Origin of the sequence: Hamadaea sp. NPDC050747, assembly GCF_040654195.1 — a bacterium.
Taxonomy (GTDB): Bacteria; Actinomycetota; Actinomycetes; order Mycobacteriales; family Micromonosporaceae; genus Hamadaea.
Genome location: NZ_JBFAHM010000001.1, coordinates 521,064 through 687,697 on the forward strand (window position 1 = coordinate 521,064; position 166,634 = coordinate 687,697).

General features: G+C 69.7%; 179 protein-coding genes, 2 tRNA genes and 4 pseudogenes (1 of these 185 only partly in view). 144 read left to right on the forward strand and 41 right to left on the reverse strand.

The window, feature by feature from the left end; genetic code table 11:
* On the forward strand, nt 1–1,154 hold the 3' portion of the coding sequence (gene nuoN / locus AB0H43_RS02470) for an NADH-quinone oxidoreductase subunit NuoN (RefSeq protein WP_359995195.1). 391 nt of this gene lie to the left of the window's left edge; only the last 1,154 of its 1,545 coding nucleotides appear in the window; its start codon lies off the left edge, out of view; its stop codon occupies nt 1,152–1,154.
* Between the two features lie 160 nt (nt 1,155–1,314).
* Entirely contained in the window at nt 1,315–2,274 is a 960-nt protein-coding gene (locus AB0H43_RS02475) for a polyprenyl synthetase family protein (RefSeq protein WP_359995771.1), read from the forward strand.
* Between the two features lie 7 nt (nt 2,275–2,281).
* Here AB0H43_RS02475 and AB0H43_RS02480 read toward each other — a convergent pair whose 3' ends face one another.
* The 5 genes from AB0H43_RS02480 to eccE all read right to left on the reverse strand — a co-directional run bounded on the left by AB0H43_RS02480 (nt 2,282) and on the right by eccE (nt 8,562).
* The gene (locus AB0H43_RS02480) at nt 2,282–3,085 is read right to left on the reverse strand and encodes a helix-turn-helix domain-containing protein (protein WP_359995198.1); all 804 of its coding nucleotides are present in this window, start codon (nt 3,083–3,085) and stop codon (nt 2,282–2,284) included.
* Nucleotides 3,086–3,214: 129 nt separating this feature from the next.
* Nucleotides 3,215–5,308 (reverse strand): PhoX family phosphatase, encoded by a 2,094-nt coding sequence (locus tag AB0H43_RS02485; protein ID WP_359995201.1) that lies wholly within the window; start codon nt 5,306–5,308, stop codon nt 3,215–3,217.
* A complete protein-coding gene (gene rarD, locus AB0H43_RS02490) occupies nt 5,280–6,239 on the reverse strand; it encodes an EamA family transporter RarD (RefSeq protein ID WP_359995204.1) in 960 nt (319 codons plus the stop codon). The genes AB0H43_RS02485 and rarD overlap by 29 nt, the downstream gene beginning before the upstream one ends.
* 86 nt (nt 6,240–6,325) lie before the next feature.
* A complete protein-coding gene (locus tag AB0H43_RS02495) occupies nt 6,326–6,700 on the reverse strand; it encodes a phage holin family protein (protein WP_359995207.1) in 375 nt (124 codons plus the stop codon).
* Nucleotides 6,701–6,759: 59 nt separating this feature from the next.
* The gene (gene eccE / locus AB0H43_RS02500) at nt 6,760–8,562 is read right to left on the reverse strand and encodes a type VII secretion protein EccE (protein ID WP_359995210.1); all 1,803 of its coding nucleotides are present in this window, start codon (nt 8,560–8,562) and stop codon (nt 6,760–6,762) included.
* A 193-nt stretch (nt 8,563–8,755) separates the two neighbouring features.
* Here eccE and eccB point away from each other — a divergent pair, with 193 nt between their 5' ends.
* From eccB to AB0H43_RS02515, 3 genes are all read left to right on the forward strand, one after another.
* Nucleotides 8,756–10,162, forward strand: coding sequence for a type VII secretion protein EccB (gene eccB, locus AB0H43_RS02505; RefSeq protein ID WP_359995213.1), 1,407 nt, complete (start codon nt 8,756–8,758; stop codon nt 10,160–10,162).
* 143 nt (nt 10,163–10,305) lie between these two features.
* Nucleotides 10,306–10,626 carry a WXG100 family type VII secretion target gene (locus AB0H43_RS02510; RefSeq protein ID WP_359995216.1) on the forward strand — a complete coding sequence of 107 codons (321 nt, stop codon included), beginning with the start codon at nt 10,306–10,308 and terminating at the stop codon, nt 10,624–10,626.
* Nucleotides 10,627–10,643: 17 nt separating this feature from the next.
* A complete protein-coding gene (locus tag AB0H43_RS02515) occupies nt 10,644–10,940 on the forward strand; it encodes a WXG100 family type VII secretion target (protein ID WP_359995218.1) in 297 nt (98 codons plus the stop codon).
* Nucleotides 10,941–11,270: 330 nt separating this feature from the next.
* On the opposite strand, the gene mycP is transcribed toward AB0H43_RS02515, so the two are convergent.
* The gene (mycP, locus tag AB0H43_RS02520) at nt 11,271–12,482 is read right to left on the reverse strand and encodes a type VII secretion-associated serine protease mycosin (protein WP_359995221.1); all 1,212 of its coding nucleotides are present in this window, start codon (nt 12,480–12,482) and stop codon (nt 11,271–11,273) included.
* 179 nt (nt 12,483–12,661) lie between these two features.
* Here mycP and AB0H43_RS02525 point away from each other — a divergent pair, with 179 nt between their 5' ends.
* Together AB0H43_RS02525 and AB0H43_RS02530 are read left to right on the forward strand one after the other, a co-directional pair.
* Entirely contained in the window at nt 12,662–14,515 is a 1,854-nt protein-coding gene (locus tag AB0H43_RS02525; RefSeq protein ID WP_359995223.1) for an SseB family protein, read from the forward strand.
* Entirely contained in the window at nt 14,512–14,880 is a 369-nt protein-coding gene (locus AB0H43_RS02530; RefSeq protein WP_359995226.1) for a hypothetical protein, read from the forward strand. Before AB0H43_RS02525 ends, AB0H43_RS02530 begins: the two co-directional genes overlap by 4 nt.
* On the opposite strand, the gene AB0H43_RS02535 is transcribed toward AB0H43_RS02530, so the two are convergent.
* Both AB0H43_RS02535 and nhaA read right to left on the reverse strand, forming a co-directional pair.
* Nucleotides 14,877–15,809 carry an alpha/beta hydrolase gene (locus AB0H43_RS02535; RefSeq protein WP_359995229.1) on the reverse strand — a complete coding sequence of 311 codons (933 nt, stop codon included), beginning with the start codon at nt 15,807–15,809 and terminating at the stop codon, nt 14,877–14,879. The genes AB0H43_RS02530 and AB0H43_RS02535 overlap by 4 nt on opposite strands.
* Nucleotides 15,810–15,819: 10 nt before the next feature.
* Nucleotides 15,820–17,040, reverse strand: coding sequence for a Na+/H+ antiporter NhaA (gene nhaA / locus AB0H43_RS02540; protein WP_359995232.1), 1,221 nt, complete (start codon nt 17,038–17,040; stop codon nt 15,820–15,822).
* A 126-nt stretch (nt 17,041–17,166) separates the two neighbouring features.
* Between nhaA and AB0H43_RS02545 the strand changes: the two genes are divergently transcribed.
* Nucleotides 17,167–18,294: a C45 family peptidase gene (locus AB0H43_RS02545; RefSeq protein ID WP_359995235.1), complete on the forward strand. Its 1,128-nt coding sequence runs from the start codon at nt 17,167–17,169 to the stop codon at nt 18,292–18,294.
* Between the two features lie 63 nt (nt 18,295–18,357).
* On the opposite strand, the gene AB0H43_RS02550 is transcribed toward AB0H43_RS02545, so the two are convergent.
* Both AB0H43_RS02550 and acs read right to left on the reverse strand, forming a co-directional pair.
* Nucleotides 18,358–21,153 (reverse strand): M6 family metalloprotease domain-containing protein, encoded by a 2,796-nt coding sequence (locus AB0H43_RS02550; RefSeq protein WP_359995237.1) that lies wholly within the window; start codon nt 21,151–21,153, stop codon nt 18,358–18,360.
* A gap of 237 nt (nt 21,154–21,390) precedes the next feature.
* Nucleotides 21,391–23,340 (reverse strand): acetate--CoA ligase, encoded by a 1,950-nt coding sequence (gene acs, locus AB0H43_RS02555; protein ID WP_359995240.1) that lies wholly within the window; start codon nt 23,338–23,340, stop codon nt 21,391–21,393.
* A 160-nt stretch (nt 23,341–23,500) separates the two neighbouring features.
* Between acs and AB0H43_RS02560 the strand changes: the two genes are divergently transcribed.
* Nucleotides 23,501–24,241, forward strand: coding sequence for an oxidoreductase (locus AB0H43_RS02560; RefSeq protein ID WP_359995243.1), 741 nt, complete (start codon nt 23,501–23,503; stop codon nt 24,239–24,241).
* A gap of 456 nt (nt 24,242–24,697) precedes the next feature.
* Here the strand turns inward: AB0H43_RS02560 and AB0H43_RS02565 are convergent, their stop codons facing one another.
* Complete coding sequence (locus tag AB0H43_RS02565) at nt 24,698–25,513, reverse strand: HAD-IB family hydrolase (protein WP_359995245.1); 816 nt, start codon at nt 25,511–25,513, stop codon at nt 24,698–24,700.
* A 513-nt stretch (nt 25,514–26,026) separates the two neighbouring features.
* Between AB0H43_RS02565 and ssd the strand changes: the two genes are divergently transcribed.
* The 6 genes and pseudogenes from ssd to AB0H43_RS02595 all read left to right on the forward strand — a co-directional run bounded on the left by ssd (nt 26,027) and on the right by AB0H43_RS02595 (nt 30,419).
* On the forward strand, nt 26,027–27,193 hold the full coding sequence (ssd, locus tag AB0H43_RS02570) for a septum site-determining protein Ssd (RefSeq protein ID WP_359995248.1): 1,167 nt from the start codon (nt 26,027–26,029) through the stop codon (nt 27,191–27,193).
* Between the two features lie 8 nt (nt 27,194–27,201).
* A complete protein-coding gene (locus tag AB0H43_RS02575) occupies nt 27,202–28,362 on the forward strand; it encodes a TadA family conjugal transfer-associated ATPase (protein ID WP_359995774.1) in 1,161 nt (386 codons plus the stop codon).
* Between the two features lie 641 nt (nt 28,363–29,003).
* Nucleotides 29,004–29,441: pseudogene (locus tag AB0H43_RS02580) on the forward strand (type II secretion system F family protein); the annotation flags it as partial.
* A gap of 74 nt (nt 29,442–29,515) precedes the next feature.
* Nucleotides 29,516–29,680, forward strand: coding sequence for a DUF4244 domain-containing protein (locus AB0H43_RS02585; protein WP_359995777.1), 165 nt, complete (start codon nt 29,516–29,518; stop codon nt 29,678–29,680).
* On the forward strand, nt 29,677–30,054 hold the full coding sequence (locus tag AB0H43_RS02590; protein ID WP_359995251.1) for a TadE family type IV pilus minor pilin: 378 nt from the start codon (nt 29,677–29,679) through the stop codon (nt 30,052–30,054). Before AB0H43_RS02585 ends, AB0H43_RS02590 begins: the two co-directional genes overlap by 4 nt.
* Nucleotides 30,051–30,419: an Rv3654c family TadE-like protein gene (locus tag AB0H43_RS02595; RefSeq protein ID WP_359995254.1), complete on the forward strand. Its 369-nt coding sequence runs from the start codon at nt 30,051–30,053 to the stop codon at nt 30,417–30,419. Before AB0H43_RS02590 ends, AB0H43_RS02595 begins: the two co-directional genes overlap by 4 nt.
* A gap of 146 nt (nt 30,420–30,565) precedes the next feature.
* Here AB0H43_RS02595 and AB0H43_RS02600 read toward each other — a convergent pair whose 3' ends face one another.
* Nucleotides 30,566–32,851: a DEAD/DEAH box helicase gene (locus AB0H43_RS02600; RefSeq protein WP_359995257.1), complete on the reverse strand. Its 2,286-nt coding sequence runs from the start codon at nt 32,849–32,851 to the stop codon at nt 30,566–30,568.
* Nucleotides 32,852–32,936: 85 nt separating this feature from the next.
* Here AB0H43_RS02600 and AB0H43_RS02605 point away from each other — a divergent pair, with 85 nt between their 5' ends.
* The 12 genes from AB0H43_RS02605 to AB0H43_RS02660 all read left to right on the forward strand — a co-directional run bounded on the left by AB0H43_RS02605 (nt 32,937) and on the right by AB0H43_RS02660 (nt 46,401).
* Nucleotides 32,937–33,290: an STAS domain-containing protein gene (locus AB0H43_RS02605; protein ID WP_359995259.1), complete on the forward strand. Its 354-nt coding sequence runs from the start codon at nt 32,937–32,939 to the stop codon at nt 33,288–33,290.
* Complete coding sequence (locus tag AB0H43_RS02610) at nt 33,291–33,698, forward strand: ATP-binding protein (RefSeq protein WP_359995262.1); 408 nt, start codon at nt 33,291–33,293, stop codon at nt 33,696–33,698.
* Between the two features lie 174 nt (nt 33,699–33,872).
* Nucleotides 33,873–36,224 carry a sodium-translocating pyrophosphatase gene (locus AB0H43_RS02615; RefSeq protein WP_359995265.1) on the forward strand — a complete coding sequence of 784 codons (2,352 nt, stop codon included), beginning with the start codon at nt 33,873–33,875 and terminating at the stop codon, nt 36,222–36,224.
* Between the two features lie 97 nt (nt 36,225–36,321).
* On the forward strand, nt 36,322–36,843 hold the full coding sequence (locus AB0H43_RS02620; protein WP_359995268.1) for a hypothetical protein: 522 nt from the start codon (nt 36,322–36,324) through the stop codon (nt 36,841–36,843).
* Nucleotides 36,844–36,858: 15 nt separating this feature from the next.
* Nucleotides 36,859–37,440 carry a hypothetical protein gene (locus tag AB0H43_RS02625; RefSeq protein WP_359995271.1) on the forward strand — a complete coding sequence of 194 codons (582 nt, stop codon included), beginning with the start codon at nt 36,859–36,861 and terminating at the stop codon, nt 37,438–37,440.
* A 203-nt stretch (nt 37,441–37,643) separates the two neighbouring features.
* Nucleotides 37,644–40,442 carry a type I DNA topoisomerase gene (gene topA, locus AB0H43_RS02630; protein WP_359995274.1) on the forward strand — a complete coding sequence of 933 codons (2,799 nt, stop codon included), beginning with the start codon at nt 37,644–37,646 and terminating at the stop codon, nt 40,440–40,442.
* 103 nt (nt 40,443–40,545) lie between these two features.
* A complete protein-coding gene (locus AB0H43_RS02635; protein WP_359995277.1) occupies nt 40,546–41,178 on the forward strand; it encodes a TetR/AcrR family transcriptional regulator in 633 nt (210 codons plus the stop codon).
* A 345-nt stretch (nt 41,179–41,523) separates the two neighbouring features.
* On the forward strand, nt 41,524–43,698 hold the full coding sequence (gene tmk, locus AB0H43_RS02640; RefSeq protein WP_359995780.1) for a dTMP kinase: 2,175 nt from the start codon (nt 41,524–41,526) through the stop codon (nt 43,696–43,698).
* Complete coding sequence (locus AB0H43_RS02645) at nt 43,698–44,891, forward strand: DNA polymerase III subunit delta' (RefSeq protein WP_359995782.1); 1,194 nt, start codon at nt 43,698–43,700, stop codon at nt 44,889–44,891. Before tmk ends, AB0H43_RS02645 begins: the two co-directional genes overlap by 1 nt.
* Nucleotides 44,892–45,089: 198 nt before the next feature.
* Nucleotides 45,090–45,416, forward strand: a complete 327-nt coding sequence (locus AB0H43_RS02650; protein WP_359995280.1) for a YbaB/EbfC family nucleoid-associated protein — start codon at nt 45,090–45,092, stop codon at nt 45,414–45,416.
* Nucleotides 45,413–45,748, forward strand: coding sequence for a hypothetical protein (locus tag AB0H43_RS02655; RefSeq protein ID WP_359995283.1), 336 nt, complete (start codon nt 45,413–45,415; stop codon nt 45,746–45,748). The genes AB0H43_RS02650 and AB0H43_RS02655 overlap by 4 nt, the downstream gene beginning before the upstream one ends.
* The gene (locus AB0H43_RS02660; protein ID WP_359995285.1) at nt 45,748–46,401 is read left to right on the forward strand and encodes a hypothetical protein; all 654 of its coding nucleotides are present in this window, start codon (nt 45,748–45,750) and stop codon (nt 46,399–46,401) included. The genes AB0H43_RS02655 and AB0H43_RS02660 overlap by 1 nt, the downstream gene beginning before the upstream one ends.
* Nucleotides 46,402–46,450: 49 nt before the next feature.
* On the opposite strand, the gene AB0H43_RS02665 is transcribed toward AB0H43_RS02660, so the two are convergent.
* On the reverse strand, nt 46,451–47,800 hold the full coding sequence (locus AB0H43_RS02665; RefSeq protein ID WP_359995288.1) for a hypothetical protein: 1,350 nt from the start codon (nt 47,798–47,800) through the stop codon (nt 46,451–46,453).
* Between the two features lie 130 nt (nt 47,801–47,930).
* Between AB0H43_RS02665 and ricT the strand changes: the two genes are divergently transcribed.
* The 6 genes from ricT (at nt 47,931) to AB0H43_RS02695 (ending at nt 53,692) form a co-directional block, all read left to right on the forward strand.
* Nucleotides 47,931–48,764, forward strand: coding sequence for a regulatory iron-sulfur-containing complex subunit RicT (gene ricT / locus AB0H43_RS02670; protein WP_359995291.1), 834 nt, complete (start codon nt 47,931–47,933; stop codon nt 48,762–48,764).
* A 66-nt stretch (nt 48,765–48,830) separates the two neighbouring features.
* A complete protein-coding gene (locus AB0H43_RS02675) occupies nt 48,831–50,675 on the forward strand; it encodes a metallophosphoesterase (RefSeq protein WP_359995294.1) in 1,845 nt (614 codons plus the stop codon).
* 129 nt (nt 50,676–50,804) lie between these two features.
* The gene (locus tag AB0H43_RS02680) at nt 50,805–51,653 is read left to right on the forward strand and encodes a hypothetical protein (protein ID WP_359995297.1); all 849 of its coding nucleotides are present in this window, start codon (nt 50,805–50,807) and stop codon (nt 51,651–51,653) included.
* Nucleotides 51,654–51,701: 48 nt separating this feature from the next.
* Nucleotides 51,702–52,394: a futalosine hydrolase gene (locus tag AB0H43_RS02685; RefSeq protein ID WP_359995300.1), complete on the forward strand. Its 693-nt coding sequence runs from the start codon at nt 51,702–51,704 to the stop codon at nt 52,392–52,394.
* Nucleotides 52,391–53,215 carry a 1,4-dihydroxy-6-naphthoate synthase gene (locus AB0H43_RS02690; RefSeq protein ID WP_359995303.1) on the forward strand — a complete coding sequence of 275 codons (825 nt, stop codon included), beginning with the start codon at nt 52,391–52,393 and terminating at the stop codon, nt 53,213–53,215. The genes AB0H43_RS02685 and AB0H43_RS02690 overlap by 4 nt, the downstream gene beginning before the upstream one ends.
* Nucleotides 53,216–53,293: 78 nt before the next feature.
* Nucleotides 53,294–53,692, forward strand: a complete 399-nt coding sequence (locus tag AB0H43_RS02695) for a cold shock domain-containing protein (RefSeq protein WP_359995306.1) — start codon at nt 53,294–53,296, stop codon at nt 53,690–53,692.
* A gap of 120 nt (nt 53,693–53,812) precedes the next feature.
* Here AB0H43_RS02695 and AB0H43_RS02700 read toward each other — a convergent pair whose 3' ends face one another.
* Both AB0H43_RS02700 and AB0H43_RS02705 read right to left on the reverse strand, forming a co-directional pair.
* Nucleotides 53,813–56,149 (reverse strand): helicase-associated domain-containing protein, encoded by a 2,337-nt coding sequence (locus AB0H43_RS02700; protein WP_359995309.1) that lies wholly within the window; start codon nt 56,147–56,149, stop codon nt 53,813–53,815.
* 47 nt (nt 56,150–56,196) lie between these two features.
* A complete protein-coding gene (locus tag AB0H43_RS02705; RefSeq protein ID WP_359995311.1) occupies nt 56,197–57,015 on the reverse strand; it encodes a L,D-transpeptidase family protein in 819 nt (272 codons plus the stop codon).
* 180 nt (nt 57,016–57,195) lie between these two features.
* Between AB0H43_RS02705 and AB0H43_RS02710 the strand changes: the two genes are divergently transcribed.
* The 3 genes from AB0H43_RS02710 to AB0H43_RS02720 all read left to right on the forward strand — a co-directional run bounded on the left by AB0H43_RS02710 (nt 57,196) and on the right by AB0H43_RS02720 (nt 59,678).
* The gene (locus AB0H43_RS02710; RefSeq protein WP_359995314.1) at nt 57,196–57,423 is read left to right on the forward strand and encodes a hypothetical protein; all 228 of its coding nucleotides are present in this window, start codon (nt 57,196–57,198) and stop codon (nt 57,421–57,423) included.
* Nucleotides 57,424–57,459: 36 nt separating this feature from the next.
* Nucleotides 57,460–57,735 carry a hypothetical protein gene (locus AB0H43_RS02715; protein WP_359995316.1) on the forward strand — a complete coding sequence of 92 codons (276 nt, stop codon included), beginning with the start codon at nt 57,460–57,462 and terminating at the stop codon, nt 57,733–57,735.
* Nucleotides 57,736–58,037: 302 nt separating this feature from the next.
* Nucleotides 58,038–59,678: a DNA repair helicase XPB gene (locus AB0H43_RS02720; RefSeq protein ID WP_359995319.1), complete on the forward strand. Its 1,641-nt coding sequence runs from the start codon at nt 58,038–58,040 to the stop codon at nt 59,676–59,678.
* A 288-nt stretch (nt 59,679–59,966) separates the two neighbouring features.
* Here AB0H43_RS02720 and AB0H43_RS02725 read toward each other — a convergent pair whose 3' ends face one another.
* Entirely contained in the window at nt 59,967–60,605 is a 639-nt protein-coding gene (locus AB0H43_RS02725) for a LysE family translocator (protein WP_359995322.1), read from the reverse strand.
* A gap of 160 nt (nt 60,606–60,765) precedes the next feature.
* On the reverse strand, nt 60,766–61,632 hold the full coding sequence (ligD, locus tag AB0H43_RS02730; RefSeq protein WP_359995325.1) for a non-homologous end-joining DNA ligase: 867 nt from the start codon (nt 61,630–61,632) through the stop codon (nt 60,766–60,768).
* A 50-nt stretch (nt 61,633–61,682) separates the two neighbouring features.
* On the opposite strand from ligD, the pseudogene AB0H43_RS02735 reads away from it, so the two are divergent.
* Nucleotides 61,683–62,465: pseudogene (locus tag AB0H43_RS02735) on the forward strand (Ku protein); the annotation flags it as partial.
* A 144-nt stretch (nt 62,466–62,609) separates the two neighbouring features.
* Here the strand turns inward: AB0H43_RS02735 and AB0H43_RS02740 are convergent.
* On the reverse strand, nt 62,610–63,104 hold the full coding sequence (locus tag AB0H43_RS02740) for an NUDIX domain-containing protein (protein ID WP_359995328.1): 495 nt from the start codon (nt 63,102–63,104) through the stop codon (nt 62,610–62,612).
* Between the two features lie 65 nt (nt 63,105–63,169).
* Between AB0H43_RS02740 and AB0H43_RS02745 the strand changes: the two genes are divergently transcribed.
* A complete protein-coding gene (locus tag AB0H43_RS02745) occupies nt 63,170–64,468 on the forward strand; it encodes an MFS transporter (RefSeq protein WP_359995330.1) in 1,299 nt (432 codons plus the stop codon).
* Nucleotides 64,469–64,486: 18 nt separating this feature from the next.
* Here the strand turns inward: AB0H43_RS02745 and AB0H43_RS02750 are convergent, their stop codons facing one another.
* Nucleotides 64,487–64,933, reverse strand: coding sequence for a hypothetical protein (locus tag AB0H43_RS02750; RefSeq protein WP_359995333.1), 447 nt, complete (start codon nt 64,931–64,933; stop codon nt 64,487–64,489).
* A 122-nt stretch (nt 64,934–65,055) separates the two neighbouring features.
* Complete coding sequence (locus tag AB0H43_RS02755) at nt 65,056–65,595, reverse strand: PadR family transcriptional regulator (RefSeq protein ID WP_359995335.1); 540 nt, start codon at nt 65,593–65,595, stop codon at nt 65,056–65,058.
* A gap of 73 nt (nt 65,596–65,668) precedes the next feature.
* On the opposite strand from AB0H43_RS02755, the gene AB0H43_RS02760 reads away from it, so the two are divergent.
* Complete coding sequence (locus AB0H43_RS02760; protein ID WP_359995338.1) at nt 65,669–66,574, forward strand: PHB depolymerase family esterase; 906 nt, start codon at nt 65,669–65,671, stop codon at nt 66,572–66,574.
* Between the two features lie 103 nt (nt 66,575–66,677).
* Entirely contained in the window at nt 66,678–67,100 is a 423-nt protein-coding gene (locus AB0H43_RS02765; protein ID WP_359995342.1) for a hypothetical protein, read from the forward strand.
* A 53-nt stretch (nt 67,101–67,153) separates the two neighbouring features.
* Here the strand turns inward: AB0H43_RS02765 and AB0H43_RS02770 are convergent.
* Nucleotides 67,154–67,226: transfer RNA gene (locus tag AB0H43_RS02770), tRNA-Thr, on the reverse strand.
* Nucleotides 67,227–67,339: 113 nt separating this feature from the next.
* On the opposite strand from AB0H43_RS02770, the gene AB0H43_RS02775 reads away from it, so the two are divergent.
* Nucleotides 67,340–67,522 carry a DUF2530 domain-containing protein gene (locus tag AB0H43_RS02775; protein WP_359995785.1) on the forward strand — a complete coding sequence of 61 codons (183 nt, stop codon included), beginning with the start codon at nt 67,340–67,342 and terminating at the stop codon, nt 67,520–67,522.
* On the opposite strand, the gene AB0H43_RS02780 is transcribed toward AB0H43_RS02775, so the two are convergent.
* The gene (locus AB0H43_RS02780) at nt 67,519–68,337 is read right to left on the reverse strand and encodes a DUF3027 domain-containing protein (RefSeq protein WP_359995345.1); all 819 of its coding nucleotides are present in this window, start codon (nt 68,335–68,337) and stop codon (nt 67,519–67,521) included. The two genes, AB0H43_RS02775 and AB0H43_RS02780, sit on opposite strands and share 4 nt — an antisense overlap.
* 292 nt (nt 68,338–68,629) lie before the next feature.
* Here AB0H43_RS02780 and AB0H43_RS02785 point away from each other — a divergent pair, with 292 nt between their 5' ends.
* From AB0H43_RS02785 to thpR, 6 genes are all read left to right on the forward strand, one after another.
* Entirely contained in the window at nt 68,630–70,081 is a 1,452-nt protein-coding gene (locus AB0H43_RS02785) for an NCS2 family permease (RefSeq protein ID WP_359995348.1), read from the forward strand.
* A 316-nt stretch (nt 70,082–70,397) separates the two neighbouring features.
* Nucleotides 70,398–70,826, forward strand: a complete 429-nt coding sequence (locus tag AB0H43_RS02790; protein WP_253763784.1) for a MarR family transcriptional regulator — start codon at nt 70,398–70,400, stop codon at nt 70,824–70,826.
* Between the two features lie 82 nt (nt 70,827–70,908).
* On the forward strand, nt 70,909–72,171 hold the full coding sequence (locus tag AB0H43_RS02795; RefSeq protein ID WP_359995788.1) for an MFS transporter: 1,263 nt from the start codon (nt 70,909–70,911) through the stop codon (nt 72,169–72,171).
* A gap of 40 nt (nt 72,172–72,211) precedes the next feature.
* Nucleotides 72,212–72,970 (forward strand): maleylpyruvate isomerase family mycothiol-dependent enzyme, encoded by a 759-nt coding sequence (locus AB0H43_RS02800; RefSeq protein WP_359995351.1) that lies wholly within the window; start codon nt 72,212–72,214, stop codon nt 72,968–72,970.
* A 67-nt stretch (nt 72,971–73,037) separates the two neighbouring features.
* A complete protein-coding gene (locus tag AB0H43_RS02805; protein ID WP_359995353.1) occupies nt 73,038–73,667 on the forward strand; it encodes a hypothetical protein in 630 nt (209 codons plus the stop codon).
* Between the two features lie 2 nt (nt 73,668–73,669).
* On the forward strand, nt 73,670–74,248 hold the full coding sequence (gene thpR, locus AB0H43_RS02810; protein ID WP_359995791.1) for an RNA 2',3'-cyclic phosphodiesterase: 579 nt from the start codon (nt 73,670–73,672) through the stop codon (nt 74,246–74,248).
* 25 nt (nt 74,249–74,273) lie between these two features.
* On the opposite strand, the gene AB0H43_RS02815 is transcribed toward thpR, so the two are convergent.
* The 3 genes from AB0H43_RS02815 to AB0H43_RS02825 all read right to left on the reverse strand — a co-directional run bounded on the left by AB0H43_RS02815 (nt 74,274) and on the right by AB0H43_RS02825 (nt 77,049).
* Entirely contained in the window at nt 74,274–75,260 is a 987-nt protein-coding gene (locus AB0H43_RS02815) for an aldo/keto reductase (protein WP_359995355.1), read from the reverse strand.
* Nucleotides 75,261–75,454: 194 nt separating this feature from the next.
* Nucleotides 75,455–76,453 carry a septation protein SepH gene (gene sepH, locus AB0H43_RS02820; RefSeq protein ID WP_359995358.1) on the reverse strand — a complete coding sequence of 333 codons (999 nt, stop codon included), beginning with the start codon at nt 76,451–76,453 and terminating at the stop codon, nt 75,455–75,457.
* 245 nt (nt 76,454–76,698) lie between these two features.
* Nucleotides 76,699–77,049 carry a hypothetical protein gene (locus AB0H43_RS02825; protein WP_359995361.1) on the reverse strand — a complete coding sequence of 117 codons (351 nt, stop codon included), beginning with the start codon at nt 77,047–77,049 and terminating at the stop codon, nt 76,699–76,701.
* Between the two features lie 44 nt (nt 77,050–77,093).
* Here AB0H43_RS02825 and AB0H43_RS02830 point away from each other — a divergent pair, with 44 nt between their 5' ends.
* The 7 genes from AB0H43_RS02830 (at nt 77,094) to AB0H43_RS02860 (ending at nt 83,687) form a co-directional block, all read left to right on the forward strand.
* Nucleotides 77,094–77,915, forward strand: coding sequence for an inositol monophosphatase family protein (locus AB0H43_RS02830; RefSeq protein WP_359995364.1), 822 nt, complete (start codon nt 77,094–77,096; stop codon nt 77,913–77,915).
* A gap of 102 nt (nt 77,916–78,017) precedes the next feature.
* Nucleotides 78,018–79,031, forward strand: a complete 1,014-nt coding sequence (locus tag AB0H43_RS02835) for a hypothetical protein (protein WP_359995367.1) — start codon at nt 78,018–78,020, stop codon at nt 79,029–79,031.
* 86 nt (nt 79,032–79,117) lie between these two features.
* Nucleotides 79,118–80,302 (forward strand): substrate-binding domain-containing protein, encoded by a 1,185-nt coding sequence (locus AB0H43_RS02840; protein ID WP_359995370.1) that lies wholly within the window; start codon nt 79,118–79,120, stop codon nt 80,300–80,302.
* Complete coding sequence (locus AB0H43_RS02845) at nt 80,302–81,075, forward strand: ABC transporter ATP-binding protein (protein ID WP_359995373.1); 774 nt, start codon at nt 80,302–80,304, stop codon at nt 81,073–81,075. The genes AB0H43_RS02840 and AB0H43_RS02845 overlap by 1 nt, the downstream gene beginning before the upstream one ends.
* Nucleotides 81,072–81,770 (forward strand): ABC transporter ATP-binding protein, encoded by a 699-nt coding sequence (locus AB0H43_RS02850; RefSeq protein WP_359995375.1) that lies wholly within the window; start codon nt 81,072–81,074, stop codon nt 81,768–81,770. The genes AB0H43_RS02845 and AB0H43_RS02850 overlap by 4 nt, the downstream gene beginning before the upstream one ends.
* Before the next feature lie 70 nt (nt 81,771–81,840).
* Entirely contained in the window at nt 81,841–82,692 is an 852-nt protein-coding gene (locus AB0H43_RS02855) for a branched-chain amino acid ABC transporter permease (RefSeq protein ID WP_359995378.1), read from the forward strand.
* Entirely contained in the window at nt 82,689–83,687 is a 999-nt protein-coding gene (locus AB0H43_RS02860; RefSeq protein ID WP_359995381.1) for a branched-chain amino acid ABC transporter permease, read from the forward strand. The genes AB0H43_RS02855 and AB0H43_RS02860 overlap by 4 nt, the downstream gene beginning before the upstream one ends.
* 85 nt (nt 83,688–83,772) lie before the next feature.
* Here AB0H43_RS02860 and AB0H43_RS02865 read toward each other — a convergent pair.
* Both AB0H43_RS02865 and AB0H43_RS02870 read right to left on the reverse strand, forming a co-directional pair.
* A pseudogene (locus tag AB0H43_RS02865) lies at nt 83,773–84,519 on the reverse strand (pirin family protein); the annotation flags it as partial.
* 408 nt (nt 84,520–84,927) lie between these two features.
* Nucleotides 84,928–85,332 carry a hypothetical protein gene (locus tag AB0H43_RS02870; RefSeq protein WP_359995384.1) on the reverse strand — a complete coding sequence of 135 codons (405 nt, stop codon included), beginning with the start codon at nt 85,330–85,332 and terminating at the stop codon, nt 84,928–84,930.
* 391 nt (nt 85,333–85,723) lie between these two features.
* Here AB0H43_RS02870 and AB0H43_RS02875 point away from each other — a divergent pair, with 391 nt between their 5' ends.
* A complete protein-coding gene (locus tag AB0H43_RS02875) occupies nt 85,724–86,911 on the forward strand; it encodes a helix-turn-helix transcriptional regulator (RefSeq protein ID WP_359995386.1) in 1,188 nt (395 codons plus the stop codon).
* A 142-nt stretch (nt 86,912–87,053) separates the two neighbouring features.
* Here the strand turns inward: AB0H43_RS02875 and AB0H43_RS02880 are convergent, their stop codons facing one another.
* Nucleotides 87,054–87,350, reverse strand: coding sequence for a hypothetical protein (locus tag AB0H43_RS02880; protein ID WP_359995389.1), 297 nt, complete (start codon nt 87,348–87,350; stop codon nt 87,054–87,056).
* A 233-nt stretch (nt 87,351–87,583) separates the two neighbouring features.
* On the opposite strand from AB0H43_RS02880, the gene AB0H43_RS02885 reads away from it, so the two are divergent.
* From AB0H43_RS02885 to AB0H43_RS02905, 5 genes are read left to right on the forward strand one after another with little or no spacing between them, the layout of a single operon-like run.
* Nucleotides 87,584–88,165 carry a hypothetical protein gene (locus tag AB0H43_RS02885; RefSeq protein WP_359995392.1) on the forward strand — a complete coding sequence of 194 codons (582 nt, stop codon included), beginning with the start codon at nt 87,584–87,586 and terminating at the stop codon, nt 88,163–88,165.
* A complete protein-coding gene (locus AB0H43_RS02890) occupies nt 88,158–88,343 on the forward strand; it encodes a hypothetical protein (RefSeq protein ID WP_359995395.1) in 186 nt (61 codons plus the stop codon). Before AB0H43_RS02885 ends, AB0H43_RS02890 begins: the two co-directional genes overlap by 8 nt.
* Nucleotides 88,340–88,744 (forward strand): hypothetical protein, encoded by a 405-nt coding sequence (locus tag AB0H43_RS02895; RefSeq protein ID WP_359995397.1) that lies wholly within the window; start codon nt 88,340–88,342, stop codon nt 88,742–88,744. The genes AB0H43_RS02890 and AB0H43_RS02895 overlap by 4 nt, the downstream gene beginning before the upstream one ends.
* Nucleotides 88,741–88,974: a hypothetical protein gene (locus AB0H43_RS02900; RefSeq protein ID WP_359995400.1), complete on the forward strand. Its 234-nt coding sequence runs from the start codon at nt 88,741–88,743 to the stop codon at nt 88,972–88,974. The genes AB0H43_RS02895 and AB0H43_RS02900 overlap by 4 nt, the downstream gene beginning before the upstream one ends.
* Nucleotides 88,971–89,306: a hypothetical protein gene (locus AB0H43_RS02905; protein ID WP_359995402.1), complete on the forward strand. Its 336-nt coding sequence runs from the start codon at nt 88,971–88,973 to the stop codon at nt 89,304–89,306. The genes AB0H43_RS02900 and AB0H43_RS02905 overlap by 4 nt, the downstream gene beginning before the upstream one ends.
* Here the strand turns inward: AB0H43_RS02905 and AB0H43_RS02910 are convergent.
* Entirely contained in the window at nt 89,300–89,554 is a 255-nt protein-coding gene (locus AB0H43_RS02910) for a hypothetical protein (RefSeq protein ID WP_359995406.1), read from the reverse strand. The genes AB0H43_RS02905 and AB0H43_RS02910 overlap by 7 nt on opposite strands.
* A 68-nt stretch (nt 89,555–89,622) precedes the next feature.
* Between AB0H43_RS02910 and AB0H43_RS02915 the strand changes: the two genes are divergently transcribed.
* The 51 genes from AB0H43_RS02915 (at nt 89,623) to AB0H43_RS03165 (ending at nt 123,484) form a co-directional block, all read left to right on the forward strand.
* Nucleotides 89,623–89,820, forward strand: coding sequence for a hypothetical protein (locus tag AB0H43_RS02915; RefSeq protein ID WP_359995411.1), 198 nt, complete (start codon nt 89,623–89,625; stop codon nt 89,818–89,820).
* Between the two features lie 13 nt (nt 89,821–89,833).
* Nucleotides 89,834–89,995 (forward strand): hypothetical protein, encoded by a 162-nt coding sequence (locus tag AB0H43_RS02920; protein ID WP_359995413.1) that lies wholly within the window; start codon nt 89,834–89,836, stop codon nt 89,993–89,995.
* Nucleotides 89,992–90,447 carry a hypothetical protein gene (locus AB0H43_RS02925; protein ID WP_359995416.1) on the forward strand — a complete coding sequence of 152 codons (456 nt, stop codon included), beginning with the start codon at nt 89,992–89,994 and terminating at the stop codon, nt 90,445–90,447. Before AB0H43_RS02920 ends, AB0H43_RS02925 begins: the two co-directional genes overlap by 4 nt.
* Nucleotides 90,444–90,677, forward strand: coding sequence for a hypothetical protein (locus tag AB0H43_RS02930; protein ID WP_359995419.1), 234 nt, complete (start codon nt 90,444–90,446; stop codon nt 90,675–90,677). Before AB0H43_RS02925 ends, AB0H43_RS02930 begins: the two co-directional genes overlap by 4 nt.
* Nucleotides 90,674–90,913: a hypothetical protein gene (locus tag AB0H43_RS02935; protein ID WP_359995422.1), complete on the forward strand. Its 240-nt coding sequence runs from the start codon at nt 90,674–90,676 to the stop codon at nt 90,911–90,913. Before AB0H43_RS02930 ends, AB0H43_RS02935 begins: the two co-directional genes overlap by 4 nt.
* A 14-nt stretch (nt 90,914–90,927) precedes the next feature.
* The gene (locus AB0H43_RS02940) at nt 90,928–91,197 is read left to right on the forward strand and encodes a hypothetical protein (protein WP_359995425.1); all 270 of its coding nucleotides are present in this window, start codon (nt 90,928–90,930) and stop codon (nt 91,195–91,197) included.
* Between the two features lie 362 nt (nt 91,198–91,559).
* Entirely contained in the window at nt 91,560–91,772 is a 213-nt protein-coding gene (locus AB0H43_RS02945; protein ID WP_359995427.1) for a hypothetical protein, read from the forward strand.
* A 266-nt stretch (nt 91,773–92,038) separates the two neighbouring features.
* A tRNA-Met gene (locus AB0H43_RS02950) sits at nt 92,039–92,112 on the forward strand.
* A 24-nt stretch (nt 92,113–92,136) separates the two neighbouring features.
* Nucleotides 92,137–92,409: an HNH endonuclease signature motif containing protein gene (locus AB0H43_RS02955; protein ID WP_359995430.1), complete on the forward strand. Its 273-nt coding sequence runs from the start codon at nt 92,137–92,139 to the stop codon at nt 92,407–92,409.
* Nucleotides 92,410–92,513: 104 nt separating this feature from the next.
* Nucleotides 92,514–92,771 carry a hypothetical protein gene (locus AB0H43_RS02960; RefSeq protein WP_359995432.1) on the forward strand — a complete coding sequence of 86 codons (258 nt, stop codon included), beginning with the start codon at nt 92,514–92,516 and terminating at the stop codon, nt 92,769–92,771.
* Nucleotides 92,725–94,236 (forward strand): hypothetical protein, encoded by a 1,512-nt coding sequence (locus AB0H43_RS02965; protein ID WP_359995435.1) that lies wholly within the window; start codon nt 92,725–92,727, stop codon nt 94,234–94,236. Before AB0H43_RS02960 ends, AB0H43_RS02965 begins: the two co-directional genes overlap by 47 nt.
* Before the next feature lie 2 nt (nt 94,237–94,238).
* The gene (locus tag AB0H43_RS02970) at nt 94,239–95,681 is read left to right on the forward strand and encodes a phage portal protein (protein ID WP_359995793.1); all 1,443 of its coding nucleotides are present in this window, start codon (nt 94,239–94,241) and stop codon (nt 95,679–95,681) included.
* On the forward strand, nt 95,665–96,366 hold the full coding sequence (locus AB0H43_RS02975) for a hypothetical protein (RefSeq protein ID WP_359995438.1): 702 nt from the start codon (nt 95,665–95,667) through the stop codon (nt 96,364–96,366). The genes AB0H43_RS02970 and AB0H43_RS02975 overlap by 17 nt, the downstream gene beginning before the upstream one ends.
* 83 nt (nt 96,367–96,449) lie before the next feature.
* Nucleotides 96,450–96,998: a hypothetical protein gene (locus AB0H43_RS02980; RefSeq protein ID WP_359995441.1), complete on the forward strand. Its 549-nt coding sequence runs from the start codon at nt 96,450–96,452 to the stop codon at nt 96,996–96,998.
* A gap of 46 nt (nt 96,999–97,044) precedes the next feature.
* Nucleotides 97,045–98,001 (forward strand): DUF5309 family protein, encoded by a 957-nt coding sequence (locus AB0H43_RS02985; RefSeq protein WP_359995444.1) that lies wholly within the window; start codon nt 97,045–97,047, stop codon nt 97,999–98,001.
* A 72-nt stretch (nt 98,002–98,073) separates the two neighbouring features.
* Nucleotides 98,074–98,385 (forward strand): hypothetical protein, encoded by a 312-nt coding sequence (locus AB0H43_RS02990; RefSeq protein WP_359995447.1) that lies wholly within the window; start codon nt 98,074–98,076, stop codon nt 98,383–98,385.
* 15 nt (nt 98,386–98,400) lie between these two features.
* Nucleotides 98,401–98,799 (forward strand): hypothetical protein, encoded by a 399-nt coding sequence (locus AB0H43_RS02995; protein WP_359995449.1) that lies wholly within the window; start codon nt 98,401–98,403, stop codon nt 98,797–98,799.
* A complete protein-coding gene (locus AB0H43_RS03000; protein WP_359995451.1) occupies nt 98,796–99,149 on the forward strand; it encodes a hypothetical protein in 354 nt (117 codons plus the stop codon). The genes AB0H43_RS02995 and AB0H43_RS03000 overlap by 4 nt, the downstream gene beginning before the upstream one ends.
* On the forward strand, nt 99,149–99,541 hold the full coding sequence (locus AB0H43_RS03005; RefSeq protein WP_359995454.1) for a hypothetical protein: 393 nt from the start codon (nt 99,149–99,151) through the stop codon (nt 99,539–99,541). The genes AB0H43_RS03000 and AB0H43_RS03005 overlap by 1 nt, the downstream gene beginning before the upstream one ends.
* Nucleotides 99,538–99,930, forward strand: a complete 393-nt coding sequence (locus AB0H43_RS03010; protein WP_359995456.1) for a hypothetical protein — start codon at nt 99,538–99,540, stop codon at nt 99,928–99,930. Before AB0H43_RS03005 ends, AB0H43_RS03010 begins: the two co-directional genes overlap by 4 nt.
* An 8-nt stretch (nt 99,931–99,938) precedes the next feature.
* Nucleotides 99,939–100,481, forward strand: coding sequence for a hypothetical protein (locus tag AB0H43_RS03015; protein WP_359995458.1), 543 nt, complete (start codon nt 99,939–99,941; stop codon nt 100,479–100,481).
* A gap of 98 nt (nt 100,482–100,579) precedes the next feature.
* Nucleotides 100,580–100,870, forward strand: coding sequence for a hypothetical protein (locus AB0H43_RS03020; protein WP_359995461.1), 291 nt, complete (start codon nt 100,580–100,582; stop codon nt 100,868–100,870).
* A gap of 363 nt (nt 100,871–101,233) precedes the next feature.
* Nucleotides 101,234–103,186, forward strand: a complete 1,953-nt coding sequence (locus AB0H43_RS03025; protein WP_359995464.1) for a hypothetical protein — start codon at nt 101,234–101,236, stop codon at nt 103,184–103,186.
* Complete coding sequence (locus AB0H43_RS03030; protein WP_359995467.1) at nt 103,179–104,060, forward strand: hypothetical protein; 882 nt, start codon at nt 103,179–103,181, stop codon at nt 104,058–104,060. The genes AB0H43_RS03025 and AB0H43_RS03030 overlap by 8 nt, the downstream gene beginning before the upstream one ends.
* Before the next feature lie 9 nt (nt 104,061–104,069).
* Nucleotides 104,070–105,035 (forward strand): hypothetical protein, encoded by a 966-nt coding sequence (locus AB0H43_RS03035; protein WP_359995469.1) that lies wholly within the window; start codon nt 104,070–104,072, stop codon nt 105,033–105,035.
* Nucleotides 105,032–106,426: a hypothetical protein gene (locus tag AB0H43_RS03040; protein ID WP_359995472.1), complete on the forward strand. Its 1,395-nt coding sequence runs from the start codon at nt 105,032–105,034 to the stop codon at nt 106,424–106,426. Before AB0H43_RS03035 ends, AB0H43_RS03040 begins: the two co-directional genes overlap by 4 nt.
* Before the next feature lie 3 nt (nt 106,427–106,429).
* Nucleotides 106,430–107,728 carry a hypothetical protein gene (locus AB0H43_RS03045; RefSeq protein ID WP_359995475.1) on the forward strand — a complete coding sequence of 433 codons (1,299 nt, stop codon included), beginning with the start codon at nt 106,430–106,432 and terminating at the stop codon, nt 107,726–107,728.
* Between the two features lie 62 nt (nt 107,729–107,790).
* Nucleotides 107,791–108,561, forward strand: a complete 771-nt coding sequence (locus tag AB0H43_RS03050; protein ID WP_359995478.1) for a peptidoglycan recognition family protein — start codon at nt 107,791–107,793, stop codon at nt 108,559–108,561.
* Nucleotides 108,562–108,572: 11 nt separating this feature from the next.
* Nucleotides 108,573–108,818: a hypothetical protein gene (locus tag AB0H43_RS03055; protein WP_359995481.1), complete on the forward strand. Its 246-nt coding sequence runs from the start codon at nt 108,573–108,575 to the stop codon at nt 108,816–108,818.
* A gap of 14 nt (nt 108,819–108,832) precedes the next feature.
* Nucleotides 108,833–109,138 (forward strand): hypothetical protein, encoded by a 306-nt coding sequence (locus AB0H43_RS03060; RefSeq protein WP_359995483.1) that lies wholly within the window; start codon nt 108,833–108,835, stop codon nt 109,136–109,138.
* Nucleotides 109,139–109,378: 240 nt separating this feature from the next.
* Nucleotides 109,379–109,558 (forward strand): hypothetical protein, encoded by a 180-nt coding sequence (locus AB0H43_RS03065; protein WP_359995486.1) that lies wholly within the window; start codon nt 109,379–109,381, stop codon nt 109,556–109,558.
* 150 nt (nt 109,559–109,708) lie between these two features.
* Complete coding sequence (locus AB0H43_RS03070; protein WP_359995489.1) at nt 109,709–110,050, forward strand: hypothetical protein; 342 nt, start codon at nt 109,709–109,711, stop codon at nt 110,048–110,050.
* Nucleotides 110,047–110,346 (forward strand): hypothetical protein, encoded by a 300-nt coding sequence (locus tag AB0H43_RS03075; RefSeq protein ID WP_359995492.1) that lies wholly within the window; start codon nt 110,047–110,049, stop codon nt 110,344–110,346. The genes AB0H43_RS03070 and AB0H43_RS03075 overlap by 4 nt, the downstream gene beginning before the upstream one ends.
* A gap of 7 nt (nt 110,347–110,353) precedes the next feature.
* Nucleotides 110,354–110,701, forward strand: coding sequence for a hypothetical protein (locus tag AB0H43_RS03080; RefSeq protein WP_359995494.1), 348 nt, complete (start codon nt 110,354–110,356; stop codon nt 110,699–110,701).
* A complete protein-coding gene (locus AB0H43_RS03085; RefSeq protein ID WP_359995497.1) occupies nt 110,691–111,269 on the forward strand; it encodes a hypothetical protein in 579 nt (192 codons plus the stop codon). Before AB0H43_RS03080 ends, AB0H43_RS03085 begins: the two co-directional genes overlap by 11 nt.
* 145 nt (nt 111,270–111,414) lie before the next feature.
* A complete protein-coding gene (locus AB0H43_RS03090) occupies nt 111,415–112,002 on the forward strand; it encodes a hypothetical protein (protein WP_359995500.1) in 588 nt (195 codons plus the stop codon).
* A gap of 240 nt (nt 112,003–112,242) precedes the next feature.
* A complete protein-coding gene (locus AB0H43_RS03095; protein ID WP_359995503.1) occupies nt 112,243–113,064 on the forward strand; it encodes a hypothetical protein in 822 nt (273 codons plus the stop codon).
* A complete protein-coding gene (locus AB0H43_RS03100) occupies nt 113,061–113,435 on the forward strand; it encodes a hypothetical protein (RefSeq protein WP_359995506.1) in 375 nt (124 codons plus the stop codon). Before AB0H43_RS03095 ends, AB0H43_RS03100 begins: the two co-directional genes overlap by 4 nt.
* Nucleotides 113,436–113,742: 307 nt before the next feature.
* The gene (locus AB0H43_RS03105; protein WP_359995509.1) at nt 113,743–114,456 is read left to right on the forward strand and encodes a hypothetical protein; all 714 of its coding nucleotides are present in this window, start codon (nt 113,743–113,745) and stop codon (nt 114,454–114,456) included.
* 87 nt (nt 114,457–114,543) lie between these two features.
* Entirely contained in the window at nt 114,544–114,771 is a 228-nt protein-coding gene (locus tag AB0H43_RS03110; RefSeq protein ID WP_359995512.1) for a hypothetical protein, read from the forward strand.
* The gene (locus tag AB0H43_RS03115) at nt 114,768–114,971 is read left to right on the forward strand and encodes a hypothetical protein (protein WP_359995515.1); all 204 of its coding nucleotides are present in this window, start codon (nt 114,768–114,770) and stop codon (nt 114,969–114,971) included. The genes AB0H43_RS03110 and AB0H43_RS03115 overlap by 4 nt, the downstream gene beginning before the upstream one ends.
* Nucleotides 114,955–115,398, forward strand: a complete 444-nt coding sequence (locus AB0H43_RS03120; protein WP_359995518.1) for a hypothetical protein — start codon at nt 114,955–114,957, stop codon at nt 115,396–115,398. The genes AB0H43_RS03115 and AB0H43_RS03120 overlap by 17 nt, the downstream gene beginning before the upstream one ends.
* Nucleotides 115,399–115,504: 106 nt before the next feature.
* On the forward strand, nt 115,505–118,027 hold the full coding sequence (locus AB0H43_RS03125) for a phage/plasmid primase, P4 family (protein ID WP_359995521.1): 2,523 nt from the start codon (nt 115,505–115,507) through the stop codon (nt 118,025–118,027).
* Nucleotides 118,024–118,227, forward strand: coding sequence for a hypothetical protein (locus AB0H43_RS03130; RefSeq protein ID WP_359995524.1), 204 nt, complete (start codon nt 118,024–118,026; stop codon nt 118,225–118,227). Before AB0H43_RS03125 ends, AB0H43_RS03130 begins: the two co-directional genes overlap by 4 nt.
* The gene (locus AB0H43_RS03135) at nt 118,224–118,649 is read left to right on the forward strand and encodes a hypothetical protein (RefSeq protein WP_359995527.1); all 426 of its coding nucleotides are present in this window, start codon (nt 118,224–118,226) and stop codon (nt 118,647–118,649) included. The genes AB0H43_RS03130 and AB0H43_RS03135 overlap by 4 nt, the downstream gene beginning before the upstream one ends.
* A gap of 169 nt (nt 118,650–118,818) precedes the next feature.
* The gene (locus AB0H43_RS03140) at nt 118,819–120,654 is read left to right on the forward strand and encodes a DNA polymerase (RefSeq protein ID WP_359995530.1); all 1,836 of its coding nucleotides are present in this window, start codon (nt 118,819–118,821) and stop codon (nt 120,652–120,654) included.
* Between the two features lie 453 nt (nt 120,655–121,107).
* Nucleotides 121,108–121,434 carry a hypothetical protein gene (locus AB0H43_RS03145; protein WP_359995533.1) on the forward strand — a complete coding sequence of 109 codons (327 nt, stop codon included), beginning with the start codon at nt 121,108–121,110 and terminating at the stop codon, nt 121,432–121,434.
* A 227-nt stretch (nt 121,435–121,661) separates the two neighbouring features.
* Nucleotides 121,662–122,429 (forward strand): hypothetical protein, encoded by a 768-nt coding sequence (locus tag AB0H43_RS03150; RefSeq protein ID WP_359995535.1) that lies wholly within the window; start codon nt 121,662–121,664, stop codon nt 122,427–122,429.
* Nucleotides 122,430–122,527: 98 nt separating this feature from the next.
* The gene (locus tag AB0H43_RS03155) at nt 122,528–122,674 is read left to right on the forward strand and encodes a hypothetical protein (protein ID WP_359995538.1); all 147 of its coding nucleotides are present in this window, start codon (nt 122,528–122,530) and stop codon (nt 122,672–122,674) included.
* Nucleotides 122,671–122,901: a hypothetical protein gene (locus AB0H43_RS03160; RefSeq protein WP_359995541.1), complete on the forward strand. Its 231-nt coding sequence runs from the start codon at nt 122,671–122,673 to the stop codon at nt 122,899–122,901. The genes AB0H43_RS03155 and AB0H43_RS03160 overlap by 4 nt, the downstream gene beginning before the upstream one ends.
* Nucleotides 122,888–123,484 carry a sigma-70 family RNA polymerase sigma factor gene (locus AB0H43_RS03165; protein ID WP_359995543.1) on the forward strand — a complete coding sequence of 199 codons (597 nt, stop codon included), beginning with the start codon at nt 122,888–122,890 and terminating at the stop codon, nt 123,482–123,484. The genes AB0H43_RS03160 and AB0H43_RS03165 overlap by 14 nt, the downstream gene beginning before the upstream one ends.
* A 21-nt stretch (nt 123,485–123,505) precedes the next feature.
* On the opposite strand, the gene AB0H43_RS03170 is transcribed toward AB0H43_RS03165, so the two are convergent.
* Nucleotides 123,506–124,210 (reverse strand): hypothetical protein, encoded by a 705-nt coding sequence (locus AB0H43_RS03170; protein WP_359995546.1) that lies wholly within the window; start codon nt 124,208–124,210, stop codon nt 123,506–123,508.
* A 139-nt stretch (nt 124,211–124,349) separates the two neighbouring features.
* Here AB0H43_RS03170 and AB0H43_RS03175 point away from each other — a divergent pair, with 139 nt between their 5' ends.
* The 6 genes from AB0H43_RS03175 to AB0H43_RS03200 all read left to right on the forward strand — a co-directional run bounded on the left by AB0H43_RS03175 (nt 124,350) and on the right by AB0H43_RS03200 (nt 129,575).
* Entirely contained in the window at nt 124,350–125,522 is a 1,173-nt protein-coding gene (locus AB0H43_RS03175; RefSeq protein WP_359995549.1) for a hypothetical protein, read from the forward strand.
* A 120-nt stretch (nt 125,523–125,642) separates the two neighbouring features.
* Nucleotides 125,643–126,749, forward strand: a complete 1,107-nt coding sequence (locus AB0H43_RS03180) for a hypothetical protein (protein WP_359995552.1) — start codon at nt 125,643–125,645, stop codon at nt 126,747–126,749.
* A 90-nt stretch (nt 126,750–126,839) separates the two neighbouring features.
* Entirely contained in the window at nt 126,840–127,154 is a 315-nt protein-coding gene (locus AB0H43_RS03185) for a hypothetical protein (protein ID WP_359995555.1), read from the forward strand.
* A gap of 36 nt (nt 127,155–127,190) precedes the next feature.
* The gene (locus AB0H43_RS03190; protein ID WP_359995558.1) at nt 127,191–127,448 is read left to right on the forward strand and encodes a hypothetical protein; all 258 of its coding nucleotides are present in this window, start codon (nt 127,191–127,193) and stop codon (nt 127,446–127,448) included.
* 103 nt (nt 127,449–127,551) lie between these two features.
* The gene (locus AB0H43_RS03195) at nt 127,552–127,731 is read left to right on the forward strand and encodes a hypothetical protein (protein ID WP_359995561.1); all 180 of its coding nucleotides are present in this window, start codon (nt 127,552–127,554) and stop codon (nt 127,729–127,731) included.
* 110 nt (nt 127,732–127,841) lie between these two features.
* A complete protein-coding gene (locus AB0H43_RS03200; protein WP_359995564.1) occupies nt 127,842–129,575 on the forward strand; it encodes a recombinase family protein in 1,734 nt (577 codons plus the stop codon).
* 13 nt (nt 129,576–129,588) lie between these two features.
* Here AB0H43_RS03200 and AB0H43_RS03205 read toward each other — a convergent pair.
* Nucleotides 129,589–129,822, reverse strand: a pseudogene (locus AB0H43_RS03205) (pirin family protein); the annotation flags it as partial.
* Nucleotides 129,823–129,975: 153 nt separating this feature from the next.
* Between AB0H43_RS03205 and AB0H43_RS03210 the strand changes: the two are divergent.
* From AB0H43_RS03210 to AB0H43_RS03235, 6 genes are all read left to right on the forward strand, one after another.
* Nucleotides 129,976–130,950 carry an NlpC/P60 family protein gene (locus tag AB0H43_RS03210; RefSeq protein WP_359995567.1) on the forward strand — a complete coding sequence of 325 codons (975 nt, stop codon included), beginning with the start codon at nt 129,976–129,978 and terminating at the stop codon, nt 130,948–130,950.
* Between the two features lie 128 nt (nt 130,951–131,078).
* Nucleotides 131,079–132,194: an SAM-dependent methyltransferase gene (locus AB0H43_RS03215; RefSeq protein WP_359995570.1), complete on the forward strand. Its 1,116-nt coding sequence runs from the start codon at nt 131,079–131,081 to the stop codon at nt 132,192–132,194.
* A 17-nt stretch (nt 132,195–132,211) separates the two neighbouring features.
* Nucleotides 132,212–132,520, forward strand: coding sequence for a metal-sensitive transcriptional regulator (locus AB0H43_RS03220; RefSeq protein ID WP_253759776.1), 309 nt, complete (start codon nt 132,212–132,214; stop codon nt 132,518–132,520).
* A 33-nt stretch (nt 132,521–132,553) separates the two neighbouring features.
* Entirely contained in the window at nt 132,554–132,772 is a 219-nt protein-coding gene (locus AB0H43_RS03225; RefSeq protein ID WP_359995574.1) for a heavy-metal-associated domain-containing protein, read from the forward strand.
* Nucleotides 132,765–133,697 carry a hypothetical protein gene (locus AB0H43_RS03230; RefSeq protein ID WP_359995577.1) on the forward strand — a complete coding sequence of 311 codons (933 nt, stop codon included), beginning with the start codon at nt 132,765–132,767 and terminating at the stop codon, nt 133,695–133,697. The genes AB0H43_RS03225 and AB0H43_RS03230 overlap by 8 nt, the downstream gene beginning before the upstream one ends.
* 41 nt (nt 133,698–133,738) lie before the next feature.
* Nucleotides 133,739–135,940, forward strand: a complete 2,202-nt coding sequence (locus AB0H43_RS03235; protein WP_359995580.1) for a heavy metal translocating P-type ATPase — start codon at nt 133,739–133,741, stop codon at nt 135,938–135,940.
* Here the strand turns inward: AB0H43_RS03235 and AB0H43_RS03240 are convergent.
* Complete coding sequence (locus AB0H43_RS03240; RefSeq protein ID WP_359995582.1) at nt 135,919–136,869, reverse strand: YafY family protein; 951 nt, start codon at nt 136,867–136,869, stop codon at nt 135,919–135,921. The two genes, AB0H43_RS03235 and AB0H43_RS03240, sit on opposite strands and share 22 nt — an antisense overlap.
* 42 nt (nt 136,870–136,911) lie before the next feature.
* Between AB0H43_RS03240 and AB0H43_RS03245 the strand changes: the two genes are divergently transcribed.
* The gene (locus AB0H43_RS03245; RefSeq protein WP_359995585.1) at nt 136,912–137,316 is read left to right on the forward strand and encodes a VOC family protein; all 405 of its coding nucleotides are present in this window, start codon (nt 136,912–136,914) and stop codon (nt 137,314–137,316) included.
* Nucleotides 137,313–137,660 (forward strand): hypothetical protein, encoded by a 348-nt coding sequence (locus AB0H43_RS03250; RefSeq protein WP_359995588.1) that lies wholly within the window; start codon nt 137,313–137,315, stop codon nt 137,658–137,660. The genes AB0H43_RS03245 and AB0H43_RS03250 overlap by 4 nt, the downstream gene beginning before the upstream one ends.
* Before the next feature lie 70 nt (nt 137,661–137,730).
* On the opposite strand, the gene AB0H43_RS03255 is transcribed toward AB0H43_RS03250, so the two are convergent.
* On the reverse strand, nt 137,731–138,693 hold the full coding sequence (locus AB0H43_RS03255; protein ID WP_359995591.1) for a hypothetical protein: 963 nt from the start codon (nt 138,691–138,693) through the stop codon (nt 137,731–137,733).
* A gap of 267 nt (nt 138,694–138,960) precedes the next feature.
* Nucleotides 138,961–140,529, reverse strand: coding sequence for a DEAD/DEAH box helicase (locus AB0H43_RS03260; RefSeq protein ID WP_359995594.1), 1,569 nt, complete (start codon nt 140,527–140,529; stop codon nt 138,961–138,963).
* A 279-nt stretch (nt 140,530–140,808) separates the two neighbouring features.
* Between AB0H43_RS03260 and AB0H43_RS03265 the strand changes: the two genes are divergently transcribed.
* Nucleotides 140,809–141,450, forward strand: coding sequence for a ferritin-like fold-containing protein (locus tag AB0H43_RS03265; RefSeq protein ID WP_359995597.1), 642 nt, complete (start codon nt 140,809–140,811; stop codon nt 141,448–141,450).
* A 54-nt stretch (nt 141,451–141,504) separates the two neighbouring features.
* Here the strand turns inward: AB0H43_RS03265 and AB0H43_RS03270 are convergent, their stop codons facing one another.
* Together AB0H43_RS03270 and AB0H43_RS03275 are read right to left on the reverse strand one after the other, a co-directional pair.
* Nucleotides 141,505–141,732: a DUF3107 domain-containing protein gene (locus AB0H43_RS03270; RefSeq protein WP_359995600.1), complete on the reverse strand. Its 228-nt coding sequence runs from the start codon at nt 141,730–141,732 to the stop codon at nt 141,505–141,507.
* Between the two features lie 117 nt (nt 141,733–141,849).
* Nucleotides 141,850–142,527: a TetR/AcrR family transcriptional regulator gene (locus AB0H43_RS03275; protein ID WP_359995602.1), complete on the reverse strand. Its 678-nt coding sequence runs from the start codon at nt 142,525–142,527 to the stop codon at nt 141,850–141,852.
* Between the two features lie 134 nt (nt 142,528–142,661).
* Here AB0H43_RS03275 and AB0H43_RS03280 point away from each other — a divergent pair, with 134 nt between their 5' ends.
* The 4 genes from AB0H43_RS03280 (at nt 142,662) to moeZ (ending at nt 148,568) form a co-directional block, all read left to right on the forward strand.
* Entirely contained in the window at nt 142,662–145,166 is a 2,505-nt protein-coding gene (locus tag AB0H43_RS03280) for a hypothetical protein (RefSeq protein WP_359995605.1), read from the forward strand.
* On the forward strand, nt 145,163–146,119 hold the full coding sequence (locus AB0H43_RS03285; RefSeq protein WP_359995608.1) for an alpha/beta hydrolase: 957 nt from the start codon (nt 145,163–145,165) through the stop codon (nt 146,117–146,119). The genes AB0H43_RS03280 and AB0H43_RS03285 overlap by 4 nt, the downstream gene beginning before the upstream one ends.
* Nucleotides 146,120–146,297: 178 nt before the next feature.
* On the forward strand, nt 146,298–147,251 hold the full coding sequence (locus tag AB0H43_RS03290; RefSeq protein ID WP_359995611.1) for a DUF3152 domain-containing protein: 954 nt from the start codon (nt 146,298–146,300) through the stop codon (nt 147,249–147,251).
* Between the two features lie 114 nt (nt 147,252–147,365).
* On the forward strand, nt 147,366–148,568 hold the full coding sequence (gene moeZ, locus AB0H43_RS03295) for an adenylyltransferase/sulfurtransferase MoeZ (protein WP_359995795.1): 1,203 nt from the start codon (nt 147,366–147,368) through the stop codon (nt 148,566–148,568).
* A 103-nt stretch (nt 148,569–148,671) separates the two neighbouring features.
* Here moeZ and AB0H43_RS03300 read toward each other — a convergent pair whose 3' ends face one another.
* Nucleotides 148,672–149,484, reverse strand: a complete 813-nt coding sequence (locus AB0H43_RS03300; protein WP_359995797.1) for a prenyltransferase/squalene oxidase repeat-containing protein — start codon at nt 149,482–149,484, stop codon at nt 148,672–148,674.
* 41 nt (nt 149,485–149,525) lie between these two features.
* The gene (locus AB0H43_RS03305) at nt 149,526–149,849 is read right to left on the reverse strand and encodes an MGMT family protein (protein WP_359995614.1); all 324 of its coding nucleotides are present in this window, start codon (nt 149,847–149,849) and stop codon (nt 149,526–149,528) included.
* A gap of 61 nt (nt 149,850–149,910) precedes the next feature.
* Between AB0H43_RS03305 and proB the strand changes: the two genes are divergently transcribed.
* Together proB and AB0H43_RS03315 are read left to right on the forward strand one after the other, a co-directional pair.
* Nucleotides 149,911–151,050 carry a glutamate 5-kinase gene (gene proB / locus AB0H43_RS03310; protein WP_359995617.1) on the forward strand — a complete coding sequence of 380 codons (1,140 nt, stop codon included), beginning with the start codon at nt 149,911–149,913 and terminating at the stop codon, nt 151,048–151,050.
* A gap of 11 nt (nt 151,051–151,061) precedes the next feature.
* Entirely contained in the window at nt 151,062–152,303 is a 1,242-nt protein-coding gene (locus tag AB0H43_RS03315; RefSeq protein ID WP_359995620.1) for a glutamate-5-semialdehyde dehydrogenase, read from the forward strand.
* A 94-nt stretch (nt 152,304–152,397) separates the two neighbouring features.
* Here AB0H43_RS03315 and AB0H43_RS03320 read toward each other — a convergent pair whose 3' ends face one another.
* Nucleotides 152,398–153,834, reverse strand: a complete 1,437-nt coding sequence (locus AB0H43_RS03320; RefSeq protein WP_359995624.1) for a gamma-glutamyltransferase — start codon at nt 153,832–153,834, stop codon at nt 152,398–152,400.
* Here AB0H43_RS03320 and AB0H43_RS03325 point away from each other — a divergent pair.
* The 4 genes from AB0H43_RS03325 (at nt 153,833) to AB0H43_RS03340 (ending at nt 157,461) form a co-directional block, all read left to right on the forward strand.
* A complete protein-coding gene (locus AB0H43_RS03325) occupies nt 153,833–155,200 on the forward strand; it encodes an MFS transporter (protein ID WP_359995800.1) in 1,368 nt (455 codons plus the stop codon). The genes AB0H43_RS03320 and AB0H43_RS03325 overlap by 2 nt on opposite strands.
* A 25-nt stretch (nt 155,201–155,225) precedes the next feature.
* Nucleotides 155,226–155,750: an NADH-quinone oxidoreductase subunit B family protein gene (locus AB0H43_RS03330; RefSeq protein WP_359995627.1), complete on the forward strand. Its 525-nt coding sequence runs from the start codon at nt 155,226–155,228 to the stop codon at nt 155,748–155,750.
* Nucleotides 155,751–155,817: 67 nt separating this feature from the next.
* On the forward strand, nt 155,818–156,903 hold the full coding sequence (locus AB0H43_RS03335) for an ImmA/IrrE family metallo-endopeptidase (RefSeq protein WP_359995630.1): 1,086 nt from the start codon (nt 155,818–155,820) through the stop codon (nt 156,901–156,903).
* A 9-nt stretch (nt 156,904–156,912) separates the two neighbouring features.
* Nucleotides 156,913–157,461: a hypothetical protein gene (locus AB0H43_RS03340; protein ID WP_359995632.1), complete on the forward strand. Its 549-nt coding sequence runs from the start codon at nt 156,913–156,915 to the stop codon at nt 157,459–157,461.
* A 10-nt stretch (nt 157,462–157,471) separates the two neighbouring features.
* Here the strand turns inward: AB0H43_RS03340 and AB0H43_RS03345 are convergent, their stop codons facing one another.
* Complete coding sequence (locus tag AB0H43_RS03345; protein ID WP_359995635.1) at nt 157,472–158,131, reverse strand: hypothetical protein; 660 nt, start codon at nt 158,129–158,131, stop codon at nt 157,472–157,474.
* On the reverse strand, nt 158,118–158,618 hold the full coding sequence (locus tag AB0H43_RS03350) for a SigE family RNA polymerase sigma factor (RefSeq protein WP_359995638.1): 501 nt from the start codon (nt 158,616–158,618) through the stop codon (nt 158,118–158,120). Before AB0H43_RS03350 ends, AB0H43_RS03345 begins: the two co-directional genes overlap by 14 nt.
* Nucleotides 158,619–158,726: 108 nt before the next feature.
* On the opposite strand from AB0H43_RS03350, the gene AB0H43_RS03355 reads away from it, so the two are divergent.
* The 8 genes from AB0H43_RS03355 (at nt 158,727) to AB0H43_RS03390 (ending at nt 166,462) form a co-directional block, all read left to right on the forward strand.
* Nucleotides 158,727–159,320 (forward strand): NADH-quinone oxidoreductase subunit C, encoded by a 594-nt coding sequence (locus AB0H43_RS03355; RefSeq protein WP_359995641.1) that lies wholly within the window; start codon nt 158,727–158,729, stop codon nt 159,318–159,320.
* Nucleotides 159,320–160,279 (forward strand): NADH-quinone oxidoreductase subunit NuoH, encoded by a 960-nt coding sequence (gene nuoH / locus AB0H43_RS03360; RefSeq protein ID WP_359995643.1) that lies wholly within the window; start codon nt 159,320–159,322, stop codon nt 160,277–160,279. Before AB0H43_RS03355 ends, nuoH begins: the two co-directional genes overlap by 1 nt.
* A 70-nt stretch (nt 160,280–160,349) precedes the next feature.
* On the forward strand, nt 160,350–160,871 hold the full coding sequence (locus AB0H43_RS03365; RefSeq protein WP_359995646.1) for an NADH-quinone oxidoreductase subunit I: 522 nt from the start codon (nt 160,350–160,352) through the stop codon (nt 160,869–160,871).
* A 22-nt stretch (nt 160,872–160,893) separates the two neighbouring features.
* Complete coding sequence (locus AB0H43_RS03370; protein WP_359995649.1) at nt 160,894–161,388, forward strand: NADH-quinone oxidoreductase subunit J; 495 nt, start codon at nt 160,894–160,896, stop codon at nt 161,386–161,388.
* Nucleotides 161,388–161,765, forward strand: coding sequence for an NADH-quinone oxidoreductase subunit NuoK (gene nuoK, locus AB0H43_RS03375; RefSeq protein ID WP_359995652.1), 378 nt, complete (start codon nt 161,388–161,390; stop codon nt 161,763–161,765). Before AB0H43_RS03370 ends, nuoK begins: the two co-directional genes overlap by 1 nt.
* Nucleotides 161,755–163,560, forward strand: a complete 1,806-nt coding sequence (locus AB0H43_RS03380; protein WP_359995655.1) for an NADH-quinone oxidoreductase subunit L — start codon at nt 161,755–161,757, stop codon at nt 163,558–163,560. Before nuoK ends, AB0H43_RS03380 begins: the two co-directional genes overlap by 11 nt.
* Nucleotides 163,557–165,032, forward strand: a complete 1,476-nt coding sequence (locus tag AB0H43_RS03385; RefSeq protein WP_359995657.1) for an NADH-quinone oxidoreductase subunit M — start codon at nt 163,557–163,559, stop codon at nt 165,030–165,032. Before AB0H43_RS03380 ends, AB0H43_RS03385 begins: the two co-directional genes overlap by 4 nt.
* Complete coding sequence (locus AB0H43_RS03390) at nt 165,029–166,462, forward strand: proton-conducting transporter membrane subunit (protein WP_359995660.1); 1,434 nt, start codon at nt 165,029–165,031, stop codon at nt 166,460–166,462. The genes AB0H43_RS03385 and AB0H43_RS03390 overlap by 4 nt, the downstream gene beginning before the upstream one ends.
* Nucleotides 166,463–166,634: the final 172 nt, after the last annotated feature.

Genomic DNA, 166,634 nt, shown 5'->3' on the forward strand with positions numbered 1-166,634 from the left:
CGGCGAACGGCGCGACGGAGACCTTCCCGCTCGCACTGTTCTCGCTGTCCGGCATGATGCTCTTCGTCGCCTCGAACGACCTGCTGACGATGTTCATCGCGCTCGAGGTCTTCTCGCTGCCGCTCTACCTGCTGTGCGCGCTGGCCCGTCGTCGGCGGCTGATCTCGCAGGAAGCCGCGCTGAAGTACTTCCTGCTCGGGGCGTACGCGTCGGCGTTCTTCCTGTTCGGCCTGGCGATGCTCTACGGGTACGCCGGTGGCGTGGGCTTCGCCCAGATCCACGCGGCCGCCCAGGAGAGCAAGAACCCCGTCGTCCTCCTGTACGCCGGCCTGGCGCTGCTCTCCATCGGTCTGCTCTTCAAGGCCGCGGCGGCGCCGTTCCACGTCTGGACGCCGGACGTCTACCAGGGTGCGCCGACGCCGATCACCGCCCTGATGGCGGCGTGCACCAAGGTGGCAGCCTTCGGCGGTCTGCTGCGGGTGCTCTACGTCGGCTTCGACCGCGTCGAGTGGCAGTACGCCCCGATCATCTCCGCCGTGGCAGCACTCACCATGATCGTCGGGGCGATCCTCGCGGTCACTCAGACCGACATCAAGCGGCTGCTGGCGTACTCGGCGATCGCCAATGCCGGATATCTGCTGGTCGGTGTCATGGGCAGCAGCAAGGACGGGCTGTCGAGCGTCATGTTCTACCTCGTCGCGTACGGGTTCACGGTGATCGCGGCGTTCGCCGTGGTGACCTTGGTCCGCGACGCCGACGGCGAGGCGACGCACCTGTCCCGCTGGGCCGGGCTCGGCCGCCGGTCGCCGTTCTACGCGACGGTCTTCACGGTGATCCTGCTGTCCTTCGCCGGTATCCCGCTGACCAGCGGCTTCACCGCGAAGTTCGCCGTCTTCTCGGCGGCCGGCGGCGGCGACCAGTCGTGGCTGATCATCGTCGGTGTGGTGAGCAGCATGATCCTCGCCTTCCCGTACCTGCGGGTGGTGGTCATGATGTGGCTGTCCGAGCCGGGCGAGTCCACGCCGTCGGTGTCCATCCCGGGCGCTCTCACGGCGGCCGCGCTCGTCATCGGCGTGGTCATCACGGTCGCGGCCGGCGTCGTGCCGCAGCCGCTCATCGAACTGACGACACAAGCGGCGAGTTTCGTCCGCTGACGCCCAACACGACCGCCCCCAGGGATGATCTGCTGATCAGCCCCGGGGGCGGACGCGTACGGGCAGGGGCATGCTGGACGGGGGACGGCAGTATGACAGGGTGGGGGACGTGGTGAACACGGCTGGTGGACGAACGGGGCTCGGCTTCCCCGACTCCGAACTGGAGTCGGAGGTCACCGCCGCGCTCGTGCGGGTGGAGGATCGCATCGTCGAGGCGGTGGACAGCGCCGATCCGTTCGTGGCGGAGGCGGCGCGGCACCTGCTCGACGCCGGGGGCAAGCGCTTCCGGCCGCTCCTGGTCATCCTGACCGGCTACTTCGGCAAGCCCGATCCGGACCGGATCGCCGACGCCGGGGCGGTCATGGAGCTGACGCATCTGGCGACGCTCTATCACGACGACGTGATGGACGAGGCGAAGCTGCGGCGCAGTGCGCCGAGCGCGAACGCTCGCTGGGGCAACTCGCTGGCCATCCTGGTCGGCGACTACCTGTTCGCACGAGCCGCCGAGCTCGCGGCCAACCTCGGCACCGAGGCGGTCAAGCTCCAGGCCCAGACGTTCGCCCGGCTTGTGCACGGCCAGATCGCCGAGACCATCGGCCCGCGCGAGGCCGACCCGATCGACCACCATCTGCGTGTCCTGGCCGAGAAGACGGGTTCGTTGATCGCGACCTCGGCCCGGCTCGGCGGCATGGTGTCGGGGGTCGAGGAGCCGCTGCTCGGCGCGCTGAGCGAGTACGGCGAGACCATCGGCATCGCTTTCCAGCTCTCCGACGACCTGCTGGACATCGCCAGCGAGTCCGCGCAGTCCGGCAAGACGCCGGGCACGGACCTGCGCGAAGGCGTGCCGACGCTGCCCGTCCTCTACGCGCTCGCGGACGAGGACGCCTCGCCCGACGCCCAGCGCCTGCGCGAGATCCTCGCCCTCGGGCCGCTCACCGACGACGCTCTCCACGCGGAGGCGCTCGGCCTGCTGCGGGACTCGGCCGCGCTGAAGCGCGCCCGGCAGACAGTCCACGGGTACGCCGACAGAGCGCGCGACGCCTTGACGGCGCTACCGGACCTGCCCGCGCGGACGGCTCTGGCCGGGCTGTGCGACGTGGTGGCCGACCGGAGCAGCTGAGCCGGCGTCAGAAGGTGATGGGGGTAGGCGCTCCGGTCTGAGTGAGCGCCTGCCGCAGGTGCAGCGCGGTCTGCTGCAGCCGGGTGCGGACCAGGGTCGCCTTCTTCTGCAGGTCCCCGGCCGGCGTGGCACAGGCGATCACGAATCGCTGACTCTCGTCGCGATGCGTCCGGATGAGGACCGAGCCGCAGGCCATCTCGGGGCGGTACTGCGCGATCTCGATCTGCATGCCGAGGCGTTCACCTCGAGCCAGGTCGGCCTCCAGGGTCTGCACCGACACCAGGGTGTTCCGAGTGAATCTCCGGAGCCCGGACAACTCCAGGTAACGGCGTCGCTGCACCGGGTTGAGCGTATTGAGCAGTGATTTGCCGAGCGCCGTCGCGTGCGCTCCCTCGTCGAAGCCGGGCACGAGGTCTTCGACGTACGGCGAGTTGCGCCCTTCGGCCACGGCGGTGATGACGATCCGCTTGTCGACGAAGCTGCCCAGGAAGTGGCTGTAGCCGGACTCCCAGGCGGCGCGGCGGAGCACCTCGCCGACGGCGCTGGGACCACGGAAGGCGTTGACCAACTCCCGGAACCGGTCGGCGACCTCCAGCCCCGTCGTGTACGCCCCGTCGGAGAGCCGTGTCAGGTATCCCTCGTAGTGCAGCGTCCGAACCAAGTGGTACGCGCTCGTCGCGCTCATGTCGCAGCGGTTGGCGATCTGTTTGACCGACAGTCCGGTGGGCTCGCGCCCGACGGCTTCCAGGATCCGTAGCGCCCGGGAGACGCTCTGCACGAGATTCGGCGGCTCCGCCCGGGGCTCACGCATGGCCTCTCCTCAATCACGGTGGGTGACATCGGCTTCCGGTCTTCAAGAATAGGCGGAAACAGGTGTGGCAGTCGACGCCCTCAACGAGAAGAGCGCCGACTGCCACGAAGGTTTGTCGGGAATGGATGGTTAGCGGCCGATCGATCGGCCGTCCGGGTGCCACACGACCGCGATGCCAGGCTTCGCGTGGTCGCCGTCGGGCCACACCGAGGCCGGGCGGTCCCAGCTGGCTCCGCTGATCTCGCCCGGGTGCTGGACGGCGACGAACAGCGACTCGCCGTCGCCGGTCAGCGCCGGGCCGCAGGTCTCCGCGCCCTTCGGGACGGTGAGGAACTGCTTGAGATGCCCGGCCTCCGGACCCGACAGCGGCACGGCGAACAAGCCGTCGTTGGTGCCGAAGGCGTTGCCGTCGGTGGAGATCCACAGATTGCCGGAGCGGTCGAACATGACGTTGTCGGGGCAGGAGATGCGGGAGACCTTGGTCTTGTCGTAGCCGGCGAAGTAGGTCGCCGGGTCGGCGGGATCGCCGCAGACGATCGGAATCGACCAGGTGAAGGTCGTGCCGGCGTGGTTGCCCCCGTCCTCGACCAACTCCAGGATGTGCCCGTGCTTGTTGACGTTGCGCGGGTTCACCTCGTCCGCGGGCGCCTTGTCGGCCGTGCCGCGCTGGGTGTTGTTGGTCAGCGCGACGTAGATGCGCCCGGTGACCGGGTTGGCCTCGACGTCCTCCGGACGGTCCATCTTGGTCGGCCCGATCTTGTCGGCGGCCAGGCGGGTGTGCACCAGCACCTGCTCGACGGTCATGCCCTCGACCATCGACCGGTTGTCCCGGACCAGCGGCAGCCAGACGCCCGAGCCGTCGAACGCGCCGTCGCCGGGCAGCCTGCCGGAGCCGTCGATGTCGGCGGCGCTGGTGTAGCGGAACTTCGCGACGTAGAGGTCACCCGACTCCAGCAGGGTCAGGTTGTGCCGCTTGTCGCCCGGCCGGTACCGCTTGTGGGAGACGAACTTGTAGAGGTAGTCGAAGCGCTCGTCGTCGCCCATGTAGACGGCCACCCGGCCGTCCGGTGCGATCACGATGTTCGCGGCCTCATGCTTGAACCGGCCCAACGCGGTGTGCTTGCGCGGGGTGGAGTCCGGGTCGAACGGATCCACCTCGACGATCCAGCCGAACCGGTTGGCCTCGTTCGGAGTGACCGTGAGATCGAAGCGGGGGTCGGCCTTGTCCCACATCCGGGAACCGGACGGGTAGCGGACCGCCGTGCTGATGCCGTACCGGTCGAGGCTGTCCTTGGCCTCCTCGGGCGCGCCGTCGGCGCCGACGAAGTACTGGTTGAAGTTCTCCTCGCCGGACAGCACCGTGCCCCACGGCGTGACGCCGCCGGAGCAGTTGTTGAGGGTGCCGATGACGGTCCGGCCCGCCGGGTCCGCCGCCGTACGCACCGACGCCGTGCCGGCGACGGGTCCGGTCAGCCGGAACTTCGTCGAGAGAGCGGTGATCCGGCGGTTGTAGGCGCGCCGGCCGTGGGTCACGGGACGCCACTGGCCGGTGCCCAGCACCCGCTCGATCTCCACCACGGACATGCCGTGCGCGGCGATCGCCGTCTTCTGCTGCTCGACCGTGAGGTTCGCCAGCCCGGTGAACCCCGGGAACATGAGCTCCTCGTTGGTGTACTCGTGGTTGCACACGAGCAGCGCGTGCCGGTCGGAGTGGTCCAGCGGCAGGATCGCGACGAAGTCGTTGTTGTAGCCGAACTGCTTCTCCTGCGCGGCCGGCGACTGCTGGTACGCGTCGAAGGCGGGCGCACCCGGCACGACGGCGTCGCCCCAGCGGATCACGACGCTCTGGGCGTACCCGGCGGCGACGGTCAGCGCGTCGGCGGTGTTCGGTTCGACGGCGCCGAAGGTCAACGGTTGCGGACCCCGGCCCGGCCGCCAGCCGTTCGCCGCGCTCTCGGCCTCACCGGATGCGGCGGACGCGGCCTCCGGCGCCCCGGCGACCCCGGCTCCGGCCAGGCCCAGCACGATCGCACCGGCACCCGCCGCCTGCAGCACCCCCCGCCGCGAGACCTCGGCCCGGGCCATGTCACCGAAGTACTCGTTGCCTGACTCGTTCGGCACCGGGTGGTCGCACGCGTTGCCACAGCGATAGAGGCACGTCATGGCGGACCGGCTGCCGCCGCTGTGCCCGGTGCTAAGCAGTGGGAGAGGTTTCCGTGTCATGAGGCCGGACGCTAGGGGCGACAGGTGATCCACCGTCGGCCGCCGCGTGAACGGCGATTGAACGCTGCCTGGTCAGGTGGGCGAAGCCGTCCGCGCTGAAGATGCCCAGAGCCAGCCAGACCAGGGCGAAACCGATCCACCGGGCGGTCGGCATCGGCTCGTGGAACCAGAAGACGCCCAGTCCGAACTGGATGATCGGGCCGATGTACTGGAGCATTCCGATGCCGTACAGCGGGATCCGGTTGGCCGCTCCGGCGAACATCATCAGCGGAACCACGGTCGCGATGCCCGAGAAGACGAGCAGCGAGGTGTGCAGCGTCCCGGCCGAGCCGAACGAGCCGTCGCGCAGGGTCATCAGGTAGACCAGTGCGGGGAGGGCCAGTACCGCCGACTCCAGCAGCAGCCCGTCGGCCGGCGGGAGGCCCACCCGCTTCTTGACCAGTCCGTACAGGCCGAACGAGCAGGCCAGAGTCAACGCGATCCAAGGCAGCCGCCCGTAGTCGACGGCGAGCACGACGACCGAGACGACACCGACCCCGACGGCGAGCCACTGCCCTCGGCGAAGGCGCTCATGCAGCACAACGACGCCGAGCATGATGACCACGAGCGGGGTGATGAAGTAGCCCAGCGCGGTCTCGACGACTCGGGAGCTGTTCACGCCGTAGATGTAGGTGCCCCAGTTGACCGCGATGAGCGTGGCGGCGAGCGCCATCGCCGCCAGCCGTTTGGGCTGTCGTCGAAGTCCGGCCACAGCCCGCCACCGACCCAGGACCGTCGCGATGAGGGTGACGGTCGCCAGGGACCACACCACCCGGTGCGCGAGGATCTCCACCGCCCCGGCCGCCTGGAGGTGCTTGAAGTAGAGGGGAAAGAACCCCCACATCACGTACGCCCCGATGCCCAGGAGGTAGCCACGACGGACTTCGTTCACCGGCCAACCCTATGCCTGACGAGGCGTACGTGATGATCACCGTGTCCTCCGTCACCGGGGACCGCGGTGGGCGTACCAGCGGATTGTCAGTCCTTGTCGCGGACGGCGAGGTTGACCACCCAGCTGATGAGCCCGACGACCAGGGCGCCGAGCACCGCGGACAGGAAGTTGTCGACGTGGAACGGCAGACCGAGCTGGCCGGCGATCCAACTCGCGAGCAGGAACAACAGGCCGTTGACGACGAGCGCGATCAGACCGAGGGTGAACACGTAGAACGCGCAGCCGACGGTCTTGACGATCGGCCGCAACACCGCGTTGACCACGCCGAAGATCGCGGCGACCGCGACTACCGTGCCGATCTGCCCGAGGACCGAGTCGGTGGTGAGCCGGATGCCACTGATCAGGAGCGTGGCGATCCACAGTGCGACCGCGCTGACCGCCAACCGGAGGAGGATGCCCATCCGCGCATAGTGCCATAAGGCCGCACAACCGGCGATACCCTAGTTCACCGCGAATCCCGTTACGCCAGCAGCTGTTGCTCCATCGGCGCGGTGCCGAGCGAGGCCCAGCGCACCGAACGGCGATGCACCACACCGATCAGGCCGGGCACCGGACGGCTGAGCGCCTCCCGCTGGTTGTCGCTGAGGCCCAGGACGGAGACGGCCAGCGCGGCCGCCTCGGCCGTCGTGGGCTGCAGCAACGCGATGTCGGCGTGCCCGAGCGCGTCGATGTCCACAGGGGACAGATCCTCCCGGACCACCAGTGTCGTCTGCCAGGGGTGACCCGGGGTCCGATCCGCGCCCACCGGGCCGACGTCGACCACCATCATCAGCGGCCGCAGCTGGGTCGCCGGCGGGACCGCGAGCGGCTGCCCGGGCGCGACGATGGCCAGCGAGTCGTTGGGGCCGCCCAGGTTACGGAAGAACCGCTCCCAGGCCGGCGGACGGGCCGTCTGCACGACCACCCGGGCACCCAGCGCCAGGGCGCGCAGCGTCAGCAACTGGGCCGACTGGACGCCGCCCACGAGCATCGCCCGCGTCGCCAGCGGCCGGAAGATGCGCACCGAGACCGGTTCGCGGCGGCGGTTCGGGCCGACCATCAGGCCGGCCGAGCCGATCGGCGTACGCATCATGGTCAGCGGGGCGGCCGGCCGGGAGAGGCCGTGCTCCACCTCGGTCGGCATGTCGGCCGGGGCCGAGCCGCCCAGCGGCAGCGAGTCGCAGAGGCCCTCGAGGTGCTCGCCGTCGAGACGGTGAGCGGCGGCGCGATCCGCGCCGAGGACGCGATGCAGCGCCGTGTCCGCCTGCGTGAGACTCGTCGCGTCCGCTGCGGTCACCCGGACCACCAGGTCGGTACGCATCTCGGCGGCCTCGCCGGCGGTCCAGGGCCCGGCCGTGAGGCTGACCGTCACCGCCCGGGCCGGGATCGCCATCAGCCGGGGCACCAGGTCCCGCGCGGCCTCGGTCCGCAGGTCCGGCCACCGGCGCACGCGGTAGCACGCGTGGAGAAGACCGCCCGCCATGACGCCCGACCAGACCTCGCGGACCGGGTTGGCGCCGTCGTGCGCGGAGAGTTCCAGGACGGTACGCAACGCGGCGTCGTCGTCGAGCACCCGGCTGGGAATCGTGTCCAGCTTGCGGCGGACCTTCCGGATCACGCCGCTGAGCGCCCGGCGCAGGTCGGCTTCCTCCCAGCCCTCGGCGGCCGGCACGTGTACCGCGATCAGCATGCGCTCGGAGGCGGGCAGCCGGCCCTCGGTGAGCTGCCGGTACGCCTGGGCGGGGGCGCCAGGCCCGCCGACCGGGACGGACGCGTAGACGAGCTGGACCCGGAACCGGGGCGTGTTCGGCGCGGGCGGCGGCAGCAGGCTCGCCGGTGAGGGCACGGAGAGCAGGCCGCTCGGCAGCAGGGTGTCGTCGCCGATCTCGAGGACCGCGGTCAGCCCTTCTTCGTAGGCGATCACCGCGCCCGGTTCGCCGTCGAGTTCCATCATGTCGATGACGGCTCCCGGCCGGATGAACTGAAGCAGCGCGGAGGCGTCGGAGCCGGGCGCCAGGCTGCGGCGGTGCGTCCGGTAGCTCAGCCAGATGCGCACCCACTGGAACAGCCAGCGACCGCGCAGCCGAGCCCAGGCCAGCACGATGAGGGCGGCTGCGACGACGGCCAGGCCGATGGTGGGCAGCATCCCCCAGATGAGGCCGAGGAGCAGCAGCGCCACTGCCAGCTCGGTGGCCACGATCTGGCCACTGTGGACACGGTTGGGGTTGCCGCGCCGCTGCGCGCCCCCGGTCACCGTCGGCTGAAGGGACGTCGGTGAATGCACCACGCCGACCGTCATCCGGTTCGCCTCCCCCTGGTCCGCCCGCCCCGGTCAGCCCGGTGAACGGGTGATCCCGCCGACGCATCGAGGTGGGTCGGCGGCAAGTTCCTACGGCCGCCTATCCTAACCGGGGAACGCCTTGCGTGAGCCGCCGGAAGTCCAGTCGGTGGGTTCTTGCGTCACTTGGGGAGGGACGATGCCGTCGAGGCAGGATCAGCTGCATTCCTACCAGTTCTCCGTTCAGCGCGTCGTGTCGGCGTTGGTGATGCGGGAGACCGACCCGGCGCAGTTCCCGTTCCGCCGCGTGACGGTCGCCGGTTTCGCCAGCTTGATGATCGGCGTCGTGCTGATCGCCGGATTCGGGGTGTACGCCCTCTTCACCGGTGGGGCGTCCGAATCGTGGAAGCAGAAGACCAACGCGGTGCTGCAGGAGAAGGGGACTGGCGCGCACTACGTCCTCAAGGACGGCGTGCTGCACCCGACTCTCAACCTCGCGTCAGCCCTCCTGTACGCGGGCGGCAACGAGCGGGCGGTCATCGAGGTGAGCGCCAAGTCGCTCGCGACGGTGCCCCGGGGAGCGATGGTCGGCATCCCGGACGCCCCGGACTCGGTGCCGACGGCCGACCGCCTCGTCAACAGCACGTGGACGGTCTGCACCGTGCCGGTGTCGGACGCGGCATCGGAGGAAGGGGGGCAGCGGTCGCTGCTGGCCGTCGGGAATCTGCTCGGCGTCGCCGACGGCGGTACGCCGCTGACGGAGGAGACCGGGATGGCGGTGAGCGTACCGGGGGACGACGGCGCCTGGCTGATCTGGAAGCAGCGGCGCTACCTCATCAAGAACGTCAGCGAGGACGCGCTGGGCGCCCTGGGCATCAACCAGGACCCGAAGCAGCTCCCCAAGGTGGACCGGGCCTTCCTCAACGGATTCGCGCAGGGCGACCCGATCCAGGCGCCGGCGGTCTCGGGTACGCCGAACGAGCCTTCCGGCGTACGCGACTACAACGTCGGCGACGTCATGCGCTTCCGCGGCCCGGCCGGTGACCGGTATTTCGTGGCCGCCAAGGGCAGCCTGCAGGAGATCACCCAGGTGCAGGCGGCGCTGCTGCGCCCCCGGGTCTCCCCGCCGTCCATTCAGGAGCTTCCGGATCTGGGCAAGAGCCTCGTGCCGCAGGGTGATGGCGCGCCGCCGAGCGTGCCCATCAAGGCCGTCGACCGAGGCGACTCCGCGGTGTGCGCCACTGCCGCCGACGACTCGGGCTTCTCCTCGGTCCGGTACGGCGTTCCCGTTCCGCCGGTGGCGGGTCTGATGCGTACGGCGGGCAAGAGCGCCAAGACGGGTGCCCCGCTCGCGGATTACGTGTCCGTGCAAGGCGGCCGGGGCGTACTGGTCGAGGGCTACACGGTCGCGAAGACGTCCAGCGGTGTGGTGAGTCTGGTGACCGACGCCGGGCAGCAGTTCCCGATCGGCGACGCCGGTGCGCTGGCCGCACTGGGTTTCAGCGCCGCCAAGCCGTCGAAGATGCCGGTGAGCCTGGTGGCGCTGCTCCCGCAGGGCGCGGAACTCAGCCAGACGGCCGCCGCCACGACCGTGACCCTGGGCTGAACTGCCCCTCAGCTCAGTTGATGGAGTTATCCACAGGGGGTGGCGTCGGTTGTTTCCGGCGGCTACCGTTCTGCGCAGTGCGTCGATCGGACGAAAGGTCGACGGTGGGGACCCGTATTTTGAGACAGGGAGCGGGGTGACACATGTCCCAGACGCAAGCTCAAGCCGCGTTCATGGAGACAACGGCCGGCAAGTTCGAGTCGGTCAACAGCGAACTCCAGAGCATGCTGCGGACTCTGATGGGCAACCTGGAGATCCTGCAGTCCGGCTGGCAGGGCGCTGGTGGCCGTTCGTTCCAGCAGGTCAAGCAGCAGTGGAACGACGACCAGGCCAAGTTGCAGCAGGCGCTGCTCCAGACGGCCGAAGCGATCCGCTCGTCGGGTAAGAGCTACCACAGCACCGACCAGGAGTCGTCGAGCCGGATGAACAACGTCAACCGCGGCGGCATCAACCTGTCGCTCTGACCTGGGGAGGTTAGTAAATGTCCGACGACAGCCTTGTCGTAAATTTCGCCTCGATGCAGCAGGCGGCCGGTGACATCCAGTCCGCGCTGACGAAGCTCAACGGCTCGCTCGACACGCTCGAGTCCGACGCCGCCAAGCTGGTGGCGACCTGGGCCGGTGACGCGCAGGAGGCCTACTCCCGGCGCCAGGCGCAGTGGCGTGCGGCTTCGCGCGACCTCACGCAGATGCTCCAGGACATCAAGGGAGCGCTCGAGGAGTCGGCGTCGCACTACCACTCGACCGAGAAGAAGAACACCGGCCTGTTCGCCGGCTGAGCTTCCAGCGAAGGCGGCGGCAAGGACCACGACGGTCCTTGCCGCCGTTTCGTCGTTTCAGCACCTGTGTCCCGTCTGGACAGTCGCCTCAGGACGGTCGGCACGAAGTGTGCCTACTTCCCCCGCTGTCGCGCCCGCCGCGAACTCCCTGCGGCTCCCCGCGGCTCCCCGCGGAGCCCAGCGAGCAGGATCCGGGGATAACGCGGCTAAATATCGGACCAAGACAGCGATATCCCGGATATCGCGCCAGGCGCCATCGCGCCAGGCGCTAGCCGTGGGCTGTCGGCAGCGGGGCGAGGCGGAGGGGAGCGGCCGGATTGGACGGAACGCTTACTCGGCCGGCCGCCACCGACGGCGTGACCCGTTGAACAGGATGGACGAGCTGAGCAGCACGATGACGGTGAGCGCCCCGCCACCGAGGGCCAGCCACAGTGCGAGTGCCTTGCGATCGGCGGCCCGCTGGCGCGCCGCCACGATCGCAGGGTCCTCTTCCCGCATCGGCGCGGGCGGGTTCTTGAAGGCCGCTCCGAACGCCGGCACGTCGTTGACCGCCCGGACGGGGTCCACCACTCCGGCGCCGTAGGTCTTCGAGTTCTTGCCGCCGGGGGACGGGTCGGCGCTCGCCATGATCTGGCTGACGAACTGGGCCGCACTCCAATTATGGTGCGCCTGCTTGAGCAGGGCCACCGTGCCGGCGACGACCGGGGCGGCGAAGCTGGTGCCCTGCACCTCGGTGTAGATGCCGGGCGTCCACGCGGTCAAGATGCCGCCGCCCGGTGCCGTCACGTCGACGTAGGACCCCGTCGTGGAGTTTCCCCAGAGCGATCCGTTGCTGGTGATCGCGCCGACGCCGAGGACTCCGGGCAGGTTGGCCGGGAAGCTGTCCTTCGCCTTGGGGTCGTTGCCGACCGCCGCGACGATGACGACGTTCTTGTCCAGCGCCCGCTGAACGGCGTCGGCGAAGACCTTGTGCTTGTCCGGGTCGGCCTCGCCGTCCAGGTACGCGAACGAGATGTTGATGACGTCGGCGCCCTTGGCGACCGCGTAGTCGATGGCCTCGGCGATCTTCCGGTCGTCGGTCTTCCGGCCGTCGTCGTTGCTGCCGCCGACGGTCTCGTTGACGCGGATCGGCAAAATCGACGCGCCCGGCGCGATCCCCCGGAAGCCCGAGCGGGCGTTGCCGGCGATGAGCGACGCCACCGCCGTGCCGTGACCGCGGCAGTCCTCCTTGCCCTTGGTCGCGCCACCGGCCTCCAGGAAATCCCGGCCGGTGTCGAGAACCTGACCCTTGAGCGCCGGGTGGGTGGCCTGGACGCCGGAGTCCAGCACCGCGACCGTGACGCCCCGGCCGTCCAGGGTGGGGGGCAGCCGGTCCAACGCGAACCGCGCGAGCACCCAGTTGCCGTTGTCATCCTTCGGCGGTTCGGTGACGGGCGCCTGGGTAGAGTTCACGCCCTCGCAGTTGGCCAGGGCGGGTGCCGTCGGCACCACGGCCAGGGCCGCACCCAGCAGGGACACCGTCGCAAAAGCGCGCAGCCTCATCGGTCGCCTCCCCCAAATCCGGGGCCGATGCTATCGCAAGCGGCGACTGCGGCGCGGCTCGGCAGAAGGGCTGTCCCTGAAGAAGACCGGTGGATATCCCGCAGCGAGGTCGCCACTTGTTAGGTTGTATAGGCGCGGGGTAGCTACGCGATAGCGCACCGGAACCGTGGGAGGACACCTTGGCCGAGTGGCAGCCGAGCACGCAGGCCGAAGTCGCCTTGCGTGATGCGCTGCGTGCCGGGGATCAGGATCGGTACTTCCACATCCTCTCCCAGTTGGAGCTTCTCCTGCCGGTGCCGCCCGAGGGCACGGCCCAGGGCACCGGCGGCTGGGGCACCTGGACCGCGGATCGGCGTACGCACGTGCTCGCGTTCACCTCCTACGAGGCGATGTACGCCTGCCTGGCGCAGAACGCCGGCTCGGCGCGTACGGTGCCTTATCTGCGGTTGGCCGAGCAGTGGCCGAACCATGAGTGGTGGCTGGCGGTGAATCCCGGGCTCCCGATCGAGGGCTATCTCCCGGCGTGGTTCATCGCGCAGCTCGCCCAACAGATCCGGGCCGAACTCAGCCGCCCCGAGCCGCCCCGGATGCCGCCGCCGGGCCCAGTGCGGGAGAGCCGCCCGCCTGGAATCGACTCCGGCGCGCGTAACGGCGCTCAGCCGCGCTCGCGAGCGGAACGGTTGGAGGCGCTGACCCGAGCCCAGGCCGGCGCCACCGGATACACGTCCGCGCCACCGGCCGTGAACGCGCCATCCGCTGTGCAGCCGCCGCCGATGGTGAATCAGCCCCCCGCGGTGAATCAGCCACCGCCGCCATACCAGGCGCCCCCGCCGCTGCCGACGGTGCCGCCGTCGTCTCCGACGAACCCGTCGACGTCGAACCCCCCGCCGACCAACACGCCCCCGGCCCCACCGCCCAAGCCGGAGCAGCGGCAGACCGGCGGCACGCCGTTGCTGGAGCTGGAGTCGGCCAGTCGCCCGGCCGGTGGCCGGCACGCCGACGCCTTCATCCCGGCGAACGAGGTCGAACGGCAGCTCTTCGACGCCGCCGAGGTCGACAACACCGACCTTTTCCTCTCGACACTCCTGCTGGCGCAGGTGCTCGTCCCGGTCGCGGCGAGCGCGCAATCCGTGCTCCGGCCCAGCGACCCGACCTTCGGCTGGCAGACCCAGCAGATCGACGGCCAGCCCTACGTCGTGGTCTTCACCTCGACGGAGCGGGCCGGTGGGCAGGCTGCGCAGTGCGTACGCGTGCGGTTCATCCAGCTGATCAGCGCGTGGCCCGACGAGACGTGGTCGTTCGCCGTCAACCCCGGTACGCCGGTCGGCGCGACCCTTCCCGGCGACCAGGTCGTGACGCTGGCGAGCTGGGCCGGCCGGATGGGACTGTCGAGCGAGGAGACCTCGGAGATCCGTTCGTCGGTGCCGGCGGTGTCGCCGAAGGCCGCCCCGCCGACGGTGATGCAGAAGCCCATCTCGCCGAGCCAGATCGGCTTCTACCTCGAACGCGGCTACGACCGGGTGTCCGGCTTCGTCCACCGGGCCCACGAGGTCGGCCAGCTCAAGACGCCGGACCAGATGCGTCAGGCGCTCGGGCTGACCTGGCAGGGTACGCCGTTCGAGGAGGACGCCGACGAGATCTTCATCCTGCGCTGGTCGGCGTACCGGCCGAGTCTGTATCGCATCCCCTACGGCGGGCAGACCGAGGCGGCGATGAAGGCGATGGAGGGCTGGGTCATCGAACGCCCGCCGTTCCGCGGCAACGGCTTCGCGCCCGGCGAGTCCAGTACGGTCATCGCCGAGTTCAAGGTGGACAGCGCCCGGCTGCCGCACGGGGCCCGGCTGCTGCGGCTCGGGGCGGACGGCGTCGAGGAGATCATCGCGGTGCTGGACGCCGACGGGCCGCGCTGGCTGCGGGTCGGGGAGTACCCGCGCAAGCCCGCTCCGGCGCCGGACACCGCCGGCGGTGAGGGCCGCCCGGCCGTCGAGGGCACCATCGAGGGCGAACTGGTCGGGGAGGACGAGATCACATGACCGTTCGCGACGGTTACATCGCCCGGTGGCGTGGCATGGAGTACGAGGCCAGCCCGGACGGTGACGACGTGCGGATCTACCTGCCCGAGCCGGCCGAGGGGTTCGAGGAGGTACGCCCCGGGCGCTGGGTCCGGGTGCTCCCGATCGCCCAGGTCGACGACTTCTGCTATGTGCGTACCGCGTGCAGTTGGCGCGGCGAGCCGTTCATCGTGCTCGGCCGCCACGAGAAGTGGTTCCGGGTCGAGTACACGGGCGGTAAGGCTCCGGTGGCCCGTGACCTCGGCCTCGAGGAGTTCGACTACGGCGTCTACCAGGGCTGGGCCCCGGCCGCGGACGTCACCGACCTTCGGGAAGTACGCGTCTAGGCCTTGATCCACCGGAGGATCTCGCCGGTCACCGTCTCCGGGGTCTCCAGATGCGGGAAGTGGCCGACCTCGTCCAGCAGCCGCCATTCGTATTCGGCCAGCACGTAGCGCCCCGAGCCCTGGGCGGTCGAGGGAAGGGCCGCCGTGTCCAAGGCCCCGTGCAGTTGCAGGGTCGGCGTCACGATGGGTTCGCGAAGTTGCCGGGTGAACCGGTAGCCGTGCCAGCGCAGGACCGAGCGGAACGCCCACCGGTACGCCTCCAGCGCGCAGAACATCGCCTGCGGGATGCGCATCGCTTCGCTATACCGGTCGCGGGCTTCGGCGTACGCCTTGGTCTGCCGGAACGACGGCCCGGTCCAGGCGTCGAGCAGCGCGCCGATCGCGGCCGCCCCGTCCCGGGTGAGCTGGTGTTCGTAGCGTGGGAGCTGGAAGCGCAGGAGCTGCGCGGACGCCGTGGTCTGCCCTCGCAGGTCGGTGAGGATGGCCGAGCGCAGCCGCAGCGGGTGCGCGGCCCCGAGCACGACGAGCCGCCGCACCATGCGGGGGTGGAACGACGCGGTGGTCCACGCGATCATGCCGCCCGCGCCCGCGCCGACCAGGGCCGCGTCGCGTTCGCCGAGCGCCCGGATCAGGCCCATCACGTCGGCGGCCAGGGTGAACCCGTCGTATCCCCGGGGTGGCTTGTCGGTCGCGCCGTAGCCCCGCAGATCGACAGCGACCGCCCGGTAGCCCGCCTCGGCCAGCGCGGTCAGCTGCTCGTGCCAGGCCCACCAGAACTCCGGGAAGCCGTGCAGCAGGAGGACGAGCGGGCCGGTGCCGGCCTCGACGACGTGGAAACGCGAGCCGTTGGCATGCACGAAACGATGCGTCCAGGGCCCTTCGACGAGTACGCAGGCCTCGTCGGTGATGCGCCGCTGATCGCTCTCCACGGCGGCAAGCTTAACCGTCGGGCTGGGCCCGTACGCGTCTGCGCAGGCCGGCCGCGCCGAGCAGGGCCGCCACCAGGGAACCGGCCAGCACCGCCATCTTGATCTCGTTCCGCTGGTCGCCCTCGGGGAAGGCCAGTTCGGTGATCAGGAGGCTGACCGTGAAGCCGCACCCGGTGAGCGCGGCGACCGCGGCGAGGTCGCGCCAGCGCAGTCCGTGGGGCAGTTCGGCGAGCCGGAGCCGGGTGGACAGGGCCGCCCCGCCCAGCACCCCGACGAACTTGCCCACGACCAGCCCGAGGAAGACGCCGAGGGCGACGCGGTCGGTGAAGATCCCGGCCAGCGTTCCGCTCTTGATCGGGATCCCGGCGGCGAAGAACGCGAAAACCGGTACGCAGATGCCGGCCGAGATGGGCTGCAGTGTGTGTTCGAGCCAGGTTGCCGGGGCCTCCCCCTCGCCGGGGTCGCGTTTGACCCGGGTGGCCAGCCCGATGGCGACCCCGGCCAAGGTCGCGTGGACGCCGGACGCGTGCAGCAGCACCCACGCGGTGAGGCCCAACGGCAGATAGAGCCACCAGCCCTGGAAACGCATCTGCTGGAGGGCGGCGTACGCCGCGATCGCCCCGGCCGCGCCGATCAGGGCGAGCACGTTGAGAGTGGCCGTGAAGACCGCCGCGATGAGCAGGATCGCGCCCAGGTCGTCCACGATCGCCAGCGACAACAGGAACACCCGCAGCGTCGGCGGCAGCCCCGATCCGGCGATCGCCAGGACCGCCAGGGCGAACGCGATGTCGGTCGCGGTCGGCACCGCCCAGCTGTCGGCCCCGCCGGGCGCGCCGAACGCGACCAGCAGCGCGACGGCGGCCGGCACGATCATGCCGCCGAGCGCCGCGAAGATCGGCAACATGGCCCGGCGCATGTCGCGTAGCTCGCCGACGACCAGTTCGCGCTTCAATTCGAGCCCGGCGACGATGAAGAAGATCGTCAGCAACCCGTCCTTGGCCCAGGTCTCAAGGCTCAGGTTGAGGTGAAGGCTCGCCGGCCCGACGACCGTCTCGGACAGCTGCTCATACGCGTCCGCCGCCGGAGAGTTGGCGACGACGAGGGCGATCGCGGCCGCCCCGAGCAGGATGAGCCCACCGATCTGCTCGGTCCGGAGAAAGCGGGCAACCTCGGCGAACGCGACTTGCCCCCGTTTGGCGGTACGCCGCCGCAGCCGCCGCTGACTCGTCACGATCATGAGCTTATCGGCCCCGGCGGCGCGTCCCGGCTGTTCCCGGTGGGAACGGCCGGACGCCCCGCGCCGTTCCCGGTGGGAAACGGGTCGGACATCGCGTAAGGCGCGGGATAAGGTCGGGCCATGACACCCCCGTTCGTCGTGGACGTCAGTGGCACCCCCGCTGACCTGGGCCGGGCGTACGGCGCCCAGGCCGCCGACCTCATCCGAGCCAACGTCGACGAGTACTTGATCCGCTTCGAGGCCGCCGTCCGGCTCGACCGTGCCGCCGTCATCGCCGAGGGCCGCAAATACATCGCGCCCACCGAGCAGCACTTCCCGCGGCTCGCCCAAATCCTGGAGGGCGTGGCCGTCGGCGCGGGCGTCGAACCGGCCCTCATCTACGCCATCAACGCCCGGTCCGAGCTGCTCTACGGCACCCCCTCCTGCGGCTCGCCCGGCGGCGCTTCCGGTGGGGCCTCCGGCGGCGCCGACATGGGCGAGTGCACGGTGGTGGGCGTCCTGGACGAGCGCAGCGACGACGGGCACACCCGGATCGCGCAGAACTGGGACTGGCACCCCGAGCAGCGTCCCTACACGCTGCTGCTGATCACCCGGGACGAAACCGGCCACGAGGTCGCCACCCTGACCGAGGCCGGCATGCTCGCGAAGTCCGGCCTCAACAACAAGGGCCTCGGCGTCTGCGTGAACCTCATCGGCTCCGACCGTGACGGCCGGCCCGGCGGCGTCCCGTACCACGTCCTGCTGCGTTCGGTCCTGGAGGCCGACTCGCTGTCCTGGGCGCTGCGCAACGCGGTCCGCGCGCCCCGGAGCGCCTCGATCAACCTGCTCATCGGCCAGGCCCACCCGGACGGCGGCGAGATCATCGACCTCGAACTCGTCCCGGGCGACTCCGGCTGGCTGCACCCGCAGGACGGGCTGCTCGTCCACGCCAACCACTTCGAGACCGCGCTGCCGGTCTACGACACGATCAAGGACTGGGGCGGCTCGTCGCTCTTCCGGTCCGCGCGCGTCCGGCGGCTGCTCCAGGCGCACCCCCAGGTGGGCGAGAAGGAGCTGCTCTCCGCGCTGACCGACCACCACAGCTTCCCGGTCTCCGTCTGCCGCCACCTCGATGAGCGCGACGCGGCGCTCGACCGCTCGGAGACCATCTGGACCACGCTCATGGACCTCGACGCCCGAACGCTCCGGCTCATCGCGGGTCCGCCGTGCGAAGGCGGCGCCGGCACGCTGTTCTCACCCTTCTCCTGATCTGGTACGCACAACGAAGCGGGGCCGGTCCTGTCGGACCGGCCCCGCTTTTCCCGGTGAGCGTCAGCTCAGTGCGGGCACCACATAGATGGTGGCGTAGGAGTTGTCCTTCGCCACGCGCTTGATGGTGATCGTGACGCCGTAGGAGACGCCGGCGTCACCCGGGTTGCCGGTGCCGAGAACGGTGTTCCCGGCGACGGTCAGCCCGTAGTACTGCGGCAGCAGGTTGCCGTTCGCGTCGACGACGCGGGTCGAGTAGAGCTGGTTGTCCACCGACGGGACGACCACCGAGGCGTCGGCGTCGCGGTAGAACAGCGAGCTGCCCCGGATCTCGATGCCCGGGTACCAGCCCTTGCTGTCGCTGAACGACGACACCGCCGGCAGCGAACCGAAGTCGGTGCAGTACTCGCTGTACGGCGCCTTGACGTCCTCGATGCACTCCTTGAAGGGGTACGTCGGCTGCAGCGTGAACGCCGCGTTGGACGACTGCGGACGGCTCGGCAGGTTCTTCAGCGTGGTCGTGTCCTTCGACGCTCCCACACCCGTACGCCGCAGCGGGTCGAAGTGCGAGTCGACGATGAGCAGACCGCCCTTCGAGCCACCGCTCGGCAGCGCCGTGATGTTCGCCGTCGGCCAGTTGTCGGTGCCGTACGTGGTGTCCCGGTACCAGAGGAGCATGCCGGGCGCGTTGTACGCGACCTTCTCGACCTTCCACGCGTCGCGCGAGTAGGTCGTGTCGTAGGTGTACTTCAGGCCCTCGTCGAAGCCGTCGAAGTTACGCCACTCGGCCAGGTAGTACTGGTTGCGCCACTGCGTACCGGGGTCGAGGATCCAGCCCGCGCCGGTGGTGTCCACGAAGGTGCCACCGGTCTGGGTCCAGCCGTTGTTCGCCTCGGCGTCGTCCGACCACGTGGTCGCGCCGCCGCCGGTCACCGACAGGTCGTCGACGAACCAGCCCTTCTCCAGCGAGGCCTCGTCGGTGGCGTAGCGCAGCCGGACCTGGACCGTCTGCCCGGCGTACGCCGACAGGTCGACGTAGTCGTGCGCCCAGCCGTTGGTCTTGCCGGTGAGGCCGTACTTCTTGCCGCCGTAGTCCCGCATGCGGCCGTTCGGGTCGCCGTAGTTGTCGGGGGTCGAGACCATGGTCCCGTTCTCGGCGTACACCTTCTGCTCCGACCAGGTCGAGCCGTCGGTGGAGACCTCGACGAAGCCGTAGTCCCAGTCCTGCTCGATGCTGTAGTCGCTGTAGAACCAGAACTTGGCGTCCGCCGCGGCGGGCACCTGCACGGTCCGGCTCAACTTGACGTCGGCCCAGTTCTGGTCGGCGTTCGAGTACCACATCTTGCTGCCGCTGTGCGGGATCGCCAGCGAGATCTTCTTCTGCGGCAGGTCGATCTTGACGCCGTCGTTGGTGCCGACCGGCGTACGCGACGTCTGGCCGAGCTGCACCGAGCGGGCGTCCGAGCCGGGCGCGATGACCAGCGGGTCGGCCCAGCCGAGCACCCACTTGTCCCAGATGCCCATGTGCGTCGGGGTGCCCTGGAAGATCGCGCCCGAGTGCGAGCCGGACGACATCAGGTCCCAGAAGTCCACGTCCGAGTCGGCCGCGCCGCTCGTGTCGTAGAGGTCCGGCAGACCCAGGTCGTGGCCGTACTCGTGGGCGAAGACACCGACACCGGAGTCCTCCGGCTGCACGATGTAGTTCGACACCTTGAGGTTGGTGCCCGGAATGGTCGCGCCACCGGCGACCGAGGAGGAGTGCGCCCAGATCGAGTAGATCCCCTGCGCGCCGCCGCCGCCGGACTTGTCCTTGCCGGCGTGCACCAGCACGAGGTGGTCGATCACGCCGTCCGGCTCGAAGAAGTTGCCGTCACCGTCGCGGTCGGCCTGGTCCTCGATGTCGTAGTCGGCCCACGGGAAGCTCGGGTCGGCCGCGGCGAGCGCGGCGACCGCGTCGATCGCGAGCTGGCCCTGGCCCTTGGGGTTGGTCGGGTGGCCGTTGCCGGCCTGCGACCGCGGCAGCACCCAGTTGCCGTTGGCGTCCTTGGTGCAGCGGGACGCGGCGTACCAGCCCTCGGAGTGCGGCATGGTGATCCACGGCGTGGCCTCACCGTTCACCGTGTACGCGCCCTTGGACATCTCCAGGTACATGTTGTGCATGGTGTTGCCGGACAGGTCCACGCCGGGCTTGCCGTCGGGGCCGGTCAGGTCGGTGCGTACGCGGTCGGTGATGCCCGTCGTGGTGTAGAGCATCTTGTTGTAGTGCTCCGACGAGAAGTCCGGGACCCACATCGAGTTGTTGTCGGTGTGTCCCAGGGTCGCCGGGTTCTGGATCTGGTTGTGCAGCGGGCCGTTCTGAACCGTACCGAGGACGCACTTGCGGTCGTCGGCGGTGGTCGACGCGTCCGGGTCGAAGACGTTGTCCGGCACCATGACACCGGTGAAGTCGTCGTTCGCGTTCGGGTTGAACTCCATCAGGATGGTCAGCAGCTTGGCGACCTGCGTGCCCTTGGCGTTCTTGAGCTGACGCGGGTTCAGCCCGGTCTTGGCGGCCTGCGCCTCCAGCTTGGCCAGCTGCTTGGCCGTGACGGGGTTGCCGCCCGCGTACTTGCGGTCGACTTCGAGGGCCGACGAGCCGCTGCCACCCCACACGCCGTCCTTGCCCTTGGTCTCTGGCCGGTTGTCCGGCTGTACGGAGGGCTCGGCGTAGTTGAGGTAGTACTCGTCGGCGCTGATGCTGGCGACGGGGGTCAGGGTGCTCGATCCGGGCAGGGCCGATAGGCCGAGCGCGGCGAGCGCCAGCGTGGGGACGGCGGCGAGTACGCGCAGTCTCCGCCGCCGGCGGACGGGGTGAGTCATGACACTCCAAACTCCACAAAGGATGGACGGCCTGGTAGGGGCCGAAGGGGCCGGGATAGACGGCCGCATGAAGTGGTCTCACGATCGCAGAGAGCGACACGGTGAGGCGCTCGGTGGAAGGAATGCATGATCGTCGCGGTCCGTGTCACGGATGACGTGACAGGGACCATCCGATTGCCGGACAGAGAAATCCGGGCGAAGCCGAATCGGCCTCGCCCGGATCAGAGTGGTGCTTGCTCAGTCCTCACTGGAGGAGGTGGTCATGCCCTCCTGGATGAGCTGCATGACCCCGGCGTCCTGCAGGGTCGTGACGTCGCCGAGGGCACGCTTCTCCGCGATGTCCTTCAGCAGACGTCGCATGATCTTGCCCGAGCGGGTCTTCGGCAGCTCGGAGACGAACTGGATCTGGCGCGGCTTGCAGATCGGGCCGAGCGTCTTGGCGACGTGGTCCTTCAGCTCCGCCTCGGTCGCCTCGGCGCCGCCCTTGAGGATGACGAACGCGACGACCGCCTGGCCGGTGGTCGGATCGGTCGCGCCGACGACCGCCGACTCGGCCACCGCGGGGTGCGACACCAGGGCCGACTCGACCTCGGTGGTGGAGATGTTGTGGCCGGAGACCAGCATGACGTCGTCGACGCGACCGAGTAGCCAGAGCGCGCCGTCGTCGTCCTTCTTGGCGCCGTCGCCGGCGAAGTAGTAGCCGTGCTCCGCGAAGCGGGACCAGTAGGTGTCGATGAACCGCTGGTCGTCGCCCCAGATGGTGCGCAGCATCGACGGCCACGGCTCGTTGAGGACGAGGTAACCGCCACCGCCGTTGCCGACGATCTGGCCCGCGTCGTTCACGACGTTGGCGGCGATGCCCGGCAACGGTCCCATCGCCGAACCCGGCTTGCAGCTGGTGACGCCGGGGAGCGGGGAGATCATGATCGCGCCGGTCTCGGTCTGCCACCAGGTGTCGACGACCGGCGTACGCCCGGCGCCGATGTTCTGGCGGTACCACATCCAGGCCTCGGGGTTGATCGGCTCACCGACGCTGCCCAGCAGGCGCAGCGAGGACAGGTCGAACTGGGCTGGGATGTCGTCGCCCCACTTGGCGAAGGTCCGGATCGCGGTCGGGGCGGTGTAGAGGATCGTCACCTTGTACTTCTCGACGATCTCCCAGAACCGGCCCCGGTGCGGGGTGTCCGGGGTGCCCTCGTACATCACCTGGGTGGCGCCGTTGGAGAGCGGGCCGTAGACGATGTAGGAGTGGCCGGTCACCCAGCCGATGTCGGCGGTGCACCAGTAGACGTCGGTCTCCGGCTTGAGGTCGAAGACGGCGTGGTGCGTGTAGGACGTCTGGGTCAGGTAGCCGCCGGTGGTGTGCAGGATGCCCTTCGGCTTGGCCGTCGTGCCGGAGGTGTAGAGGATGAACAGCGGGTGCTCGGCGTCGAACGGCTGCGCCTCGTGCTTGTCGGAGGCGTTCGCCACGGTGTCGTGCCACCACAGGTCCCTGCCCTCGGTCCAGTCCACGTCCTGACCCGTACGCCGGACGACGAGGACCTTCTCGATCGTCGGGCACTCCGCGACCGCCTCGTCGACGGTCGGCTTGAGGGCGCTCGGGTTGCCCCGGCGGAAGCCGCCGTCGGCGGTGATCACGACCTTCGCGCTGGCGTCCTTGATCCGGCCGGACAGCGCGTCCTTGCTGAAGCCGCCGAAGACGACCGAGTGGGTCGCCCCGATGCGGGCGCAGGCGAGCATCGCCACCGCCGCCTCGGGAATCATCGGCAGGTAGATCGCCACTCGGTCACCGGCCGCGACGCCCAGGTCGGTCAGCGTGTTCGCCGCCCGGCACACCTCGGCGTGCAGGTCGGCGTAGGTGAGCGTCCGGCTGTCGCCCGGCTCGCCCTCCCAGTGGATGGCGACCTTGTCGCCGTTGCCGGCCGCGAGGTGCCGGTCGAGGCAGTTGTACGCGACGTTGAGCCGGCCGCCCACGAACCACTTCGCGAACGGGGGGTTGGACCAGTCGAGAACCTGGTCCCACTCCTGGAACCAGTCCAGTCGGCGAGCCTGCTTCGCCCAGAAGGCCAGGCGGTCGGCGGCGGCCTCGTCATAGGCGGCGGCGGTGACGTTCGCGTTCGCCGCGAGGTCTGCGGGCGGCGGGAACTGCCGGTCCTCGGAAAGCAGGTTCTCCAGTGTTTCGCTCATTCCCGGGTGCCTCCTCGGGGTGGGTTGTGATACGAGACCCTTGATGTGGATCTGTGACTCAGGCCGCAAGCTGCTGTTGATGTTACGTCCCGATGTCGGCGCAGAGTAGTTAGGGTTCCTTCCAATTAACCGCTACTGGCTGGTAGCTACGCTGGTGGGCGTGGACGACGCCCTGGCCCCCCTGTTGGACCTGCCCGACATCGCACCGGCCGTCGCCGATGCCCGCAACGCCGTGGACGCGGCTCTTCGGCATCGGGCACTGCGCCGCTCGGGCGGGATCGTCGCGGCCGAGGTCAGCCTCCGGTCCGCCGTCGCGAGTGCGGCGCTCTCCGGTCACGCGTACGCCGTGGAGGAGGTGCGGGCCGGCACCGTGCTCGACCCCGTGGTGCAGGGCGCGCTGCGGATCGCCCAGCAACTGCCGGGGTTGGCGGAGACGTTCGCCAAGGCGCCCCGCCAAGTACTCGCTCGCATGCACACGGTCGCTGCTTCCGGCGTACTAGCTGATTCGGAATTGGGGCGACCGGTCGCGGACCCGCTGGTGGGCGCGCGCCTGAACGCCCTCTGCGACCTGGTCGTGGCGGGGGCGGGCGACCCGATCGTGCGGGCCGCGGTCGTGCACGGCGAGCTGCTGGCGCTGAACGCGTTCGCCGAGGGCAACGGCGTGGTGGCGCGGGCGGCGGCGCGCGCCACCCTCATCGGCAGCGGCTTCGACCTGCGGGGATTGATCGCCGTGGACCTGGGCCACCGCGAACGCGAGCCGGAGTACGTGGGCAGCGCGCACGCCTTCGCGACCGGCACCGTGGACGGCGTGCGGTCGTGGCTGAAGCACTACGCGGCGGCGATCACCATCGGCGCGGCCGAATTCACGAAGATCGCCGACGAAGTCCTCGGCACGGCATAACTCGCCTCGCGCTGCTTCCGCTGCTTCCGCTGCCTCGCGCTGCCTTCCGCTGGTTCCGCTGCTTCCGCGGCCTTCCGCGCCGCATTCCGCGCTGGATCAGGGTCCTCGGTCGAATCATGGACCATGATTCGACCCGGAACCCTGATCCAGCGCGGGAAGGAGCGGCGAGGTCCTCGGCACGGCATAACTCATTTGTCCCAGCTGTCACACAATCGAGGCCATCGCTGGCTTACCGGCGGGTACGGGCGTAGAAAGGGGATACGGAAAGAGCAATCCTTCCGGGCACAGCCGCCGGGCACCCACGCGCGATGACTGCCGTCGTGAAGGCACGACACGTCGGAACCGCAAGGGCCGACGCGTTCGAGCAAACGGACACGCCTGGTAACCCGAGCGGGAGTGCGAGATGGCGCCGCAAGATGTGCGGCGCCATCCTATGTGTACGGACTTCTTTCCCCGCTAGTCGCCGGCGGCCGCGGCACGGGTCTTGCGGCGGTGGCCGTACCAGGCGATGCCGATGGCGACTCCGACGCCGACCGCGGCGGCCGCGGCGACCGGAACCGCGGGGCGTTCCATGATCTGCTTGCGCATGCGCGCGCCCAACGGCACGGGCCGCCGGAATTCGAGGATCGGCCACTCCCGTTCGACGGCGAGTTTGCGCAGACCGCGGTCGGGATTGACGGCTGTCGGATTTCCGACGATCTCCAGCAGCGGCGCGTCCGAGATCGAATCCGAGTACGCGTAGCACTCGGCCAGGTCGTATCCGCGTTCGGCGGCCAGCTCCTTGACGGCGCTGACCTTGCCGGTGCCGGCGGCGTAGAAGTCGATCTCGCCGGTGTAGACGCCGTCGACGATCCGCATCCGCGTCGCGACCACGTCGTGGACGCCCAGCTGAGCCCCGATGGGGCGGACGAACTCCTCGCCCGAGGCGGAGACGAGGACGACGTCCCGCCCGGTGGCCTGGTGCTCGGCGATCAGCGCCGCGGCCTCGGCGTACACGTAGGGTTTGATCAGCTCGTGGAGCGTCTCGTCCACGATCTGCCGAACCTGGTCGGCACTCCAGCCCTTGCACAGCTCAGCCAGGTAGTCCCGGGTCCTCGCCATCGAGGCGTCGTCCGCGCCGCCGATCTTGAAGGAAAGCTGCGCATAGGCGGCCTTCACCGCGTCACGGCGCGTGATCAGGCCGTCCCGATAGAACGGACGCCCGAAAGCCAACGCGCTGGACTTCGCGATGACGGTCTTGTCCAGGTCGAAGAAAGCGGCGCTTCTGCCCACGGCGAGCCAGTCTAGTCGGACCGAGCGGTCCGGCGGGGCCGCCCGGCGGCGGTCTATACCACCCAGACAGGGATGAATGCCCGCAACCGGTTACTGTGCGGTGTACCAGCAGTGCGGAGCGTCGCGAACGTACCGCAAGTTTCGATGATCTCGGCGTGTCGCCGCGAGTTGTGGTCGACCCCCCTCGACTTAGCGCCCCTGCCTCAGGCATGCTTGTGCGCAAGCACTCGGCGGCTGCACCCCCCGCTGCCGCTGGGTGGGTTACGACTCAACCCCCCCGGAGTCGGACCCCTGACGACCCCCGTCTATCGACGGGGGTCGTCTTCGTTACGGCGAACCTTCCCCCAATGAGTCCCCCCGGAGCGGTCCCCCCGAACCATCCCCCTCGGCCAGTTCTCCACACTCGTTCGCCGTCCACAGAATTCCATCGCATCTATGTGGGCCTCGGCTGTCCGCTACGGGACCGTGTGCAGGTCACGAACCCGACTCCCTTGGTGTGATGAGGATCCCGCGATGCCGAGCCGACCACTGCTGCTGTCCGCCGACGCCCACCTGACCGACGAGATCCTCCGCCTGGCCGCTGTCGCCGGGGTGGAGCTGGAACTCGCCATCGACCCCGACGTGAGCCCCGCCTACAGCCGAGCGCCGCTCGTCCTGCTCGGCGCGGAGATCGCCGGTCGCGCCCGCCGGCTGCCGCGGCGTACGGGGGTGATCGTGGTCGGGCGCGGCGACCGCCCGCAGGATCTGCTCCCGGTCGCCGAGGAACTGTCGGCCGAGTTCGTCGCCTGTCTGCCGGCCGCCCAGGAATGGCTGCTCAGCCGGCTCGCCGAGACCGCTGCGGCGACCGAACGCCAAGGCCGGATCGTCGGAGTCGTCGGCGGCCGGGGCGGCGCGGGCGCGTCGACGCTGGCCGCCGCGCTCGCGGTGACCGGCGTACGCACCGGGCTGTCCACGCTGCTCGTCGACGCGGATCCGCTGGGCGGCGGCATCGACCTGACCCTCGGCTGGGAGGACGTCGCCGGGCTGCGGTGGCCCGCGTTGGCCGGAGCCAGCGGGCGTATCGATCCCGGGTTGCTGCGCCGCGCACTGCCCGGCCGGGGCACGCTCGCCGTGCTGTCGTGGACTCGGGCCGAGGGCTGGGTCGGCGAGCTGACCGCTGGACTCGGTGGTGAGCGAACCGGCCCCGAGGGCTGGGGGAGCGACGTCCTCGCCACTCGTGAGTGGACACTCGCCGACGCGTGGGCTCCGCGTTCGGCGCCGATGCCGGTGGACCCCGCCGCGGAGGCGATGCGAGCCGCCCTCGACGCCGGTCGCCGCCAGGCCGATCTGGTCGTGCTCGACCTGCCCCGGTACGCCGACTCCGCCGCCGAAGCGGGCATGGCGGCGGCGTACCGGATCTTCGTCGTGGTGCCCGCGGAGCTGAGGGCGACCGCGGCCGCCCTCGCGGTGGTCCGCCGCCTGCGTGAGTACTGTGACGATCTGCGCTTGGTCGTTCGGGGCCCGGCACCGGGCGGTCTCCGCGCCGACGAGATCGCGGGCGCGCTCGACGTTCCGCTGGCCGAGGTGCTGACCCCGGAGACCGAGGTCGCCCGGGACTTGGAGAAGGGCTCCGCCCCCGCGGGCAACGGCCGGGGCGAGCTGGCCTCGGTCTGTCGCAAGCTGCTCGGCGGTCTGTCGTGACCGGGTCCTTGCTGGATCAGCTGGCCGGGCGGCTGCGCGACCAGTTCGCGGTGGATGGGGCGACCGCGTCCCCGGTCGCGATCGCGACGGCGTTGCGGGCCGAGCCGGAGGCGGCGGTGCTGGGCGATGCCGGATTGCTGCGGATCGCCGATCGGGTGCACGGCGATCTCGCCGGGGCCGGTCCGCTCGCGCCGTTGCTCGCCGAGGCGGACGTGACGGACGTCCTGGTCAACGGGGTCGAAGTGTGGGTCGATCGGGGCCGGGGTCTCCAGCGCGGTCCGGCGGTGTTCGGCCATCCCGACGACGTACGCCGGTTGGCCCAGCGCATGGCGGCGGGCGCCGGTCGGCGGCTGGACGACGGTTCGCCGTTCGTGGACGCGCGCCTGCCGGACGGCACGCGGTTGCACGCCGTCCTGCCGCCGGTGGCGGTGGCCGGGCCGTGCCTGTCGCTGCGGACCTTCCGGCATCGTCCGTACGTGCTCGGGGAGCTGGTCAGCGCGCCGGTCGCGGAGTTGCTGGCGGCGATCGTGACGGCGCGGCTCAGCTTCGTCATCGGCGGCGGGACGGGCTCGGGGAAGACCACGTTGCTGGCGGCGTTGCTCGGCCTGGTGCCGGTGACCGAGCGCATCGTGGTCGTCGAGGACTCCGCCGAGCTGCGTCCCCGCCATCCCCATGTGGTCGCGCTGCAAAGCCGTACCTCCAACGTGGAGGGTGCGGGGACCGTCGGCCTGGCCGACCTGGTCCGCCAGGCTCTCCGGATGCGCCCGGACCGGCTCATCGTCGGCGAATGCCGGGGGCCGGAGGTCGTCGACCTGCTCGCCGCGCTCAACACGGGCCACGAGGGCGGCGCGGGAACACTGCACGCCAACACCGCCAAAGACGTCCCGGCTCGGCTGGAAGCGCTCGGCTTGACCGGCGGCCTTCCGCGCGCGGCACTGCACGCGCAACTCGCCTCTGCCCTTCAGGTCGTGCTCCATCTGCGCCGGGACACCCACGGTCGCCGCCTCGACGAGGTGTGCGTCCTGCTGCCCGACCGGTCCGGGCTGGTCACGGCCGTCGTCGCGTGGCGGCGTACGAGTGGTCCGGGTCCCGCCGCGAACCATCTCGGCGCGCTGCTGTCCGCTCGCGGCGTCACCGTTCCGGCCCTGCTGCGCTCAGGTCCGGCGTGACTCGCGCGGTCCGCCGCCGGTTCGCTCGAGTTCTGGCGGTACGCCCAGCGCAGCGCCCGCCCCGGCGACGGGTGCCGGTGGCGTACCCGGCGTTGGCCGTGGTCACGGCGACGGCGGCGGTCGTCGGGGGAGTGGTCGGCGGGCTGCTGACGCTGCTCTACGGCAGCGTCATCGCGTACGCCGTCCGGAAGCGCCGGGCGGCTCGGGTCACCGCCGCCCGGCAGTCGGCGGCGCTGGACGCGATCGCCGACGCGGCGGCGGCCCTCCGAGCCGGAGCCTCTTCCGTGGCACTGCCGGCGATCGGTGATCCGGTGCTGTCTGCCCAGGTCACCGCCGCGATCGAGGTCGCCGGAGAGACCGGTGCGCCCCTGGCCGACCTCCTCGACCGGATCGAAGAGGAGCACCGGGGCGCTGCCCGGGCGGCGGCCCGAGCGGCGGCGGAAGCGGCCGGAGCCTGGATGACCGCACTGCTGCTCCTGATCCTTCCGATCGGCGGAGTCGCCCTCGGGCACTTCATCGGCGTCGACTCCGTCGCTGTGCTGCTGCGTACGCCGATCGGCGCGGGCTGTGCGCTCGCCGCCGCGTCGCTGCAGCTCGCCGGGCTGTGGTGGGTACGCCGCATCGCCGCCCCCCGGCCGCCCCGCGATCGCCACCAGCGCGATCTGCCCCTCGCCGCCGAGCTGCTCGGCGCGGTGCTGCGGGTCGGCGTACCGGTGGATCACGGGGTGCTCGCGGTGGCCCGAGCACTGCCGTTGGGTGAGCGGCTGGCCAGGGTCGGCCGGGCGCTCCGGCTCGGGGCCGCCCCGGCCGACGCCTGGCGCCACCTCGCCGACCTCGACGGCGCCCAGCGGCTGATCACGGCGGCGACCCGGAGCGCGGGCAGCGGAGCGGCGCTGGCCGCCACCCTGCGCCGCGTCGCCGGGGACCTGCGAGCCGCGGAGGCGGACCGAGCCGAGGCCCGCGCCCGCCGGGCGGCCGTGCTGCTGGTGCTGCCGCTCGGACTGTGCTTCCTGCCGGCGTTCGTGCTGGCCGGACTGGCCCCCGTGGTGATCGCGGTGGTCGGGCAGCTCTCACAGTGAAGGAGTCCATGCACATGAAACGACCACCCGACACCGGCAGGCTGAGCCGTCGGTTCGGACCGCCGGACGGCGGGATGCTGCGTCACCGGTTCATCTCGCCGGACGGCGGGATGAACACCGCCGAGTACGCCGTCGGCACCTTGGCCGCGGTCGCCTTCGCGGGACTGCTCTACAAGGTGTTGACCAGCAACATCATTCAGTCGGCGCTGACGGCGATCATCCAGCGGGCGCTGAAGTGATCGGTGCTCTCCGGTGTGGCCGGGCTCAGCCCGGCCGCACCACCCCCGACAGCATCACCGCCAGCCGGAGGAGTCGAGGTTCCGCGACGGCGGAGTTGGCGGCGAGCCTGCCGGCGGTGGTCCTCCTGCTCCTGGTGGGACTGACGGCGGTGGACGCGGTCGCGACCCGGCTGCGCTGCGTCGACGCCGCGCGGGACGCGGCGCTGACGGTCGCCCGTGGCGAACCGGCGAGCACCGCTCACCTGCCCACCGGCGGCCGCCTGGCGGTCAGCGCGTCGGGGGACCAGATCACCGCAGTGGTCAGCGCACCCGTGTACGCGGGCTGGCGCAGCCTGCGCGTCTCGGCGACCGCGGTCGCGGCGGTCGAGTCGTGATCGTCTCCGGCGGCCGATCGCTCGACCGCGACCGGGGCTCGGCGACGATCTGGGCCTTGGCCGTCGGACTGGTCATCGTGTTGTTCGCCGTCGCGATGGCCGAAGTCGGCGTGGCGATCACCGCCCGGCGCAGTGCCCAGGCAGCCGCCGACCTCGGAGCACTGGCCGGGGCGGCGCGGACGATCGAGGGCGCTGCCGCGGCCTGTTCCCGGGCGGCGGCGTACGTGGCTGCCAACGGCGCTGAGCTGCGCGATTGTCGGCTCGACGGGCTCGACTTGATCGTCACGGCGGCGGTCGCCACCCGCTTCGGCACCGCGACGGCCGCCGCCCGTGCCGGCCCCGTCGCTTCGCCGAGCGCCGCATGAGCGCTGGATCACGGATCTCGGTCGAATCTTCGCCCATGATTCGACCGAGATCCCTGATCCAGCGCGGTGGGAGAGCGCCGAGAGGGGCGCGATGCGGGGGCGCGGGGTGGGGGAGCGCGATGGGGAGGGGCGCGATGCGGGGTGGGTCAGGCGAGGGCGGCGAGCAGGAGGTCGAGGACCATGATCGCGCCCTCCTTGTCGAGCGGGTCGTTGCCGTTGCCGCACTTCGGCGACTGCACGCACGACGGGCAGCCCCGCAGGCAGCCGCAGGCGGCGATGGCGTCGCGAGTCGCGCGCAGCCAGTGCCCGGCGATCCCGTATGCCCGCTCGGCGAAACCGGCGCCGCCGGGATGCCCGTCGTAGACGAAGATCGTCGGCGCGCCGGTGTCGTAGTGCAACGCCGTCGACAGGCCGCCGATGTCCCAGCGGTCGCACGTCGCGACCAGCGGCAGCAGCCCGATCGCGGCGTGTTCGGCGGCGTGCAGCGATCCCGGCAGGTCCTCGATTCCGGCGACCACCTCGGGGGAGAGCGTCGTCCAGACGGCGACCGTACGCAGTTCCCGGGGCGGCAGGTCGAGCGGGAAGGTGCCGAGCACCTCACCGCTGCCGACGGCTCGGCGCTGGTAGGAGACGACCTGGTGGGAGACGTCGACGTCGCCTAGGAACAGCCCGATCGGACCGGCGTCCACATAAGACCTTACGGCGACGATGTCGAGGTTGGTGACGTCGCGGGCATGCGTCGTGTAGTCCGGTTCCTCGGCGACGACGAGGGCGGTGGCGTCGTCCAGGTCGAGCCGGTCCACCACATAGGAGGTGCCCTGGTGCAGGTAGACGGCCCCGTCGTGCAGCGCGTGATGGGCCGAGCCGGCGTCGAGCGTGCCGACCAGCCGGCCGGAGTCGGCTTCGACGATGGCGATCGGTGCTCCACCGGTGCCACGAAGGTCGACTTCGGGTCGCTGCGGATGCGTCCAGTAGAGCCCGGTCGGACGCCGGCGGAGGGCACCCGCATCGACCAGTTCGTCCACGAGCTCGTCCGGTGCGCCGAAGAGGGCGAGGTCCGCCGGGGTGAGCGGGGCTTCCATCGCCGCCGCGCACAGGTGGGGACCCAGGACGTAGGGGTTGCCCGGGTCGAGCACGGTGGCCTCGACCGGCCGGTCGAACAGAGCGGACGGGTTGTGCACTAGATAGGTGTCGAGCGGGTCGTCCCGGGCCACCATCACGCAGAGTCCGTCGCGCCCGGCTCGCCCGGCCCGCCCGGCCTGCTGCCAGAGTGAGGCCAACCGGCCCGGATAGCCCGCGAGCAGCACGGCGTCCAGCCCAGTGAGGTCGACGCCCAGCTCCAGCGCGTTGGTCGTGGCCAGCCCGGTCAGGTCGCCGGCGAGCAGTGCCCGCTCCAGTGCGCGCCGATCCTCGCGGAGATACCCGCCCCGGTACGCGGCGACCAGGGCGGCCAGCTGGGCGTCGACCTCCCGTAAGGCGCGCCGGGTCATGGCGGAGACGATCTCCGCCCCGCGGCGGGACGGGACGAAGGCGAGCGTCCGCATCCCGGCGACGACGGCGTCGGTCAGCAGATCGGCCGTCTCGGCCAGCGCCGATCGCCGGTGCTCCTCGCCCGAGGCGTCCCGCTGCAACGGCGGCTCCCACAACGCGAAGGTCATCGCACCGCGCGGGGCGGTGTCCTCGCTGACCGCCACCGCCTCGGCCCCGATCAACCGGCCGACCGAGGCTGCGGGGTCGCCGGAGGTCGCGGAGGCCGCGAGGAAGACGACGTCACGCGGAGCCAGCCGCCGCAACCGGCGTAGGACGTGCGCGACGTGCGAGCCGAAGACCCCGCGGTACGCGTGGCACTCGTCCACGATCACGTAACGCAGTCCGCGCAGGAACCGCCGCCAGCGCCCGTGCCCGGGAAGGATGCCGTGGTGCAGCATGTCCGGGTTGGTCAGCACCAGGTTGGCGTGCTGGCGTACCCAGTCCCGCTCGTCGCGGGGCGTGTCGCCGTCGAACACCGCTGCGCGTACCCCTGGGAGATCCAGAGTCGCGATCGCCCGCAGCTGATCCGCGGCGAGCGCCTTCGTCGGCGCGAGATAGAGGACGCGGGCAGTGGGCTCGGTGATCAGCTCGGCCAGCGCGGGCAGGAGGTAGGCCAGCGACTTGCCGGAGCCGGTGCCGGTGGCGACCACGGTGTGGCGGCCGGCGCGAGCATGCTCGCCGACCGCGACCTGGTGGGGCCACGGCGCCTCGATGCCGGCCTTGATCAGCGCCGTGACCAACGGCTCGGGCGCCCAGTTCGGCCAGGGCGCGGACGCGCCCGCGCGGGGCGGCCGCCACTCGATGTGCGTGATCGCCTCACGAGCGGCCTCCGGGCGCAGACGGCCCAGGCCGGACGCGGCGAGCAGCGCCGTGAGATCAGTGGTGGGGTCGGCGGTATTCACTTCCGCCAAAGCCTATCCGGATGCTGTGACACTCCGGCCATGCCGAGGAGGTGCATCCGTCGGCGACGATGGCAAGATGCCAGTCATGGAACTCTCGCTGGCGACGCGGACGGTCGCTGCCCACACGGTGCTGGAAGTCGCCGGGGAGGTCGACGTCTACACCGCGCCCAAGCTGCGGGATCGGCTCACCGAGCTGCTCGAGGCGGGTACCCGGGCGCTGGTCGTCGACCTCGGCCGGGTGGAGTTTCTCGACTCGACCGGGCTGGGCGTGCTCGTCGGCGGTCTGCGCAAGGCGCGCAACCTGGGCGGCAGCTTCGGCCTGGTGGTCGGGCAGGAGTCGCTGCTCAAGGTCTTCCGGATCACGGCTCTCGACCAGGTCCTTCCGCTGTACCCGACGATCGAGGCGGCCACCGGCCAGTCCGGCGACGGTGGTCGATAGGTGGCGACAGTACGCCTGGAGTTCACCCCCGAACCCGTCTACGTCCGTACCGCTCGCCTCGTCGGAGTCGCCGTGGCGCGGCGCGCCGGGCTGCCTGAGGACCGGCTGGACGAGGTACGCCAAGCGATCGGTGAGGCCTGCGGCCGCGCCGTCACCCGGCATCTGCGGCACAACCTCCGTGAGCCCGTGCTGGTCGAGATGCTCGACGAGAACCCCTACACGGTCCTCGTGACCGACCGCGCGCCCGACGACGCCGCCTCCGACATGGAGGAGGAGATCACGGTGGAGGCCAGCCTCGCCCTGCTCAGCGGAGTCGCCGAGGAGCTGGAGGTACGCCAGGCGCCGGACGGCGCGGGTTCGGTCGTACGGATGTCCTGGACCGCTCGTCCCCATCGCACGCGGCGCTGAGGAGCACGAACCGCTGACCCTAACCCATGACCCCGGCGTCACACAGCGGCAAAGATCACCGCGACACGGCCGGACCTGGGTGTGACCAGGAACACGGTTCACCGCTAGAGTGCTCGGGTTATCTGCAACCGCCGCTACTCACTGTGAATGGCGGCGATCAACAGGAGGACATCGATGTCCGGGACCACAATTGTCGCCGACGGCGGCAAGGTGGCCCTTACCGGTAACAACGTCACGTACGTAGTTGTGGCCGCCGTGATCGCTCTCGTGGCGCTCGGCTTCGCCTTCACCCTCGTGCGAGCCGTGCTCGGCACCGGCAAGGGCACCGTCAAGATGCAGGAGATCGCGGGCGCCGTCCAAGAGGGCGCCACGGCATACCTGTTCCGCCAGTTCAAGACCCTGGCAATCTTCGTCGTGATCGCAGTCGTCGTACTCTTCGTGCTTCCCGTGCACGGGGTTTCCGACAACGAAACCGCGGTGAAGATCGGCCGCTCGGCCTTCTTCGTGGTGGGTGCGGTCTTCTCCGCCTTCATCGGCGGCGCCGGCATGGCGCTGGCCACCCGGGCGAACCTGCGGGTCGCTGCGGCGGCCCGGGAAGACGGCGGCCGCGAGAAGGCGATGTCGATCGCGTTCCGTTCCGGCGGCGTGGTCGGCTTCCTCACCGTCGGTCTGGGCCTGCTCGGCGCGGCCATCGTGGTGCTCGTCTACAAGAGCGACGCCCCGACCGTGCTGGAGGGCTTCGGCTTCGGCGCCGCGCTGCTCGCGATGTTCATGCGAGTCGGCGGCGGCATCTTCACCAAGGCCGCCGACGTCGGCGCCGACCTGGTCGGCAAGGTCGAGCAGGGCATCCCCGAGGACGACCCGCGCAACGCGGCCACCATCGCCGACAACGTCGGCGACAACGTGGGCGACTGCGCCGGCATGGCAGCCGACCTCTTCGAGTCGTACGCGGTCATGCTGGTCGCCTCGCTGATCCTGGGCAAGACCGCGTTCGGCACCCAGGGCCTGGTGTTCCCGCTGATCGTGGCCACCATCGGCGCCCTCGTCGCGATCGTCGGCGTCTTCATCACCCGGCTGCGGGCCTCCGACCGTAGCGGCCTGACCGCCATCAACCGCGCGTTCTACATCTCGGCTGTGATCTCGGCCGTGCTGGTCGGCGTCGCGACCTGGCTGTACCTGCCCGCGACGTTCAAGGAGTTCGACGGCGGCCTGCAGGACGTGGACGCCAACCCGCGGGTGGTCGCGCTCGCCGCGGTCGTCATCGGCATCGTGCTGGCCGCCGCCATCCAGGCGCTGACCGGCTACTTCACCGAGACCAGCCGTCGCCCGGTCCGGGACATCGGCAAGTCGTCCGAGACGGGCCCGGCCACCGTCATCCTGGCCGGCATCAGCGTCGGCCTGGAGTCGGCGGTCTACAGCGCGCTGCTCATCGGCGCGGCCGTCTTCGGCGCGTTCCTCCTCGGCACGGGCTCGATCACGCTGTCGCTGTTCGCCGTCGCGCTGGCCGGTTGCGGCCTGCTCACCACGGTCGGCGTCATCGTCGCCATGGACACCTTCGGCCCGATCAGCGACAACGCCCAGGGCATCGCCGAGATGTCCGGCGACATCGACGAGCGCGGTGCGCGTACGCTCACCGACCTCGACGCGGTCGGCAACACCACCAAGGCGATCACCAAGGGCATCGCGATCGCGACGGCGGTGCTCGCCGCGACCGCCCTGTTCGGTTCCTACACCGACACCCTGGTGTCCACCCTGGGCGGTGGCGAGGCCGCCGCGGCGAAGCTCGTCGAGTGGCTGAACATCTCCAACCCGGCCAACCTCGTCGGCCTCATCTGCGGCGCGGCGGTCGTCTTCCTGTTCTCCGGCCTGGCCATCAACGCCGTGTCCCGCTCGGCGGGCGCGGTCGTCATGGAGGTGCGCCGCCAGTTCCGGGAGTTCCCGGGCATCATGGACGGCTCGCAGCGTCCGGAGTACGGCAAGGTCGTGGACATCTGCACCCGGGACGCGCAGCGCGAGCTGATGACCCCCGGTCTGCTGGCGGTGCTCGCCCCGATCGCGGTCGGCTTCGGCCTCGGCCCGGGTGCGCTCGTGTCCTACCTGGCCGGCGCGATCGGCACCGGCACCCTGATGGCCGTCTTCCTGGCCAACTCGGGTGGCGCGTGGGACAACGCGAAGAAGATGGTCGAGGACGGCGAGTTCGGCGGCAAGGGCTCGCCGCAGCACGCCGCGACGGTCATCGGTGACACGGTCGGCGACCCGTTCAAGGACACCGCCGGTCCGGCCATCAACCCGCTGATCAAGGTCATGAACCTGGTCGCGCTGCTCATCGCCCCGGCCGTCGTCACGCTGAGCTTCGGCGCCGACGCCAACACCGGCGTACGCGTGGCGATCGCGGTCGCCGCGTTCGCGGTCATCGCCGGGGCCGTGGTGTTCAGCAAGCGCAAGCCGATCTCGGTCGGTGGAGACGGCGACTCGGGAAAAGCTGACGCCGCCTCGGCGGCGGATCGCGAGTCCGTCACTGCGTAACTCAGTCAGAAAATAGACAAGGCCCGAGGCGAAGCCTCGGGCCTTGTCTATTGGGGGGACATAGCACGGGTGTGCTACGGCGTCGTAGGCTGCTTCCATGCGAAGGCTTGCGCCACTCACCGCCCTCGCGGCCGCCCTCCTCGTCGCCGCGTGCTCCAGCGGCCCGCCGCCGAGAGTCTGGGCGGCCAACGTCTGCAGCGCCCTCACGCCCTGGCGGGCCGAGCTGCAGAGCCTGACGACGAAGGCTCAGGAGCAGGCCAACGCCGCCCCCAACTCGGCTCAGGCCAAGGAGAACCTCGTCCGGCTCTTCGACGGGGCGCAGAAGTCCACTGAGGCCGCTCGGGCGAAGGTCGAGGCGGCGGGCGTACCGGACGTCGACAACGGAGAGAAGATCGCGCACAACTTCATCGCCACGCTGACGGCGGTGCGCGACGCGTACGGGCATGCCAAGGACGGCGTCACCGCGTTGACGGCCGGGGACGCGCACACCTTCTCCGACGGTGTGGCGACGGTGCTCACCACGCTCAACACCGAGTACTCCAAGAGTGCGATAGACGTCAGCCAGCTGGATTCCGTCGAGCTCCGCAAGGCGTTCGACGAGGTCCCCGAGTGCAAGTAGCGCGGGATGCTGGCCGTGCGACCGAGCCGAGGGCAGCTGCCCATCTTCGCCGCCGCCTCGGCCGACCCCGGACCGGGTGACCTTGCCGGTCTGCTGATCGGGCCGGGGCAGGTGATCCGCATGGGCGGGACCGCCCGGGTGTCGGTCGTCGTCGACGCCCCGTGGCGGGTGCACGCCCTCGACGCCGAGCTGCGGCGAAGAGAGCTGGCCATGCAGTGGGAACCCTCCACCGTCGAGGGGCATTACGGCGTACGCACCTCGTATTCGGGGGTGCTCGCCCCGTTGTCGGCGCTCTGGCTCCGGGGCGCCGTGAAGGCCCCGCCGTCGACGTTCCTGCTCGACGGCGTACGCCTGAGGCTGTGGTTCACGGCGGCGGGCACGGTCACGCCCGACTCGCCGGAGTTGCTGCTCCGGCTCGGGGCCAACGACGAGCAGTGCTGGACGCCCGCGGCGCGGGCGCTGGCGGTGCTCGGCTTCCCGGTGGAGGCGGCCCGGGGACCGGCCCTGCGGATCTCCGGCCGTCGCCGGATCCGGCGGTTCGCGGAGCTGATCGGCGAGCCGCTGCCGGTGGTTCCGCTCACAGCGTGGCCGGCCTGAATTCAGCGTTTCGATCATGCCCGGAGCGGCAAAATACATGATCAACGACGGCGCGCCCCCGAGACAGGTATCGTCTACGCGTCGATGGGGTGCGCAACCGGAGCATTCAGCCGAGCGTTACCTTGGACATCCGCGGGCAGACCGCCCCGCCCATGCAAGCGACAGTGACGCCGCCTGCGACCAAGCCACTGCGGAGAGGTGCCGTGCCGACAGCCGCCAAGAACCGACTGGTCATCGTCGAGTCGCCGGCGAAGGCGAAGACGATCTCGGGCTACCTGGGCCCGGGATACGTCGTGGAAGCCAGCCTGGGCCACATCCGGGATCTCCCGGCCGGGTCCAAGCAGCTGCCTGAGCGGTACAAGAAGGAGCCCTGGGCGTACCTGGGGGTCGACGTCGACCACGGCTTCACCCCTATATATATCGTCAACCCGGACCGGGCCAAGCACGTCACGAAGCTGAAGGCCCTGCTCAAGGACGCCGACGAGCTGTACCTCGCGACAGACGAGGACCGTGAGGGCGAGGCGATCGCCTGGCACCTCGCGGAGACCCTGAAGCCGAAGGTGCCCGTCAAGCGGATGGTCTTCCACGAGATCACCCGGCCGGCGATCCAGGCTGCCGTGGCCAACCCCCGCGACATCGACAAGGACCTGGTCGACGCCCAGGAGACCCGGCGGATCGTCGACCGCCTCTACGGCTACGACGTCTCCCAGGTGCTCTGGAAGAAGGTCGCCCGGGGGACGAGCGCGGGCCGGGTGCAGTCGGTCGCGACCCGGATCGTGGTCGAGCGGGAGCGCCAGCGGATGGCGTTCCGCTCCGCGACGTACTGGGACATCGTGGCTGAACTGGTCGCCACGGGTGGGACGTTCAACGCCACGCTGATCGCACTGGACGGCGACCGGATCGCCACCGGCAAGGACTTCGACCCGGCCACCGGCCGGGTCCGCGGCGGCGTCGTCCACCTCGACGAGCAGGCCGCCCGAGGGCTGGCCGCCCGGCTGGACGACCGTCCGTTCACGGTCACCCGGGTCGAGGAGAAGCCCTACCGGCGTAAGCCGTCCCCGCCGTTCATCACCTCGACGCTGCAGCAGGAGGCCGCCCGCAAGCTGCGGTTCTCGTCGGCGCAGACGATGCGTACGGCCCAGCGGCTGTACGAGAACGGCTACATCACCTATATGCGTACCGACTCGGTGAACCTCTCGGAGTCGGCGTTGACCGCGGCCCGCAGCCAGATCGCGGAGCTGTACGGTCCGGCCAGCGTGCCGCCGCAGGCGCGGCGCTACACGGGCAAGGTCAAGAACGCGCAGGAGGCGCACGAGGCGATCCGGCCCGCCGGTGAGCACTTCCGTACGCCCGGCGACGTGGCCCGGGAGCTCTCGGTCGAGGAGTTCAAGCTCTACGAGCTGATCTGGAAGCGGACGCTGGCCTCGCAGATGACCGACGCGATCGGCAGCTCGGTCAGCGCCCGCATCCGCGCGATCTCGACCTCGAACGAGGAGGCCGACTTCGCCGCGTCCGGGACGACCATCACCGAGCCCGGCTTCCTGCGCGTCTACGTCGAGTCCAGCGACGACGAGACCGAGGACGCCGAGGGGGACAGCAAGCTCCCGCCGCTGGTCAAGGACCAGAAGCTGACCGAGAAGTCGCTGACCCCGCTCGGCCACACCACCCAGCCGCCGGCCCGGTACACGGAGGCGTCGCTGGTCAAGGCGCTGGAGGAGCTGGGCATCGGCCGCCCGTCGACGTATTCCTCGATCATGCAGACGATCCAGGACCGCGGTTACGTCAACAAGCGGGGCCAGGCGCTGATCCCGAGCTTCCTGGCGTTCGCCGTGGTGGGGCTGCTGGAGCGGCACTACCCGCGGCTGGTGGACTACGGCTTCACCGCGGCCATGGAGGACGAGCTGGACCAGATCGCCGAGGGCGACGCCTCCAGCCTCGAGTTCCTGACCTCGTTCTACTTCGGTGCACCGAGCGCCGCCGAGGGATCGGTCGCGCACGCGGGCGGCCTGAAGCGGCTCGTGACCGAGCAGCTCGGCGAGATCGACGCCCGTGAGGTCAACTCGATCCCGCTGTTCACCGACGACCAGGGCCGGGACCTCGTGGTCCGGGTCGGTCGCTACGGCCCGTACATCCAGCGGGGCGGTGGCACCGCGGCGGACGTCGACCCCGACGCCGAGTCGGCGGCCGACGGCGACCGCGTCTCCATCCCGGAGGGCCTGGCCCCGGACGAGCTGACCCCGGAGAAGGTCGAGGAGCTGTTCCTCGGCGGGGGCGGCGAGCGCAAGCTCGGCGAGCACCCGCAGACCGGCGAGCCAGTGGTGATCAAGTCCGGCCGGTTCGGCCCGTACGTCTCCTCCGGCGAGGTGAACTCGTCGCTGCTCAAGACGCAGTCGCCCGAGTCGCTGACCCTCGACCAGGCGGTGCAGCTGCTCAGCCTGCCCCGGTTGGTCGGCAACGACGAGAGCGGCGTGCCGATCTACGCCCGCAACGGCCGCTATGGTCCCTACATCGAGCGGGAGAAGGACTCGCGGTCGCTGGAGAGCGAGGATCAGCTCTTCACGGTGACCCTGGAGCAGGCGCTCGCGCTGCTGGCCGCGCCGAAGACGCGGGGCCGCCGGGCCGCCGCGCCGCCGCTGCGGGAGATGGGCAACGATCCGCTGACCGAGAAGCCGCTGGTCATCAAGGACGGCCGGTTCGGCCCGTACGTCACCGACGGCGAGGTCAACGCCTCGCTGCGGCGCGGGCAGAGCCCGGAGAGCCTGACGCTCGAGCAGGCCTCGGAGATGCTGTCGGAGAAGCGGGCGAAGGGCCCGGCGCCCAAGAAGGCGGCGGCCAAGAAGGCCGCCCCGGAGGCGAAGAAGGCGGCGGCCAAGAAGACGACGACCGCCGCCAAGAAGACCGCGGGCGCGACCAAGAAGACGGCGGCGGCGAAGAAGACGACCGGTGCGGCGAAGAAGGCGCCCGCGAAGAAGGCAACCTCGGCGAAGAAGACCGCTGAGTAGCAGAGACGTCACGCCGGGCGGCTCGTTGATCCGAGTGGCGTTACAGTTTCGGTCTCAGCGTCGCGGTCGTCAGGTCGCCGACGCCTTTGCGAAGGAGCGGCGAGTGACAACACCAGCCGTGACGACCCGTCCACTGCGGCGGGTACCGGTCCAGGGCCGCAGCGTGGCCCGGGTCCAGCGGATGCTCGACGCCTGCGCGGAGCTGGTCGACGAGGTCGGTTACGAGGGCCTGACCACCACCCTGCTCGCCGAGCGGGCCGGGGTGGCGATCGGCTCGGTCTACCAGTTCTTCCCGGACAAGCGCGCCATCGTGCAGGCGCTCACGCTGCGTAACGTCGAGGCGTACCTGGCCCGGCTGGCCGAGCGGATCCCCGCCGGTGAGCTGGCCGACTGGTGGGACGGCGTGGACGCGGCGATCGAGGAGTACATCACGCTGCACCGGACCGTCCCCGGCTTCCGGACGCTGCACTTCGGCGACGTGGTGGACGTGCACCTCATCGACGCCGAGCGGGACAACAACGAGGTCATCGCCGACCACCTGGCCGAGCTGCTGGTGGCGTACCACTCGGTGCCTGATCGGCCGCGCCTGCGGTTCGCCCTGGTCATCGCGGTCGAGGCGGCCGACGCTCTGATCAAGCTCGCGTTCCGTCGCCAGCCCGACGGCGACGACGCCGTGCTTGTCGAGGCCAAGGCGCTCGTCCGGGAGTACCTCCACCGTCACGTCGGCCAGTCCTGACTCGTCCGGCCGCGCTCAGCGCAGCCCGGATCCCAGCCGGATCACGGTTCGGGGTCGAATCTCGGCCCAAGATTCGACCGACATCCCTGATCCCGCGCTGAACAGCAGGCCGTGCGGCATTCGGCGGCCGGGACAGGGATGCGCGCCGATGCCGAGATCCGGGTAACTTCAGGGTGCTCATTCTCGCGAGCGCTCGGCGCCGCACGACTAGAGTGATCTCAGGGCGCCCAGCGATGGGCAGGTGAGGTGGAGGCTGCCATCGGGAACCGGTCGCGTGGGCGGGCTGACGCCGGCGGTTCGAAGGATCGCGGCACAGCCCCTGCCGCCCTGCCCGGCGACGTCTCCATTCTGAAGATCCGGCCGTTCCGGCGGCTGTGGATCGTCCTCGGGGTCGCCTCGCTCGGTGACTGGCTCGGTCTGCTGGCCACCGCGACCTTCGCCTCCGCGCAGGTGAGCGGCTCGGCCGCAAAGGGCCTGGCGTTCGGCTCCGTCATCGCCGTCCGGCTCCTGCCGGCGCTCGTCTTCGGGCCGCTAGCGGGTGTGCTCGCCGACCGGTTCGACCGGCGCTACACGATGGCGATCTGCGACGTCCTGCGGTTCTTCCTGTTCGCCTCGATCCCGCTGGTGGCGCTGCAGAGCACGAACTCCACGGTGACCATCGGCTGGGCGGCGGTCGCCACCTTCCTCATCGAGACGATCACCCTGATCTGGATCCCGGCCAAGGAGGCCGCGGTCCCGAACTTGATCCCGCGGGGCCGGCTCGAGGACGCCAATCAGCTCACGCTGATCACCACCTACGGCATTACGCCGGTGCTCGCGGCGCTCGGCCTGGCCGGGCTGAACCAGCTCTACCACTCGGTCACCGCGGGCGGCGTCGACCTGCCCGAGACCACGGCGTCCACCGTCGCGCTCTACTTCAACGCGCTGTCCCGTCTGGCCACGGCGGTCGTCGTCTTCTTCGGCATCCGGGAGATCAGCGGCCGGGACGGCCGGCACGAGGTTCCGCAGGAGAGCGCGCTGCGCCAGTTCCTCGACGGCTGGCGTTACATCGCGCGCTCACCGCTGGTCCGGGGGCTCGTCCTGGGCATTCTCGGCGCGTTCGCCTGCGGCGGTCTTGTGATCGGCACCGCGCAGTTCTACGCCCGGTCGCTCAGCGGTGGCGATTCGACGTTCTACCTGCTCTTCGGCCTGATCTTCATCGGCCTCGGGGTCGGCATCGCGCTCGGCCCGCGGCTGATCGGCCAGCTGTCCCGGCGTCGCTGGTTCGGCCTCTCGATCATGCTCGCAGCCCTGTCCGTCGCCGCTCTGGCGCTCGCGCCACACCTCAGCGTCGCCGCCGTCGGCACCCTGCTCGTCGGCGCCGGGGCGGGCATGGCCTTCCTCTCCGGGACCACGCTGCTCGGCGGCGAGGTCGAGGACGAGGTGCGCGGCCGCGTCTTCGCCTTCGTCCAGACCTCCGTCCGGGTCGTGCTCATGCTCGCGATCGCGCTGTCCGGCGTACTGGTCGGGGCCGGCGGCTCGCCCGAGATCACGATCAAGGGCACGAGCGTGCCGATCTCGTCGACGCGCGTACTGCTCTTCATCGCGGGCATCTGCGGAACGCTGGCCGGCTACTGGGCGCTGCGGCAGATGGACGACAAGCCCGGCGTACCGCTGCTGCGCGACATCTGGGCGTCGATGCGGGGCCGTCCACTGGGCCTGGTCGGCGACACCGCGGTCAGCGGGATGTTCATCGTCTTCGAGGGCGGCGAGGGCGCGGGCAAGAGCACGCAGATCGAGCTGCTCGCCCAACACCTGCGTGACGAGGGCCGCGAGGTGCTCGTCACGCGCGAGCCCGGAGCCACGGCGGAGGGCGCGCGCATCCGCGAGCTGCTGCTGGAGACCCATTCGCCGGAGGGCGCATTGTCCGCGCTCGGCCCCCGGGCCGAGGCCCTGCTCTACGCGGCGGACCGCGCGCATCATGTCGACTCAGTGGTACGCCCAGCGCTCGACCGGGGTGTGGTGGTCATCAGCGACCGCTACATCGACAGTTCGCTCGCCTATCAGGGCGCGGGGCGGACGTTGGACTCGGACGAGGTCGCCTGGCTGTCGTCCTGGGCGACCGAGGGGCTCAAACCGGATCTCACCGTGCTGCTCGACATCGATCCCCGGATCGGGCTCGACCGGGTCGCCGAGCGGGGCGACGGCCACGACCGGCTGGAGAGCGAGGCGATCTCGTTCCACGACCGTGTCCGGTTCGCCTTCCTCGGCCTGGCCGACGCCGAACCGGCCCGGTATCTCGTCGTGGACGCGACCCTGCCGGTCGACCGGGTCGGCGGCGCGGTGGCGGAGAAGGTCGACAGCATGCTGCCGCCGCTGCACGAGGCGGACACGGTCTTCTCGCCGGGTCACGGTGTTCCGGAGCCGCCCACCTTTCGCTCCCCGGGACCGCTCGACCGGGCCGAGGTGACCGCCGAACTCGCGGCTCGCCGGGGAAGCGCTCGCGCTGAGCCGCCAGAAGTGCAGGCAGTGCGTCGATGATCGCGTCGGTCTTCGACGACCTGGTCGGCCAGCCGGAGGCGGTCGAGACACTGCAGGCTGCGGCGGGGGCGGCCGAGCTGATCCTGCGCGGGCAGCCGTCGCCGCCTGGCGTGATGACGCATTCCTGGCTGTTCACCGGCCCGGCCGGCTCCGGCCGATCGACAGCGGCCCGCGCCTTCGCGGCGGCGCTGCAATGCGTACGCGGTGGGGTGGGCTGTGGTGAGTGCTCGGGCTGCCACACCGTCCTCGCCGGTACGCATTCCGACGTGCGGTTCGTCGTCCCCGACGGGCTGAGCATCCCGGTGGCGCAGATGCGTGAGCTTGTCCTGCGGGCGGCGAGCGCCCCGACGGCGGGCCGCTGGCAGGTTCTCGTCGTGGCCGACGCCGACCGGCTCACCGAGGCGGCGGGCAACGCCCTGCTCAAGGCGGTCGAGGAGCCTCCGGATCGGACGGTGTTCCTGCTCTGTGCGCCGTCGACGCATCCCGACGACATTTCCGTGACGATCCGGTCGCGGTGCCGGCTTGTGCCGCTGCGTCAACCCGGGGCCGAGGCGGTGGCCGCCCTGCTCGCCCGGCGGGACGGCGTACCAGCTGATGTCGCGGCCTGGGCGGCGGCGGCCGCGCAGGGACATGTCGGCCGGGCGCGCCGGCTGGCCGCGGACTCGCACGCGCGGACCCGTCGCGACGCCGTGCTGGCGGTACCCCGGCAGCTGACCACGGTCGGCGCCTGTTTCGACGCCGCGGCCTCGCTGATCGAGGCAGCCGAGGCGGAGGCGGCGGACGCGGTGGCGGGCGTGGACGCGGCCGAGCGCAGCGCATTGGAGATGGCGCTGGGCGCGGGCGGGACGGGCAAGGGTGCGGCGGGCGCCGCTCGCGGCAGTGCCGGGCAGCTCAGGGAGCTGGAGAAGCGCCAGAAGTCGCGGGCGACCCGGGCGCAGCGGGACGCGCTGGACCGCGCGCTGATGGATCTCGCGGGGTTCTACCGCGATGTGCTGAACGCGCAGTTCGGCTCGGCGGTCGCGCCCATCCACACCGACGTCGACCAGGTCACCCGGGCGGCGGCGGCGAAGTGGCGACCGGAGTCGACCCTGCGCCGGCTCGAAGCCGTGCTGGCCTGTCGCGAGGCGATCGACACCAACGTCAAGCCCAAGATCGCGGTCGAGGCGATGATGCTCGCGCTCTGGCGCGGCTGACTGTCCGGGCGCGGCGGCCGCTGAGGCGTTGGATCACGGATCCGGGTCGAATCTTGGACCGTGATTCGACCCGGATCCGTGATCTCGCTGTGCAGAGCACGTGGCGAGCATCTGGTTATCCACAGAGTTGTCCACAGGGACTGCCTCGTTATCCACAGGGACTACCGGGGCTGTGGAAGCGCCGGTAGCCTCGGCGACGTGCGGGAGGTCGACGAGGCGTGGATCGAGGAGGCGGTCACTGCTTACCGGCGGATCGAGGAGCGGCAGGCCGAGTTCCAGCGGTCGCTCTCGGCGATCGAGGTGAGCGTCCGCTCGCCCGACGGTCTCATCGAAGTGGTCGTGGCGGGTGAGGGAGGGGTGCGGAACGTGGCCGTCGTAGGTGCCCTTCGCAGTCAGACCGCGGCCGAGATCAACCGGTCGATCCAAGCCGCGCTCTTCGCCGCCAAAGACGCCGCCGATTGGGCGCGTCGCCGTCTCCATCAGGAGGTCTTCGGCGACTACCCGCGTCTGGGAGGTCCCTCATGAGCGGCCTCGCCAAGCTGGCCGACGCGCTGGAGCGCGCGGCCGAGCAGATCGCCGACATCCCGGCCGAGCTGGCCCGGCATGAGGTGACCCCGTTCAACGATCTGTCCGCGGCGCCCGGCCGGCTCGGCGACATCGGCCGGGACCTGCGGCGTCAGTGCGCCGACGCGTTCCAGAACCGCTACGACGAGACGACCGACGCCGCCCGCCGGCTCGACCGACTGGCCGAGGGCGTACGCGAGGCCGGGGCGCGTTATGCGACGGCTGAGGAGACCGTGCGCGACGACGCGCGCCGGGAGCAGACGTTCGGGGACCATCCGGACTGGGGCCTGTGATGGATGCCCTCGACAAGATCGCCGGCCCGGCCGCTGACCTGCTGCAGCGGGTCGATGCCGCGCTGGGCCGCCACGGCGCGCCGCCCGGCCATCAGGTCTGGCCGTTGCTGCGCTGGGTCGGCAGCCTCCCAGGCCCAGCTGTGCAGGCCGTCGTCGGTCTGCGCCCGATGCAGTTGCCCGGCGACGACGTACGCGCGCTGACCGACCGCCTCGTCGAAGCGGTCTCCACCGTGGATCGGGTGGGCGTCAACTGGGAGGGCGACGCCGGGGCGGCGTACTTCTCGCAATGGTCGGCACACCGCCGGCACATCGCCGATCCCGACACGTCGCTCGGCGCTCGGCTCGACGACTTCGGGGCGTACCTGGACGACGTGGAGGGGTGGATCGCGGAGAGCCGCGTCTCCCTCGCGATGCGGCTGGCGCTGGTCATGAAGTCGGCCGAGGCGATCAGCGTCGTCACCGGGCTGGACCCGATCGAGGTCGGGCTGGCCGCCGCGACCATCGGCGCGCTCGTCCTGGAAGAGGTCGAGGAGATCTGCAAGGCCGGCGAGGAGCTGCGGGAGACCTGGGAGACCCGGCTGGCCGCGCTGCCGTTCCGGCCCGGCCCCGAGTTCGGCCCGTCGACGGGCGGCATCACGCGGGTGGACCTGTAGAAACGCCGCCGCTCCCCGAGGAGAGCGGCGGCGTCCGAGGCCGTACGCGTCAGACCGAGCGACGGCGAGCCAGCAGGACCATCAGCCGCCCGAGCAGCGCCAGCAGCACACCCGTCCCCACCACGTACGCGACCGGCCCCATCCCGGTCTGGGGTAGCGTCCCCGGGCCGCCGCAGCCGGGCCCGCCGCAACCGGCCGGGCTCGTGCTGGGGGACGGGCTGACGCCGGCCGACGCCGAGGGCGACGCGGACGGGGTCGGCGAGGAGACCACCGGCACGTTGGGCGCCGTGGCCGAGGTGCGGAGCAGGCCGACCGCCAGGTCCAGGACGGTGACTTGAGCCTGGTTCGGGCCACACAGGATCAGCTGGATCCGCAGGGACGCGGCCTCCGCGTCGACCGAGGCGTTGGTGATCGACTTGTCCAGCGCGCCGAGCGAGATACGGAGCGTCGCGTACGCCTCGGGGCCGGGCACCTGGAGGCCTTCGGTGCGAACGTTGCCGACGAGTGAGTTCAGCACGGGCAGGTTGAGCCCGCGCAGCAGGGTGCCCAGCGGGTCGCCGCCGGTCAGGGGCAGCGTGATGTCGACGTTCTTCGTCGGCGTGCTCAACCGCTGCGTCGGTACGCCGGAGCCGGAGATCTCCAGCAGCGGGTTCGAATACTCCACACTCGACGTACGCGCGGAGCCGGTCGCGGTGGCGGTCAGCTTCGGCGGTTTGAGCACCTTGACGGCCACCGCGCCGTTGAGGAGCCGCAGATCGGTCAGCTCGATCTCGGCCGCCGCGACCGACGCCGTACGCCCACCGACCGTCCGCAAGCCGGTCACGGCCTGGCTGGACAGGTTCCGCGGTACGCGTACCAAAGCGGAGGAGGAACTCGGCAGCACGCTGAGGTCGGCGATGGCGGCCGAGCTGACACCGGCTGGCCCGGTCTCTTGGCCGCAGGCCATTTTGTCTGCCCAGGTTGCGTGGGCGGACAGGTCGCCGGTGCCCACCTTCGCGATGCCCGCGTCCTGGCTGAGCGCGTTGTAGACGGCGGGGCCGGCGTGGCTGGGCGGAGCCTGCTGGCTGACCGCGCTGCTGAGGAAGAGCGGGGAGAGCTTGATCCCGGCGACCCCGGCCTCGGCGTAGCGGGCGGCGGCGCGGGCGCTGACCGGCTTGCGGGCGTCCATCGTGGAGCGAGTGGACGCGAGGGCGAGGTCGGCGACCGGCCCGACCGGTACGCCCAACGGCCGCAGGTCGAGGGCGGTGAGCCGGACGAGGTCGGCGGAGGACTCTGCCGCGTACGCCTGCGGCGCACAGCTCGCGGCTGAGGCCGAATTGTCCAGAATCAGCACCGGGACGGCAGCGAAGACCGCGAGCAGCCCGGTCGAGAGCAAGCGGAAACGTCGGGGAGGCAGCATGCCGGGCCCAACGAACGCGTCGCCGGAACGGTGACGCGAATGTCGGGCAGTACCCGCATTTGGCTAACGACGAATGGTACGAATAGGTACGGGTGGTGCGCCGTTCTGCCGATGGTCCTAGAGTGGCGGGATGGGCATGCTCTGCGCGGTCACGTTCAACCAGTACGGTCGGCTCTTCTACCTCGATCCCGGCGACTTCCAGCCGCAGGTCGGACAGAAAGTCCTGGTCCCGACGGAGGACGGGCCGGAGGTCGCCGAGTGCGTGTGGGCCGCGCAGTGGGTCTCCGACGACACCTCCGGCTTCCCCAAGATGCTCGGGCTGGCCGGCGACGACGACCTCGCCCGGGACAAGCAGCTCCGGGCGCGCAAGGCGGAGGCGCAGGTCGCCGCGCGCAAGCTGATCCGAGAGCACCAGCTGCCCATGAAGGTCGTCGCGGTCGACCACGTCGACGGATCGTCTCCGCAGACGACGATCTACTTCACCGCGCCCCACCGGGTCGACTTCCGATCCCTCGTCCGCGATCTCGGGGCGACCCTCAAATGCCGGGTGGAGCTGCGGCAGCTCTCCGCGCGGGACTCGGCGCGCGTCCAAGGCGGGATCGGATCCTGCGGCCGCGACCTGTGCTGCGCCACCTTCCTGACCGACTTCGAGCCGGTCACCATCCGGATGGCCAAGGATCAGGACCTGCCGCTCAATCCACTGCGGATCTCCGGCGCCTGCGGCCGGCTGATGTGCTGCCTGAAGTATGAGCACCCGCTCTACCAGGACTTCGAGGCCAGCGCCCCGGCGGTCGGCGAACGGGTCACCACGGACGAAGGCGACGGCAAGGTGGTCGCCCATTCCGTCCCGCGCGACTCCGTCGTGGTACGCCTCGACGCCGACGGATCCCGCCGAGTCTGCCCGAAGGCGTCGGTCTGCGGATCGCGGAAGCTCTTCGAGGACCGCTACCAAGCCCCGTCCTGACCCCGCCCACCAAAGGCCCGAAGGGCCGACAGCGAAACTGTGCGATGGACGCTAGGCTGCACGGCTGTGACGAACCCCCAGCAGCAAGCGGGACAAGGCATTCCGGAGCAGTCCCCGGCGTCGGCGTTCGAGGGTCCGCCGGTCGGCGGTCCGGGCACCCCAGCGCCCGAGTCCGGTGTGGACCCCGGAAACGAGCCGACGGTCCAGTTCGCGCTGCTTCCGCAGCACCGGCCGACCTCGATGGAGCCGACCGAGCTGGGATTCACGCCCAAGGAGCCGGTGCCGTGGCTCGGCCCGGTCCTGCTCGCCGTCACCGGCGTACGCGTCGCCTTCGCGGAGCAGTTCGGGGCGTACCTCGACAAGCGGGAGCTGCAGGGCGCCTTCCCGACGAAGATCTACGACGACCACGCCGAGGACGAGGAGCTGTGGCTCGACTACATCTCCGACCTCGGTGACGGGTTCAACGCGACCTATTCGATGGCTTGGCTGCTGGCGCAGAAGTCGCTCCGGGTCACCACCACCGAGGACCACCAGGACGACTTGGTGCTGACCGAGCTGCCCCGGGGCAAGGTGCTCGTGATGGGCGGCGACCAGGTCTACCCGACCGCCAGCGGTCAGGAGTACGAGGACCGCATGGTCGGGCCGTACCTGGCCGCGTACTCGACGCCCGAGCCCGGTGAGACGCCGCCGTCGGCGTACGCGTTGCCCGGCAACCACGACTGGTACGACGGGCTGACCGCGTTCCTGCGGTTGTTCGCGCGCCGCGAAGGCGGTCACGTCGGCGCCTGGCAGACGAAGCAGACTCGGAGCTACTTCGCGTTGAAGCTGCCGCACAACTGGTGGCTGCTCGCCGTCGACGTGCAGGGTGAGGCGTACCTGGACGATCCGCAGCTCGACTACTTCCGCAGCGTCGCCAACCTGCTCGGGCCGGACGACAAGGTGATCATCGCCTTCCCGCAGCCGTCCTGGGTGCAGACGATCGAGCACCCGCGCGGCTACGACACCCTCGGCTACTTCCGGCGCAAGCTCATCGAGCCGACGGGCGCGAAGGTCAAGCTCATGGTCTCCGGCGACCTGCACCACTACGCCCGGTACGCCGAGGCCGACACGAGCGAGGAGCAGCTGATCACCTGCGGCAGCGGGGGTGCGTACCTTTATGCGACGCACGGCCTGCCCTCGAAGATCACCGTCCCGCCGCGCCGGCCGTTCGCGATCGACACTCAGCAGAAGTCGTTCACGCTGCGGAAGACCTATCCGACCAAGTCGAAGTCGCGGGCGCTGTCGATCGGGATCTTCCCCCGGCTGCCCTGGCGCAACCCGGGCTTCGCCACCTTCCTCGGCATCATCCACACGCTGTTCCTGCTCTCGCTCAAGGGCAAGGCACACCAGCTCCTGAGCTTCCCGGCGTTCCTGATGATCGGCCTGATGCTGGCCGGATCGCTGTTCTTCGCGGTCGGCCTCTCGCACGGGATGCTCCGCCGGATTCCCGTCCTCCTCGGACTGGCCCACGGCATAGCCCACATCCTGCTCGGCTACGCCGGCTACTTCGTCTGGCGGGAACTGCCCTTCGACGATCAGCCGTGGCCATGGCCGGGTGTCCTCGCGTTCGCCATCTACGGGCCGGTCGCCGGGCTCATCGCCACCGAACTGGTCGCCCTCTACCTGTTCCTCGCGGGTGGCTTCCGGGTGAACCTCAACGAGCTGTTCGCCGGGCAGGGGATCGAGGACTACAAGGGCTTCCTGCGGATGCGTTTCGCGCCGGACGGCTCGCTCACGATCTTCCCGATCGGCGTCGACCGGGTCGGCCGCAAGTGGGAGCCCAAGCCCCAGCGCGCGGCCAGCACTCCGTGGTTCGACCCGGCCAAGCCGCTGCGGCCCAAGCTCATCGAGGAACCGATCGTCATCCGCTGACCCACCGTTTCCTTGCCGCCGGATCAGGGTTCGCGGTCGAATCATGATGCAAGATTCGACCTAGAACCCTGATCCAGCGCGAAAGCGGGATGCGGGACGCGGGGCGGGAGACGGGAAAGGGGCGGGCCGGTGCTGAACGAGATAGCACGCATCGTCGCGGTCGGTCTGGCGCTGCTGGGCCGGCTGGTCCGGCGGGCGTTCCGGGGCTTGCGGTACCTGGTGCTGCTGGCCGCCTCGATCCGCACGACGACCGCGTCCGCCGTGCCGGGTGGCGCCCGGCTGCTCAACATCGCGCTCTTCTCCGTCGCGGCCGATCTGCTCCTGCTCGCCGAATGGTGGCGACGGTCCACGCCGCCCGCCGGGGCGCCCGCGCTGATCGGGCTCGTCCTCGGCCTGCTGGCGGTCGGGGCAGCAGCCTGGCTCCTTCGCGACCGGACCTGGTCGCGCTTCGTCCTCGCCGCCGTCGAACTGGCCCGGCTTGTCGCCATCCTGCTCGTCGCGCTGAACCTGGTCACCGAGACGGCTGCCGCCGCGCTCCTCACGCTCGGGCTCGTCGAACGGGCACTGTGGACGGTCGCGGCCACTCCGGGCCACCGGTCCGCCATCGCCTCGGCCGCCGCGCGCTACGTCGGCGCGCTGCTCGTGCCGGTCGCCCTGATCGTGCTGGTCGCGCTCGTGGTGGGCGGCCTGTTCGCTCCGCTGCTCGCTCAGGTCGCCTTGCTGCTCGCGCTGATCCTGGCCCTCACGCTGCCATCAGCGGGTACGCCGAACGCCAAGCCGCCGCGGCAGCGACCGGTCCCGAAGTCGCAGCCGAAGCCGCAACGGAAGCCGCCGAAGTCGCAGCCGAAGGCGGAGCCGGAGCCGGCTGAGCCGGCCGCGTCGACGTCGTCGGCCGAACCCGACGGCTCCTACCACCTCTACCGGCCGTCCTCGATGAACGGCCGTCCGCCCACCGACCCACCCACCCCACCCCGTTGATCATGGAGTTGACTGTGGTCGCGACGGTGTGGCGAGGGGGCGGACTCCATGATCAACCGCGCGCGGACGACGGAACGAGGGGAGCACGGGATGCGGGTGCTGATCGCCACGGCGGTCGAGGTCGAGGCCGAGGCCGTCCGGAAAGGGCTGGCGCCGGGCAGCGCGATCGTCGTGGCACCGATCGGTGTCGGCCCGGCGAACGCGGCGGCGGCGACGGCCCGGCTGCTGACCCTGGCGGAAGCGGCCGGTGAGCCCTACGACGGCGTCCTCAGCATGGGCATCGCCGGTGGCTTCGCCGACGTCGTCGACCTCGGTGGACTCGTCGTGGCGACTCGCAGCATCGCCGCCGACCTGGGCGCGCAGTCGCCGGAGGGCTATCTCAGCATCGACGAGCTGGGCTTCGGCCGGGCCGTCTCCGAAGTGGATCCGGCGTTGCACGCCCTGCTGCGCGGGCGGCTTCGCGACGCCGTCTCCGGCGACGTCCTCACCGTGTCGACCGTCACCGGGCTGGCCGGTCGAGCCCAGGAGCTGCGGCTTCGCTACCCGCACGCGGCGGCCGAGGCCATGGAGGGCGCCGGGGTCGCAGCTGCCGCGGCCGCCTGCGGTGTCGCGTACGCCGAGATCAGGGCCATCTCCAACGCGATCGGCCCCCGGGATCGGGCGGCTTGGCAGATCGGCGCCGCGCTGCAGGCGCTGACGGGTGCCGCCGCCACGATCGGGGATAGCCTGGAAGCACTATGAAGATCGCGTACTCGCCCTGCCCGAACGACACCTTCGTCTTCCATGCGCTGACGCACGGCCTGGTGCCGGGCGCGCCCGAGTTCGACGTGACGTTCGCCGACGTCGACGTGACGAACACGGCCGCCCTCGACGGCCGGTTCGACCTGGTCAAGGTCTCGTACGCCGCGCTGCCCTGGCTGCTCGACCAGTACGAGCTGCTGCCGTGCGGCGGCGCGCTCGGCCGGGGCTGCGGCCCGCTTCTGCTCACCCTCACCGAAGCGGGGATCGACGGGAAGACGGTCGCCGTGCCCGGGGAACGGACTACGGCGTACCTCTTGATGCGCCTGTGGGCCGAGCAGACCGGGCAGCGGCCCGCGGACATCGTGGTGGTCCCGTTCCACGAGATCATGCCGGGCGTCGCGGCCGGGCGGTTCGACGCGGGCCTGGTGATCCACGAGGCCCGGTTCACCTATCCGCGCTATGGACTGTCGCAATTGGTGGATCTTGGCGAATGGTGGGAATCTGACACCGGGTCGCCGATTCCGCTCGGCGCCATCCTGGCCAAACGCGGCGCGGTCGACCCGAGGGCGGCCACGGAGTGGATCCGGGCCTCGGTTCGGCACGCGTGGGCGCGTCCCGAAGACAGCCGGGAGTACGTCCTCGCGCACGCCCAGGAGATGGAGCAGACCGTGGTGGATCAACACATCTCGTTGTATGTCAACGAGTTCACCGAGGATCTCGGCCTGGCGGGGTACGCGGCCGTCCGCGAACTCCTGGAACGTTCGGAGAAAGCCGGACTTACCCCCGGTATTGCTGTTGGGCTGGACGATCTCGCTCGATAGCCTTAACCCGGCCGCATTGCCGCGGCGGGACGACGGGTCACGACGTGGCCGCACAGGGATGGGAAGCAGGGATCAACGGTGCCAACCGGTCGGGTCAAGTGGTACGACGCCCAGAAGGGCTACGGCTTCGTCACCAGCGACGAGGGCGGCGACGTCTTTCTGCCCAAGACCGCACTCCCCGGTGGGGTCGCCGAACTCAAGGGCGGCCAGAAGATCGAGTTCGGGATCATCGAGGGGCGCAAGGGCGCGCAGGCGATGGGCGTGAAGCTGCTGGAGGCGCCGCCGTCGCTCGCGCAGGCTCAAGCCGAGGCGAAGCGGCGTACGCCGGACGAGCTGAACACCCTCATCGAGGACATGATCAAGGTGCTCGAGGCGAAGATCCTGCCCGACCTGAAGCGGGGCCGGCACCCGGACCGCAAGACCGCGCAGAAGATCGGTGAGGCGCTGCACGCGGTCGCCCGCGAACTCGAACTCTGACGCACTCCCGCGTTGCCCGCTGCGTCTTCGGACGCTGCGCTTTTCGGACGCTGGATCAGGGTTCCCGGTCGAATCTTGGCTCAAGATTCGACGGAGATCCCTGATCCAGCGCGGACGGCGTCAGGACGTTTCGGGGACGGCCGCCGTCACTCGCGACAACGCGAACGTGTGGATCGTCTGCGTACGCTCGTCTTCCGCGCGCAGGTAGCCGGCGCCGATGGAGACCGGCCGGACCAGCCGTGAGTTGGTCGTGCCGTGGGCGTCGACGTAGCCGACCCACACTCGCGCCTTCTCCCGGACGGCCTGCTGCAGGACGGCGAGCGCGTCGCTGTGTGCCTGCACGGCGGTGATGCCGTCGACGGCTCCTCCCGTGGCGGCGCGTACGGCCAACGGGGCGCGCCGGGCGGCTCGGGCGGCGGCGTCGCCGTGCCGCAGATGTTCGACGATGCCGAGCAGTCGCGGCCGGGTCAGCCCACTGCCGGGGTCGAGCGGGGCCGCTACCGCTGCTCGGGCCGGCGCTCGGCGTACCTTGGGCTTGCTCAGCACCACCGCGCCGGTGGGGTCCTCGGGCACCGGGGTGTAGCCCGCCTCGCGCAGTGCGGTCAGCAGCCGTCCCGGCGGTGACAACGTGATCAGCACCGTGGGGGCGAGCCGGCGCAAGGACAGCCCCGACAGCCGGCGGTCGGTCAGCGCGGCCGCGATCAGTGCCTCGTCATCGCTGCGCAGATAGGCCCCGGCCGCCCCGGTACGCAGCCCGCCGTGCGTACGGGCGATGTCGTCGATGAGATAGGTCAACGCCTGCGGCACCGGCGTACGCGATCGCTTGGCGAACAACGCCTGCAGGTCGGCCCCGGCGTACCCGGCGTCGAGCGCCCGCCGCACGGAGTCCCGCGTGACCCGGTAGACGACCGCGCCACCGCCCGACTCGTGATCGGCGACCAGATCGAGTTCGGCGGCCAGTTGAGGTTCGGGCGGGCCGGGCACCACGACGGTGAGGTCGGCCTGCACCATCAGGTGGTCCACCGGCGGCGGCACCAACTCCCCGAGCGCCAGCGAGGCCGGGCTCTCCTCCCGGGGCCGGTCAGCTCCAGGGCGACGGCCCAACGGGTCGTCCTCGGCGTCCTCACCGTCGTCCAGCAGGAGCGCCCCGAAGGCGGTCAGGCCGCCGAACCCGGTCACACCCAGACTCGCGGCCTCCGCGAGAACGGCCGAATAGACCGCCTCGCGCCCGCGCACGCGGATCGGCGTACGCCACGCCACCAGTTCCAGCACGTCCTGTTCGGACGGAGTCGTGCCGACCGGCAGCGCGCCGAGCAGTTCCCGGCGCAGTCCGGGCATCCCCGCGCGCTCAGCCTCCGGCGCCAGTGCCGTGATCGGACGGTCGCGTTCGTCGCGCAGCCCGATCAGGGACGGCTGCCGCGGCATGTTCAACCACGCCTGGGCGAGCTGCGTCCACCGCTGCGCCAACGGCTTGTCCCGCCAGGTGTCGTAGCCGGCGGCCGGCAGGTACTCCGTCTCGGTCTCGCCGATCAGACCGGCCGCGGCGACCACCTCCACCAGGAGCGCGGCCGTCGGCTCGGGCAGTTCGGCCGCCTTCGCCAGGCGTCGCAACGGCAGCACTCCGACACCGCCGCCGCGCAGGATGCTGATCGGCTCGGCGGCCAGCGCCTCCAGCACCGCCTCGGCCTCGCGGACGACCGTCATCGCCTGCCCGGCCCCGGCACGGTCGATCGTCGCCTGCGGCCTCGTCCCCGCCGGCAGCTCCGGCGGCTGCGGGTGCAGGCGGCCCAGCGGACCCTGGTCCCGCCGCAACAACAGGCCCAACTCGCGGGGCAGCTCGACCGTCTGGTCGTCCAGGCGTACCAAGAGGTGTTGATCGATGAGTTCCGCCACGGCTGGGGGTGGCTCGCTGAACGTGCCCACCGGCGGACCTTCGGCCAGCCGGTCCAGGACCGCGCGGGCCGCGGGTGGGGCCGCGAGGAGCGTGCGGCGCAAGCGGGCCGGGTCCGCGGCGAGCGCGGCCGCCGCCGGGTCCAGTTCCGCGGCCGGTCTCCCCAGTCCCGCCGGGTACGCCGAGAGCACCTCGTCGACAGCGCCGGTGAGTCGCAGTTCATCCTCGGGTCCGTAGACCAGGAAGAGTTTCTGGAGGCCGTGGACGGCTTCCCGGACGCGGGCCGGCTCCGGACCGCCGGAGGGCACCGCGGCCAGCGCCACGATGGCGTCCATGGACGTGTAGCCGTCGTCGCTGCGGGTCAGCCGGGCGGCGTCGAGGATCTCCAGGGTGAACCGGTCGAGCCGTTCGACCACGCGGGCCAGCGAGAGCCGGGTCTGCGCCCGGGCCGCCAGCGCGGAGAGGTCCGGCGGCACCGGCGTGATCAGGTCGGGGCGGGCGCGCAGCAGCTCACCGAGCGCCTCGTCGGAGAGGGCCCGCAGCCGGTCGGCGAATGAGGTGGTCATCGTCGCTCAACCGTACCCATTCGATCGCCGGCTGCGGGTGTGCGCGCTCAGGTTCCCGGACGGCGGCCGTACAGGTGGACCTTGGAGCCGTAGCCGAGCGTCGCGTAGTACTTCTGCGCGTCCACCTTCAGGAGGTTGACGCAGCCGTGCGAGCCGATCCCCGTGTTGTGGATGTACGTGGTCGTCTCGTGGAAGCCGTCGCCGTTGTAGAACTGCTGCCAGTAGGGCAGCCAGACCTTGTACGGGTTCGACCAGTGCTTCGGCGAGCGGTCGAAGATCTTGAACCAGCCCGACGGCGTCGCATATCCGCTCATCCCCGTACGCGTGACGGTCGGACCCCAGATGACCTTGCCACCCTTCATGATGTAGGTCGTCTGGTGGGTGAGGTCGACACACGCGACTGTCCCCGTGCCGGCCTGGCACTTGGCGGGGTCGGTGGCGGCCAGCCGCTTCGCGACGCTCGCCGTGGTGTCCCCGGCCCGGCCGTTGGCGGGTGAGATGCCGAACCGCTTCTGGAACTTTTTGATGGTGGCGCAGTCGGCGTCGGTCTGGTGCCCGTCCACCACGATCGGACCCCACGTCCCGAGTTTGGCCAGAGCGGTCTCGACTTCTTTCTGCCGCGGACCCTGCTGACAGCTCGACGTCGTGGTCGTCTTGCTCGGCGTCACGGTCTTGCTGGGCGTCGGAGTCGGACTCGGGCTCGCGGTGCTCGGGCTCGCACTCGGCGACGCGACAGCGCTGGTCTCCGCGACCGGCGCCAGTGTCGGCGATCCGCCGCCCGCCTGTGTATCAGGCTGGCAGGCGGTCAGTGCGAACAACGCCGCGGCCGCGCCCGCGATGACGGCGACCGCGCGGTTTCTCCTCATGAAGCCCTCCCCAGTGCTCCGGAACCACGTCTTGACGAATCAGACGTATGCGGGGGCGCGTCCGGTTGCAGGCCGAGAGTAGACAAGAGCGTCCAGAAGGGAAAGAGGGCCGGATGTGAGTTCCCTGGCAATCCATTCGGAGGATGGTTGATCGATACCCCGGCGGGCCACGCTGAGGAAATGGAGACCCGGGCGCGGCTTTCGCTGGCGGTCACCGCCGCTGTCGCCGCCGCCTGTGCGGCGGGTTGGCTGGCGCTCGCCTGGCTGGTCCGGCGGGAGCCGTTCGGCGACGCCGTGAACGAGGCGTTCGGTGTGCTCTTCGGGGTTTTGATCTTGCTTTCCGTCATCGGCGCGCTCCGAGCACGGTCGCGCGCCAATTCGGGCGAAGATCCAGAAAATCGCTCATAATTCCCAGGGGGATGGCACCCTGGAACAGTGACAGAGGTGAGCGCGGGAGGGACCGAGATGACCGCCGAGCCCGGCCCGGAGGGCGAGACTGCGGACGCGGAGACGCCGGCCGGCGGACGCGCCGGACTGTCACGAACGGCCCAGATCGCGGTGGCACTCACCGCCTTCGGCCTCACTGCCTGGTTCTTCTTCGCCTGGCTGGTGCTCGACCGGATGATGCTCGACGCGGCGGGCGAGGCGATCGGCAGCGGGCTGCTGCTGCTCCTGCTGGTCTCCATCGTGAGCGCGCTCGCCCGCAGCCGCGCCGACTAGCCGCCAGGCGTCGCCGCCTGTGGAGAAACGGCTGCCGGCGGCACTGCGCTCGCCCCCGTTGGACTCCCCCGAACGCTCATGCCGCCGGCTTGCCGGCCATCAGGCCAACCGTTTCTTCCACACGAGGGACGCACAGGGCCGAATCCGTGGTTGCGACTCGGCCGCCAATTCGGCCGTTCGGCGGGTCACGGTGACCGAGCGGAGGAGCGCCGCGTCACGCTCCCCTCGGCCGGGCCTGCCGGTGAGCAGTGCGTCCGTGTCAGACTGGAGGGTCGGCCCCTTCCCTGCATCGAGGTGAGTTCATGTCGAGCGGTCCGCTGATCGTCCAGTCCGACAAGACGCTGCTGTTGGAGGTCGACCACCCGGACGCGGCGGCCTGCCGGGCCGCCATCGCGCCCTTCGCCGAGCTGGAACGCTCACCCGAGCACGTGCACACCTACCGCCTCACCCCGTTGGGGCTGTGGAACGCACGGGCCGCCGGACACGACGCCGAGCAGGTCGTCGACGCCTTGCTGAAGTACTCGCGCTACCCCGTGCCGCATGCGCTGCTGGTCGACGTCGCCGAGACGATGGACCGCTACGGCCGCCTGCAACTGGCCAACGACCCGGCGCACGGGCTCGTGTTGCGGGGTCTGGACCGTGCGGTGCTCGTCGAGGTGGCGAAGTCCAAGAAGCTCGCCGGCATGCTCGGTACGCACCTTGACGCGGACACCATCGCCGTGCACCCGTCCGAACGGGGCCGGCTGAAGCAGGCCCTGCTGAAACTCGGCTGGCCGGCCGAAGACCTCGCGGGGTACGTCGACGGCGAGGCGCATGAGATCGAGCTGGCGCTGGACGGGTGGACGCTGCGCTCCTACCAGAAGGAGGCGGTCGAGCACTTCGAGGCGGGCGGCTCCGGAGTGGTCGTCCTGCCCTGTGGCGCCGGGAAGACCCTGGTCGGCGCGGCGGCGATGGCTTCGGCGAAGGCCACCACCCTGATCCTGGTGACGAACACGGTCGCGGCCCGGCAGTGGAAGCGGGAACTGCTCGCCCGGACTTCACTCACCGAGGAGGAGATCGGGGAGTACTCGGGTGAGCGCAAGGAGATCCGCCCGGTCACCATCGCGACGTACCAGGTGCTCACCATGCGTCGCGGGGGCACCTTCCCGCATCTCAACGTGTTCGACGCCCGCGACTGGGGTCTCATCGTCTACGACGAGGTCCACCTGCTGCCGGCGCCGATCTTCCGGTTCACCGCCGACCTCCAGGCCCGCCGCCGCCTGGGGCTGACCGCCACCCTCGTCCGGGAGGACGGCAAGGAAGGCGACGTGTTCAGCCTCATCGGGCCGAAACGCTACGACGCGCCCTGGAAGGACATCGAGGCGCAAGGCTGGATCGCCCCGGCCGAGTGCATCGAGGTACGCGTGACGCTGACCGACGAGGAGCGGATGGCGTACGCCCTGGGCGAAGCCGAGGAGCGCTATCGGATGGCGTCGACCGCCCGGACGAAGCTGCCCGTGGTGCAGGCCCTCGTCGAGCGCCACTCCGACGAGCAGGTGCTCGTGATCGGGGCGTACCTGGACCAGCTGCACCAGTTGGGGGAGTACCTCGACGCCCCCATCCTCGAGGGCAGTACGACGAACAAGGAGCGCGAACGGCTGCTGGACGAATTCCGGTCGGGCGAACTGCGTACGCTGGTCTTGTCCAAAGTGGGCAACTTCTCGATCGACCTGCCGGAAGCGGCGGTGGCGATCCAGGTCTCCGGCACCTTCGGCTCCCGCCAGGAGGAGGCCCAGCGCCTCGGCCGGGTCCTCCGCCCGAAGGCCGACGGACGCCAGGCGCACTTCTACACCGTCGTCTCCCGGGACACCATCGACACCGAGTACGCCGCCCACCGGCAGCGCTTCCTCGCCGAGCAGGGGTACGCCTACACCATCGTGGACGCCGACGACGTCCTCGCCTAACCCCACCCCCGTTTTTCCCGCGCGATCATGAACTAACGGTCGTGATCGCGCGGTGTGTCTTGTGCCCGGCGCCCTGATCGACTCCCACACTTCATGATCACTTGGCTAGGGCACGGCTCTGTTCGGGCATCATCATGAGTGGAGTTCGACCGCGTCGGCGTAGCGCTGGAGGCGCGTTGGTGACGGAGGAAATCGGCACCTCGGCGTCGGCACGGTCGTCGGAGAGTGCGAGCACGGCCCAACCTCGGCCCACCAGTCGCCAGGCGACCTCGCGACGGGGCAGGAGGGTCAGTCCTTGCGGCCGGTGACGGCCACGGTCACGCCGAGCCCGATCATCGTCAGGCCGCCGACGCCGCCGATCATCCGCAAGCGGCTCGGTGAGCGGCCGAACCAGTCGCGTGCGTACGCGGCGGCGACGCCCCAAAGGCTGTCGAAGACCACGGCGATCAGGTTGAAGATCAGGCCGAGGAGCAGCATTTGGACGACGACGTGGCCCTCGGACCGGTCGACGAACTGGGGGAGGACCGCCGCGAAGAAGACGATCGTCTTCGGGTTCGAGACGCCGACGGCGAATCCGTCCCAGAGGGAGCGAAGGCCGTTGTGCGTCGACCCGTCGGCGGCGAACACCGTGGTCAGGGACTTTCGGGCCCGCCACGCCTTCACGCCGAGATAGACCAGGTACGCCGCCCCCGCGAGCTTGAGGACGGTGAAGACGACGATCGAGCGTTCGACGATCGAGCCGACGCCGAGGGCGACCGCTGCGACGAGGACGCACGCCCCGAGGGTGTTGCCCAGGACGGTGGTGAGGGCCGCCCGCCGGCCGTGGGCGAGGGCCCGGCCGATGACGAACAGCACGCTCGGGCCGGGGATGAGGATCAGCACGAGAGACATCGCCGCGAAGGCGAGCAGGCGGTCGGCGGACATCATGCCCTGATGGAACGGCATTCCCGGCCCGGATTTCAACCGCTTATCGGCCGTTGATCATGAGGTCTGGGGCGACACACCGGACGATCATGCCCGGTAGTTCATGATCGCGCAGAAAACGCGCGGAAGAGCCGGGGCAGGGCAGGGTAGGGCAGGCGGGGGACTAGCGGCGGCGACGACGGGTGCTGGGGAGGGCGGGACCGGGGGACAGGAGCGGGGCGTGCAGGTCGGCGTACGAGCTGATCCGCTGAAGGACCCGCGTGGGCGTGAAATCGGCCGCGGTGAACGAGCCGCTGACCACCTCGTCCCAGGTGATCGGGGTGGAGACGGTGGGTGAGTCGCCCGCGCGGAGCGAGTAGACGCAGACCGTGGTCTTCGAGGGGTTGTTCTGGCTCCAGTCGATGAAGACCTTGCCCGGCCGCCCGGCCTTGGCCATCTGATCGGTGATCGCGTCGGGCGCGGCTCGCGCGAACTCGCCCGCGAGCTCGCGGGCGTAATCCATGATCTGCTCGGCGGTCGCGGTCACGGGGCAGGTGACCTGCATGCCTTTGCGTCCGGAGGTTTTCGGATACGCCGTGAGCCCGTCGACCGCCAGCCGGTCGCGTAACGCCTGCGCGACCGCACGGCATTCGTCGAGGCCGGCCGGTTCGGTCGGGTCGAGATCGAAGACGATGCGGTCGGGGCGTTCGGGACCGTTCGCGACCTGCCATTGCGGCGTATGCAGTTCCAGCGCGGCCAGGTGAGCGAGCCAGACGAGCGTGGCGAGTTCGTCGACCACGATGAGTCCGCTGTCGACGCGTACCCAGCTGGGTTTGGCGGCGGGCGCGTTCTTCTCGAAGAAGCCCTGGGCCTGTGCGCCCGAGGGGTAGCGAATCCGGGTGACCTGGCGGTCCGCCAGGTGCGGCAGCATCACCGGGGCGATCCGGGTGTAGTAGTCGATGATCTCGGCTTTGGTGAAGCCATCGGGGTAGAGAGCTTTGTCCAGGTTTGTGAGGTCTATCCGCCGGCCTTCCACTTCGACCCTGGTCACGTTCTCAGGATAGGCCGCGTCCTCCGCTAGCGACTGCCAAGATGGGTGATATGCGGGCAATCTGGAAGGGCGCGATCTCCTTCGGTCTCGTCTCCATCGCGGTCCGGCTCTACGCCGCGACCGAGGAGAAGGACATCCGGTTCCACCAGATGCACGTCAAAGACGGCGGACGGGTCAAGTACCAGCGGGTCTGCACCGTCGACGGCAAGCAGGTCGACTACGACCAGCTCGCCAAGGGCTACGAAGTCGGCGACCAGATGGTCGTCCTCACCGACGACGACTTCGCCGACCTGCCGTTGAGCAGCTCGCGGGCGATCGACGTGCTGGAGTTCGTGCCCGAGGATCAGATCGATCCCATTCTCTACAGTCGGGCGTACTACCTGGAGCCGGACGGCAACGTGGGGCTCAAGCCGTACCTGCTGTTGCGGGACGCGCTGACGAAGGCGGGTCGCGTCGGGCTGGTCAAGGTCGCACTGCGCCAACGCGAGCAGCTCGCCACCATCCGCGTACGCGACGACGTGCTAGTCCTCAACACGATGCTCTGGCCCGACGAGGTACGCGAGCCGGCGTTCGACGTGCTCGGCGGGGCGGATCAGGTCAAGCTGCACAAGCAGGAACTGCAGATGGCCGGCTCGCTGATCGAGTCGATGTCCGACGAGTTCGACCCGACCGAGTACACCGACGCGTACCGGGAGGCGTTGCAGCAGGTCATCGAGGCCAAGGTGGAGGGCCGCGAGGTCGCGACGCCGCCGCAGCCGCAGGAGGGCGAGGCCGAGGTCATCGACCTGATGGCCGCTCTGCGGGAGTCCGTCGCCAAAGCCAAGGCCGCCCGCAAAGCGGCGTGATCATTGCGCCAGCCATGCTGTTGGATAGGGCAAATTGCCCGGTGAAGCAGCATGGCTGGCGCAATGATCATGCGAAGCGGAGCGAGCACGAGAAGCGAGCACGCGAAGCGGTGAGCGCAAAGCAAGCGCGGGTCAGCGAAGGACGAAGCGCCCGGTGCGCTCGAACTCCGCGAGGTCGCCCAGCGTCCGCTGCATGGTGAGGCTCTGGTTCGGGAAGTCGTCCGGGTGGAAGTACGCCGCGTCGGTCGCCTCCTCCGGGTCCGGATTGAGTTCGCCGGTGACCTCGGTGATGAGGCAGGCCAGAATGACGTGCTGGTAGGTGTGCTGCCACTGGTTGGTGTGGGTGTGCTCCGGCCCGGTGTAGAGCGCGAACGGGACGGCGGTGACCGCCTTCAGCCCGGTCTCCTCATAGGTTTCCCGGACCGCGCAGTCGACCAGCGATTCACCGATCTCCATGCCGCCGGCCGGGAACGCCCACATGCCGTTGTCCGCCCGCTTGATCAGCAGATACCGTCCCTGCCCGTCGCGGATCACGCCCCGCCCGCCGATCAGGAACAAGGTCTCCTCGGGCAACGCCGCCCGTAGCTTGCCGTGATAAGACGCCCACCACTCCTCGACCGCACCCATGCGCGAAGCCTAGCCGGGGAAACCGGCTCGACGCCGCCCGCGTGGATGGTGCATCATCGGCGCCGATGAGTACCAGGAAACGTTTCTCGCTCGACCTGTCGCCGCTGCGCCGCCGGGACTTCCGGCTGCTCTACAGCGCGATGACGGTGACCTCCATCGGATCGTTCATCACCTTCGTGACGATCCCGTACCAGGTCACCAAGATCACCGGTGATCCGTTGCTGGTCGGCCTCATCGGCATCTGCGAACTCGTTCCCCTGCTCTTCATGGCGTTCGTCGGCGGCGCGCTCGCCGACTACGTGGACCGTCGCGTCCTGGTCTTCGGTGGCGAGGTGGCCCAGCTCTCGCTCACCGTCCTGCTGCTGCTCAACGCGCTGCTCGGGGAGCCACACCTCTGGCTGCTCTATCTCATCGCGGCCCTCGCGGCCGCCGTCGACGGCCTGCAGCGGCCCGCGCTCGAAGGGCTCACGCCGCGACTCGTCGACCCCGATAAGATCCCCGCCGCCAGCGCGCTCACCTCGTTGCGCCACCAGTTCGCGTCGATCGGCGCCCCGGCCATCGCCGGGTTGCTCATCGCGGCGTTCGGCACGGGCCGCGGTCTCGCCTGGGTGTACGCCATCGACGTGGCCACGTTCGGAGTGTCGCTGGCGCTGCTCGCGATGATGAAGGCGGTCCCGCCGCCGGAGATGGCGGATCGGCCGTCGTTGCGCAGTGTCGCGACGGGCCTGCGGTACGCCGTCCGCCGTCCCGAGTTGCTCGGCACGTACCTCGTGGACATCAACGCGATGGCGTTCGGCATGCCCCAGGCGCTCTACCCGTTCTTCGCCGACCGACTAGGCGGCCCGGCCGTCCTCGGCCTGCTGTACGCCGCCCCGAGCGTCGGTTCGATGCTGGCCACCCTGACCTCGGGCTGGACGCTGCGCATCCATCGGCATGGGCTGGCCGTCGTCATCGCGGCCGGACTGTGGGGCGTCGGCATCCTCATCTTCGGCCTCTCGAACGCGCTGTGGCTGGCGATCGCCGGCCTGTTGGTGGCCGGCGCGGCCGACATGATCTCCGGCGTCTTCCGGTCGACGATCTGGAACCAGACCATCCCGGATCATCTGCGGGGCCGGCTCGCCGGAATCGAGATGCTGTCCTATTCGATCGGCCCGCTGCTCGGCGGCGTACGCAGTGGCGGCATGGCCAAGATCGTCGGCGTCGGCGGATCGGTGGTCTGGGGCGGCGCGCTCTGCATCGCGGGGACCGTCGCGCTGGCCGCGGCCTTGCCGAAGTTCGTGAAGTACGACGGGCGGGACGGGCTGGCCCGGAAAGAGGCCGAGGAGGCCGAACGAGCCGCGCTCGTGGCCTCCTCAGCGGGGTGATGCTTCGCCGCGCTCAGCTCACTTCTTGCCCAGGCAGTAGATCTTGCCGGTGTCGGCAGCCTTCGGGGTCACGCCCTTGACCTTGCCGATCCACAGCGCCGACTCCCACGAGTCGCCGAACTTCATGCACGGGTGCGTCTCGTCCTGCTTCTGCGAGTCGCCGTAGGAGCCGTCGACGATACCGGCCACCTTCCAGACCGCGGTCGCCTCGGTGCAGCCGACAACCTTCATGTTGTCCGCGTCGGCGCTGTCGGTGATGCAGTCGCCGACCGACGGGGTCTTCACGGTCGGGTCGCCCTGCAGGTACTTGTAACCGGCGAAGCCAAGACCGATGATCACGACGATGCCGCCGATGACGAGACGCCACAGCAGAGCCGCGCCGATGCCCTTGGCGATCTTCTTGCCGGTCGACTCCTGGGGAGCCTGCGGCTGCGGGGCGGGCTGGTAGGTAACGGGCTCGGACATGGGGGTGCTTCCTCCAGAGGGGGTGGATGCCGGCGGATCATTCCGCGACCGGGACACCCTAACGGCGACCGCCGACATGTCTCGCCCTGGATGAACGATCGGTCTGAGAATTCGCTGAATAGTTACCTTCCGAGTTGCAGGACGAGCCATTCACACCAGTCGACCATCGTCCGTTCGGCGGCGACCCCCATCCGGAGCGTCGCATACGCGCCGAATCGGGGGCTCGCCGGGTGATCGTCGCCGCGGGCTTCGGCTTGTGCCTGTTGCGCGAGATAGTCGTCGAGCTGCGCCCGATGCTTCTGCGCTTCGGCCCGGTACAGGGCGCGCATGGCGTCGCGGTCGGCGACCGCGAGTGCGTACGTCTTGAGGACGAGTTCGTCCTTGGGCGGGCGTCGCTGCGGCGGTTCGGTCAGCCAGCGGGCCAGTTCGGCGAGTCCGGTCTCGGTCAGCCGATGTGTCTTGCGGTCGTGCGGACCCGGCCCGGCCGCGGCGTCGTGCGCGATCAGCCCGTCGTCGGTCATCCGGCTCAGCTCCGGATAGATCTGGCTCTGCTGCGCCGTCCAGTAGTACCCGATGGGACGGCGCATCCGCTGCACGATCTCGTATCCCGTCAGCGGGCCGGCGTGCAGGGCGCACAGGAGGGCATAGCGCAACGTGCTCACATCTGCTATTTCAACAGAGACATAGTTTATGTCACTTCTGACATAGTCACCTCTCGGCAAGCAGGGAGCTGCGATGAGAACCATCCGAGCCACGGGCGCTGCGCTGGGCGTACTCATAGTGTTGGCGGCGTGCGACGCGAAACCCGAGGCCGCGCCGCCGAGCCCGAGTCCGTCGGTGGCCGCGTCGAGTGCGAGCCCGAGTCCGTCGGTGCCGGACGTGCCGCGCGGCGGCGACCAGACGATCAGGCTGGACGTCGGCGGGCAGGCCCGCACTGCGCAGGCGCACGCGCCCGCCGGGTACAAGCCGGGGCTGCCTTTGGTCGTGGCGTTCCACTACTACCGGTCGGATGTGGACACCCTGCGGCGGATGACGCGGCTGGACGCCAAGGCCGACCAGAAGGGGTTCATCGTGGTCTATCCCGAGACCATCATCTCGGGATTCAACGCGATGGACTGCTGCGGCGACTATGACGACGTCGGGTTCGTCGAGGCGCTCGTCGCGCACATGATCGAGGTGTGGAAGGTCGACCCGCGCCGGGTGTACGCGACCGGCATCTCGAACGGGGCCGACATGACGTTCCGGATGGCGGTCGAGGCGCCGGGGCTGTTCGCGGCGATCGCGCCGGTCTCCGGTGGCTTCACCGGCTTCCGCGCGGCCGATCCGGCATTCCGGCCGAGCGCGCCGGTCTCCGTGGTGACCTTCATCGGCGGCGCGGACCGGGCGGACGTCTTCAACGACGGCCTGGCGAAGTGGCGCGCCCGGGTTCAGTGTTCGGCTTCCGGCAAAGGCGTCTACGCCAAGGCGATCACCTGGACCCGTACGCGCTGCGCCGACGGCTCGGAAGTGGTCGACTACCAGATCGGCGGGATGGCGCACCGCTGGCCGGGCGGCACCGACGTCGGGCTCGGCAGCCCCGAGACCAAGATCAACGCCGTCGACGTGATGTGGGACTTCTTCACGGCTCACCCCCGGAAATGACGGCCGGGTCCACGGATCAGCCAGCGGACCGCGAGCGGTTCGGCCGCGGAGGCCGGTCGTCCAGCTGGGGATGCTCCACGGCGTCGCTCCCTATGATCCACGCATGTCTCACCCCGGCCCCTGGATTCCGCCGCAAGAACCACGTCATGAGCTCGAGCTGTATCCGCAGCCGCAGCCCACTTGGGGACCGCAGCCCGGCTGGTTGCCGCAACCGGTCTGGGGGCCTCCGCCGGACTCCGACAAGGGAAAACTCGCGGCCGGTCTCCTCCAGCTGCTCCTGCCGCTGGTCGGGGTCTGCGGCGTCGGCCGCCTCTATGCGGGGCACGTCGGCATCGGGCTGACTCAGTTGCTCGCGGGATTGGCGGGCATCGTCCTCGGCTGCTGTGGAGTGAGCCTGTCGATGTTCATCGTCCCGCTGGTGTTGGTGCTGATCACCCCGGGCGTGGCGCTGTGGTCGATGATCGACGGGGTGGTCATTCTGGCTGGCAGCGACTTCCGCGACGGCGCCGGACGGCCGATGCGCTGACGCGGACATGGAAAAGGGGCCTCAGCCGGTGAGCTGAGGCCCCTTTTTCGCAGAGCCGCCTAACGGAATCGAACCGTTGACCTATTCATTACGAGTGAATCGCTCTGCCGACTGAGCTAAGGCGGCAACGGTTGACCAGTGTACGCGATGCTCCGGCGATCTTCCTAACCGGTATCCTCGTGCGCGTGACGTCGACCCCGCCCGCCGCCGAGCCGCCGGTCAAGCCGCTGGACCCGCCGATGACCCCGCTGGCCATCGGCGGCATCGCGCTGTGGGCGCTCGCCGGCATAGTGCTGTGGATCGTGGACGCGCCGACCAGTTGGCTGTGGATCTGCGTCGCCGGTGTCATCGCCGGAATCCCCGGCTGGCTGACCATGCGGGTGCACGATCGCAACCGCGCCCGCCGCCAAGCCGCGTCCTAGACGTCGACCTCTTCGACCGCGCCGTCGTCGTATGCCGTGGGCAGCGCCTCGACCGGCGAACCGGCCTCCACGACCACCTCGGAGTGCGCGCCGCAGCCGTGATCCAGCGACACGACGCGACCGTCGTCAGGCGCGTACTCGTTGCCGCAGACGCCGAACATCTGCTTCATCGCGCCGCCCATGAGCAGCAGGAATCCGCAGGATACGCAGCGCGCGTGCCGAGGGGCGGCCTCGGCGATCGGCGCATGCGGACCGTGATCCCCGTCATACCAGCGCTGGGCGGTCTCCTCGCGCCCTTCCTTGCTCATCATGCGCGGCCGGCCGAGGCCCAGCTCCCAGCTCTCCGTGTCGATCTCGGGATCGTCGGCGAGCAGGTAGCCGGGCACGAGCCGGGGGTCGTCGGGCGCGGTCGGCAGGAGATCGCCGACGCCCAGGTCGCCCGGGCGCAGCCGCTCCTCCCATGGCAGCCAGCCCGGAGCGAGCAGCGCTCCGTTGCCGGGCAGCAGGACGGTCTCGCAGACCGTGACGAGCTTGGACCGTGGCGCGCGCGTCACGGTGACGGCCCACTGCCAGCCCCGATAACCGGGCCGGAGGGAGGCGAAGTAGTGCGTGACGAGGCGGTCGGCCTCGGCCACCACGCCCTCGTGATCGCCGACCTCCTCCGCCGGGACCTCGGTGATCGCGGCGCGGGCGACCTCGACGGCGTCGGCGCAGACCTGATCGAGGCGGGCGGGGCGGGTGGCGGTCCTGGTCACGGGGACATTCTTCCTCATCGGTGGGCGGTCGCGCGAGCGACCCTGCCAACCTGGCGGCATCCTGCGGCTACCCCGGCGGCCTCCGGCGCCGCCACTGGATGTCGTCACCGAGCGTCGTCGCCGGGCGTCGTCGCCGGGCGTCGTCACCGGACGTGGTCATCGGGCATCGCCACCGGGCGTGGTCATCGGGCGTCGCCACCGGATGTCGCCACAGGATCAGGGATCTGGGGTGTGATCTTGGCCGCCGGAACCGGGCGCAACCGTGATCTGCCGGTCGAGTCGCGGCACGGAACTGCTGCGACCTGGTGGGACAGACGTGACGGGTGACCTTCTTTATGCCACGATGCGGCCCATGTCGACGACTGCGCGGGAACTTCCGTTCCTGGACCGATACTTCGAGATCAGCGCGCGGGGGTCCACCCTCGCCCGCGAGCTCCGCGGTGGCCTGGCCACCTTCTTCACGATGGCGTACATCGTGGTCCTCAACCCGCTGATCCTGGGCTCGGCCAAGGACAGCACGGGGGCGACGCTCTCCATTCCGCAGGTGGCCGCGGCAACGGCGCTGGTGGCCGGCGTGATGACGGTGTTCATGGGGGTCTACGGGCGGTTCCCGCTCGCCCTGGCGGCCGGCCTCGGCGTCAACGTCATCGTGGCGAAGGACATCGCCTCCCAGATGACCTGGGCCGACGCCATGGGGCTCGTGGTCATCGAGGGCATCCTGATCGGCATCCTGGTGCTGACCGGGCTGCGTACGGCGATCTTCCACTCGGTGCCGGGCCAGCTGAAGATCGCCATCGGCGTCGGCATCGGTCTCTTCCTGGCGCTGATCGGCTTCGTCGACTCCGGCTTCGTCATGCGGGTCCCGGACGTGGCGGGCACGACGGTCCCGGTCGGCATGGGCTTCAACGGCGTGATCGTCACCTGGCCGGGCATGGTCTTCTCCATCGGCCTGCTCGCCACCATCGTGATGGTCGCCCGCAAGGTACGCGGCGCGATCCTGCTCGGCATCGTCGGCACCACGATCCTGGCCATCATCGTGGAGGCGATCGCCAACGCCGGCCCGTCCGGCCCGGGTGGCAACCCGCACGGTTGGGGCCTGAACGTTCCGAGCTGGCCGGACAAGGCGGTCGGCGTACCGGACTTGAGCCTGCTCGGGAACTTCAGCCTGGTCGGCGGCTTCAAGGCGGCCGGGGCGGCGGTCTCCCTCGTCTTCATCTTCGTCCTGATGCTCAGCGACTTCTTCGACACGATGGGCACCATGGTCGCGGTCGGCGAGGAGGCCGGCCCCGACGGCCACCTCATCGGCGGCGACGGCATGCCTCCGCGTACCAAGGAGATCCTGCTCGTGGACTCGGTGGCCGCGGCCGCCGGTGGCGCGGCGAGCGTCTCGAGCAACACGTCCTACATCGAGAGCGCCGCGGGTGTCGGCGAGGGCGCGCGGACCGGTCTCGCGAGCATCGTGACCGGCGTGCTGTTCCTCCTGGCGATGTTCCTGTCGCCGCTGGTGACCGTCGTGCCGTTCGAGGCGGCGGCGACCGCCCTGGTCATCGTCGGTTTCCTCATGATGACCGGCGTACGCCAGATCGACTGGACCGACTACGAGATCGCCATCCCGGCGTTCCTCACGATCATCCTGATGCCGTTCACCTACTCGATCACGAACGGCATCGGCGGTGGCGTGATCTCGTTCGTCCTGATCAAGGCGGCGAAGGGCAAGGCACGCGACGTTCACCCGTTGCTGTGGGGCGTGGCGGCCTTGTTCGTGCTGTACTTCCTCCGAGGCGTCATCACTGAGTGGATCTGACCCCGGTCGGGCGACTCGGCGGTTCCGGGGGGCTGGATCAGGGATCTCGGTCGAATCTTGCGCCAAGATTCGACCTGGAACCCTGATCCAGCGCCTACCGGTCGGCCTACCGGCCGGCCTACCGGCCGACCGGCGGGTCGGCCGGCGGGTCGGCCGTGGGGTCGCCCGCCGAGTTGATCAAGGCCGAACGTCGGCGCGACCGCGCCGTCCGGTCGGTACAAGATCAACCGGACGGGTCAACATGGTGTTTCACCTCATAAAACGATGTCGTTAGCCAGGCTCATTAGCTAGCCTAATAATCGTGACGGAGTGGCCGATGGTGGCGGAACCCGCGACTGAACTCGCGGTTCGATTGCGTGACGCCATCACGCGGCTCAACCGGCGGGTCCGGCAGGCCCGGCCGGTTGGCGATCTGACGGTGACCCAGCTGTCCGCTCTGACCAGCCTCGAACTGGCCGGTGCCCTGACCCCCCGGGAACTGGCCGACGTGGAACGCGTCCAACCGCCCACGATGACCAAGATCGTGGCCAAACTGGAGGCCCGTGGCCTGGTGCAGCGTACGCCGCACCCGACCGACAAACGGCAGGTCATCCTGTCGAGCACGGGTCTGGGACGCGACATCCTCGGGCAGTACGAGCGGGTTCGAGACGAATGGCTGGCAGCCCGCCTGGCTGAGTTGACCCCCGATGAACGTGACGTGCTCTCGCACGCCGCCGAGGTGTTGTCCAGGATCGCCCGCAACTAGAGCGCGCATCGCCCGAGCCTGGGTCGGCCCGCTTCGTCCGATGTGGATGTCGGCTAGGCGGAGGGCAGCGCTCGTGAAAACCATGTTCCGGTCCCTGATGGTGCGGAACTATCGTCTGTTCGCGACCGGTCAGCTGGTGAAGCTGATCGGCTCCTGGATGATGTTCGTCGCACAGGACTGGCTGGTTCTCTCGCTGTCGGACAACAGCGCCACCGCGCTCGGCATCGTGACCGCCCTCCAGTTCGTCCCGGCCGCCCTGCTGACCCTGCCGGGCGGGCGGCTCGCCGACCGCTACGACAAGCGCCTGATCCTGCTGGTCGCCAACGGCCTCTGGACGCTCCTGGCGCTGCTGTTCTCGATCCTGGTGCTGGCCGGCACCGTGCAGATCTGGCACATCTACGTCTTCGCGTTGTTCCTCGGCATCGCCCAGGCCATCGAGACGCCCGTCCGCCAGTCCTTCGTCTCGGAGCTGGTCGGGTCGCCGCTGCTGCCGAACGCGCTGTCGCTGTCCGCGGCGACGTTCAACTCGGCCCGCATCATCGGCCCGGCGCTGGCCGGTGTCGCGATCGCCGCGTTCGGCACCGGACCGGTCTTCCTGATCGCCGCCGTCAGCTCGCTGTCGCCGCTGCTCGGACTGGCCCGGATGCGCCCGGCCGACCTCTTCCGCAAGGACCTGGCGTCCAAGGACGAGCGAGCCGACGCCCGCATTCTCGACGGGCTGAAGTACGCCTGGCACCGCGCCGATCTGCGGCTGCCCATGCTGCTCATGGGCGTCATCGGGATGGCCGGGTTCAACTTCCAGCTGACCCTGGCCGCGCTCGCCAAGACCGTGTTCAACACCGGCGCCGCGTCGTTCGGCCTGTTCACCACCGCGCTCGCGGTCGGCGCGCTCGGCGGTGCGCTGGCGGGCACCTTCCGCAAGGGCCGCCCGTCGGTGTACCTCATGCTCACCGCGGCCATCACGTTCAGCACGCTGGAGCTGTTCGTCGGGCTGGTCCCGGCGTACTGGGGCGTCATCCTGCTGCTGATCCCGACCGGGTTCTTCATGGTGTTCTTCGCCCAGTCGGCCAACCAGCGGGTCCAGCTCGGCACGGAGGCGGCCTACCGCGGCCGTGTCATGGCGCTCTACGTGCTGGTCTTCCTCGGGACCACGCCGGTTTCGTCGCCCGCGATCGGCTGGGCGGCCGAACACCTGGGCGCGGGCACCTCGATCTGGCTCGGCGGCGCGGTCTCGCTGATCGCCGCGCTGGTCGCGCTCGCGTGGCAGTTGCGGCACGCGGGGGACCGTCTGGAATTCACAGTACGCCCAGTGCCGAAACTGACCGTGTCCACTGCGCGGGGGTGACCGGGCCGGGGTTGTCGTACCGCCGTGGTGGGGTGAGGCGATGGAGACCACACGATTCCTCGAAGTGCTCGGCGACGACTACCAGCGCCTGCTCGGCGTCGCCGTCGGCGACCACCTGGGCGCCAAGGTGCCCACGTGTCCCGATTGGACAATGGCCGACCTGGTGGAGCACGTCTCGATGGTCTACCTCCACAAGGTCGAGACCATGCGACTCGGCGCCTTTCCGCAGCCGTGGCCGCCGGAGGATCTGCCGCCCGAGGCTCCCGCCGATCGCCTGACCCGGGCGTACGCCGCGCTGACGGCGGAGTTCGCGCGGCACTCTCCGGAGTCCACGGTGCAGACCTGGTACGAGCCGGATCAGACGGTCGGCTTCTGGATCCGCCGGATGGTGCACGAGACGGTGATCCACCGGGTGGACGGCGAACTCGCGGCGGGGCAGCCGCCGACGCAGGTGCCCGACGACGTCGCCCTCGACGGGATCGACGAGAACCTGCGGGCGTTCCTGGCATACCAGGTGATTCAGTGGCCCGAGGAGTTCGCGGAGGCGCTCGCCGGTTGTGGGGGCGAGACGCTGCTCGTCTCGGCGGGCGGCCGGGCCTGGCTGGTCGGACTCCGGCCGGGCACGGTCACGGTCGAGGACGCCGATCCGGGCACTGCCGCCGACGCCACCGTCTCGGGGTCGCCTTCCGGCGTACTGCTGTGGTTGTGGCGGCGCGCCGACGACTCGGTGGTAAGCCTCTCCGGCAATCCCCTTGTTTCCGGCAAACTGCGCGATCTTCAGCGGATCGCCACACAATGAGTCTGGGCGGTATCACTGGGCGGAAATTCGTAGCGGTCACTTCAGGGGACGACTAGGCTCGGAGGATATGGCGGTGGTGAAGGCATTGGAGCTGGCCGTGGCGCTGATCGCGCTGGTCACTCTGCCGTGTGCGATCGCCGCCATGATCTGCGCCGACGAGCTCATCGTGTCCGTCCGCGACTCGCTGCGCCGCCGCCGTGAGCACTGGCTCGAGCAGCGCACCCTGCATCAGATGGAGCGATCGCTGACGCCGCCGCGCGCCTTCCTGGCGCCGGTCGCCGCCCTCTTCGCCACCGCACCCACGGCTCCGGTCGCGGCCGGGACGGGGCGTGGCGGCGTACCGGAGGAGGAGGCGCCGCACGGTTGGCTGGCGATGCCCGCGGCCGTCTGGGCGAGCATCACGGCCCGGCTGCAGGAGGCCACGGTTCCGCCGCCTCCGCCGTCGGCTTCCTCGCACCCGCCGTTCGAGCGGATCGCCGCCGACCTGCGTCGGCTCGGTGCCGATCGGTTGGGCATCGGCCAGCGCAACGACGTCTGGCACGGCGCGGTCGAGCGGGCCTACGACGTCAAGCTACGGGAGGCGTGCCGGGCGCTCGGCATCGCCGAACATCTGGAGGAGTTGACGGATATGGATCGAGAGATCGAGCGGTTGCGGATCGAGGGCGAGCTGATCGCCGCGGGGGTTCGGCTGCGGTGAGGATGTTCGTCGCACTGTTCCCGCCCCCGCCCGCCGTCGCCGATCTCGAGTCCTTCGTCGCTCGGCTGAACCTGGGCAAGGCGACCGCCGCCGGTCGCGACGTCCGGCTGGACGCACCTGAACGCTGGCACGTCACGCTGGCCTTCCTGGGTGAAGTCGACGAAGCGGGGGTGGCCGCCGCCGAAGGCGCTGTCGGGCGCGTCGCGGAAGCCTGGCCGCAGGAGCACGCCGGGGTGCCGCCCTTGCGGGTGGCGGACGGCGGCCGCTTCGGCACCGGCGCCAGCACGATCCTGTGGGCCGGTCTGCACGGCGACCTGGGCCGGCTGACCGACCTGGCCGGGCAGATCAATCACGAGCTGGCCGAGGCCGGGTTGCCGAGCAGTGACGGCAAGCCGTTCCGGCCGCACCTGACGCTCGCCCGGTGCGGCGACAGCCTCTCCGGCGACGAGGTCGCCGCCGATCTGGCCGCCCTGCACCAATACGCGGGTCCGACCTGGAAGGTCGACGAACTGGTGCTGGTCCGGAGCCATCTCGGCGACGACCGTCGCTACGAGCGTCTGCGTTCCTGGCCGCTTTCCTGAGCCGCGGCCCGACCGCCGGGCGGCTTTACCAGGCCCACGCCTCGGGGCCGGGTCCACCCTTGCCCACCGGCGGGAAGAGCTCGTCCAGCCGCGCCAGGGTCTCCGACGAGAGCGTGACGTCGAGCGCGCCGACGGCCGCGTCCAGCTGGGCCTGCGTACGCGGGCCGATGATGGGCGCAGTTACTCCGGGCCGAGACAGCAGCCACGCGAGGGCAAGGTTCGCCGGGTCGACGCCGATCTGCTCCGCGAGCTTCTCGTACGCCTCGATCGTCTCCCGGCTGGCGGTGGCCGCGTCGCTCGCCCGGCCCTCGTTGACCCGGGCGGCGTCGCCGGTGGCCTGCTTGCGCAGCATGCCGGAGAGCGCCCCGCCGTGCAGCGGCGACCACGGAATGATGCCGATGCCGTAGTGCTGCGCGGCCGGCACCACTTCAAGCTCGACCGTACGCTCGAACAGGTTGTAGATGCACTGCTCCGAGACGAGCCCGAGGACGCCGTGCTCCTTCGCCGACGCCTGGGCGAGGCCGAGGTGCCAACCGGCGAAGTTGGACGAGCCGACGTAGATCACCTTGCCGGCTTGCACCAATGTGGACATAGCCTGCCAGATCTCGTCCCATGGCGTGGACCGATCGACGTGGTGCATCTGGTAGAGGTCGATGTAGTCGGTCTGGAGACGGCGCAACGAGTCGTCGCACGCCTTGATGATGTGCCGGGCGGACAGGCCCGAGTCGTTGGGCCAGTCGCCCATCTTCCCGTAGACCTTGGTGGCCAGGACGACCTTGTCCCGGCGGCCACCGCCGGTCGCGAACCAGCGGCCGATGATCTGCTCGGTGACGCCCTCACCGGTCTTCCAGCCGTACACGTTGGCCGTGTCGAAGAAGTTGAGTCCCAGCTCCAGCGCGCGATCCATGATCGTGTAGCTGTCGGGTTCGGTGGTCTTGGGGCCGAAGTTCATGGTGCCGAGGCAGAGCCGGCTCACGCTCAGGCCGGTCCGGCCGAGTTTCGTGTACTCCATGGGACCGACCCTATCCCCGGTCCTTACCGTCCCGGCCACCTAGGCCCGTTTCCCACTGCGCTGGATCAGGGTTCCGCGTCGAATCTTGGGCCAAGATTCGACCGGGAACCCTGATCCAGCGCGAACTGACAGAGCGCCGGGAAAGGAAGCGGCGCGCAGCGTAAGTGCTGCGCGCCGTAGTGAGGTAAGGAGGGTCAGGAGGACTCGCGCGCGGCGGGCGCCCCGCCGAACAGCACGTCGTCCCAGCTCGGGAGGCGCTTGCGCGGCTTTTCGCCAGTGCCCTCGGCCGCCGCGGAGGCCCGCCGTGGACGCAGGACGGCCAGCGACGGAACGGCCGGAACTTCCTTCGGCGCGTCCGGCTCGTCGTCGAACGCCGTCCCTTGGCCGCCGATCATCGCGGCGGCGCCGCCGACTACCGTCCGCCGCTCGCCGGGCGTGTCGAGGCCCCGGCCCGGCGAACCCGGCCGTTCGAGCGCCGCGACCAGGGCGTCCCGCCCGGCCCGGATCGGGTCGCGGCTGGGCCGGCGACCGGCGTCGGCCACCGCGGGCAGGCCGTGGCCGCCACGGGAGGTCTCGCCCCGGGTCGGCGGCGCGTCCGGCGCGGAGGTGCGGTCGGCGCACAGGTATTGCGCCATGTCATCGTGCGGCGTGACGGACTGACGCGTCTTGTCCAGCTCCCAGATCGCCTGGGCGGTCGCCTTGCCGCTGGGCCAGGTCGCCACGACGCGCCACGTGCCGTCCTCGCGGCGGTATGCGTCCCAGGAGATCTTCTCTGCGTCGACCCCGTGCTGGGCCAGCCGGGCGTCGACGACCTCGGCGAGCGAGCCGGACAGGCCGCGGTCGGCCGTCTTCAGCTTGGTACGCCGGGCGTGCTGAGCGAGCATCGCCCGCTCCTGGAGAACGGGACCGGCGTACCGCAGTACGCGGTCGACCGGAACTCCGGCGACCCGGGCGACGTCGTCGGCGCTTTCGCCACCGCGAATACGAGCCTGAATGTCTCGCGGGGACAGGGCGGCGCTGCCGTCGATCTGTCCAGCCGGGACGGTCAGGGTCGCGGTCGGGCCGGTACGCTCCGCCTGCACCGCGCCGGTGACCCGGTCGTCGATGGGCAGCGCAAGGAGACGGCCGACCTCGTCTGCGAGAACAAGAGCTTGGCCGTCCTCGGAGAGGGCGACGAACCGCACTGGCCGCATCGCTTGCCTCCGTCCCTGAGCGGACCGACGTCGGCGGGGAGATGACGCCGACGCTTCCTTGGACACGGTACGCGGTGGCCGCACATCCGCACACCCGCCACGCCGCCAGAGTTCATGTTTTGGCGAATCGATCATGTATAGGAGTGATCGATCATGGACTTGCGCACGTGACACGCCGGTTGATCACGCACGGCAGTTCATGATTGCGCAGAAAAGGCGGAGGGCGTGCGCCGTCAGGGCGCGCGTTAGGAGCGGGTGACTTTGACGACGATCTCGGAGTCGCTGATGGATGTCACGTTGACGGTGAGACCGGCGATCGTGGCGGAGGCGTCGCGTTGCACGGTGACCTCTTTGCCGCCGACGCTCAGGGTGACGGAGGAGTCGTCCGCACTGACCACCGAGATCTGTACGCCGAGCACGCTGACCTGAGCCTTGTCGGCGTTGCGCTGGAAGGTGACGGTGCATTCGCTGGTGCTGGGGCAGTTGGCCGACGCGTTCTCGGCCGAGCAGCCCGCGAGCGTCGCGGGACCGGCGAGACCCAGGGTGAGCAGGGCGGCGGCCGTCCAGCGGGAACCGCGGCGCAGCGTGGCGATCATGTCTGCGATCATATTCGGCGAATCGGCGGGAGGGGTGCGAAAGCATGCTGGAGCAGGTCGAAACGATCGTTCGAGAGGTCGCCGAGGAGGTCGTGCTCCCGAAATTCCGGGCGCTGACCGCCGGTGAGATCGAGGAGAAGTCGCCGGGTGAGCTGGTCACGGTGGCGGACCGGGCGAGCGAGGCGCTGTTGGCCAAGCGGCTCGCCGATCTGCTGCCCGGCGCCCGGATCGTCGGCGAGGAGGCGGCCGCGGCCGACCCGGGCGTACTCGATCGGCTGGCCGGGGACGAACCGGTGTGGGTGATCGACCCAGTCGACGGGACCAGCAACTTCGCCGGTGGCCGGGAGCCCTTCGGGATCATGGTCGCCCTCGTCCGGTCGGGCCGGCCGGTGCTCGGCGTGATCTACGAACCCGTGCCGGGCTCGATGACCGCCGCCGAACAAGGCTCGGGGACCTATGTGGACGGTGTGCGTACGCGGATGGGCACCGAGCCGTTGACCGTCGGTCAGCTGCGGGGCGGCGTTCTGACCCGGTTCCTCCCCGACGGCGTACGCGAGCGCGTCGAGGCCGGAGTGCCCGAGTTGGGCGCCGCGCTGCCCGGCTTCCACTGCGCCGCCCACGAGTATCGCGAGATCGTCACCGAGCGTGAGGAGTTCGCATTGTTCTGGCGTAGCCTCCCGTGGGACCACGCCGCCGGCGCATTGATCGTTCGCGAGGCCGGGGGTGTCGTTCGTCGCTTGGACGGCACGGATTATGTCGTCGGCGACGCCCGGACGGGTCTGCTGGCCGCGCGCGATCAAACCAGCTTCGAGCTGCTGCGGAAGGCGCTCATCGACGGACTTCCGTCACATTGGGTGACCGCCTGACGAGCGATCTGGGACTGCCAGGCGCCCAGCGTGGTCAGGTACGCTGTCCGGCGGTTTCCCCGACAGGTGACCCCCCACCTGCGGTGATGAAAGGAACCGACCGTGACTCTGACGGCACTTTCACGTCGATGGCTGGCGCCGCTGCTGGCGCTCGTCGTGGGCGTGACGTTGTTCGTCACGCCTTCGGGCGCGTATGCCGAACCCGATGAGGGCGGCAACGCGACGCAGCTGATTCAGAACATCGAAGCGGCGTCGCGTGGCTACCTGGAAGCGCAGGACGGGCTGGAGGCGTCCCAGTTCAAGCAGGCCGCGCTGCAGCGGGAGTTGACCAGGGTCAACGCCGAGCTGACGCCCCTGCGCAAGGAGGTCGCCGCCATCGCGGTGGAGGCGTACACCAACGGCCGGCTCACCACGATCGGCGCGATGCTGTCGGCTTCCAGCTCCGACTCGTTCCTCGAACGGGCGACGATGCTGGAGGAGATGAACTACCGCGAGGACGACTCGCTACGCCGGCTGACTCGTCTTGAGGCGCGCGCCAAGGCCGACAAGGAAGCCATCGACGCCGAGGCGGCGATCCAGAAGGCACAGAAGGCCGAGATGAAGAAGCGGCTCGACGCGCTGGAGCTGACGCTGTCCAAGTCCGGCGGCCGCAAGGCCGCGACCGGCTGGCTCAAGATCCCCGCGCCGAAGGCGATCCCGACCAAGCGCAACGCCGACGGGAGCCTGCCGTCCGAGGGCGCCACCGTCAGGGACCCGACCGGCACCGGCGGCAAGATCACCCCGCGGACGAAGCATGCCCTGGACGAGGCGAAGCGCGTCGGCTTCACCCGGTTCACCAAGTGCTGGCGTACGCAGAGCTGGGGTGAACATCCCAAGGGCCGGGCCTGTGACTTCTCGGTCAGTGTGGGCGGATTCGAAGGTGTGCCCAATTCGTCGGAACGCATCTACGGCGACAAGCTGGCGGCGTTCTTCATTCAGAACGCGAGAGCACTCGGCGTCCTCTACGTGATCTGGTACCGGATGATCTGGACACCCGGCGCAGGATGGCACAACTACAGCGGGTGCTGTGGGGCGGCGGCCGAGCATCAGAATCACGTCCACCTCTCCATGTACTGAGTTATGTCGGCGGCACACATAGCTGGGCCGCCGTCGCCCACCTAACGTCTCCGGGCAACATCCCCGTAACAGTGCTGGAGACGCTGATGAGCGCTACTTATACGCGGCGGTCGCTGACTGCGGCCGCGGTGCTGGCCGTCGCCGCCGCGGCTGTGGGCTGCTCCAGCCCGCAGGACGCCGCCTCGGGCGACCAGACCTCCCCGATCAAGGTCGGCCTGGTGTACTCCCAGTCCGGCGCTCTGGCCGGCTACGGCCAGCAGTACAAGGCCGGCTTCGCTGCCGGTCTGGCGTACGCCACCAACGGCACCGGCAAGGTCAACGGCCGGACGGTCGAGGTCTCCGAGGCCGACGACGCGGGCGACCCGAACAAGGCGGTGTCGGCGGCCAAGGACATGATCGGCAAGGGCGTCAAGATCCTCGCCGGGTCGACGGCGTCCGGCGTCGCGTTGCAGGTCGCGCCGATCGCGGCGCAGAACAAGGTGCTCTTCGTCTCCGGGCCGGCCGCGACCGACGGCGTCACCGGGGTCAACCGATACACGTTCCGCTCGGGCCGGCAGTCGTACCAGGACGTGCTGACCGCCAGGTCCTTCATCGGCGACGCGACCGGTAAGAAGGTGCTCGTCTTCGCCCAGGACAGCGCATTCGGCAAGGCCAACGAGGCGGCCGTCAAGGCGGTCATCGGCGGCGCGGGCGCCACGGTGAGCAGCATCCTCGTCCCGGCCACGGCGACCGACTTCACCCCGGCCGCGGTGCAGGCGAAGAACGCCAAGGCCGACCTGGTCTTCGTGGCCTGGGCGGGGACGACCGCGAGCGCGATGTGGCAGGCGCTGGACCAGCAGGGTGTTCTGGGATCGACCCAGGTCGTCACGGGTCTGGACCAGAAGTCGACCTGGCCGACCTTCGGCGCGGCCGGCGGCAAGATCTCGTTCCTCTCGCACTACTTCGACGGCGCGGCGGACAACGCGGTGGCGAAGGCGGCCCGGGAGAAGGTCGGCGGCCCGCTCGACCTGTTCCACCCGGACGGCTTCACCGCGGCCCAGCTGATCGTGCGGGCGATCAGCGAGGGCGGCGACGACGTCGAGAAGCAGATCAAGGCCCTGGAGGGCTACAGCTTCGACGGGGTGAAGGGCAAGCTCACCGTCCGCGCCGAGGACCACGCGCTGCTGCAGCCGATGTTCCAGGTCAAGTTCGGTTCGGGCGGGCAGCCTGAGCTGATCAAGGCCGTGGACCCGCAGGACTGCGCGCCGCCCGCCGTGGCGATGAAGTCCTGATGTCCGACCAGGTCACCGGTGGCCCGGCGGTCCTCGCGACCGCCGGGCTCACCTGGCGCGTCGGCAACGCCACGATCGTCGACGGCGTGAGTCTGGAGCTGCGGGCGGGGGAGTTCCTCGGCGTGATCGGGCCGAACGGTGCCGGGAAGACCTCGCTGTTCAACCTGATCAGCGGACTGCGCGTGGCCACCGCGGGCACTGTCCAGCTGCTCGGCCACGACGTCACCCGGCTCGCTCCGCATCGGCGCGCGCGGCGTGGGCTCGGCCGGACGTTTCAGGCCTCGTCGGTCTTCGCTTCGCTGTCGGTACGCGAGAACGCACGGCTGGCGGCGCAGGCCCACCACGGGGGTTCCTTGCAGGCGTGGCGTGGCACGAAAGGGTTCCCGGTGGTGGCCGAGCGCGCGGACGAGTGCCTGACCGCGGTCGGGCTGGCCGATCGCGGGGAAGCCCTGGCCGGGACGCTGGCGCACGGCGAGAAGCGGAAGCTGGAGATCGCCTTGCTGCTGGCCGGGTCGCCCCGGGTGATGCTGCTGGACGAGCCGATGGCCGGCGTCGCCGCCGAGGACGTCCCCGACCTGGTCGAGGTCATCCGCGGGCTGACCGGCCACACCGGAGGTGCCGTCCTCATGGTGGAACACCACATGGAGGTCATCCTCGGCCTCGCCGACCGGCTCGCGGTCATGCATCACGGCGCGCTGCTGGCCTGCGACGCCCCGGACGTGGTCATGGCCAACCCGGTCGTGCAGGAGGCGTACCTGGGGGAGGAACTGTGAGCGTTCTCCAGGTTCGTGACCTCTCGGTCGTCCTCTCCGGACTCAGCATCCTGCAGGGCGTCTCGTTCGACGTCGCGTCGACCGGCGTCACCGTGCTGCTCGGCCGCAACGGCGTCGGTAAGACCACCACGCTGCGGGCGATCCTCGGGCTCGCGCCCGCCACCGGTTCGCTCACTTTCGAGGGCGACGAGATCGTCGGCCGCCGGACGCACGAGCTGGTCCAGAAAGGCCTCGGCTATGTGCCGGAGGACCGCTGCGTCTTCGCCGGGCTGACGGTCGCCGAGAATCTCCGGCTGGCCGAACGCACCAAGAATTCGGCGTACGACTTGGTCTTCGACCTGTTCCCTGAGCTGAAGAAACGCGCGAGCCAGAAGGCCGGCTCGCTGTCGGGCGGGCAGCAGCAGATGCTCGCACTGGGCCGGGTCCTGCTCACCGAGAACCGCCTGCTGCTCGTCGACGAGCCCACGAAAGGTCTGGCCCCCAAGGTGGTCACGGAAGTGGCGGACGCGCTCGCGCGGGTCGCGGTCCGCGTCCCGATCCTGCTGGTCGAGCAGAATCTCGCCGTGGTACGCCGATTGGCGGGCGACGCGGTGGTCCTCGCCGCGGGCAAGGTCGCCTGGACCGGCGGCGCGTCGGAGCTGCTCGGCGATCACGAGCTCACCAAGTCCCTCCTGGGCGTGGGGAGTCATTCATGAGCGGCCGAAGGCTGATCATCGGACGGTGCAGGTGGACTCATGCGGTCGCCGGCCGCAGGACGGTGATCGCATGAGCACTGTGGTCTTGTTGGCTGTCACGGGGCTCGGTCTGTCGGCGCTCTACTTCCTCATCGCGTCCGGGTTGTCGCTCGTCTTCGGCCTGGCCGACGTCCTCAACTTCGCGCACGGCTGGTTCCTCACCGTCGGCGCGTACGCCGCCTACTGGGCGACGCCGAAGGTCGGGTTCGCCGGGGGAGTCGCGGCTGGTGTCCTGGCCGGGGCGGGGGTGGCCGCGCTCGTGGAGCTGGTCATGATTCGCCCGCTCTACAAGCGAACGATCGCCCAGGTGCTCGTCACCGTCGGGTTGTCGCTCGCCGGGGTGGCGCTGTTCCAGGCGTTGTTCAGCCCGGACGCGCGCATCTTCCCGAGTCCGAAATGGACTCAACAGGTCGTGGACTTCCTCGGCGCCCGCATCCCGGTCAAATCGTTGCTGCTCATCGCGGGTGCCGTGGTGGTGCTCGCGGCGCTGCTCGCGTTCCTGCGCTGGACCCGGTACGGCCTGATCATCCGGGCCGGTGTGGAGAACCGGGAGATGGTGACGGCCCTGGGCATCGACGTCCGAAAGGCGTTCACCCTCGTCTTCGCGATCGGCGGCGCGGCGGCCGGACTGGCCGGGGCGCTCGGCGGGGTGTACTTCGAATCCGTGTCGCCCACCGGCGGCGCGTCCCTGCTGATCTTCGCCTTCATCGTGGTCGTCATCGGCGGCATGGGCTCCATCACCGGCTCGGCCGTCGCCGCGGTCGCCGTGGGCCTGCTCCAGCAGTTCGTGAACTACTACGGCTCAGCCGGGGCGGGCGACGTCTGCGCCGTGGCGCTGCTCGCGATCGTCCTCCTCGCCCGGCGGCAAACGAGGCAAGCATGACCTATCTGCGGAGATACTGGCCCTTCGGCGCGGTCGCCGTCCTGGCGTTCCTCCCGTACGCCGGAATCAGCGTCCCCGGCGTCTTCGACGGGCCGCTGAACAGCCCGGGGACGCTGCAACTACTGGCGCTGTGCCTGCTCTTCGGTGGGCTGGCGACCGGATACGACCTGCTCTTCGGGCGTACGGGGTTGCTCAGTTTCGGGCACGCGTTGTTCGTGGCGCTCGGTGCGTACGGGGCCGACGTGCTGATCAGCAAGGCCGGCCTGCCCCTGGGCATCGCCGCCCCGGCCGCGATCCTCCTCGGCACCACGGTCGCCGCCGCCGTCGGCGCGATCGCGTTGCGGGTCACCGGCATCGCCTTCGCGATGGTGACGCTCGCCTTCGCCCAGGTCGGAGCGATCCTGGCGGCTCGGGACGCCTGGGGGCTCACCGGTGGGGACGAGGGACTGGCGTTGGACGTCTCCGGACTGCCTGCCGGACTCGTCGGCGTCGTCAACACCTACAAGCTCTATTGGGTGAGTCTGGCGTACCTGGTGATCGTGATGATCGTGGTGCGACGGACCGTGACCTCACCGACCGGTCGGGTGCTCGCGGGCCTGCGAGACGACGAGCGGCGAGTCGGCGTGCTGGGCCTGAACCCCTACGTCTTCAAGCTCTTCGCCTTCGTCCTCGCGGGCGCGTTGGCGGCGGCGGGCGGGGTCGTGCACCTGCTGCTCGTGCAGGGCGCCGATCCCAAGATCGCCGGAAGCGAGCTGACGTTGTCGCTGCTCGTCATGGTGGTGCTCGGCGGCCCCGGTACGCGCTATGGCCCGCTCCTGGGCGGCGTGCTCTACACCTACCTGGATTACCGGCTCACCCACGTCGCGGGTGGGCTGCCCGGACCGCTGAAGCAGCCGTTGTTCGTGCTCGGCGTGATCTTCATCCTCGCCGTGTACTTCTTCCCCGGCGGCATCGCTCAGCTCCGGCTACGCGCTTTGCGCCGCTCCGTCTCTTGACGAGGCCTCCCCTTTAGTGCCGGATCAGGGTTCTGGGTCGAATCTTGCACCAAGATTCGACCCAGAACCCTGATCTGCAGGGAGATCACAAGCCGGGGCCGTGGCCGGCCGGAATCGTGCCGAGCCGACCGGCCTGGAAGTCCTCGAAGGCCTGCATCAGCTCGGCCTTGGTGTTCATGACGAACGGCCCGTACGCCGCGATCGGCTCCCGGATCGGCTGCCCGCCCAGGATGAGGACGTCGAGCTTCGGACTGCGCGACTCCTGCCGGGGCGCGGCTTCGATGGTCAGCGCTCCGCCGGAGCCGAAGACCGCCAGCTGGCCGAGGCGTACCGGCTGCTTCTTCGCGCCCACGAAGCCGGAACCGGCGAGCGTGTAGACGAGCGCGTTGAAGTCCTCCCGCCAGGGGAGCCGCAGCTGGGCACCGGGCTCCACGGTGGCGTGGATCAGCGTGATCGGCGTATGCGTCACCCCCGGCCCGGGGTGGCCGTCCAGGTCACCGGCGATGACGCGGATCAGCGAGCCGCCGTCCGGCGAGGTGAGCAGCGAAACCTGTCCGGCCCGGATGTCCTGGTAACGGGGGTCGGCCATCTTCAGGCTGCGCGGCAGGTTGACCCAGAGCTGGAAGCCGTGGAAGAGCCCGCCCGAGGCGACCAGCTCCTCCGGCGGCGCCTCGATGTGCAGCAGGCCGGAGCCGGCCGTCATCCATTGGGTGTCGCCGTTGGTGATCAGGCCGCCGCCACCGTTGGAGTCCTGGTGACGGAAGGTGCCGTCGAGGAGGTAGGTGACGGTCTCGAATCCGCGGTGCGGGTGCCACGGCGTGCCCTTCACTTCACTCACTTAGGTGCGTATTGAATAACGCAAAGAGGCCCGGTAGGAGATAACCCCTACCGGGCCAATCCTCGGACTCCTCACCCCTTAAATGAATCATCCGAGGAGTCCATTGTAGCCAAGCCCCTGACGGCCTACAACTTGACCTTTTCTCGCGAAGCGACGCGACGTCGAGTTACGGACGCCTCATCGTTAGGAAGCCAGACCTCCTCCCACAGCATCGGGAAGAAGTGCGCGCACTCGACGCTGTCCAGCGAGAGCAGGACGACGAGCGGCAAGCCGGCCTCTGGGCCGCAGACAGGGCACGCAAGCGTGACCGAGGACCACTCGAAGGCGTCCGCGTCCTGCGGCTGCCACCAGTGACCACAGCGGGTGAGCACGAGGAGGCGCGCCCTCTCGACCTCGGGCACGTCAGATCGCCCCGTACGCCGGAGGGCCAGCGGCCCGATCCCGCGCTCTCTGGTCCTCGTACGCGGCCCCCAACATCTGCTCAGCCTCGCGTAGCGCAGCCTCTTCCTTCTCCTGTGCCTCGGCCGCCGCTCGCTGTGCCTTGAGCTTCGCGTGAATCGCGTCCCGCCACCGCGTTACGTCGATGACGAGCTTTCCAGCCATGTCCAGATCGCACGCCGTGACCTCGCCAAGCTCGACCCACCCGTGCGGGAACAGCATTACCTGAACGCCCTCCCCGGCGATGCTGAGGGCTGGCGCGGTCTGACCCTTCTCGTCGACATCAAGCGTGATCTCCGACTGATTGCCGACGTAGACGGTGACCTCAAGCCGCGTCTCGGTCGGGCGGATGACTCCCCGGTCAGACACGGTTCCCCCATCCCTGATCCTTCATCCACTGGTAGACGCGGTTCACCGTCTCCGGGTCGGTGGACCACCTCGAAGCGTGCTGCCCGGTCAGCATGAGCGGCGCGATCGTCGTCCTTGGTTGCACTCGCACCGGTCGGAAGCGCCAGTTGCGGACATCCTCCGCGTCCGACCAGTCCGGCATGTTGCGCTGTCGTCGTGGTAAATCCGGGACCCCCACGGCGGTTGATCCGGTGACCATCGTTGATCCCCTCCCCGCATCCATTTACGCTAGTGTTTGGCAGCGAATGGGAGGGGGTCCGCCCGCCTCCCATCCGCGCTCTGATATCAGCATCACTGCGAGGGCCTCGAATTCTGACGCCGACGGTATTTCAGAGCATTTCAGGGGGCGATCATGGAGACCACGGTCGGTCAGGTCTTGCGATCATTGCGAACGAAGATCGGACTCTCGCAAGCCGACCTCGCCCGACACGCGCACACCGTTCAGTCTCATGTCGCCAACGTCGAGGCGGACCGTCGAGAGTTGACCCCCGAGCTTGCCGAGGCTTTCGATCGAGTGCTCGGCTCGGCCCCGCTGCTAGCGATCCTGGCAGCGTTAGGAGGCGACGACATGCAACGGCGAACGCTGCTCATGCACCTCGGCGAGGGCGCGGCGGTAGGCGCGATCTCCGGCCCGGGTGGGCTCGCGGAGATAGTCCGCGCCGGCCTGCTCGACGCGGCCGGAGTGCAAGCCGATTGGGACGAGCGCGTAGCCGACTACCGGCACCGCCTTACGGCCGACGGGAGCGCGAGCTTCGGCCGTGCCCTCATGGCTCAGCTCATGGCCGTGCGGTACCGCCTCAACGCCGGGCCGACGCCCGAGCTACTCCGGGCCGCCGCAGGGCTCGGCTCGGTCTTCGGACTCTGGCTAGGCAACACAGGCGACCTCGTCGCGGCGCACGGCTGGTACGTCACGGCGAACGAGCTTGCGACCATGAGCGGGGACGCGGCACTCACGTCGTACGTCGTCGGTCGCTCCGCCTCGCGCGCGATCTATGAGGGATGGACCGTCGCCCGGACCGTCGAGCACGCTGAGCGCGCCCTCGACCTCGCGGGAGGGAAGCCCGGGGCGGGGCCGTTGGAGGCGTACGCCGCCCTCGTGCACGTCCATGCGCTCACGGGCGACGCGAAGGCGGGCCGCGCGGCCGCCGCGTCGATGGTCGACGTGGCCGACGCAATGGGCGACCCGAGCGCGCACGCGCGTGCGCTGTTCCTGGCCGCGTTCGGCGAGGCGCGATACGGCACGGCGGACACAGCGACCGAGGCGTATGCCGCCGCTCGGCCGGCGCTCGTGCCACACCCGCTGTGGGCCGCCGAGGCACGGGTCTACCTTGGTCGGGCGCTCGTCGCCTCCGGGGCGGTAGCCGATGGGGCTCGCGTCGCGCTCGACGCGGTAACGCCGCTACAGGACGCCGTGCGCGTCGTCGGCGTGGCCGTGCGGGACGCGGTTACCTCCGCCCCCGAGCGCACCCGTTCGGACGACCTCGATGCGCTCAGGGCGTACGCTGATCCTGCGCCCGGACCGTGGGAGACGCTGAGATGACCAAGCCCCGACAGCCGATGCCTGGTGACCTTGAGAAGGTCGCCGAGCACTTGCACTTGCGTGCGCCAGAGGGCGACGGCTGGGAACCCGTGATGCATGACGGCCGTCTGCGCTACCGGCGCAGGGTCGGGGACGGTTGGGTCTACGCCGACCCGCGCGACTCGTCGGGGGAGTAGGTCCGACGCGCCTCGGGCTCGAAATACGAGAACCGATCGCCGTCCTTCGCCTCGGCCCGCGCCATCATGAGCCCGACGGCCTGACGCGCTGCCTCTTCGGTCGGGTACTCCTGTCGCCATGTCTCGCGTGGGGCGTCGCTCGTGCCCACCCGGACGTACACCCACCACGCGCCGGCCTCGCTGACGTACAGCCAGATATGCCGTTGGCCCCATCCCCAACGGCCGTTACGCCAGTGCCCTACGCGGCGCAGCCCGGTTGCCACGATCGGAGCGTACGACGCGGGCAGGGGCGCGGGGTGAGGCCCGTGACAGAAATGACGTAGTTCTTGTCATTCTGTATCCAGCCTTAAGCGACTCCTCCTCCTCCTCTATATCCCCAATAGGGGATGACGCTGTTTACGTCATTTCTGTCATCGAGTTTGGGCGACCGCTGAACACCCCGGCCGCCCCTGGCGCATAGGCCCTTCGTCAAGCACCCCGACGAAGGGAACCCTTCATGCCACCGATCGCACCGGTCGTCTTCGTTCACGCCGACAGTGACGACGACGTCCTTCGCATCACGAAGCGGGACGACGCGCGCATGCCACTGCGGGTCGCCATCTGCGCCTACGAGGACGGCAACGGAGAGCGCGCTGTGGTCTACCTGACCCCGGCCGCCGTGACCAGCCTGCGCGCCAAGCTCGCCGAGTTCGACCCGACGGCCAAGACCATGGCCGTGGTCGTCGACCGTGAGTACCGGCTGCTGCCCAACTCGAAGGACGGCGTCGGGGACCGGACCCGCATCGCGGAGAACGTCACCCGCGTCCGCGCCGAGAGCGGGATCGACTCCGACGGCGACGTGGATGTGTATGCCGTCGACGGCGATGTTGCGGGGCAGTGCTTCTACGTCTCGCCTGCCTACCTCGCGCCGCTCGACGAAGAGCCCGCGCCCGTGACCGAAGCCCCCGACCAGCTCGACCCGCGCCGGGTCGCCGCACTCATGACGGCGGCCGAGTTCATCGGGCAGGGCTCGGGCGGTTACCCGATCATCGGGGCCGCGCGGTTCCTCCTCGGCGAGCTGAACGCGACCGATGACTAAGGCGAAGGCCGAGGCTGCCCGTGACTGCTGTTGCGGGCAGCCCATTCGCTACGTCACGGGCACGCCCGGCGCGGTCGTCGAGACCCGCGAGATCGCGCCCGATGTCCGCGCCGAGCTGAACGGCGCGGGCGAGATCGTCTCGATCGTCTTCCCCTACGGCTTGGAGCACAGCGAATGAGCGCTTTCACGATCAGAGACAAGAGCGGCGACTCCGTCACGTTCTCCATCGCCGATGAGCCCGGAGAGGCGGTCTTTCTCGACCCAGCGAGCAGCGTTGGCGTCTGGCTCACCGCGACGGACGTCGACAATCTGATCGACTTCCTGACGCCGTTCAGCGCGCGCCGGACGGCCGCCCCGACCGCGCCCCCGAGCAACCTGACCTCACTCGTCGACCGCGTATGGGTCCAGACCGAGGGCGTCACCTACAGCACGGACCCGTACCGCGTCGCGGCGCTCACGAAGGCCGTCGAGCTGTGGAACGGCCTCGACGCCTACGAGGAGCCCGAGGACCGCTCGCCGGTTACCTCGGTGCTCGACCTCGCGCGCTTCCTCCTCGACAACGACAAGGACAACGCATGAGCGTTTACACCGTCCTATGGATCGGATGGGGCCTGTACTTCGCCGTGGTCGAGGGCATCGCCCTCTTCAACTCGAAGCCCGGCGACACCCTGAGCGAGCACATCTGGGCGTGGTTCGGCACGGCTAAGGCCGGCAAGCCCGTCAACGGCTGGGCGCGCTTCCGGCGCTTCGCCCTCCTCGCCTTCATGGCGTGGCTGACTCTGCACTTCATGACGGGGGGCCGGGTGTGAGCTACGACCCCCGCGAAGGCAAGCTCCCGAAGTGGGCGCAAGACCTCCTCGCTGACCTCCGGCGAAAGGTCGAGGACGCCGAAACGCGAGCCGAGGAAGCCCGTTACGCGACCGACCCGGAGGGCTCCGACGCCGTCCTGTACCCGCACGCGGACGTTCCGGTCGGCCTCGGAGATCACGCGCAGGTCCGTTTCAAGCTCGGCCCGCGCAAGCACGACTACGCGGACCTCCGCGTCGAGCGCGGGGCGCTGCTCGTGAGCGGCGGGCAATACCTGTCCATCGAGCCGGCCTCCGGCAACCTCGCCCGCGTGCGGACCCGGGAGGACTACTGACCCCCGGCGATGCCGCTCGCGCGACCGCTAGCAAGGTCCGCGACTTCTACACCGAGGACGAAGAGCGGGAGGTCTTTCGGGACCTCCTCGCTCGGTCCTGGGACTACTTCGCCGAGCTGCTCGACCGCACGCCCGCGATGGAAGTCCGCACCTTCCCCGGCGTCCTCGTTCGCACCGTTCCCGAGCACGCCGACCCCTGCCCGGACGGCATCGCCTGTCCGCTCGCCGACGACTACCCGCAGGCGCACCTCAACAAGCCTCCGCGTCGGCTGTGCACTGTCCCTGACTGCTACTGCGAAGGGTACGAACACCCGTGGTGAACCGACGTCCCTCGAAATCCACGGGCGGCGCTGCCGTCCTGCTCTTCCTGCTCGCCCTGACCGCGATCTGTGCCGCTGGCGGGCTGAACGTCTTCGCGCCGTGCGACACGCTCGCGGCCGTCTACCGCTCCTACGAGCTGCCCGCTCGCTGTCACCCGGAGGTGCCTGCCGTTGTCGTCCCTGCCCGACGCTGACCGCCCTTGGACCATGGCGGACGTCCGGCGCTGGGTTGCAGAGCACGAGGAGGTGCCCGACGACTTCGAGGTCTCCGGGCACCTCCCGCGCTTCCCGCGCCATTGGGCGCACGTCGAGATCTACACCAACACCCTGCTCGGTCTTTATGTCGACGACCCGGAGGATTTCGTATGACCCCCACTGAAGCTCTCACCGAGGCTGAGCAGTTCGTCAGCCGCCTGACCGTGGGCGCGGGCGAGACGTCATCGGACGTCGTGCGCACGGCCGTGGCTCTCGCCGTCGCTCAGTTCCTCCTCGACAACGAGGCGTACATCGAGCCCGAGCCCACCGAGGGCGACGTCATCGACACGACGGACTCGGTTCCCGCCGGCCCGGCGCGCAAGGTGATGTGCGCCGCTAACCCCGGCGATTACGCGTACGTCCGCAGCGGCCGGACGGTGGGGGGCTCGGGCTTCGTCGGGCTCGTCAACCTCGCTGACGGCGAGACCACGCAAGTCGTGCTGAGTCCGGCCGACGCTCGCCGCTACGCCGCTGGCATCCTCGACGCGGCCGACGAGGCGGACGGTACCTCGCCGCTGCTGTGGCTCGGCAAGGGCGACGACGGCCCGCAGGCGGTGCCCGCGTGAGCAGCGACCGAGACGCGGTGAAGCGGGACGCGCTCGGCTCGATCGAGGCGTGGCTTCCGGGCCACACCTTCCCGGAGGAAGGCCCGCAAGAGCGCGTGGCGCTCGTCGGTGGGGACGACGACGCGGTGATCGTCTCCTACGAACCCGCCATGTCTTCCTACCTCTACGGCGTCGAGCCCACGCGCACATTCCGCATCACGGTCAACGTCGAGGAGGTGACCGAGCCGTGATCGTCACCCGCGAGTACCGCAAGTGCGCCTCTTGTGGCGAGTACCGCCATGACTACATGTTCCCGTTCGCCGACCCGGCCGCGTGGTCGTTCGCGCATCCGCCGCGCTCGTCCTCGCCGAAGGCAGTTGCGGCGTTCGCGAAGCGGGCTGCTGACGCGGTCCGCATCCGCAAGGCCGCACAGTCCAAGGGCCGCAACTACTCGACCTGTCTGCCGTGCGTCAACGGCGACGCCTGAAGGGAGCGCGTCGAGTGAGCCCATTGGACGACGCCGCCCGAGCCGTCGCTGAGCGACACGGCCTCGACCCGGCCGACTTCGTCCGCCGCGTGCGTGCCGCTGCTGACCGGCGACGCGCACGCGGTTCCCTTCCCTTCAAGACGTGCCCGGCCTGCTCGCGCGAGCTGCCCGCGCTGGCGTACGCCGAGGACACGAGCAAGGGCGACGGCCTGAAGGTCACGTGCCGAGAGTGCGATGCGGCCCGGACCGCTCGCCGTCGCGCGTCTCCCAGTGCTGGCGCATAGGCAGAGTATGAGGGCGGTTTAAACCCCCTCAGATCCAGCGCGAGAGCCCCACCGTTTCACGACCGCTGAGCCCGTAGGGAGCGGCTGACGGTGGGGCTTTTTGCTGCCCATCTTCCAACGCCCCCGGCGTGCGCTCTCGGACCCGTCTGCGGCCCGATCAGAGCGCCGTGGGGGCGTCTGTCGTTCGGGGGTGCATGTGGTACGCGAAAGCGCGCTTCAGCGCCTCAGATTGCTTCGTACGGCGGGCTATCGGTGCCAAGCGCCGGACGCCACGGGCCGCCCGTGCGGCAGGCCGGCGAAGACGGTCGACCTGAGCCGCGAGCTTGCCGTCTGTGGCGAGCACGCCTGACGAAGGAGCATGCATGGCACCCGAGGACATCGAGAGCCGATTCGACTTCCACCCGGCGAACACCGACGCGAAGCGCACCGCACACGAGAGCGTTCGCTCGGCCTGCCGGGCGCTGGCTGAGTACCTCAACTTCGCATTGCCCGAGGGGCGTGAGAAGGCGCTCGCTATCACGAAGCTCGAAGAGGCGATGTTCTGGGGAAACGCCGCACTCGCGCGGCAGTCCTGAGTTTGCTCGCCGCCGTCCTCCGGGACTGACGGCGCTTTGGGGCGGGTGGGTCTCGCCGCCGACGAAAGCCGCATGCGGACCGTCGGCGTACCCGAGTTCGACTCTCGGCCGCTCCACAACCTTCCCGGCGAACCTCTGGCCTAGCGCAGCCACGCGCGCACGGCCATGCCGTCGGGATAAGACCGTGGCCCGTGCGAGGTCTGATTGGCGGGGATATCTGGCCCGCCGAAATCGGGGCACCCGGGCGAGTGGCTTCGCCCGGTCGGCGCGGGGTAGCGCAGCTAGGTAGCGCAGCGGGCTCATAACCCGTAGGTCGCCGGTTCAAATCCGGTCCCCGCAACTACATGATCAGGGGGTGTGTTGCGTGACTACCCGGCACACAACAACCCGCAACCGGCACCGCGCAAAGCTCGCCCGGGGTAAGCCACCGTGCGGTATCTGCGGGGGAGCGATTGACTACAGCCTGCCGTACATGGACCCGGGCGAGTACGTCGTCGACCACATCATCCCGCTTAGCCGTGGTGGTGAGGACACGATCGAGAACAAGCAGCCTGCCCACCGTAGGTGCAACCGGACCAAGAGTGATCGCGTCGAGGACGTATCGATCATCCGTCGTTCAGGCAGCTTGAGGCGCTAGACATAGCCAGGGGGCTATCCCCTCCCCCGTCTGACCTGCGGCCCTTCTCCGGCATAGGCCGCTCTCTCCCCATGCTTTCTTTTCCACGGCCCCGAGGAGGTGCCATGTACCCCGACGAGGGCAAATCCGTTGCCGAGGCCGCCTCGCGCGGCACGGAACGAGAGCTACTCATTGCCATGCGCGCCCGCATCGCCGAGGCCGTCGAGAGTCCGACCACCCCCGCCCGCGACCTTGCCGCGCTGACCAAGCGCCTCATGGAGGTCGTCCGCGACATCAAGGCCATTGACGCCCGAGCGGCAGAGCAGGAGGCAGAGCGTGACAACGCGGCCTCTGACGAAGCGTTCGACCCGTCGGCTATCTGAGGTCGCGCGGCACGTCGTCCTCCCTACCGGCGTCGTCTCGACCGGTTGGCCGGCCGTCAAGGCGAAGTGCGCCGAGTTCGGCGACACCTTCGACGAGTGGCAGGAGGGCGCAGGCCGAGCGATTCTCGGTAAGCGCGCCGATGGCATGTATGCCGCGACCGTCGGCGGCGTGGTGCTCAGCATCCCGCGACAGGTCGCGAAGACCTTCCTTGTAGGGCGCATCATCTTCGCGCTCTGCGTGCTCTTCCCCGGCTTCAAGGTCGTATGGACGGCGCACCGCACGCGGACCTCGACGAACACCTTCAAGGCATTGCAAGGCTTCGCACGCCGGAAGGCGGTCGCCCCGTACGTCGAGCTGATCCGCACGGCGAACGGTGAGCAAGAGATCCTCTTCAAGAACGGCTCAGTGCTGATGTTCGGCGCTCGTGAGTCCGGCTTCGGCCGGGGCTTCGACGAGGTCGACGCCGAGGTGTTCGACGAGGCACAGATCCTCACTGAGAAGGCGCTCGAAGACATGGTTGCCGCGACGAATCAGTCGCGGCACCCGCACGGTGCGCTGCTGTTCTACATGGGCACGCCGCCGCGCCCGATCGACCCGGGCGAGGTCTTCACCAACAAGCGCAACAAGGCGCTTACCGGCGAGTCCTCGGACATGGTCTACATCGAGTGCAGCGCCGATCAGGACGCCGACCCGGACGACCGCGAGCAGTGGGCGAAGGCTAACCCGTCGTTCCCGCACCGTACGCCGCTTCAGTCGATGCTCCGCCTCCGGGAAAACCTCCCGTCTGATGAGAGCTGGCTCCGAGAGGCGCTCGGCGTCTGGGATGCCCACAAGGGCTCGGGCGTCATCCCCGGTCCGGCTTGGAAGGCACAGCGCGATCAACTCTCGCGCGCGGTCGACCGACTCGCCCTCGGCGTCGAGTGCGGCCCTGACTTGGCGTGGGCGTCTGTCGCCCTGGCCGGTCAGCGCTCGGACGGCAAATGGCACTTCGAGCTTGACGACGACCAGCACACACGCGGCCGTGGCGTTGCCTGGCTTGTGCCGAGCCTCGAAGACACGCTTCGCAAGAATCCGCAGATTCGCGCCGTGGTGGTCGACGTTGCCGGCCCGGTCGCCGCGCTGCTTGAGCAGTGGCAGCCCGGACGCTGGCGCTTCAAGCACAGCAGCATCGAGGTCACGCCCGTGAAGGTCGCCGAGCTGGGCACCGGTTGCACGCGTGTGCTCGACGGCATCGTGACCGGCTGGCTTCACCACATCGACCAACCGCAATTCACCGCCGCAGCACTCCCGGCCGGTAAGCGGCCTCTCGGCGATACGGGCATGTGGGTGTGGTCGCGCAAGACCGCCGAGTCCGACATCACGCCGATTCAGGCGGGAACCCTGGCGCTGATCGGCGCGCAGGCAACGAAGGTACGCAAGCCGATACGGGCGCGAGGAGGCGGAAGGGTGGTAGTCCTCCAATGACGATGACGTTGAGTCTCGACCTGACCATCCCCGGTCTCTCCGCGACCGACCAGGAGACGCTTAACCGGCTGTGGCGACAGCTCAACGCCAAGCAGGCGAGGAACCGAGTACGCCGCATCTACTACGACTCGAAGAACGCGCTCAAAGATCTGGGCATCGCGATTCCGCCGAGTCTGCGCAACCTTGACGCCGTACTCGGTTGGCCGGCGAAGGCTGTCGACAAGCTCGCCGAGCGCACGCACCTCGACGGCTTCGTGCTGCCCGGCAAGTCGACCGCTGATCTCGGCCTCGACGATCTGTGGATTGAGAACCGGCTCGACATCGAGGCCCCGCAGGCGCACATCAGCGGCCTACTGCACGCGTGCGCGTTCGTCGCTACGACGCTCGGCGACACGACGGCCGGAGAGCCGAAGGTGATCGTCACTGCGCACTCCGCCGAGCACGCTACCGGCCTATGGGACCCGCGCCGCCGTCGGCTGTCCGCCGCGCTCGTGGTCGTAGCGGTCGACAACGCGGGCAACGTGTCCGAGCTGGTCATGGCGCTTCCGGACAAGATCCTGAGCATGCGCCACGACGGCACCAAGTGGGACGTCCGAGCGGTGACACACAAGCTCGGCCGCGTGCCGGTAGAACCGCTCGTGTATCAGCCGCGCCTCGGTCGTCCGTTCGGCAAGTCGCGCCTCACGCGCCCCGTTCTGTACCTCGCCGATTCGGCGCTGCGTACGGTCGTCCGCTCCGAGGTCGGAGCTGAGTTCTTCAGCGCGCCACAGCGATACGCGATGGGCGCGGATGAGACGGCCTTCCAAGACGCCGACGGCAAGCCGCGCGGTCAGTGGGAAGCGGTCATCGGGCGCGTCTGGGCAATCGAGCGCGACGACGAGGGCGAAATCCCCGTGGTCGGGCAGTTCCCGCAGGTCTCGATGCAACCGCACAGCGAGCACCTCCGCATGTGGGCGATGCTCTACGCGGGTGAGACCTCGCTGCCCGTGTCGTCGCTCGGCATCATCCAAGACAACCCGTCCTCCGCCGAGGCGATTCACGCGAGCATGGAAGACCTCATCACCGAGGCCGAGGCCGCAATGACGACGTTCGGCGCGGGCTGGCGCATGACTGCGCTGACGGCGCTGCAACTCCGGGACGACCTCGAAGCGGTGCCGAAGGAGTGGAGCGGTCTCCGCGCGAAGTGGCGCAACCCGGCGACACCGTCGCAGGCACAGTCCGCCGATGCCGCCGCGAAGCTCGTCGGGGCCGGCATCCTGCCGCCCGACAGCGAAGTCACGTACGAGATGCTCGGCTTCGATCAGACGACCATCGCGCGCCTGATCGAGGACAAGCGCCGAGCGCAGGCGCAGGACCGGCTTACCGCGCTGGCGACCGCCGCGCAGTCCGCCCGGCAGAATCCGGCCGTCGCGCAGATGAGCGCTTCCCGTGGCAACGCCGAGTGAGGTTGCCGCCTACCGCCAATCGCAAGCCTCTGTCGTCGCTCTCGCGCACGCGGAGCTAGTCGATTGGTGGGCGGCGCTCGGTACCGGCGTCCTCGAAGTGATCGAGGCCGCGCTGAAGACGTTCCTGCCGGACCTCGTCGCAACCTACGGCGACATCGCGGCGACCGTCGCGGCCGACTGGTACGCCGACCTGCGCGAGCAGGCCGACGCGCCCGGCCTGTATCGAGCCACGCTCGGCGACGTCATCAAGGCAGAGCAGGCGCAAGCTACCGCCGCATGGGCGTGTAGCGCGGATTCCGACGCGGAGGCACTGAAGCGCCTGAGCGGCTCGGTTCAGCGCTTCGTGCAGTACGGAGGGCGCAGCACGTTGCGGCGCAACGTGCTCGACGACCCATCGCAGCCGCGTTACGCGCGCGTCCCCCGCGAGGGCGGTAGCTCGTGCGCGTGGTGCCGAGTGCTCGCCTCGCGTGGCGCGGTCTATCTCTCCGAGGAATCGGCCGGCGGCGCGGGCGGCGAATTCCATGACCACTGCGGATGTCAGCCGACTCCGGTATGGCCCGGCCAGCGCGAACCGTACGACGTCGGCGCGCTGTATCAGCAGTACCAGAACGCGGCAGCCGAGGCCGGTAGTGGCGACGTCCGCGACATCACCGCCGTGATGCGCGAGCAGCTCGGCATTCACTGACTTCCTGCCCTCGCGCAGGTAGATCCGCCTATTCACCTGGGAACGCCGCACGGCCGCCCCGCCCATCCCGCACGGGAGACCAGATGACACAGCCCATCCCGCCGACCGACCCCGCTGCTCCGCCTGCTCCCCCTGCACAGGGCGACCCGGCGACCGCGACGCCCCCGGCCGCCCCGCCGTCGGACCCAACCGACTGGAAGGCCGAGGCCCGCAAGTGGGAGGCCCGAGCGAAGGCGAACAACGCCGCCGCTGACGAGCTGACCGCGATCAAGGACGCGCAGAAGACCGAGGCGGAGAAGGTGGCCGAGCGACTCGCCGCCGCTGAGAAGACCGCCGCTGAGGCGACGGCCCGCGTGCTGCGTCTCAATGTGGCGCTCGAAAACAAGCTGACCAAGGAAGACGCGGCGCTACTCGACGCGATCACGGACGAGACCGCGATGCGCGCTCTCGCCGCGCGGCTCGCTCAGCAGGCGCAGACCACCGCGACGACCGTTGGCGCGCACGTGCCCAACCTCGGGCAGACCCCGGACACGCCAACCCTCGACGCGCAGATTGCCGACGCCGAGGCCAAGGGCGACACGCGCCGGGCGATTCAGCTCAAGACCCGAAAGCTCATGGAAGCCCACAAGTAAGGCAGGCCAACCCCTGCCGGGGCGAACCCTTCAAGGAGAAACGTAAATGGGTGCTGTTGCAGGGCAGGGGACGACCTACAACCTGCCGAACTACCACGGTGAGCTGTTCACCATCACCCCGACCGAGACGCCGTTTCTGAGCGCGATCGGCGGGATTCACGGTGCGGTGCCGACCAGTTCCGTCGAGTTCGAGTGGCAGACCGACGACCGGCGCGCGTCGACCGCGGGCAACGCGGTTGTCGAAGGTGCGGCGGCTCCGGCCGGCGTCGCCCGGTCGCGGTCGAACGTGTCCAACGTGGTCGAGATCCATCACTCGGCCGTCGAGGTGTCCTACACCAAGCAGGCCACCCCGCAGATGTACGCGGGCGCGAACTACGGCGCGGCCGACAACCCGATCACGGACGAGGCCGCGAATCAGGTCATGGCCGAGCTTGAGTCGATGGCGGTCGACGTCGAGCTGAGCTTCCTGACCGGCACCTACGTGAAGCCGGCGAACAACGCGACCGCCCGCAAGACCCGGGGCCTGCTCACCGCGATCACGACCAACGTCCTCGCCAACGGCGGGACCGGCCGGGCGCTGACCAAGGCCATCGTCGATTCGGCGCTGAAGACCGCCTTCACCAACGGCGCGAAGCTGCCGCAGGCGAGCACGGTCTTCATGGTCGGCCCGGATCAGAAGGTCAACCTGTCGAACGTCTACAGCGCGGCCACGCTGAACATGCCGACGCAGACCCGCAACGTCGGCGGCATCGCGGTCGACACTCTCGTGACCGACTTCGGCGTCTTCGGCGTGATGCTGAACCGGTGGATGCCTGCCGGTCAGATCGGCATCGTGGACCTGAGCGTCTGCCGCCCGCGGTTCCTGAACATCCCGGACAAGGGGATCTTCTTCGCGGAGCCGCTCGGCAAGGTGGGCGCGGCCGAGAAGTGGCAGATCTACGGCGAGATCGGGCTTGAGTACGGCCCGGAGACGTACCACGCGCTGATCAAGGATCTTCTCTGATCTAGATGCGCTAGTCGACAACCGCTAGGCGGCTAGCCTGGCTGGCCGCCTTTCACAAAGGAGACCCTCGCAATGACGACTTTTGAGCACCGGCGCTATCCGGCGCTGATCCTCCACGACGGCGAGCGCGAGTGGGCGCGGTTCGTCGAGGAGAAGCGGACCTTCGGCGAGCACGTCGTGCGCGTCGGCGTGCTGAAGACCAACGACGCGGACGTGATCGCGCGCCTCCGCGCCGCGACCGACCCGGACCTGAAGGAGATCGGCGGGCCGGTCGACGAGCCGGACGAGCCCGCCGACGACGAGCCGGAGGCCGAGGCCGCGCCCGTGGCCGAGCCGGAGGCCGAGGCGAAGCCCGCAGCGACCAAGACCCGCTCGCGCCGGTAACGGGGAGGGGCCGAGATGACGTGGGCAACCCCCACCGATGTGCGTGACCGCTGGCTCGGCCCCGGCCCGCTGAAGGCCACTGACCCGCAGCTCGTCACGCTGATCGCCGACGCCGAAGACGGCGTACTGCGCGAGTTCCCGACGATTCAGGCGCGCATCGACGCCGCGACGTTGCCGCTGGCGCGCGTCGTCAAGGTTGTCTCGCGGATGGTCATTCGCCACCTGCACAACCCGGACGGCGTGCGCTTCACGCAACAGGGCGCAGGCCCGTTCCAAGCGTCGCGGACCTTTGTAGGCGACGACCCCGGCGCGTTGGAGCTATCCGACGCGGACCGCGCCGAGCTGGCTCCGGCACAGCGGCGCGCGTTCAGCATCGACACGATGCCCGTCGACCCAACCGAGGTGACGGCGTGACGCTTCCGGCCGGAGAGACCGTCATCCGCTGGCGCGCGGGCACCATTGCCGACGAGTACGGCAACCGCGTCCGTAGCTGGGACGCCGCAACCTCGACACCGATCGACGGATGCGGCGTTGCGCAAGGGTCGCTCGGCCGGACTGACGAGGTACGCGCGGCCGACAGCGAAGGTGAGCCGTCCGACCTCACGGTCTACATCACCGACCCTGAAGCTGATGTGCTGGCAACGGACCGCCTCGAAGTCCGAGGCCGCGTCTACGCGATCGAGGGCGAGCCGGCCGCATGGGCAAACCCCATGACGGGAACCGCGTTCGGCCTGGTGGTCCGCCTGCTGAGGGTGCCCGGCTGATGGCGCGCATACGAATCCGTCTCGACCACAAGGGCATGGCGGAGATGCTGAAGTCGGCCGGTATCCGCGCGGCCGTCGAGGTGAAGGCCGCTGAGGTTCACCTGATCGCCATGCGCCACGACGCGATCATCCGTAACGGTATGACGGTCGAGCGCCGGTCATACACCACCGACCGCGCCGCCGTGGCCGTGACCATCACGCACCCGGGCGGACGGAACGTCGAGAACAAGCACGGCGTACTAGCCACAGCCGCACGACGGGCGGGGCTCGAAGTCACCGACCGACGCGAGCGGATCGCGCGGGAGGTCGACCGGGCCAACCGGAGGCACCGCGCGCGGACCCGCAAGGCCGCACGTATGCAACGGCGCTTCGAGAAGGCGGGGCTGCTGTGACTACGTTCCCTGACGCACGCCTCGCGGCGCTGACCGTCCTGCGCGACCTCGCGCCGACGGAGGCGACCTACGGCACGAAGGACTACGACGACATCCCCGAGGCCGAGCGCCCCGAGCTGCCGTACGTGGCCGTACGAGTCGACCTCACGACCGTGCGCTATCCCATCACCGCGCAGGCCGCGCTTCGCATCCTCGTCTGGGACGTCAGCGAGTACGCGGCCGAACAACGCGCGTGGCGGCTTCACGCGGTGCTGCTCGATTACCGAGGCGGCCCCGACATGGGCAAGCCCTCACCTGAGCTAGGCCCGCAGGCGGACACCGACGACGAGACGGGCCGCCCCTTCGCCGTCTTCACAGTCTCGGCGCGTCTGCGCCCGCAATCCACTTAGGAGTACACATGTCGGGAGACCCGACCAAGGTCGATTTCTGGAGTGGCGCTGACGTCTACATTGCGCCGCTCGGCAGCACCGTTCCGACCGACCTCGAAACCGACTGGGCCGCCGCGTGGAAGCCGGCCGGTCTGCTCGACGGTGACGAGGGTTTCACCTGGGAGCGCGAGGTTGACACCGCGGACTTCTTCGCTTGGGGTGGCATCCACGTCAAGACCACCAAGAGCAAGCACAAGCGCACGGTCACCGTCGTGATGCTCGAAGACAATGACGTGACCTTCGACGTGATCAACCCGGGCTCGACCCGCACAACCGCGCTGGGCGTCACGACTTCCGTAGTCAAGGTGCCGGAGTCGAAAGAGTTCATGATCGGCTTCGAGATGAACGAGGGTGACCTTCGTAAGCGGCGTTGGGTGAAGCGCGCCGCCGTTCAGTCGGTCGCGGAGATCAAGGAATCCGAGAGCAACCCGACCGTTTACACGCCCACCATCGTCCTCTACCCGGAGGCCGACAAGACGCTCTTCACCGAGCTTGCCGGCGTGATCGCGTAACACCCAGCAGCACCAACCAGCCCCGAGGACGTCCCGCGCAGAGGCGACCTCGGGGCTTTCTTCTGCGCCGTCTGCGCCTGACTCCGATAGGAGCCCCAATGTCCAACACCCGCAGGCCGACCGGCACCGCAGCGACCGCCGCGAAGGCCGAGGCGCTGAACGCCGAAGTGACCTTCGAGTTCGACGGCGAGACGTACACCATCGAGCCCGCCGACTCGTGGGACCTCGAAGCGCTCGAAGAGTACGAGGCGAACCGCATCGCCGGGTGCGTGCGCCTGGTCCTTGGCGAGGCGCAGTGGCGGAAGTTCCGCAGCAAGCGCCGGACCATCGGAGACCTGAACGCCATGTTCGAGGCGGCGCAGAACGCGGCCGGTATCGAGGGAAACTGACGCAGCTCGTTCGCCTGATCGCCGAGCACAGTGATGCCGTCGAGGCTGACCTTCAGCGCTACTACGGCATCCCGCTCGGCGACCTGTGGACGGGCGCGCTTTCTCTTCGCCGCCTCTCTGTACTCCTCACGCAGTTGCCCGCTGGCTCGGCAACGTGGGCAGTAGAGCGCGAAGTGCCACTAGGCACAACCCCCGCCGACGTCATCTTGGCCGACATCTACCACGCCTTGACTGGCGAATACCACCCGAGCCGGCCGACTCGAAAGGCAGAGGAGAGCGCCGCTAAGGCGCGCCACGAAACCACCGTAGAGCGCCTCCGCGCACAGCGCGAGCGAATCATGCGCGCCCGAGGGGAGGAACCCAATGGGGACGCCTAACGCAGCCTTCGCAACGCTGCAAATCATCCCGAGTGCAAAGGGCTTCGAGAAGCACCTTCGCCGCGAGGTCAATGCGCCGCTGACTGACGCGGGCCGTGACATCGAGCGCAATCTTGCGGGGCGTATCGGCAACGGTGGCCGTGACGGTGGACGCCGCCTCGGCGAGCACGTCCGGAAGGCAGTCGACAAGGCGGGCGACGACAGCGGCAAGTCCTTTGCCCGGCGCTTTGCCGAGCGGAGCGGACGACTGATCTTCACTGCCGTTACTGGCACCTTCAAGAGCGCCTTTAAGGCAGTGCAGTCCATCGCCGAGGCGCTCATGCCGGCCGTCTTCGAGTCCGTCTCGAAGGGCGCGGCAAGTGCCGTGACTAACGCGGTGACCACGATCGGCACGGCGGCGTCAACCGGTACCGCAATGACCGCAGCGACGGGCGGTATCAACCTCCTCATCGCTGCCCTGCTCGCACTGGCGGGCGCGGCGGCCGTGGTGGCTACCGGCTTCGTGGCCCTCGCGCCCATCGTGCTGGTCACGGGCGGCGCGTTCGGCGCGATGTTCACCGTTGCGACGGGCGGCGCGGCAGCGTTCGGCGTGCTGGCGCTGGCGACGCACGGGCTCGGCGACGCCTTCTCCGAACTGTCCAAGGACGGCAAGGTCTCAAACGAGACCCTTAAGAAGCTCGCTCCGTCGGCCCGCGCCTTCGTTCAGGAAGTCGCCAAGCTCCGTAAGCCATTCGGCGCGCTGGCGAAGTACGTTCAGGGCCGTGTCTTCGACAAGATCGCGAAGCCGTTCCGCGACCTCGCGAAGCGCTGGCTGCCCGTCCTTGAGCCCATGCTCGGCAAGCTCGCCGGTCGGTTCAACGCCTTCCTTAAGACGGTCATCACAGGCCTCGGCAAGTCCGACTTCATCGCGAACATTCGCCTTGCGGTCGGCGCGTTCGGCGACTTTATCGAGCGCATCCGCCTCGCGACCGGCCCGCTTATCGACGCGTTCGGCCGACTCGCCCGTGCGAGCGTGCCCTTCCTCGGGACGCTGGGCGACAAGATCGGCGGTCTGATCGAGAAGTTCTCGGCGTGGATTGCGCAGGCCGACAAGTCCGGCAAGCTCTCGACCTTTATGAAGGACGCCGCTAAGGCGCTGTCCGACATCTGGAATATCGGCGGGCTCGTCATCGGTATCGGCGGCGAGCTGATCGATATCTTCTTCCCCAGCTCGAAGAAGGCGAGCGACTCATTCCTAGGCGGCGTGCGCGACACGCTTCAGCGCATTAAGGACTGGCTCGCCGACCCCGAGAACAAAAAGAAGATCCAGGAATTCATGGACAAGCTCGGCGACCTGACTAAGAAGGCTACGACCGAGTGGATTCCGAAGGTTGTCGATTTCTTCGAGAAGGTCGACCACTGGGTATCCAAGTTCGAGGGTTGGGCCGCGAAGGTCGAGAGCTTCAAAAACCGCGTGACGGCTGTCTTCAAGGCACTGCCCGGCGCGATGGTCTCGGCGCTCGGTGACACCGGTCGTCTGCTCTTTGGCGCGGGTGCGAACGTCGTTTCCGGCTTCATCGAAGGCATCAAGAGCAAGGCCGGCGACATCATCGCGGCAGTCAAGAAGTACATCACTGACAAGCTGCCGTGGTACGTCAGGGACGCGCTCGGCATTCACTCGCCCTCGCGGGTGTTCATGGGCATCGGCGAGCAGGTCGCGGCCGGTATGGCGCTCGGCATCAAGCGGGGCGCGGGCAAGGTCACGAAGGCGCTCGACGCGCTGACTGCCGTGCCTGACGTCAGCGTCGGCGCGGACGTCTCGGCGACCGGTCGAGGCAGGGGAGCGGCTCCGCTAATCGGTTCGCTGACCCTGACCAACGACGGCCGCAGTCTCCGCGACCAGCTCGAAGAGGTCACATGGACCATGCGCCGTGCGGCACGGGGAGGCGTCTATGCGTGATGGTGAGTTCACGCTGTCGTACGGCAGCACCGTTTACACATTCGGCCCGGCTGATCTTCCGGCAATCATCGCGTCCGCCCCGGACCTGGGCAGCGCGGGAGTCCGAACGGACGACGTCGACCGGCCTCGCGCTGACGGCGTCGCCTTCGGGCAGGACTACCGGACCGGCCTCACGCTGACGTTTGACCTGCTCGTGGTCGGCGCGGACGAGGCCGAGACGTGGGAGAACCTCGCCACGCTCGCTACCGCGTGGCGGGCCGACTCTGTCCGGTCAGACCCCGGCGAGGTTGCCGAGCTGACCTATCGCCTTGCCGGTCGGGAGCGCACGGTCTATGGCCGCCCGCGCCGGTTCGCTCACAACGACGAGCTTGTGCACGAAGGCGTCATCTCGGTCCTTGCCGACCTCTCGACGGTTGATGACCAGTACTACGCGTCGACCGCGCAGAGCCGGACGGTCAGCATTGCGCCGCCCGCAGGCGGGGGCCTCCTCGCCCCGCTCAGCGCGCCGCTCACGACGACCGCAACGTCTGATCGGTCGGTGGTGATCGCGGTCGGTGGCGCGCTTCCTGCGTGGCCGGTCATCACGATTGAGGGTCCGATCACAAACCCCGTCGTCGATGTCGTCGGGCTGTGGCGCATGGAGCTGACGGCCACGCTCGCGGTCGACGAGGCCGTGACCATCGATACCCGCCCGTGGCGGCGCTCGGTGCTCCGCAACGTCGGCGGAAGTCTCGCGGGCAAGTTCACGCGCGCCTCCGCCCGCCTCTCATCCGCCGCGCTGCCGCCCGGCTCACACGAGATCGCCCTACGTGGCACCGACGGGACCGGCACGGCCGCGCTCACCGTCGAGTGGCGCGACACCTACTCCGTCTAAGGGGAAATCATGGCTTGGGATTCCGTCCCGTGGTTCGTCGGGGGCGGCGCGCAGCACTCTCCGGAGGTCGCGCGCCTGCTCGCGTACTCCGCTATGCGAGGCAATGAGGGCATCGTCGGATCGGGCGACCTCGCGGTAAAGGCGCTCGCCGTACCTGGCGCGTCTGTGCGCGTCCTGCCCGGCGCGTGCTCGATCATCAACCGCGCCTCGGGCGGTAACTATCAGGTCTACGCGGGCCGGCTCATCTCTGAGGACACCGTCCCCATCGCGGCGACCGGCTCGGGCTCTGGCCGTTCCGACCTCGTCGTGGCTCGCGTCGAGGACCCGTGGCTAGCGGGTGAGCCGTGGCCGGACCCGGTCGACCCGACCGTTGGCCCGTACATCTTCACGCGTGTCATCTCTGGCGTCCCGTCGACCACGAAGACCGTGACGGAGCTAGGGCTCGGCTATTCGGCGATTCCGCTCGCCCGTATCGACATCCCGGCGAGCACTGGCACCATCACGGCCGGGATGATCGTCGACCTCCGCAAGGTCGCTAACCCCCGGCGCGAGCGGTCAGTATTCACCGTCAACCCCGGCGCGACCAACACCCTCACGTCGACCGCGTTCACCGCCTGGCCGTCGGCCGCGTCCTGGTCGGTCGCAGTGCCGAGCTGGGCGACGAAGGCGATTGTGCGCGCCTCGATTGGCGGCGTGAACATGGCGGTTGGGATCGCTCATGGCGAGATCCGCGTCTCGCTGGGCACCGTCACCACGCAGGGCACAGGCTATGACGAGACCGTGCCTACCGGCGCAGTTCTTGACCGGAAGTTCTGGCGTTGCGCTGACACCGTCACCATCCCGTCAGCGATGCAAGGCACCACGCAGACGCTGCGAATCGAGGGCTACCGAGCGTCCGGCGCGACCGCGAGCGTGGCGGCCGACACCGCGTCGTCCTGTGAGATTGACATCGAGTTTATCGAGGTCGCCGCGTGACGACATGGCACTACCTCGCACAGCGCGCCACCACGGGGGAGTGGCTTCACCGCGACCTACCGCTTCAGCGCGACGAGCTGACGTGGTCGCTGTCCGGCCCGGGTGCCCTACGGGGAACGCTGACGCCGGACGTCGGCGGGCTCATCGCTGACGACGGCCTTCCGCTCATCGACGAGTGGGGGACGCTCATCTACGCCGAGGCTGACGGCGAGATCCGCTGGGGCGGCATCGTCGTGCGGACAGAGTCGACCGGCAGCGCATGGGCGATCGAGGCGACGGGCTTCGCGTCCTACCCGCACGGTATCCCGTACCTCGGCGAGTACGTTCGTATCGGCATCGATCCGACGGACGCCGTCCGCGAGATCTGGGCGCATGTGCAGGCGCAGCCTGACGGCGACCTCGGCGTGGTCGTCGACTCGACCACTACGCCCGTGCGCATCGGCACTGCGGCGTATCAGGAGGTCGAGCTTTACGCCGACTATTGGGTGCCGAAGAGCACCGTGCCGGCCTCGCAGCTCGACCCGAAGGCACAGGCGAAGCTGAAGGCCGAGATCACCAGCTCGCAGACCTCGATTCAGCTCGCGTCGCTGGGCGGTTTCGACAAGCTCACGCCGCCGTACACCGCAACCATCGGTAGCGAGACGATCTACGTCACGGACCGCTCGGGCACCACGCTTACCGGCGTCACGCGCGGCTACGGGACTAGCTCGCCGTCAGCGCACAACTCGGGCACGCTCGTTACGCACGAGGGCACGCCCGAGCGGACGCACGACGCCGAGCCGTATTCGCTCGTCTGGTGGGAAGCCCCGGACTGTGGTTCGGAGCTGGACACGCTCTCGCAGGTCGGCCTTTTCGACTACGCCGAAGAGCACACCTGGGATGGCGAGGACGTCGCGCACCGCATCCGTATCGGCTACCCGCGTCTCGGCCGCCGTCGCGACGATCTCGCCTTCATCCAAGGTGACAACGTCGTGAGCGTGGTCATGCCCGCGCGCGACGGCGCGGACCTGGCCAACGAGGTGATCGGCCTCGGCGCGGGGGAGGGTCGGAAGACCGTTCAGCGGCGCATCCCCGTGCGTGACGGTCGCCTCCGGCGCACAGCGGTCTACTCCGACAAGAGCGTGACGGGCGCGGCCCGCATGGACACGCTGTGTCGTTTGGAACTGGCGACCCGGCAGCACGTGATCGAGGTGACCTCGGTCGAAGTGATCCAGCATCCCAACGCGCTGATCGGCTCGTGGCAGCTCGGCGACGACGTCTTGATTCAGGCGACCGTCGCGGGGCTGGGCGATATCGCCATCTGGCACCGCATCACCGGGTGGTCGCTGCTCAGCGAGGACCGTGCGGCCCTCAGCCTGCGTCGCTCCGACGCCTTCACCTACGGGGGTTAGACCGTGAACGCAGCCGAACAGCTCGCGCGCAAGCTCTCCGAGTATGAGCGCCGTCTTCGTGGCGTCGAGCGCGGGTCGCAGCTCAGCCGGTCCTCGATCGAGGCCGGCACACTCGCCATCAACGACGAATCCGGTTCGCCAGTTCTGAGTGTCGGCCTTCAGCCTGACGGCGGTTACGCGGTTGTCGGCACCAACGGCGGTCAGGTGGTCGCGACCGACCTCGATCTCCCGGACGGAAGCATTACCGAGACGTTGATCTCGGACGACGCGATCTCGACGCCGAAGTTGCGCGCGAACGCGGTGACCACTGACAAGGTCGCGGCCGGCGCGATCGAGGCGCTTCAGATCGCCGCGAACGCCATCACGGCGGGGAAGATCGCTGCGAACGCGGTCACCGCTGGCACGATCGCGGCGAACGCCGTTACGGCGGGAACGATCGCGGCCAACGCGGTGACGGCCTCCGCCATCGCCGCTGACGCCATAACGGGAAAGACGATCACGGGCGGCCTCTTCCAGACCGCCGCGTCGGGCAACCGCATCTCGATCGGTAACTCGGTCATCAACGGGACCGCCCCGGCGATCCGATGGAACAGCAGCGTTGCGGGTAGCTGGGGCGTAGTCACGGATGCGGCGATCTACGGGCAGTCCGACGACAGCACCTATGGCCGGTACATCGGGCTCAAGTCGGGGCACGCCGACCCGCCGAACACCGCAGGCACGTACCTATACCTAACCGAGGAGCACGCACTCCGCGCGGTCGTTCAGCACTACACGACTCCGCTCGCAGGCCGGTACCTGCACACGCTCGACATCGACATTGCGGGCCTGAAGTTTCAGTACTCCAACCCCGGGACCGGCGCGACGTCGAGCTTCGCGGTCGGCAGCGCGGGCATCACTTCCAACGGTGTAGCGGCGCGGATGCTGGTCGCGTCCGATGTGGTCAACAGCACGGGTGGACTCGACCCACTGACTACGACACAGACCGACATCCCCGGCTGTACTGCCTCGATCACCACCACGCGCGCCAATGCGAAGGTCGCGATCCGAGGCAGCTTCGACATGAACATGAAGGCCACCAACGGCGCTATCGCGCTCGGCGTATGCATGATCGACGGCGTTGCGCAGGCCCGTACCGCTACCTACGCCGGGGCGACGAACGGCGCTCGGGCGACGGTTACCGGAGTCTGGCGGGCGACGATCGCGGCCCCGGGGACGTACACCATCAAGCTCCGGGCAAGCGCCACGGACAACACGTCAACGCGGTGCCTGTTTGCATCGATGGATTACGACGTCTTCGAATAACCCGCCCGCCTTGTCTGCGCCTCGGCACTTGCCGGGGCGCTTCTGTTTGCCATGGAGGCAGCATGCAAGCCGAGTATCCCGATATCCGATGGGACGGCCCGCCCGGCGCGTACAACTCGACGTCGTACCCGAAGCGGTACGTCGCGATCCACAACACGTCGAACGACGCTAGCGACACGGCCGAGGCGAACTACGCCGAGACCCGGCCGGACCACATCTCGTCGCACTACTACGTGGACGTCGACTCGATCACTCAGTCACTCCGCACTGAGTACGGCGCGAACCACGCGGGCAGCACGACCGGCAACCGCCACGCCATCGCGTACGAGATCACGGGCACCAACGGCAAGAGCCGCGCGTGGTGGCTCGCCAACGTCGCGTGGGCAGTCCTGGCGCGCCAGATCGCCCGCGACTGCCGCAAGTGGGGAATCCCCGCGCGGCTGCTCACGGTGGCTCAGATGCGCGACGGCAAGACCAAGGGCATCGTCACGCACGACCTCATGCGGCAGGCATGGGGCGGCACCACGCACACCGACCCCGGACCGGGGTTCCCAATCGATCACCTGCTCGCCCTGGTGCGGGCTGAACTGGAGGACGACATGCAGGCAGACGAGCGGCAGTGGCTCCGTGACATCCACTACGCGCTGTTCACGGCGGACGCGGCGAACCGGCCGGCCGGCTCGGTTACGGGCAAGATCGAGGGTATCCGGGCGACGGCGCTCAAGCTCGCCAGCGCGCCGACCCCCGCGCCGTCCGAGCCGACCGTCACCGTCACGGACGAGCAGCTTGAGCGCGTGCTCCGGCGCGTGCTCGGCATGGCTCCGGCCGCGTGACGTAGGCCCGAATGGTCAGCAACGACGAGGCTACGGCCGTCATCCTCGCTCGGCTTGAAGGCAAGCTCGATGCTGCGATCTTGCAGCACGCCGTGATGCTGAGCGAGCACGGCCGTCGTCTCGACGACATCGAGCCGCGCCTTCGGGCGCAGGAACAACGCTCGGTCGTCACCCCGGCCGCTATGTGGATCGCCCTCGGCGTACTGGCGGCAATCGTGGCGGCCGTCGTCCCGTTCCTTGACCGTCTCTACTCCTGAAAGGACACCCGCCCTTGACCAAGTCCCCGATCAGCCGCGCCGCCATCGTCGCGGGCGTGAGCGTCATCGTCTGGGCGCTCGCCCGCTTCGGCGTGGCGGTCCCGCCCGAGATCGCAGACAACCTCACTGAGGTACTCGCCGTCGCCGCGCCACTCGTCTATGCCTTCTGGGAGTCCCGCCACCAGAAGGCCGCCCGCGCGAAGGCGGACACGCCCGTGACCGAGGCGGCCCCCCGCCCGGCCGACGAGGCGGACACCCCTGCCGACCAGGCCGAAGGCGTCGAGGCGTCCGCCCGTGGCGGCTCCGCCCCGCCCGCCTGACCTCCGTCCGTACCGCCCGCCACACCGCCACGCGCCCCGCCTTGTGCCCTCGCCGGCCGATGGCGGGGCTTTTGGCGTTTCCGGGGCGGAATGGTGGCGAACGCCTGGCGTGCCGTGGCGGGGCCGCCATCCCTCCGCCCGGCGTCGTGGCGGGAGTCAGGCGGGAGCGTGGCGGAGCGACTTGCGCAAGGCGACTAGCGCACCTATGCTGAGCGTGTAAACGACAGACAGGAGAGACCAATGACCGCCGCTGACCTTCACGCCAACGGGATTCACACCCAGTGCAAGACCAAGCGGACGAAGACGGGGGATGGCTCGCACCGCGATTGCCCGCGCGCCGGGAAGGTCGAGCGCTACCACGGCCACGACTTCGACGGTCCGCTCTGGGCCGCGTGCGGTTGCGAGGAGTTCGCCGACTGACGCTCGATCCATCAACCCCCGGCATCGCGCCGGGGGTTTTTCGCGTCTGGGCTGAACACCCCCGCCCACCGTGGCGCATAGGCACTGCGACCAACTCACCTATCGGGAGGCTGTCCAGTGACCCCGTTAACCCTGAAGATCGGCCAGCGCGTGAAGCTCATCCCCGCGCTCGGCGGTGGTACCGCCACGCTGAAGGCCCCGTTCATCGACGCCTACGGGCTGTGGCAAGTCACGCTGTCGGACGGCGCGGAAGTCATCCTCAGCAACCACGGCATGCGCCCGTTCGCACCGGAGTGGCGACCGGGTGACGTGGTGGTCGTCCGTTACCACCCGTCATCCCGTCCGTACACCTACGTCCGTGCGGAGGACAACTGGCCGACTTCGCGTGTGCCGAAGACCGACGCGCAGGTTGACGCGCTCTACGCAGCGGGCAAGGTAACCCCGGTCCTTCAGGCCGGCGGCGAGCCGTTCGATTCGCGGCGGCTCGGGTGATCGATTTCCGCAGCACAGTCCGCATGGCGCTCGGTCTCGAAGAGGGCTACATCCTCGATTGGCGGCGTCTCGGGTGCCAGTACGTCAATCACCGCGTCGCTGACCTGTTGCCGTGCCCGGCCCGCGAGGCGCGCTGGCAATGCGAGGTGATCGGCCCGCACACACGCCATCGCTGGTCAAACCACCTGATCGTGCACGAGCGGCTCGGCAACGGCTACCGCTGCTCGGCGATCGGCGATGGCGATTGGTTTTTCAAGCCGGACGCGCCCCGGCCGACGCCCCTGCACATGGTCTGAGGTGAATATGAGCGACCTTCCCGATGACGCGGAGATCTTCGTACGCGTCAAAGACCTGCGGGGCCTCTTCGATCGACTCGTCGACTCAATGGACTTCGGCTCGGGCTTCCTCGACATCGAGGACGTCGAGACGTTACGGCGTGTCGCCGTGGTCCTAGGCGTCGACCCAATGGCCGCAACGCCGAGTGAGTTCGCGGCGGGGTACAGGCACGAGTTCCGGGCGCAAGACCTGATCAGCGAGGAGCGCTACACGCGTTTCTGGGACCCGGCGCGGCTAGCGGCTGAGAACACCCGTCGTGCAGGGACGTGCCGCACCTGCTCGCGCGGAAAGGATGCGGACTGCCATGGGGACTAAGCTCATCGGCCTCATCGGCCGCAAGCGCGTCGGCAAGGACACCGTCGCGGCCCGGCTCGTCGAGGCGCACGGCTTCACGCGGTACGCCTTCGCGGACAACGTCCGGGCCGCCGCGCTCGCACTAGACCCGATCGTCGGCGAGAGCGAGGACTATGACGCCGATGTCGGCATGTGGACCTATCCGGGGCTACGGCTGTCCGAGCTGGTCGAGGTCGACGGTTGGGAACTGGCGAAGGCACACCCCGAAGTCCGCCGCGTCCTTCAGCACTTCGGCTCGGAGGTCATCCGAAAGCTCGACGAGGAGTTTTGGGTGCGCCCGGTCGTTGCTGCGATCGAGCAGAGCGGCACGCCCGCTGTGGTGACGGATGTCCGATTCCCGAATGAAGCGGCAGCTATCGAGCGCCTCGGCGGCCGTCTCGTCCGCGTCACCCGCCCGGGGCTAGATGAATCGGACAATCACGTCAGCGAGACCGCACTGCTCGGCTATCCGGTATGGTCCGCTATCATCAATTCATCGACAGTGGACGTCTTACACAAAGACGTCGATAAACTCTCTGAGCTGCTGTAACGAAGATCACTAGCCCCCGTGACCTGGCATTCCCAGATCGCGGGGGCTCTTTGTGTTTGGTCCGATCATGTGGTCTCATAGGGTCGACATCCGCTTACCGACTTGCGCATTAAGCCTGATCAGTATCTCCGACGGAAGGCGACCTATGCCCAGCACGACGAAGGCCAGCCTCAGTAAGGAGCTGGTCGCGACCCTGCGCAGGCTAAGGAACGCGGCGACTGATGCCCAGCGAACGGACCTCCTTAAGGAAACAGCCCGGCTGACGGTCGACCTGCGAGAGTTCTTCCTGACCGACTCGGGCGAGCCGGACTGGGCTGCACGTACATGGGCTTATCGCGATTACCTGCGCGAGCGTTACATCGAGGCCGGCTATCCAATCGACGAGGCTAAGACGACGCAGGCTGCAGTGAGGTATCACGTGTCGGGGTACATCCGCACCAAACTGGCGTCTGACCAGGTAGCGGATCTCGGCCTGGCCTCTGGCACCTTCAATGACCGCAAGCGCGAGGTACGCACCGCGCAGAGCGAGCTACTCAAGGTGGCCCTCACACCGCCTGAGCATGCCAGCGCGGCGGACGAGAGCCGTGCCATTGCTGGCGCGCTGCTTGTCCTTGAGCGTGTCAACCCTGCGAACTTTGCCGACCTTTCGACGCGACAGCGTGCCAACGTCCGCGTCGTGCTCGACAAGATCCGCGACCGCGCGGGCGAGCTACGGGACGGCCTGGGGGAGTAGCGCGGGGCCGGGCGCGGGTGATGACAGAAGTGACGTATTTTCTGTCATTCCTTATCCAGCCTTAAGAGTCTCCTCCTCCTCCTCTTATATCTCGATAGAGAGTGACGCCTTCTACGTCATTTCTGTCACTGCCGTAGCGCCCTCGCCTCGTCGCGCCGGGCGCTAGCTGCGTGAACAGCTAACCCCCTCCTGGCGCATAGGCCGGACGTACTGACGTGCGTCCGAAGGGGGCCTTGCGCCTTGACCACACCGAAGATCAGCACCATCAGTAGGGGCGGCTCGCGCTTCTACGTCCATCCCGGCGACGGGGCCGTGAAGTCTCCCGGCGTTACCTCGATCATCGACATGCTTCCGAAGGGCTTCCTCGGCCCGTGGAACGCGAAGGTTGTCGCCGAGCACGCCGTGAACAACCTCGGCGAGATCGTCGGCCTGACCCTACGCAACGGCCCGGCCGGCGCGGTCGACTTCCTGAAGGGCGCGCCGCGCCGCGACACCGCGCAGGCGGCCGACATCGGCTCGCAGGCGCACGACCTCTTCGAGCGGATGGCGCTAGGTGAGACCATCACCCGCGTTCACCCGGACCTGAAGGGGTTTGTCGACGCCTTCGGCCAGTTCCTCAAGGAGTTCTCGCCCGAGTTCATCCACATGGAAGAGACCGTATGGTCCGAGACTCACGACTACGCGGGCTCGTTCGACGCCTTCGCGATCATCGACGGTCAGCGGGTGTGGATCGACTACAAGACCACCCGCTCGGGCATCCATGAGGAGGTCGGGCTTCAGCTCGCCGCGTACCGGCACGCCGAGTACATCATCCGGCCGGACGGCTCGCGCGTACCGATGCCCGGCGCTGAGGGCGGCGCGGTGCTGTGGATTCCCAACGGGCACCCCGAAGACTGGCAGCTCGTTCCGATTCGCTGTGACGAGGAGACCTTCAGCTACTTCCTTCACCTGCGCGAGATCTTCCGCTACGAGAAGGAATTCAAGCCCTCGATCATCGGGAAGCCGCTGAACAAGCAAGCCTCCGCCCCGAAGGTCCGCCCGACCATTCGGCGGGCCGCATGATCGAACGTGCACCTCGCGATGACGTGATGTGGCTCGCCGGTCTCCTCGAAGGTGAGGGCACCTTCGACCTTCACCGAGGCCGCTATCCGCGCGTGCGCGTCGAGATGGTCGACCGGGACGTGATCGGGCGCGCGGCGACGCTGCTCGGCACGTCCGTCCGCGTGACGCTCAAGCGCAAGCCGTTCAAATCGACCTGGCACGCCGAGGTCTCGGGTACCCGCGCCGAGGCCGTCATGCGCGCACTCCTGCCACACATGGGCGCTCGCCGATCGGCGCGCATCGCCGAGGTTCTCGGCCACGCCCCGAACACCGACAAGTCCGCCCCGGCGATCTCCCGGCCGCCCGGCCTGCCGATGGGAGCGCCAACGTGATCCGCATCCCTGCACACTGGGTGTTTCGCTGGCTGAGTCGCCCGCGTCCTGCGTCGGCGTACTTCCGGACGACCTCCGTTCGCGGCGCGCACGCGGCGACCTTCCGTCGTGTCCTCCGCGTCGGTCCGTGGGGGCTTTACGCCGTGCGCTACCGACCGGGTCCGCCGCCCCGACGCGGCTGAACACCTTCCGCCCTCCTGGCGCATAGGCACCTTGACCCCACCATGCGGGACCGCGCTTTCAACGCCGCGCGGTTTAAACGACGCGGCTTAGCAGCGCGCCCGCGACTCTCGAAGGAGATCGCTCTTTGTCTTCCGCACTTCGCATCTTCGAGACGGACCCCGAGGCCGCGCCGAAGCCCCGCTTCGCTGACGACCTGGTCGGCCGGTTCCGCTCGGGCTACCAGATCAACAACCGTCCGGCCACGCTCGAAGCGTGGCGGATCACGACCGGCGACCCGGACGTGGCGCACATCGTCAACACCCGATTCGGAGGCAAGGGCGCGCAGGAGTGGGAGACGCAGGGTGAGGACAAGCTCGAAGTCTTCACCACCGCGCCGAAGATCAAGGTGATCCTCGACGGCCCCTCGGCGATCCGTCAGGAAATGGTCCTCTGGGGCCGGGCCGGCGCGATCCGCAAGTGCGACGGCGTTGAGCAGACCCTCGACGAGGCGGCCGGTCAGCCGTGCGCGTGCCCGTCGACCTTCGCCGAGCGCAAGGACGCGGCGAAGAAGGGTACCGGCTGCCAGCCCTCGATCACGGTCTACTTCCGGTTGGCCGATGACCCCGAGCTGGGCCGCTTCAAGTTCGCGTCCGGCTCGTGGTCGCTCGTGAAGGATCTCGTCGGCGTGATGGCGAAGCTCGACCAGTACGACGGCCCGGTCACCGCGTGGTTGAAGCTGGAGCGGGTCGAGCCGAAGAGCCCGACCGGCCGAAGCTTCGTGAAGCCGGTCATCGAAATCGTCGGCCGCTACACCGAGGCCGTCAGCGCTCGCTTCGAGAACGACGAGCCTCCCTTCTGATCAAGTCGCGCTAGTCGCCTAGCTCACCTCCGGCCCCGGTTCCCGCGTAGTCCGCAGGGGCCGGGGCCTTCGACGTTTGGAGATCGAATGAGCCACCGTAAGCGCGCCTACGTCGGACCGAACGCGCCGATGTACCGGGCCGCGTCGTACGCCGAAGACGACGGCCATCTTGTCCGCACGACCGGGCCGTATTCCACACAGGGTGCGGCCACGCGTTCCCGCGGTCGCATTGCCGGGCGCAACGTCGTCGTGCGTGTCGAGACGTGCTCGCCGGAGTGGTCAGCCGTTCCCGGCACGGAGGTCGGGGCCGCATGAACCGACTTCCTCGCATCCTCTGGCGCGTCGCCGCGACCGGAGGTCAGCGCCACTACTGGGAGCCCGCGAGCAGGACCTACACCCGCGAGGACTACGCCCGCGACAAGGCCGAGTCCTACCGCAGGCAGGGCGCGACCGAGGTTCGCGTCTACCGCGCTGAGGTCACCTGGGAGGACGTCACCGATGTCAAATCCCAATAAAGCCAAGGGGACCGACTGGGAACGCCGCCTGACGCGCGCCTTCTGCGCCCTCGGCTTGCTGGCTACCCGCCCGCATAACGAGGGCTGGCAGGACTCCGGTGACATCCACGGCCTCTCTCCCTTCGTCGGACAGGCGAAGAACTGGAAGAGCTGGGAGGACGCCATCCGTGAGGGCCTCGACGGCGCGGAGCGGCAGAAGGCGCACGCGGGCGAGCCGTTCGGAGTGGCGTTCGTGAAGCGCGCTCGGCGCGTGCTCGGCGACGGGTACGCCGTGATGACGGTCGCGACGTTCGGCCGCATGCTCGTCCGTCTGCGCCGCGCTGAAGAGCTGCTCGCGCGCGATGCCCCCGGGGCGTACCGGTACCACATGGGGGAGTGCCTCCGCGACCACGCGAAGCCCTTCCCGCGCGGCGATGCGCCGGCCTGACCACTTCCAAGAGCCCGCCCCGGTCCGCACCGAGGCGGGCTCTTTCTGCCTGAACTTCCCGCCCGTGCTGGCGCATAGGCGATGCGATCGCATTCCAGAAAGGACCATGGTGACTCTCGACGAGTTCCTCTCCCGCTTCCCCGAGGTGGTCGACGAGCCGGACGGCTGGGTTGTCCCGTGCCCGGCACACTCCGACTCTCGGCCGTCCCTGCGCATCGCCGTTTCGGAGGCCGGGAAGATCCTGCTCAAGTGCCGCGCTGGCTGCTCGACCGGCAAGCGCAAGGACGACGACCCCGACGGCATTATCGAAGCCCTCGGTATGTCGTGGGCCGACCTTGACGCGATCGAGCCCGGCGACGTGGTGACCCGCGCGACCTCGACGTCTCTCCCGGCCGGTCCCGTGCAGATCGCGGCGCTGGCGATGCGCCTCGACGCGTACGCCGTGCAGATATGGGACGAGAGCGAGTGGGGTAACGACACCTTCGCGGCTCGCCAGTACGCGGCTGACCGATTCGGCGTCGCGGACGACGACGTCCGCCGTCTCGGCCTCGGCCTCGCGTTCGACCTCGGCGGAGGCCCCCGCCTCGTCGTCCCGTTCCGCGACAAGGACGGCATCCCGCGCGGCTACCAGGCCCGCGCCCTTGACCCGGCCGCCAAGGTGCGGTGGCTCGGTCCGAAGTCGCCCGATGGCGCGAGCTGGGCGAAGCTGGCATGGCTCCCGGCCGACACAGGATGGTCCGAGGTGATCGTCACGGAAGGACCGGGCGACGGCCTGACCGCGTGCGCCGTCGGGTACGACACGATTGCCGTCCGGGGTGCGGGCCTCGCTGGCTCGGTCGCCGACGACATCGTGCGCATGGCGAGCGGACGCCCGATCGTCGTCTGCGGCGACGCCGACCCGGCAGGCGATAGCTTCACGCGCAAGCTCGCGGCCGACCTCGCGAAGCTGGGCGCTGCCGTGCGGAAGCTCCGCCCTCCGGTCGACGGCGACGACATCACCGCGTGGCGCGAGCGGCAGCCCGACACCTTCGCTACCGAGTTCGTCCGCGCCGTGCAGTCCGCGCAGGACCCGGGCGGGCTGCGTACGCGAATGGACGCATGGACGGACGGCGACCTGACCGACGTTGCCGCTGCTCGCCGTCTGCGCGAGCACTTCGAGCGGCTTCGCTCGGGTGTGAGGTACTCGCCCGAGGCCGGCTTCTTCATCCTCCGCGACGGCGTGTGGCGCGTCGACAAGCTCGACGAGGTTCGCACGCACGCACAGGAGGTCGCGCGCTCGATCTGGGACGAGGCCGCGGCCCTCGCCGAGGCGCTCGACGCGGTCGAGGAGGCGAACGACCCGGGCGGCGACGCGAAGGCACTGCGGGCGCGGGTCGGCAAGCTGAAGGCGTTCGCGAAGCACGCCAACTCGACGCGTGGCATCGACTCGATGGTGCGCGAGCTTCAGGCGCTCTCCGGCGTCGCGGCCGACGTGAACGACTTCGACAAGCAACATCACCTCTTGGCCGTGCGTAACGGCGTGGTCGACCTCCGCTCGGGCGCGCTGTTGCCGCACGATCCGTCGCTGTTGCTCACGCGTCGCGTTGACCTCGACTACGACCCGCAGGCGACCGCGCCGCGATGGGAAGCCTTCCTCGGCGAGGTCTTCCCCGACTATCCCGACCTGCCGGAGTACACGCGGCGGCTCGTCGGCTACGGCATTACGGGGGAGACCGCAGAGCAGTGCTTCGCGGTGCTGTGGGGGACCGGCGCGAACGGCAAGAGCGTCTTCACGGACTGCCTGACCGAGGTCTTCCGTGAGCTGACCGTGACCACGCCGTTCTCTACCTTCGAGGAGCGGGGGAGCGGCGGTATCCCAAACGACATCGCGGCTCTGAAGGGTGCTCGGCTCGTCATGGCGGCCGAGGGCGAGCAGGGGCGGCCGATGGCCGAGGCGGTGCTGAAGCGGGTCACGGGTCGCGACCTGATCTCGGCGCGGTTCATGCGGCGCGAGTTCTTCGAGTTCCGCCCGACGTTCCTGCTCATGCTGGCGACCAACTTCAAGCCGAGCTTCCGAGGCCAGGACGAGGGCCTGTGGCGGCGCGTGAAGCTCATTCCGTGGACGCGCTATTTCAAGCCGGAGGAGCGTGACCACAAGCTCGGCGACAAGCTCGCGGCGGAGGCGCAGGGCATCCTGACGTGGGCCGTCCGGGGTGCGGTCGAGTGGTACCGCGACGGTCTTGGAGACCCGGCCGCGATCCGCAATGCCACGGCTGAGTATCGGCAGACGAGCGACGCGCTTGCGGGCTTCCTGCCCGGGGTCTTCATCCGCGACGCGGACGGAACGGTTCCCGTCCGTGAGGTCTGGGACGCCTATCGCGAGTGGGCCGAGGAGGAGGCGCTTCCGCTCAAGGAACGGTGGCAGCGGAAGACGCTGTACGCCGCCCTCGACGAGCGCGGTATCTCGCAGTACCGCACGGCGTCCGAGCGTGGCTTCCGTGGGCTCCGGCGCACCAAGCAGGCCGACGAAATCCCCGGAGAAAGTCCGGCCGTATCGCGAACACCTGCTAGCCCCCTGGCGCATAGGCAGAGCGACAACCCACTAACCGGCGCTTCGCTCGCCGATGTGTTCCAAGGAGCTACCCCGTGAGCCGACGTGAGTACGAGATCTGTGCGGGCTTCCCGCGCGGTGATGTCCACTTCAAGATGCACCTCGACGACGAGGAGGCCGACGTCATTCGGTTCTTCGCTGAGCGCCTCGTCGAGGAGGCTGCCGGAGAGGGCATCGTCGATTACCTCGACGTCGTCGAGGTGAACCCCGAGGGCCTCACCAACGCGGACGTCGCATGACGACCCCGGGCGACGAGTGCGGCGTGAAGGGCGGGTGCCCTGCGTGCCCGCTGTTCGTGCACAACATCTGCGGTGACCCCGCGCCGACTGTGTCCATCGCCATCGACGGCTATGACGCAGTGAACGACGCCGAGCTACCCGGCATGTGGGAGGCCGCCGACTTCATGGGCGGGCTGGACGTGGTGCGCCCTGCTCAGGTCTGCGTGCAGACCCGGACGGGCGTAGTTCCTTGTGGGCACAGTGCGCTAGCCACCTCGCGCGAGGCGGTTGCCGCACTTCGAGTCTCGCGCATGAGCGGGGGCCGTCTGCTGATGGTCGAGAACGACGAGGCGGGCGCGTTCCACCCGGACGCGCCGGACGTCGACCCGGACGAGCCGCTCCCGATCGGTGGGGGGTGCTGCGGAGGTGCGTGCGGCGATTAGCGACAACCCGATCGTGGTCTTCCTTATCGGGCTGGCCGTGATCGTCGTCTTTCTGGCGCTCGTCAGGCCATCAGGCCGCGACTAGCTCACCCCCTAAGAGTCCCCCGGGGCGCTACGTGCTGAACGAAAAGCCGTGGCGCTTCGGGGGTATCTGCGTTTGGAGCCCTGATTGATCACGCTGACTCATCAGGTGGCGGGCGAAGAGTGCAAGATCTACTTCCCCGAGCGCCTTGAAGACCTCGACGGCTTCGATTCCTTCCTCGCCGCAGGCGACCGCGTCCTAGCGATCGACACCGAGACGACCGGCCTCGACGTTTACACGCCTGGTCACCGTCTCCGGCTCGTGCAGTTCGGCAACCGCGTCGAGGCGTGGGTGCTGCGCTGGGACATCTTCGCCGCCGCGATCCGCCGCGCACTCGGCATGCGCCGCCACTTCGTTGCGCACAACGCGCCTTATGACCTGCTCGTCCTCGACCGGCACGCGGGCGTGCGCGTCGAAGACCTCGGCCCGCAGACCTTCGACACCCGCGTACTCGCTCACCTCCTCGACCCGCGCGCCGAGCAGGAAGGCGGGCTCGGCCTGGCGCTCAAGCCGCTCTCGGCGGTCTACGTCGACCCGGGCGCGGTCGACACGGCGAACGGCCTGACGGCGCGGTTCCGCGCGCTCGGCTTCACGAAGGCGACCGGGTGGGCTGGCATCCCGATCGACGACGAGCTGTATATCCGGTACGCCGGCCTTGACGTCATCTACGCCCGTCGGCTCTTCGACGAGATCGCCCCGACCGTCCATCAGGTTGGGCTCGACCGGCTCTCGACCTTCGAGCACCACCTACAGGTCTGCCTAGCGATCATGCAACGCCGAGGGATGCGCCTCGACGTGGGGTACGTCGAGCGCCTCAAGCGGGACCTTCTCGCCGAGGCGGAGCGGCACATCCGGACGGCCGCTCAGTACGGCGTCGCCAACGTCAACAGCACGGCGCAGGTCGCCGCTGCGCTGCTCGCGATGGGGGAGACCCTCGACGAGCGGACAGCGTCCGGCGCACCGAAGGTCGACAAGGGCGTGCTCTTGCCGCTCGCAGATCTCTCGCTTCAGTGGGAGCGGATCGACGCCCGCACTCCCAACCCGCTAGCCGACGCGATCGTGCGCGGGAAGCGGGCCGCGAAGTGGGCGGAGACATACGCTCAGGCGTTCCTCGACCTCATGGACGCGGACGGCCGCCTACACCCGTCCATCGGCGGGCTCCAAGCGCGGACGGCGCGCATGTCGGTCTCCCGGCCGCCGCTTCAGCAACTCCCATCGTCCGACTGGACCATCCGACGAAGCTTCATCGCTGACCCCGGTCAGGTGATCATCGCGGCGGACTATCAGGCGGTCGAGATGCGTGTACTTGCCGCGCTCTCCGGCGACGAGACCATGAAGCGCGCTATCGCCGAGGGCGTCGACCTGCACAGCTTCACCGCTGAGCGCGTCTTCGGGCCGGACTTCACGAAGCAACATAGGAAGATCGCGAAGGCAGTCGGCTTCGGGAAGGTCTATGGCGGTGGCGCGACCACCGTCGCACGCCAGACAGGCGCGGACATGACGGCCGTGAAGACGGCGATGACCGCCTATGACGCGACGTTCCCCGGAATCAAGCGCTACGCCCGTCGCCTCATGGCCCGCGCCGAGTTCGGTAAGCGCGAGGTGGTCACACCCTCGGGCCGGCACCTACCGCTCGACCGTAACCGTCTCTACGCGGCCACGAACTACGTCGTGCAGTCGACCGCGCGCGACCTGCTCGCTCAGGCCATTGTCGACATCTTCGACGCGGGCATGGGCGATCACCTGCTGTTGCCCGTGCATGACGAGCTGATCGCGCAGGCCCCTCGCGAGTCCGCCGAGGAGGTAATCCGCGAGATCGGCCGCCTCATGGAATCCACTTTCTACGGCGTGCGAATCGAGTCCGACCCGTCGGTCTACGGCCCGAGTTGGGGCCACGGATACGGCGCACCTGAGTACCTGTAGTCACACCCCGGAAAGGACCGCATTAGCGCTATGATCCTTCGTACGCATGTTCGAGTGCGGGCCGTGAGCAGGCGAGGAGCGAGCGAGTGACCCCCATTGACACCGATCAGGATACGGACGCCGAGCTTTTTGCGCGCTTGCTCGACTTGCTCCGCCGAGAGGCCGACGCGCTTTCTGCGCTTTTGCCGACCGCGATAGAGGCCCAATGGACGATGTCCCCGACCCCTCGACCGAGGGAGGACACCACCGAACGGGCAAAAAACGTACGTTCAGACCCAACGGGTGACATTGCGCTAGATCAACACCGCCTCGACCTGCGCACGGAGGTAGTACGATCCGAGCGCGCGATACGGGGAGCGATCGTAGCCTTACGCGGCGCACGCGTCGGCCTCGTCCGTGCGGTAGCCCCATGGTCCGAGGAGGTCTAGCAGATTGCCCCCTAGCTCAGTCGCGTTGGAAACGTTCCAACGGACGTTGAAGATCTACCTCGCCACCCCTCCTCACTGCGCCAACCTCGCCGCCGTCGCCGCCGTCTGCGCCGCTCTCGCGGTGCTCGGGTGCGAGGTCGCGTTGCCGGCCGCCGCGCCGGAGGAAGCCGCAGGCGTCGAGGACGAGCTACTCATCACGGCGTGCGACCTCGACGCGCTTCTGATGGCGGACTACGTCGTGACCATGCCCGGCGCTGAGCGGCAGTGGGAAGCGACCATGGCCCCGGCGTACGGGGTGCCCGTCATGAGCTTGGCCAAGTTCGCTGACCTTGCGCCTACGCTGACACGCTGACCGCACTAACGATCATCGGCCCTCGGGAGTGACTCCCGGGGGCCGCTTTCCTTTCCGTGATCATCCGTTCGGATGGAATCCCCGCGATCTCCGCTAGCACACTTGCGCAAGTCGCCTAGCGCGAGCAATCTTGGTGCCGAGCAGCGCTGTTTAGCTGCGACTTAGAACACCCGTCGGAACGGACCGGTACCACCGGCCGGACCTCTTGCGCCCTTTGGAGGGTTGGTATGTCCACTTTCGATGCCATCTGGGAAGCGCCCGTGCAGCACATCGAGACCGACGCGGAGGAGGTCGAGCTGATTGAGGCCGCGAAGGGCGGCGACGAGACTGCGACGCTCCGCCTGCTCGCCTCGTACATGCCGCAGCTCCGCCGCGCGGTCGGGCACTACACCCGCGCCCTGTCGCTCGACGACGCCCGGCAGTCTGCGCTGTTGGGCTTCATGTCCGCGATCAAGGCGCACGACGTCAGCAAGTCGACCCGGCTTACCTCGATCCTCCGGCATCACCTCGACGCCGCCCTCTCGGAGGACGCCGACCAGGCGAACGGCTCCGGCTTCACCGTGCCGGGCCGGACGCTCGACCGCTGGCGTGGCATCGTCGCCGCAGCGGGTGGTGACTTCTCGGCCGCCGCGAAGCTCGCGCCGTCGCACGCGATGACCGAAGAGACCTTCTGGACGGTCTTCTCTGCGCTGTACCGCAGCAACTCGCTTCAGGCGCTCAACGTGGGGGACGGGTCCGAGCCGGTCTCACTGGTCGCCCCGCGCGAGATCGCGGACGCCGAAGATCGCGTGCTGGTAGATCTCGCCTTCTCCTCGGTCGACGCGATCGAGACCCTCGTAATCTCCCTCGCCTACGGCTTCGGCGACGAGGACCCCGTGCCGGACGCCGAGATCGGGCACCGTCACGGCTTCTCGCGGCTGAAGACCCTGCGCACGCGGCAGCGCGCGCTGACGAAGATGCGGTCTGCTCTTGGGGTAGATGCGCTAGTCGCCTAGCGCGGACCGCCTAGCGAAATTGGTCGGGGGCGAGGCGAACAGTCCGCCCCCGCCTGGCGCATAGGCCCTGTAACCGCTCATCACAGAGGAGAGACCCGATGATCACCGCAGATTCCGACTTCGCGCCCTCGGCCGATTACGACTACACCGACTTCGAGGAGCGCGACGCGCTCGAAGCCGAGGCCGAGGACGCCTTGCGCTCGCTGCTCTGGGACCTGCCCGCGCGGCCGGGAACGCGCCGATGACCGCCCGACACCGCCGCGTGGCGTACGGCCTCCGCGATCTGTGGTGGCGCGTCCTCGACGCCGTCGACTACGTCCGCGACTGGTACCGCGCCGAGTTCGGCCGGCCTGAGCCCGGGTGGGAGACACCCGAGGGCCTCGCTCAGCTCCGCGCCGCGCTCACCGCGAGCACCCTCGCCCGCCCAACCGTGGTCGCCGCTGCGTTGGAGGCCGAGCATGTCGAGCACTGAGACCCGGCCGTCCTTCGAGTCGGTCATGAAGAGCAGCGTCGCGCGCTCGTGGCTGAAGGGCTACGCGCGCAAGATGGCCCCGGCCAGCATCAGCCCGGACGACCTCGAAGCCGAGGGCATGTACGCCATGTGGAAGGCGTACGAGAAGGCCGACACCGCGAAGCGCGGAAGCCTCGACTCCTACCTGATTCAGGCCGCTAAGTGGCACATCCTGACCGTGCTCAACCGGCGTAAGTGGACGGGCCAGGAGAAGACCCCCGCGCCGCACGGCATCAACTCGAAGGGCGGCGTCATCCACGCCGACCAGGTCGAGCAGATGTACCCCGACGACGTCATGCGCGAATGGGACGAGGTCGCGGGCACCGAGCACGGTTACGCCGTCGCCGAGTTGGACGACATCCGCGCGGAGGTACGGGCTGCTGTTGCCGAGCTGAATCCCAACCAGCGTGACCGCGTGTTCCGTCGGTTCTGGCTCGACGAGGCCGTTTACACGTCGGGCAATTGGTGGAACGACCCGCGTTGGGGCGTCCGCGCAGTGCTCCGCGCGAAGCTCGCGCACCTCGCGCCGAACGGGACGGTATGAAAGCACCACACCCCGAGCCGGTCAGACTGGCGCGCCAACGTACGCGTCACACCTGACCGGCTTCGTGCTTACGATCAGGTCGCCGGTCACGAGGGCCTTACCCGAGGCCGGGATGGCGTCGGGGAATTCACTCGCCCCGCCGATGACCTTCCCGCCCGCGTCGAAGCAGACGAAGCCGACTCGCGCGTCTTGGAGCGGCTCGGTCGCAGGGTTCTCCGCCGTGAAGCTCGCCTTGTAGGTGCCGCTCGTCGACTTGATGGCGACCGGCCCCACCTTGACGCCAGCGAACGGCTTAGCGTCGGTCGTCGTCGACTCGACTACAACCGTGGCTTCCACCTTCGCGACCTTCGCTCCGTCCGGCACGGTGATCTGTGTCCCGATGGCGAGCGTCTCGCCGGCCTTGCTGAAGCCTTCCGTCTGGCTCTCGCTGGCGATCAGCTTCCCGCTCGCGTCCGTGACGTTGAACTGCACGACGACGAAGTGACCTTCCGCGCCGCCGTCGTTCCTCACCACGGCCGTGATCCACGCGTACTCGTCCTCTTGCCCGAAGCCCGACGTGACGACCGTCACCACGCCGGGCGCAGGGGACGACGCGGCAGGGGCGGGGCTGGCTGCCGTCGGCGCTTCCTCGCTGCCGCAGGCGGGCGCGAGGGCGAGGGGAGCGAGCAGCGCGAGCAGGCCGGCGCGTGGTCGGTTCATCGGGACTCCAATCGAGAGGGTCGGCAACCGCACAACATTAGGGCGTTCGCGCCGTCGGCGCGGTCCCGTGGCGGACTACCGACAACCGGCGCGCTTACCGACTTGCGCAAGTTGACTAACGTGAGTACAGTGACGTTTACACGCACCGCTTACGAAGGAGACCGAGATGACCGCCGCAGGAAAGACCACCGCCGCCGCCCTTGCTAAGCGCGTTGCCGCTGGCGAGCCCGTCCGAATCCTGGTCACGCACGAGTCCGCCGAGTCGGCGCGGATGTTCGACCGGAAGCCTGTTCTCGCGGCGGCCCGTCGGAAGACGGGAGTCATGACTCTCGTCGCGACCAGCGTTGAAGTCCGGACGTACCAGACCTTCCGCCGTAGCCAGCGTGACTACGTCTTCACCACATCGGAGGGCGTTATGGTCCTCGCGCCGGCCGAGACCGTGATCCTAGCCCCGGAGGACGTTGCCGCGATCAAGCGGGCACACGCTGAGGCGCTGGAGATGAACGCCGAGTTCGACCGGTCTGCCCTCGCCTGCAACAACGAAGCCCCCGCCGAGCCGGAGAGCGCCGAGGCGGACCCGCGTAACCCTGCCGTCGTTCACTACCAGGGCACGGACGGGAAAGCCGCGTGCGACATGGCGGCCCATCTCCTTGACGGCGTGGCGCATCGGGCCGTCAGTTTCAACGATGGTGACGAAGACGCTTCCTGTACGCAGTGCATCGCGTACGCCATGGAGGTCACCGCCGAGACCCCCGCCGAGCCCTTCGCCACCCGCGAAGAGTGGCTCATCGCCGCCGTTGACGCCATGCGCCCGATGTTCGCCGAGCAGGGCGCGGAGATCCCCGCCGTGCGCGTCTCGGTGGGCTGGCCGGGCGGGCGCGGCAAGAAGAATGCCGTCATCGGTCAGTGCTGGGCGTCCGCCGCGTCGGCTGACAAGGTGGCTCAGGTCTTCATCTCGCCCGTCCTCGACGACGCGGGCGCGGTCCTCGCGACGCTGGCTCACGAGCTGGTTCACGCGGTCGACGACTGCAAGAGCGGCCACAAGGGCAACTTCGCCCGGCTCGCGAAGGGCATCGGCCTCGCCGGGAAGATGACCGCCACGGTGGCGGGGGAGGAGCTGAAGCCGAAGCTCGCGGAGATCGCGGCCGGACTCGGCGCGTATCCGCACGCGAAGCTGCTCAGCTTCCCGGCCGGTAAGGGCGAGAAGACGCAGACAACGCGCATGATCAAGTGCTCTTGCGCGGACTGCGGCTACACCGCCCGCACTACGAAGAAGTGGCTCGACGAGGTCGGCGCGCCGATCTGCCCGTGCAACCGCGAAGAGATGCAGGTCGGATAGCTCGCACGCGACGGCCCCGGCTTCGGTCGGGGCCATATGCGCTAGCCGACTTGCGCAAGGCACCGTGCGCATGTAGGGTGTGTTTACACGCATGAACGACTTCCCCTTAAGGAGCCCCCAATGCGCCCCATGACTCCCGCCGAGGCCCTCGAATGGCTCGGCGACCTTGAGCGCCTGATCATCCCGGCTGCCGCCGTGGTCATCGTTGTCCTGGCGTTGCTCGTCCGGCGCGCACTCAAGCGTGGCAAGGCCGACGCCCTCGCTACCGGCTTCGCGGTCTCGATCGCTACCGCCTTCTCTGCGGAGGGCATGTACGAGGTCGCGACCGAGCGCCTTCACCTCTCCTCGATCCTCTCACTGGGACTCTTCGCTGTGGCCGAGGCCGCGATGCTGTCGGAGGCGATCCGCGCGAAGCGGCTGCACGACAAGGCCGGCACGCTCGGCATCCACGGCCGGGCAGTGTGGACGATCGCTGTCTGCGCGGGCGTCATCGTGAGCCTCAACTCGGGCAGCGTGGTCGAGTTCCCCATCCGCCTCGGTATGCCTATCCTCGTCGCCTCGCTGTGGTGGCTCGGCTTCCAGAAGGAAGCGACCCGCGCTCGAATCGCGAACGCGATTAGCTGGGCGATCTCGCCTCGCCGCGTGCTCGTGTGGCTCCGCCTTGCCGAGGCGGGCGAGGTGACCGTAACCGAGGCGGCGACGGAGCGGCTGACCGCCCGCATGACTGTGGCGGGCTTCCGCGTGGTCTCGGGCGGACGCCTCACCGCGCGGCGGACGCGCCGCCTCAAGCGCCTGGCGTTGAAGGCGTCGGATGAGGTTGTCGAGGAAGCGGCGCGGCGGATCGCCCGAGCCGACGCCATCGTGGCTCTGCTCACGCCTTCGTCCCGCCCGGCGTCCGCCCCGGTCCCGCCCGAGGACGCCATGCCTCCCGCCACGCCCGCCACGGCGGACGCCCCGCAGACGCCCCTGTTTGTGGCGGCCGACATCATCCCGGATTGGGCCGTCACGCGGGTTACCGTTCCTCCCGCCCCGTCGACCGGGCGGCCCGCCGAGGAGACGCGTTACCTCGCCGAGGCGCTGTGGTCGGAGTGCCCGAAGCGGACGCAAGAGCAGGTGGCGTACATCCTCGGGATGTCCCGCCGTGCCCTCCGCGACTCTGGCGCGACCAAGCCGAAGGCGGACGCCGCCCCGGCGCTCGCTCTGGTCGCGGCGAACGCAGCAGCTTAGTTCAGATGTGGTGCGCTAGGCGTCTTGCAAGAGGCGTCTAGCGCGTCCTACGCTCGACACAGCCCAGTGCCTCTATCGAAAGGACACGAGATGCACATTCGTACCCGCGCAGCCCTCGCGGTCGCCCTGACCACGGTGACCGTGCTCGGCACCTCCGCGCCGGCCTCCGCCGTCACCCGCCCCGGTCCGCCGCGCGTGCTCTGTGGCCCGGAGGTCTTCATCGGGAAGACGGCGGGCGTCGACAGTCAGGGCGGCTACATGCTGTACGCCTACAGCCTTCAGTGCGGCTCGACGACTTGCGAGCACCACTACAAGGTGCGAACCGACGGCACGGTCACCTTGGTATACAACTCCTGCCCGCCCGAGGCGGTCTCGCTGTCGCGTCGCGCAGCGCGCGCTGCCTGACGCCATACGTTCCCGCCACGAGACCAGGAGAGAGCCATGCCGCACTGGGAGTACAGAGTCAATGTCGCCGATGTCTGGCGCAATCCTGAGATGACTTTCGAGCAGCGTCGCGACAGCATCGTTGCGACCCTCCGGCGTAATCGGTGGTTCAAGATCGAGGGCGACGAGGGCTCCGAGCTTCACGAGGTGGTCGAAGGCCTGTCGCACGCGGACGACGCGACGGACTTCGATCACTTCTGGGATCAGCTCTATGACCTCGCGGACCTCGACCGCGCGTGGATCGCGACGTTCTGAAGTATCGTCGCTCATAGTTCCCTGCGTAGGCGGGGGTGCGGGAGCCCGGTCAACGGGACTCACGCCGATTGTGAGCTGAACGCCTACCCAAAAGGAGCCCGCAATGACCACGATCACCGACCTCGCCCGCGAGTACAACATCGAGCCGGAAGGGCTCCGCGTGGCCGTCGACATGACCGACGTCGAGCAGACCGCCCCGCTGACCGCCGAGCAGGAGGCGTTCATTCGCGACGTCGTCGAGAACACGGACGAGGACGGCGTCTACCACGTCCCAACCGCGTAACCCGCACAGCTCCGCAGCCCGCCCCGGTTCGCCGAGGCGGGCTTTTTGCTGTCTAGCGCGAGACGGCTAGCGCGTTTGCGTGAGGCGACTAGCGCGTCTACCCTGGTCGCATGACACCCCCTGTATGGGTAACCGGCACGGCAATACACGTCGGCGGTTACGTTCGCCAGTCAGCGGCACGGGAGAACAAGTCCGAGGCATCACCCGCGACGCAGCGCGCCGCGAACCGTGCGAAGGCCGAGCACTACCCGGGCGCGGTCTGGGTCGACAGCTACGAGGACATCGGCATTAGCGGCTTCAGCGGCGTCGAGCGGCCCGAGTTCGAGCGGCTGTTGAACGACTGCCGGGCCGGCCGCGTCAACATGATCATTGTCTACTACATCAGCCGCTTGTCGCGGCTCGACCCGCTCGACGCAATCCCCATCGTGACCGAGCTGCTCAACCTCGGCGTCACGATCGTCTCGGTAACCGAGGGCGAATTCCGGCGCGGAAACCTCATGGACCTAATCCATCTGATCATGCGCCTTGACGCCGCCCACAGTGAGAGCAAGAACAAGAGCGTGGCCATTCGCGGCGCGAAGGATGTCGCCCGGCAGCTTGGCGGCTTCGTCGGTGGCAAGGCCCCGTACGGCTTCAGCCTCGGTCAGGAGATGCGCGCCAACGCCGACGGGAAGCTGATCGCGGTCAACGTGCTCGTCGAGAACCCGGACGAGGCAAAAGTCATCCGCCACGTCAAGGATCAGATAGACCGGCACGGACACGAGCACTACCAACCGAATAAGCACCGACGGCACCCCGGCTCACTGTCCGGCATCTGCAAGATGCTCAACGACGACGGCACGCCGACCCGAGGCAACACGGTCGGCAAGGAGACGGCCGATAGTTCGTGGCACCCGAAGACGCTGATCCGCATCCTTCGCGATCCGCGCATCGCTGGCTACGCGGCCGAGGTGGTCTACAAGCCCCGCGCAGACGGCCGCAAGAGCAAGGTCATCGACCGCTACCGGATCACGCACGACCCCGAGACGGGCGAGCCGTTGCGTCCTTGGCCCGCGATCATCGACCCGGGGGAGTGGCACGCCCTACAGCTCTGGCTCGACGGGCGGGGACGAGGACACGGCCTATCGCGTGGTGCGTCGCTGCTCGGCTCGGTCGGCGTTGCGTACTGCGAGTGTGGCAAGCCAATGAAGGCGAACAACGCGCCGCAGCGGCGCGTGAACGCAGCCTACGCATGCACGCTTGACCGGCGTCGCCGCCAGCCCGGAGACCACCCGGGAACGTGCGCGGTCAGTCAGCGCGGCCTCGACGACCTCGTTGTGCGGCGCATCTTCGCCGTGATCGCGACAGCCGAGGACGACGAGGACTCGCTTGCGATCGTCGCGGAGGCAACGCGCATGTTCGGTCTCGCCGCGCAGGACCCGGCGATGATCGGGGAGCGCAACCGCCTTGTCGCGGAGCGGGCCGACGCAGCGCAGGCGCTTGAGCTGCTCTACGACGACCGCAAGGCGGGCGGCTACTCCGGCGACCTCGGGCGTAAGCGGTTCCTCGCGGAGGAGGCAGCGCTCGGTGGGCGGTTGGCAGAGATCGAAGAGCGCATTGCCAGCCTCGAAGCCTCGATCACGCCTACCCTGCCGATCGGGGAGTGGCTCGGCGAGCCTGGTAGCGACCCGCTCGGGCCGGGCTCGTGGTGGGCCGGCGCGCCCCTCGCCGAGCGTCGCCAGTTCGTGAAGCTCTTCGTCCGGCGCATCACCGTGCGGAAGTCAGCGCACAAGGGGCAGGCGGGACGGGTCGAGGAGCGCGTTACGGTCGAGTTTGCACAGCCAGCCAGCGCACCCGAGGAGTAGGTACCTAAAGGGGTGAGGCTTTCGGCTCGCCTGGGGCGTACTCCACCTCGCCCATCTGGTCCATGTGAATGAAGGGGTCGAGGTGCCGCAGGTCGACGCCCGCGAAGGCCCGGCGCACCGGGAAGCCCTCGCCCTCGAAGCCGCTCGGCGCGGTGGTCACCGAGACGACGGGACGCTCCGGAGTCGTCGGGTCCGGCTGGCTGACGCGCGGCAGGACCAGGACGTTTTCCACGGTGATGGCTGGCATGCGATGAGCGTAGCAGATAGTTGAACCGTCAACTAGTGTCGCGTTCGCTACACGGTTCGCCACGGCCGGCGTCACGCCACGCCGAGAACGGTCGTTGACTGGGACGTGTCGATGCTCTCCCGTTTTGCATGGTACGGCCGGTTTATTCGGTCATTGGGCGTTGCCACTGTTCTCGCGCTGTCGATCACCGCACCGGGTGTCGCCGTGGCCAAGCCGGGCGTACCGCCGGGCCCGCCCGCCGGACTGAGTCGCGAGCAGCTGGCCGACCGCATCAACCGGGCGTCCGACCAGCTCGAAGGAGTCATCGAGCGGTACAACCAGCTCCGCTCCGACCTGCAGACGACGGTCGCGCAGATCACCGTGCTCAAACGGCAGATCGGGCCGTTGGAGAAGCAGGTCGCCGAGCATCGGGCCAAGGTCGGGGTGATCGCGAGCGCGGCGTACACGACGGCGGGGTCGACCACGTTCGCCGCGTTGCTGCACGCCGACTCCACCCGGGACGTCCTGGATCAGCTGATGGTCATTCAGTTGCTGGCCGACGACCAGCGCCGCGAGATCGCCTCGCTGACCGGGCTGCGCCGGGAGTACGAGGCGGCCCAGGCGACGTTGCGTACGCTGATCGCCCAGGGCCGGGCGCAGCAGAAGGATCTCGCCACCAGCCGAGCCAAGATCGAGTCGGATCTGGCCACCCTCCAGCGCTGGCGTACGCACGCCTTCGGCCCATCGGGTACGCCGCCGCACCGCAACGCCCGGGTCGGCTGGGTGAAGCCGGAGGTCACCGGGGTTCCGGCGAAGATCCTCGACTTCGCGCTGGGGCAGTTGGGGAAGGCGTACCGGTGGGCCGGCGAGGGGCCGGACGGCTTCGACTGCTCCGGCCTGGTGCTGGCGGCGTACAAGCGGGTCGGGAAGGAGTTGCCGCACAACTCGGCCCGTCAGTTCGACGTCGTCCGCAAGATCAAACGAGATCAACTCCAGCCCGGCGACCTGATCTTCTTCTACCGGGATCTGCACCACGTCGGGATCTACATCGGCGGCAACCGGATGGTGCACGCGCCGACCCCGGGGGAGAAGGTCCGCATCGACTTCTTCGACGGCCTCCCGATCCGCGGCTACGGCCACGTCACGTAGCCCGGCGTGGCCTTGCCGGCGGCCTCCACTGGATCAGGGTTCTCGGCCGAATCTTGGCCCAAGATTCGGCCGAGAACCCTGATCCAGCGCTGAAGGGGTCGGGGCGGAAGCGTCGGTAGATTAGGGGGATGACGTGGGAAGAGGCCGCCGCTGAGCTGCGGGACGCGCTGCTGAGTGAAGATCTGATCCGGGCGGTCGCCACCACGGGTGCCCAGCGGTTGACCGTGCGGCCGATCGAGGTGAAGTCCGGTCCGGCGCTGCAGATCGTCACCGAGGACGGCGTACGCCCGACGACCAGGACGGTCCCGGTCACGAAGGCGGCCGTCGAGCCGATCCTGGACGAGCGCTATCGGAACTGGCACGTGGAGACGGCCCGGCAGACGGTGAAGGTGCAGATCAGCAAGAAGGGCCGGGTGCTGCTCTCGAAGGGAGCCCCGCCGATCGCGCCGGCGACCACGGGAAAGGCGCATGATCGGGAGAAGCGGCATCTGCTCGACCCGGGTGACCCGCTGTTCGACGTGATCGGCGGCGACGCCCGCAAACGACGGCAGGTCGACGCGTTTCTCCGAGCCCTCGACGCGACCCTCCCGGCTGAGGCGCCCGACCGGCTGCGGGTGGTGGATCTCGGCTGCGGCAACGCGTACCTCACCTTCGCGGCGTACCGCTATCTGACCGGACGCGGCCTGGACGTGCACCTGACCGGCGTGGACGTGCGGGAGGACCAGCGCGAGCGCAACACCCGCCTGGCCGCCGAGCTGGGCTTCGCCAACCTGGACTTCGTCGCGGGCACGATCCTGGACGCGCGGGTCGACGGTTCGGTGGACGTGGTGCTGGCCTTGCACGCCTGTGACACCGCCACCGACGAGGCGCTGGCCCGGGCGGTCGAGTGGGACGCCCGCTGGATCCTGGCCGCGCCGTGCTGCCACAAGGACATCTCCCGGCAACTCCGCGAACGGCAGCCCGAGCGGCCCGAGGCGTCGGCCCTGACCCGGTCGGGCATTCTGCGTGAGCGGTTCGCCGACGTGCTCACCGACGCCTTGCGGTCGGCGATCCTCCGCGAGCAGGGGTACGCCGTCGACGTCGTGGAGTTCGTAGACTCCGCCCACACACCCCGGAATCTCCTCCTGAAGGCGACCCGGACCGGACGCGGGAACCCGCCGGTCGCGGCGGACGACTATCAGGCGTTGGTGTCCGAATGGGGTGTGCGTCCTCACCTCGCGGAGTTGTTGCACCGGATACCCTAGGGGGGTATGGTCGAGGCATGACGGAAACAACTGCCCTCGACAACCACGGGCACAGCTACAGCGCGGCCGAGGACAAGCAGGCCCTGCTCAGCCGGCTGCGTCGGGTCGAAGGCCAGGTGCGCGGCATTCAGCGCATGGTCGAGCAGGACACTTACTGCATCGACGTGCTGACCCAGATCTCGGCAGCCACGAAAGCGCTGCAGGCGGTCGCGGTCGGCCTTCTGGAGGACCACCTCGGGCACTGCGTCGTGCAGGCCGCCCGCGACGGTGATCCGACGGCCAAGGTCAAGGAGGCGAGCGACGCGATCGCCCGCCTGGTCCGCTAGCGCGACAGCGCTTCCGCAACGAGGAGAGTCACCATGTCTGTCGAGACGACCTACCAGATCAAGGGCATGACCTGCGGCCACTGCGCCCAGGCGGTGACCGGCGAGCTGACCCTGCTGCCGGGCGTACGCACGGTCGAGGTCGACGTGCCGGCCGGTGTCGCCAAGGTGAACAGCGACGCGCCGCTGGCCCTGGACGAGGTGCGTACCGCCGTCGACGAGGCCGGCTATGAGCTGGTCGGGATCGATGGCTGACACCGAGACGCCGGTCTCGAAGCCCCGCCCGCGGACTGCCGACCCCGGCGGCCTGCGGGTGGGCGTCATCGTCGGCGGACTGGTCATCGCCTTGATCGCCGGGTTCGCCCTCGGCAAGGCGATGGGGTCGCCGTCGGCCTCCGGCGGGACTCCCTCGGGAGTGACGCCGACCTTCAACGAAGCCAGCCCGCATACGCACGCGATGACGGGCATGACCGGCAGCGAGGTCGGCGGCCTGTCGATCAATGCCGCCGGCTACACGCTCGTCCCGAAGCAGACCAGCTTCAAGACGGGCGTACAGGACTTCCGGTTCCTCGTGACCGGGCCGGACGGCAAGCCCGTGTCGACCTTCGCGGTCGTGCACGACCGGCCGCTGCACTTCGTGCTGGCCCGCCGCGACCTGTCGGGCTACCAGCATCTCCATCCGACGATGGCGCCGGACGGAACCTGGTCGGTCCAGGTGAACCTGGCCCAGCCCGGGATCTGGCGGGCGATCGCCGACTTCACGGCGATCGGCGCGGCCGGGGCGCAGACCGCTATCACGCTCGGCACCGACCTCACCGTCGCCGGCTCCTACCAGCCGACCGCCGTACCAGCGGTGGCCCGGCAGGTGAGCGTCGACGGATACACCGTGGCGTACGAGGGGACGCTGCAGCTCGGCGCGACGTCGCCCGTGCTGTTCCGGGTGTTCTCGGACGGCAAGCCCGTCACCGTCGACCCCTACCTCGGCAGCTACGGCCACCTGGTCTTCCTACGCGAGCTGGATCTCGCGTATGTGCACACCCATCCGGAGACACAGCTCACGGGTGGTGCGGTGAAGTTCTGGGCGACCGCGCCCAGCACCGGGACGTACCGGATGTTCTTCGACTTCCAGGTGAGCGGCAAGGTCCACACCGCCGCGTTCACTCTGGTCTTCGGGAACTGACCGTCGTCCGCCCAAACCACACTCGGATTGGGAGGACACCAATGCAAACGCAGAACGTCATCGAGCTGAGCATCGGCGGGATGACCTGCGCGACCTGCGCCGGCCGCGTCGAGAAGAAGCTCAACAAGATGCCCGGCGTCACGGCGTCGGTGAACTTCGCGACCGAGACGGCGCACGTCTCCTACGAGCCCTCGGTGACCGTGAACGACCTGGTCGCGACGGTGGTGGCCACGGGATACACGGCGACGCCGCCGGAGCCCGAGGTCACCGAGCCGGCCGAGGAGAAGGAGCACGACCCGCTCTTCCAGCGACTCGTCGGCAGCATCGTGCTGTCGATCCCGGTCGTGCTGCTCTCGATGATCCCGGCCCTCCAGTTCGACAACTGGCAGTGGGCCGCGCTCACCCTGGCCGCCCCCGTCGTGACCTGGGGCGCGTGGCCGTTCCACCGGGCGGCGCTGCTCAACGCGCGCCACGCCACGGCCACCATGGACACCCTGATCAGCCTCGGTGTCGCGGCGTCGTTCCTGTGGAGCCTCTACGCGCTCTTCATCGGCGACGCCGGGATGACCGGCATGAAGATGCCGCTCGACCTGTTCGCCCGCTCGGTCACCGAGCAGCACCTCTACCTCGAAGTAGGCGCCGCGCTGACCACGTTCCTGCTGGCCGGGCGCTGGTTCGAGCACCGCGCGAAGCGTACGGCGGGATCGGCTCTGCGTGCCTTGCTCCACCTCGGTGCGAAGCAGGCGACGCTGCTGGTCGACGGCCAGGAGCGTACGGTGCCGGCCGCTCAGCTCAAGGTCGGCGACGTGTTCGTCGTCCGTCCCGGGGAGAAGATCGCCACCGACGGGGTGGTCGTCGAGGGCGCCAGCGCGGTCGACGCCAGCATGCTGACCGGCGAGAGCGTACCGGTCGAGGTCGGGCCGGGTTCCGACGTCGTCGGCGCGACGGTCAACGCGGGCGGGCGGCTCATCGTCCGCGCCACCCGGGTCGGCGCGGACACGCAGCTCGCGCAGATCGCCAAGCTGGTCACGGAGGCGCAGTCCGGCAAGGCTCCGGTGCAGCGGCTCGCCGACCGGGTCAGCGCCGTCTTCGTCCCGGCGGTCATTCTGATCGCGCTCGGCACGTTCGCCGGGTGGCTCGCGGTCACCGGCAATGTCACGGCCGCGTTCACCGCGGCGGTCGCGGTCCTGATCGTCGCCTGCCCCTGCGCGCTCGGCCTGGCCACGCCGACCGCGCTGCTCGTCGGCACCGGGCGCGGCGCGCAGCTCGGCGTCCTGATCCGGGGGCCGGAGGTCCTCGAGTCCACTCGCCGCGTCGACACGATCCTGCTCGACAAGACCGGCACCGTCACCACGGGTGTCATGGCGCTCGCCGGCCTCTCGCCCGCCGAGGGGTTCAGCGCCGACAAGCTCCTCTGGTACGCCGGAAGCCTGGAACAGGCCAGTGAGCACCCCATCGCCCGAGCCGTCGCGGCGGCGACCCCGGAACTGTCCCGGGTGGACGACTTCACGGCGCTGCCCGGGCTCGGGGCGTCCGGCGTGGTCGACGGCCGGACGGTCTTGGTCGGGCGGGCCTCCCTGCTGTCCGACAACGGCGTAGCCGTGCCGGCCGACGGAGCCCGCGAGGACATGACGTCAGTGGCGGTCGCCGTGGACGGGACGTTCGCAGGCTGGGTGCACGTCGCCGACACGGTCAAGTCGACCTCGGCCGACGCGATCGCGGCGCTGCGCCGGGAAGGACTGCGGCCGGTGCTGCTGACCGGCGACGCGGCCGGTCCGGCCGGCCTGGTCGCCGATCAGGTCGGCATCGCCGCCGCGGACGTGGTGGCGGGCGTACTGCCGGCAGGGAAGGTCGACGCCGTCCGGGAGCTGCAGCAGCGCGGTGCGGTGGTCGCGATGGTCGGCGACGGGGTCAACGACGCCGCCGCTCTGGCCGCGGCCGACCTCGGTCTCGCGATGGGCACCGGCACCGACGCCGCCATCGAGGCCGCCGATCTGACCCTGGTCCGGGGTGACCTCACGGCGACCGTGGACGCGATCCGGCTGTCGCGGGCGACCCTGCGGAACATCAAGCAGAACCTGTTCTGGGCGTTCGCGTACAACCTGGTGTTGATCCCGCTGGCCGCCCTCGGCCTGGTGACGCCGGTGCTGGCCGGCCTGGCGATGGCGTTCAGCAGCATCTTCGTGGTGTTGAACAGCCTGCGGCTCTTCAGGTTCCGCGGCTACTCGGCGGCCGCCGAATAGCTCGCGGCCAGCTGCCGCAACAGCTCACGAAGCTCGGGCGGGTTCACCGCGGTGAACCCGACGCCGAGCTTCGTGACGTAGGTGACCAGGCCGAGCAGCGAGTTCGTGCCGGTCTGGAAGAGGCAGGTCTCGTCGTCGATCGGGACGAGGAGGCCTGCCTCCGGCGGTATCCGGCCGGCGAGCGCCTCGGCCGAGGCGTGGAGCCGCACCTCCGCCTGATGGGGCCAGGCCTGGGAACCCACCCCACGGCGTACGCGGTCGGTCGCCTCCTCGTCGGTCAGCTCCCTCGGCGTGAACCGGGGGCCGGCGGGTGGCCGGGGCGTGATCCGATCCGCCCGGAAGGTACGCCAGTCGCCCCGGTCGAGATCCCAGGCCAGCAGGTACCACCGCTGTCCGGTGTAGACGAGTCGCTGCGGTTCGACGGACCGGGTGGTGTCGCCGGAGTGTCCCGTGTAGTCGAACCGCAGGCGCTCATGGTCCCGGATGGCGGCGGCGATGACCGTCAGATGCTGTGGGTCGACCGCAGGACCACCGCCTGCCGCGAAGACCGTCGCCCGGCGTACGGCGTCGACCCGGCCCCGGAGCCGGGTCGGCAGGGTCTGCTGAAGTTTCGCCAGTGCGCGTACCGACGGCTCTTCGATGCCCGCGACCGAGCCCGCCGCGGCCGCGCTGAGCCCGACCGCGACGGCGACCGCCTCCTCGTCGTCCAGCAGCAGCGGCGGGACCGTTTTGCCGGGGCTGAGCCGGTAGCCGCCGGTGGTCCCGGTGCTGGAGTGGATCTCGTAGCCGAGGATGCGCAGCCGCTCGATGTCGTTCCGCACGGTCCGGCTGGTGACCTCCAGCCGGTCGGCCAGCTCCGCGCCCGACCAGTCGCGCCGCGACTGCAGCAGGGCGAGCAGCCGTAGAAGTCGGACCGAAGTCTCCAGCATTGAGGAATCATACGTTCCACAAGGCTCGTTAACCTGGTTCTCATGAGCACACTTCGCGGACTCGCCACGATCAGCCTCTTCGCCGACGACCTGGACGCCGCCGCCCGGTGGTACGCCGACCTCCTCGGCGTCGAGCCCTACTTCTCGCGGGACGGCTACCGGGAGTTCCGCATCGGCGACTACCAGCACGAACTCGGCATCATCGACCGGCGCTTCGCCCCGCCGTCCAGTACGCCCGGCGGCGTGATCGCGTACTGGCACGTGGACGACCTCGACGGCGTCTTCGCCCGGCTGCTGTCGATGGGCGCCACCGAATATCAGGGCGTCCGCGAATGGGGCCCCGGTTTCGTCACCGCCTCGGTCGTCGACCCGTTCGGCAACATCCTCGGCGTCATGACGAACAAGCACTACGTCGAGGTCCTGGGCTCCTTGGGCGATGCGGCGTGACTGCGCTGACCTTCGCCGACGCCGACGCGTTCGCCGCCTGGCTCGACGAGCACCACGCCCAGGAGGAGGCGATCTGGCTGAAGATCGCCAAGAAGGGCTCACCCCACCGCACGTTGTCGAACATGGACGCGGTCGAGGTCGGGCTCTGCTACGGCTGGATCAGCAGCCACCGTAAGCCGCTCGACCAGGACTTCTTCCTCCAGCGGTACTCACGCCGGCGGCCCCGCAGCCCATGGTCGCAGGTGAACAAGGACCTCGTCGCGAAGCTGACCGCCGACGGGCGGATGCGGCCGCCTGGGCAAGCCGAGGTCGACGCCGCTCAAGCCGACGGGCGCTGGACGTGATCATCGCGCACTTCCGGAAGGTCGCGTACCTATCCGTGGTGCGGTGAGGTACCTGGGCCTCCGGAGATCATCACTTGAGGGCGAGCGCGAGTTCGCGGGCGGTGTCGGCGAGCAGCGTGGAGGGGCGGATCGGCGTACCGGCCAAGGCGCTGATCAAGGCGGTGAAGCCGGGCAACGGATAGCCGTCCGGCTCGGCCACCGCCGGAGCATACCGGGCCAACGACGGCCGGCCCCGCTCCCACGCCTCCAGCACCTCGTTCCGGGACGGCACGCCGAATCCGTGGCCGACCGGGGCGGCGTGCCGGAGGCGTACCAGGCCGGAATCGCCCAGCGTCGCCGCCAGCTTGCAGCCGACGTCGAGCAGCTCGATCTCGGCCCGGCTGTGCCGCAGCAGCACCGAACACGGCCGGGGACAAGCCGCGGCGCACACGCCGAACGCGTGCGACGTGAGGGAATGCAGCCGATCCAGGTACGCCCGCCAGCCGCTCGGCGGCTCATGCGCCACCTTCACCGAGCGCAGGGCCGCTGACTTCTCCGCCTTCGTCTGCGGACACTCCCGGGTGTCCTCGCCCCAGAGGCTGTCGTCTCCGCGTACGTCGGCCGGCAGCCGGGCCGGATCGCCGGCGTGCCCCAGCACCCGCTCCCAGACCAGGAGCGAGGCGTACTCGCTGACGATGTGGACGGCGGCCACCACACCGGTCATCTCCCGCCGCTCCCAGCGGGCTGCGATGACTTCCAGCAGCAGGGCGTACGCGGGACGCAGCGACGCCAGCGCCCCACGGTCCGCTTCGCCGGGCGCCTGCGGCATCCGGCACGCGAGTGCCCGCGTACGCAACTCGGCCGGGACGTGATCCTCGCCGAAGTCCTCCGCGTCCAGATCCAGCAGCCGCTGGCCGAAGACGCACAACTGCTGCACCTGGGCGATCTCGCGGGTGGACAGCTCGACGTCGGCGCCCTGCGCGACGAGGGCCGCGACATCGGCGAACGAGTAGCGCTCGGCGAGCGAGATCAGCACCTCGTGAACCGTCTCCACGCTGCAAAGCTTCCCACGCCAGCCGTCAATTCCGGGTCGGCGTACACGTAGACGCCAGGCCAAAGCCGAACCAGTTCACCGGTACGCACTGCGTTTTCGACGGCCCAGCGAGGGATGCTCGCTATCCGGCCGCACATAGAGATCATGTGCCGCCCGCCAGCGCTGTAAGGACGTTCTAGCGCTGGCAAGCGGCACATGATCTCTATTTCGGGCCTCGGATTGCTGGTGGATGGCACTTGATCATGCCAAGCGTCAGCGCGTAGGGCCTCAGTCGGTGGTGGCGGACGCCGAGCCCGGCTTCCGCGGACTCCGGCGACGGCGGCGAGCCTTCGCAGCCCCGTCGGCAGCGCCGGCCGAAGCCGCGACGGGCTCCGGCGAAGACGGGCCCGACGGGTCCGAGAAGAGGATCTGCGTCGCGTCGCCCTTGACGACCTCGCCGTTACGGCGACGGCGGCGCTGGCGCGGCTCGCGGTCGGCGGGCTCGGCGTCGGCCGCTGGGGCCTCGGCGGGCGCTGCGTCACGCGTACCAGTGGAGGAGCGGCGGGACCGGCCACGGACCGGACGCTGACCGCGGCGGCCGCCCCCAAGGTCCTCTTCCTTCTCCGCGGCCAGGCCGGCCCGCGACCGCTGCGCGGACGGCAGGGTGGCGGCGGCGTCGGCCGGGATGTCGAGGTCGGAGTAGAGCCACTCGGAGGTGTGGTAGGTCTCGCGCGGCTCGGGCTCGCCGATCTCGAGCGTCTTGTCGATGATCCGCCAGCGCGGCATGTCCTCCCAGTCCACGAATGTGACCGCGACGCCCGTGGCGCCCGCGCGGCCGGTCCGCCCAATGCGGTGGACGTAGGTCTCGGGGTCCTCGGGGCAGTCGAAGTTGATCACGTGCGTGACGGCGGCGATGTCGATGCCGCGGGCGGCGACGTCGGTCGCGACCAGGACGTCGATCTTGCCGGCCCGGAAGGCGCGCAGAGCCCGCTCGCGGGCGCCCTGGTTGAGGTCGCCGTGGACGGCCGCCGCGGCGAACCCGCGGAAGTCGAGGTCCTCGGTGACCCGGTCGCAGTTGCGCTTGGTGCGGCTGAACACCATGGTGAGCCCGCGGTCCTTGGCCTGCAGGATGCGGGCCAGCATCTCGAGCTTGTTCAGCGAGTGCGTGCGGTAGACGAACTGCTTCGTCTGCGGGCTGACGCCCGGCTCCTCGGAGTGACCGGCGTGCACCGTGATCGGCGAGCGCAGGAAGCGCCGGGACAGGGCCACGATCGCGTCCGGCATGGTCGCCGAGAACAGCATGGTCTGGCGCTGCTCGGGGAGCATCGAGAGGATCTTCTCGACGTCCTCGAGGAAGCCCAGGTCCAGCATGCGGTCGGCCTCGTCGAGCACGATCGCGAAGACGCTGTTGAGCTTGAGGTGCTTCTGCTTGATCAGGTCGAGCAGCCGGCCCGGGGTGGCGACGAGGATCTCGACGCCCTTCTTCAACGCGTCGATCTGCGGCTCGTACGCGACGCCGCCGTAGATCGGCAGGACGCGGACGCCCCGGAGCTTGCCGGCGGCGGCCAGGTCCTTGGCGACCTGGAGGCCGAGTTCCCGGGTCGGGACCACGACCAGGGCCTGCGGCGCTCCGTCGCCCCCCTCCTCGGGGCTGACGACCCGGTCCACCAGCGGCAGGCCGAAGCCGAACGTCTTACCGGTGCCCGTCGGGGCCTGCCCGATCAGGTCCGCGCCGCGCTGCGCGATGGGCAGCGCGTACTCCTGGATGGCGAACGCGTGGGTGATGCCGATCTCGCTGAGTGCGGCAACGGTCTCTGGGCGTACACCCAGATCAGCAAAGGTAGAAGTGGTGCTCATGGAGTTGTGGGGTGCCCTCTCTCATGCGCCCCTTCGCTGCAAAGCACTTCTGGGTATGGGGCGCGCTGTGTCATCGGCGCGGTCAGGTCTGCGCCTGCGGTTCGCGTGGGCCGCACCCGTGCGCCAGGCTGGTCACCAGCCGGCAGGCCCGGGGGCCGCACGCGGGTCGCAGGCCGGAGCGGCCTGCGACAACACCTATATCGTACGCCGAACGGGGCGTTCCGCGCACTGGGTAGTCACGTGATCACAAGACGCCGTTCGCGCTGTAGGGTGCCAAACGTGTCCGAGAACACACTCTCCCCAGGCTTCCGCGACCTCCTCGGCATGCTCGCGTACGCCGAACTGCTGGCCTTCGACCGCATGGCGGCCGACGCCCGGCTCGCCCCCGACCTGCACCGGCGGGCGGTTCTCTGCGAAATGGCGGCGGTCGAGATCGCCAACTACCGCCGGATCTCCGACCGGCTCGCCTCAGCCGGGATCGATCCACCCGAGGCGATGACACCCTTCCTCGGTGCGCTGGCCTCCTACCACGAGGCGACCGAGCCGACCGACTGGCTCGAGGCGCTGACCAAGGCGTACATCGGGGACGGGATCGCCGACGACTTCTTCCGGGAGATCGCCGAGCAGCTCGACGACCCCGACCGGGAACTCGTCCTGCGGGTGTTGCACGACGACGCGTACGACGACTTCGCCGGGGGTGAGATTCGCGACGCGATCGCGGCGGATCCCAAGATCGCCAATCGGCTGTCGATGTGGGCGCGACGGCTGGTGGGCGAGGCCCTCTCCCAGGCGGCCCGGGTCGCCGCCGAACACGGCGACCTCGTCGCCCTGATCGGTGACGCCGAGGTGGGGGAGCAGTTGTTCACGCGGCTCAAGCAGGCGCACGCCCAACGGATGGCCGCCGTCGGGCTCAACAACTGACGCTGACGCCGAGCCCGCGCCGGCTTCCCGACGCGGGCTGGGCTCACACCTGGGTCAGCGCGGGGTGAAGCCGACCGGCCGGGTCTGCGCCTCGGCGATCTCGACATACGCCAGCTTCGCGACCGGCACGATGACCTTGCGCCCCTTGTCATCGGTCAGGGCCAGCACGCCCGAGTCGGACGCGAGCGCCGCGGTCACCAGCTGCTCCACCTCCGCCGGCGACTGGGTGCTCTCCAGCACGAGCTCGCGGGCCGCGAACTGCACTCCGATCTTGACCTCCACGGACGGGTCCCTCCTCGGTTGCGCGCGACGGCCATCGGCCGCCGTTTGTCGAAACACTATCGCGCGGTGTCAGCCGGATTCGGCTTCCCGGGACCGTGTTCGCCGGAGGCGGATTCCTCAGGCGGCTTCCTCGTCGCCGTGGTCGTCGGCATGGTCGCCCGCATGATCGCCGCTGAGCGGGAAGCTGGCGATGCCGCGCCAGGACAGCGCCGAGATCAACCGCTCGGCCTCCTCCTGGGCGATCTCCCGGCCGCCGGTCAGCCAGTACCGCGCGGCGACCTGCGAGATGCCGGTCAGCCCGGCCGCCAGGATCTCCGCGCGCGCCCGGTCGACCGCGGTGTCGGCCATGATCGTCGCGGTGATGGCCTCGACCGAGGCCTGTTCGACACGCTCGACACGCTCACGAACCGCCGGGTCGTTGCGCAGATCCGATTCGAAGACCAGCCGGAACGCCTCCGACTCGTGCGAGACGAAGTCGAAGTACGCGTGCGTCGCGCCGCGGACGCGTTCGGCGTTGTCCGTGGTCGCCTCCATCGCCGAGCGGATCTTGGCGATGATCGCGTCGCAATGAGTGTCCAACAAGGCCAGATAGAGTTCCAGCTTTCCCGGGAAATGCTGGTACAGCACGGGTTTCGAGACGCCGGCCCGCTCGGCGATGTCGTCCATCGCGGCCGCGTGGTAGCCCTGCGCCACGAAGACGTCCTGTGCCGCGGCCAGGAGCTGCGAACGCCGGGCGGACCTCGGCATCCGGGTCGGTCGGCCCGCGGCCCGCGTGCCACTCGTCGCCGGTGCCATAGATGCCGTCCTCTCCGTACACGCTCGCCCCGCGCGTGTCGTCAGCTTCGTCGCCGGAAATTCTCCCGCCGTTGCAACTTATCGCGCTTCCCCTAACAAGGTAGCCTCACCCATGGGCTACCGAGGAGCGCACGGTGGACGTAACAGGACAATCGGGCAGCAGCGCACCCGCCAACGGCAATGGGCACGCTCATGCGAACGGGCATGGTGAGGTTCCCACCAGCGGCTGGAGCGAAGGCTGGTCCGGCGCGGGCTCCGCGCTGGAACCGGAGGCTGATTCCGTCGTGCCCGCCTGGCGGCGGGGCATGGACGCGTTGAACCACGCCCGCGCCCAGACGCCGCCCCGCTACGCCGAACTGCTCGCCGAGGCCGGCGTACGCCCGCCGAACCCGGCCGAGCTGCCCGAGGACGAAGATCCGCTGGACGGGCCGGTGCGCTCCCGCAACGGCGAGTTCGCCGGATTCCCCGCCGACGACGGGCCCGTCCGGCCGCTGTCCAGCCCACCTCGGTACGCCGAATCCCCTTACGGGTCGCCCTACGGTCAGCCCGCCGCAGAGCAACCCCAGTACGCCGACCAACCGCAGTATGTCGAGCCGCCGCAGTACGCCGACCAACCGCAGTACGCCGAGCCGCCGCAGTATGTCGAGCCGCCGCAATACCCGGATCCGCCGCTGTTCGCGGAGCCCGCTCCGGCCGAACCTGCGCCGTCCGCGCCGCCCGGTCCCGCCCTGAACGGGTCGACCCCGTCCCCTGGCACGCCCAGTCCGTTCGCCCGCCTGCTGGAGGTCCCCTCGGTGCCGTCCGCGCCACCGGCCCCTCGTGCGTCGACGTATCCGCCCGCCGCCTCGAACCCGCTGCCGCCGCCTGCGCAGCCGTCGACGCCCTTGCAGCCGGAGCCGCTCGCTCCGCCCGCGCCGGCCCCGGATCCGATCGCGCGCCCCGCCCTGCTCAACCCGGGGCATCCCGGCGTGGAGGCGTACGCCCCGGACCGGGCGCCGATCCCGTCGGGTGAGGTCGCACAGCCATCGCCGACGGGGATACTGCTGCCCGCGTACCACCGGGCGGAGCCGATCGTGCCGGTGGACCCGGAGCCGCCCCGCGCTCATGCGGAGCGACTGGATCCGGCCGATTACCGGCCGCCGCCCGCGCCACCGGGACTCCGGGTGCCCGCTCCCGCCGCCTACGCGCCGCCGGGAGAACCGACCGACCACATCGGACCTTCGCGCGACCTGCCACCGCGAGACCTGCCATCACGGGACGTGCCACCACGAGACGTGCCATCGCGGGACGTCCCACCGCGAGACCTGCCGGCCCGAAACCTGCCACCCCGTGACGTGCCACTACGGGAGGTCCCGTCGCGAGACGTGCCAGCGCGGGACCTGCCACCGCGAGACGTGCCAGCGCGAGAGGTGCCGCCGCGCGAGCCGCAAGCGCCGGTGAACCACCCACGGCCGCAGCCGCCGCACGAGCAGCCGGACCACCGGCCGCCGGCTGACCCTTCGCCGTCGCCCATGGCGCGCGAGCGGGGCGAACCCACGCACGGCCTGCCGCAGCGGGTCCCGTCCGAGCCGGACGTGCCGCGCATCCCGGAGCCCAACACCGATCCGCCCGCGCCCGCGCCTGCTCTGTCGCGCATCGCGTCCGGGCTGCGTCGCGACGACCTGCCGCCGTCGGATCGGCCGGACGGGTTCGACGTCGCCACCGTGCTCTCCGCCGTCCGGGACGTGCCCGGAGTGCGGGACGCTCAGCTGCGGGCCACCGCGACCGGCGGCCACACGCTGCGACTCGACCTCGCCGACGGGTCCGACCCGGCCTACGTCAGCCGCGTCGTGGCACGCATGCTCAACGAGCGGATGGGCCTGCTCGCCGAGCCGCCCGCGCGCCCGGCTCCGTCGCCGGCTCCGACGGCGGCACCCACGCCGCCACCGGTTCCGGAACCCGAGCCGCCCGCTGCTGAGGAGCCGCCGCGTCGACCGGTGCCGGCGCAGCCTGCGGCGCCGACGGAGCCGCGGCCCGACCGCACTCCCATTCCGCCGGTGCAGCGCGGGGCGAGTCCGCCGCTGCCGCCGGGGCTGATCCCGGCCAGCGCCGCGCCCCGGGAGCCGCGCCGCCGGCACCCGGTCACCATGCGCGGCCGCTACCCGGACCAGATCCGCCCCGGTGGCGACCGGTTCGGCCGCCCCGACGAACAGCCGGAACCCGGTCGGCCACCGGCGCTGACACCGCCCGCCGAGGCGGCCCGCGTCGTCCTCGACCACGTGCAGGTCAGCACGTTCGGCCTGGACGCGACGGTCGAGGTACGCCTCGTCGCCGGGGAACGGGTGGCGCTCGGCGTCTCGAACGGCCCGGCGGTCGACGGCTACGTCCTGCGGCTGTGCGCGGCCGCGGCCGCGAACGCGGTCGACGAGCTGCTCAGCGAGTCGGCCGACGGGCAGACCCGGGGGCACTGCTACGTCGAGCAGGCGGCCATCCTCCCGATGGGCAGCTGCGAGGTCGCCGTCGTGGTGGTCCTGTTGGTCTGCGACGGCTGGGTCGAGCAGCTGGCCGGGTCCGCCCTGGTCTCCGGCGACCCTCGGCAGGCAGTCGTCCGCGCGACGCTGGCGGCGGTCAACCGACGGTTGAGCGCCCTGCTGCCATGAGGCGGGCTGTCCTCGCCGAGGACGACGAGCTGCCTCCGGACGGCCCGCCCGTACCGCCCTGGCCCGGTCACGCCGTCGAAATCGACGGCCGATCGGTGTTCGTCCGCGCCACGCCGTCGCCGGGCGCCGAACCCGCGCTCTACGTCCACGGGCTCGGCGGTTCGGCGCAGAACTGGACCGATCTCGCCGGACTGCTCACGCCCCGAGTCGACGGGCTGGCCATGGACCTGCCCGGCTTCGGGCACAGCGACCCGGCCCGGCGGTACTCCCAGCGCGCCTTCGCCGACTGCGTGATCAGCCTGATCGAGCAGACCGACCGGGGTCCAGTGCACCTGATCGGGAACTCCCTCGGCGGGGCGGTGAGCGTACGCGTCGCGGCGCTCCGGCCCGACCTGGTGCGTACGCTGACCTTGGTCTCCCCGGCGATGCCGTTCCTGGATCCGCGACGGTCGTTGCAAGGCCGCGTCGTCCCGTTCCTCGCCCTGCCGCGAGTGGATCGGCTGGCCGCCCGGCAGATGGCGGCCATCCCACCCGAACAGCTCGCCGCCGAAGTGCTGAAGGCCTGTTTCGCCGACCCGGACGGCATCCCGCCCCAAAGACTCGCCGAAGCCGTGGAGGAGGCGCGACGGCGGTCCGAGGTGCAGCACTTCGCGAGTGCGTACACGGGCGCCATGCGCGGTCTCGTGCTCTCGTTCCTGCGCGCGCAACTGCCCGGCTCCGGATCGCTGTGGGCGATGGCCCGCCGGGTCAGCGTACCGACGCTGGTCATCGCGGGACTGCGCGATCGACTGGTCGACGTCCGGGTCGTCTCCCGAGTCGCCCGTGCCATCCCCGACACCCGGCTGCTCCTGCTGCCCGACGTGGGGCACGTCGCGCAGATGGAGGTGCCGCGGGTGGTCGCTCGCGCGATCCTCGGACTGCTCAACTCGCCGGCCTCCCTGCTTCCCCTTTAGCCGCCGCCCCCGGTTGCTTCGCGTGATCATTGCGTCAGCCATGCTGCTTCGCGAGGCGAAATGCCCGACCCAGCAACGTGGACGGCGCGATGATCATGATCGGTGGGGGCACGAATCTTCGTGTGTCCGAGCCCGATCCGCCTGATCTCCGCGGATCTATGGCAGGCTGGAGCGCGTCATGAGCCACGATCGCCGGCATCCGCCCGCCGAGCCGGAGCACTACCCTCGCCAGGAGTCCGCCCGGTCGCGGCGGACAGACCTGCGCGAGCGGCCGGCGTACCGGTCTTCGGAGGTCGCGCCTCGCCAGCTCGGGCCCCGGGCGCAACGCCGGGCCGCCCGCCGTCGCGCGCAGATGCGCCGTCGTCGCGTGTTGGCCATCGCCGTCCTGGTGATCCTCGTCGGTTCCGTCGCCGGTCTGCTCCTGCGGAGTCCGTCGTCGCCGAGCGAGGCCGCCGCCGGTCCGTCCGCGCCGGGACCAGCGCCGTCGCCCTCGTCTTCGGTGCAGGCAGCCGCTGCGGTCGCCCCGTCCGGCTCGCCGTCCGCCGCTGTCGAGTCGACCGGCGTGCCCGAGACCGGTCCGGGCACCTTCGCGTACGCCGGAGGCACCGGCAAGGTGCTGGGCACCGCGGGAACGCTGCGCAAATATCAGATCGCCGTGGAGGACGGGAGCGGGCAGAACGCAGCCGCCTTCGCAGCCGCCGTCGAGAAGATCCTCGGTGACTCCCGGAGCTGGATCGCCGGAGGCAAGACGAAGTTCCAGCGTGTCCCCAAAGGTGCCAGCCACGAGTTCGTGATCTACCTGGCCACCCCGGCGACCTCGGAGAAGATGTGCGCCGCGGGCGGTCTGCATACCGAGCGCTACACCTCGTGCCGGATCAGCGGTCAGGTGATCATCAACCTCGCCCGCTGGCTGACCGCCGTCCCGGACTACAACGCTCCGCTCGACGTCTATCAGGCGTACGCGATCAACCACGAGGTCGGCCACCAACTGGGGCTCTACCACGAGGCCTGCCCGGGCCGGGGCCAGGTGGCGCCGGTCATGCAGCAGCAGACCTACGGACTGAAGGGCTGCGTCGCGAACTCATGGCCATACATCGACGGTAAGCGATACGTCGGCCCGCCGATCCCCTGATCGGTCCGACGGTGATCGCCCGGGGCGAATATATTCCCGCGTCCCACGTGGTAGACGTCATGGCCAGAATTCACCGGCGCGAGCAAGAATGGCCGAGTCGCCGCAACATCACGCATCGCAGGCAGGAGCTTCACCGTGTCTTTGCCGCCGCTGGTCGAGCCGGCCGAGTCGCTCTCGGTCGATGAGATCCGCCGCTATTCCCGCCACCTGATCATCCCCGACGTCGGGGTGGAGGGGCAGAAGCGGCTCAAGAACGCCCGAGTCCTCTGTGTGGGCGCGGGCGGCCTGGGCTCACCGGCCCTGATGTATCTGGCCGCGGCGGGTGTGGGCACCCTCGGCATCGTGGAGTTCGACGTCGTCGACGAGTCGAACCTCCAGCGCCAGATCATCCACGGCCAGTCCGACGTCGGCCGGTCCAAGGCCGAATCGGCCGCCGCGTCGATCCGCGAGATCAACCCTTACGTCCAGGTCGAGATTCACAACACCGCGCTGGACCGGGAGAACGTCTTCGACATCTTCGGCCAGTACGACCTGATCGTTGACGGCACGGACAACTTCGCCACCCGCTACCTGGTCAACGACGCCGCCGTCCTCGCCGGCAAGCCCTACGTCTGGGGTTCGATCTACCGCTTCGACGGTCAGGCCAGCGTCTTCTGGGCCGAGCACGGCCCCTGCTACCGCTGCCTTTACCCCGAGCCCCCGCCGCCCGGCATGGTGCCGAGCTGCGCCGAGGGCGGCGTCCTCGGCGTCCTGTGCGGCAGTATCGGCGCGATCCAGGTCACCGAGGCGATCAAGCTCCTCGCCGGAGTCGGCGAGCCGCTCGTCGGTTCGCTCATGGTCTACGACGCCTTGGAGATGAGCTACCGCAAGATCAAGGTACGCAAGGACCCGAACTGCGTCCTGTGTGGCGAGAACGCGACCCAGACCGAACTGCTCGAAGACTACGACGACTTCTGCGGCGCGGTGTCGGTCGAGGCGCAGGCCGCGACCGAGAACTCGACGATCACGGCGAGCGAGCTGAAGGACTGGCAGGACGCCGGCAAGGACATCTTCCTCGTCGACGTACGCGAACCGGCCGAATACGAGATCGTCCGGATCCCCGGGTCGACGCTCATCCCGAAGGGCGACATCCTCTCGGGGCAGGCACTCGCTGATCTGCCGCAGGACAAGCAGATCGTGCTGCACTGCAAGTCCGGGGTTCGGTCGGCGGAGGCTCTGGCTGCGCTGAAGGCGGCTGGGTTCTCGAACGCTGTGCATGTTCAGGGGGGCGTGCTGGCTTGGATCAAGCAGATTGACCCTTCCCTGCCGGTGTACTAACGCTTCTAGCCGAAAACGGGGTGACCCAATCCGCCCGGATTGGGTCACCCCGTTTTCGGCTCTGGTTGGCGCCTGGCCGTGAACGGCCCTCCTAGCGGCGTGCTCACCTACAAGCTCTGATTGCGGCGAGGGTTGTGTGCACGTCGAAGGCGTCGCCGTCGTCGCTGCTGAAACCGCCGTCGCTGCGCTGGAGTTGGCGCAGGCGGAGCATCGCGTTGATGATCAGCGGGTCGTCGTCGCGTACGCCGACTCGCCGGTTGGCGGCGGCGAGCCAGGCGGCGTCGGCCGCGCTCAATTCCGGCAGCCGTTCGATCAGGCGCTGCTGAAGGCGTACGGATTCGTAGAACATGTCGTGCCGGTAGAGGACGGCGGCGGACAGCCAGGTCGCGACCAGGAAGGTCGGCATCGTGCCGTCGGGCTGCACTTCAGTCCGCAGCGCTTCGGCCGCTTTGAGCACGACACCCGCGTATGCCCCGCCGGGCCGGTCGTCGAGGGGGCCGGCGGATCGGGCGTCCTGCCCCGCGACGGTGAGCCAGAAGGCCGCGTTGGCGGTGATGTAGAGCCGCGCCTCCGGGTCGCCGGGGACCGCCCAGGGTGGGGCGATGTCGGCCAGGCTGGGGGCCTCTTCCCAGCTGCCGTCGCCGTGCTGGCGGGTGGTCAGCCAGTCGAGGGCGCGGCGGGCGGCCGGGCGGCTCAGCGCGCCGAGGTCGTCGAGTTCGGCCAGCCGGAAGCAGGTCGCGTCGACCGAGGCGACCCCGTCGGTCCCGTATGCCGGCCAGCCGCCGTCCCGGGTCTGCCCCGCTTCCGCCTTGTCGAGGATGTCGTCCGAGGGCACCGCGCCGGTACGCAAGTACGACAAACGGGCACGGTCGACCTGGTCGCCCTTGGCCACCACGAAGCCGATGGCCGCGTCCATGTCGATCACGGAGAAAGGCTAGACGCTCACCGTGCGCAGCCTCAACGGCCGGACGTGTGATCTTCGGGGTACCAGGAGGTGGTCTGCATGATCACCCGACCGGCTTTCAGCTGCACACCTTCCGCCATGAGGAGGCGCGCCGCCCGCTGTTCGTGCCCCGGCGGGAGCCGTCCTGACGAATTCACGACACGATGCCACGGGACGCCCCCGCCGTAACGGGCCATGATCGTGCCGACCTGCCGGGCCGAGCAGCGGCCGGAGACGTCGGCGAGGTATTCGGCGATCGCGCCGTAGCTCATCACCCGGCCGGCCGGGATCCGCTCCACGAGCTGCAGCACCTGCTCGCGGTACTCCTCTGGGCTCACATCGCCCCACACTATGGGATCCATCCGACAGTTGCGGATTCACGCAGGTCAGAATGGTCCAGTGCGGCAGACAGTCACGAGTGCGCGGCGCATCGTGGTCAAGGTGGGGTCCTCCTCGCTGACCACGGCGGCCGGCGGTCTCGACGCGGCCCGGCTGGGCGCGCTGGTCGAGGCGCTCACCGCGTCGGGCAGTGCATCCATGCCCGACTCTCCAGCCGGAGCAGCGGGTAAGCAGGTCATCCTGGTCTCGTCGGGCGCGATCGCGGCCGGTCTCGCCCCGCTCGGCCTGCCGCGCCGACCGCGGGACCTGGCCACGCAACAGGCGGCGGCCAGCGTCGGCCAGGGGCTGCTCATGCACGCGTACACCGCGGCGTTCGCCGCCCATGGGCGTACGGTCGGGCAGGTTCTGCTCACCGTCGACGACGTCACGCGCCGCTCGCACTACCGCAACGCGCGGCGTACCCTCCAGCGCCTGCTCGACCTGCGGGTCGTCCCGATCGTCAACGAGAACGACACGGTGGCCACGAGCGAGATCCGGTTCGGCGACAACGACCGGCTCGCCGCCCTGGTCGCCGCGCTGGTCGAGGCCGACCTGCTGATTCTGCTCTCCGATGTGGACGGTCTGTACACTGGCGACCCCGCGCTGCCGACCTCGACCCGGATCGACCTGGTCCGCGGGGAGGAGGACCTCGACGGCGTCGCCATCGGCAGCGCTGGCAAGGCCGGTCTCGGCACCGGCGGGATGGTCACGAAGGTCCAGGCCGCGCGCATCGCCAACGGCGCCGGCATCCCGGTCGTCCTGACCTCCGCGCCCCAGGCGGCCGCGGCCCTGTGCGGCGAGGAGGTGGGCACGCTCTTCGCCGCCCAAGTGGTACGCGCATCGGCGCGCCTGTTCTGGTTGGCCCATGCCACCGAGGCGCGCGGGCGGCTCTTCCTGGATCCGGGCGCGGTCGCGGCCGTCGTGGATCGGCGAAAGTCCCTGCTCCCGGCCGGGATCACCGGGGTGGACGGTGCCTTCTCGGCGGGCGACCCGGTGGACCTCGTCGACTCCAGCGGGCATCCGGTCGCCCGGGGACTGGTCAACTACGACGCTCTGGAACTGCCCGGACTCCTCGGCCGGTCGACGGTCGAACTCGCCGCGTCACTCGGCCCGGCGTACGAGCGTGAAGTCGTGCACCGCGACGATCTGGTGCTGCTGTGAGAGGGAACGAAATGTCAGTCACCGAACTCGCCCAGCGCGCCCGCGTCGCCGCCCGCACGCTGGCCACCGCCACCCGCGCCGTCAAGGACGACGCCCTCATCGCCATGGCGGACGCGCTCGTCACGCGTACCGACGAGATCGTGAAGGCGAACGGCCTGGACGTCGCGGCGGCGCGCGAGCAGGGAACCAGCGAATCGATCATCGACCGGCTGGCCTTGACGCCCGCGCGGCTCGTGGCGATCGCCGACGGCCTGCGGCAGATGGCCGCGCTGGCCGACCCGGTCGGTGAGGTGGTGCGCGGCTCGACGCTGCCGAACGGCCTGCAGCTGCGGCAGGTACGCGTGCCGTTCGGCGTGGTCGGCATCATCTACGAGGCGCGGCCGAACGTAACCGCCGACGCGGCCGGGCTGACCCTCAAGTCGGGTAATGCCGTATTGCTGCGCGGCTCGTCGAGCGCCGCGAACTCGAACGCCGCGATCGTGGAGGTGCTCCGCGAGGCGATCGCGAAGACCGGCCTGCCCGCCGACGCGGTGCAACTCGTCGATCCGTCCTCCCGCGAGACCGTACGCGACCTGATGCGCGCTCGCGGCCTGGTCGACGTGCTGATTCCGCGCGGGGGAGCGGGTCTGATCCGCAGTGTGGTCGAAGACTCGACGGTGCCGGTGATCGAGACGGGTGTCGGCAACTGCCACATCTACGTCGACGAGACGGCCGACCTGGACATGGCGCTGTCCATCCTGCTCAACGCGAAGACGTCGCGGCCCTCGGTGTGCAACGCGGCCGAGTCGCTGCTCGTCCACTCGGCGGTGGCCGGCGAGTTCCTGCCGGTCGCGCTGGCGGCGTTCCGCAACGCCGGAGTCACCGTGCACGGGACCCCCGACGTGGCGGTGCTCGACGAGGCGGTCGTGCCGGCGACGGAGGAGGACTTCGCGACCGAGTACCTGGCGCTGGAGATCTCGGTGGCGGTGGTCGACTCCCTGGATGAGGCGATCGAGCACATCACGCGCTACGGCACCGGCCACAGCGAGGCGATCGTGACCGGATCGCTGGCGGCGGCGAACGAGTTCACCGCCCGGGTCGACGCGGCGGCGGTGCTGGTCAACGCCTCGACCCGGTTCGTCGACGGCGGAGAGTTCGGCTTCGGCGCCGAGATCGGCATCTCCACGCAGAAGCTGCACGCCCGTGGCCCGATGGGGCTGCCCGAGCTGACCTCCACGAAGTACGTCGTGATGGGGGCCGGCCACACCCGCTAGCCGCCCTCCGCGGCCCGCTTCGCGTGATCATTGCGTCAGCCATGCTGTTTCGCGCGGCGGAATGTCCGATGAAACCGCATGGCTGACGCGATGATCACAGCACGTGGGCGTGCCCACCCCGCCGAGGATCACCGGCCGCCCCGGTACGCCCGACCGCGCTGACCCCGCCGAAGTAGTGGTTGGTCTGCTCCCACTGCTGCACGACGAACCCGGCTTCGGCCAGCGCGTCGGCGTCGTCGGCGGGGTAGCCCGGTTCGAGGTGGGCGATCTGCCCGGCGACGTGCAGCCGGGGCGAGGCGACCGCGTCCGGCACCGAGCGCCCCTCGACCAGGTACGCGATCAGGGTGCTGAGCAGCGCCGACCGGATCCGGGACGCGCCCGCCGAGCCGACCGCGAGGTCGAGGTCCCCGTCGGGGGAGAGCACGACGAGTGGGCTCATCATCGAGTGCACCCGGTCGCCGGGGTGGATGTGCCCCGCCAGCAGCTCGCCCTCGCCCAGCATCGAGTTGAGGTGGATGCCCAGGCCGGGCAGCCAGACGCCGGAGCCGAGGCCGAGGGTGTGCGTGACGACGCAGGCGTTGCCGTCCCCGTCGACCACCGAGATGTTGGTCGTCTCGCCGAGCCCTTCCGGACGGTGGGCGTTCTCCTGGAGCGCGTACGCCAGCGCGACGGCCCGTTCCGGGCCGGTGAGCGGGTCCAGCTGCGGCAGAGCGGCGATCGTGGGGAGCGTGCGGTTGAGGTCCAGCCGCCCGCAGACGTGCCGGCCGGCCAGGGACGCCGACCGGACCGGCCGCGAGATCGGCTGGTACGCCTCGACGTCCTTCCGGCTCAGGCAGCCCCCACCGGCTTGGACCGCGTCGACCATGAGGGCCGCGGTGTATTCGGCGAACTCGTCGTAGCCCGAGGCGAGCAGGGCGAAGGCGTCGTCGAGCCCGGGGTGCCGCAGGTGGTCGCCGCCGTCGAGCAGGCGGCCGTTGGGGGCGTACGCCGGACCGCCCTGGTCAAGGATCATCGCCGGGGCGATCGATCGCAGCGCCTCCGCCTGCGGCGGCGGGATCGGCACCCCCGCGTGCGCGATGTCGTACGCCGGTTGCACGATCTCCAGCCAGGAGATCCGGCCGAAGCGGCGGTGCAGTTCGGCGCAGCCGGCCGGGACGCCCGGGACGGCGACGGAGGCGCCGCCGATGGAGTAGGGAATCGGGACCCCGCCGAAGTCGATCTCGATCGGTACCATCGGTCCCGGTGTCTGGCCGGAGAGTCCCGGCATGGCGCAGAAGAAGTCGATGACGGCGACGCTGCCGGACTTGGCCGAGAACACGGTGGCGAATCCGCCACCGCCCAGTCCGCACAGGATGGTCTCGGCGGCGCAGGAGGCGAAGGTCGCGGCGACGGCGGCGTCGACGGCGTTGCCGCCCTCGGCGAGGACGCGCAGCCCAGCCTCGACCGTCGCGGGATGTCCCGCGGCCACCCCAGCCGGTACGCGACTAATTCTCACTCCCGTACGCTCTGTGCCCATGGAGGCGGTGCCCATGCAGAACAGTGTGGCTGTCGCTCCCGCCGACAGCGAACCTCTGTCCCCGCGCGTCCGCATCGGGTACTCGCTCGGTTCACTCGTCACGGGAGCGTTCGGCACTGTTCCCGGGCTGCTCCTGCTGCCCTATTTGACCGATACTCTAGGCGTCTCCGCCGGTCTTGCGGGGCTTTTGGTGCTGGCTCCCAAGGCCTGGGACGTCGTCGCCAATCCGCTCGTCGGCCGGGTCTCCGATCGCACGCAGACTCGCTGGGGCGCACGGCGGCCGTACCTGCTCGGGGCCGGGCTGACCCTCGCTGTGCTCTTCGCCGCCCTCTTCGCCGCACCCTTCGGGGCGGTCGCGCCCGGTGGCAGCCCCGTCCTCGCGGTGAGCTACGTCGCGGTCGCCTTCCTGCTCACCGCGACGGCGTTCGCGTTCTTCCAAGTCCCCTACGTCTCGATGCCCGCCGAGATGACCGACAGCGCCGGCGAGCGTACGCGGATGATGACGTGGCGGGTCGGCCTGCTGGCCACGACGATCCTCGTCTCCGGCGCGGTCGCGCCGTGGATCGTGGACCACACCGGCGGCGGCATCGTCGGGCACCGGCTGATGGGCCTGTTCGTCGCGGCCCTCATGGTCATCGGCACGCTGTGCGCCTTCTACGGCACCGCGACCGCCCCGATCGGTGCTATCCAGGCCTCCGAACCGTCGCTGCGCGCGCAGCTCAAGGTGGTCGCGGCGAACCGGCCGTTCCGCGTACTGGTGGCGTGTTTCGTCGTCCAGGCCACCGGCGTCGCCTGCATGCTCGCCGGCGTCCAGTACTTCGCCGACCACGTCCTGCACGACCACGGCGCGATGCCGCTGCTCTTCCTCACCGTGGTCTCCCCGGCGCTCGTCGTGACCCCGCTGTGGCGGCGGGTCGGCGAACGGCTGGGCAAGGTCCGCGGCTACATCCTGGCCTCGGCCACCCTGACCGCGGCCACGCTCGCCCTGGTCACCGCCCCACTCGTCCCGCATTTCCTCGTGTACGCGATGATCGCCGTGATCGGCTTCGGGTACGCCGGTCAGCAGCTGTTCGGCTTGGCCCTGCTGCCCGACTGCATCGCGTACGACACGGCCCGGACCGGTAAGCGTCAGGCGGGCGTCTTCACGGGTGTGTGGACCGCCGGGGAGACGCTCGGGCTGGCCCTCGGCCCCGGCATCTTCGGGCAGGTCCTGCAGTTCTTCGGCTACGTCTCCAGCACCACCGGCATCTCCGCCGTCCAGACGTCGCACGCCGAGCTGGGCGTCCTGCTCGGCTTCACCGCAGTCCCGGCGGTCATCGTCGGGCTGGCCCTGCTCTTCCTGCGCGGATTCACCACGGAGGTCGTCCCGGAGGCCGCCTAGCCCCCGTACGCATTACGCTGAGGGTATGGCGCAACTGCCCGCGGTCCTCGGCCACCCCATCAAGTTCGTGCTGAACTGGGGTCGCCGCTATTCGCTGTGGGTCTTCAACTTCGGCCTGGCCTGCTGCGCCATCGAGTTCATCGCGTCCAGCATGGGCCGGCACGACTTCATGCGGATGGGCGTCATCCCGTTCGCGCACGGCCCTCGGCAGGCGGACCTGATGGTGGTCAGCGGGACGGTCACCGACAAGATGGCCCCGGCGATCAAGCGTCTCTACGACCAGATGCCCGAGCCGAAGTACGTGATCTCGTTCGGCGCGTGCAGCAACTGCGGCGGCCCCTACTGGGACAGCTACTCGGTCACCAAGGGCGTGGACCAGATCATCCCGGTCGACGTCTACGTCCCCGGCTGCCCGCCCCGGCCTGAGGCGCTCCTGCACGGCATCCTGCGCCTGCAGGAGAAGATCGCGGCCGAGGACCCCGGCATCGGCGGCGTGGACCGGCCCGATCCGCTCGCCCTCACCGCCCCGGTCGTCCCGCCACCCGCCTAGTAACGGTTCAGGCGCAGCGAGCTTCGATGCGTTGGGATTTTCCCAACACCAGCGTACCCTGGTGGGCATGGCGGACAGCATCGGAGAGCGCGTGCGCGAGCTACTGCCAGCCGACCAAACCCACCGGGAGATCGCCCTCCGCGTCGAGATGACGCCGGACGCCTTCTCTCGTTCCTTGAGCGGCCAGCGTGGATTCTCGGCGGTTGAACTCGCTCGCATTGCCGACCTCCTGGAAGCAGATGTCCACTTCCTCATCACCGGGGAGGCCGACCCGCTACGCCTCCGGATGGTTGCTCGGCATGACTTCGATCCGGCGACCGGCCGACGGGAGGTGGGCGGCGCTGATCGCGACCGCTCGATGCTGGACGACGTAGCGCTGGCCTATCGTCAGGCGGTTGAAGCGTCGCTCGCGGCTTCGGACATCCCCTCGTCGGTCTCGGACGCACGCGCGATCTTGGGCGAGCGGTTCGTCCGCCCCCTCATCGCACGTATCGAGGAGCGGTTCGACATCGACGTCGTCAGGCTTCCCGAGCTGTCCACGTCATACAGCTTCACGCTCGGCGGGCGGGGCGTCATCCTCGTACCCGCCAATGGCAACTGGTTCTACCAGAACTGGTGTCTGGCGCACGAGCTCGGACACCTTTCGCAGCGACATACCGATCCGGAGACCTCTGCCGACGAACGAGACCGTCATGAGGAGGCCGCCAACGCCTTCGCGGCCGAGCTGCTGTTGCCGACGAGGATGATGCAGGCACAGAACTGGTCCATGATGACCGTCGGGCAGCTCGCGGGCTTGATCTGGGATTGGGGGGTTTCGATCGAAGCCGTGGTGAGCCGGCTTCGCAGTCTGAGAATCCCGCTCTCCAATGTCTTGCAGGAATGGCGTTCTCAGCCGACCCAACGTCTGCTCCGGCGGCATTGGTCGCACCAGGAGGTCGGCGAGCCGATCACTCGACGAATGGAGGAGGCAGCCGTTCGGCGGTTCCCACTGGCGCTGCAAGAAGCGCACGTGACGCTGATCGCCAAGGGCGTTTTGACGAAAGCGACACTGGCCTGGATGCTGGGAGTGCCGGAGAGCACACTCGAGGTCGACGAGCCGACGCCGGCGGAAACCATGTCCGTCGACTCGCTAGCTGACGCGTTCGGCCTCTAGGACGCCCAGGTGCCGACGCTGCTGGTGCTCCCGGACAATACGGTCCTGGTCAACTTCGCGCTGCTGAACCGGATGGACCTCCTCGCGAAGCTCATCAAGGGAAACGGCACCTGGTGTGCCTCGGTGGCGGCCGAATGCGATCAATCGGCACGGCATCCAGGTCTGGAGTCGATGGCGGACGCGCACGAGGTCTTCGGCGAGCCCTTGCGGCCGGAGACTCCCAGCGAGCTGACCATGACCCAGACGCTTCGTACGCGCCTCGCGCGGCCGGGCGAAGGACACCTACGCCACCTCGGCGAAGCGGAGACATTGGCGATCATGGCGAGCCGGTCGCTTCGCGGCATGTTCGTCACCGACGACAAAGCGGTGCCGGTAGTCGCCCGCGAGCAGGGGATCCAGGTCGTCACTACCTTCGACCTGCTTCGGCTTGCGTGCCGGACCGGCATGGCGGACGCAGACACCGTCTGGTCCTACCTGCAACGGCTTCGGCAGCAACGGCGCGGTACACCGCCCGCCGTCTTCGACCGGTCCTCCTTCGACAAATGGTTGTCGGCTTGAGCCGACGGCGCTATGGGCACTGGATGACGGCGTAGCCGGCGAGGTCGTCTTCCGGTCGTCCGACCGTCTCGTAACGCGCGGTCACGCTCACGAAGTCTCCGGTCGGCGTGGCTGCGGTGGCACACGCCTGGTCGAGGCTCAGCCCGACGACTTCGATGAACTCGTTCCGGCCGGTGCCCGTGACGGTGAAGGTCTCCTCCTCGGTCGCGTACGCGAACCGCCCGGTCGGATAGGCGAACTGGACGGTCACCCGCACCGACCCGAATCCGCTCGTACGCACGACGACGTGTGCGGCGACTTCGGCTTCGGTGAGTTTGGCCGTCACCGCCAGGGGCTGGACCTGCAGCCGTGGCAACGCCTGCACGGGCGAGCTGATCGGCCGGCGATCTTCGCCCCGGATGCCGGAGACGTTCGGCGGCTCGGCCGGCTCCGCCGACGGGGTGGGTGGTGGTGACACCGCCAGCGGTACGCGCTCCGGCCCGCGTACGTGGGGTGCGAGGAGCAGGCCCGTGACGGACAGGGCGACGGCTGCTCCGGCCGCCGCGGAGCGGGCGAGCCTTCGTCGGCGTACCCGATGACGCAGGTGAACGAGCGGCGGGGCCGTGACGTGCGCGCGGAGCTCGGCTTCCGCGTGCTTCAGCAGTGCGCGGAGCCGCTCATCGGACTGCACGCTCCACCTCGCGTTCCGGGAGGAGATGCTCGGCCAGGGTCGTTCGCGCGCGGTGCAGCCAGGACTTGACCGTGCCCTCGGCCGCGCCGGTCAGCGAGGCGATCTCCGCGATCGTCAGATCTTCCAGGTAGAACAGGATCACCGCCTGGCGGTGGCGTTCCGGCAGCAGCCTTAGGGCGCGGTGCAGCGCCACGCGGTCGGGGGTGGGACCGGGCGTCTCCACCTCGATCCGGTGCAGATGCAGCAACTCCATCCCCCGCCGCATCCGCCGCCAGCGGCTGGTCGCGAGGTTCCAGGCGACCCGGCGCACCCAGGCCGTCGGATCGTCGTATTCGCCGACCTCCCGCCAGCGGATCAGCGCCCGGCAGAACGCCTCCTGCGCGACGTCCTGCGCCTCGGCCAGATCTCCCGTGTGCAGGTAGACCTGCGTGGTGAGCGAGTGGAACGTGCTCGCGTAGAACTCCGCGAAGTCGCGGGGCTCCGGCACGTCGCCTCCCGAGGGGAAACCGGCGGCTCCGCCGCCAGGGGGACCCAGTGTACAAACGGGCCGCATCCGCGTAGTTCTCAATCCCCAGCAGCGGTTTAGGATCGGCGCATGACTCCCGAAGAGGTCGGCTCCCGGCTGACCGGCCTGCTCACCTCGGCCGGGCTGGAAGCCGCCGAGCCCGGCGTCTCCGGCGGCGGAGCGCACGCCCGCGCCGTGGCCGACGTGCCGCCCGCCCAGTGGGTCGCGGCCGCGCGTACCGCCCGGGACGGGCTCGGCCTGGACTTCTTCGACTGGCTGTCCGCCGTGGACGAGCTGGACGAGGGCTTCACCGTCGTGGCGCACCTCTGGTCCACTCGCGAACGCTTCGGACTCCTGTTGCGTACGCGGCTGCCCCGCGAGGAACCCAGCCTCGCCTCGATCGTCGAGGTCTATCCGGGCGCGTCGTGGCACGAGCGGGAAACCTGCGAGATGTTCGGCATCGGATTCCCCGGCGACCTCCCGCGTCTGCTGCTCACCCCGGAGTTCGAGGGGCACCCGCTGCGCAAGGACTTCGTCCTGGCCAGCCGGGTCGCCAAGCCCTGGCCGGGCGCGAAGGAGCCGGGCGAGGGCCATGGCGACGCGCCGCGTCGGCAGGCGGTCCGGCCACCGGGCGTACCCGCGCCGGGTGAATGGGGTCCCGCCGCCGGGGGAGGGGACGCCTGATGCCGGTCTGGCTGGAGCTGGCGATCCGCGTCGCCGGAGTCATGATCGCCTTCCTCACCCTGCCCCTGATCGTCGGGCAGACCGAGCACAAGGTGATGGCGCACATGCAGGGCCGGCTCGGCCCGATGTACGCCGGCGCCTTCCACGGGTGGGCGCAGCTCGTCGCCGACGGCGTGAAGTTCGCGCAGAAGGAAGACGTCACGCCGCGCGCCGCCGACCGGCCGGTGTTCAAGTTCGCGCCGATCATCGCGCTCCTGCCCTACCTGCTGGCCCTGCTGGTCATCCCGCTCGGCCCTGGCGACCTGGTCGGGCAGACGCTGGACATCGGCCTGTTCTTCGTCCTCGCCGTCCTCGGCGTCGGCGTCGTCGCCGTGCTCATGTCCGGCTGGGCCTCGGCGAACAAGTACTCGCTGCTGGGCGCGTTGCGCGCGGCGGCACAGCTGATGGCGTACGAGTTGCCGTTGGTGCTGTCGGCCGCCAGCGTCGCCATGGCCGCCGGGACGCTGTCGCTGAGCGGCATCGTGGAAGCCTGGCGCCCCTGGTGGCTGGCCTGGCAGCTGCCCGCCCTCGTGATCTTCTTCATCGCCGGCCTGGCCGAGATCCGGCGACCGCCGTTCGACATGCCGGTCGCCGACTCCGAACTCGTCTTCGGCTACTTGACCGAATACACCGGACTCCGGTTCGCGTTCTTCCTGCTGGCGGAGTACGTCGGCATCGTCGTCATCTCGGCGCTGACCTCGGTGCTGTTCCTCGGCGGCTGGCACGGTCCCGGGCCGGACGGCCTCGGCTGGCTCTGGATGCTGATCAAGACCTTCGCCGTGGCGTTCGTCGTGATCTGGATCCGGGTCTCCTACCCCCGGCTCCGCGAGGACCAGCTGCAGCGGTTGTGCTGGCTGATCCTGGTGCCGGTGGCGTTGGGGCAGCTCGTGCTGACCGCGGTGGTACGCGTACTGCTCTGATCGGCTCGGATCCGGGCCTGGTCATGACCCGGTGCTCGCGCGCGTCGGCCACACAGGGAATGATGTGCGCATGAGTGAGGGCGGATTCCCGGGAGCGGGCCTGGCGAAGGGGCTGGCGGTCACGCTCAAGACGATGACCCGCCGGTCGCACACCCAGCAGTATCCGGATGTCGCGCCGGATCTGCCGCCGCGGTCCCGGGGGGTGATCGCGCTGCTGGAGGAGAACTGCACGGTGTGCATGCTCTGCTCCCGCGAGTGCCCCGACTGGTGCATCTACATCGACTCGCACAAGGAAGAAGTCCTCGTGCCGGGCGCGGCGCGGCCGCGCCAGCGCAACATGCTGGACCGGTTCGCGATCGACTTCTCCCTCTGCATGTACTGCGGCATCTGCATCGAGGCGTGCCCGTTCGACGCGCTCTACTGGACGCCCGAGTTCGAGTACGCCGAGTACGACATCCGCGATCTGCTGCACGAGAAAGACCACCTGGGCGCGTGGATGCCCACGGTTCCGCCGCCGCCGGCCCACGACCCGATGGGGGAGCCGGCCAAGGAGGAGCAAGCCGCCGCGAAGAAGCAACAGGCCGCGTCATGACCGGCTCTCGGACGGTGGTCGCATGACCGGGCTGGATCTGCTGCTCGCGGGGGTCGGCCTGCTCGCGGTCGGCGCCGGCTGGGCGGTCGTCGCCACCAACCAAGTGGTACGCGCGGGGCTGTGGCTGGTGGTCTGCCTGGCCGCGCTGGCGGTGGAGTTCCTCCTGCTCGGGGCGGAGTTGGTGGCCTGGACCCAGGTGCTCATCTACCTCGGCGCAGTCGTGGTGCTGCTGCTGTTCGCCGTCATGCTGACGCGGGCGCCGATCGGGCCGAGTCAGGACCTGGACCGCCGGGTCGGTCCGGCGAGCGTCGTCGGGGTCGGCGTCGGCCTGAGCCTCGGCACGTTGTTCGCCGTGGCGTACGGGTGGACGCGGTATGACCTGCCCGCTCAGCACGGCAACGCCGAGACGGTCGGCGGGCCGATCTTCACGACGTGGACGCTGCCGTTCGAGGTGGTCTCCGTGCTGCTGCTGGGCGCCCTGATCGGGGCCGTCGTCGTGAGCCGGGGGGCCAAGTAATGCACCCCTTCATCCCCTACGCCGTCGCCAGCGCTCTGTTCGGCCTCGGCGTTCTCGGCGTACTGCGGCGACGCAACGCGATCCTGCTGCTGATGTCGGTCGAGCTGATGTTGAACGCGGTGAACCTGATCTTCGTCACCGCCGACGCCACCCTCCCGAAGGCCGCTCCGACCGGCCAGATCTTCACCTTGTTCGTGATCGTCATCGCCGCCGCCGAGATCGGCGTGGGCCTGGCCGTCGTGCTGCAGCTGTTCCGGCTGAAGGCGGCGATCAACGTCGACGAGGTCCCGCTGGCCGAGCCGGCCGACGACGACACCGGTGACACCGGCGAGACCACTGCGACTGCTGACCGGACGGGGGTGCCGGATGTCGCCTGACACCCTCGGCCCGCTGCTGCCCGCCGTTCCCGCCGTGCTCGGCCTGGCCGGGCTGCTGACTCCCCGCGCCAACCGGATGGTCGGGGCGGCGCTGGGTGTGACCGGTGCGGCGGTGTCGCTGCTGATCGTGATCGCGCTGCTGGCGAACGACGCCGCCCGGGCCGGGTTCGAGACGACCCGGGACTGGGTGACCATCGGAAGCTTCCGGGTCACCCTCGGGGTGGCGATCGACCAGCGAGCACTGTTCGTGGCGCTCGCCGTGGCGATCGTGGCCCTGGCGGTGCAGATCTACTCGATCGGTTATCTCGCCGGTGACGACCGCTACGGCCCGTACGCCGCGCAGATCAGCATCTTCACGGCGGCCATGCTGGCGGTGGTCGTCGGCGGCGACCTGATCCTGGTGCTCGTCGGCTGGGAGGTCATGGGCGCCTGCTCGTACCTGCTGATCGCGCACGATCGGAGCCTTCCCGAGGCGCCCGCCGCCGCCGTGAAGGCGTTCCTCGTGACCCGCGTCGGCGACGTCGGCTTCCTGCTCGGCATCGCCCTGCTGGGCGTCAACGCGCACAGCTTCCGGATCGCCGAGGTGATCCCGTCGCTGCCCCAGATGAGCCCCGGTACGCTCACCGCCGCCGCGATCCTGTTGCTCGCCGGGGTGGCGGGCAAGAGCGCGCAGTTCCCCCTGCACACCTGGCTGCCCGACGCGATGGCCGGTCCGACGCCGATCTCGGCGTTGATCCACGCTGCGACGATGGTCGCCGCCGGGGTCTACGTCGTCGCCCGGCTCTACCCGGTCTTCGAGCAGGCACCGGGCGCGTTGACGGTCCTCGGGGTGATGGCCGCGATCACGCTGTTGCTGGGCGCCTTCGCCGCGACCGCGCAGGACGACATCAAACGCGTACTGGCCTGGTCGACGGTGAGCCAGCTCGGTTACATGACGGGTGCGCTCGCGGTCGGAGCGCCGACTGCGGCGATCTTCCACCTGCTCACCCACGCCGCGTTCAAGGCGCTGCTGTTCCTCGCCGCGGGCTGCGTCATCCACGCGGTCGGCACGAACCTGATGTCCCGGATGGGCGGGCTGCGTAAGGCGCTGCCCGTGACCTTCTGGTCGATGACGATCGGGCTGGCCGCGCTCGCCGGGATCCCGCCGATGGCCGGGTTCTGGAGCAAGGAGGCCATCCTCGCCGCCGCCGAACACGGCTCCGGCGGCACGGCGCTGGCCGTCTACCTCGCCGGTCTGCTCGGCACCTTCGTGACCGCCTGGTACGCCACGCGCCTGTGGCTGCGCGTGTTCTTCGGACCGGGCTACAACGATCACGTGCACGTCCCGAGCTGGGTCATGCAGGCGCCGGTCGCGGTGCTGGCGGTCCCGGCGGCCGGGCTCGGGCTGGGGGCGTACCTGACCGACCGGGAGCTGACCGAGCTGGACGCGCTGGCGCTGCTGCCGATCGTGCTGGTCGTGGCTGGAATCGCCGCGGCCTGGTGGGGCTGGCGGCGTACCGGGGATCCGGTGACCGTGCTCGGCCGGACGCGCGGCTTCGTGGCCTCGGCCTTCGGGCTCGACGCGGTGCAGAACGCCCTCGTCGTCGCCCCGGTACGGGGACTGGCCCGGGTCACCCGATCGGCCGACGAGTCCGGAGTGGACGGCGTGGTGACCGGGGTGGGGGCGGGAACGCTCGCCCTCGGCGGCTCGCTCAGCCGCTGGCACCGGTCCGGCATCCCCCGGGCGCTGGCCGGTGTGCTGATGATCGCCGCCGCCTCCGTCGTGGTCTTCGCCCTGAATGGACTGCTGAGATGAGCGCGCTGCTGATTCTGCTGCTCGCCGTGCCGCTGGCCGGTGCGATCGCCGCCGGACTGCTGCCGGACCGGATCGGCCGGATCGTGGCGACCATCGCCGCAGCGCTCACGTTCCTCGCCTCGCTGGCGTTGGCCGCCTATCGGCACGAGGGTCTCTGGCACCAGGTCGGCTACGACTGGGTGCCGTCGCTCGGGCTGCGGTTCGCGCTCGGCGTCGACGGGATCTCCTATCCGCTGATCGTGCTCACGACGCTGTTGACGCTGCTCTGCTGCGCGTACACGGTGTGGCGGGCGCCCGAGGACCGGCCGTCCGGCGGGAAGCTGGCGGCGTTGCTGCTCGCCATCGAGGTCGGGCTGATCGGCGTGTTCACCTCGCTCGACCTGGTGCTGTTCTTCATCTCGTTCGAGGTCGTCCTCCTGCCCATGTACGCCGTGATCGCGGGCTGGGGCGGGCCGGACCGCCGCCGCGCCGCCCGGAAGTTCGCGCTGTACACGCTGTTCGGCTCGGTGCTGTTGCTGGTGGGCGTACTGGGCATCGGAACCTCGGCGGGCAGCTTCGACATCGCCGCCCTGACTGCCGGCCCCACCCTTTCCCGCGGTACGCAGATCGGCCTGTTCGTGGTGCTCGCCATCGCGTTCGCGGTCAAAGCGCCGTTGTGGCCGCTGCACACCTGGCTGCCCGACGCGCATACCGAGGCGCCGACGGTTGGCAGCGTCATCCTCGCCGGTGTGCTGCTGAAGATGGGCACCTACGGGATGATCCGGGTCGGGCTGGGCGTCCTGCCCGAGGGCGCGAAGGCGGTCGCCCGGGTGCTCGGCGTCCTCGCCGTCGCGGCCATCATCATCGGATCGCTGGTGTGTCTCGCCCAGCGGGAACTCAAGCGGCTCATCGCGTACTCGAGCGTCGGGCACATGGGCTTCGTCCTGCTCGGCATCGCGGCCGGAGCGGCGAGCGGCGGGCTGGCCCAGTCCACCGGCGTCCAGGCGGCGTTGCTCGGCAACATCGCCCACGGCGTCATCACCGGCCTGCTGTTCTTCCTCGCGGGGGCGATCAAGGACCGCACCCACACCGGTGACCTGCACGACCTCGGCGGGTTGCGCGAGACCTCGCCCGCTCTCGCCGGGATCCTCGGCTTCGCCGCCCTCGCCAGCCTCGGACTGCCCGGCCTGGCCGGCTTCTGGGGCGAGGCGTTCGCCGTCGTCGCCGCCGTCGACCAGGGTGGCGGCTGGCGCTGGCTGGCCGCGATCGCCGCCGTCGGCGGTGCGCTGACCGCGGCGTACCTCTTGAGATTGCTGAGGCGGGTGACCCACGGCCCGGCGGCGCGCGCGGTGACCGGGATTCCCGCGGTCACCGTGGCGGAGGGTCTGGCCTGGGCGCCGCTCGTGGTGCTCGCGCTGGCCATCGGCCTGGTGCCGGCGCTGGTCGTCGGATATGTGGAGGCACCGGTCCTCATGGAGTTGGTGGCGCGATGATCGACCACATCGGACTGTTGCCGCTCTACCTCGCGGCCGGGACCGCGGTCCTCGTGCTCGTCGCGGACCTGCTGCTCGGCCGGGTCGCGGTCACCCTCGGCGCTGGTGTGCTCGGCGCGCTCGCCACCGCGGCCGGCTCGGCGATCGTCGGCGCGGGCGGTGCGCGCCGCTCGTTCTGCGTGGAGACCGGCTGCTCGTGGACCTTCGACGGGCCGGCCACCCTGCTCGCCGTCGCGGTGGCGACGATCGCGGCGCTGGTCCTGCTGCTCTCCGCGCCCACGCTCATGCGCGGTGACCTGCCCACCGGCGAGTACGCCTTCCTCCTGGCCGCCTCCATGACAGGGGGCGTGGCGCTGGGCGGGGCCCGGGATCTGATCACGCTCATCGTGGCCCTCGAAACGCTGACGCTGCCGCTCTACGTGCTGGTCGGGATGCGCCGCAAGTCCCCCGAATCGGCTCAGGCGGCGGTGACGTTCCTGCTGACCAGCGTGGCGGCGACCGCGGTGACCCTGCTCGGCGCGGCCCTCATGTATGCCGCCACCGGCCAGGTGCACTTCCGGGCGCTGTCGACCGCGCTCGACGTCGACGGACCCGGTCGGCCGCTGGCCGGGGCCGGCCTGATCCTGCTGCTCGTCGGCGTGGCCTTCAAGGTCGCCGCCGTCCCCGCCCACGCCTGGGCGCCGACCACATACGACGGTGGGCCGGTGCCGATCGCGGCGTACCTGTCGACCGCCTCGAAGCTGGGTGGCCTCGTCGCCATCGTCTACGCCGTCGTCCTCATCGGACCTGCCTGGACCCAGGTCACCGGTCCGGTGCTGGGCGTCGTCGCCGCCGCGACGCTGCTCGTCGGTACGCTCGTCGCCCTCCGCCAGCAGCGGATGGTGCGCCTGCTCGCGTGGTCGTCGGTCGCGCAGGCCGGTTTCATGCTCGCCCCGTTGGCCGCCGTGCACGTCGTCGACGCCGGTCCACTAGTGACGGCGACCCTGGCGTACGCCCTGATCTATGTGACCGTCGAACTGGGCGCCTTCGCAGGAGTGATCTCGTTGCGCCCGGCCGGAGCCGACGGCGGCACCCTCGGCGAGTACGCCGGACTGGGCCGGACCGCGCCCGTGCGGTCGGCGGCATACGCCTTCGCGGTGGTGGGGCTCGCCGGGCTGCCGCCCGCCCTCGCCGGCCTGTTCGCCAAGGTCTTCGTGATCCGGGCGCTGGTCGACGCCAAGGCCTGGTTCGTGGTCGCCGCCGCTGCGATCGCGGCCGTCGTCGGCCTGGCCGTCTACCTCCGCGCGGTTCTGCCGCTTTATCGCGACGGGGAGGGTACGCCCGCGCCGCGCGCCTCGATCGCTGTCGCGATCGTGCTCGGCGTCGTGACGCTGGCCGCTGTCGCGGCCGGCTTCGTACCGCAGCTCGTCCTCGACCTCACCACCTTCTGACCCCGCTTCTTTTGGGCGCTGGATCAGGGTTCTCGGTCGAATCATGGACCATGATTCGACCGGCAGCGGGCGAAATTGGCTTCTGCTTCATCAGGTCCTGGCAGGTGGAGCAGGTCAGCAACCTGTCCACCGGGTACTGCCCCACCTCGACTCCTAGACTGCCGTGGAGTCG

Coding starts and splice junctions, on each gene's coding strand:
- AB0H43_RS02480 (WP_359995198.1), bottom strand. CDS start 3,085: ATGCGTGAGCCCCGGGCGGAGCCGCCGAATCTCGTGCAGAGCGTCTCC.
- AB0H43_RS02485 (WP_359995201.1), bottom strand. CDS start 5,308: ATGACACGGAAACCTCTCCCACTGCTTAGCACCGGGCACAGCGGCGGC.
- AB0H43_RS02495 (WP_359995207.1), bottom strand. CDS start 6,700: ATGGGCATCCTCCTCCGGTTGGCGGTCAGCGCGGTCGCACTGTGGATC.
- eccB (WP_359995213.1), top strand. CDS start 8,756: ATGCCGTCGAGGCAGGATCAGCTGCATTCCTACCAGTTCTCCGTTCAG.
- AB0H43_RS02510 (WP_359995216.1), top strand. CDS start 10,306: ATGTCCCAGACGCAAGCTCAAGCCGCGTTCATGGAGACAACGGCCGGC.
- AB0H43_RS02515 (WP_359995218.1), top strand. CDS start 10,644: ATGTCCGACGACAGCCTTGTCGTAAATTTCGCCTCGATGCAGCAGGCG.
- mycP (WP_359995221.1), bottom strand. CDS start 12,482: ATGAGGCTGCGCGCTTTTGCGACGGTGTCCCTGCTGGGTGCGGCCCTG.
- AB0H43_RS02530 (WP_359995226.1), top strand. CDS start 14,512: ATGACCGTTCGCGACGGTTACATCGCCCGGTGGCGTGGCATGGAGTAC.
- AB0H43_RS02545 (WP_359995235.1), top strand. CDS start 17,167: ATGACACCCCCGTTCGTCGTGGACGTCAGTGGCACCCCCGCTGACCTG.
- AB0H43_RS02550 (WP_359995237.1), bottom strand. CDS start 21,153: ATGACTCACCCCGTCCGCCGGCGGCGGAGACTGCGCGTACTCGCCGCC.
- acs (WP_359995240.1), bottom strand. CDS start 23,340: ATGAGCGAAACACTGGAGAACCTGCTTTCCGAGGACCGGCAGTTCCCG.
- ssd (WP_359995248.1), top strand. CDS start 26,027: ATGCCGAGCCGACCACTGCTGCTGTCCGCCGACGCCCACCTGACCGAC.
- AB0H43_RS02585 (WP_359995777.1), top strand. CDS start 29,516: ATGCTGCGTCACCGGTTCATCTCGCCGGACGGCGGGATGAACACCGCC.
- AB0H43_RS02605 (WP_359995259.1), top strand. CDS start 32,937: ATGGAACTCTCGCTGGCGACGCGGACGGTCGCTGCCCACACGGTGCTG.
- AB0H43_RS02615 (WP_359995265.1), top strand. CDS start 33,873: ATGTCCGGGACCACAATTGTCGCCGACGGCGGCAAGGTGGCCCTTACC.
- AB0H43_RS02620 (WP_359995268.1), top strand. CDS start 36,322: ATGCGAAGGCTTGCGCCACTCACCGCCCTCGCGGCCGCCCTCCTCGTC.
- AB0H43_RS02655 (WP_359995283.1), top strand. CDS start 45,413: ATGAGCGGCCTCGCCAAGCTGGCCGACGCGCTGGAGCGCGCGGCCGAG.
- AB0H43_RS02660 (WP_359995285.1), top strand. CDS start 45,748: ATGGATGCCCTCGACAAGATCGCCGGCCCGGCCGCTGACCTGCTGCAG.
- AB0H43_RS02665 (WP_359995288.1), bottom strand. CDS start 47,800: ATGCTGCCTCCCCGACGTTTCCGCTTGCTCTCGACCGGGCTGCTCGCG.
- ricT (WP_359995291.1), top strand. CDS start 47,931: ATGGGCATGCTCTGCGCGGTCACGTTCAACCAGTACGGTCGGCTCTTC.
- AB0H43_RS02685 (WP_359995300.1), top strand. CDS start 51,702: ATGATCAACCGCGCGCGGACGACGGAACGAGGGGAGCACGGGATGCGG.
- AB0H43_RS02690 (WP_359995303.1), top strand. CDS start 52,391: ATGAAGATCGCGTACTCGCCCTGCCCGAACGACACCTTCGTCTTCCAT.
- AB0H43_RS02700 (WP_359995309.1), bottom strand. CDS start 56,149: ATGACCACCTCATTCGCCGACCGGCTGCGGGCCCTCTCCGACGAGGCG.
- AB0H43_RS02705 (WP_359995311.1), bottom strand. CDS start 57,015: ATGAGGAGAAACCGCGCGGTCGCCGTCATCGCGGGCGCGGCCGCGGCG.
- AB0H43_RS02710 (WP_359995314.1), top strand. CDS start 57,196: ATGGAGACCCGGGCGCGGCTTTCGCTGGCGGTCACCGCCGCTGTCGCC.
- AB0H43_RS02720 (WP_359995319.1), top strand. CDS start 58,038: ATGTCGAGCGGTCCGCTGATCGTCCAGTCCGACAAGACGCTGCTGTTG.
- AB0H43_RS02725 (WP_359995322.1), bottom strand. CDS start 60,605: ATGATGTCCGCCGACCGCCTGCTCGCCTTCGCGGCGATGTCTCTCGTG.
- AB0H43_RS02740 (WP_359995328.1), bottom strand. CDS start 63,104: ATGGGTGCGGTCGAGGAGTGGTGGGCGTCTTATCACGGCAAGCTACGG.
- AB0H43_RS02745 (WP_359995330.1), top strand. CDS start 63,170: ATGAGTACCAGGAAACGTTTCTCGCTCGACCTGTCGCCGCTGCGCCGC.
- AB0H43_RS02750 (WP_359995333.1), bottom strand. CDS start 64,933: ATGTCCGAGCCCGTTACCTACCAGCCCGCCCCGCAGCCGCAGGCTCCC.
- AB0H43_RS02760 (WP_359995338.1), top strand. CDS start 65,669: ATGAGAACCATCCGAGCCACGGGCGCTGCGCTGGGCGTACTCATAGTG.
- AB0H43_RS02765 (WP_359995342.1), top strand. CDS start 66,678: ATGTCTCACCCCGGCCCCTGGATTCCGCCGCAAGAACCACGTCATGAG.
- AB0H43_RS02775 (WP_359995785.1), top strand. CDS start 67,340: ATGACCCCGCTGGCCATCGGCGGCATCGCGCTGTGGGCGCTCGCCGGC.
- AB0H43_RS02780 (WP_359995345.1), bottom strand. CDS start 68,337: ATGCCGCCAGGTTGGCAGGGTCGCTCGCGCGACCGCCCACCGATGAGG.
- AB0H43_RS02785 (WP_359995348.1), top strand. CDS start 68,630: ATGTCGACGACTGCGCGGGAACTTCCGTTCCTGGACCGATACTTCGAG.
- AB0H43_RS02790 (WP_253763784.1), top strand. CDS start 70,398: ATGGTGGCGGAACCCGCGACTGAACTCGCGGTTCGATTGCGTGACGCC.
- AB0H43_RS02795 (WP_359995788.1), top strand. CDS start 70,909: ATGTTCCGGTCCCTGATGGTGCGGAACTATCGTCTGTTCGCGACCGGT.
- AB0H43_RS02800 (WP_359995351.1), top strand. CDS start 72,212: ATGGAGACCACACGATTCCTCGAAGTGCTCGGCGACGACTACCAGCGC.
- AB0H43_RS02805 (WP_359995353.1), top strand. CDS start 73,038: ATGGCGGTGGTGAAGGCATTGGAGCTGGCCGTGGCGCTGATCGCGCTG.
- thpR (WP_359995791.1), top strand. CDS start 73,670: ATGTTCGTCGCACTGTTCCCGCCCCCGCCCGCCGTCGCCGATCTCGAG.
- AB0H43_RS02815 (WP_359995355.1), bottom strand. CDS start 75,260: ATGGAGTACACGAAACTCGGCCGGACCGGCCTGAGCGTGAGCCGGCTC.
- sepH (WP_359995358.1), bottom strand. CDS start 76,453: ATGCGGCCAGTGCGGTTCGTCGCCCTCTCCGAGGACGGCCAAGCTCTT.
- AB0H43_RS02825 (WP_359995361.1), bottom strand. CDS start 77,049: ATGATCGCCACGCTGCGCCGCGGTTCCCGCTGGACGGCCGCCGCCCTG.
- AB0H43_RS02830 (WP_359995364.1), top strand. CDS start 77,094: ATGCTGGAGCAGGTCGAAACGATCGTTCGAGAGGTCGCCGAGGAGGTC.
- AB0H43_RS02840 (WP_359995370.1), top strand. CDS start 79,118: ATGAGCGCTACTTATACGCGGCGGTCGCTGACTGCGGCCGCGGTGCTG.
- AB0H43_RS02845 (WP_359995373.1), top strand. CDS start 80,302: ATGTCCGACCAGGTCACCGGTGGCCCGGCGGTCCTCGCGACCGCCGGG.
- AB0H43_RS02855 (WP_359995378.1), top strand. CDS start 81,841: ATGAGCACTGTGGTCTTGTTGGCTGTCACGGGGCTCGGTCTGTCGGCG.
- AB0H43_RS02860 (WP_359995381.1), top strand. CDS start 82,689: ATGACCTATCTGCGGAGATACTGGCCCTTCGGCGCGGTCGCCGTCCTG.
- AB0H43_RS02875 (WP_359995386.1), top strand. CDS start 85,724: ATGGAGACCACGGTCGGTCAGGTCTTGCGATCATTGCGAACGAAGATC.
- AB0H43_RS02885 (WP_359995392.1), top strand. CDS start 87,584: ATGCCACCGATCGCACCGGTCGTCTTCGTTCACGCCGACAGTGACGAC.
- AB0H43_RS02890 (WP_359995395.1), top strand. CDS start 88,158: ATGACTAAGGCGAAGGCCGAGGCTGCCCGTGACTGCTGTTGCGGGCAG.
- AB0H43_RS02895 (WP_359995397.1), top strand. CDS start 88,340: ATGAGCGCTTTCACGATCAGAGACAAGAGCGGCGACTCCGTCACGTTC.
- AB0H43_RS02900 (WP_359995400.1), top strand. CDS start 88,741: ATGAGCGTTTACACCGTCCTATGGATCGGATGGGGCCTGTACTTCGCC.
- AB0H43_RS02920 (WP_359995413.1), top strand. CDS start 89,834: ATGGCGGACGTCCGGCGCTGGGTTGCAGAGCACGAGGAGGTGCCCGAC.
- AB0H43_RS02925 (WP_359995416.1), top strand. CDS start 89,992: ATGACCCCCACTGAAGCTCTCACCGAGGCTGAGCAGTTCGTCAGCCGC.
- AB0H43_RS02945 (WP_359995427.1), top strand. CDS start 91,560: ATGGCACCCGAGGACATCGAGAGCCGATTCGACTTCCACCCGGCGAAC.
- AB0H43_RS02960 (WP_359995432.1), top strand. CDS start 92,514: ATGTACCCCGACGAGGGCAAATCCGTTGCCGAGGCCGCCTCGCGCGGC.
- AB0H43_RS02970 (WP_359995793.1), top strand. CDS start 94,239: ATGACGTTGAGTCTCGACCTGACCATCCCCGGTCTCTCCGCGACCGAC.
- AB0H43_RS02980 (WP_359995441.1), top strand. CDS start 96,450: ATGACACAGCCCATCCCGCCGACCGACCCCGCTGCTCCGCCTGCTCCC.
- AB0H43_RS02985 (WP_359995444.1), top strand. CDS start 97,045: ATGGGTGCTGTTGCAGGGCAGGGGACGACCTACAACCTGCCGAACTAC.
- AB0H43_RS02990 (WP_359995447.1), top strand. CDS start 98,074: ATGACGACTTTTGAGCACCGGCGCTATCCGGCGCTGATCCTCCACGAC.
- AB0H43_RS02995 (WP_359995449.1), top strand. CDS start 98,401: ATGACGTGGGCAACCCCCACCGATGTGCGTGACCGCTGGCTCGGCCCC.
- AB0H43_RS03005 (WP_359995454.1), top strand. CDS start 99,149: ATGGCGCGCATACGAATCCGTCTCGACCACAAGGGCATGGCGGAGATG.
- AB0H43_RS03015 (WP_359995458.1), top strand. CDS start 99,939: ATGTCGGGAGACCCGACCAAGGTCGATTTCTGGAGTGGCGCTGACGTC.
- AB0H43_RS03020 (WP_359995461.1), top strand. CDS start 100,580: ATGTCCAACACCCGCAGGCCGACCGGCACCGCAGCGACCGCCGCGAAG.
- AB0H43_RS03025 (WP_359995464.1), top strand. CDS start 101,234: ATGGGGACGCCTAACGCAGCCTTCGCAACGCTGCAAATCATCCCGAGT.
- AB0H43_RS03030 (WP_359995467.1), top strand. CDS start 103,179: ATGCGTGATGGTGAGTTCACGCTGTCGTACGGCAGCACCGTTTACACA.
- AB0H43_RS03035 (WP_359995469.1), top strand. CDS start 104,070: ATGGCTTGGGATTCCGTCCCGTGGTTCGTCGGGGGCGGCGCGCAGCAC.
- AB0H43_RS03050 (WP_359995478.1), top strand. CDS start 107,791: ATGCAAGCCGAGTATCCCGATATCCGATGGGACGGCCCGCCCGGCGCG.
- AB0H43_RS03055 (WP_359995481.1), top strand. CDS start 108,573: ATGGTCAGCAACGACGAGGCTACGGCCGTCATCCTCGCTCGGCTTGAA.
- AB0H43_RS03065 (WP_359995486.1), top strand. CDS start 109,379: ATGACCGCCGCTGACCTTCACGCCAACGGGATTCACACCCAGTGCAAG.
- AB0H43_RS03080 (WP_359995494.1), top strand. CDS start 110,354: ATGAGCGACCTTCCCGATGACGCGGAGATCTTCGTACGCGTCAAAGAC.
- AB0H43_RS03085 (WP_359995497.1), top strand. CDS start 110,691: ATGGGGACTAAGCTCATCGGCCTCATCGGCCGCAAGCGCGTCGGCAAG.
- AB0H43_RS03090 (WP_359995500.1), top strand. CDS start 111,415: ATGCCCAGCACGACGAAGGCCAGCCTCAGTAAGGAGCTGGTCGCGACC.
- AB0H43_RS03100 (WP_359995506.1), top strand. CDS start 113,061: ATGATCGAACGTGCACCTCGCGATGACGTGATGTGGCTCGCCGGTCTC.
- AB0H43_RS03110 (WP_359995512.1), top strand. CDS start 114,544: ATGAGCCACCGTAAGCGCGCCTACGTCGGACCGAACGCGCCGATGTAC.
- AB0H43_RS03115 (WP_359995515.1), top strand. CDS start 114,768: ATGAACCGACTTCCTCGCATCCTCTGGCGCGTCGCCGCGACCGGAGGT.
- AB0H43_RS03120 (WP_359995518.1), top strand. CDS start 114,955: ATGTCAAATCCCAATAAAGCCAAGGGGACCGACTGGGAACGCCGCCTG.
- AB0H43_RS03125 (WP_359995521.1), top strand. CDS start 115,505: ATGGTGACTCTCGACGAGTTCCTCTCCCGCTTCCCCGAGGTGGTCGAC.
- AB0H43_RS03135 (WP_359995527.1), top strand. CDS start 118,224: ATGACGACCCCGGGCGACGAGTGCGGCGTGAAGGGCGGGTGCCCTGCG.
- AB0H43_RS03150 (WP_359995535.1), top strand. CDS start 121,662: ATGTCCACTTTCGATGCCATCTGGGAAGCGCCCGTGCAGCACATCGAG.
- AB0H43_RS03155 (WP_359995538.1), top strand. CDS start 122,528: ATGATCACCGCAGATTCCGACTTCGCGCCCTCGGCCGATTACGACTAC.
- AB0H43_RS03160 (WP_359995541.1), top strand. CDS start 122,671: ATGACCGCCCGACACCGCCGCGTGGCGTACGGCCTCCGCGATCTGTGG.
- AB0H43_RS03165 (WP_359995543.1), top strand. CDS start 122,888: ATGTCGAGCACTGAGACCCGGCCGTCCTTCGAGTCGGTCATGAAGAGC.
- AB0H43_RS03175 (WP_359995549.1), top strand. CDS start 124,350: ATGACCGCCGCAGGAAAGACCACCGCCGCCGCCCTTGCTAAGCGCGTT.
- AB0H43_RS03180 (WP_359995552.1), top strand. CDS start 125,643: ATGCGCCCCATGACTCCCGCCGAGGCCCTCGAATGGCTCGGCGACCTT.
- AB0H43_RS03185 (WP_359995555.1), top strand. CDS start 126,840: ATGCACATTCGTACCCGCGCAGCCCTCGCGGTCGCCCTGACCACGGTG.
- AB0H43_RS03190 (WP_359995558.1), top strand. CDS start 127,191: ATGCCGCACTGGGAGTACAGAGTCAATGTCGCCGATGTCTGGCGCAAT.
- AB0H43_RS03195 (WP_359995561.1), top strand. CDS start 127,552: ATGACCACGATCACCGACCTCGCCCGCGAGTACAACATCGAGCCGGAA.
- AB0H43_RS03200 (WP_359995564.1), top strand. CDS start 127,842: ATGACACCCCCTGTATGGGTAACCGGCACGGCAATACACGTCGGCGGT.
- AB0H43_RS03215 (WP_359995570.1), top strand. CDS start 131,079: ATGACGTGGGAAGAGGCCGCCGCTGAGCTGCGGGACGCGCTGCTGAGT.
- AB0H43_RS03220 (WP_253759776.1), top strand. CDS start 132,212: ATGACGGAAACAACTGCCCTCGACAACCACGGGCACAGCTACAGCGCG.
- AB0H43_RS03225 (WP_359995574.1), top strand. CDS start 132,554: ATGTCTGTCGAGACGACCTACCAGATCAAGGGCATGACCTGCGGCCAC.
- AB0H43_RS03230 (WP_359995577.1), top strand. CDS start 132,765: ATGGCTGACACCGAGACGCCGGTCTCGAAGCCCCGCCCGCGGACTGCC.
- AB0H43_RS03235 (WP_359995580.1), top strand. CDS start 133,739: ATGCAAACGCAGAACGTCATCGAGCTGAGCATCGGCGGGATGACCTGC.
- AB0H43_RS03240 (WP_359995582.1), bottom strand. CDS start 136,869: ATGCTGGAGACTTCGGTCCGACTTCTACGGCTGCTCGCCCTGCTGCAG.
- AB0H43_RS03245 (WP_359995585.1), top strand. CDS start 136,912: ATGAGCACACTTCGCGGACTCGCCACGATCAGCCTCTTCGCCGACGAC.
- AB0H43_RS03260 (WP_359995594.1), bottom strand. CDS start 140,529: ATGAGCACCACTTCTACCTTTGCTGATCTGGGTGTACGCCCAGAGACC.
- AB0H43_RS03275 (WP_359995602.1), bottom strand. CDS start 142,527: ATGGCACCGGCGACGAGTGGCACGCGGGCCGCGGGCCGACCGACCCGG.
- AB0H43_RS03285 (WP_359995608.1), top strand. CDS start 145,163: ATGAGGCGGGCTGTCCTCGCCGAGGACGACGAGCTGCCTCCGGACGGC.
- AB0H43_RS03290 (WP_359995611.1), top strand. CDS start 146,298: ATGAGCCACGATCGCCGGCATCCGCCCGCCGAGCCGGAGCACTACCCT.
- AB0H43_RS03300 (WP_359995797.1), bottom strand. CDS start 149,484: ATGGACGCGGCCATCGGCTTCGTGGTGGCCAAGGGCGACCAGGTCGAC.
- AB0H43_RS03315 (WP_359995620.1), top strand. CDS start 151,062: ATGTCAGTCACCGAACTCGCCCAGCGCGCCCGCGTCGCCGCCCGCACG.
- AB0H43_RS03325 (WP_359995800.1), top strand. CDS start 153,833: ATGCAGAACAGTGTGGCTGTCGCTCCCGCCGACAGCGAACCTCTGTCC.
- AB0H43_RS03320 (WP_359995624.1), bottom strand. CDS start 153,834: ATGGGCACCGCCTCCATGGGCACAGAGCGTACGGGAGTGAGAATTAGT.
- AB0H43_RS03330 (WP_359995627.1), top strand. CDS start 155,226: ATGGCGCAACTGCCCGCGGTCCTCGGCCACCCCATCAAGTTCGTGCTG.
- AB0H43_RS03335 (WP_359995630.1), top strand. CDS start 155,818: ATGGCGGACAGCATCGGAGAGCGCGTGCGCGAGCTACTGCCAGCCGAC.
- AB0H43_RS03355 (WP_359995641.1), top strand. CDS start 158,727: ATGACTCCCGAAGAGGTCGGCTCCCGGCTGACCGGCCTGCTCACCTCG.
- nuoH (WP_359995643.1), top strand. CDS start 159,320: ATGCCGGTCTGGCTGGAGCTGGCGATCCGCGTCGCCGGAGTCATGATC.
- AB0H43_RS03365 (WP_359995646.1), top strand. CDS start 160,350: ATGAGTGAGGGCGGATTCCCGGGAGCGGGCCTGGCGAAGGGGCTGGCG.
- AB0H43_RS03370 (WP_359995649.1), top strand. CDS start 160,894: ATGACCGGGCTGGATCTGCTGCTCGCGGGGGTCGGCCTGCTCGCGGTC.
- nuoK (WP_359995652.1), top strand. CDS start 161,388: ATGCACCCCTTCATCCCCTACGCCGTCGCCAGCGCTCTGTTCGGCCTC.
- AB0H43_RS03380 (WP_359995655.1), top strand. CDS start 161,755: ATGTCGCCTGACACCCTCGGCCCGCTGCTGCCCGCCGTTCCCGCCGTG.
- AB0H43_RS03385 (WP_359995657.1), top strand. CDS start 163,557: ATGAGCGCGCTGCTGATTCTGCTGCTCGCCGTGCCGCTGGCCGGTGCG.
- AB0H43_RS03390 (WP_359995660.1), top strand. CDS start 165,029: ATGATCGACCACATCGGACTGTTGCCGCTCTACCTCGCGGCCGGGACC.